The following is a 230,686-nucleotide window of genomic DNA, read 5'->3' as shown; positions in this document are numbered from 1 at the left end:
GGGTATCAATCTTTTGCTAAAATAGTATAGGGTGTAATCATCAATTTTTCTGGTAAATAAACTGTTATATGTAAATATCAAAAGCAAAATTGATGAAATAGTTGAAAGCGATAAAAGATATGAAATTGCCCCTATATACAATCTGGCAAACATTAAAACAAAGATACAAATTAAAAATATATTAATTGTGTATTTAATATTGGTTTTTTCCATTTCTAAAAATTTCGATGAAAATTAATTTCAAAAAATTTTTTATCTGCAAAATAGTTATAGTAATACATATCAGTATTCTTATTTGTCGTATGCCTTATTGAAAAGTCAACAGAGTTCAATCTCAAATATGATATTCTTTTATATTTTGATTCTACTATTTTAAGAATTGTATCAACCACACTTTTTAGCTCATCTTTATTAAACTCTGCCCTATAAGAAGATATCTCTATTTCAATATTATACTCTTTTTTATAGAAACTTTTTAAGTTTCTAATTGTCAAACCCATATATGGGCTAATTTTAATTGAGTCTTTTAAGGCTTCAGAAAATAAAGGTAAGATATCCTTGAAGAACTTATCCGATTTATCATTTACTAAAGACAAGTTAGTCGATAACTCTTCACTTTCCATATAAATATTATCCAAGGCAATTATTGGTATTATGACTATTAGAATTGTAATAATAGGTAGAGTATTTTTAATTACCCATAATCTTTTCACTTATGATTTTCCCTTTAGGATATGTATTACAATTGCCGCTGCCGGACGACCTCATACAAAACCACGGCAGTTGCCACCGATGCATTAAGCGATTCAATTTTGCCAAACTGGGGTATTGTAATTCTATCGCTGCACAAAGCGGCAATATTTTTGCGCACACCCGGTCCTTCGCTGCCAACAATTATAGCCAACGGTTTTTTAAAATCTTTTTGATACATGCTGTTTTCCGAGCCGGGCATTAAGGCGCCGGTTAAAACCCCATTTCCATTTAAAGTCTCAATTACACTTTCCAGGTATGGCACACGGAAAATGTTTAAATGAAACAACGCCCCTGCCGATGTTTTTGCTACGGTTGCATTTAGCTGGGCAGAGCCTTTTTCCGGCAGAATAATGGCATCTACTCCGCTGATTTCTGCTGTGCGTAAAATTGCACCTGTATTATGCGGATCCTGCACTTGATCCAGAATGAGTAAAAATGGATTTTCAACCTCTTTTAAGAAACTATCCAATATCTTTTCAGATTTTATTGTTAACGGTTTCATTTCTGCAGCAACACCCTGATGCACCACGGGGCCGCTCAGCTTTTGGATTTCATTTTTATCAACCTTGCGGACTCTTACTTCTTTGCTTTTTGCCACACGCTCAATCTGACCAACCACTTTACCTTTCAGGTCACGCGCAAGCCAAATTGAATTAACACTATAATCAGATCGCAAAGCTTCAATTACCGGTTGCCGGCCATACACTATAAATTTTTCGTTTTTTTGTTCCATTAATCCTCTTAAAAATAAACTAATTTCACCACAGAGGCGCAGAGATCTCAGAGAAAATACGCTTTTATTTTAGAATATTTAAACCACTCTTGCCAATGACATCCCGGCCCAAACCGCAGCGATGGTCAATACAACATTTAAACCAATATTCAAAATAACCTGTCCATAAAGGTTTTCCTGGAAAAGCATAAATGTTTCAAATGAGAAAGTTGAAAAAGTTGTCAGCGCACCCATCATACCAACCGCAATAAAATTACGCCAGGCTGGTGAAATGGTAAATCGCTCTTCAGCCAAAAGCAGAAAAAAACCGAGAATAAAACTACCCAGAACATTCACAGCCAATGTTCCATAAGGCATTCCAGCTCCAAGAAACCTATGCACCCATCCGGAAATGGAATAGCGCATAACAGCACCAATAAAACCGCCTAATCCAATTATTAAAATGTTCATGGAATCAATTTACTTAGTTTTTAGAAGTGTTCAAAATGAACATAATATAAGCATCAAAGCATGCATCTTTGCTGTCATTCCTGCATGCTTTAAGCAGGAATCTGAGATTCCCGATAAAGACGTTCGGGAATGACAAATTAGTAGCTTCAAATATGTAGGCTTAAAGTTAACTTTTTTAAGGAATGATTATTTCCGGTTTCTCGGAAACAAGATTATTGACAGGTACAATGATTGTCTCACCGTGTTTGAGAACTTTAAACAAATTACTATCGAGGCCGCGAAGCTCAACTTCATTCATTAAAACTTTTGGTGGATCTGTTATTGGCTCATCAGAAAGTTGAAAAGTACCCCAATGCATCGGCACAAAATATTTTGCTTTGACATCAAGATAGACATCCACAGCCTGAACAGGATCTACATGCACCGGAGACATAAACCATTGTGGCTTGTATGCACCGATCGGAACAATGGCCACATCAAATGGCCCATATCTCTCGCCTATTTGTTTAAATCCCGGAAAATAACCTGTATCACCGGCAAAATACAATCTTGATGATTTACCAAGAATAGCCCAGCTGCTCCATAAAGTTTTGTTGCGATCAAAAAGGGTTCGGCCGGAAAAATGTTGTGTTGGAGTACAAATGAACCGAACCCCGTTAAAAGAAATTTCATCCCACCAATCCAATTCCTGATAATTGGAAATATCCAAACCATCGAGAAAGTCGCCGATCCCAAGCGGGACAATATAGAGAGCGCTATCACCTATCATTTCAATCGTTCCTTCATCAAGATGATCATAATGGTCATGGGAAATAATAACAATATCAATTGGAGGCAAACTATCAAAAGCAAGCCCGGGTTTTACCAGACGCGAGGGACCTACAAAGCTAACCGGTGAAACGCGCTCGGACCAAACCGGATCTGTAAGAATATTTAAGCCTTCAATTTGAATTAAAAATGAAGAATGCCCTACCCAGGTTATTGAAAACTCTTCCTTATTTTGTTGCAGCCAATCCGGATCATTTTCAGCTAATTCAAAAACCACACTGTCTGCCTCAGTACTTCGTGAATCATTAATAAAACGATCCCAAACCACCCATTTTAGCAAATTTGAAATACCTTTTTCTTCAAAACCAGGATAAGGATTTTTAAATCCATTTCGGACATGGTGTGCTTTCTCAGATATTGTGGAATCCTGAGAATAAACAAAAGAGATTGTAAATAATAAAATAAGGGTAGATAATAATTTCATATTTTTCAACTTTCATGTTCCAAAAATTAAATATCAAAAACCTACGCTTTAAATGGATTTCAAGTTCCAGTCAAAGCCAGTTAAAATGACTAATTGTAGTTGTAAATGTTGAAACAAGCATTTTGCATAAATCATCCGGGAAACGACCTTCTTCATTTACAAATTTTTGATTGACCTCAAGCTCAACACCAAGGTAACTGCCGTTGGAATATTTTTTTCTAAAATGCGCCGTTAACCCGTCTGGTTTGCCACGATATGGATAATTGAAACGCACACGCAAATCGGAGCACATGTTCAATGTCTTTTTCCATTCCTTGCTAATCAGTTTTTCATTAGAGCGTTCCGGGTTATATAAAAACCCGATGTCGGCATTTCTCTCCACTCCATTCATAACCGGAGTGAAGGAGTGTGTGGCAATATGTAATACTTTTTGTCCTGATGAAATCTGATCATTAAGGAAAGTAGAAATTTTTTCCCGATGGGGATAATAATAACTGTCGAGAATATTTTTTTTCTCACTTTTAGATAAAGGTTTGGTCATTTCGGAAAAGAGTGTTCTCCGCCATAAGGATCTGTTCACATCTACCAGAAGCCGTGAAATATTTATTTTAAAAAGTCTTGCTTGCAATCCATTGGAAAACGCTTCGGCCATAGACCAGATTCCCAAATCGTAACCACGATGTGTTTTTAAAACATTTTCATGCCCCTTAAACAAATGTTTATACTTTTCAGGAATTTGATTCCCGCCATGTTCTGAGGTAAAAAGAAGAGTCGTTGTTTTCATTTGTACCATTCGATAAGAAATATTCTTTAGTTGTGGTTAATATTTATTATAAAACAGCAAAGATTCAAACTTAAATTAGCTCACCATTTTTCTTTCTTCTTATTGTCTCTGATTTTAACTTTCAAATATCATTTTAAAAAGGAATAAATATGTTTTTAGAAAATGCGATTACTGGAAAAAATCAATTTTGGAGATATCTGGTTTCTACGATTGTAATATTTATTGGTCTTATTATTGGTCAATTACCTTTGGGCGTTTTATTGGTTTTTGAACAAATGCAGGGTACTGACATTTCCGGTTTTGAAAAAAATATGGATTTCTCTCTAATCGGTATTGATCCAAATCTTGGATTAGCTTTGATTATCCTTTCATTTATAGGTGGATTTTTTGCATTGATTATTGCTGTAAAATTTATACACAATAAAAATTTTAAAGATGTAATTACCAGTCATTCAAAAATACAGTGGAACAAGGTTTTTTGGGCTTTTGGGCTTTGGATGGCCCTTTCGATATTCGCCGAAATAGGATTTTATTATAATGATACAGCCAATTATACTTATCAGTTTAATTTGGAATTATTTATCCCGCTTGTGCTTGTTTCACTTTTATTAATGCCCTTCCAAACCAGCTTTGAAGAAATATTTATCCGCGGTTACCTGATGCAGGGAATTGGCATGATCAGTGTTTTCAGGATAATCCCATTAATAATTACATCACTAATATTTGGTGGATTACATATAATGAACCCCGAAATAGAAAGCTTTGGTTTAGGGGTTATGATGGCCTTTTATGTTGGTTTTGGCTTAGTAATGGGTATAATTACAATTATGGATGATGGGTTGGAACTTCCTTTAGGAATCCATGCTGCCAACAACATTTATGCTTCTGTTTTTGTAACCTATGCGGGTGGGGCCTTACAAACTTCCGCAATTTTCAAAGTTGAAAAGCTGGATCAGAATTTAATGGTCATTGGCTGGGCTGTCATTTCTGTAATTTTTATTTTTTGGGCAGCAAAAAAATATGGATGGCAAAACTGGTCTAAACTTTTAGGTAGAATCGATTTTAAATGATGAGCCGTGTTTTACTATGTCACAATTAGAAATATTACTCAAAGAAATCCGAAGCTGCACTGTTTGTTCAGAATCCTTGCCGCTTGGTCCGCGCCCTATTCTGTCTGCTTCTCCACTATCCAAAGTGCTGATTGTAGGCCAGGCTCCGGGAACGCGAGTCCATAAAAGCGGTATTCCCTGGGATGACCCGAGCGGTGACAGGTTGCGGCTTTGGATGGGCGTGGATAAAGAAATCTTTTATGATGACGGCAAAATTGCCATTGTACCTATGGGTTTATGTTACCCAGGTAAAGGAAAAAGTGGCGATCTCCCTCCCAGAAAAGAGTGTGCAGATCTGTATTTCGACCGGCTTCTACCACTACTCTCAAACATAAAACTGACAATCATAATCGGGCAATATGCACAAGCCTACTATTTAAAAAATAAAAGAAAAAACACCCTCACAGAAACTGTAAAATCATGGAAAGAATATCTTCCTAATTACATAGTTTTGCCACATCCATCTCCGCGTAATTTTGGCTGGTTTAAAAAAAATCCGTGGTTTGATGATGAAGTTTTACCCACGTTACGAAATAGAATCCGGGAAGTAGGAGTGCTCTCCTGAGCACGATTCGCTCAACACATTATTGGTCTGATTCTTCAATCGCCATCTGGAGATGGCTCCTACCATTTCTAATTAAGAATACTCAAGGTAGGAGTGCTTTCCCAAGCGCGATCAGCAAAACCAACCCTTCCTATCGCGAAACTGAAATAGGTGGATATGTGATTATTTTAAATGGCCAATTCTCAATTGAGTTGACAAGACCTTTTCTAACCGGATTTTCTAAAATATAATTTATCTGGGTTGCGATAGATTCATGTGACCGTATTGCATGATCATAAAATCCTGTCTGCCAAAATTTGCCAGATATTTTTCTCATTTCATTATATTTCTTTGCAGTAAATTTGCATAATGATTGAATAACCTCAGACAAATCCTTGCTTTCCCCCAATTGAAAAACAAGATGAAAATGATCCGGCATCATAGTTGCGGATGGATAAGAAATGTGGTTATTTTGAATTAACCAGGATATTGCTTCATAAAATATTTCAAAATATGAACTGCCCGAAGATAAATCACCTAAGTCAGGAATTAAAAGTTGCTCCTTTTTATCGCAACATTTTGTGATTGCATAGAATTGACCTGTTTTAGAAAACCGCCCAATTCTTAAATTCTCTTGATGTGCTTTATCTTCTAACATTTGAAAATCCTTATTTGTTGGTAGGAGTGCTCTCCTGAGCGCGAATATTTAAGACAATTATTTCACCGGTACATATTTTCGCCATCTGGAGATGGCTCCTACCGTTTCCATTCGTAAATCTGAAAAACCCCAAGAATGGCCATAACCGTTACATAGAATGGATAAAAAATCTGCATAAAAGGGAAATATGGAGCGAGCTTCAAATCACCTAATTTTTGTGCAGCAACCCGCAATGTGATAAACTCCAAAATTAATTTCATGGCCAACGCCAGTATCCAAATCGAAATTGAAGTTTGAAAAAGAAGTGGAAAAACTATAAGGAAAACCAAATAGAAAAAAAGGATTAATGCCATTAGGACTGATCCAAATGACTTCTTAAGAAGCTTGCTGTTTTTACGGATTTGCTGAAAAAGAATCTCACGGAAAGTGTCCGGCCTTTTGGTAATAGTAAATGTAGCGAAACAAAACCTGATTTTCCCTTTTAACTCATTGCGGAATAATTCAGTTAAATGTACATCGTCACCACTTTTGTGCTGTGACAATTTATTATAACCACCAACCTGCAAATAAGCTTCTTTGCGATAGGCCAAGTTTCTGCCAACACTGCTCATGGGAACACCGGCCAAAGTCGGCGCAGCAACCATTATCCCGGAAAAGAGATTATCAAAACGAAGCAGCTTGTCCAGAAATCCCGGTTTTTCTTCAATTACAGAATGACCCAAAACCATAATTGTCTGGTCATCAAACTTTGCAGCCACTTCTAAAAGCCAGTTTTCCTGAACTCGGCAATCCGCATCGGTCGTCAAAATAATCTCGCCTTTTGCAGTTTCTATGGCTTTGTTTAAAGCTGCCTTTTTACCTGCCAAGCTTTCTTTTTCACGATCCAAATTAATCAGCTTCCAATTATCTTGCCTGTCCAAATAAGCGTTGATTATCTTGGCAGTATCATCCGATGAGTTATCATTGACCAAAATAATCTCAAACTTTTCTTGCGGATAATTTATTTTTGAAAGGGAATCTAAAGTTGGTTTTATGCGTTTGGCTTCGTTACGTGCCGCAATGATTACCGAAATAAAAGGTTGTGTACCAGAAGTTATATTTTTTGCTTTTATGAACAGCCTGAGAACGGCAAAAACTGCGGCCACATAAAACAAAGTTGAAAGAATTAAAAGCAATTCTAAAATCATTTAAACCTTTTTTAAAATAATCTTGATAAGATTTTGAAATTTAAACTTCCACTTGTTCAACAACAATTTTTTTGCAAGCAAGTTTTAAGATCGTATCTTTTGCACCCAAATATTTAAGGAAAAAATTGAACGAACTTATTTTCTGGAACCTTGTCCGCTCGCTTACCTGGCGACGTAGTTCCAATCTATTAAAAACAGGCTCCTCCTTTTTGCTTTCAGCCCTTTTTAACAAATATTTTGTCTGGGGTAAACCATCTATTTTGACGATTGAACCGACCAATATTTGTAACCTGCGCTGTCCGCTTTGTACAACAGGTTCCGGCGATATGGAACGCGCCAATGGTAAAATGTCGCTTGAAACTTTTGACAATATTATTCAAAAAATGGGTGATGAATTATTTTTCCTTTTACTTTATCACCAGGGTGAACCATACATAAATAAGCATTTTCTGAAATTTGTTGAGCTGGCCAAATCAAAAAATATTTATACCACCACCAGCACAAACGCTCATTATTTTACTGATGAAATTATCCATGCCACGATTGATTCCGGGCTTGATAGCATGATTGTTTCCCTCGATGGCGTGACCCAGGATGTTTATGAGCATTATCGCGTAAAAGGCAAAGTGGATAAAGTGATTGATGGCATGGCGCGTTTTATGGAAATTAAGCGTCAACGGAAAGCAAAAACACCTTTAATTGCACTACAATTTTTAGTTATGAAACATAATGAGCACCAATTACCTGAAGTCAAAAAGCTGGCTGCCGAAATTGGTGTGGATCGCTTGTTGATAAAAAATATAGAAGTGCACAACACTCAGGAAGCAAAAGATTGGCTTCCACAAAATGATAAATACCGTCGCTACAATTTTGATGGAGAAACCCTGGTTGTCAAAAATAAATCCAGGAAGTCCTGCAGCCGGGTTTGGCTTTCTACGTTGATCAATTGGGATGGTTCGGTTGTGCCTTGCTGTTTTGACAAAAACGGCGATTTTGAACTTGGGGATATAAATTCCAAAGAGAACCTTGATCAAATATGGCAGGGTGAAAAATATAATAATTTCCGCAAAGAATTAAATACCAACCGCGACAATATCGATATGTGCCGCAATTGCAACCAGGGTCTGGGCAGTTTTATTTTTAACTGGAATACCAAAGGAAAGAAAAAGAAACCTGAAAAGAAAGAGCTCTTTCCTATTATTGATTAAAGAAAACCAACCTCGATTAAGAAGTGCTTACCTATTGAAATGATAGTTTTTTTGCTTCATCAATATCTTTTAGTTTTCATGTTGTAATACAGCCCCGGCATCTGTATAGTATCAAAAACATAAAATCGCATAAAACCAAAGTTTAGTAATTTTTATTTTTTTTAACCGGAAGGATTTTTTAAACTTTAGCGATTCAAAATTCATATCACAAAAGGATAGAACCAAATATGACGCCCGATGATGTTGCAAAAAAATTGAAGGATACAATAATTTCTTTTGAAGAAAAATGTTTGTCCTATTACCTGCATTTTGAAAGCTCTGAGCGAAAGCTGGCGCAGGATATTAAGAACAAAATCAAAGAAAAATACGGCAGCGAAAAATTTATGCCGGCATTGGGTTGGAAAGAATCGTTTGGCGAGCTTGCAGATTCTGATATTTTAGATAACGAAATTAAAAAATACCTGGAATCAATTAGCTATAATGAAGAAAAATTTGTTCTTCCAAAAGACCGCATAAAAAACATGATTTGGAATAATGCCCGGGTTGAGGGAAAAAAAATACTATCCAGGTTGGGCTAAAGAATAATATAATTGAAACCAAACTTAATTATTCTGGCTTATGATATTTGGAGCTTTATGACAAAATATAATTCTATGTATTGATGCTTACTGGCTCTAAAAACTTTGGGATGAAACATAAATAGATAATTAAAATATGGATTCAATAGTTAAAAATAGCTTATCAGAAATGTTCGAGCGTTGGGCCAAGGAAAAAGTCAAGTCGTTTACGGCACTACCTGCGCACGGTTCCTACCGCCGTTATTTTAGAATTACCGGCGAAACAAAACAGGCCATTGGTGTTTTCAATGAAGATATTAAAGAGAATATCGCCTTTCTCAATTTTTCAAAACACTTTTTAAAACACAATTTAAAAGTTCCGGAAATTTATGAACAGGAGCTGGATAAAAACATCTATCTCGAAGAAGACCTGGGTGATGAAACACTGTTTTCATTTTTAACAAAAAAGCGGGATAAAGATAGTTTTTCGGAAGAGCTTAAAAATCAGTACAAAAAGGTGATTGCAGCTTTGCCGCGTTTTCAAGTTACGGCGGGTAAAGATTTGGATTACTCTGTTTGCTATCCACGCAGCAGTTTTGACCGCCAATCTATGATGTGGGATCTAAATTATTTTAAATACTATTTTTTAAAACTTGCCAAAATCCCTTTTGATGAGCAGCAGTTGGAAGATGATTATCAAACTTTTGTGGATTTTTTACTGGGCAGCCAACGTGACTATTTTCTATATCGCGATTTTCAATCACGCAATGTTATGATCCACAATAACGATGTATATTTTATTGATTATCAGGGCGGCAGAAAAGGCGCATTGCAATACGACCTTGCCTCACTTCTTTACGATGCGAAGGCTGATATTCCACCTCATATAAGGAAAGAATTATTAGAAATCTATCTGGATGAGCTTGAAAAACTAATACCAGTGGATCGGGAAAAATTTCTACAATATTATCATGGCTATGTATTTATCCGCATAATGCAAGCGCTGGGTGCGTATGGTTTTCGTGGATTCTACGAACGTAAAGAACACTTTTTAAAAAGTGTACCATTTGCTATTCAAAATCTGGAACGCCTGCTTCATTCCGCTAAACTGCCAATTGAAATACCAGCATTAACAGACGCCTGGTCAAGGCTTGTTCGTTCAAGCTATCTGCGTACATTAAGTACAGACAAACTACGCCTAACTATTCGAATTGACAGCTTTTCCTATAAACGCGGTATTCCCTGGGATGAAAAAGGGCATGGAGGTGGTTTTGTGTTTGATTGCCGTTCGCTGCACAATCCCGGGCGTTACAATGATTATAAATTTCTAACAGGAAATGATCAGCCGGTTATTGATTTCCTGGAAAAAGAAGGTGAAGTCAATGAGTTTTTAGCCCACATTTATGCAATTGTCGATTCGGCGGTTAATAAATACCAGTCGCGTAATTTTACAGATTTAATGATTGCTTTTGGCTGTACCGGCGGACAGCACAGATCCGTTTATTGTGCCAATCAATTGGCTGCCCACCTTGGAGAAAAATTCGATACGGATATTAAACTTCGACATCGTGAACAAGAGATGAAAAACAATTGAAAGCTTTAGTTTTTGCTGCAGGACTCGGTACACGCTTAAAACCACTAACCAATTCCATACCCAAAGCAATGGTAGCTGTAAATGGTAAGCCTATGCTGGAGTGGGTTATCCTGCGTTTAATTGAATTTGATATAAAAGAAATTATAGTAAATGTTCATCACCATGCCGGCCAAATAATTGATTTTTTAAGATCAAAAAACAATTTTGGAATTAAGATTGAAATATCTCATGAAAAGGAATTGCTTGATACGGGAGGTGGGTTAAAAAAAACTGCCTGGTTTTTTGAAAATGAAAAAGACTTACTCATCCATAATGCAGACATTCTCTCGGATATTGATTTAAAAGCAATGTATGTGCAGCATACTTTGGAAAAAGCAGATGCAACCCTCGCCGTAAGGAAGAGGAAAACTAATCGATACCTACTTTTTAAAAGTGATGGACAACTTTGCGGCTGGACAGCAAAAAAAGAAAATAAAACTTTATGGGCTGGAGAGCCTGAAAATAATAGTGTGGAACTCTCCTTCGCCGGTATTCACATCATCAGTGCCAAGTTGCTTACAAAACTAAACACAAATAATATCTTTCCGATAATCCCGGAATATTTAAGATTAGCTTCTCATTATAATATAAAAGGATTTGATACCACACCCTTCAAATGGATTGATTTAGGAAGAAAAGAAAATCTGCTCGATATAAATAAGATCTTCGATTTCAAATATTTCAAATCATACAAAAAATAAAAAAAGTTGAATTTTTATTACAGGATTTGACGAGACTCACAGACTAACGTAAAATAACTCCGTATATATGCAAACCACAAAAAATGTTAGATTGAACAAATGATAAAAACACAATCCAAAGACAATGAGCGGCGCTCTTTTAAGAGGATTAAAATCCCAGGTGCCCAGGTAAGATATAAAAAGTCCAGAGGATTAACCGTTTTAAAAAATTATTCTTCCGTTGATAATATTTTAAATGTTTCAAAAAGTGGTATTTCATTTCATATGCCGGAGGATGCCAAATTTGGTGAGTCTGTTCAAATGAGAATTACTTTCCCCGATGGGAATGATTTAAATCTTAAAGGCAGGGTCCGCTGGCAAAAACCTTTAAATGGCAGTGAACAAACTATTGGTGTTTTATTTGATCCATTTGGCTCTAAAAAACAATATAACCCAATGAAAGCATTAGACTACCTCCGCAACTTAAAAGACCAGGCAATTAGCCAACCTTTCAGATTTGAAGAAGAATAAATCTTACTTACTTTTAAATCTGTAAATATATCCATCAAAAGACAATACATATAGCTGCTTTTCAAAATCCTCACCAAAAGACGCAATTCCATTAATCTCTGTTGTTATAAGTTGGTTTTTTTGAACACGTCCATCGCTAAAATAAAGCGCCCAAATTTTCCCTGCTACAAAATCACCATAAATATAAGCATTTTGTAACTCTTCAATTTCGCTGTGTTGATAAAACCGACCACCGGTTATGGATTGCCCAACAGAATGGTGATATTCAAATATAGGCCTGATCAATCCGGGCGTATCACAATCTTCTGAAGATCCGTAACAATCACTTCCTTCCATATAATTCCAACCGTAATTGCCGCCTTTTTGAATAATATCAATCTCTTCTAATTTATATTGACCAACATCTGCTGCCCATAGTTGCCCATTTTGAGGATTAAAACAAAAGCGCCATGGATTTCGGAGGCCATATGCAAAAATCTCCTCACGATAACCTTGTTTATTTCCGGCAAAAGGATTGTCTGAAGGAATCGCATAATTCCGACCATTTTCCTGTTTATCCACATCAATGCGAACAATGGAGCCCAAAAGTGTTTTGCGATTTTGGCCATTTCCTTTTGGATCACCTCCAGAGCCTCCATCGCCAATTGCAATATATAGATAGCCATCCGGCCCAAATATAATTTGCCCACCATTGTGATTACTGTATGGTTGTGCATATTCAAGAATAGTTTTTTCTGTCGTAGAAATTATGCTGCCTTGCCCAGCCTGAAAACGGGCTATTACTGAACGTGACGGAGATGAAGCTGTGTAGTTAACAAAGAAATACCCGTTGGTTTTATAGTCCGGATGAAAAGCCAAGCCAAGCAATCCTTCCTCGTTTCCACCGTCATCTACCTTGTCTGTTATGTCCAGGAAGAGTACTTTATTTTTAACACTTTTTTCATTCTTGAATAAGTAAATTTTACCTGCCTGTTCAACAACATATACCTGGTTCTTTCCATTTGAAGGTTGCTGAAAATCTACCGGACGGGTAAATCTTAAATTAGGAAAAGCTTTCTCAACTTCAATAATATTTTCCTGGCTTGTTGATGACGAACAAGCAAAAAGCAGAATACACAACAATAAATTTAGAATACGTGGCATATTACCTCATTACTATTTTAACTTTTACCAATCCAGTTTTGCACGAATTTCGCGTGCTGCATTGCGGCTTATTTGTAGTTCTGATTTGTCTTTTAAATACATTAAATACGTTCCTGCGCCGAAGGGTTCTATAGTCCGGACAAAATCCAGATTTACAATTGTGGAACGATGAATTCTAAAAAATTGCTCATTATTCAAACGCTCCTGTAGTTCATCAAGTGTGTAATTAATAATGAAATAATCACTTTTTAAATGGGCAAAAACAACTTTGTCTTTACTTTTAAAATATAGAATTTCCTGAACATTTAGTATAAATATTTTTTCTCCAACTTTTGCCGGAATGCGGGTCAACACATTAGACTGAATCCTGGCTTGTTCTAAAAACCGGCTCATTTCAGTAACCAGGTTTGGAGTAAGTTGTAACTTTTCCTTTAGCTTGTTTATCGCTTTGTTAAAATTATCCTGAGAGAATGGTTTTAGCAAAAAATCGATGGCATTATTTTGAAATGCATTTAGCGCATACTGGTCATAAGCAGTTGTAAAAATTACAAATGGATTGTGTTTAATTACCTTTAAAATATCCAAACCTGTTAGATCAGGTAATTGGACATCCAAAAATATTAATTGTGGTTTTTGTTCATTTATTTTCTGGATAGCATCTATAGCATTTTCTGCTTCATCCATTAAATCCAGTGCATCATTCTGCTCCACAAAAGTTTTTAACCGTTTGCGCGAAGGCGCTTCATCTTCGATGATAATACATGTAATCATTTTATTAAGCCGGAATGTTTATTTTTATTGTTGTGCCTTTATCCGGAAACGACTGAAATTTAATTAAGTTTTTCTGGTGATAAAAATAAGTCAGTCTTTGCCGGATCAAATAAAGGGCATGTCCTCGGGGTGGGAAATCTTTCCTGGTATCTAAATGAAATCCAATACCGTTATCCCGGATGGTTATCTCAAAGTTATTTTTATTTTTTGCACATTGTAGCAATATTTCAAAGTGTTCTTTTTTTTCCTGCCAGCCATGTTTGATGGCGTTTTCTACAATAGGTTGTAAAATCATAACAGGTAATTCAGTTTTTTTGCATTGGTCATCCAATTGAATCTCCCAAGTAAGAAAATCCCCAAAACGAGCTTTTAACAGACTTAAATAATTTGTTATGAAAACAACTTCCTCATTTAAAGTAATCGTTTTACGCTCCATTGCTCCAAAACTAAAACGATAGAAATCTGAAAAGTCCAGAAGCAACTCTTCCGCTTTTGCAGGATTTTCACGAACTAAAGAAACAATTGTACTGAGTGTGTTAAATAAAAAATGGGGTTGAATCTGGGTCTGCAAAACCTTTATCTGTGCTTCATTAATTTGAGCAACATTTCTATCATGTGTCCAACGTGTTTGGATAAAACTGATCAACACACTACCCAATCCAATTATTACAAATGAGAAAATCAGAATATAAAACAAATATTCAATTCTTTGAGGAATAAAATCCCCGGTTGAGACTTCAGAAAATGGAGACAACAAAATGAGTGTTACTGTGTTTGCAAAACGAACAATCATTTCACCAATTATTAATTCTTCAGAGAGAGAATAAAAAGCAAAAAGAATAAAAACCAGGGAAACCGTTGCCAGTATCGAAACAATATACAAAACAGTTTTAAAAAAAATCTGTCCCGCAAGTGAGAAATTGGCAAGCTTTGGAACTAGCTTCGTTTGAATAAAAAATAAAGCCGCCGTAATAGAAAATGAGAAAAGAAAACCCCGGAAAAGTATAAAGCCATCAGGATTGTTTCTGGCAAAAAAAAGAGAAAACAATCCCCACAAAATTAATGCGGGGATTGTCCAGATCCAGTTTTGTTTTAAGAATGACATAAAATCATTTTCTCTTTTAGATGAAGACCTAAGTTAATATTTATAGTCTCTTTAAACTGCAGCCTTTCTCAATTGCCAGAAGTACATTAATAAGGCGCCACTTCCTAAAAGAAATGCAGCCACAAATACTACTCCTCCTAAAAATGGAATTTGGTATAGTAGGCTTAAAATGACCAAACCGATTGCAAAGCTCAAATAAGGATTCATTTCTTTTTTAAATATAGTTTTTGAAATAAATGAGCCAAAAATAAATGCAGCCATTATTTTTGCCAGATATAAAATTATCAAATATAGTGCTCCAAGGATAAAGGCCATCGGTAAAAACAAGATACTAAACAGTACAATAAATGGAAACGCAACTGTAAAAACAAAACCGGTACCCAATCCAACCAAAGTTTTGTTCTGACCAATTTCCGAAACATGCTGATAAAACTGTCCAAACAGGGCTATAATTAAGGCACCAATTACAAAAGCTGAGACCAAAAACCAGTAAAATGCCCCTTTTCCAAAAAAACGTGGTTCAGGCTTTAATATAATTTCCAAGTTAGCCGGGGCATTCCCCATTTCTGTACCTGGCTCGCGCTTTAATACAAAGCTTGCTTTACCGCTGGATTTAAAGTTTTCGCCAAAGTATGGTGCAGCTCCAGCCCCATATTCAATATCACCTGCAATCTCACCGTTTAGATGGATTGTGTAGGAACCGCCTTTTAAATTTCCATGCAATATGGCTTTGTCAATTCTCAAACCACCGGTTCCAACATAGGTATCACCAAAAATCTCTGCGCCTTCCATTATATGAACGTTTCCTCCCCAAAGCCGGGCATCGCCTTTAATAACTCCAGAAACAATTATTTCTTTGGCCCAAATTAAAACACCATCCTCAACTGTTCCGTCAATTCTAACCGTTTCCCCGCCGGCATAAAGGTCATCACCAACTGTGCCGGAAATATGCACACTTTGCCCGGCACCAACAACATCATTGCTGGAGAAAGCAGAATATTCCAGAGTACGTCCGAAAAAAAACAAATCTGAACTGAGTGAATCTCCATCATTTATATAAACGGCCTCTCCAAATTGGTAATCCGCTTTTGCTGTTTGCGCATATAAAAAGCTTGCGCTAAACAGTAGACTAAAAAATAAAATTAATTTATACATATTCATTCCTCCGTTTTGTTTGAAAAGAATATATCATTTAATAATGAGTAATCACCGGTTTTGCGACAAACGGTTTGTTTAGAAGGATGAATGGATTTTTTATTCATCAATACTGCAATTTTGTAGTTATTGTTTGATTTCCTTATAATTGAACTCATTTATTTATTCCTCACCCACCACTTTCCCGGAGAAAGTTTATGAAACTGAAACTGCATTGGCAGATTATTATTGGCATGGTATTGGGATTAATTTTTGGTATTATTGCCGCCTTCAACGGATGGGGTTCATTTACTTCTGACTGGATTGCGCCCTTTGGAAAGATATTTATCAACCTGTTAAAACTGATTGCTATTCCATTGGTTTTGGGTTCTTTGGTTTCAGGCGTTGCTTCCTTGTCCGATTTGAAAAAGTTATCACGAATTGGCGGGAAAACAATTGCCATCTATATTTCCACAACCATCGTTTCTGTAACAATAGGACTTTTGATTGTAAACCTTTTTAATCCGGGTAAAAGTGTTCCGGTGGAAATGCGCGACAAACTACAGGCTACTTACCAGACGGAAGTACAAAGTAAAGAGGCCACTGCTGAAAAAGTAAAAGAACGCGGACCATTGCAACCGCTTGTAGATATGGTTCCCGACAATATCTTTAGCGCGGCAGGCAGCAATCGAAATATGCTGCAGGTTGTGTTCTTTGCCATTTTCCTGGGAATTGGAATAATCCAGGTTAAAGGTGAAGCCGGCAAAGCTTTGTTAAGCGTATTTGAAGGGCTGAATGATGTAGTAATAAAAATGGTAGACATGATTATGCTGATGGCGCCGATTGGGGTATTTGCCCTGATTGCCGATACAATAAACTCGATCGCCAAAGATAATATGGCACAAGTTGTTGAACTATTGGGAGCATTAGGATTTTATTCCATCGTTGTAATACTTGGCCTCATTTTTCAAAGTGTTGTTATCTACCCGTCTATCTTAAAACTTTTTACGCCAATGAAAATCATCAATTTTATAAAAGGTATTTCTCCGGCCCAGTTGCTTGCATTTTCAACAAGCTCATCCGGTGCAACATTGCCCGTTACCATGGAGCGTTGTGAAAACAATCTTGGCGTGTCCGAAGAAGTTTCCTCTTTTGTCCTGCCGCTTGGCGCAACCATAAACATGGATGGCACTGCGCTTTACCAGGCAGTCGCTGCCGTATTTATTGCACAAACTTTAGGTATGGATTTATCTCTTGGCGCCCAAATTACAATCGTACTAACAGCAGTTTTGGCTTCGATTGGTACAGCGGCTGTGCCCGGTGCAGGCATTATTATGCTTGTAATTATTCTGGAGGCTATTAATGTACCAAGTGCCGGCATTGCCTTAATTCTTGGTGTGGACAGAATTTTAGATATGTGCCGGACTGTAACAAATGTAACGGGTGATGCAACGGTTGCAATAACAGTTGCCGCCACAGAAAACCAATTAGGTAAGGTAAACTTTGATGACTAAAACCGCCGGAACCTTTCTATCGGCTGTTCTGCTTCTCTTCTGCTGCACAGCTGAAGTCGACCTATCCAATAAAAAAGATTTCATTTCAACATTGGAAAAACATTTGAAGGCCGTGAGCGATAGAGATATTGAAGCACTTAATAGGACCTTAAGCAAACAAGATGACATTTACTTAATCCTGCCAAGCTCAACCCCGTCAAAATCAAATTCCGGTTTTATTAAAATGCATACGGAATGGTTTCAGGATGCAAGCTGGACATTTGAAACTAAAATTCTGCATGCGGAAGTTGAAGAAAATATAGGATTTGCACTTGTTGAAGTGATGTATAAAGAACCAGATAGAAATGGAAAACCATATTTTAACAAGATGGCAGTTAGCTATGTTTTAAAAAGAATTGATGGGCATTGGTTTGTTATAATGGATCACGCCAGTTCTATAGAAAAAACAAAACCCTAAGAGAAAATATGGACGAATTAAAGATTATTCAACAAAAACTTATTGCCATTTTTAAAGAACATATTCCACCCTTAAAAATTGAAATTGAATCTGAAACCAACTTCAAAGTAAGCGGTACTAAAGAAGCCATGCAGGGCAAACAAAAAGTTGATGGCTACTATTTTGGCAGCGTTGTACCCAAACCAAAGGACATCCGTCTTTATTATTTTCCTATTTATACGCATGTGAGTGACTTTGAAAACATATCTTCAAACCTGAGAAAATGCCTGAAAGGAAAAAGCTGTTTTCACATTAAAAAAATGGATGTTGAGCTGGAAAATGATATCCGGAAAATGGTAAATAAGGGAGTAGAATTGTATTTGAAAGATGAACTGATTTAGGATTGATAGCCAAATTCGCAAATCAAATAATACCACAATTAAGCAAAAACAGTAATTTTTTAGGTTTAACAAAATTGATAAAATGAAGACTATTTTTTTTCCGACTCAATCAGACCTGCGAAAATGGTTTGAGGAAAACCATGAACACGTAAAAGAAATATGGGTGGGATATTATAAAAAAGCCACCGGAATTGAAAGCATTGATTGGTCACAATCCGTAGATGAGGCACTTTGTTTTGGTTGGATTGATGGAATCCGAAAATCGGTTGATGATAAAAGCTATAAAATCCGTTTCACGCCAAGAAACCCAAAAAGCCATTGGAGTGCTGTTAACCTGAAAAAGATGGAAGTCTTGCAAAAAAAAGGGTTAATCACAGAAGCAGGTTTAGAAGTATTCAATTTGCGGGACAAAACAAAATCTGAACATTCTTCCTATGAACAAAAAGTAAAAAAACTTCCTGCAGAATATGAAAATAAAATCAAAGTAAATATAAAGGCTTATAAATTTTATAAAGAGTTGGCACCATCTTATAAAAAGGCCACTATTCACTGGATTGTTAGCGCAAAAAAAGAAGAAACTAAGTTAAGGCGGTTGCAGATTTTAATCCAATCATGCGAGGAGAATTTGAAAGTTCCTCTATTAAGAAATAACAAGAAATAATAATAGAATTCAATTTGCAGAATATCGGGCAAGTATCTTAAATAAGTTTTCCGGATCAAAAGGTTTTGTTACATATCCATCCATACCTACCTTAAAAACATGCTCACGTACGTCAGATAAAGCATCGGCTGTTAGTGCAATTATAGGAACTGTTGCAATATCAGAATTCGAATGTTTTCTGATTATTTCGGTAGCCCTAAACCCATCCATCACAGGCATATGCAAATCCATCAAAACAACATCATATTTTTTTTCTAATACCAGGCCAATAGCATCTTCGCCATTTTCTGCTGTTTCAACTTCAATTTCCCATTTCTGTAAAAAGCGCATTGCAACCAAACTATTAATTCGATTATCTTCAACCAATAGTACTTTAAGACCTTTTAAATTGTGCCCGGTTTGATTGTCACTTTCTTTTCGGGAATCAGATATATTTTCAGATTTTCTTAATTTTAGAATAAAGAAAAAATTTGATCCTTTGCCCTCTTCACTCTTCAGTTCAATTTTGCTTCCCTGAATTTCCAAAAGACGTTTCGTTATTGTTAAGCCTAATCCAGTTCCTCCAAATTTTCTTGTTGTTTCGGAAAATGCCTGTGTAAAACGCTGAAATATTTTTTTCTGTTTTTCTTTTGGTATTCCTATTCCTGTATCAATTACAGAAAATTTAACCAGATATGCTTTCTTTTTCTCCTCAACAAGCTCCACTTTAATAGTTACTGAACCCTTATTTGTAAACTTGACTGCATTTATAACCAAATTATTTAAAATTTGTGTTAAACGGACCACATCGCCAACAAAAGCTTCCGGCAATCGATCATCGACCGACAATTCCATTGCTATATGTTTTTCAATAGCCAAAAATTCAGCCGATTTTTTTAAGCTTACCAGCATGCGTTCTAAATTAAAATCGACAGACTCAATCTCAATTTTACCTGCTTCAATTTTGCTAAAATCCAATATATCATTTATTAGGGCTAATAAATTTTCTGATGAAAACTGCAATGTTTTCAAAGAATCAACCTGATCTTCTCGCGGATTCCCGGAAAGCAGCAAGTGAGTCATTCCAACAACCGCATTCATTGGTGTGCGAATTTCGTGGCTCATAATTGATAGAAACTCTGATTTTGCCTTTGCAGCAGCAATTGCCTGTTTATGCGCGTTAATTAAATCTTGTTCTTGTTTTTTTCTAAAAGTAATATTTTCTGCTATACCTACAATTCTGGTCAGTTCGTCGTTTTCGAAAATTGGAAAAGTCCGGTTATGAATCCACTTTATTTCACCGGATGGCGTAACAATCTTCATATTTTCATTAAAAATTCCTTTATTTCTATAATCATCACTTAACGCAATATTGCGGATTCGTTCACGCTCTTCAGGAGCAATACATGTCAAAAACAAAGATGCCTCTTTATAAAATGCCTCTACCGGGCGTTCAAATATCTTTTCAAAGGCGGGGCTGATATAAATAAATTTTTCCTTTTCCTGAACCCAAAATACTTCCTGAATATTTTCTGTGATACTTCGCAATAACTCCGTCTGATATTTTAGATCCAGATTAAGTTTTTCCTGGTCTTCGGATACCTTTAATAAGTCCTGGCGATGTCGTTCAGCTATGTTCGAAAAATATCCGGCTGCAATTAAACTTGAAATGATGGCAGAGAATAAGTTTTTGTTACTAATTGTAGTGATTTGATCATATGTGATGGGTATTTTTAAGAAAAAATCATAATTCCAAATCTGCAGCAAAAAAAGAGCAATTGCCGGTATAGCCAAACTAATGGTCAGTTCAATTTTGCTTTTTATGTTATAAATATAAAAGCTGCCAAATAATATCGGAATATAAAAAATTTGATAATTAGCGTCCTGACCAAATGCTAAAGAAGCGACAAAAATATTAAAACAAACGGTGAAATATAACATGGTCTTCATTAACACAATATAGCGAACCCGTTTAAGCATCAAAAAGACTAAATAAAAAAGGCTGCTGGTTAATTTTATAACCAAAAAAAGTTCATTATCGAATTGTAATGCGTCTTTGAGATTTAGTAAAGAAACTAAAAAAATGAGAAATATAGCAGCATTAAGCTTATTAATTTCAATTTTTAGATCAATGGATTGATACTCATTTACATGAATATTGAGTAACGCTGACCAAATCGTGTTTATTATTTTTCGAATCTTTTTTTGCACATTTGCTCTTTAGTTATCTAATGTAGCTGTTCCAGCCTAAACTGGCACTACAAAGTTCTTAGTATAATAAAGATGTATGCCTGCATATTCGGTTTAATAAACTTCAATCTTAGGTAAGATCGAATTCGGCACAGCTTGCTATCATAATTATGGACAAAAACTGTGAGATTGATTATTTTTATCATTGATAAAATATGCTCTTTTATTTGATCACTAATGGAGAAACGAAATGGAATTTATTCAAAATATATTCTGGAATAATAATGAGCGAAGAATTAGAAGCGGATTTCGAATTTTTTTATTATTTGTAACAATGTCTTTTATATCAATCCCACTGCGAAATATTTTTCCTCGGCCGCAAAACCCTGCAGATTCAACCCTTGAGCATATAATAATTAGGGCAATATCCGGGTTAATTCTTACCGTGTTAAGCATTTGGATTATTTCACGTTTTGTTGATAAAAGAAATATGTCCAATATCGGGTTGCAGTTAAACAGAAACTGGTGGGTCGAATTCTCCTTTGGATTGGTTTTAGGAATCATTTTAATAGCTTCAATTTTTTTGATTGAATATTCAATGGGCTGGATTACTATTTCTCAAAATAGTTTTTCTATGGAAACATTAAATTTCCCGGTTACAGGCGTACTGATCTATTTATTTCTTTTTATTAGTGTTGGCATTAATGAGGAACTTCTCATCCGTGGTTATCTGTTAACAAATTTATCTGAAGGTTTAAACTTCAAATTTACCGGTGCAACTGGGGCCATTTTAATCAGTTGGTTTTTCACTTCATTACTGTTTGGTGCCGGGCATTTGAGTAACCCAAATGCTACTTTGGTTGCTGGTATTAATATAGCTGCTGCCGGAATTTTTTTAGGGGCGGGATTTGTTTTAACAGGAAGACTGGCGTTGCCGATTGGTGTTCATATTACCTGGAATTTTTTCCAGGGGAATATATTTGGTTTTCCTGTTAGTGGTATGTCAAGTGTTGGAAATTCAAAGGCAATAATAATTGTACAAAAAGGCCCCGAACTTTGGACTGGTGGAGCCTTTGGTCCGGAAGCAGGCCTTATAGGGGTTTGTGCCATTGCAACAGGAACTTTATTAACAATTCTTTGGGTGAAGATATTTAAAGGCAATACAGCCATATACAGTGAAATTGCGCAGCCGCCAATTTTAGAAAATCCAAAAAAGGAAATTCAGGAAGCTAATTAACTAAGGTCAGTTTATGGCAGAAGTAAAAACCGTTCAAAACAACAATAGTGTTAATGATTTTTTAAACCAGGTTGAAAACCCTGTGAAGCGTGAAGATTGTTATGCGCTTATGAAAATAATGAAAACCATAACCGGGGAAGAAGCCAAAATGTGGGGGCCAAGCATTGTAGGTTTTGGTAGTTATCATTTTAAATATGCAAGTGGACGTGAAGGTGATTTTATGCTTGCAGGATTTTCTCCGCGCAAACAGAACATAACTTTGTACATAATGGCCGGTTTTGATAATTATGAAAACCTGATGAATAAATTGGGGAAATATACTACAGGCAAATCATGCCTGTATATCAAAAAGCTGGCTGATATTGATTTGGATATTTTAAAAAAGCTAATTACAGAATCAGTAGAGTATATTAAAAACAAAGCCTGGCCATAAAAATTTTGATAAATTATACAATCTTTTTAAGAACCCCTCATTAGAATCCATTATTTATCAACGTAAATCAGGGTATCTTCTGCCTCATTTTTTATCCCATTATTTTCCTACACAAATAATAATAATGCTAGCCAAAAGGCTTTCCATTCTTAAACACGAAAAGATCTTTATAAAAATGCTTTTTTTTGTTTAAAACCCAATTATTTTACTCTTTTTTAATTCTATTTTCGTAAATTTGCACGATACTATAGTCAATCAAAAAAAATTAAAAAAAGTGTGGTAAATGATGAATATTTTAGTACTGAATTGCGGATCATCTTCTGTAAAATTCCAACTTATTGAAACAAGTCTTGAACAGATCGAAAAAAGTAAAGATAAACGTATTGCCCGTGGTATTTTAGAACGTATTGGCAGCCACTCGCTCATTACAATGCAGGTTGAAGGACAGCCTAAAGTCCGGATGGATGCACCTGTTCGTAACCACCGCGATGCTATCGGAATTATTATGCGCTGGATAATTTCTGCTGATTCAAAAATTGAACAGATAAAGTCTTATGACGATATTCATGCTGTTGGACATAGAATTGTACATGGTGGTGAAAAATTTAGTAAATCTGTAAAAATTGATAATGAAATAATACATGGCATTGAGGATTATATCGAGTTGGCTCCTTTGCATAACCCAGCCAATATTAAGGGAATTAGAGCAGCTACTGAAATTCTTAGTAAAACAATCCCGCAGGTTGCCGTATTTGATACAGCTTTTCATTCAACCATGCCAGACACCTCGTATCTTTATGGCTTGCCCTATCCATTATACCGCCGCTATAAAATAAGGCGTTATGGATTTCATGGCACGTCACATCGCTACGTTGCATACAAGTACCGCCAGGAAATAAATGTTTCAAGCGAAAAAGTTAACATTATTTCACTTCATCTTGGCAATGGCGCCTCTGCCTGTTCTATTTTAGATGGCGAATCTGTGGATACTTCAATGGGTTTCACACCATTGGAAGGGCTTTTAATGGGAACACGCTCTGGTGATATAGATGTTTCGATTTTAGAATACCTTTACCACAAAGAAGGACTTACTTACGCCGAATTCGATACAATGCTAAATAAACGGTCCGGCTTACTGGGTATATCCGGTTTAACCCACGACATGAGAGAATTGTTGGAAGAAGAAGCAGAAAGTGGCGACCGGCGAGCAACTTTGGCAATTGATATTTTTTGCAAAAGAGTCCGAAAATATATAGGTAGTTATTTTGTTGAAATGGGCGGTAAAGCCGAAGCAATTATTTTTACCGGCGGTATTGGTGAGAATTCACCGATTATACGCGAGAGGGTTTGTAAAGGCTTAGACTCAATTGGGCTGATACTAGATAAAAAGAAAAACAATGCTCTTTCCGGTGGAAAATCCGGAGAAATAACAACGAAGGACAGTAAACTAAAAGCTTTTGTTTTCCCAACAAATGAAGAACTGCTAATTGCCCGTGATACATTCAGGGTTGTTGAAAACGTTCCTCGCAGATGGTAAATATTTGGGCGCAGAGAATCCTCTCAAATTTTTAGTAAATTTTGTTTTTAAATTGGCTTTTATATATTTGAGTGGTTTTCAATTAAATGAGCTATTTCTAAAATGAGGTTACAATGCGCCCATTATTTTTTATACTAATCATAGTAATTTTTGCCAGCTGTGTAAGCAAATCTCCTCAATCTCAAGCCCAATCAAATACTCAAACTTCCGGATATGATTCAACGCTTGCCCAAAAACTAGGTGCGGACAAATATGGTATGCGCCAATATGTGATGGCCTTTTTAAAAAGAGGACCAAATCGTAACCAGGACTCTACTCAGGCAAGAGAACTACAAAGAGCACACCTTGATAATATTTCCCGTCTTGCAAATGAAGGAAAACTTTCATTGGCCGGACCATTTATGGATGATGGAGAACTTAGAGGTATATACATTTTTAATGTTTCCTCGATTGATGAAGCAATTGAGTTAACAAAAACAGATCCTGCAATTAAAGCAGGTAGGTTAGTGATGGAAATGCATCCATGGTATGGAAGCGCTGCACTGATGCAAGTTAATGAAATTCACTCCAGGCTCTCCAAAGAAAATATCTGACTTGTTAAATGAAAAAATCTGCAATTATTTACGGTTCATTTTTGGCTGTATTATTAATTTTATTGCGTGTTTTGGAATACCGCTTTTTTATTCGGGACCTTTCGCAAGAAATATATATCGCCGTTATTGCCCTCTTTTTTACAATGTTTGGTCTTTGGCTTGGCCACAAACTAATCAGCCGTAAAAAGGAAGTTATTTATAAAACGAAACCATTAGAAATTGATCAGGATGCTATAAAAAAAATTGGCATAAGCAAGCGTGAGTTGGAAGTTCTTCAACATATGTCCAGGGGGCTTTCTAACCAGGAAATTGCTGACACTCTTTATGTTTCTCTAAACACAATCAAAACCCATATATCAAACCTCTATTCAAAGCTAAATGTCGATCGCCGTACCCAGGCTGTCCAAAAAGCACAGGAATTAAATCTCCTTTTGTAAGTTAAAACTATTATTTCCATCATCACCTTTTAGTATGATTTATTAAAAATAGTACTTTTGGATGATGCACCGTATCCAGGATATTTTGTTTATTTGTGCCATCAACAATACACAGGGTTTTATCCCAACAATTTAATAACAATTAATTAATGCAAAAATTAAACAGGAGGAGCATATAATGAAATTGGGAACATTTTCAATAAGTCTTGCAGTAAAGGATATCGAAAAATCAAAACAGTTTTATCAAAAATTGGGTTTTTCAGTCTTTGGTGGTGATCAATCACAAAACTGGCTTATCATGAAAAATGGAGATCATAACATCGGATTGTTTCAAGATATGTTTGAGTCCAACATTTTTACATTTAACCCGGGTTGGGACCAAAACGCAAAGAAGCTTGAAAGCTTTACTGATGTTAGGGAAATCCACAATAAATTGAAATCAGAAGGAATTGAGATTGCTCAAGAATCAATTAGCGGAGAAACAGGGCCATCAAGTTTTTCTGTTGTAGATCCTGATGGAAACGCTATATTATTTGACCAACATGTGTAAATAGTAAATTTTAATGAAAGGAAAACAGATGAACAAGAATTTATTAAAACTCGGCGGGATTTCTGGTGCAATTTTAGTATTGTTAATGTATATAACAATGCCATTTATGGGTAATGAAATTAGTTTTGAAATTGCTGAAACACTTGGTTATCTGACAATGATTTTAGCATTGGCACCAACCATATATGTTGGAATTAAGAGCCAAAGGGACAGCAATGGTTCCGGGGAAATTACACTTGCTTCAGGATTTAAAAACGGACTTTTTATAACCCTGGTTGCATCGATAATTTATACAACCGGATGGATGGCTTATTTACATACTGCCGACACAGATTTTATGGAAACTTTTTATGAACAAACTATAGAGGATCTTAAAAACAGCGACCAAAGTGAAGAAGAAATTGCTGAACAAATAACACAAATGGAAGACTTTAAAGAACTGTATAAAAACCCATTTATTCAGATTGGAGTTACATTTCTGGAAATATTTCCTGTTGGGTTATTAATATCATTAATTGCAGCTGCTATTTTGAGAAAACAACCAAACCTTCAAAGTAGCTAAACTTAATCAATAAAAAGCAGGATGTTTATTTCGCAGAATTTCCTGTTTTTTAAAATTCCCCTTTTTTACCTTCCGATATTTGTTATTGACATTTGCATACCAGAAAATGATATTTTTCAACTCTTAAAAGTATATCCTTGAATTATTTTAACACTATGCAAAGCTTAATCTTAGTAGGCTATATTATGAAATGCCGCTCATAGGTTTAAAATTCAGCATTTATGCCTACGCTGATTTTAATGATCTTGATGCTGTTCAACGCTTTACCGCAAACCTTGCCTTTTAGGAATAGACTAAAAATACTTCAACCACAAATTGGATGTTTCCAAAAAACAGTTTTAACTATAAGCTTTAAATAATAATCCTGTTTTCTGGAATTTATATTATTTTTTTTTCGTTTCGAGATAATTAAACATTCCATATATTTTCATATTTATACACCTGACCAACCAAAAATAATTTTTATTCTAGAATAACGGCATTATAGTGCCTATTTCTATTTTCACATTTTGATAAATAAAGGGAGTTCTATAATGAACCTAGGAAAATTTCCCCAAATACTTTTTTGTTTTGCTTTGCTTTGGATTACCAACAACCTTTTTGCACAAAATACTGATGTTGTTTTTGAACGACTCAACACATCACATGGGCTCTCAAACAACACGGCGCAGAGAGTATTTCAGGACAGCAAAGGGTTTATTTGGGTCGCAACAGCAGATGGGCTTAATAGATATGATGGATATTCATTTAAAACATTTCGCAATGATCCGCAGGATACCACTTCCATAATTAGTAATACTATCTGGTCTATTTACGAAGATCGTACAGGAAATATTTGGATTGGCTCAGAAGGTGGGCTTAGTCTTTTTGTTAGAGAAACAGAAACATTTAAAAATTTTATTTATGAGGCAATGCCGAACATACCTGAACAAGCGATCCGCTGGGTAGCTGCCGTTTTCTCCATCACTCAGTTGGAAGAAAATGTTTTATGGATGGGTACGGTTTTCAACGGACTTACTAAATTTGATATAACGACAAAACAATTCACGCATTTTTTACCAGATCCGGATGCACCCATTGGAAATAGCAATATAGTAATTTGGCTGGCCAACGATTATAAAGATAAAAATACCTTGTGGTTTTCAATTGATCGTGGAATAAGCTCTTTTAACACATCAAATAATACATTTAAAAATGTAAACCTTCCTAAAGAATTGTTTTCGGGACAAGTATGGGAAGTGTATCCTGATAGCAAAGGATATATCTGGGCTGGTACTGAAAAAGATGGCCTAATCCGTCTGAACCTAGAGAATGATGAATATGTTCTTTTTACTCCCGACCCAACTAACCCAGAAAGTATTAGCGGTTTTGGCACCTGGGCTGTGATTGAAGATAAAAATGAAACCAATACTTTTTGGGTGGGCACCCGAAATGGGTTAAATAAATATGACCTTAATACAAATACTTTCTTCGCCTTCAAATCGGATGTGCATGACCAAAGTACACTTAGCAGTGATTTTGTTTTTGATATTTTCCAAGATCGTACAGGTGTATTATGGATTGCAACTGCAGGCGGCCTGGATAAAATTGATCCGGGACGTGTTCCATTTCGTAATTATGCACATATTCCCGCTGCTAAAAACAGCTTAAATGAAAACGATGTTTATGCTTTACTTGAATCTACAAAAGATGATGAAGTATTGTGGATTGGAACTTATGGTGGGGGAATTAATCGCCTTGACGCCACAAACAATTCGTTTACATACATAAAACATAACCCCGGCAACTTAAACAGTCTTAGTGGAGACAGCATACGAAGTTTATATCAAGACCCGGATGATAATGGGGAAATTCTGTGGGTTGGAGTCGCCGGAAAAGGGCTTGATCGTTATGATCTGAAAAATAAAAAATTTGAAAATTATAGTTATCAATCTGGTAACCCAAACAGCCTTAGCAGTAATACTATACGCCAGATATATGAAACGCGTGATGGTATGTTATGGCTTGCCACTGCCAGCGGTTTAAACAAGTTTGATCGCAAAAAAGAAATTTTTACACGCTATCTCCTTCAGGATACAACATATGTCGCACCAATTCGCAAATTATTATTAACACTGCATTCAACTAAAAAACCTTTGCAATCCATCCTTAAAGTGGGTGAGTCAGCAGATCATACTCAATCATTTACAATATCTCAAAAAACATCTGTACTTATTGCGGCGATGGGTGAAGGTCAGGATGACATGTATGATCATGGCTGGCTTGAGGATTCAGATGGGAAAAAAATCTGGATAATGGACTTTGATGAAAGTAAGCATGCCGGCGGTGGTGCAAAAAACAGATTACATCTAAAATTACTGGAGTTGGAAAGCGGGCAATACAATTTGCGGTATGTTTCTGATATTGGCCATTCTTATTCAAATTGGAACGTTGCCGAACCAATAAATGCTTCGATGTGGGGGATACAGGTCTTTGAAATAAATAATGAAGAAAAAAGGATCATCTCTCAAAATATTAATAAAAATGAAAAGCCAAACTCAATCGCAGGAAGTAACATTTCAAGTATAATAGAAGATGGTTATGGAATGCTTTGGGTTGCAACCCAAGACGGCGGCCTGAGTAAGCTCGATCGAAAAAGTGGTAACTTTACTAATTATAGAAGTTCATCCGAAACTAACAGTCTGAGTAACAATATTGCTTTCTCACTCCATGAAGATAATTATGGTTCTCTATGGATTGGTACTCAAAGTGGATTAAATAAGTTTGATGCTGCCACTAATTCTTTTAAATCCTGGACAACAAAAGACGGGTTACCAAATAATGCCATAATAAATTTCCTTGAAGATGAATCAGGTAAAATTTGGATGGCCACAGGGAATGGTATAACTAAGTTTGATCCAAATGATGAAAGTTTAACTTTTATCAATTATGGTGTTCAGGATGGTGTGAAGTTTGATCAATACTATATTGGGTCTAAAACTCGTACCACAAATGGCAGCATGTTTTTTGGAGGAAGAAGCGGTTTTGTTTCTTTTAAACCAGGCAAAAACAACCCACAGCCTCCACATACTTTAATTTCGGATTTTCAGATTTTTAACCAATCTGTTTTACCGGGGAAAGATTCGCCTTTACAAAAACATATCAGTGAAACAGAATCCCTTGAGCTTTCACATGATCAAAATGTTTTCTCTTTTGAATTTACTGCCCTGCACTATTCACGACCGGAGAAAAATCTGTACTTATTTAAAATGGAAGGATTTGATAAAGACTGGATTGATGGCACCCGCCGTTTTGCACCGTACACAAATCTTGATCCGGGAAAATATACCTTCCAGGTAAAAGCCGCCAACAGTGATGGCGTCTGGAATGAAAAAGGCGCTTCTGTTAATATTACAATTCATCCCCCATGGTGGCGCACTTATTGGGCTTATGGCGGGTATGTGTTTCTTTTTCTTGGAATTATTTTTGCGATAGATCGAATCCAACGAAGAAGAATGATAATTAAAACCAGGGAGCGCATGAAAATCCAAGCTGCTGAACACCGGGCAGAATCAGCAGAATTACAGGCACGTGCAGTACAAGCAGAAAACGAACGCAAATCCAAAGAACTGGAAGAAGCACGTCAACTTCAGCTTTCTATGTTACCCAAGGAGCTGCCACAATTACCAAATCTGGATATTGCTGTTTATATGCAAACAGCCACCGAGGTTGGCGGTGATTATTATGATTTCCATGTTTCATTGGATGGCACTTTAACAGTCGTCATTGGCGATGCAACCGGCCATGGTATGAAGGCCGGTACTATGGTTACAACGGCAAAATCACTGTTTAACAGCTATGCCCCAAACCCGGATATTTTATTTTCTTTTCAGGAAATCACCCGCTGTATAAAACAAATGAATTTTGGCAAACTTTCCATGTGCCTTACAATGCTTAAAATTAAAGGCGACAAAATGCAAATCTCCACTGCCGGAATGCCGCCTTCTTTTATTTTTCGGGGTGATACAAAAGTAGTTGAAGAGCATCTTTTTAAAGCTATGCCGTTGGGTACAATGGAGAAATTTCCCTATGAAGTAAAGGACACAACTCTTAAAGCCGGCGATACTATCTTGCTAATGAGTGATGGTCTTCCCGAGTTAAGTAATAACAGTGGCGATATGTATGGCTACAAAAAGATCCGCAATGGTTTTGAGGATATTGCTGAAAAATCACCTGAAGAAATTATTACATATTTAAAAAACGAAGGTTCCGACTGGGTGAACCATGAAGCCCCTGACGATGATGTTACTTTTGTGGTTATCAAAGTAAAAAATTAATCCTAAACTTTTGCAAAGGCAATCATGAAGAAATCATGCATTTTGTTGATAACATTAATTCTACCATTTTCGCAAATTTTATTTGCTCAGGACAAGCCCGTAAACTTTGACCGCCTGTCAACCAGAGACGGCCTGTCTCAAAACCGGGTGTTTGATATTGTTCAGGATAACCATGGCTTTATTTGGATTGCTACAGAGGACGGCCTGAACAGATATGATGGTTATAATTTTAAAGTGTATAAAAATGATCCTAATGACAGTACATCAATGAACAATGGTTTTATTGAAACACTATTTTTATCAAAAAGTGGTGATCTATGGATGGGAGGTAGGTTTGGGGGCCTTAGCCGCTATAATTATAATAATGAAACATTCTCCCATTTAAAAAACAATCATATCGATCCAAAAACCATCGCCAGTAACAATGTTTTTGATATCAGTGAGGATACTAAAGGTAACCTTTGGATTGCAACATCAGATAAGGGTTTTGATTATTTCGACTCCTCAAACAAGGTATTCTATCATATGGAAAACCTTTTACCTCAGGGATATCAGTTTAATACAACATTCCTCAGTTTTATACACCAGGACAATGAAGGTAGGCTTTGGGTCGGGGGTATTGGAAAACTCCACTTGTTCAGGGTCGAATATCATCAAAACGGCATTCCAAAATTAATTCCAATAAAAATTAATAACGACTTTTTTAGAACAGGTGCAACTACTATTGAGGAAGATATAAACGGCACAATTTGGATTGGAACAGCAAATGAAGGCTTGTTTTATTTCGATCAACCGGAAAAAACACTGGAACCTTATCCCCTAAAAATTGGTAGCCTAACAACTAACGAAATATTGATTTCTGCTATTGAATCTGATAAAAACGGCACATTATGGTTAGGTGGGTTTAATCTTGAAAATGGTGTGGACGTTTCATTTGGCAATGGTTTTGGTGTCATAAAAATCAATCCTGAAAAAAAGACCTTACAGCAATACAGGCGTGATCCTGAAAATGAAAACAGCCTCAGTGGAAATGATATTTTAAAGCTATATAAAGATAAAACAGATGTCCTCTGGGTTGGAACCGATTTAAACGGCATAAATAAATATGATGATACCGTTACAAAATTTCATGTGTTCAAGCCGAGTGATTTCATCCAGTCCAAAAGTAGAATTGATGCTGCACGAGGTTTCTATTTAAAAAATGATATAGTATATATAGCTTCCGCTGCAGGAGGCGTAATTACCTACGATAGAAAAAAAGGTAAATATGATCAATTTCTAAGCGACCCTAATAACCCGCATTCTGTCAGTTCAAATTTTAGTAAGTGCATTTATGATGATGGAAAGTATTTGTGGATCGGGACCAATTCCGGTTTAAATCGTTTTGATCTAAGTACGAAATCCTTTAAACGCTTCTATTTAGATCCTAGTCAAATTGACGTTGACCTGTCTAATACATTTATAAATGTTAATTCTGTTAACTACAACATTATTGAGATCGAAAAAATGCCGGGTTATCTTTGGTATGGCTCAAATGGCGGCGGTTTGGTCAGGTTCAACAAAAATGATTATACATTTAAGAACTATACATATGATCCTGAAATCGAAAACAGTTTTAACAATAATGATAATTTTGTTCGTGTTATTTGGTATTCAAAATCGTTCCCGAATGAGATTTGGACGGGCTCGACACACGGCATTAATATATTAAATCTTGAAACGGAAGAATTCCGTTATTTTACCCACGATCAAAAGAATCCAAACTCATTAAGCCATGACAATATAATGCATTTTTATGAAGATGAAAAAGGCTACATTTGGATTTCAACTTACGGTGGGGGGTTAAATAGATTCGATCCAAAAACAGGAAAGTTTTTAAGATTCACAGAGAGCAATAGTGATATTCCTAATAATTCCGTTTATGGCGTTTTGCCGGATGAGCAGGGAAATTTGTGGATGTCCACAAACAATGGTATCAGTAAATTTAATCCCAGCACATTTCAATTTAGAAATTATTCACTGGATGATGGCCTGCAAGGTGAAGAGTTTAACGGCGGCGCCCTTTATAAAAGTGATGAGGGTGAAATGTTCTTTGGCGGCATTGATGGTTTTAACTCTTTTTTCCCATCGCAGGTTGTTGATAACAACTCCAAACCCGAAATAGTCATAACTGATTTAAAAATCTTTAACGAATCTGTTAAGCCAGACCAAGAAAACTCTCCGTTAAAAAAGCAGATATCAAATACAAAAGAAGTTATTCTCTCTTATTGGCAAAATGATATTTCGTTTGAATATGTCGGGCTTCATTATGCAAATGCAAGCAGAAATAAATACGCCTTTAAATTAGAAAATTATGAAGATGAATGGCGCAATGTTGATAATATTAGAATTGCCACATACACCAATCTCGATCACGGAGAATATGTATTCCACGTAAAAGGCTCTAACAGCGACGGGCTTTGGAATGAGGCTGGTACATCTCTCAAATTGACAATTTTACCACCTTGGTGGAGAACTTATTGGGCTTACCTTTGCTATATTATTATGTTAATATTAGCCGCTATTGGAATAGACCGAATTCAACGGGCCCGCGTAAAAGCTCAAGAAAAACATAAAACAGAACTGGCACTCCTCGAAGCTGAAAATAAACGCAAAAGCCTGGAATTAGAAGAAGCCCGGTCGCTTCAGCTTTCCATGCTTCCGAAAGAGCTACCCCAATTACCTAATCTGGATATTGCCGTTTATATGCAAACTGCTACTGAAGTCGGCGGTGATTATTATGATTTTCATGTAGCCCTTGACGGCACACTCACTGTTGTGATTGGTGACGCAACCGGGCATGGTATGAAGGCCGGAACAATGGTTACAGCAGCAAAGTCTCTATTTAACAGTTACGCCCCTAATCCGGATATATTATACTCATTCAGTGAAATTACCCGCTGCATAAAAAAACTTAATATGGGCAAGATGTCTATGTGTCTGACCATGTTGAAAATAAAGGGCGATAAAATGGAGATTTCTACAGCAGGGATGCCGCCCTCCTTTATTTTCCGGGGTGACACAAAAATTGTAGAAGAACACATGTTTCAGGGAATGCCCTTGGGCACAATGGAAAAATTTCCATATGAATTGAAAGACACCACATTAAAACCGGGCGATACAATTTTGCTAATGAGTGACGGTTTACCAGAATTGGCAAATGAAAAAGAGGAGATGTACGGTTATAAAAAAATCCGTAATGGTTTTGAAGATGTGGCAGATAAAGCTCCTGAGGAAATTATTACATATTTGAAAAACGAGGGTTCAGATTGGGTGAACCATGAAGCCCCTGACGATGATGTTACTTTTGTGGTAATAAAGGTGAAATAATCGTCATCATGAGACTTGGGCTGACATTGTCAGTTCATGCATTGATATAGTCAATACAGTACAAAAAAACAATAACCTGTCATTCTATCCAAAGGGCTCCTCGAAGCAAAGTGATGTGAAGAACCCCATTGTTATCCATGTGGGATGTTTCGATTCCTCAGAATGACAATCCCAATGCTTCGATAGAATGGCTTCTTCATTAGCGTTCAGGATGACAGGAGAATTGTAAACAAAAAAATATCCGCAACCAGGAATGTGCTATGAAAAAAACAAAAATAATTCTAACCAATTTATTTGTATATATTTTGGTAATAGCCAACCCAGCTTTTTCCCAAACAAATTTTACAACAGAATCAATCACTATTAGGGATGGCCTTTCAAGCAATAATATCAGAGATATTGTGCAAGACAAATACGGCTATATCTGGTTTGCTACTACCGATGGCCTAAATATGTATGACGGTTATAAAATTAAAAGTTTTAAGTCTGTTCCCGGAGATTCCACAAGTTTACCATCAAATAGTTTGTACAGGTTATTTGAAGATAAACAGGGGACTTTATGGATTTCCACCGGGGATGGATTGGCCAAATATAACAGAGCTAACAGCACATTTACTACATACTACGATTCTACAAATACTGTTACTGAAACTAATGAGATGATTGGTTTAAATGAAGACAGTAAAGGTAACTTTTGGGTATCAACCGAAGAAGGCACTTTGCAGTTTGATAGAGAAAACGAAAAGTTTATTCGATTTGACGTGATACGTCTCGACAACAGTGTACACACTTTTATTAACGCTGCAGATGCTACAATCGAAAGTAGTGCAGGAAATTTATATACAGGATCGCAAACTTTTGGTATTTTGAAATTTGACTACGACGCTTCCTTGTTTGTGCAACTCCCATTAAAAGATAACTTTCAGGACAAATTACAAAATTGCCGCTATTTTGAGATTGCCATTGATCAAGAAGACAATCTTCTTTTAGCAACTCAAAAGGGTTTCTTCAAAATAGATTTAAAAAATAACACAGGTCATGACCACACACCGTTTAGGAAAAAAACTACAAACGATTTTTGGGAAAATAGTATTACAGGATTACATATAGACAAAAACCAAAATATATGGGTTGGTACTGGACGTGCCGGATTATATTTTTTTGATGCAAAAAAACAATCTTTTGAAAAATTTAAAACCCCTTCTTCGGAGTATAATTATACAGGTTTTTACAGTGATGCTTCAGGAATATTATGGTACGGTACAACGCGGGGTGTCCGCAAATATGACTATGACCGGAAACCAATAGAAACATTTAAATTATCACTTGATGCAGAAGAAGCAACCAACAGGTCCGTTTTATCCTTTTCCGGTAGCGACGTTTATAAAGAGCAGGTTTGGCTAGGCACAATGAAAGGTATTTACCTTTTTAACAAGAAAAATAAAACAAGCGTTTTAGGCCAAAACGTAATCACAAATCTATCCAACCTTAACCAAACCAGGATCACCAACATTGTCGAAAAGAATGGAGTATTGTGGATAGCAACAGCCGGGTATGGACTTTATTCTTATAATTTAAACTCCGCAAAATATAATAACTTTACGCACAAAGACTATGATAACAGCACTATTACCAATGATGGGATATATAAGCTTGTATCGGATAGAAACAAAGATCTTTGGATTGGTACACACCGCGGACTCAATTTATTAAAATACAACAGTCAAACCGTCGTTAGCATTCCATCTTTTTTAAACAGAAAATACGACCCTCAGCTGCTTGCAAAAATAAAAGACCTGAGGAAAAATAATCAACCGACAACATCCATTATTAATGTGGGCGACTATGCGGATATAAGTAAAGAATTTGTTTTAAGAACAGATCGCAAGGTATTGATCTATTCGGTAGGCGAAGGATTGCCTGAATGGAATATGGCTGATTTTGGCTGGTTGGAGTCTGCTGCCGGGGATACAGTATGGAGCGGTACAGATTTATATGAAACATTTCATGCCGGGGGCGGAGAGAAGAACAGATTAACTATCGCGTTACTTGATTTAAAAGGGGGAAGGTATAAGCTGCGTTATAAATCAGATGACAGCCACTCTGTTCAATCTTATAACAATCAACCTCCACAGGATTCGTCTTACTGGGGCGCTCAAATATTTTCTCTAAGTGATGAGGAGTACACTCATTACAATGAAATATTACAGAGCTCAAGAAATAAGACTTTTTTAACCGGGCGTGAAATAAGGACGCTTTATGCAGATTCAAATAATAATATGTGGGTTGGAACCAGGCTTGGTTTATCTAAGATTGACACAAGTTTTTCTATTACAAATTATTCCACCGATGTTACAAATAACAACGCCTTAAGCAACAATTTAGTAGAAGATATTATTGAAGACCGAAACGGAAATATCTGGATAGCGACGCGGGATGGTTTGAACAAATACGATCCCGTTAAAAATAAATTTGATGTATTTAGAGAAAAAGATGGCCTGCCCACATCCTATTTTAAAGCTTTGGAAATGGACGATGACGGAAATTTATGGGTAAGCAGTATAAAAGGAATTTCAAAAATTGAACTGGATGAAAAGGGTGAAACACAAATTATCGTTAACTATGATGTAAAAGATGGCTTACAGGGCTATGAGTTTATTGTTCGGGCATCGCATAAAGATGAAAGCGGAAAACTCTATTTTGCCGGGCTGGATGGGTTCAATGTGTTTTATCCTGGCAGCAGTAACCGGACAAAACCGCAAATTTCCTTACAAAACATAACTGTCTCCAATAAAAGCATTCATAATTTAAAAAATGAAGATCGATATATAGATTTAGAGCAGCTATCTGAATTATCGCTTTCTCATACCCAAAACGATTTTTCTTTTGAATTTGCTTCCATTCATTTTTCACGTCCGGATAAAAACCGTTTAATGTACAAGATGGATGGTGTGGATGAAAAGTGGCGGGTCGGCGATAGACGTTTTGCGTCATATACAAATTTAGACCCCGGGGATTATATATTTAATATAAGAGCATCAAATGGGGATGGCGTTTGGAGTGATGAAACAAAAAAAATTAACATTCACATTGCGGCACCCTGGTATAACAACTGGGTAGCTTATTTCATTTATGTTGTGCTGTTTTTTGGAATATTATTTAGCATAAGAAGATTTGAAATAGCCCGTCAGCAAAAGAATTCTGAAATAAAAGAATCTCAATTGAGAGCTGAAGCGGCAGAATTAAAAGCGCAGGCTGTGGAAGCCAAGGCTTTGGTTGTACAAGCAGAAAATGAGCGCAAAACTAAAGAACTTGAGGAAGCACGAGAGCTTCAACTTTCAATGTTACCAAAAGAATTACCACAATTACCAAATCTGGATATTGCAGTTTATATGCAAACTGCTACAGAAGTCGGTGGGGATTATTATGATTTCCATGTAGGACTTGATGGCACATTAACCGTTGTAATTGGCGATGCAACAGGCCATGGCATGAAGGCCGGTACAATGGTCACAACAGCCAAGTCGCTTTTTAACAGCTATGCGCCAAACCCCGATATCCTTTTTTCCTTTAGTGAAATTACCCGCTGCATAAAACAGATGAATTTTGGCAAATTATCGATGTGCCTGACCATGCTAAAAATTAAGGGTGATAAAATGCAGATTTCTACTGCCGGTATGCCGCCCTCTTTTATTTTCCGTCAAAAAACCAAAGTGGTTGAAGAGCATTTATTTCAAGGAATGCCGCTTGGAACTATGGAAAAATTTCCATATGAGATAAAAGATACGACGTTGAAACCCGGTGACACAATTTTACTTATGAGCGATGGATTGCCCGAACTGGCAAATGACAAAGAAGAAATGTACGGCTATAAAAAAATCCGTAATGGATTTGAGGACATCGCTGAAAAAGCCCCGGAAGATATTATTACTTTTTTGAAAAACGAGGGTTCAGCTTGGGTGAATGACGAAGCTCCTGATGATGATGTAACTTTTGTAGTAATAAAAGTAAAATGAAACCTCCAAGTTACCTCAAAACAAAAAATACTTAACGAGAGAAAATATGCTGAATAAATTATTCTTAATCTTAATCCTGGTTTGCAATTCAGCCATAAGCCAACCACTTAACATAGAAGAATTCAAAATAGCTGATGGCCTTTCTGATGGCACCATACATTATGTGCTTCAGGACCGATACGGATTATTGTGGATTGCCACAAGCACGGGTGGCTTAAATATGTATGATGGATATACATTTAAAGCATTTAAAAATGTCCCGGGTAATCCAAACAGTATTCTCTCAAATGAGTTGCATGGTCTATTGGAAGATGCACAAGGAAATATTTGGATAGCAAACTCTAATGGTGTATCCAGATACAATCGTGCCGAAAACAATTTTGTGAATTATGATTTTGAAGAGCTCTTTCCGGACAAAATAGATGCCTTCGGAAATTTACTTAACATTACTATGGATGGAAATCAAAAACTTTGGGTTAGTTCTAACGGACTGGGTATGCTTAGTTTTGATAGCGAGCAAGACACTTGGATTTTACATAAATACAAAACAAAAACGGGTGTTCTTGAGGCTGATGATAAATTGGTTATTGCAAGTGAATCTGATCAACAAGGTCGTTTATGGGCCGGTGTTTTTGAACATGGTTTAATGATGTTTGATGGTGAAGAGCAACTTTTTAAACAAACTCAATTTAAAAACAATAAAAACAATCCTGATTTCACTAAACTTGGAAATGAGATCTCCTGCATTTTTAATGATCCCACAGGTATTTTATGGATTACATCCCGCAGCGGTATTTATAAACTTAACCCGCAAACAATGGAGATAAAAACATTAGTAAAATACCAAACACAAAGCCTTAATTTTTGGGCTTATTTCAACCAGATTATTCAAGATAGCCAGGGCAATGTCTGGATTGCCAACAACATACGAGGTGTACTAAAGTTTGATGGCATTTCTGATGATTTTGAAGAGATTTCTTTTGAGGGCCAATTTATTTCAAAAGATGGAGTATCCAACATTGTAGTAACCTCTATGCTTTTTGATCAAAGTGGAATAATGTGGATGGGTACAATTGCAAACGGTTTAATAAAACATGATCCCCAACGTACTGCTTTTAAACATTTTCAGCACCAACCTGATAATCCAAACAGCTTAAGCAGCAGTCAAATATTCGGATTGTACGAATCACATATTAAACCAAATCAAATCTACGTGGGAATGCGCGGTGGAGGACTTAATATTTTAGATCCGCAAAAAGAACAATTTAAAAAGATTCCTTTATCTTTCAACAATGATGTATTCGGTGGTTCTGTACGGGTAATAAGCGAAGATGATGATGGAACCCTTTGGCTGGGCCTTTGGGGTGATGGTTTGTTACATATAGACAATAAAGGCAATGTAATAAACCAATTCCAATTTGACTCATCAAAAACCACTAGTTTACCGGATAATTTAGTGCGTGTTTTGGAGAAAGATACCAAGAACAATTATTGGATTGGTACAAACTCCGGAGGTTTAATTTATTTAGATACAAAAAACAACTCTTTAAAGCGTTACAGTGATAACACAAATAAAGTCTATCCACAGGAATTGTTTAATCTTGTTAAAAACAAATTACAATCCGAATCAAAACCGTTAATGATAAAAGAAGCAACTGATAATGCTAATCTCTCCTTTGAGTTTAAAATTACCAAACCACGTAAATATCTAATTATCTCAACAGGGGAAGGTAGTTCAAATGATATCGAATTAGCTGATTGGGGATGGATTAGTGATGCTCAGGATCAGGAGATCTGGAGTGGCAAGAATGGTAGTGAGACTTTCCATCTGGGGGGAGCTGTTAAGAACAGAATTAAAATAGATATGCAGGAATTGAAACCAGGGAATTATTCACTACATTTCAAGTCCGACTTGAGCCACTCTTTTGGAAAATGGAACCAGGCTGCCCCGACTTATCTTGATTTATGGGGGATTCAAATTATCGAACTGAACGATCCTGAAGAAATAAATCATTTTCAAAGCCTGATTGATGAAGCCAATGAGCAGATTATTATCGAAGGGCGAAACATTCGCTCCATTCATGTAAATAAAGATGGTATCGTGTGGGTTGGCACAGATACCAGAGGGCTTGGACGCTTAGATCCTGCAAAGAGAACTATAAAATATTATGCAACCGAACAGGATAAAGAAAATGTGCTAAGTGATAATAGCGTTCAGTTTATTTATGAAAATGCTGATGGCATACTTTGGTTAGCAACCAATGGTGGGCTTAATCGTTTCGATCCTGAAACGGAGAATTTTACAATTTATACTGAAGAGCATGGTTTGCCAACAAATTACATCGCTTCCATTTTACCGGCCGAAAGCGGCAACCTTTGGTTAGCTACCCGTAATGGCCTTTCTAAAATGATTACATCGCCAACGACAAAACAGGTAACCTTTGTAAACTATGGTGCAGAGGATGGTCTTGGTGGAACAGATTTTATAGCCCAGGTTGCCTTAAAGAGCAGTGCCGGAAATTATTATTTTGGTGGTGAGCATGGACTTAATATTTTCAGTCGTACAAAAGAAAATGAGGCTCCGCCAGCTTTATATTTATCAGATTTAAGAGTTGGCAACGTGTCCTTGTTATCACAAAAAAGTGACATGCCATTGGACACAACTTTAACAGATATAAACGAAATAGAATTAGTACACGATAAGAATGACCTGACCTTTACTTACTCCGCCCTGCACTTTTCAAAACCTTCAAAAAACCAGTATGCTCATTTCTTAAAAGGTTATGATGAGGATTGGATTTATGATAATAAGCGAACGGCGACTTATACCAACTTAGATCCCGGTGATTATGTTTTTTCTTTTAAAGGCAGTAACCGCGATGGTATTTGGAATGAAACCGGAAAAAGCATTTCAATTACGATTCGACCTCCTTGGTGGCATACAATATGGGCTTATATTGGTTATGGCCTCTTCTTTATTGGTATTGTCTTTGGTGTAGATCGCATCCAGAGACGACGCCTTATAGCAAAATCCAAAGAGCGTTTAAGAATACAAGCCATGGAACATCGGGCTGAAACGGCAGAATTGCAAGCAAAAGCAATGCAGGCTGAACAACGTGCGTTGCAAATCGAAAATGAGCGCAAAACTAAAGAACTTGAGGAAGCACGAGAGCTTCAACTTTCAATGCTACCAAAAGAATTACCGCAGTTGCCCAACCTGGATATTGCCGTGTACATGCAAACCGCCACAGAAGTTGGCGGGGATTATTATGATTTCCATGTAGGACTTGATGGCACATTAACCGTCGTAATTGGCGATGCCACCGGACACGGTATGAAAGCCGGCACAATGGTAACCACAGCCAAATCACTTTTTAACAGCTATGCGCCAAACCCCGATATCCTTTTTTCATTTAGTGAAATTACCCGCTGCATAAAACAGATGAATTTTGGCAAATTATCGATGTGCCTGACCATGCTAAAAATTAAAGGTGACAAAATGCAGATTTCTACTGCCGGTATGCCACCCTCTTTTATTTTCAGAAGGGATACTCGTGTTGTAGAAGAGCATGTATTTCAAGGGATGCCCTTAGGTACAATGATGAAATTTCCATATGAAGTAAAAGATACGACGTTGAAACCAGGTGACACAATTTTACTTATGAGCGATGGATTGCCCGAACTGGCAAATGACAAAGATGAAATGTACGGCTATAAAAAAATCCGTAATGGTTTTGAAGAAGTGGCTGAGCAATCATCAGAAGAAATAATCAGTTATTTAAAAAATGAGGGCAAATCCTGGTCAGACGATCAGGCCCCGGATGATGATGTAACTTTTGTGGTGATTAAAGTAAAATAGAGGGTTTCGATGAAATATATTAAATACGTTTTATTTGTTTTCCTTTTTTATTATAGTGTTTCATCTCAAGATTTTGAAATGCAATTTGAAAACATTTCTACATTTTCAGGTCTTTCTGCAACTAGCGCCAAATGTCTTTTTCAGGATTCCAATGGATATTTATGGATTGGTACAATGGATGGAGGATTAAACCGATATGACGGCCATACCTTTACAGTTTATAAATACGATGCATCCGATTCCACAAGTCTTGTAAACAATGCAATTTATAGCCTGGCCGAGGATAGCGCCGGCAACATTTGGGTTGCAACAACTTTTGGGATTTCAAAATTTATTACTAGCCAGGAAAAGTTTATCAATTATTCATTAGATAGGCAATTTAAAAAAATATCGAAATTACCCTGGTTTCATGTGTATGAAGTTTTTGTGGACTTCAAAAATAGAATCTGGTTCGGTACATCTCACCTCGGTGCTCTTTTGTATGATAAAGAAAACGATAAATTCTTGAAAATTCCACATCAAAATGCAGATACTATTGATAGCTCTCAGCAAGTTTATTCCGATTTTTCAGAAGACAGTGAAGGCAAGTTGTGGGCTGCCACTGGAGAGGGTTTGTTCTGGTATAATGAACAGTCCAAAATTTTTCAAAAAGAAGTAATTGATTTCAGAGTAGCTGGTGTATCTCGCGCAATAAATATTTTTAGAATTTATTGCGATTCTAAAAATGATGTCTGGATTATGACCAATACCGATGTTTTTAAATATTTCCCAAACACAAAAAAAATTGTTCATCTTTTAGATTATGAAATACCGAATCCGGAAAACAATGGCTATGAAGGTGAATTGCTGGAGGATTCCCGAGGGAATATGTGGGTAGTCCACATAAACCTAAACAGCCCCGTTAAATTTACAGGCCTATCTGAGAAACCTCTGTTTTATAAAACAGAAAATCAACAGGCAACAGATATTTATTTCGATTCATTTGGAATACTTTGGATCAGTGACTGGTTTCGGGGACTTCATAAATATGTACCCACCAAACAATCCTTCATACCTATTCATACCAAAGTCAAAAATTATAATATCTCAAGGCCATCTTTTGTAGCAGGGGTAAGCCAATCCTTAATGGATCCTGATTTAGTATTTTTTTCATCCGCTTCCCTCGGTATAAACGCGTACAACAAAACCACCGGAAAAGTAAAAAGTTATAATTTAGCTTTAGAAAATGGCGGTTCATTAGCTGCAAATAAAGATGGTTCTTTTTGGATTTCGCATTGGGATGACGGTCTTTTTAAGTGGAACCCATATACAAACTTGTCCAAATATTATTTTCAGGATTCTACCCAATCAATAAATCTGTTGGATAAGGCAATCATTGATCTTAGTACGGACAATAATGGCCACTTATGGATTGGAACCTCTAACGGGCTTTACAAACTAAATTCCGATGAAGAACTTGAGCTGGTTATTCCTGAAGGAGTTTTTATTTCAACTCATTTTGATGAAGATATTGTATGGGCCGGGACTTATAACGGTGGATTTATAAAATACAATATTTATTCCAAAAATATTAAAACATATAAACATGATAAAAACTCTAATTCTTTAAGTAATGATATTGTCTGGGACATAGAAAGAGATAATGAAGGGTTTCTCTGGATAGCAACTGCAGAGGGATTAAACCGCTTTGATTTACGAACAGACCATTTTGATGTCTTCGGTGAATCAGATGGATTAGCGGAAGATTACATTGCAGCAATAATTCCATATGAAAATGGCACTTTTTGGATGAGCACAAAAGCAGGTATTACATTGATGCATAAAGACTCAAAAAATAGGATTAGTTTTTCTAATTATGATGTTGAAGACGGCTTGAATAATCCAAATTTTCTTTATCCTATATCAGCTATAGACAACTCGGGCTTCCTCTATTTTGGAGGTCAAAATGGACTGTATGCTTTCAAGCCTGAAATCAAAAGCTCTACACCACCGCTTACCCATATTACCGGCCTTGAAATAAATGGAAAACCTTATAATAAACCCGATCAAGGTGATTTAAATCTTGAATTAAGCTATCAGGAGAACACAATCCTCTTCGAATTTATAGCTCTTCATTACGCTAACCCCGGCAAGAATAAATATGCCTATTTTTTAGAAGGATATGACTCGGATTGGGTTTACTCTAAAAATCGTGAAATACAATATGTAAATCTTGATCCTGGTTTATATAAATTTCACCTTCGGGCAGCTAATAGAAACGGAATATGGAACTCTGAAGATCTCGTAGTTCCTGTAAATATTGCCAATCCATGGTGGAAAACATGGTATGCATACATTTTATACCTCGGGTTAATTTTGGGTGGTTTAACAGGCGCAAGACAATTTGAACTGAACAGACGGCAAGAAAATGAAAATAAGAAACTTTTAGAAGCTGAAAACCGCAGAAAGTCAGAAGAGTTAGAAGAGGCACGCCAATTACAATTATCCATGCTGCCCAAAGAACTGCCACAATTGCCGAACCTGGATATCGCTGTTTATATGCAGACAGCTACAGAGGTCGGTGGCGATTATTATGATTTCAATGTTTCAATAGACGGTACACTGACAGTCGTAATTGGAGATGCCACTGGTCATGGCATGAAGGCCGGAACCATGGTTACAACAGCCAAATCTTTGTTTAAAAGTTACGGCTCGAATCCTGATATATTATTTTCGTTTCAGGAGTTCACTCGCTGTATTAAAGAAATGAACTTCGGTAAGCTTTCCATGTGCCTGACTATGCTTAAAATCAAAGGCGATAAAATACAAATTTCTTCAGCAGGAATGCCGCCTTCATTTATTTTCCGCTGCGATACACGTGTTGTTGAAGAACATCTGTTCAAGGCAATGCCCTTGGGTACAATGAAAAATTTTCCATATGAAGTAAAAGATACAATTCTTAAACCTGGTGATACCATTTTGCTTATGTCCGATGGGCTGCCGGAGCTAAATAATGATGCCGGTGAAATGTATGGTTATAAACGCATCCGAAGTGTCTTTGAAGACATTGCTGAAGATTCCCCTGAAGAAATTATCAGTTATTTGAAGAATGAAGGCGCTACCTGGGTGAATGATGCGCCGCCCGATGATGATGTAACTTTTGTAGTTATAAAGGTAAAGTAAATGAAACTATCTGAAGAATTACAAAAAGAAGCGATGGCTGCTTATAATGCCTATTGGGAGAGTTATCTAAAAGGTGATATTAAAACAATGGCTTCATATATACATGAAAATTTCGCTGTTGTTGGCTCTACTGAAGGGGAGATTTTTTTTAACAAAGAAAATGTGGTGAATTTTTATAAAGCTTCAGCTGATCAGATAGCTGGAAAGTTTGAAATAAGAAATAGAGACATTAAAATTTTGCCGATTGACGGACAGCTTCATTTTACCGAGCTCAGCGATGGTTATATTTTACTTGAAAATGAATGGTCTTACTATTCCAAACTTCGGTTGACATCTTTACTGACAAAAGAAGATGATGGTTGGAAATTTATTCAACAGCATGGCTCAATTCCTGATTCAAAAACCCAAGAGGGAGAACAAATTGCCTTCGATAAAATTAGTCGAGAAAATCTTGAACTACGTGACGCTGTAAAAAGAAGAACTGTTGAACTAGAGTCAAAAAATCGTGAGCTGGAAATAGAGGCTGCTCTGGAACGAGTGCGGACAGTTGCGATGGGCATGAAAGAATCCGCTGATATGCTGAAAGTGTGCCGAAGTATTTCTGAACAATTGGAATCACTAAATATTAGAGACATCCGTAATATTCAAACTGCCATTATTTATGAAGCAAAAGGTACATATTTAAACTTTGAGTATTACCGGCTGCATGATAAAACCTTTATCACGGAAGTGGATTATAAATCCCATCCTAAACAGACTGAGTTTGCAAAGCAGATGTTAAGAAGTGCAAATGCAGTTTTTTCAGCACGTTTTGAAGGGGCCGAAATCAAAGAGTGGCTGGCTCACCAAAGTAGAACTAACCAATTTGTAGATTCATATCTCAAAAAAGCAACCTCATTAGACTACTACTATCATTCGGTTGGTCCGGTTGCTTTAGGTATGTCAACTTACTCAGCATTAAATGAAGAAGGTTTGCAAATATTTAAAAGGTTCCGAAATGTTTTTGAGTTGGCCTATAAAAGATATATTGATATTGAACAAGCCGAAGCTCAGACGCGGGAAGCACAGATCGAAGTAGCACTTGAAAAAGTTCGTAGCAGAACAATGGCTATGCAGCACAGTAACGAACTTTCAGAAACCACATATCTCCTCTTTCAGCAGTTTGGTCTATTAGGAGAAGCACCATCGCAGTTTACAATTGGAATTATTGACGAAAGCAAAAGACAACTTGAACTTTGGTTGACATTAAGCGGCAATAAAATGGATCAAATGTTTAGTGCTCCGTTTGATGAACCAATCGTAATAAATAAAATTTATACAGCATGGAAAAAACAGAATAAGTCATTAGTAATAGATCTTTCCGGTGATGAATTAAAGGCTTACAACAATTTTAGAAACGATATAACAGAATACAAAGAATACAATGATTTTAAGGATAAGCAAGGAATTGAGAAACGGCGCGTTATTAGCTGTGCTTTCTTTTCAAAAGGACTTCTTTCATTTGCTGCCCCGGAGCCCAGACAGGTGGAAACTATCCAACTCTTAGAACGTTTTGCAGTTGTCTTTGAGCAAACATATACACGATTCCTCGATTTACAAAAGGCAGAAGCTCAAACCCGTGAAGCTCAGATTGAAACAGCCCTCGAACGCGTAAGAAGCAGAAGCATGGCCATGCATATAAGTGATGAATTAGTTGATGCGTCCGATGTTATGTTTGATCAGTTAAAAAAGTTGGGAATAAAAACACTGCGTATTGGGATATGCACAATTGATAGTGAAACAGGTGCAGCAGAAGTCTGGTCACGCTCTGAAATCAAAGGAAAAGTCAAGAATACAATCCTGGGCATTGTTCCATTGGGAACTCACCCAGTTTTTGATGCAATGGTTAAAGCCTGGAGAGAAAACAAACCTTATTTTATTAGCCAGCGGGTAGGCGCTGAAGTAAAAGAATATTACAAAACAATATCTTCATGTCTTTCATACCCGGAACCCAAAACATATAATGAACAAGAATCGATTTCAGCATTCTTTTTTGACGAAGGTTCTCTCAATGTAATATCGCTTGAGCCATTACATGAAGAAGAAATCCAAATCCTGGTTCGCTTTGCGAAAGTATTTGGGCAAACCTACACTCGTTTTCTTGACCTGCAGAAGTCAGAAGCACAAACTCGTGAGTCGCAGATTGAAACGGCTCTTGAGAGAGTCAGGGCTGTTGCTATGGCTATGCGAAAACCAGACAACCTACTGGAAGTTGGAAAAGTCCTGTTCACTCAACTAAAAGCACTTGGTTTTGACAGTATTAGGAATACTCAAATCGATATTCTAAATGATGAAAAGGGTTCCTTTTTCAATTTTGAATACTCCGATTATGGAGTTAGTGGAGTGACCGAAGTATTCTATGAAAGTCACCCGATCGTCACTCAATTTGTTAATGATGTTCGTAGTTCAACGGATGCTTTTTTCTTCAGGAATGTAACTGGCAAGGAACTCGATGAATGGCGCGATCACCGTAAGCAAGCCAATCATTTACCCGATGCTGAACTTGAAAAGGCAACATCGCTATATTATTACTGTTATTCTATAGGAACCGGCGCTTTGGGAATCTCTTCTTTTGAAGAAATAAATAATGAGAGTCTAGAAATACTTAAGCGTTTCAGAAATGTGTTTAATCTATCTCATCAACGTTATATTGATATCTCGCAAGCAGAAGCACAGGCTAAAGAAGCACAGATTGAAGCTGCATTGGAACGCGTACGATCTAAAACAATGGCCATGCAAAAAAGTGAAGAACTCAAAGAGGTAATTCAAGTAGTGTATGAACAATTCGTTCAATTAAATATCCATATTGAACATACCGGGTTTATTATGGATTATAAAGCCAGGGAAGATATGCATATTTGGTTGGCTGATCAGAATGGAGCTCCCTCAGAAATCACAATTCCATATTTTGATTCTGAACATTGGAATAGTTTTAATGAAGCAAAAGAAAAAGGAAAGGATTTCTTTGCAAACACCCTGAATTTTAAACAAAAAAACCGCTTTTATAAAAAGCTTTTTAAACATATCCCTGATTTGCCGGAAGAAGCAAAGGAATTTTATCTTAGATGCGAAGGCCTTGCAATCTCGACTGTATTGATTGAAAATGTTGGCCTATATATCGAAAACTTCTCGGGTATTCCTTATTCAGACGAAGAGAACAATATACTCTTGCGTTTTGGAAAAGTCTTTCAGCAAACCTACACCCGTTTTCTCGATTTACAAAATGCTGAGGAACAAAACAAAATTATCCAGGCAGAAAATGAACGCAAAACACAGGAATTAGAAGAGGCGCGTGAACTGCAGCTTGCAATGCTTCCAAAGGAACTACCCAAATTTCCCAATCTCGAAATTGCAGTTTACATGCAAACTGCCACAGAGGTTGGAGGCGACTATTATGATTTTTCTAATAAAGACGATGCTTCTCTAAACATTGCAATTGGTGATGCCACCGGGCATGGAATGAAGGCCGGCATTATGGTTTCATCAATGAAATCCATTTTTACAACAAACTCGCCTAAGATGGATATTGATGCCTTTTTTGAAACGGCCAATAGCGGCGTTAAGAGTATGAAGCTAAAAAGAATGATGATGGGCTTTTCAATGCTCAACATAGATAAAAACAAAATCAAACTCATAAATGCCGGAATGCCACCTGTTTTTTTATATCGAAAAGAATCCGAATCTGTGGAAGAAATTACTGAACACGGTATGCCAATTGGTGCGATGAGTGTTTCCAAATATAATGTGATTGAAAAGGTACTTCAAAAAGGTGATGTGCTGCTTCTTATGAGCGATGGAATGCCGGAACTTCATAATGATAAAAATGAAATGTACGGCTATGAACGTTTACATAATGGTTTTGAAAATGTTGCTAAAAAAACACCCAATAAGATAATAGAATATTTAAAAAATGAAGGTGCTTCCTGGACAAATAACCAGGCCCCGGATGATGATGTTACCTTTGTGGTTATTAAGGCGAAGGAATAAAACTGTCATTCCGAACAAATTGAAGAATCTGATTTTCTAAGGAAACCATTTTTAATGGCAAAATTTTTAAAAATAATAGTGAGCCTTTTTTTGTTGTTAATGCCTCTTTTTGCGCAGGCACCAAAAAATAATTTTGTACATCTTTCAATTGAGGACGGCCTACCCTCTAACAATGTCTTTAATATTTTCCAGGATCGTTTTGGTTATATCTGGATTGGAACCCTTAACGGGCTTTCAAGATATGACGGTTATGAATATAAAAACTATCACCCGGAAATTGAAAACGATGCTTCTATTCAATCAAATATCATTGTCTCCTTTTATGAAGACCGGGTTGGTGATTTATGGATTGGAGGCCTGGGAGGTCTCAACAAATATATTCGTGAAAGCGATAGTTTCCGCTTTTATAGTTTGAGCGATTTTGCCCCTGATAGCGGCAGTGGCTATTTCCATGGATTAACAGTTACGGCTATTTCTGAAGACAATGATGGAAACATGTGGCTTGGGGTGGGCCTGTTGAACTGGGATACTGTCAAGGATGGATTGTTTTATCTTGACAAAGAATCAGAAGAGATTAAAAAATATGAATTCAGCGATAATTTTAATTCACAAAACATATTAACCTTTCTTGTTTCAAAAAAAGGTGAATTTTGGTTTGGAGGGTATAGAGGTTTAGGCCGCTTAAATCCAATCACACATAAAATAAATTTTTTCCGCGCCCCAAATAGTACAGAAAATTTTGGGGTAAATTCAATTCTTGAAGATAAAAAAGGCCTTCTTTGGCTTGGGACGCATGAAAATGGACTACAAAGTTTTAATCCGATCGATACGGTGTTTAAACAATATCCTATCCAGTCTTTAAAAAACGAAACCGGCAGTTCTGATATTAGTGGTATGTTTTTTGACGAGAGTGATAATTTATGGTTGGCCACCTCTAGCGGTTTGATGTATTTCAATCCCAAAACAGAGAATGTACAATATCTTCTTCCGGACAAAGATAATCCGGCAAGTATTAGTTTTGTAGCTGCCAGTTCTATTATCGGCGATTTTGCAGGCTCCATTTGGATCGGCGGTTGGGAAAATGGCTTAAACCGTTATGACCCTGTAAGAACTGAATTCCATGCCTATACAAATAATCCCAGCGATCCAAAAAGTTATGGTCCCGCTTGGGCCACTTTTTTTGCCGAAGACCATAAAAAAAATATATGGATTGGATCAGACCAAAATTTCATTAGCCGGTTCAACAGAAAAGATAAAAATTTTACAAAGTTTCCGATAAATGGCAACAATAATTTAAGTGGTTATATTTCTTCGGCTTTTGAGGACAGTAAAAAAAGGTTGTGGATTGGCATAGGTGGACACCTTTTTAACCTTAACTCGGATTATAATGGTTTCAGCAAAGCACCTGTAATGCAGCAATTTGGATCAAATATCATTCATGATTTTTATGAAGATGAAAATGGAATCTTGTGGTTTGGTAGGGAAGACGGTCTGTTTTCATATAATCAAAGCAACAACAGCATAAAGCATTTTACTTTCGATTCATTCCCAAGCACCTCTTTCGAAAGCAACAGGATATACAGGTTAACTGGTGATAAAAATAATATATGGATTGGTACCAACCGGGGTTTATTTAAATATGAACAGCAAACAGGCCGGTTTTCAAGAATTGGTTTTAGTGATGAAAAAAATAAATCACTCAGTGATCACGATATAAATTCCCTTTATATAGATAAAAGTGGAATACTCTGGATTGGGACCTGGTTTGGAGGATTAAACAGGTATGATCCACAAAGTGGCATTGTCAACTTTTACACACGGAAAAACGGTTTGGCTACAAACTCCATTCAAGGCATTTTAGGTGATGAAGAAAATGGCTTTTTATGGTTAAGTACATATGCAGGCATAACACGCTTTGATCTTAACAAAGAACAGTTCCTAAACTTCAACATTAAAGATGGTGTCCACTCAACCGAATTTGTCGATGGCGCGGCTTTTAAAACATCCAAAGGTGAATTCCTGTTTGGTGGGGCCAGTGGTTTTACCATGTTCAAGTCTGAAGATATAAAAGAGAATGTAACTCCCCCAAGAGTATTTATTTCAGATTTTAAACTTTCCAATAAATCTGTAATACCAGGCCCGGATGCCCCACTTAAAAAATCCATTTATGATGCAAGTGAGATAACTTTAGGGCACGACCAAAATGATATTTCTTTTGAATTTCTGGCCATTCATTTTATCAAATCTGAGCGAAACCAGTACGCTTATATGTTGGAAAATTATGAAAGTGACTGGCGTAATGTTGGTTCTCAACGCACCGCTATTTATCCAAACCTTCCGCCGGGCAATTACAACTTTCGTGTTAAGGCGGCCAACTTTAATAATTACTGGAATGAGGAGGGCGCTTCAATAAAAGTGACAATTAATTATCCATGGTGGCGTTCATCCTGGGCTTATGTACTCTATATTTTACTTTTTGCCGGATTGGTTTTTGTATTCGACCGTTTTCAAAGACGACGTCTATTAGCTAAAGAACGTGCGGCATCTGAAATTAAAGAAGCTAAATTGCGAGCTCAGGTTGCTGAAGCAGAAAATGAACGCAAATCCAAAGAGCTGGAGGAAGCACGCCAATTACAGCTTTCCATGCTGCCCAAAGAATTACCACAACTGCCCCATCTCGATATAGCAGTTTATATGCAAACTGCAACTGAGGTCGGAGGGGATTATTACGATTTCCATGTGGGCTTAGATGGCACACTTACCGTGGTTATTGGCGATGCCACAGGCCATGGAATGAAAGCCGGAACAATGGTCACGGCAGCTAAGTCGCTTTTTAACAGCTATGCACCTAATCCCGATATTTTGTTTTCTTTTCATGAATTTACACGCTGCATAAAAAAGATGAATTTTGGCAAACTTTCCATGTGTTTGACCATGTTAAAATTTCAAGGAAATAAAGTTACATTCTCAGCAGCCGGGATGCCGCCGGCCTACGTTTACAGCAAAAAGAAAAAAACGGTTGAGGAGAACCTGTTTAAAGGAATGCCGCTTGGTACCATGGAAAAATTTCCATACGAAATAAAAGAAACAGCTTTAAACGTTGGAGATACATTGTTACTAATGAGCGATGGCCTTCCGGAATTGCAAAATAATAATGGTGAGCAATTTGGTTATCAACGTATACATGATCTATTTTTGGAAGTAGCTGAAAATAGTTCCGAAGAAATTATTGAACGCTTGAAAAACAATGGGAAATCCTGGGTAAATGATGAAGCTCCAGATGATGATGTAACTTTTGTGGTTATTAAAGTTAAGTAGTGCTTCGAAAAACTCAGCAACCACAGTCATTCTGAGAGAAATGCAGTGGAGTGAAGAATCCCATTGTTTTTGCTGTGGGGATGCTTCATTCTTCAGCATGAAGACGTAAGGATAAAAACTTGTTTTACTTGTCATTAATTAAAAAGAGAACGATATTAATATTTTTTGAATTCATAAAAAGAGGTGCTAATGGACGAGAACATTAAACTGAAAATGACCCTGCCCAAAATACCTGACATTGAGCTTGTGGCCATTGAAGGTATGGATCGAATGGCCAAACACATGGGAATTGCCGATGATAAAATCGGCGAAGCACACGTGTTGGTTACTGAAGCAGTGATCAATGCCTTTGAACACTCCGGGCAAAAAAACCCAGTTGTGCGTGTTGAGTTTACCCTAAACCAGGAAAAGCTTATAATTTTTGTGCGCGATTACGGCAAGGGTTTTAAGCCTGAAAATGTTGAAAAGCCTGATATTAAGAAAAAGCTTGGTACAAGCCACAAAAGAGGCTGGGGGTTAAAACTCATGGAATCCATGTCTGATGATTTCCAATTGGAATCTGATGAGAATGGAACAAAAATAACAATTACAAAACATTTGCAATAAAAGGAGTAACAATGGAAGCTGAATTCAAACTCACCTCGGAGCTGCATAACGATGTTCTTGTTTTGCATACATCTGGGTACGTAAATAATGAAGGCGGTGAAAAAATTGCCACTGAATTTTCAGGACATTTTGAAAAAGGAATTAAAAAAGTAGTTATAAATCTTGAAAAAAGTAAGGTTGTAAATTCAATTGGTATTTCTTTCCTTATTGAGGTTATTGAAAAACTAAATGAAGAAGATGGCAAACTGGTTTTCACAAATCTTGAACCGGCCATAGACAAAACATTAACTATAATGGGTCTTTTTAATTACGCAGAAAAGGATTCTACAGTTGAAAGCGCACTAAAGAGTTTAGCATAAATGCAGGATAAATCTATACAAAATATAATCGACCGGCTTGAACTACAAAGCGATGCATTTCAGGAAACCTTTGATATGCTTAGCCGGGCCAAGACCCTTGAAGAGCTTGCCAAAAAATTTTTCCATGTATTGCGTGGCAGCTTGCTTGTAGTAAATGCCGCAATTTTATTCAAAAACAAAGAAACGGAAAATTGGCGGATGCTTTTCTCAAAGGCAAAAAACAGCTATGGGGAGTTGTTAGGTCCACAAGATGAATTTGCTATTCTGGATCTGAACCATCCAGAGTTTCAAGTTTCTGTAAACCAGCCGCTTATAGATAATGCGATATTTAGAATTTTACTTGGCGCTAAACTTGATAAATCTGCATATACTGAGTTTGACAAGATAGCATTGCAATTTTTTCTTCAGCAACTTGGCAGTGCCTATCAATCCTTCATGTCCCGGAAAAAAGAAAAACAACTCGTGTTCTCGCTTAACCATAGGGTTTTACAATTAAACAGCCTTATTGATACAGGGATTGAGGTTGCTCGTTTGCAGGAAGATAGCCAGCTTTTTCATCTCGCACTGGAGCGTGTTTTGGCCCTGACCAACGCTTCAAAAGGACTATTGCTGGTAAAAAATGGCCGAAAAGTAATTGAGAAAATTTTCTTCCCATTTAAGTTTAAAACCAAATCAATTTCACAGAGTAAGTTTCAGATAACTACTGAGTTCAGCTTTGCCGAAAAAAAGTACTGCTTTTATCTTTACGAAAAAGAGAGCCGGGCAGGTATTATTTCTTTTGATGCTACCGATCAATTATTACTGGACGCATTTGGCCGACAGGTTTTTGCATCAATGGAAAATCATTATCTTCATAAACAATCATTAGAAAAGGAACGTGTTGAAAAAGAAATTTCTCTGGCAGGGGATATTCAAAAAAAATTAATTCCCGAAGAGCTTCCAAAAATTGCGGGATATGATCAATGCGGGATAAATATTCCTACAAAATTTATTGGTGGAGATTTTTATGATTGCATTCCCCTTCAGGACGGGCGATATATGTTCATTATGGCAGATGTATCCGGAAAAGGAGTTGCCGCCGGTTTACTTGTAAGTACGCTTCATGCCTCAGTACATGCTTATCTTGATCATCCTTTTGAACTTGCTGCTCTTGTTCAAAACCTCAACACCATTATTTGGGATTCTTCCACTTTGGATAAATATATAACGGCCTTTTTTGCAGTAATCGAACCAAAAACAGGTGTGATAGAATCAGTAAATGCCGGCCATAACCCAACCTATATTTTACGAAAAAATAATACCGTTGATGAGCTGAGCACGGGCGGTATTCCTTTGGGTATGATGCAAATGGCTTTTCCTTATGAAAGCTCAGAATCTGTACTAAACCCTGGTGACTCTATACTTTTTTATACTGATGGTGTTACTGAAGCAATGAATGAAGAGGAAGAAGAATACGAGGACCACAGACCGTTGAAAGATTTTTTAACCTCAAACAGTCCTCCAGATGCTAAAAGTTTTATTGATGTGTTAATGGAAGATTTACATAATTTCACTGGTTCAACTCCTCAAAGTGATGATATTACAGCGTTATATCTTTCCAGGGAGGATTAGCAGGATAATGGCGCTTTATCCTTGTTGTAAATTCGTCATGCTTTAACTTGTTTCAGCATCCCTGATTCTTTATTTGGATTCCGAATCAAGTTCGGAATGACGATTTGACAATACATTAATGACTGATCATTCAAATATTACAGTCCTTTTATTTAAAACCATAACGCGTTTTTCCAAATGCGCTTTTACAGCACGCGCCAATACAACCCTTTCTAAGTCACGTCCTTTTCGCACCATATCTTTTACACTATCTTTGTGCGAAACGCGAATCACGTCCTGTTCAATAATCGGGCCCTCATCCAAATCTTCCGTAACATAATGGCTGGTTGCTCCAATAATTTTTACACCTCGCTGATATGCCTGCCGATAAGGATTTCCTCCAATAAATGCCGGCAAGAAAGAGTGATGAATGTTTATAATTCGATTTGAATATTCCCGGCAAAAACTATCTGACAGGATTTGCATATATCGCGCAAGTACAATTGTATCAATATTATTTTCATGAAGAAGTTTTAATTCAGCCTTTTCTTGTTCGGCTTTGTTTTCTTTATTTATTTTAAATAGGTGAAATGGAATTTTATAAAATGCTGCCAGGTCCTCTAAATCGGAATGATTTGATACAATTAATGCAATTTCACAATGCAGCTCTCCTGCTTTATAACGCCACAAAAGATCGTGCAGGCAGTGATCGAACTTCGAGACAAAAATAGCCACCTTGGGTGCGGGTTCCGAAAAATGTATTTTCCACTCGGCTTTGAATTCTTTAGCAAGTGGTTTTATCGCTTCTTTCAAATCTTCTTTGGAGATTGAAAAATTATCCATTTTCCAAGCCACTCTGATCGTGAACATTTCTTCATCTTCAGAAACGTGTTCATCCAAATCGATTATATTTCCACCACGTTCAAAAATGAAATTTGTAATACGGGAAACAAGTCCGGAACGATCCGGACAACTTAATAATAATACTGCCATATTCGAGTTAAGGGTCATTACAAATCCTATTATTTTTAGCAAAAAAAAAGACCATGCCAGTGAGTGCAACGAGCATGGTATTTTTAAAATACAATTTGGTTCATCAAATGCTTGATTCCACCAACAGTGTGAATTTGTAATCATCGGTTAAAAACTGCGAGGTATTAGTGGTGGAATCAAACATGGCCTATTTAATAATTTATGCCTCCAAAGCTGTTTTTACTTTGTCAATGGCCCAATCAATTTCTTCTTTGCCAATTACCAAAGGAGGTGCCAAACGAATTACATTTTCATGTGTTTCTTTACATAAGAGACCATCCTGCTTTAAAGCTTCGCAATATGGCCTGGCAGCTTCATTAAGTTCAATCCCAATAAAAAGCCCTTTTCCGCGAATTTCTTTAATCTTGCTTGTATTAATAGTTTTTAGTTTTTTGATTAAATAGTCGCCAAGTTCATCAGATCTTTCTACCAACCCTTCTTCAACAATTACATTTAATGCTTCCATAGCCACAGCACACGCTAAAGGATTTCCACCAAAAGTACTTCCATGGTCACCAGGGTTAAACACACCTAAAATTTCTTTGCTACTTAGTACAGCAGAAACTGGGTAAAAACCACCTGAAAGCGCCTTCCCAACAATTAACATATCTGGCTTTTCTGACACATAATGCTCGTAAGCAAACATTTTTCCGGTCCGGCCAAGACCGGTTTGAATTTCATCTGCAATAAAAAGAACATTGTTTTCTTTACATAGTTTTTGTGCTTGCGCCAAATAGTTTTCATCCGGCATTAAAATCCCGCCTTCTCCCTGGATTGGTTCAAACATAAAAGCGACAGTATTTTTATTAACGGCACTTTTCAAAGCATTCAAATCATCAAAAGGAACTTCAATAAATCCTGGCGAAAAAGGTCCAAATCCATCTTTATATTGCTCTTCTGTTGCAAAACCAACAATCGTTGTAGTCCGGCCATGAAAATTGTTTTTACAAACTATAATCTCTGCTTTATCTGATTCAACACCTTTTCTTTTGTAACCCCATTTTCGGGCTGCCTTAATAGCTGTTTCAACTGCTTCAGCTCCGGAATTCATTGGTAGTACCATTTCAACACCGGCTAATTCGCAAAGCTTTTTATATAAAAACGGGAGTTTGTCATTTCTAAATGCGCGGGATGTGAGCGTAACTTTTTGGGCTTGCTCTACCATTGCTTTTAAAATTCTTGGATGGCAATGGCCTTGGTTTACAGCAGAATAGGCGCTTAAACAATCCATATATTTTTTTCCGTCAACATCATAAACCCAAACACCTTCAGCTTTTTCTATCACAATATCCAGCGGATGATAGTTATGTGCACCATACTGCTCTTCCATTTCAATATAATCCTGTGATGTCATTTCTTCAGCAGACACCATCTCTAAAGTTTCGCTCATAATTGCTCCTTTATTTTAAAAAATATTTATTTATGGATTTATCGGCCTGATATCGATTTCGCTAATCAAGGCATTTTGCGGCATTTCAATCATGTGAATAATGGATGAAACCACATCTTCTACTTTTAGTTTTTTTGCTTTCTTTTCTTCACTTGCCGGTGAAAAGTCTGTATCGACAGAACCCGGACAAAAAGTTAAAACCCGTATTCCATTTTTTCTTTCTTCTATCATCAGTGTACGGCTAAAACTAATAACTGCATGTTTTGAAGCCGAATAACCACCCAGGTTGGCATTTGTATTTTTACCAGCAAGCGAGGCTACATTCACAACAACGGATTCGCCAGCTTCTCTCAAATACGGCAATGTCTCACGGGTTGTTATAAATAATCCGCGAACATTGAGATTAAACATTTTATCCCATTCTTCAGTGCTCGTTTCGATAATTGGTTTAAAAAATCCAAGACCGGCATTGTTTACAAGAATATCAATCCTGCCAAATTTTTTAGAAGTTGCTTTTATAAAATTGATAATATCATTTTCATCAGACATATCCCCTGCAAATGTTAATACATCTGTTGGGCATTGATCAGCAACTTCTTTTAATAATTTTTCATTACGCGCAGAAATGGCCAACTTAGCACCTTTCTGAGCAAACGTTAATGCTGCTTCACGGCCAATGCCTTTGCTTGCACCGGTAATTACAACTACTTTATTACTAATATTCATAAATTTTTTCCAAAAGTCGATTTCAGCCTGCTAAAGCTACTACTTTAAAATTGCCAAATCAACACCCTGCCTTGCATCTTTACAGAAATTTTTTGCAAAAAAAAAGCCCCATTCAGGGGCTTAATAAATGTGTATTAAATCTCCGTGAAATCAATTTCCTGTGGTATCTGCCGGCACTGGTTGTGGTTTAGCTGTCACGGTAACACTCAAAGAAGTACTTGCAGTATCTGTTCCATCCGAAACGTTTACTGTAATTGAGTGATTTCCAACCTGGTCATCTCCGGGTGTCCAGCTTAAACTACCACCGCCATCAATACTCATACCTGTCGGTGCACCATCAAGATTATAGCTTAGATTGTCATTATCTGCATCACTGCTGCTATAGCTTAAACTTAGACTTGATCCAGCTTCAACATCGCCGGATGAAGGACCGTTTAATTCCGGTAGGCGGTTAACATTGTTTACAGTAATATTAAATGTTGTTTCAGCAGATAGACCGGAAGCATCTACAACTGAAGCTTTAATGCCCGTAAATGAACCTGCTTGTTCATATGTAGGAGCCCAGCTTATCGTATTGGAAGCTGCATCAAAAGCTGCACCTTCAGGTAATCCTGATACTGAAACAAGTAGCTTTCCTTCATCTTCTTTATCTGCATCAGATGCACTGACTGAAATGCTTAGCGAGCTGTTTTCATCAACCGATTGGCTACCGATTGCTACCATTTCCGGAGCACGATTTACATGCGTCACAGTAATTTCAACGGATTGTTTTAAGCTGAATTCCTGATCTGCTGCAGTAAATGTAATTGTGTGTTTCCCGGATTGATCAAATGAAGGTGTCCAGTTTACGGTGCGTGAATCTGCATCAAATGTTGCTCCATCAGGAAGATTTTCTGCAGAATATTTTAACTTGCCTTCATCTTCCTTATCAGGATCAGTTGCCGGTACTAATGTAAAACTTAATGCACTGTTTTCATCAGTTGTTTGGGAAGCCTGTTCGCCAAAAATCGGTGTTCTGTTTACATGATTTACTGTAATAGTTACTTCTTTTTGATCGTTTAAGTTTTGCGGATCGCTATTTGTAAATGACACTTTAAACTCACCGGACTGTTCAAAAGTAGGTGTCCAGGAAAAATTACCGGTTGCAGCATCAAAAGTTGAGCCTTGCGGAAGATTTGCAGCAGATAATACAAATTTCCCGGCATCCTCTGTATCAGGATCGGAACCGCTTACAACAAAAGATAGCGCTGCATTCTCATTTACAGATTGTTTTGCAATTTCATTTAAAACGGGTGGGCGGTTAACATGGCTTACGGTAATTGCTGCGCTTTTTGTAACATTTAAAGCCCCGTCAGAAACTGTAAAGTTTACGGTATAATTTCCGGATTGGTCATAAGTCGGAGTCCAGCTAAATTTTGCACCTTCAAGAACGGCTCCTTCCGGCAATCCTTCTGCGGTATAAACTAATTTTTCAGCGTCCTCAATATCCGGGTCACTTCCGGCCAACTCAAAAATCAAAGCAACATTTTCATCAACCGTTTTTGGTGTAATATCAGCCAGGTCCGGCGTACGGTTTACGTGATTTACAGAAATTGAAACAGCCTTTGAATCTGTCAACCCTGAAGGGTCTGTAACAACAAACGTTGCTTCGCCATATTCACCGGATTGTTCAAATGTAGGAGTCCAGTTAAAAGTCAAAGTTGTTGGATCAAATGTTGCTCCTTCTGGTAATTTTTGAGCTGAAAATACAAATTTCCCGGCATCTTCAACATCAGGATCACTACCAGAAACTACAAATGACAAGGGCTGATTTTCATCAACTGTCTGTTTTACGATTGCATCCATAACTGGTGAACGGTTTACATGTGCCACACTTACCTTTAATGCGGTGGAGTCACTCAAAGCCCCTGCCTTAAAAATAAAAAGAATATTGTCATATTCGCCGGATTGGTCATAAGTAGGTGTCCAGCTAAATGTAGCCGTAGCCGCATCAAATACTGATCCCGTTGGCAGGTTTTCAGCAACATAAGATAACTTATCCTGGTCTTCTTTATCCAGATCGGTTCCTTCAAGTTTAAAAGTTATTAAAGCATTTTCATCCACCTGCTTATCTTCTACCTCAACTAAATCCGGTTTACGGTCAACATGACTTACTGTAATTGTAGATCCATCACGCATCAACAGGCCAAGTGGATCTTCAATTAGAAAATCAACAGTATAAATACCAGATTGGTCAAATCCCGGTGTCCAACTAAACGTTCGAGTAGCAGGATCAAACTTTGCCCCTTCCGGCATATTTTCCGACTTATAAACTAGTTTACCTCTGTCTTCAACATCCGGGTCAGAGCCCTCTTCTAAAGAAAAAGAAATAGACGCATTCTCTGCAACTGAGCCATCGTTTACAAGCGGCATGGATGGAGCACGGTTTATGTGATTTGCAGTTATATTAAATGTTGTCGATGTGGTCAGCTGACTTACCGTTTTTTCATGGACAGTGATTTTGATATCGGGATATACACCTGATTGATCATAAGTTGGTCTCCAATTAAAAACACCGCTCTTTTCATCAAATGTTGATCCTTCAGGTTTATTTTCAATTGAGAAATATATTTCGTCTCCATCCTGGTCAAAAGCTTCTGCCGAAAAAATGAGGTCACTGTCTTCATCAACTGTCATATTAAACAATTTGGTTATTATCGGCGGATGGTTATGGCGTACAATTATACTTTTTGTATCCGCGGCAATAAATACATACACATCGTCTTTCCAAGCTCCGTATACCTTAGAATCTGTTGTAAAATCACCCTCTTTTACAGGTTTTGCAGGGTTAGAAACATTGACAATATCAATTCTCTTTTTTGTCTCGTTCGATAGAAAAACCGAATTACCTGTTTTGAATACATGATAGACATAACCTTCGACATCAATCTTACTAATCAGGTTTGTGAATGCCGGGTTACTAACGTCAAATATCCAAAGGCCATCAGCACCATTTGAAACATAGGCTATGCCATCTTCAACATGAACCGTTTTGGCATAACGCATGTCACTGTATTTACCTAAACGCTTAGGATTAGAAGGGTTTGAAACATCGAGGATAATTAGGCCTCCACCTTTGTCTGCAACATATAAGGTTGTACCGTCAAGAAAAAGTCCCCACGCCCAGCCGGGAGTATCAAAACCACCCTTTAATTTCGGGGATGCAGGATTTGAGACATCGTAAATATTAACGCCTTTTGTTTCTTCGGCAACGTAAACGTATTGTGAATTTGCAACAACATAACTTGCATCTCCGTCAGTTTCAACATGGCCAATTTCTACAATTGATGAAGGGTTAGTAACATCCAAAATAGTTACACCCAATAATTCACTTGATAAATATGCGGTATTATCAACAACAAAACTATTATGCGACCGATTTTCAGTTGTATAATTACCCACCTCTTTTGGCTTGGTAACATCAGAGACATCCAAAATTTGCAGACCGGACCAAATGTTGGTTACATAAAGTTTCTGGTTTAAAAAGAAAATGCTTTTTATTCCATCTCGAGATTGCTCACCACTTGGCAATTTCGAAGGGGAAACATCTATTATAAACTCTGCACTTGCCTGCTGAGATAATGAAACAACCGGCAACAGAAAAATCATAATAAAAACAATACTTAACTTTGCGGCATTACGTTTAATTGGGAAAAACATTGTAAAAGCTCCTGATAGGAATTTTTAAAAAACGTTGGTTTTGTTAGCTACTATAAATAAAGGATATTATTTGTGAATAATCCTAAAAATGATCGTCAAAAAAAAGCCTTATCTTTAGAGAAATTGTCAATAACAAAGAATAGATATTTGATTAACGCAATTCCCTGACAAATAATTGCTTTACGTGCCAAAAATCATCCCAAGGTATAAAGAAATGTTAAATACTTCAAAGCAAAATTTATTATGGGCTTATTTTATATTTTCTGATAAAGTCTGGTTAAAAAACTCATAATATTGTTTTGCAAGATTTGAGCGTTCAAAAATAGTTATATTTTTATTAGATTTATTTTTTTCCGGTGATGAAGCCATGGACGTGACAGTTTTTGCAATTTGCTTATGGTCAGTTGGCTTTATTACAATTCCAGCATTTGTTTCGTTAATAATTGTTGCCGACTCCCCTTTTAAAGGCGTCAATGCAAGTATTGGTTTTTCCAATCGCAGATATTCGTAAACTTTTCCACCTATTGTTTTATCTGAATTTTTATTGGAACTATCTAATATAAAACAAAGTGCATCCATACCAGCCAAAATATTAAGACAGCTATTATGGTCTTGATAGCCCCATTCGATGATATTATTTTCTAAACCATATCGCCTGGCAATTTTTTTTAAATTTATTGCAGAATCGCCAATATGATGAAAACAGATTTTATCACGCAAAGGTTTTTCAACTGCTGCAATTCCTTTTAATAAAAACATAGGTTTATTAATATGTGAATAAAATGTCCCGGAAAAAGCAATGTGAAATTTATTATCTTCAAATTTTTGTGGAATCAATGATTTAAAATCTTCTTCATCATAACCATTAGGAATATATTGCCAGTTATTCGTCTTAAAATCTTCAACACTTTCTTCGTAAAAGCCTAACAAAGATTTGTATGCGCTTATTCCATATTTTATCTGTTTAATGTTTTCAGTTTCAATTTTGGAGTCTTGTTTAAAATGCCAGGATGATGGATAAATTTTATAAGGATTTGTCGTCCATGGATCGCGCATATCCAATACAACCGGAATTGACTGTTCCCGGGTTAATTCTGAAGCAAGCATTACAAGAGAATATGGTGGGGATGAGATAAGAATCAAATCAATTTTTTTTGAATCTATTATCTCAACAATTTTTTTCTTAGCTGATTTTATCCATTTTTTGTGCCTGTCCGGAACAAACAAAAAAGAGCTGATAAAACGAACTAAAAAGGTCGATTTAATCAAAGCTGAAAAACGGGAATTGGCCTTTCCATCAGAATTAGCAATCTTTACAACTTCTACTTCTTCCGGTAAATCCGATTTTAGACTCTCATCCAAAGACAGATTTGTATCATTCCCATTTGAAGTTACTACTGTAAATTTCCAATTCTTCCGCGAAAGATACTTAATCAGTTTTACATTGCGTTGAACACCGCCGCCGCCGGTTGGTGGGAAATAATATGTAACAATCAAACACCTTTTAGCCATGTTTGCTGTTCCAATTCTTTTATAGGCTGATAAATAAGCTGAAAGTCTTCTTCGTTATTTTCAAAGTCGTGGTTCTTTGTTTCAATTGTAACCACGTGAAATCCATCGTCTTTGGCGCGCTCAATCCACTCATCATAGGCTTCGTTAAGCTGTACCAAATATTTTGGATCAATTGTTTTTTCGTACTCACGACCGCGTTTGGCAATTTGTTTTATAAGTCGGTCCACAGATGAACGCAGGTATAAAATAATATCCGGTTTGCGTAAATATTCAACCATTGTCGAAAACAGTTCATGATAGTTTTCATAATCTTTATCCGACATTGAACCCTGTTTATGCAAAGTGTGGGCAAAAATTTCAACATCCTCATAAATTGAGCGGTCTTGAATGCAGGAGTCCGGCCAATCATTTATTTCTCTTTGATTTTTAAAGCGGTTCGACAAAAAGAATACTTGTAGATGGAAGCTCCAGCGATTCATATCCGCATAAAAATCAGAAAGATATGGATTGTCTACAACCTTTTCGTAATAGGCTTTCCATTCCAGACGTTCACTTAGTTTTTTGGTGAGTGTGGTTTTACCGACACCAATATTCCCTGCTATTGCAACAAATAATTTTCTTTTTTGAGGCACAATATATCCTGGTTACATAATAAGGTTTAATCTACAAAGAAGAATTTTTATCGGCAAGGAGAGCAAAAAAAAACCTCTCTAAATATGAGAGGCTTTTTATAATAAACTATTTATCATGTTTATGATACATCGAATCAATCAGGTCTTTAAACTTTTTATGAATCTGATCACGTTTGAGTTTTAACGTTGGTGTAATGCCACCCTCTTCAATTGTAAAGGGTTTATGCAATAATTTAAATTTTTTAATCGTCTCATATTGTGCTAATAACTTGGATTGCAGTTCAATACGCTTCTCATAAAAACTTATAACCGCTGGATGATTGACAAGATCTTCAATAGAATGATATAAAATCTCTTTTTTCTTTGCCCAGGATTCCAGTCCTTCAAAAGAAGGCACAACCAATGCACTGATGAAATTGCGCTTGTCGCCTATGGCAATAATCTGCTCAATAAAAAAATCTTTGCCAACAAGCGTCTCAATTCGTAAAGGAGCAATATTTTTCCCACCCGATGTAATTATAATTTCCTTTATACGACCGGTAATTCTTAAATAGCCTTCATCATCAAATTCACCAACATCGCCGGTTTTAAACCATTCGCCATCCATAACTTCAGCGGTAGCTTTGGGATTATTATAGTAACCTTTCATAACAAGCGGGCCTTTTACCTGCACTTCTCCATTTTCACCAATCCGAACTTCGCATCCCGGAACAGGCTTACCAACGGTTCCAAATTTAAAAGAGAGTGGAGTGTTTGCTGATACCATCGGCGATGTTTCTGTCAGTCCATATCCCTGGCAAATAAGTAAACCGCAATCAAAAAAGAATTGTTCTATTTCTTTTTCCAATGGAGCTCCGCCGGCAGAAAAAAAGTTTTTATCACCACCCACAACTTTACGGATTTTGGAAAGGACCAGTTTATCATAAAGTTTATGCTTTGCTTTTAAACCTGTTGAAACAGTTTCATTCTTGCGGGTTTTTGTATAATAATCATGGCCTACTGCAATGGCATTTTGAAACAACTTCTTTTTTATTGAAGATGCTTCTTCCTGGCTGTTCATAACTGCTGCATAAATTTTTTCATATAGCCGTGGGACGGAAACCAAAGCAGTCGGTTTTATTTCCTGCATTGTCTCAATTACTTTTCTCGGATCTTCAAGATAGGTGTGCGTGGCACCTTTATAATAAACATAATAGGACCACATCCTTTCATACACATGGCTAAGCGGAAGAAAACACAATGAGCTGTCTTTGTTTGAAACATCAAAATCTGCATCAACGGCAGCAAGTTGGTGAAATAAATTTGTATGAGTAAGCATTACCCCTTTGGGATCACCGGTCGTTCCGGAGGTATATATAATTGTCGTGGTATCATCCTTTTGAATTTTGGATAAACGTTCTTTGATTTCTGAATCAAAAGATTCGCAATTATCAATTGTTATAAATTCATCAAAATTTGTTGTAAATGATTTATCAATTTCAATTTTAGGATCATATGTGACAGCCTCTAAACCGGTTCCTTCAGATTTTATTGCTTCAATATTTTTATACTGCACCTCATCGCCAATAAAAATAAATTTTATTCCGGCATCCTTAATGATGAACTCTGCCTGCTCTTTAGTGCTTGTGGCATAAATCGGAACAGAAACAGCACCGGCAAAAATACATGCAAAATCCGAAACTGCCCATTCATATCGATTGGCTGAATAAATTGCAACATTATCGCCTCTTTTAACCCCAGCTTGTATAAGTGCGCATGTTAGCTGATTGATTTTTTTTCCAAATTCAGCATAAGTCAAAGGTTGCCAGGTATCATCTTTTTTAAACCTTAAGGCGGTATTATTGGAATAATCTTCGATCTTTTCCATGATCATTTGACCTATGTTTTCATAGTTCATAAGGTTATCTCCTTAAAATTTGGACTGTATTTTTGAAATCAAATAAGAATTAAAAATATTTGGAATTTTACAAAGTATGGTTTCGTAAGGTGGCGCAATCTACAAAGTAGAATTTATTTCAGCAAGAGGAGTAAAAAAAAAGCCTCTCGAATGAAAGGCTTTAGGGAATGATTTAGTCGGCAATTATTTTACAAGTAACATTTTGCGGGTTTCGATTTGTTTCCCGGTTTTAAGCTGGTAAAAATACAATCCGCTTGCAAGATTTGATCCATCAAAGTTAATAGAATAAATCCCGGCATCCTGAAAGCTGTTTACCAATGTTTCAATTTTCCGGCCAAGCATATCAAAAACAGAAAGCTCTACTTCACCGGCATTTGGTAGCTGGTAACTAATTGAAGTTGTTGGGTTAAAAGGATTTGGATAATTTTGCTCCAGCTTAAAATCCGTTGGGATTACTTTCTGCGGATCCTGCAAAGTAAAATTTCTACCACTTTCCTTAAGCCAAATATCAGAAACCAATACCGGGTTGTTCTCATCGCCTGATACAAGAATTTGAATTTCACCGTCTGCAAAAGTTTCTTTAGGGACACTTAAATAATCTGTCGCGCTACCCATGTTCGGGACAGTTGATTCATAAATATAGATTCCATCAATTTGTATATTTTGATGGCTTTCATTCCCTTCAAGGTTTAAAAATTTTGTGGAAATCTTATATTCTGATGCTGCATCAAGACCGGAAATTTTATACTCCACAATTACATCACCTTCAATATAAAACTGACCGTTTAATTTTTTCGATTGGCCGCGAACAAGTGCAATGTCTTCTGTCCCATCCTCATCACCACAATTGATATGGTAGTAAAGAGGAAGATAAAATGAAGATTCTCTGATTAAAGTTTCTTCTTGATAAGCAGACTTAATTTCAAGCTCAAACTTGTAAAAACCTTGCTTTACCTGGCCGTTACTTTCATTACTCCGTGTCCAGGTTAAAGAGTTTTTACCGGATGCATTCCATACTTTTTCACTTTCAAATATCTTTTTATTATCTGCTGTAAAAACGGAAAAACCTGTTTCTGCAAAATCTGTTATAGTAAACTCTGTTTTAATCAAGTCGTTGTGTTCAGAAATTTCCATGGTTTGATTTTGCAAGGCTAATCCAAGTTTTAACCGCTCTACCCCACTTTCATCATTCCAGGTTTGTAGCGCAAAAAGCTGATCAAACCCTGCCCAATATTTTCCTTCACCGACAATTTCAACCGTACCAAACGGAATCGAAAGATCATTAATACCACTATTTTGAGGCATCTTTTTTGAATCAAGAATTTCAAGGTTGGCAGTCAACTTATACAGCTCGCCATTCACTGCATCCGATAAATAAATTTGTCCAAAATGATCAACTTCAATTTTTGAGAAGGTTTGGTTGGTCAAAGCTTGTACCTGGCTGAGTTCAGTTAGCTCTTCATCACTTTCTTCATACAAAGTAATTTTTTTTGCATAGCTGTCTATGACATATAATTGATTTGTATTTGCGCCATTCCATTTCCCACTGCCAATGGAAACCGGCCATTTAAAACCCCGGTAAATTTTAAGTTTTTCTGCTGAAGCGGCATTTACTTTCCATTTTGTAATCGTATTTTGCGATGCATCCGCTACAAATAAAAAACCATCATTCGGGTCAAAGGGAGTCCCGCCATCATTATATGCCAAAGATGTTGGTTCGTTGATGCCTTCAATCGTGTAGCTTAATTGCAATTCTGCCTCTTTACCACTTCCCGTAACTTTAAAAACTAAAATGCGAGATTTGCCTTTTTCTGCTACAAAAATCTGTCCCTGAGAATTGCTGACAATTTCTCCCGGACCAATAATATCATTATAGCTTTTTAATGCCCCATCCAAAGAACCGTACAACAACCTGTTCCAGCGGGTGTCACTAATTACCTGCAAATATGTGGACTCAACAAAGACAGAATTTTTATCATATTTTGCATAATAATAACTGGCCGTATATTGTGGCAGGCCAAAGAGATCTCGCTTTAAAAATGTCCTTGATGCTTCGCGATTAAATTTTTTGATCCCATTGTTTTTATCAAATGAAATAACCTCAAAAGTCTGGCCAATTTTATCTACAAGCGTGTGTTTTTTCCAAAACTGTTCCGTTGATTTTTCCAGGTTTCTATTTTCATCAACAGGCTTTATATCCAGATTTGTTAATGTTTTTGCAATATTTGCTCCATGCTTATCAGATAAATCCCCTGCAAATAATGGAAATGAAACTATTGACAAAATCAGGATTGACAGTATCAGATTTATGTAAAATTCATTTTTCATAAAAATTCCTCAAATTTATATTCTTTTCATTCGACATCACAAAAATCTGTTAATTTTTAAATGGCAAAATTTATACTTGCCTGAACTATATTTGCTGAAAAATCAAGATCATTTGCATAGCGCAGATACATCACTTCGAAAGAAGATTTCTCCAAAAATTCCCAACCCGGATTTCCTTTAGCCAAGCCGCGAAAAAGCAGCCTAAGGTTCAATCCAAAAGTATTTGATTGAAATTGATTTAACTTATAATCAGATGTTCTAAATTCTACTATGGTATTCGGAACCTGACTGTAACGTTCTTTATAAAACTCCGCACTACTTTGGCTGTAATACCGGTAATTGAAACCTGTTATCAAATCTTCAAAAATGTATTTATTAAAACGGATTTCAGCTGTGTGTGATTTTACTTTCCAATCGTCAAAATAATTGCGATAGCTACCGATAATAGATGCATCGACTGGATTTAAATATTGGCTAAGGCGTGCCGTTACCGCTTGCCTTAAACGGTTATCCGGGTGATTTTCATTTAAAACCAGGAAAGCATTATTCTCGTCAAACACAGTAACCTTACGGTATGGATCGCTCAAAAAACCGTCCATTTTTACATAATCATAACTCAGGTTTAGCACCGTAGATTTTGTTAAAGTTTGAGCAAGATTCAACGCACCTGTTATAACTGTTTTTTCCTGATTTTGAATTTTTCCGCTTTCAAGTAATTCACCAACTTTATCGTCATTATATTGGGCACGCAGTGTAACCGTTGTATTATTTTGAAATAAATCACGGCTCAAGGTAACAATCACCGCATTGGATAAATAATCCAGCTCCTGGCTGCGATAAGCATTTAAGGCCAAAGTAGAAGCCGAACCCAAAGATTGTTCCAATCCTAAAATTACTTGTCCACGGTTTTTCTCAAAGGTTTCATTCTTTTTCCGGGTAGGACGGCTGGCACCAGTAGCACCATCAACCGGTGGCAAAGAAACTTTATCCAGTTCAATATCAAGCAAAACCGCTGTGCCGCTGATTATTTTTTTTGCCAGAGAAAAGGATGTGGTTATAACGCTGTTGTTCCCGCTATCATTAAAATAATAGGTTGTGTAGCTGATCTTGTCATTATTTTGCGCATAAGCTGAGCTTACCAGAAAAACATAAAGAATAACTATGAGCATTTTTTGAATTGATTTCACAAAAGTCCTTTCTAAACCTTTTAAAAATTCGGCGTGGCCGGAATTAGCCAGGGAGCGGAGTAACACCGGCCAGTTAAGTCGCCGAAATTTTAATTATTTTGCGCAGCCGCAACCACCACCGATTCCACCACTTCCACCCATGCTGCCTTCACGGGATGTAAAAAACTTATCATCCAGTTTTTGTTTGGCAAACTGGCTTTGTGGTTCCATAATCGGATCAGCAAGTTTTTCTTTTTCCCATGGCTTAACCGTGACACAGGAAATTGTCACTAAAAGAAAAAATAGCATGCTGTATTTTAGAAATTTCAACATTTTCAAATCCTTCCACTTTCGTCTATGGGCGGTCAATCAAACCACGGATTGCAAACTCCAGTTTTTTCATACTCTCTTCGTTATACCCGGAATGGACATATTGTATTTTTCCATATTGGTCTATTAAATATGCTGTTGGCATTACCGGAACATCATAACTGGAGACCACTGTTTTATCTTCATCATAAAGTGCATTAATTTTGAGATTTAACTTTTTTAAAAATTGTTTAGCGTTTTCCTTGTCATCATCAATATTCAGTGCCAGCACAACCAGGTTTTTATATTTACTGTCCATTTTTGCCAAGTACGGCAAAGACTTTTTGCATGGTGCGCACCATGTTGCCCAAAAATCTACAAGTACAACCTTACCTTTTAAAGATGATAGCTGAACCGTTTCATTTCCCTCTAACTTTTGAAGTGTAAAATCAGGGGCCGGTTTTCCGATAAAATCACTCTCAGAAGCCAAAGCGTTTATAATGAACAAATACAAAATGGCTGAAATTACTTTTAATACAGGTCTCATAAAGCCACCTTATTGTGCGACAGAGTTTGAATATTGAGTGCCCATATCGACCCACTCAATTATTTTTAATAATCCTTTATTGGCCGGATTAAATGGATCAATTAAACCATTTGACTTAGTCCATAATTCAGTATGGTTATAGCTGGAAGGACTAAAATCTTCATTATCGTCGTCATTCAATTGCCGGTTATATAACACCCAAAGCAGTGGCGAGCGACGCGCCCCGTCATCCGTAACATAATCGAGATTATCCCCTGAAGGAGTTTGGTATTGACCGTCCTCGGTTAATATTTCATAAACAGAGGTTGTCTCATTTCCATTGTCGCCCTGTGCTGTTCTATCGTCCGAAGTCATTTCCAGACGCAAACCTCCTGCAGGCGAAGCGTTACTATGACAGGAAATACATTTTGAATCAAAAACGGCCTGAACGGAATTGCTGTTGTTGCTGCTGGTTCGATCATAGAAATCAATCGTATCGTTGTGCGCAGCCTGGTGTGTCATCACATTATCCGGGTTATGAAATCCTGATTTATAAAATCCACCAGTAACCCTGTTCATAATTTCATCACTCGATTGAATAGCCAGATCGTTAATAACTTTATCTCGATTATGTGAATCATGACAACCTGTACAAAGACGCTTTTCTCCCGGCATAACATGAGTCCAGGAACGCTGGCTAACAAGCATCATGGCATTTTCATCCAGCGTTTGCAAATGAAGGGAAATGTTGGCCGGAACTTCAATTGAAAACGAACCATCGTCTCGAATATCGCCGTAACCGACAACCCTTTGTTTTTCAAGATTTGTATTGCCAATATCACCACCACGTTTGTCCCTGTCACGCGGCATGGAAACTGCCGCCAATACGCGAACAAATTTTGCCTGGCCAATACTGCCATCCGAATTAACATGATTTTCATCAGGTTGCATCATCCTGTCATCAGGATCACGGTGATAAACATTGCCATCAAAAAAGATACCTGTTTTCAGATCAGCAGCCATTCCCGCGGCAACATTTTCATCAGTTGGAACAACCTGCGGTAAACCGGCCGGCAAATCCTTTCGCGGTAAAACAGGAACCGCATCAATCTCATTAAAATCAGGATCATTATATACCAAACGGACATTGTTGCCATCTTTGTCCATTACATAAATGCCAAAATCTACCTGCCTGCCCTGATCGCCTTCCACCGGAATGGGCGAAATGGAAACAATAATTTTTTCTTTACGGCTGGAAGAGGCGCTGTGATCAATTATTGGGTGCGGTGAACGATAAATTGCATTGGCATTTTCTGTGTCATTAAAAGGCACGTCTTTTGGTGTAATTATCAAAACCTCATCATCACCTTTTGAAATATCTTTAATGGCAATTGCACCGCCTTCGAAAGGTGAATTACGTTCCAGCAATGTGCAGATTATGCCGCCATCGGCCAATTCGCGTGGGTCAAGGTAAACACGACTGCCACTACCGCTTGGAAAATGGTTTCCATATAATACAAAGGGTCGCGTGCCATCCGGATTAATTGTGAAAATAGAGAATTTATTTGGATCACCAAGATGTTCCCAACGGCTGTAATAAACTTTTCCGCTGGAATGAACCATTGGGTTTGTATCGTGGCTTTGGTTAAATGATATTTGGCGGATATTTGTTAGACGGCCATCCGCTGTGCGGTCTGCAACATGCAAAAGAGGAGATTCACGGCGTTCATATTCATCAACAATTTGCGGGCGGGTTGAGGCAAACAGAATTTGTCCGTTTGGCAGATAAATTGGGTCCATATCGTGGCCTACGGTTTGGTCTGTAAGCTGGAGTAAATCTGAACCATCAATATTCATTTCATACAAATGCCAGTTACTGTCACGGTTGCGGCGCATTGAGAACAATATTTTACGTCCATCATAAGATATTTCAGGATCGGCTGCATGTCCGTATCGATCTGTTCGTGTTTGCCCCTGACGCGTATATTGTTTCGTCAGGTTACGCACATCTCCTTGTGGAGAAATCGGATCAAGAATAAAGATATCGGTTCCGGGATAATATTCATCCACATTGCTGCGCATAGCGTTGCTGCGATTATTTAGGCGGCTGCTTTCTTTTACAAAAACAAGGGCTGCCTGGCCGGATTTTTCCATAATCACATCTGCAGGAGGATTGCCACAAGAATTAAAGATTAGGCTTGCAGAAATAAATAAAATTACTTTGGGTATAAAAGAGCTGAGATATGTTGGTCTAATCACAAATACTCCGTTTTTATTTTACTTTCTCAGTTTTAGTCGATCCACCATTATATTGGCCACAAACCGAAGTCAATGGATCTGGTTTTCCTAATAAAAAAACTCGAGGTTTAAAGTAAAAACAAGGTTATGGGCAAAAAATGACTTTTTGTCGTTAAACCTTTGTTTCAAAATCTGGTCTCTCAAATCATAGCGCAGGCCGATTTTTTTTGATCCAAAAATTGTATCAAAATAAAGACGATTCCCCATTCCGGCTACAAGGGCAAACTTACTTTGCCCACCCTGGTTTATCCCGGCAACACCGGCTGTTAAATATGGGAAGCTTGTCCACATCTTTGGGTCATACCCATACACAAATTGATAAACCAAAAGTCTGTTGCTTTCGAATAAACGTGCATTGGCAACTGTTTTTAAAACATCCGATTCCATGCTGCTTACTCCAAATGATGCTTCTACAAAATGCTTGCCCTGATTTAAATAATGGTTATATCGAAAACCTACATAAGGATTTGTTCCAAACCCGGATGCTGAATAAATACCTGATGAAATTGTAAAACCATTATTATACTTTAACTGTGCCTGGGTTTTATTTGGTGCAATCATAAAAAGTGCCAACGCCAAAATCATAAAAAATTTTGAGTACTTAAAAACCATCCTGTTGCTCCCTGAAAAATTCATCTAATTTTTGCGATAGAAAAGATTTTTAATGCCGCCAAAGAACTTTTCCCAAAAGCTTTTCGGAGAACGCTTAACCGCGGATAGGTTATTCACAACTGTGTAAAACCTAAAATCCTGTTCCTCGTTGCTATTGCCATTATTTTGTTCACTTGCTATTTCCGCTTCCTTGAAAAGAATCATAATCCATACTCCCTATTTAAATACAAAAATTACACCCAAAGTCACTTCCTGAAAAATTAACAACTCTTCATTTTCGTCTCGTTTATTTTTAATATTTGTCAAAAATTGGTTTGCGCCCAGGCGAACGCCAAATGTATCTGTGAAATAAAACCGCACTCCGCCGCCAAAATTCATTCCAATATTTGAAAGCGTTTTATTACCAATTGTTGTCGATGGAACTGTTAGCAATAACCCAACACCAACCCCGCCGTATGGAATCATTTTTCCTTTTGTCGCGAGATTGAATAACAGGTTTACATTTAAGGGATATAAATCTGCTGTTTCGCCAATTACCTGAGCCCCGGAAAATTCAAGGTTAAACGATTTGTAATTCATCGATGCATCCAAACCAAATTGGCCGCTGCCATCCATAAAGCCTGTATGAGGTGAAAGCTCGAACTTCACTTTATCACTTTGTTGGGCATTTACCTGCAAAGAGAAGAAAACTAAAATTATGGTTATCTTAAAAAAGCCTGACATCAATGCCCCCTGCGATTGAAAAAATCTTGTTATAATTTTCAAAATCATAAACTGATACCTGAGGCCGGATAAAAAGGCTTGCCTGCTTGTAAATATTCTTTGAAATATTCATAGCTAAGGAAGAAACAAAATATCTTTTATTCAATGCCTGAATTTCCTTTTTCCCAAACGCACCTAATTGAACTGAGTATGCGTTTCTTTGAAAATTGATAATCCCAAAACTTATTTGTGGATAAACCATTAATGACAACAAATCTCCGGTCAATAAATCTTTATAATTTAGTTTTAGACTTTTTACAGAAGTTGGGATAAGATCGCTGCCAAGTGGTGTGGAAATTTGTTGTTGCAAATTATTTTGATGAATTTCTAATCCTATTGACCTGTTGTGTTTAAGAATATATGAGACTCCAAAATTAAAACCGGCTGATGAACTAAGGTTTAAATCCCTTTCATAAAAACCCGGACCAGCAGAAAAGGACAAACCAATCTGTGCCTTAATGGGTAAAATAAATAGAAGTCCTAACAGAAATATTTTATTAAGATATTTCACAAATTTCCTTGTGCTTGGTAAACAATCCCACAGCACAATATTCAATATCTGTACCAGAATAGAATTTTATTTAAAGACCAACGAATCTTAAATGAGATAAACAGTTTCTTTTTAAAGATTTAAGGTAGGTAAAGTTTTTATTTAGGGGGTTGGCTAAAAAAATAACTTGATGGAGAAAAATTGATCTTTGTAAAAATATAACACAGAAATCTTGGGGACGGAAAAAATATCGCAGGGGATAAACCCTGCAATATTAAGTTTGGTTTTACTGAATAAGCAGCATTTTTTTTATTTGCTTTATCCTGGATCCAGAAGCTGTAGAAGTGGTGACATCCATTTGATAATAATAAACCCCGCTTGCAAGGCCAGAAGCATCAAAAATAATTTCATAACTGCCGCTTTGCTGATGGTTATCAACCAAGGTTTTAACTTTTCTTCCCATAACATCATATACAGTCAATACGACATCTCCACTTGCCTTTAGCTGGTATGCAATCGTTGTTGTTGGGTTAAATGGGTTAGGATAGTTTGTTAAAGAATATTGCTCCGGAACTGCATACTCCGGTTTATTAATTGCCGAAACTTGTTCACTTCCTTTAAATAAAAACAGATAAATTGCGTGGTTGAGCATCGTGCGCGCATCAGAGTAGGAAGCTTTGTCAAGCGCTATTGTTTCTATCTTTTCCAACTCCTTGGTGCTTTCATCATCAAAATAAGATGAATGTTCCGGGTCTATCAAAAAGACTTGAACAGAGTCTGCAATAAAAGGGAGATTAGCCAGGTTTAAAGTAAACTCTTCCGTATTATCCTGTTTGTTCCAAATCATAACTCCGGCCACAGAATCATTTACGGAGGCCATCGCATCGATATTGGAATTGCCAACATTTACATCGATGCCTGAAAATGGCATTTTAGAATACATTTTAAATAGATTATATTTTGCTTTAGGAATATTTCCGGTTGTAACAAGTCCGTTGTATTTCCATTTTTCAGCCAACTCACCATTATTTGTAATTGTTTTGTTAAACAGTGCCAGGCGCGGCATTTCATTTAACATAAATTTAAAAGAACTGGCAAACCAGGCGGCGCATTCCACTTTATCATATTTACTTCCCTGCCCCGGGTCCAACTCGTATGAAAACTCATTTAAATGAATCTCAACGCTATCCATTCCACGCGCATTAAGCTCGTCCAAAATATCTTTATAGCGATTATGATATTTGCTGCCTTTATCATCAAAACCATCCCGGTTATCCTGCGCATGATAAGAAACAAAATGGATGGGCAGGTTATTGTCAATTATAAAATCGAGCATCGGACCAATCCAGTTATCCGGATTTTCTGCGAGTGCAGGACCGCCAACTCTTGCATCTGGAACCGCCCGCTTAATACCCTTAACTGCGTACTTATACATTTCAAAATATTCACTTTTACTGCCGCTAAAAAACTCCCCATAATCCGGTTCGTTCCAAATCTCAAAAGATGTGATACCATATTTTGTATTAAAGTATTTTGCCCAATTATAATTAAAATCTTCCCAGAGGTCATAATCCCTTGGCGGGCCTTTTTGATCATCACCAAGCGCCAAAGGCATATAGCAATACCCCAAATTAACTGTGCCACCTTCTTCCAAAATTGGCCCAACCCACGAATCAACAAATCCCCAATGATATGTTGTATCAGGTGCAGTGCCCCTGATTACATCAAAAAGTGTTCCAAATCCTTCAATTGACAATGGTGGAAATGTACGGACCATCTGACTGTTTATTTCTTTAAGGCGGCCTTCCGGAGCGCGGTTAGCAGACCGGAAAATATCAAATATTTTGCGCATGTTGGGAGCATTTTTTTGAGATGCATCAACATTGACATCTGTTCCCAAAAGCAAAATTGGTGCTAAAGATATTATAATAATCTGAAAAACTTTTTTCATTTTATCCGACTTTCTCTTCTAATTGTTGTAAATATATAGTGTCCCTGTTTGCAAGGATTGCGTCAACGCACAAATTAATTATCCAAATACTTTTCAAAAAATGTGCCATAAAGATTTTTACAGAAGTTTGTTGGGACATTTTCATAGGTTGTAAGTGCAAGTAAAGTAGGGACAAACTTCAGAGATTAAATAAACGGGCCGTTTGAGATTATTTTTGCTGCTTCATTACTTGCTTTTGTGCTTTATGCCTTAGGCAGTTAACCATGTGTAGTATTGAAAACACTTTTACATTCTGCAAAAAAGACAATTTATTTGTGTCAGAAGCTGTTTTTCCTGATTGCATCATATATTCCTCAAACCTATCTTGATCACCTTTGTTATTGTTTAAATTTTTCACAACATTATTTGAGAATTTATGGAACCATTGATTACAAATGACGCCGTTGTTCTAGGTATTTTGCTGACCATTCTTGCTGTTGTTTTTAAAACCTCAAGCATTGATACTCCATTTTGGAAAAAGTTTTATACGTTTATTCCAACCGTTTTATTATGCTATTTTATACCGTCTATTTTTAATTCGCTTGGTATAATTTCCGGTGAGCATTCACAGTTATATTTTATGGCTTCCCGCTATTTACTTCCTTCCAGCCTGGTTCTTCTTACACTTAGTGTAGATATTAATGCTATTATCAAACTTGGCTGGCGGGCAATTGTTATGTTCTTAACCGGCACAATAGGAATAGTTATCGGTGGCCCGATCGCAATTCTTATAATCTCATTTTTTGCACCCGATGTAGTTGGAGGCGCTGGCCCGGAAGCTGTTTGGCGTGGTTTAACAACCATTGCCGGAAGTTGGATTGGTGGCGGCGCAAACCAAACAGCTATGCGCGAAGTTTTTGAAGTAAGTGATAAACTATTTTCCCAAATGCTTCCTGTTGATATAATAATCGGTTATTTGTGGATGGGCGTTTTGCTTTATGGAGCAGGGATTAACAAAAAAATTGATAATTGGCTAAAGGCCGATGTAACAGCCATTGATGACTTACGCGTTAGAGTTGAAAAATACAGGGCAAGTATTGCGCATATTCCAACTGTTAAAGAAATCACCATAATTTTGGCATTTGCTTTTGGAACAACGGGCATTGCCCATTTTTTAGCAGATATCATTGCCCCATGGCTTGCATCAAATCTGCCCTTTTTAAAAGATTTTGGACTAACCTCTACATTTTTCTGGATTGTTGTAATTGCAACTACCGGTGGTTTAATCCTTTCCTTTACAAAAGCACGGAAATTAGAAGGTGCCGGCGCATCCAATATTGGAACAATTTTTTTATATATCCTGATTGCAGCTATTGGCATGAGTATGGATTTAACAGCTATTGTAGAAAATCCCGGCCTTTTTCTTGTTGGTATAGTCTGGATTATGATCCACGTTGTCTTACTTTTTATTGTCGGTAAACTAATCAAAGCGCCATTCTTTTTTATCGCAGTTGGTAGCCAGGCTAATGTAGGTGGCACAGCTTCCGCACCGATTGTTGCATCGGCATTTCATACAGCACTGGCACCGGTTGGAGTATTACTGGCAGTATTAGGTTACGTTGTTGGAACCTATGGCGCGATCTTGACAGGTTGGTTAATGCAGATTGTTGCTCCATAAATTATTAAAATTTTTATGATCAATAAGGATTTTACAATGAGAAATTCCTTTCTGATAATTATTATTCTTACATCTTCCCTATTTGGCCAATCGGCCATTTTAGATTCTCTTAAAACGATTCGGGCATTTCAACTTATTGAGCATAACCTTGCCAGCTCCGGGTATATAACTGAAAAGCAATTTGGTTTTATAAAAGATTATGGTTTTAAACACGTCATTTCACTTTTGCCAGGAGATCAGAGTAAAGAAGATTCTATTGTTACATCCAAAGGGCTGACATTTACTCAAATTAAGGTTGACTGGAAGAATCCAACTCAGGAAAACCTAAAGCATTATTTTGACGATATGGAAAAGCATAAAAACGATAGTGTACTGCTGCATTGCCAGGCTAATATGCGCGCTTCGGCCTTTACGTTTTTATATCGTGTAATCTGGTTGGGCGATGATAAAAAACTTGCAAAAACAGATCTTGACAGTATTTGGTTTCCCACCGGCCAATGGCATAGGTTTATTGAAGAAAGTCACGAAAAATACAACATGGGGCAAGAATATCGTTTTGAAAATGATTTTGTCCAACAATTCCGTAAAGAAGGAATCAAGGCAGTTGAAGATCAATTGGATCGGATCTTGGAAAAAGGCGATGGCTCACTTCCATTTAAAGAGATAGATTTTCAAAGGGTAGCAGATGAATTGTATCAAGATGAAAAAATTGATGAAGCAATAGAAGTGTATTCCCTAAATACAAAAGCCTTTCCTTCTTCCTGGAAAGCGTTCGAAAAACTGGCTAAATCTTTGATGGAAACAAATCAGAATCAAGCAGCGGTCGAATCATACAAAAAAGTGCTTGAATTAAAACCTGATTTTATATGGGCCAGGAGAATGCTTGGCATGCTTGGTGAACGTGAGTATCTGAAATTCTGGTCTGGTATAAAACTGAATTTAAAACGTGTAAAAAACCTTGTTGGTCGCTATGATTTTGATAACAACTATTTAGACTTTATAATCGAGGGAAATAAGTTTTATCTTCTTCCATCATGGAGCAAAGAAAAATTCCAGATATATTCAGACACCACTTCAAAATTCTTTTCGCAAGAAAAAAACTGGACCTTTGAGTTCGATACTGCATCACCGGGTAAAGTAACTTTTACTACACCAAGTAAAATTTATATCGCCAAAAAGTTTAATCAATAATCATTTAGTGTCGCCTGTTAACGACAATTTTGAATATCTCACCGTTTCATTTTTACGACATCTTAAATCTACGAGTTAGCATAAATCTTTAAAAAACAACACTCTACTAATTCTTCTTTTATTTGGCACTCTTCTTGTTATAAACATAATACCATTTATCAGCCGGATATATTTATATAAAAATAAACTGAAAATATGATCTTACTAAAAAGTAATTCTCAAAAATAAAACCATAACAAATCAAGGAGGACAATTCATGAATAAATTACAAATTAAATTATTATATTTACTGTTTGCAGGACTACTATTTAGTTGTAGTAGCTCTACCGATTCCAATGGGGATGGTGGTGAGAGTGATATTAATAAGAGCGGTCAGCCAATGCCTTCAGTTACTAGCGTTGAAGGCTTAGAGTTTGGTGGGGTTTTAGCAACAGTTTTATTTGAATTTGAAACAATACCAGGTTTTCCTGCAGCCCAATTTGCAATGGGCTATGCCTGGTTTGGCAATGGAGATAATGCGGGTGATGTTGCTGTAAATGAACAACCTTTGATGGCAGAGTCACAATCCGGAAGTACGTGGTATAACTCATTCAGCCAGACAAACCCATCGTCATTAAACAATGTTTCTTTTAATGGCTCCAATCATAATTGGGAAGTAGCAGGAAACGGGGATATCCCAGCATTTGACTTAGCGGTATCAAGTCCGTCAAGTTTTACTTTAACTTCACCGGTTTCCGGTAATATTGATAAAAGCAATGGTTTGAATATTACTTGGGTTGGCTCATTAAATAATACAGATTCAATGCTTGTACTTGTTGTAGATTTGTCAAATTCTAAAACTTACATAGCACAAGGCCTTCCAAATAATGGCCAGCATTCTATTGAAGCCGCAGATTTATCAGATATTTCTGGAGAAGCAATGATCCAGGTTGTTAAATACCGCTATAACCTCTACCAAACAGAAACTAAGTTTTACCAGGCCGTTGCAGAAATTGTAAAACAGGTAACGGTAACCTTCCAATAAAAATTAAAAAGGCCGCATATGCGGCCTTAATCTAAATGTCTAATGAAATAGGGGTTATTTCATCAAAACCATTTTTTTCGTTTCGGAATAATAATTTGTTTCAAGCTTATAGAAATATGTACCTGAAGGAAGGCCCTCTGCATTATAAGTTAAAGTGTATTTTCCGCTTGTAAAAAACCTATTCACTAAAGTAGAAACAATACTTCCATTTAAGTCATAAATTGTTATTTTTACATCAGATTCCTTTGGGATTTCAAAAGTAATTTTAGTCGATGGATTAAATGGGTTTGGATAATTATTATATAATTTATATTCTTGAGGTATAACTCCTGTTTCTTTTTCTGTTTTAACAGATGTTTTTGAAAGCATTGGTAATAGTACTGTGTTTGAAAAATTCTGGCTCAATTTTCCATCCAATTTTGCTTTTACTTTATAATAACGGTTTGGAAATGGAAGTGCACTATACGAAAGGGTTGAAGTTGTAGCTATTTTAGTATAGGGTCCATTAAATGAATTTGAACGATAAATTTCGTATTGTGTTTGTGGTACATTTTGTTCCCAAGAATGTGACCAAAAAAGATTGTAATTATTACCACTAAGTGAACCTACATCTGGCACATACCAATCAGATGGCGGACTCGTTTTTAAGATACTATCCCAACTAACGACAGCATCTGAAGGGGCTTTATCATATCCTGTTCCATCTGTATTAATAACATAATCAGGAGAATGCCCGCCAGATTGAGCCATTGACAATTGTTTATAATACACTTTTGTTGTTTGTGAATTTTTTGTAATAACCACTCGGTGCCATTCACCTTCATTAATAATATATGGCGAAACAGCTGCTCTAGGATCAGTATCTGAAGCGTATGAAACAAAATAGTAAGGATCAGCAGGACCCGTACAACTAGTACATGATTCGGGTGATGTAATATTATCGTTATCAACTTGTACAGTAAAAGTACTATTGTCATCATCCCAAACAGCAAATTCATTATAATAACCACATTTATTTAAAATGTGGTAGTACCTAGGGCATAGTTGTGCAAATGCCAAACTTCCTAAAAAACTAAATAAAACTAAAGTTTTTAAAAACATAATAAAACCTCCTGGAATTAATACATTTATCTTTAATGTTTTAGTTTGTTGAATTTCGCAATAAGGTTACTTTTGCACCCAATCCATCATAAAATGGCCATGGGACATTAATTATCATTTTATGGGCCCCGAACCCTGGCTGAAAAGATTCATAAAAAGTGTACCATTGAACTGCATTGGTTAATTCATACCATTTATTTAACATTGTATTATTAACTTTATCTTTGACTATAACATTCACCGATATACCTTCGCCATTACCGCCTCCTGTTATAATGTCCCTTAAAAACTCAAATTTAATCATATATTCAGCCATCCCAGGGTTGTAAGAAATCCATCCACTATTTTCTCCTGCTATTAAATAGCCTTGGCCGTTTTCATAAATAACTTCTATATCTGGAAGAGGTGGGGTTACAATTTTTGAAAATTGACCTTGCTCAGAAAGTTCTTTTGTAACTGGAGCATTAACTTGTGTTTCGCAACTTAAAATGAAGCTAGTAATAATAATTAAGACATAATACTTACTCATGATATCTCCTATAATTTAATTAGTTATGTATGAATGGCCATTCATAATATTATAGATGCACTTGCACAAGAAATTCCATAAAAGTATTTTATATCAACAAAATATTCAGGTTAAAATGAAGAGGGTGCTATTCAATTATTCCGCAACAAAAAGCAGTTTACTGACTCAGAACTATTAAAAAAATTTCTCGAATCTGAAAATCAAGAATATTTTGCAGAATTATATCTTCGCTATCATCATCTTGTTTACCTTAATTGTCAAAAGTATTTTAGAAACATTCAAGACAGTGAAGATGCCGTATTAGACATATTCGAGAAACTTCTCCGAACCATCAAAAATCATGAGATTAGAAACTTTAAAAACTGGCTTTTTGTTGTAACAAAAAATCATTGTTTGATGAAGGTCCGTATCAGAAAAAGCCAGCTTATTTTGAAAGATCCGTTAATCTTGGACAAAATGATTATGGAAAGCTTGAATCTAAAGCATCACTACGGTACACACGATATTAAAGTTGAAGAGCTTGAAAAAGCAATCACCAAACTCAATGATGTACAAAGAAGCTGTTTGGAAATGTTTTATTTCGTAAAAAAGTCGTATAAAGAAATCGCCATTGAAACTGGGTTTGAAGTAAAGCATGTAAAGAGCCATATTCAAAATGGTAAAAGAAATTTGAAGAATATTTTAACTCAAAGTAAAAGGAATTACAATGAGTAACCAAAACCAACCTTGTCTAACTCTCGATCAATTAGTTACATATAATAAAACTCATTTACAACCTGGTGAAAAGACGAAAATAGAGTTCCATTTAAAAGAATGTGAATTTTGCAGAACTGCCCTGGAAGGCTTAAATCAAGAAAGTGATACAAAAAGGACAAAAATAACTATTCAGCAAATAGAACAAAAAATTTTTGCTTCAATAAAAAGCAAACCAAAAATAAATTGGCAGTTACTCTTAGCCGCTGCTTCAGTTTTAGCGTTTGTTTTATATACAGGATATCAAAAAACTATCGAAAGGCCAATAGAGTACTATTCAAATAAGTATGGAGATAATTTTAGGACCCTTTCGTATCTTGAGTCACAGATCAATGATAATTTTAGAACGAATGATAATTCATTAATAGTAACAAATCCAATCGGGCTAACTATATTTGATGAACAATTAACCTTTACCTGGGAAAAGAATAGTGAACGAATAGTAAGGTTATCTATTTTAAATAATAATGGAAATGTAGTTTTTGATAAAGACCTGAAAGAGAATATTTTCTTTTTCATGGATAACTTGGCTCCTGGGCTTTATTATTGGTCTTTAGAAGCTGGGTTCAATACCATCCACATTGGAAGGATCTTAGTACTCCCAACGGATGATTAGATTACAATAACCCACTTATCGACCAATCAGAATAAAACCACTCCATATTGAAGGGAAAGACGAGGCTTTATCTTTAATCATGGTTAATTTTGTTTCCCTTAAAGCCGCCGAATAACTTTTTAAGTTCCGAATCCCTTTGTAAAAAGGAAGCATTAAATTGTAGGTTTGCATATCAGATACAGGCCATAATGATGCCAATATGTTGGAAGCCCCACTGTATAAGAATCCTCTAGTCATGGCCATTATTCCTTCACCTTTCAAAATTTTACCATAACCACTCTCGCAACTACTAAGAACAACCAACTCAGATCTTATATCCAAATTATATATTTCTCCTGAGTAAAGGATTCCATCTTCATGGCTTGATGAATCCTCCTCTTCCGCGAAAACAATCCCAGAAAGATGAGGCATTTCTTTATCAAAAAAACTATGCGTTGCTATATGAAGATATTTAAATTTCCCTGCTTCATTTTTAAAAGTTTTCTCTGTTGCAGCAGAATTTAAGTAAGCCTTACTTTTCTTCTTGTAATCACGAAACATATTGATAATGCTTTCCGCTTCCTTTTCTGAGTGTAATAATGGAGAAAAGCTTTTCCCATTTCTCCATTTGCTGTAAAAATAATTTTTGACTTTTGTTACTAATGAAATCTCTGTTTCAATTACCTCGCCATTTTGATTACCAAAAACCGGTGCAAAAGCTGCAATGTTGTAGTCAAAATCAATATCTTTTTTTGATTCTTCAAAGCTCTGCAAATAAAGTTTTCCGGAATAGTGATACACAAATTCAAAATCATTAATTAAATAGTCTAAATCACTATAGTTATTGTGTTGCAAAGAATCTTCGGGGAATTTCCTAACCAGGGCTTCAAACGGAAAATAATAAAGCTTTCCATCTGGTATTAGGATTAATTTTTGTTTAGATGAAACGAAACTTTCAATGGGTTTAAAAATTTTATTATAAATATGATAGCTCCATTTTGTAAAATGGGCGCTTTCCGATACTTTAACAAGGGACAGTTTAAACTGATCAACTTTTTTTAGCAAAAATGTATCTAATGGCACTCTAGTTAGAAAAAAATTGTCCTTAGTTATAGTAAAAATTGAGAGTGTTTTACTACCCAAAACATATTCTATTAAAGCTGAATTGGCATCCAACCTGTTTTGAATTGTTTCTACAGAGGGTATTACTGATTTATATTTTAGTTCATAGTATTGAGGATATTCCATTTCAAAGTGCTTTTTTAAAGAACCATGGTCGGTTTTCAGTTTAAAAAGAGTATTTTGAATTTCTGCAATTTTTGTTTGATCGGGATTATCGTTTCGAGCATATAATTTTTGTAAAGTAATTTCGTGATATGTTATATCGGTAAGCAAAGCCTTTTCACGGATTAAAACACTGTCGGGAATATTAACAAACTTTTTTACCCTAGCTTCTTTTAATGCTTGTGTTAAAACAGCTACTTTATTTTTTTCTGCATATAAAAACGCTGTCTTCAGAAAGGTTTCATCGTTAGTAAGGTTATAAAGTATGTTTAAGGTTTCTAAAATGTTATCATATATTTTAAATGACTTTTTACTTAGGTTTAGTTTAGAGCGGTCTTCAATGTAATTTGTTTGTAATTCTGTTAACAATTTACTTGCTAAATCAAAATTATGAACAGCATTTTTTGCCAGTTTGATTTTTTCTTCGCCACTGCTTTTTTCCTCCAACATTTTTTTTCTAAACAATTCACCTTTCGAAGTTACCGTCTCTAGTAACTCAATTCTATTTAGTGGAATATTATTTATCGTTTTTTGCAAAAACCCAAAATAGTAATCACCTCCACTTGCACTAATAGACTCATCGTAAGATATCAATGCCTTTTTGTAGAATTTTTGCTCAGAATAATTGTCACCCATATATCGATAACATTCGGCTAAGGTAGAATAGATTCCTCCAGATGGCCTTTTAACTAACTTTAATGCAATTTGGAACTCAATATCAGCTTTTGAATATAACTTGTTCTTATGAAGAAAATATCCTAATCCCATATGCATATTTGCCTTGAGATCACTATGCCCCCCCTCCAAGGAATCCATGATTGCAATTGCCTTTAAATAGTAACTTTTTGCATCGATGTTATTTTCTTTTGAGAGCAATTCAGCATAATTATAATATGTATTGGCAATATGTGAGCGAGCTTTGTTTTTATATATTTTCAAATAGATATTAATTACTTGCAGGTAATATTCCCTAGCTTTTTTATTATTTCCAAGATTCCTGTGTGTTATGGCGAGGTTTGTTAAAAGGATAGCAGTCTGAGCATGATTTATCCCAAAATTGGCAATACTAATCTCAACAGCCTTTTTTAAATATACCTTCTCAAATTCATAATCGCCTTTCAAATGGTAAGCAGTACTTATATTGCTATAAAGTGTTGATAACCTGGAATGGTTTGATCCATACTTATTAATATAAAATGGTAATACTTCATTATAATGACTTAAGGCTTTTTCATAATATCCTTTTTTAAGCAAAACATCGGCGATATTTTTAAAGATAAAAACAGACTTTATATGTTTCTTACCATACTTGTCAAGCCTCATTTTATAGGCAGTTGTAAAAACAGTTAGTGCTTTATCATATTCCCCAATATCGAAATAAACATTACCTGTATTTACAAGTATTCCTACATAAGTAAGTTTATTCTTCTGTTTAATTTTTTTTGCTAACTCAAGATATTTCAAAGCTTGCAAATACTCACCCGTTTTTCTGCACCCCGATCCAAAATTATAATAAACTTTAGCCATTATAGGATGATTTTCAATCTCATAAGTAATAGAAGTCTTAACAATTTTATCAAAAACTTTTTTTGCTTTAGAATAATTCTTCTGGCGGAAATTATTAATCAATATATAGCGAAGAGAATTAATATAATTTTCGTAATCAGAAATCCCCCAATATACTTTACTTGCAAGATTTAGATAAAATAGTGAAGAGTCGAATTGCTCTTTCTTTTTAAAAACCAATGCATTTTTAAAATGCTGGTTTGCAAGTTTTATTTTGGTAGAATCAACTACAGGAATCGCCACATTCGGCAAGTAGGTTTTTTGAGATGCACCCGCTAAAGAAAAAAAAACAAATAGAGCCAAGATAAACAATAAACTGTAATGAAAAGAGGAGTAAATCGAATTTACTCCTCTTTTAGAATAACATTCATGTACAACAGTATACATACTATCCTAGTTTTGTAAGAACCTAATATAACCATATGCCCAATTGTCAATCCTAATTTGATGCACTTGGTTTAAATTGCGGATTAAAATGTTTACTTCATTTACTCCATATCCTGCTGCTATTACATTTCCGTTTAAATACCAGGTTCTATATGCATTGGTTTCAGGTACTATTTTATAATTGATTCTGGCTGTTGTTGTTGAAACATTTACTTGGTGGCCTTGTATCGGACATCCCAGCTCGGTATAGTGTGTAAAGGAAGAATGCGATCGTGGATTTCCATTTCCATCGAAATAGTTTGTTAAAACATCAGTAAAAAAATCCCCACCCTCATCCTCATCTTCGTGATTATCATCGGTAATAATATATTTATCTTCATGCGTATCCCCATCACATGGATCCGGTGATGGTATTTTATTTAGCTTGGCCTCCGTATTTAGTTTATCCGTTCCTGTAAAAGCGGTACTATTATCAGAGCAAGAATTTAACAACATCATCAAAAATATTACTATAGAAAAATACTTTAAACTTGAAAATAAAACATACCTCATTGTGAACCTCCATTATTCAGATAAACGTTTCGATTGAAATAAAATTAAACATTTTATACATATTTAGTTAAACCGTTATCAGTTCTAAATATATACTACAATTAAGTAGATACAAAACCATAAAAAATTCCACAAATTATTTTTTTTTTGCAGGCGGAACAGGGTCGAAACCGGAAGTCCCCCAAGGATGGCATCGGCCTATTCTTTTTAGCCCTAGCCAACCACCTTTTAGCGGACCATGAACTGTTATTGCTTCAATCGTGTAAGATGAACATGTTGGAAAATGTCGGCAACTTGCACGCCGGAATGGGGAAATTGCAATTTGATAGAATCGGAAAATTGAGACTAATATTGTTGTAAAAAACTTTGTAATCATTTTTACTTTGATATGATAAGAAAACATTGGTTACAAATTTAGTCAACCGCATCAGATTAGCAAATTAAGTATTACTAGAAAAGAAGATAATTAACATTCATGAAAGCTGACTACTTTTCAGACTTATCGCCCTACTTTTTTTTGGTTATTTAATAAAATGTCTTTACAATAAGCATTGTTTCAAAAAAAATGTCCCTAAGTTTAAGTAATCACAGGAGAAAAGATATGTCCGAAAGAGTTACCGGAACCGTTAAGTGGTTTGATGTAAAAAAAGGATTTGGTTTTTTAACCCGTGAAGGTGAAAAAGATGTTTTTGTCCATTATTCTGCTATTCAAGGTGACGGATATAAAAAGTTGGAAGACGGACAAGCTGTCGAATTCACTTTAGTTGAAGGCGCAAAAGGCCTTGAAGCAAGTGAGTTAACAGTAATCACAGAATAAAATTATTTTTTTCCTGGTGATGGATGAAAGTCCATCACCTTATAAAAAATCCCCCTAAAAAATAATATCATAAATGCCAACCATATTCTTGATATTTGACTCTAATAGTCATATATTAGAAACCTTTTGCAAAATTAAAACTATTTCTATTTGAAAATCAGGAGTTTATGAAATGGCCAAGAAACAAACCTTTGGCGATAAATTAAAAAGAGGCCAGGGAGAAGCAGCAAAAACTGTAAAAGTTGTATATACCTATACATCGCCTAAAAACGGGCATATGAAATTTGCAGAATCAATGGTTAAGATTATGGCTGATGATAATGAAGATCAGGTCATAAATAATGAGATTAATAACGGCAGAGCAATGCTTGAAGCAAAAGCGTAAGGGAGAATTTTAAAATGGCACGAAAATGTACTTTATCCGGAAAAGCACCTCTGGTTGGAAACCATGTTTCACATGCACATAATAAAACTAAGCGCAGACAATTACCAAATTTACAATCTAAACGTATTTTTGTTAGTGAATTGAACCGCTTTGTTCGAGTTAAGATTTCCACAAGAGCCCTTAAAACAATTAATAGCAAAGGTCTGATGACATATTTAGCGCAACAAGGCCTTAAATTATCAGATGTTGAGGTTTCATAAAGATCTCCGCGATAAAAACCATGAGGTAATAAAATGGCAAAGAAGTCAAACGCACGTGAAACTATCAAAATAAAAAGCTCTGCAAGCGCGCATATGTACTCTACAAAAAAGAATAAGCGCAATACTACCGCAAAGCTTGAGATCAAAAAATATGATCCTATTGCTAGAAAACACGTTATGTATAAAGAAGTAAAATAGCTTTATTTAAATCCAATCAATTTTGATTGGATTTTTTTTACCCTGAAATACTCCCAACTTAAAAATCTTTCAGGAGGCGATAATGGCTAGAACAATTTCCACCATGCTTCCACTTGGAACAAAAGCCCCCAAATTCAACCTGATCAATGTTGTCGACCAAAAAGAATATTCTCTAGACGATCTAAAATCAGAAAAAGCAACTGTAATAATGTTTATCTGTAATCACTGTCCTTTTGTTATCCATATGCTTACAGAATTAGTAAACCTTGCCAACAATTATCTTCCTAAAAGTATTTCATTTGTGGCAATCAGCTCAAATGATAAAGAAAAATATCCTCAAGATGGACCCGATAAAATGAAAGAACTTACTGTTCAATATAAATTTCCTTTTCCTTATTTATCTGATGAAACACAGAATGTCGCCAAAGCATACCAGGCTGTTTGTACTCCCGAATTTTACATTTTTGACAAGGATTTGGAGCTTGTTTACAGAGGGCGGTTCGACGATTCAAGACCAGAGAATGATTTTCCTATCACTGGATATGATTTGCGGAACGCCCTGGAAAATATTCTGGCAGGAACTCCTGTTAATCCGATTCAAAAGCCTAGCATTGGCTGCAATATCAAATGGAAATAGCCATAAATATAATTAATTAGCCAAAAACATTAACAAATGTTTATTTTAGTCCTAATAATTCTAAAATCTATTAGGGCATAATTAGAACAGGGGCTGTTATGACACTATCCACTTTGTTAAAAATATTTACAGGTATAATGCTTGTTTGTTTTATAAATAGCTGCAAAACACAGTCAAAGACTTCGGAGAATATAATGCCGCCAAAAGCAAAAAAGATTAGCCAAGAATTAACAATACATGGACACACCCGTATTGACGATTATTATTGGCTCAACGAACGTGAAAGCCCTGAAGTAATAAGATATTTAAACGAAGAAAACAACTATCTTGATCACTCCCTTGCTCACACAAAAGAGTTTCAAGAAAATCTATATAATGAAATTATTGGCAGAATCAAACAAACCGATGAGTCGGTTCCTTACAAGGATAACGGATATTATTATTACAATCGCTACGTCGCAGGAAAAGAATACCCCTTATATTGTCGCAAAAAGGGGGCATTAGGTGCCTCTGAAGAGATAATGCTCGATGTTAATAAAATGGCAGAAGGCCATAATTATTATCAGGTAAAAGGGCTCAATGTTAGTGAGAATAATAAACTACTCGCTTTCGGAGTTGATACTGTTAGCCGGCGAATCTATACAATTTATATAAAAAACCTTGAAACAGGAGAAATATATCCAGATAAAATTGGCAACACAACGGGTAGCTCCGTATGGGCAAATGATAACAAAACACTATTTTTTACCAGCAAAGATTCAACATTGCGGCCCGACATGGTTTTTTGCCACACAATAGGGTCAGAAACAAATGAGCTAGTGTACCATGAGAAAGATAATACCTTTGCGGTTTATCTTTGGAAAAGCAAATCCAGAAAATATATTTATGCTTTTTCAAACAGTACTCTTTCAACAGAAATGCAGTTTTTAGATGCAGGTCAACCAAATGGAACATTTAAAATAATTCAAAAGAGAGAAAAAGATCATGAGTACAGTGTTGTTCATTTTAAGGACAATTTTTATATATTGACAAACTGGAATGCTAAAAATTTTCGTTTGATGAAAACACACGTCAATCGACCCGAAAAAGAGAACTGGATTGAAGTGATAGCTCACCGCGAAAACATCCTGTTAAATGATGTTGAAATCTTTAAAGATTTTATGGTAATTAGTGAGCGTAAAGATGGGCTTACTCGCATTCGCATCATCAATAACAAATCCCAAAAAGAACATTACCTGGATTTTGGAGAACCTGCATATAAAGCTTCGATATCAATAAACAAGGAATTTGACACTAATCTTTTACGCTATAATTATACTTCCTTAACAACACCCAACTCAAAATACGATTACAATATGGAGAAACGGGAGCAAACACTTCTAAAGCGAGACGAAGTCATCGGTGATTTTGATCCTGGGAATTACATAACAGAAAGAACATTTGCCAGAGCTAATGATGGTGCCAAAGTTCCCATTTCCTTAGTTTATAAAAAGGGGTTAAAAAAGGACGCAGAGAATCCCGTTTTACTATATGGATACGGATCATATGGATATACAATAGACCCTTCATTCAGCTCAGTTAGATTGAGCCTGTTAGATCGTGGTTTTGTATTTGCAATTGCCCATGTCAGGGGAGGCCAGGCTTTAGGGAGGAAATGGTATGAAGATGGAAAACTTTTAAAAAAGAAAAATACCTTTACAGATTTTATTGCCTGCGCTGAAGAATTAATAAATCAGAAATACAGCAATCAAAATAAAATGTTTGCAATGGGTGGCAGCGCCGGTGGGTTATTAATGGGTGCGGTTCTAAACATGCGTCCTGATTTATGGAAAGGTGTTGTTGCAGCAGTTCCCTTTGTAGATGTTGTTACAACTATGCTGGATGAAAGTATTCCGTTAACAACAGGTGAGTTTGATGAATGGGGTAACCCTAAAGAAAAAAAATTTTATGATTATATTCTTTCATATTCTCCATATGATAATGTTAAAAAAAATAATTATCCCGCCATGCTTGTAACAACCGGGTTGCATGATTCACAAGTTCAATATTGGGAGCCGGCCAAGTGGGTTGCAAAATTACGAGTTAATAAAACTGACAAAAATCCTTTATTTTTATTTACCGAGATGGAGGCTGGCCATGGCGGTGCGTCCGGTCGATTTGAGCAATATAAAACTATTGCCCTTGAATATGCTTTTATTTTAGACTTACTTGGAATTAATCAATAACAATTTTAGGTGAGCTGTAAAAAATCCTATGTAGACTTTACACGAAAGGATAGCAGTGTTTTGCAAGTGGATCTTCATAAGCTAAGCCAAACAGAGTCTGTAAAAACCTTGTAAAATCCGAAGTTTAAATTTTATCTAAATATATAAACAACGCTAACATTGACTGTAAACAATGTTTTCATTTCTACCTTCCTGTTCAACGATTTTCCTCTAAAACTAAATGGCACAAATATTGATTTGTACTTTATATCAAAAAAAATTGTGAGGAAAAAATGTTGAAATCAATAATATTATCTATAACTATAATTGCTTTAATTAGCTGCACCGTTCCACCAAAACCTGTTTACCGTTTGATGCCCGAAGCTGAAAAAAGTGCCTGGTTGTATGGGCAGGAATTTATCCATCTCGATAATGATTCTTTCGATGTCGCATTGGCATATGACAAAATTTGGACAAATAATTTTGTTTTTGATATTGAGATTGCAAATAAAACAGATAGCATTGTTCTGATCAGCCCGGAGGATTTTTACTATAAGCCTGTTTATAGTGAAGAAAAGCTGGAAAAAAATAAAAAATTCATGAGTATATTTCCTGCAAAACCAGTGGAAGCCCTTGATCCAGAGCTTAAGATTTTGCATATGGATTTAAGCCAATCTGCAGCGGATGCCTCTTACAGCACGCGGCAAGGTCAACTAATGGGTTTATCAGTGCTTGATCTGGTTTTTGATATAGCAACCATCGGTAAACCCACTACAGAAGCAGAAGAAGCCCAGGAAGAAATAGATGACCTGGAACGGCGCCTGGATTATGCTGAAAACGAATTGGAACATGAAAATAGGTCAAGAAACATTGGACGTATTAAAGACCAATGGCGTGATGAAGCTTTACGCAAAACTTCTTTAAAACCGGGTTATTCGATTAGTGGAAAGATTTATTTCCCAATGAAATATCATAAAAAAGGCATACGATTTACAGAAAATCTGTTGTTTTGTTTTCCGTTGGGCAAAAGTTCATTTACTCAGGTTTTTCGTCGTGAAGAATTTTTAGTTGGAAAGTTGCGAAATTAGAAATACAGATGTCATATTCTAAAGAGCTGATTAAGGGGAGCTTAAAAAATATATCAAATAATAAAAATTGCTATTCCTGTCCTAGGAACCATTAAATTCCTTTTTTGGGATATTCAAAAAGTAAATTTTTACCAAGCCCCCAACTAACTGCCTGCCATTCATCAACAGAGAATTCCAGAGCAACTAAGGCACAGGTCGGCATATTGGCAACCTGTAATCCTCCTAACTCATTTGCTAAATCTGTCAACCCAGGGTTATGCCCAACAACCATCACACTGTTATGTTTATTCTCTAGGAAGTTAATCATTTTTAATATTTTATTTGCAGAGGCCAGATATAAATCTTGCCTTTTCTCTATACCATCTAAAGGATAGTTCATCTTATCTGCAATAATTGTTGCTGTTGTATAAGCCCTATTTGCCGCACTTGACAAAATTAAATCCGGTTTAATTCCAACCTCACTCAATTTTAAACCCATTAGCGGTGCATCTCTTTTCCCGCGTTCATTAAGGGGCCTCTCAAAGTCAGAAAGTGTTTCATTTTTCCAACTGGATTTTGCATGGCGTAAAATATAGATTTTTTTCATAAATTTATCTCGTCATAATTTTAATATGGACAATATAATGAAAATTACAATTCTCAGCAGTAGTTTAAACAAAAAGAGCCGCAGCCTGGTTCTAAGTCAGTATGCAAAAAAAATGATAAGCGCACAAATTTCAGATTGTACATTGCTTGATTTGAAAATGTTTGATATTCCTTTTTGTGGTGAACAGGGTGCTTATGATCATAAAAATGTAATTGCAATTAAAAATGAGCTTGCTGAATCAGACGCAATAATTGTTTCCGGGCCTGTTTATAACTATGGTGTAAATGCTGTTACAAAAAATATATTAGACTTGACAGGAGAAGCCTGGGCTGAGAAACCAATTGGATTTATCTGTATGGCAGGTGGTCAAGCAAGCTATATGTCCATTATGGGATTTGCCAACAGCCTTATGTTAAATTTCCGTTCATTAATTGTGCCGCGCTTTGTTTATGCCTTACCAAACTCAATCGACTCTGAAAATAGTACCATAAAAGATGACTCAATAAAAAAACGAATTGATGAGCTATGCGAAAATATCATCCGCTTAGCACAAGCTTTAAAAAAATAATATTTTCTCTAAAATTAAAATACGAGGACTTTTTTATAAGCTGTTTTGTTTCCTGATTTTATTTCAGAAAAATAAAAAATGCGCAAGTTTATACCTGCACATAATATAAAAATTGCTGATTAAGTTTCAACTACAAACTATTTATTAAAGAGTGGTTTGTGTAAAATTGGTTTTCTAAAATGTACGTTACACAATGCGGAAATTATCTACTAAAACACAGCGTCTTAGCCGAACAAAGGTCCGTGCCGATGTAACACCCTCTCCGGTTGGCGTAGTGATAGTCATGGATGTCCAGCCTTCTCCGCCAAACCCAAGCCCGGCATAACAAGGCCCGTTTTTTACAAATATGCTACAATTAATTTCGTTGGCCATGCGGTCTAAGTTGTCAAGGTTTTTTGAGTACATAATTGCGGTATGCCGATTTCCTTTTTCCAGCTCGACTGCAACATCAATTGCTGTATCAGCATCCGCAACACGGATAAATGGAAGGACCGGCATCATTAATTCTTTGGTCGCAAATGGATGGTTCTTCTCAGTTTCGGCAAACAATAAGCGGGTTTCTTTTGGCAGCTTTAAACCAATTTGTTCTGCAATCAAATGTGCATCTTTGCCAATCCAATCACGATTTACAACTTTTCGTCCATCATCAAGCGTAACTAAAACAACATCTTCAATTTGCTTAGATTGCTCTACCGAAAGTTCATATGCATCATTATTAATCATCTCTGCTTTCAACTGATCGGCAATTGTATCAACAGCGATAATCTCTTTTTCGCAGGTACACATAATATTATTGTCAAACGACGCTCCATTGACAATGCCTTTTCCGGCACGGGCAATATCGGCAGTTTCATCAACTATAACAGGAGGATTCCCGGGTCCCGCAGCCATCAGTCTTTTATCTGTTACTTTGCGTGCTGCTTCAACTACTGCTCCTCCACCCGTAACAACTAATAAATCTATTCCCGGATATGAAAATAATTGTTGAGCTGTTTCAATTGTAGGCTCTGCTACTGTTGTGAGCAGTGCTTCTGGTCCGCCCACTGAAACGATCGCTTCATTTAAAAGAGTAATTGTACGCTGTGAAACCTTTTTAGCACTTGGATGGACAGCAAAAATGACGGCATTCCCGGCGGCAATCATGCTGATAGCATTATTTATAACTGTTGCCCCAGGATTTGTTGAAGGTGTAACAGAAGCTATTACACCCCACGCTGCTAATTCAATGAGAGTTAAACCATTATCACCCGTTACCGCCACTGGCTGTAAATCTTCAACTCCCGGAGTTTTTTCAGCCTGAATTATTTTTTTTTGGATTTTATCTTCAACACGCCCCATGCCCGTTTCAGCAACTGCAAGTTCTGCAAGCTCTTTTGCATGTTTTTTTACTGATAAGCGTATTGCCTCAACCGCCTTCGATCGCATTGCTAAAGTTTTTAATGCTTTTTGCGATTCCCTCGCAGCGGAATATGCCTCATCGAGAGTATCAAATATTCCCAAAGCATTTTTACTTGCAGATACTTTTTCATCACTTTCAAGATGTGTGACTACTTTATCAACAATATTTTTTATTTCGTTTGAAGATAAACTCATAGCAACCTCAAAGTAAGAAGTTGGATGTAGAAAGAATGAACCATTTTTTCCCTACCATAACTTTTTACTTTAACTATCTATTTTTTCTTGTTTATTTTAATTGGGAAAATACCTTCTAGCTCTGCATGCGGTCTTGGGATAACATGAACTGCAACTAATTCTCCCACTCGTTCCGCCGCTGCTGCACCTGCATCTGTAGCAGCTTTACATGCCGCAACATCGCCACGAACCATCGCTGTTACATACCCTGCGCCAATTTGAGAATAGCCAACCAACTCAACCCGAGCTGCTTTAACCATTGCATCAGATGCCTCAATTAAACCCACAAGCCCTTTTGTTTCAATCATTCCTAAAGCTTCCATAACTTAACTCCTGTCTTTAAAATAATAATGTTTTCTTTTCCTCTGAGTAATTGCGAAAAACCAGTTTACCCAAATTGATATTTTATAAAGTTATTTAATTGGAAAAAGACTATCCAAATCGCCAGCCGGACGAGGAATAACATGAATTGAAACAAGCTCTCCGACACGTTCAGCTGCAGCGGCCCCGGCGTCTGTGGCAGCTTTACATGCTGCAACATCTCCTCTTACAATTGCTGTTACGTAGCCAGCTCCAATTTGCTTATATCCGACAAGCTTAACTTTGGCAGCTTTTACCATTGCATCCGATGCTTCAATTAATGCAACCAGACCTTTGGTTTCTATCATGCCTAATGCTTCCATTTGTCTCTCCTGTTTTTTAAATCAATAATTAATTTTTTTTCATCGCTGATGCGAGAAGAACCGAGTTAATAACTTCTTCAACTGTACAGCTTCTTGTTAAGCAGTGAAGTGAATTATTCAAACCCTGAACCATTGGACCGATTGATGTGTATCCACCAATTTGTGAAGCTATTTTCTGGGCAATATTTGCCGAATCCAATGAAGGGAAAATAAACACATTCGCAATACCATTCAAGTAACCGTTTGGCGCTTTTTGTTTGGCAATTACCTGATCTACAGCGGCATCAAATTGTAGTTCACCATCACAAACATAGCCTACATTATTTTCATTAAAAAGGCTAACGGCATCCCTGACCAAATCAACCTTTTTATGTTTTGCACTCCCTTTTGTAGAAAATGACAAAAACGCAACTCGTGGTTGCCTGCCTGTAGTTTTAAAAAAAGTCTCTGCTGTTTTAAGTGCTATTTCTGCTAATTGATTTGAGTTTGGGGCAACATTAATGCTACAATCTGAAAAAGCATAAATATTTTTATTATCCTGCGAAACCATTAAATAAAAGGATGATACCCGTTTATAGTTGCCATGTATACCGGACCACTTTAACCCATTTGATATGACTTGTGCAATATTGCCCCTGTTTCCTGCAAAAGCGATATCTGCATTTCCACCTATCAAACGCATAAGTGACTGGGTTATCGGTTCTCTTATGATTGTATCAATTTCCACGCGGTTTAGTGATTTACCCGCTGCTTGCTGAATTAGATGGTTTTTATACGGCCTGGCCTCCATTTCATTATTTGGATTGATTATTTTTAATCCTTTTGTTGAAATGTTTATTTTTGAAGCTGTATCACGAACCTCAAAAGCCCCACCTATCAAAATGGGTTTGGCAAAACCTTGATCCTGTATAAACCTGGCTGCTTGAATAATCCGCTCATCGTTTGCTTCAGAAAAAATGACCGATTGTGGATTTTGTTTACAGGATAATTTTAATTTTTCAAGAAAGGTCATTTAAGCCGGCTAACACATTATGTATTGCATTTTCTATTTTAGACTTGCTAAATCTACCACCTGAAAAATGCTTTTGTACTTCGTTGATTATTTTCTGTTTATCCGCGTAGGAAACTTTCGATTTTGTTTTAATTTCGACAAGCTCAACACCCAGCTTTTGTGCAGAATTTTGAGCCTGCGGTGTAACAATCGTGTCGGCCATATCTACTTCCAAACGCATTTTACCCGAATTATATAATTCTTCAATTGTGTTTTCAGAAATAAGTTTTTTCATATCAGGATTTGCGCCTTACCCTTTGTAAAATTTCCTTACTTAATTGCAAATACTCCTGTGCGCCTCTTGCTGATGGTGTTTTGTGAATAATGGGTTTACGTGCATCGAAGGCTTCAATTAATTTGCTGTTTATTCCAATCGGTGTCTTAAATAATTCTTTTTTAAAACGATCCTCAAGAAGCTTTAAAACATCTTTTGCCACACGCGTGCGTCTGTCATATTGTGTAGCAAAATATCCAAGAATTTTCAGATCTGGATTTAAGCGGCGTTGAACTTTAGCCACAGATTTAAGCGTAAGCTCTAAACCGGTAAGTGCAAGATATTGTGTTAAAACCGGGATCAAAACATAATCAGCAATTGCCAACGCATTTAGCGCCAACGATCCCATATTTGGAGGACTATCGAATATTATAAATTTATGGTTATCTGGTAACGCGTCTTTCGAAAGGAAAAATCCCGTATCTTGCTCCAAAAGCATTTCATCATAAAACTCGCTAAGCGATGGTTCCGAAGGAAGACAATATAGATTTTTAAACTTTGTTTCATAAATATAATTGTTTATTTCTTTCTGGCCGTTAACAATATAATCGCATAAAGTAGATACGTTGTTTTCATCCTTTGAGAGCCCAAGATGGATAGTTGCACTGGCAGCAGGATCAAGATCTACCACCAATGTTGATTTTCCAGACTGCGCAAGACACGCTGCAATGTTTACAACACTGGTTGTTTTGCCTACACCACCCTTATTATTAAGAATCACAATTGATTTCATTTTTGCCCCAAAGCTTGCGTGAAAATTACATGTTACAGCAAATAATAACGCTGCTGGACTTTTTCAATTTTATCCTGATCAATAAGCTGTTTTAATAAAATACGGATTTCGGAAAGTTCTTTATTTAATTCTTTTGCCAATTCGTTCAATTTTGCGCCATTTTCTTTTCCTTTTAAAGATTGCAACACTTGCGAGGATAGATCTGCCGGTTTTGCTTCTTGTTTTTTTACTGATTTTTGTGGGCGCGGTTTTGGAGCTGACTTGGAAATTGGTTTCAGTTTAGCTTCAACAACAGGTGAAGTGGGTTCTTCAGACTCGTCTTTTTCTTCAACCTTGTTTTGGAAAAAATCAGCTTCGTTAAATGGCCGTGCAATAACATGCGATGTAACAAACTGGCCAACTCTTTCAGCCGCGGCGCTACCAGCATCAACAGCAGATTGAACTGCGCCCAGTTCGCCCTCAACAAAAACAGTTACCAGACCAAATCCAATCTCAGTTTTATGAATCAAGCGTACATTTGCGGCTTTGAGCATCGCATCTGCTGCTTCAACTGAGCCAATTAGCCCTTGCGTTTCTACGAAACCATATGATAAAGACATAAAAAAACCAGAATGTTACATGTATGAATTACTATTTACACTGTATAGCAGCAGAGAAAAAATCAAAAAATTAAAGGTGAATTTACAACAATATGGGAACTTGAATCAAGAAGTTTATAAAAACTGAAAAATGCACTTTTTACTATGTTGTTTCTGAATTAATTTATTTTTTATTTAATCCAACTGCTCTTGTAATGTTTATTCCAACACTTTAATTTCAGTTTTATTTGGGAGATAATTACTGACATGAATTTGAAAGCAATAAAATATTTAATATACATCGCTTTGATAGGTTGGATAGTTTACAAATACGGCTATCCATTTTACAAAAACTTTAATGCCCCATCTGAAACAAAAAAGTTATATAACAGCCTGACAAATGATGGGCTAGCCTGGAAAATATATGAACATTCAACAAAGGGTAACAATATTTACCTGCTGGAATTAGGAGAAAGTGAAAATACCACATTAATTTTTGGAGCTTTTCATGGCGACGAGCCGGGTGGATTTCACCTTGTTGTAGAGTTGGCAAGACATTTAAATTCAAACCAGGATTTAATTAACAACCGGGTAATACTTGTCCCTGTTTTAAATCCAGATGGATTACTCGAAAATGAAAGAACAAATGCAAATAAAACCGATATCAATCGCAATTTTCCTACTAACAATTGGTCTCCGGTTTATTCTGATAACCGTTATTATCCCGGTAGAGATGCCGGCTCAGAAATTGAAACTCATGTAGCAATGCGCATTATTGACCAATATGCCCCGAAAAAAATACTTTCAATTCATTCTGCTTTAAATGTTGTAAATTACGACGGCCCGGCAATTGGATTGGCTAATGAGATTGCCCGTTATAACGGTTATGATATTTCTGAAGACATTGGCTATGCCACACCGGGCTCTTTTGGCACCTATGCAGGGAAAGAATTAAATATCCCAACCATCACTTTAGAACTTCCTTTATATGATCCGGCGCAAGCCTGGCTTGATAATAAAGAAGCGTTAATCAGGGCTATTAATTTTTAAGGTTTTCTCAATGTGTCATCCGCGACTGAATTTATCGGGGATCTTAAAAAAGATTTTCCAAAGAGTCAGATTCCTGCTAAAGATATGCGGGAATGAAATTTTGCTATTTTAAAGAGTTATTAATATTTAGATTATTTACAGGGAGAAAAAATGAACACGCTTTGGAATGTACTTTTGTTGAGTATTACTATATTTGCTGTCGCTAAATTTCTACCAAATATCAGAATAAAAAATTTTATTACTGCGATAATTGTAGCCGTTGTTTACAGTATTATTAACTTTTTCATTGGATGGCTTCTTGTTCTTTTAAGTCTACCGGTAATGTTTTTAACTTTAGGTTTATTTACTTTTGTAATTAATGCTTTTTTACTCTGGGTTACAGACCAGCTTATAGAAGATTTTGAAATTAAGAATTTTTCTACTACACTGCTTGCGGCTTTTTTAATTACAGTAATAAGTACATTATTAAAATGGATTTTTTAAATCCTATACTTTTATAAAAATATTTTTCCGATACAAAAAATACATCGCCATGTAGGAAACAAAAATAAAACATAGCGCAAAAGCCAGAGATGCATTAATCGGGCTAAGCCATGGTAGAAAAAAGATATTCATTATCCACCCTTTTAAGCTAATTACGCCATCGGTTGATTGCCACTTAATAAGATAAAGTGTTTTTGCAACCACCCCGGAAAGTACAAAAACAGTAATGGCATTCATTCCATAAACCCGAAATGGTTTTATCCCTTTTGTCCATCCCTTTACATCAATCAAAAAATACGAAATCCCTAAAACAACCATAGCCATCCCGCTCATAAAAACGGCATACGAACTGGTCCATAAACTTTTATTTATCGGTAACCATTGGCTCCAAATCAAACCTATTGCAATGGCTATATTTCCTGCAACTAGCATTATAGCAGTTTTCTCAATACTCTCTTTTTTACTACGGAGTAAATGCCCGGTTAAAACACCAAATAAAGTTGTAGATATAGCAGGAAGAGTGCTGACAATTCCTTCCGGATCCCAGGTTTTTGTTGCTGACCACATGTGACCCTTAAGAAAAAGGCTATCAACATAAGCAGCAAAATTGGCGCCTTTATCATAAAGCCCCGCACCTATTTCCGGAACCGGAATCCATTCCATAATAGCCCAGTAAACAAACAAGAAAATGCCTGTCCAGGTTATTTGAGTTTTTATTGAGCCATGCAAAAATATGACTGTGGCAACAAAATAGCATACCGCAATTCGTTGAAGCACACCGGGAATACGGATTATACTAAAATCAAAAAATGGGAATCCTGATAAAAAGAGTCCCAAACCAAAAAGTAAAAGTGTCCGGCGGATTATTTTTTTGTATAAATCTTTTTTAGGCTCATTGCGCTCTTTTTTACCGGACATAGCCAGTGAAATTGAAACGCCCACAATAAAAAGGAAAAATGGGAAAATAAGATCAGTTGGAGTCCAGCCATGCCATTTAGCGTGCAAAAGCGGTGCGTAAACACTGCCCCAGCTTCCGGGATTATTTACTAAAATCATTGCTGCTATTGTAAACCCACGAAAAAAATCAAGAGAGAGTAGGCGTTGTTTTTGTTCCATTTTAATCCTTGGGATCTGACTATTTTGAATTAAGGAATTTACAAACTACCCACTTATCATTCCAATTTTACGCGCGTAATCAAAAATACCTCCAGCCTCAATTATTGGCAAAACGTCACCAAGTGGATTTAGATTGTATTCAACCCCGCTTGTCCTGTTTTTCAATACATTTTCATTGACATCTACTTCCAAAACATCTCCCGTTTTTATTTCTTTATTTAATTCATAAATACTTTCATAGGGAATCACAAATCCACCGTCTACCGCATTTCGGTAAAATATACGGGCATAGGATTCAGCGATTACAATCTTCACACCTGCCTTTTGAAGTGCAAATGGGGCATGCTCGCGGGAAGATCCACAACCAAAGTTTGGTCCACCAATAATTATAGAAAATTCAGAAAGATGGTTATCTCCATTGATAAAAGGAATCCCTCCACCTGGTAATCCGGCTTTTTCCATCGGCACGCTGGAAAGTGCAAAATGTCCATATTTTTTTGACTCTTCTTCGTCAGTTAAACTATAAACCAAATGTTCAGCCGGGATAATTTGGTCTGTGTCAATATTTTCACCAAGAACGTACGCTTTTCCTTCAATTACATTTTTCATTTTCTTCCTTATTTTCAATTTTTATCTGAATAATTTCCGTCATCCTGAACTCGTTTCAGGATCCAACAATTTTTTGACCAGAGATGCCGAAATTAATTCGGCATGACGCTGCCTTTTATTTGGGTGAGCCGATTGTGTCGATTTAGTTACTTTTATTCTCTCCAAGCTAAAAAAAATCCCGTGGATCGGTAATAATCCCTTTCACCGCTGAGGCTGCGACCGTATATGCCGATGCCAAATAAACCTCTGATTTTTTGCTTCCCATTCGACCGGGAAAATTCCTGTTCGTTGTGGAAATCACAATATCATGATCTATTGAGCGGCCAATTGTATCTGCCGGGCCACCCAGGCAAGCAGCACAGGATGATTGTGTAATTGAACATCCGGCATTCGATAAAATCTCTTTTATAGAAATACCCTTGTAAGTTTCTGTTTCCAACTGAGCAGCCACCTCTGTACTTCCGGGAACAATAAAAGTAGGTACTTTTACTTTTTGATTTATCAAGATTTCTGCTGCCATTTTAAAATCTGTAATTTTGCCACCGGTGCAAGAGCCGATATATGATTTTGTTATTTTAGATCCCGCCACATTGCTAACCGTGTCGCGATTATCCGGACTATGCGGTTTGGCAACGACTGGTTCCATTTCTTCAACATTGTATTTGTAGCTGCTATGATACTTTGCTTCCGCATCACTCATAAAAACTTCAAATGGTTTATCAGTTCTCTCTTTTACATAAGTTTTTGTAATTTCATCAGCAGCAATAATACCGTTCATGCCTCCTGCTTCAATTGCCATATTTGTAAGTGTCATCCGCTCATTCATACTTAGCGAGTATACCGCTTCACCATCAAATTCCATGGCACGATATGTAGCTCCATCAGTTGTAATATCTCCCAAAATATAAAGGATTAGATCTTTTGCGGTAAGATATGCCGGCATTTTCCCATTAAAAGTAAACTTCATTGACTCAGGTACTTTTTCCCAGATTTTTCCGGTTCCCAAAATAAAGGCAGCATCTGTATTACCCACACCTGTTGAAAAAAGCCCAAAAGCTCCGGATGTGCACGTATGCGAATCTGTACCAAAAAGAACTGTGCCCGGCAAGTTAAAACCCTCTTCTGCCAGGGCGATATGGCAAACGCCTTTGTATCGATCTGTCCCAACATCATAATAATTTGGCAAATTGTATTGAGCAGCATATTGTTGCAGCAAGCTTACATTTCTATTGGCGTGTTTATCTCCTGTAAAAATATAATGATCAGGAAAAACAACCAGCTTCTCTTTGTCCCAAATTTTAGCACTTTCGCCAAACTCCCGTTTCCAAATTTGAAACGTCGGAGGACCGCAAACATCGTGTGTCATTAATGTATCTACATTTAACCAGACATTTTCTCCCGGTTTAACAATTTTTTTTCCGGCTGATTTTGCCAGTATTTTTTCAGTGATTGTCATTGCCATTGCTTATCATTCTCCTAGTGTCATGCCGCCAGTTTATAATTTTCAATTAAGCCGTTTTTATAAATGATTCTTCAAATTCCTTACCGCCATTATTTTTATCATATTCCGCTTTTTTATTGATTGCCATCAGAAAAGCTTTGGCACTTGCTTCCACCACATCGGTTGAAACACCACGCCCGTTAAACGATTTTTCCCCAGAGCGAATCCTAAGCAGGGCTTCACCCAATGCCTCGCGTCCGGATGTAACCGATCGTACTTGATAGGATTCAATCGTAAACTGCTTGTTCAATGCCCTTTCTATCGCATTAAATACCGCGGCAACAGGGCCGTCTCCTGTAGCAGATTCCTGAACAACTTCACCATCTACATTTAGTTTTATTGCCGCAGTTGGGATAGCATGACTTCCCAAGTGAACTTGAAAAAACTCCAGGTTAAAATGCTCATTTTTCTTAAAAATCTCATCGCCCATCAAAATACGCAGATCATCATCAAAAATTTCTTTTTTCTTGTCGGAAAGCTCTGTAAATAATTTATAAATGCGATCCAATTCTTCCTCATCCAAAGTGTATCCTAAAACTTCTAATCGTGATTTTAATCCATGGCGCCCCGAATGCCTGCCTAAAACAATTTTAGTTTTTGTAACACCCACTTCTTCCGGTGTCATAATCTCGTAGGTTTCCCTGTTTTTTAACATCCCATCCTGATGAATTCCAGCTTCATGGGCAAAAGCATTTGCTCCTACAATTGCCTTATTAGGTTGAACAATCATCCCGGTAAAACCGGAAACCATGCGGCTGGTATTAAACAAATCTTTTGTATGCAAATTAGTGTGATTGTTAAACAGATCGCTGCGTACTTTCAAGGCCATTACAATTTCTTCTAAAGAGGCATTACCTGCCCGCTCACCTATTCCATTAATCGTACATTCAATTTGCCGGGCGCCGGCATTTAACGCAGAAATAGAATTCGCTACCGCCAATCCAAGATCATTATGGCAATGAACGCTTATAATAGCCTGCTCAATATTTTTTACACGTTTTTTCAACTCGCTGATAATGGTGGCATATTCCTGTGGTAAAGTGTAGCCCGTTGTATCCGGGATATTTACGGTTGTGGCGCCTGCATCAATGGCTGTTTCAATAACATCGGCCAAATAACCAATCTCTGTCCGGCCTGCATCTTCTGCCGAAAACTCAACATCATCACAAAAAGTTTTGGCATATTTTACGGCATCGTAGGACATCTTTAAAACCGTTTCCCTTTTTTCCTTCATGGATCGGCCATATTGTGAACCACCAAATTTGCCAAGAATGTGATAATCTGAAGTGCTGGAAAAAGTATGGATACGTGGTTTTTTTGCCTGTTCAATGGCTTCCCATGCTTTTTTAATATCCACCTCTTTGGCCCGGGAAAGTGCTGCAATCGTTACACCAATTTCAGCAGAAATGCGTTTCACAGCATCAAATTGGGCAGGTGATGAAATAGGAAAACCAGCTTCAATTACATCTACATTTAGTTTTTCTAGCTGTCTCGCAATTTCCAATTTTTCCATAATATTTAAAGCTGCTCCGGGTGATTGTTCCCCATCGCGTAAAGTTGTATCAAAAATAATTATTTGCTCTGACATAGCTTTTTCCTTCTTTTTATTCTACCTCAAATATGTCATTCTGATCGAAACACCGTGTAGAGAAGAATCCTAATATTTTCAAATTAGATGGGATTCTTCGCTCCACTCTGTTGCACTCAGAATAACAACAATATTAAGAACCCATCACTTGGTTAGTAATCCCTTCACATTGTTCTATAACCTGTTCTGTCATTTCTGAAGTTGAAACAATTTTGGAATTTTCCTTTGCAATATCTTCAGTTGCATAACCTTCTTGCAATGTCGCTTCAACCGCCTGTTCAATAACCTGTGCAGCTTGTTTGTTTTTAAAAGAGTATTCAAACATCATTGCTATAGATAAAATCGCTGCCATAGGATTGGCTTTATTTTGCCCGGCTATGTCCGGCGCGCTGCCATGAACCGGCTCAAACAAAGCATGATTCTTTCCAATGCTGGCAGAAGGGAGCATACCAAGGCTTCCTGTAATCATCCCGGCGATATCGCTCAAAATATCCCCAAATAAATTTGAAGTAAGGATGACATCAAACTGTTTTGGATCGCGAACGATTTGCATGGCTGCGTTATCCACATACATATTTTCCAATTCAATTTGCGGATAATTCTTTGCGACTTCGTGCACAGTGTTACGCCAAAATTGAGAGACTTCCAAAACGTTGGCCTTATCCACGGAGATAACTTTTTTGCCACGCAAGTCTGCTGCTTCAAATGCCACATGGGCAATCCGTTCAATTTCTTCCTTTGAATAAATCATTGTATTCCAGGCTTTGTCATTTTCCTGCTTACGCGGTTCACCAAAATATATACCACCCGTCAATTCGCGCATTACGACAAAATCGGTACCACGGAGAATATCTTCCTTTAAAGATGACGCACTAAGAAAAGAACTGAACACTTTTGCAGGACGGATATTAGCATAAAGTCCCATAGATTTGCGCAACTTTAAAAGTGCCGCTTCCGGCTTTAGATGATGCTCCAGATCTTCCCATTTTGGTCCACCAACGGCACCGAGAAAAACTGCGTCTGAATCCAGGCAGGTGTTTAATGCTTCATTGGTAATTGGAATGCCATGTTCATCATAGGAAGAACCACCCATTAGTTGCTCTGTAAGGGTAAGGGAAATGGAATTTTTTTCTGCCATAAATTGTAATATTTGAACAGCAGCATTTGTTACTTCCGGTCCTATTCCATCGCCGGGTAATAAAGTTATTTTGAAGTTCATAAATCCTCATAAAAGTTAATGATGAACTTCCCGGATAAACGCATTCTTTTCAGGACAATCCCGAAAATCTATTATTGTATTGTTATTTTATTTGGTATGATTTTGGGATTGTTTTCTTATTAGCCTAAGAGTAAGAGATTTAGGCTGAGCAGAATAATCCCGTTAAGAAGAAGAATATCTAAAGGAAGGTTTAATTTATTTATGCGCGCAATACGATTATCATGAAAGCAAATGTTCTTTGCTTCAATATTCATTCTATTTTTAATCGCTTGTGCCATTTTGATTTCGTAAAAATTGGTTTTTTATTTCGACAATTGTAAACAAGCCAAAACTTAATTGCAATTTTTTAATTGTCGTTCCATTTTCAATATAACTTAATACAATGCTTTTTTATGAATTATTTTTATACAATCCTGCTGCTTTTTCAGCCGATGTGACAATTCCTTTTATCATTGCCGAGCTAAAACCATCATGCTCCATTTGGTTAAGTCCGGAAATTGTAACGCCACGTGGTGTAGTTACTTTGTCAATTTCATATTCCGGATGACGTTCATTTTCCAACAAAAGAGATGCAGCGCCTTTAGCCGTTTGGGCTGCAATCAACAAAGCTTTGTCGGCATGAAATCCAATCTCCACGCCACCTTGAGATGCTGCCCGGATTGCACGCATAAAAAAGGCTAATCCGCAAGCTGCCAGTGCCGTTGCCGAACCCATAAGTTCTTCATCAATCAACATGGCTTTCCCGACTGTATTGAAAATCTCTTTGGCTTTTTCAACCGCAACAGATTTTGAGTTGCTGCTGGCAAGACAGGTCATCGATTGACGAATGGCGATTGCTGTGTTTGGCATTGCCCGGACAATATCAACCTCATTGCCCAGTTTTTTTGACATTTGCTGGATTGAAACACCAGTCACTACAGAAATAACAATATGTTTTCCAGGAATTAATTTTGGTGCAATTTCCATCAAAACCGAATCTATTTGCTGTGGCTCAACTGCTATTAAAATTATCTCCGATTTTTCAATTGCCTCTAAATTATCCTTTATAGTTAAAAAACCTTTCTCTTGAAGTTTTGACAAAAGGTCGACTTTACGGCGGGTCAAAATAATATCTGAGGGTTTATATAAGCCTGATTGAGTAAGCCCCAGTGCTATGGCAACCCCAATGTTTCCTGCTCCTAATATGGTTAATTTTTTATCGGACTCACTCATCATCTTACTCCTGTTTTAAAATATTATTTGAGCAGCTCAACTATTGCCGCTTTACTCTTATCAAATTCAAAACTGTTTAAAACTCTACTCATTGCAGATTCGATTTCGTCATTGCAAAGATTCCCGATACTTCCCTCATGAGAATATTTTGGTGCAGCCGGTTTTTCAAACTTATCTTTTTCAACCTTTTCAGCGATTTGCTTATAGGCGTCTCGAAATGGCACGCCTTGCATTACAAGCTCATTTACTGCTTCAACTGTAAATAGGTTAATATATTTTGGATCGTCTAAAATATTTTCTTTTACCTTAATTTCTTTTAAAGCAAAGTTTAGGATTTTCACACAATCTCTAATCTCAAAGAGTGCAGGAAGGAAATCTTCTTTTATCAACTGTAAATCACGGTGATACCCTGAAGTTAAATTTGTTGTTGTCATCATTATCTGATTTGGCAATGCCTTTAGCCTGTTGCACCGCCCGCGTAATATTTCAAAAAGATCTGGGTTTTTTTTATGCGGCATTATGCTGGAACCGGTGACAATTGAATTAGGAAATGAAATAAAATTAAAATTTTGCGACATAAATAGCGTGATATCCATTGCCATTTTTGCAAGAGTTTCCGCAACAGAAGAAATTGCCTGGCTAACCACGCGTTCACTTCTTCCGCGGCCCATTTGGGCATAAACCGAATTATAATTCAGATCATCAAAACCAAGAAGTTCTGCCGTCATTTTACGATTCAATGGAAAATTTGAGCCATACCCCGCCGCTGATCCCAGAGGATTTTTATTGGTGATTTTAAAAGCTGACTGAATTTGCAAAATGTCATCCACAAAGCTTTCAGCGTAGGCCGCAAACCATAATCCAAAAGAGGAAGGCATAGCAATTTGCATGTGAGTATATCCCGGCATTAAAACATTTTTATTGATCTCACTTAATTGGATTAGCTGTTTAAATAACTGGTTTATCTCTTCTACCAATAATTGAAGTTGTTCACGTATAAATAGGCGCATATCCAAAAGTACCTGGTCATTTCGTGAACGGCCACTATGAATTTTTTTTCCGACTTCACCAAGCTTTTCTGTCAGTAATAGTTCTACCTGTGAATGAACATCTTCAACACCATCTTTAATTTGAAAATGACCTTGTTCAATTTGTTTAAAAATATCGACCAGCCCTTTTTTCAAATCAACCAACTCAGCTTTGCTAAGTAGATCAATTGATTGCAGCATCGTAATATGCGCAATGGACCCTAATACATCGTGTTTGGCCAAATGGATATCCAGGTTGCGATCTTCGCCAACTGTAAAGCGCTCAACCCACTCATTTACATCTGTGCCTTTATCCCATAATTTTTTTGATTGTTTTTTCATTTTATTTTCCTAAAAACAAATTCAGCCAGCCGAAAAGACTAATCCGCCAACTGGCGGGCATGACGATAGGTTTATGCTTTTTTTTACAAAATCTTTTCCAAAAGATGAATGTACTTTTCAACCCCATCCTCAATTTCCGATAAATATACAAACTCATCTGCTGTATGTGAACGCTCTGATAAACCTGCGCCCATTTTAACTGAAGGTTTGTTTATTTGCGCCTGATCAGACATGGTTGGTGAAGCAAATCTTGGGACGTTTAGTTTTTTTGCTGTCTCTACCAAAATATGATTTTCCGGAACAGATGTTGGATTCAAATTATCTGAAGCGCGCACAATATCTGAAGAAATATTCTTTTTAATGATTTCTAAAATTTCACTATTTGTGTAAGCATCCGTCGACCGAATATCAACCAGAAATGTGCATTTATCCGGGATGACATTATGCTGAATACCACCGTTTATTCCTGTTACAGACATGCGTACCGGCCCCAAAACTTTGGACTCTTTGGGAAAAGAATAATTGGTAAACCAGTTAATATCTTCAATGGCTTTTGTGATGGCGTTGATCCCATTTCCACGTGCAGCATGTCCGGAGACTCCATTTGCTTGGCAATTCAAAACAATCAAACCTTTTTCGGCAATGGCCATTTCCATCCCTGTTGGTTCGCCAACGATGGCAAAATCAAAAGGCTCTAAGTCTGGCAATACAGCACGGATACTGTTTTCCCCTGTCGTTTCTTCCTCAGCAGTAGCTGAAAAAATCAGGTTATATTTTAGATTTTTTTGGTTATAAAAATAGAAAAAAGCGGCCAGTAAAGAAACAAGCGAAGCACCGGCATCACAGCTTCCCAGGCCAATAAGTTTTCCGTTTTCCACAGTGGCTTTAAATGGATCGTACGTCCAGCCGCTGTTTGGTTTTACAGTATCATGATGGGAATTTAACAAGATGGTTTTCTTCGCTGAATCATAATTCCGGTTATATGCCCATACGTTATTTAGTTTTCTTTTTGATTCAATACCTTCTTTTTTCAGAAAATCTGCAATATGCGAAGCTGTTTTATTTTCTTCTCCGCTTAATGAAGGAATTTCAATAAGCTGTTTTAATAATTCTATGACTTTATTGGTCAATGCTACATGTTCTGTTTTCATAAACTAATCCTGGTACCCGGTTTTTCTTCCTTTTTAAATTCCTGCAACTCATCATATTTTATAATAAACACATTTTGGACTCCCCGATTTAAAGCATCCAATGCGTTGTCAATTTTTGGGATCATTCCATCTGCAATGATTTTTTCGCTTTTCAGGTTTAAATAAGTTTCCTTGGATATATGCGAAATTATAGAGTTGTCATCATTTAGATTTTTTAGCACACCTTTTTTTTCAAAGCAATAAACAAGATTAATTTCAAAAACCTGGGAAAGGCCAATACCTAACTCCGCAGTTATTGTATCGGCATTTGTGTTTAGGATTTGGCCATGAGCATCATGAGTTAACGCACAGAATACAGGCACGATTCCAATCGCCAAAAGCTGGTTTATGTTGTTTGCATTAACTTTTGTGACATCTCCAACATAGCCATAATCAATTTTTTTGATTGGTCTTTTTATTGCCAAAATAGAGTTGCCATCCGCGCCATTCATACCAAAAGCATTGCACTTTAATGACTGTAGCTTTGCTACAATATTTGTATTTATCAAACCGGCATAAACCATCTGTGTAATTTTTAAACTTTCGGCATCCGTAATACGGCGGCCTTCAACCATTTTAGGTATAACACCCATTTGAAGTGAAATTTGAGATGCTTTTTTCCCACCACCATGGACTAAGAGCTTTAGACCTTTTATAGAAGAAAATTGCTTCAGAACTAACTGAAGTTTTTGCTGATCATCAACAATATGTCCACCGATTTTTACAATTGTTAGCTTTTTCATAATCACTGTCTCTCACCTGTCATTCCTGCATGTTTTCAGCAGGAATCTGAATTTTTTCTTTTATTCAGATTCCCGATAAAGACATTCGGGAATGACATTAACATTTTCCCATCTATAAAAAATCAACTTAAAACGCTACTGGTTTTAACCTTAGCCCAGAGGTCTCATCCAATCCAAACATCAGGTTCATATTTTGTACCGCCTGCCCGGAAGCTCCCTTCACAAGATTGTCGATCACCGAAACAATATTTAAAACGTCATCATGTTTCTGTAAAAACAGAATGGCTTTGTTTGTGTTTAGCACTTGTTTTATATCCGGATTCACATCAGTGATAAAAACGAATGGGTGTTTTTCATAAAACTGTGAATACATTTCAAAAGCTTCTTCATTTGTCAGATTAGTTTTTGTGTAAACCGAGGCTAAAATCCCACGCGTAAAGTTTCCGCGAAAGGGTAAAAAATAAATTTGTTGATCCATTTTTCCACGTTGTAGCTGCTCTATAGTTTTATTTATTTCAGCAAGATGCTGGTGTTCGAACGCCTTGTATAATGAAATATTTGAACTGCGCCAGCTAAAATGTGTAGTGATTGACGGTTTCTGTCCAGCACCGGTTGAGCCCGTAATACCGCTAACATGAATATCATTTTGTAAATGATTATTTGCAGCCATCGGTAAAAGTGCTAATTGAATGGCTGTTGCAAAACAACCGGGATTAGCAATATTTTGAGCTGATTTTATATTCTCATAGTTTGCTTCCGGCAGCCCATAAACAAACTTTCTATCGGCCATGTTTCCAAGGCGGAAGTCCTGGCTAAGGTCAATCACCTTTATATTTTTTGCAATGTTGGTTTCTTTCATAAAAATTTTTGATTCGCCATGCCCGAGACACAAAAACATGATATCTATTGATTCATCAATTTTGTCGTAGAATTTCAAATTCGTTTCACCAAGTAAATCTGTATGAATTTCTGTTATCTTTTTTCCTTTTTGGCTACGGCTTTGAACAAACTTTATTTCACAATGCGGATGGTTCAACAAAATCCGAATCAACTCTCCGCCAGTGTATCCTGCGCCGCCAATAATTCCTGCTTTAATCATTTTTTTCATCACTATTAATTGTTTTATAAATTCGTGTTTGGTTAGAGATTATTTTTGAAAAGCCCTTAACATCATTCGCTGTCCACCCCAGGTTCATTTCTCCATATGCTCCAAACTCAGGTGACATTAAATCATGCTTACTTTCAATTCCTTTTAATTTAAAATTATTTGGAGACAGCTTTACAAATACAGTTCCGGAAACCATTGATTGTGTGTTTTCCAAAAAAGACTCTATATCACGCATAACCGGATCAAGAAAATGTCCCTCGTGGAGCATCATGCCATACCAGTCTGCCAATTGTTTTTTCCAGTGGATTTGCCATTTAGTCAATACATGTTTTTCAAGAAGATGATGTGCTTTAATTATCAACATCGGTGCTGCTGCTTCAAAACCAACCCGGCCTTTAATACCAATAATTGTATCCCCAACATGAACATCTCTCCCAATTCCAAATGGAGCTACCAGACTATTCAAAGCTTCAATTGCTTCAATCTTGTTTGTAAAAGTTTTTCCATTAAAACCGGCAAACTCGCCTTTTTCAAAATATAAATCGATTTGCTGTTTTTCTGTTTTGCTAACCTGCGTTGGATAGGCACTATCAGGAAGCTCCTGATCTGAGGTCAATGTTTCTACTCCACCAACTGACGTTCCCCACAATCCCTGGTTTATAGAATATTTTGTTTTTTGCCAATCCATTTCCACGCCATGGTTTTTAAGAAAATCTATCTCCTGTTCACGTGAAAGTTGCAGATCCCTGATAGGTGTTAAGATAGTAATATCAGGGGCTATTGTATTAAAACTCATATCAAAACGAACCTGATCATTGCCGGCGCCAGTGCTGCCATGGGCAATATAATCCGCTCCCATTTCTTTTGCATATTGCGCTATGGCCATCGCCTGGAAAACACGCTCCGCACTTACTGAAAGGGGATAAGTATCATTCTTTAAAACATTTCCATAGATAAGGAAACGAATACATTCATTGTAATACTTTTCGATAACGTCAATATTCTCATGCTCTTTTACTCCAAGCATTTTTGCATGCTCGTTTATTTTATTTAATTCATCTGTTGAGAAACCACCTGTATTGACAAGAACAGAATAAACTTTCAGGTTTTTTTCCTTTGACAGATATTTTACACAGTAAGAGGTGTCCAGTCCGCCACTAAATGCTAATACTACTTTTTTCATCTGATTTCTCTTCTTTTAAATTTTCTTCATTTTGGCCATTTTGTTTTTCTTCAGGATCATACAACATTGCTGTACAGAGGCAATGTAAACGATTGGTTCGGGTTAAAATATCATAATTCACGCAACTCTTACATCCATTCCAAAACTCTTCATCATCCGTTAATTGATGAAAAGTTACAGGTCGATAGCCAAGGTGGTAATTTATTTTCATAACAGCGGGACTGGTTGTAATTCCAAACAATTTTGAATCCGGGAATTTTTTTAAGGAAAGATCAAAAGCTGCCTTTTTAATTTTATTTCCTAAGCCAAGACCACGGAAATCCGGGTTTACAATTAATCCTGAATTTGCTACATAATGCTTTTCTTCTCCCCAGGATTCGATATAACAAAACCCTGCCAGCGAATCATTTTCTGCAACCGCAATAACAGCCTTGCCATCCATAATTTTTTGCTCAATATAAGATGGCTCCCTTTTTGCAATCCCTGTTCCTCGTATTTTGGCTGAATCCTCAATTAGTGAACAAATATCCTGGCTATAATTAAGATGTTTTTCAGTTGCGACAGTTATATGTATTTTAAGGTTGTTTTTCATGGTTCAATCCCATCGAATTGTTAATTGTGTGTACGTTTCCTTGGATAAACAAAGAAACAAAAGAATATTTAGATATTATTTTGGTGGAGCAAAAAGGTATGAGACCCTACGGTCGTCGTCGTAGAATAGAAAGAGGCTGACGATCTACAGAGGATGCAGAAGTCAGTAAAGTGGAGAAATTTTTGAATAAATGTTTCATAATTATTTGTGTTTGCATTTCTGCGAATATCATCTAATTAAATTGAAGATGCAAATTTATTTTTAAATGTGGAATGCTAAAACAGAAAAACTTTTAAAAGTGCTCCTTTATTTATCCGTTCATTTTCAGCAATGATGATATAGCCATCCGCATGTGCTATTGTCGACGGCATATGAGATCCTTGTTTGCTTAATATTTCGATTTCCGGGATTTCGCTTGTTTTGCTAATTAGCCTGACACGCATTAATTGTGTTCGGTCCCCTTTGTTTTCAATGTCATACTTTGCCTTTGATTGGATCACAGGCCAATCAAATTTCATACCCTGAATATTTTGAAGCAATGGCCTGACATAATGTTTAAAGCACATAAAAGCCGATACCGGATTACCAGGAAGTGCGATTAATAATGTTTGATTTTTTTTGGCAACAAACATTGGTTTGCCGGGTTTTTGGCGCACTTTCCAAAACAATTCCTCAAAACCAGATTCAAGTGCAACATCACGAACATGATCATGGTCACCCATAGAAACCCCACCAGAGCTAATAATAATATTTGAAGTTGACGCTGCTTCCTCAATCGCTTTTCTTGTCCTAGTTGGATCATCTTCAACATGGTTTGATTGAATGACCTCAGCACCTGCTTCCAAAGCTGCTGATCTTAACATGGGTGTATTTGAATCTCGTAATTGATGATCTTCTACTTTTTGGTCAAACGAAACAAGCTCACTTCCTGTGGTGATTATGGAAACCTTGGGTCGTTTAAAAACTTTAATCTGCGAAAATCCAATGGATGCTAATAAAGCAATTTGTGCAGACCCAACTTTAGTTCCCTCATTAAGGAGCTCCTGGCCTACCTTAAACTCTTCACCCGCAAATCGCAAATGCTGATATTTCTTTTTGACTTTGTTAATTATTAACAGATCATTTTCAACTTTGCACAGCTCTATTGGAACCACAGTATCAAACCCGTCAGGAACGATGGCACCTGTGCTGATTTTAATAGAGGATCCAACCAAAGGTTTTCCACCAAAAGGATGCCCCGCACTGCTTTCACCAATTATTTTTAACTTAACAGGATTATTTTCTGTGGCTTGTTCAACGTCTTGCCAGCGCATTACAAAACCATCCATAGCACTATTTGTATATGGCGGAGACGAAATAGGCGAAATAATTTTTTCGGCCAAAACCCGGTTAAGTGAATCACTTAATTTTACTGATTCAATTTCTTTTTCCGGATAATTTTTTTTTAATACCTCAATTGCCTGCTGGACTGATATCAATTTTTTCCTCATTATTTTTGAAATGTCATACTTCGACATGAGCTCATTCGAGCGCTCAGTATGACGTTGCCGAGCTTTTACTTTTTTACCCATTTTTTATTACCATCATGTCCACCGCCCCACAACATTGGAAAGGCATGTAACAATCCTGGAAAAAGGGCTTGCAAACTTTCTTCTGCACCTTTAGAGCTGCCAGGTAAATTTATAATAACCGAAGTACCCCGAATACCGGCTGCTTCTCTTGCAAGCATAGCATAAGGGGTGCGTTCTTTGCCATGTTTCCGAATAGCCTCAACAATACCCGGTGCTTCTTTTTCAATCACTTCCAAAGTTGCTTCAGGTGTAAAATCTTTTGGGCCAAAACCAGTTCCACCGGTCGTAAAAATTAAATCACATTTTTCGTCATCGGATAGCTCAATTAGTCGGTTTTTGATCTTTTGAATATCATCCGGCAATATTTCATAGAACTCTGTTTCTAATGATTTTTCTTTTAAATATGATTGAATAATTTTGCCTGATTTGTCTTCACGGTTTCCTTCATAAGTTGAATCAGACAAGACCAAAACGGCAATTTTCAAGGGTGAAGCAAATTCATCTTTAAAGCTGCTTTTACCTCCTTTTTTCTTTACCAGTTTTACATCTGAAAAAGAGATATCATCGCTGAGCGGCTTTAACATATCATAAGCATTTAACAAAGCTGCGGATACAGCAGTCATTGCCTCCATTTCAACACCTGTTTTCCAGACAGCTTTTACTTCGGCAGAAACTACGATATGGTCATTATGAAAATCAAAATCAATTCCTACCCAGTCGAGCGGTAAAGTGTGGCAAAAAGTTATCCAGGAGGCAGCATTTTTTGCGGCGTTAATTCCGGCGGCCCGTGCGACCTGATAAACATCACCTTTTGGCACGGATTTATCAGCAATACGTTTTATTATTTCAGGAGAGGCTTTCAATATTCCCTGCGCTTTGGCATATCTTAAGGTGTTGAATTTGGGACTTACATCAATCATTTTTTTACCTTTAATAATTTAATGAACTTGTCATCTTTAATTTATTTCGCTATCAGGAGACAGCTCCTACTTGTCAACCCAATTGATACTTGAGTCTTCCAATATTTCCTTTTTCCAAACCGGGACCTGATTTTTTATATCTTCAACAATTTTCTGCATAGCAGCCTGGCACTCTTTGCGGTGAACAGATGAAACAAAAACAAAAAGGGAAATTTCCCCTGTTTTAACCAGACCAATGCTATGATAAATATGTAAACAAGTGAGCTCCCATTTGGCAAATGCATCTTCCCTGATTTTAGCAATTTCTTTGTTGGCCATTTCTTCATAAGCTGAATATTCAATTGCTTTTACTTTTTTGCTATCAAGTTTGTCTTCCCGCACCTGGCCTAAAAAAATCGAATGTGCACCAATGTTTGTTTTTTTGCCATGACCAGCAATTTGCCCGGCAATAAAATCTGGCTCAATTGCGCCTTTTATAAAATATGTTTTATCAGACATTTTCATTTTCCATTTTATTTATTTCACTATTCCAGGCAGTTAAGCCACCTTTTAAATTGAAAACATTCTTATAACCTGCTTCCAAAAGAATATTAACGGCTGACACGCTTTTGATACCATAATCACAAAAAAGAACAACAGGAATGTCCGGTTTAATTGAATTGAAGTTCGATTTAATAAGAGAAAGTGGAATATTTACAGCGCCATTTATTTGTGATGCATTTCCATTTTCCCTGATATCAATGATTTGTAGATTTTCTTTTTCAGCAATTTTCAATTTTAACAACGATGGATCTATTTCTTTTACTTCCCGGTTTTGCAAATGGCAGAAATCAATATAATCAAAACTTTTAAGATTGTTTTTCAAACTTTTGGCAAGCTTAACCATTTTGTTATTCCGGGAAACTCCTATAGAATATGAAGTGCCCGCAGCTGAATCCAAAATTAATAATTTGCCCGAAAGTACCTCGCCATACCCAACAATCATTTTTATAACTTCGTTTGCCTGCATTGTCCCAATAATTCCCGGCAAAATACCCATAACTCCATTCTGCTCACAGTTTGGCGCGTTCTCAGGTTTTGGAGGAGTTGGAAAAAGGCATCGATAACTTGGACCACAAATGTCATTTTTATTTGTAAAATTCATTACACTTATCTGACCTTGAAAGCGATCGATCGAACCAAGAACAAATGGTTTATCCAGAATAACACAGGCATCATTTATTAAATAGCGTGTTGGGAAATTATCTGTGGCATCAACAATAATGTCATATTTTGAAAGAATTTCAAGCGCATTTTTAGGACTAAGTCTTTCAATATATCCAATCAAATCAATATTAGGGTTTAAGTCTTTTAGCCTATCAATAGCCGCATTAACTTTTGGTCTTCCAATCTGAGAAAAACCAAAAAGAACCTGTCTGTGCAGATTGCTTTTGTCTACAATATCCGCATCTACAATTCCGATTGTCCCAACACCTGCAGCTGTCAGATAAGTAAGTACCGGACAACCCAGGCCGCCGGCACCGACAACCAAAACCTTTGCTTGTTTAAGTTTTTGCTGACCATTTACCCCTATTTCCGATAGGATTAATTGGCGATTGTAAAATGAGAGTTCTTCTTTTGTCAACATTTGTTACCCACCTGCAAACGGAGGCATTAAGGCTATAACATCACCATCATTCAAGTCAGGATTGTCATCAACTATTTCCTGGTTCAGAGCAATGCGATAGGTGAAATTTTCCAATTCCGGATAAATCTTAGTTAGATTCTCTTTAACACTTTTCACATCTTTTTGATTTTCCAAAAACATTTCACCTTGCCCTACCATTGCCCCAATCGAGCCAAAAAAAAGTATTTTTGTTTTCATATTTTTATCTTTTATAAACTGGTTTCTGGTTTAGTTTTTTGCTGTTGAAAATAATTATATCCTCTTTCTATAAGCAACCCAATAACCAAGGCGATTGAAATATTGCGTGTAGTGAAAGAAATCAGTCCAACTAAAAGTGCAACAATAATTTCAATATTAATCTGTAATTTTTTAATTAGAAGGATCATTCGCCAACTATCAAAAAGCAACATGGCAGCCAGCAATGGAACCGGAATCAAAAACAGTAAAGATGACAACGGAGAAATGAGTGCCAGGATCACCAAAATTGAACCAATGATAATAGTTGTCCCACCGGTTTTCGCCCCAAATTGCCTATGTGCTGCTATTCCACCGGCTCCATGACACATGGGAAAACCACCCAACATTCCTATAATAGAATCACTAATTCCAATTGACAATCCAAGGCGGGAAGGAGTGATTTTAGATGATCTTTCTGGCCAAAATGTATGACATGTATCCGAAGCAGCAAACATTGCATTGCCCAAAGTTAAAGGAAGCTGGGGAATTATTAACAGGATCAGCGAATCGGGCAAAATACTCCATAGTGGTAATTTAAAATCAATTAAACCGGATTTGGCTTCCGGTATTTCAATATTGGAAAAGATACTAACAAGAATAATGCTTCCGGCTATAAGAATCAGGGAAACAGAAATTTTTTTTCTAAATTGCATTATTCCAATTAGTAACAAAATCCCGGCTAGCAAAGCAAAATTGATGAGCAATGACGGGCCATTCCCATTTAATAAAAACCCTTTCTCATATACAAGCTGAACGGCCTTTTGGATTAAAATTAAACCAATCCCTAATTGAATGCCTTTAACCAAAGCTGGCGAAAACCATTTTTGTAACCATCGGATAGCTCCTGTTGCAGATAGGATAATGAGCAATATCCCAAAGAAGAATGATGTGCCGGCAAGCATTTCAGCGGAAAGCCCCAAACCGATAGCAATAACCGACATGGCTTTTAATGGCTGTACTGAGAGAGGCACCTTAAAATACCAACCGCTAAGGATGTAAACGGCGCCCCACAAAAGAAATAACCTCGATACTCCAAAACCATTAAAAACAACCAGTGCAAAAGCAAGAGGCAATAATGTCCCCAAATCACCAAATGCACCCGACCATTCTGAAAGGCCAAACCTATTTTTGATTTTTTCCACCGCTATCCGCCAATCTGTGCCATGGATAAATTATACAATTGGTTGGCCCGGTTTTGAGATTCAAATCCATCTGCTGCGCGATTTTTTATGGCAGTTTTAATCGCCGCAATAATTCCATCATCTGAAGTACCTGTTCTCATCAAAGTCCTAAGGTCAACTGAACTATAATCATACAAGCATGTTTTTAATTGGCCATCGGGTGTTACTCTTAATCGGCTGCAAGTATCGCAAAATGTCCTGGAATATCCGGCAATAACCCCGATTTTCCCTTGAAATGCGGGATGATTAAAAATCCGGGCGGTAGAGTTTTGTAAATCCTGCTCTAATAATTCAGGGAGAGTTTGTGTTATATTTTCAACAATCTGGTCTGCATTTAAAACCTCCTGAGAAGCAGGGCCTCCACTAAACGGCATTTGTTCAATAAATCGAACTTCAATTGGCCATTGTTCCGCAAGCCTGCAAAAATCCAAAAGTTCGTCATCATTAATTCCGGCAAGAACAACCATATTTAATTTAACAATAAGATTCGATTTAACGGCTCTTTGTATATTTGCCCAAACTTTATCAAAATCATCACGCCGCGAAATTTTATTGAAGCGGTCTTTTTTCAGTGAATCGATACTAATATTCAAACTGCCAATTTTTAATTGGGACAGATCTTCCAGAATATCTTCAATCAAAACAGCATTTGTTGTAATATTTATAGATTTTAACCCATCTAGCGCATTAATTCTTTTTAGAAAATCAAGCGCCCCTTTTCGCACAAAAGGTTCTCCACCGGTTATCCTGATTTTATTAACACCCAAGCTGGTAAATATGTGGACCAGCCGTTCCATTTCTTCATATTGAAGAATGTGTTCATGGCTTTTAAGTGGAATTCCTTCGGCGGGCATACAATATTGGCAACGCAAATTACAACGATCTGTAATGGCCAGACGCAGATAATCCATTTTTCTACCAAATGGATCGATGAGATGGGTGTGATTTTGCTTAGTATCTGAAAATACAGATGACTGCATTTTGTATACTCCTTTCCAAACACGGGAGGCGCTGCTGTTTCCGGCAACACCCTAAACGGCCTGAAACCATATACTTTACAGCACATAGGTTTTTTGGCTCGGAGTTTATATTTTTAACTTAAAACGAACTGACTTGTTTTTTTAATATTTGACTCGATGAAACTCAAATCTTCTTTATAATTAATATTTTTAAACCACATTTCCTGATAATTGGGCATAAAAGAAGCTAGGTCAATTTCCTTGGCTCTAAACTTTTGTAGCAATTTATATAACTTATATTCACCCTTTTTAATTGCCATTTCAAATTCTGTCAAAACTGATACCGGCCAAATACTTACCAGTGGTTCCAAGCCCTTGTGCGATAATGCGACAACCGGTCTTTCTTCAGTTAAAGACGGATATAAAAAGCGATATACATCGGGAGATAGTAAAGGCATATCAACAGGTAAAACGGCTACATATTTTTGGGATGCTTTATGCAAGGCCGTATAAATTCCACAAAGTGGGCCACAGCCAGAAATTATATCTTTATAAACAGGAATGTTTCCAACGGGAATCGAAGATTCCAGATTACCAATAATAATTGTATCTTTGGAAATTGTAACCGCTATATCCAATGCATGATCGATCAGACGTTTTTCATCAAATGTTGCAAGCAATTTCGATGATCCAAAGCGCCGGCTTTTCCCTCCGGCAATTAATGCAGATGTGACATTTTTAAGCATATTTTAAAATTTATGAATAACAGTTTCTACTTTTTATAGATGTTGAAATAAGATCAACGTGACATTATTCAACAATATTTTTATTAGGGACTTACTTTTTCACCCAACGTCCATCATTTTTTATTTTTAACGGGGCATTTTCCAAAATGTATTGTGTCACAGCTTCACGCAATATTATCCCTGTGCGGTCAATGTTTTCTTCTTTTACATCCTCAAGCTGCCCAAGACCGGAATTGCCTTCAGCCAGATAATCTGTCATTGCAACCTTATACATTTTATCAGGATCAAGTTCCTCATTCTTTACTAAAAATTCAGAAATTTTATCACCATCTTCGGCATCTTTTTCGTAAACAATTTTACCGCCGCCGATTGCCAGGCCGCTTCTGTTTCTTTCTAATTTTCCTTCAATAAGTTCTCTTAGCATCGACCCACTCATGCGAATAACAACAATTGAATTACCAAATGGTAAAACCTTAAACATATCACGCGGTGTAATTGGGCCAATTTGCAAATCAGATCTTACTCCACCAAAATTTGTAAAAGAAAAGTCTGCTCCGCTCGCAGAAACCATGGCATCACAAATAAGGTTGTTCATAGGCGATTCACTTTGTGCCCGGGTTAAAGCAAACTCCGTAATCCCGATAACTTCATCAAAACCTTTTTCCACTTCAGCCTGTTCCGCTTTAATCGCTTCCCTCATTTTAGGATCGGGCCAATACTCATCATGCGTTAAAAGCAATAAACCACTATTTCTGGTCGGGAGATCATATCCTGCTATACTTTTTGTGTCCATATCAATTTCCAAAATAGCCATGCCCAGGTTGCCGCCATTGCCATAATTTTGAAAACAAATCGTGTGATTTACAGGATCGACCCATGGTTCGTTATATCCTTTGTGAATATGCCCCCCAAAAAGAACATCGATTCCCGGAACATAACGGGCCAATTCCATTGCATTTAAATATGACTCTTTCTTCTCATTTTGAGCTTCAGCTTCCTGCAGTTCCTCATAGCCTTCCTGCATATTATAAGGCAAACCAAGATGAGAAATCCCAATGATTAAATCAGCACCCAGTTCTTTTAATTTTGCAACTGCTTTTTCTGCTGCCGGTTTTTCCGATGTAAAATCCAGACCCTTAATATGATCTTCAAAACTCATGTTTTCTGTAGACTCTGTACTAATCCCAAAAACACCAATCTTTATACCTTGTTTTTCTAAAAGTACGTACGGCTTGATATATTCAAATGGTTCGCCACTTTCTTTATTGACTAAATTTGCAGCTAATATTGGAAAATTTGCCTGTTCAGTAAGGTTGATAAAAACTTCTTTGCCCAAATCAAAATCATGGTTCCCTGCTGCTGCAGCTGTATAACCAACCTGATTCATATATTCAATTAATGCCCTGCCTTCGGTTTTTGTGCCCAATGGCGTACCCTGAAAAATATCACCCGAATCAAAAAGCAGGAAGATATCACCATTTTCCTCAGCCAGTTTACGATACTCTGAAAGAATGGCCGCCGCAGATGCGCCGCCACCAAGTATAGGTGGAAAATTGGGGTTTAGAAAAGTTGCTTCAACTTCGGCTATTCCACCATGTACATCATTGGTATAAAACATGTAGATTTTTTTTGTCTGGCCAAAACCTAAAGCAGCTAAAGAAAATAATATTAAAAATAATTTCATTGAAAGATCCTAAAACAAAATGTCAATGTATAATTTTATTCAAATGAATAACTAAAATCTATTCGGCCAAAAACCTGTGTCCAACTTACACGATCAGTATCAGCATCCAGCTCTTCATTTCTAATTGATATTCCATACAAGTCATCACTAAACAGGTCTTTCTGGAAATACTGGTTATTAGAATATCCGAAAGCAATATCTGCTCGGACATTTTTGAAAACGAATCCAGTCCCCAAAGTAAAAGTTGTTTGTGTCAAACTCTTGTCTTCACGGAGTGTTCCAAAACTTAAACCGGCCCGAAATGGTACATTATCAAAAAAAATGTGTTCTACACCAACACGAAGATTATATGTATCATCGAAGCTGTTCGCAAAAAGATCATTTTCAAAGTCGCTCCAAAATTCATAATAATAATCCACCATAATTTGTGCAGCCAAAATATTTTCAAAACGATAATCCACACCGGCTCCTATACGAGCAGGATATTTCGCCTCATTTGATGTTTTACCTTTTAAAGTATTTGTAGCAAGACTAACATCTGTTTTTACGGTATATGGGAAACGGTAACTGGAACCTACAGTCAGGCGTTCATCAATTTGATACGAAACTCCAGCCGTTATAATATTGGGCATTCCATCTAAAGTATTATCAACATTAATGAGTGAATCCCCTTTAAATGAAGTCGATTTTGATACTATTCTCTCCGAGTAATTAACATCACCAACAAGAAAGCTAACTCCAAGTCCCACAGATAAACCTTCGATTGGTTGAACTGCAATATTAATTGGAATTGCTGATAGCTGACCACCATTTTCTATAATATTATAAGCGATTAGTTCATCCCCAAAACCAGGGCTACGTACTTCTTCAAAATAGTCATAATCGAAATCCATAAATGGTACAAACCCGGTGGAGATATGAAGGTTCATAAAATCAATCATATCCGGAGCATAAACGATTTGCCCATAAAAGGAACCATACCAATTATTTTGGTAATAATAGGAGCCAAAATCAACAAAGCCGCCAAAGTTATCAACATATGGGAATGCACGATCTTCCTCAAGGTTATACAACCTTGAACCGCCATTAATGCTAATCATTCCATCGCTGTTTATTGCAAGTGCAGGATTATGTGTTCCTGCCAAAAATGCATTTCCGCCGGCCAAACCTGCTCCGCCCAATGCCATAGATCTTGCTGTTACTGTTGAAATAGGCTGGCCAAAATATATTTTATTCAAATTCATGTTGGCTATTTGGGCAACTAATGGGACGCTTATTAATAAAATTAAAACTATTTTTTTCATAAATTCCTCGTTATATATCGAATCCGATAGTCTGCTATGGGATTCTTCACTTCGTACACTCGTTCAGAATGACAGAACGGTTTTAATCCTAAAAATTATAATTCATTTCTAAATAAAAGAAACTGTTTTGTTTTCTTACCCAATCCGCCTGATTATCATCAAACTGAATATTTTGAACAGATTGTTGGACATCTGCTGTATATTTTAATCGTACTGACATATTTGTATTTAGGCGCATATACCATGAAAGCCAATACCGGACCGATCCGCGTGTACTGTTTAAAACCACAAATTGCGTGTCTTCGAAATTCCAGAAGAATCCATTATAATAGAATAGAGAGCCGCTCAATTTGAGATTATTATTAAAATTATGTTCCATGGATGCTCCATAAAAATCTCCACCCAAAGTAATATCTCCAAAGATGCGTGGACGCGGATGAACAATTGTATTTGCGTTTCCAAAAAACAAACTCAAATTATTAAAATTAGAAAGCCTAGCACGAACTCTTCCACGAAATTCATTGCTTTTAAAGAATCTTAAAGAGGGATTATTGTCCTCTTCTCTTGCCTGCCATTTTTGGCGCAACTGAATTTGCAACGGAAAAATGGGCCTGTAATCCAAGGTCCCGACAAGGCGATATTGTTTTGCCTGGTCTGCTTTACGCACCCACTGGTCATATTCGAAGCGCGTGGTAAACATTCGGCTAATCTGGTAATACGAGCTTAAATAGAAACCTTCTTCAGATTGTGGCTGTGGTGCATTTGTATACAATTGTGAATACAACGTAGATTGCAGATAAAAATAATCTTCAAAAATGGTGCCTTTAAATCGGCGATAATTTGAAAAAGATCGTTGATATGGATTATCATAACCCACATCATAGTTTCTGTAAAGAGCCAGTAGATTAAAACTGGGATACTGAAGATAAGCTGATAAAACCATGGCCTTGGGATCATCACCCATTTTTAAAAAGCTGCCACCTTTGTCAAGCTCGCCATACTCACCCATTATGGCCAGGTTTTCTATTGTTGCCTGAAAATCAAATCCGTACACGCGACGAAAGGAAATTGCATCGTCCCAAAATGGATTTGTGCCCCGCGAGATTGGGCCGCCATAGCTTTGTTTTATTTCACTGTCTGCTGTAACCTGGCGTGATCCCCAATTTGCATCGGATGTGATTTCTTCAGGATTTGGATCTAAATAACGGTCGTAAGCGCTTTCATAATAAGTTAATCCAATCCAGGTACCCGGTTGAAAATCATACTGCAAATGTCCACCAAGTGTTAGCTCCTTAACAGCATTCAACCAAGAAAGGTCCTCGCCATCAGGTCCTCTTAGTGGATCATCCAGCGCATATTTAAAACGCTGATCAAGTACAATCAATTGTGAAAAGCCACGACCCAAAACTGAATCTGATTCAGCTAAGTTTAATATAGCATCCCTATCTTTAAATGACACAAAGCCTGTTGCAGTAAAATCTTCGTAACCTACTTCAGCTGCAACTCCACGCAATCCAAATTGACGAGTACGAGAGTTATCTCCGCTTATTCCTTTAAAACGTTTTCTAAAACCAAAACCGGATTTGCGCGGTGTAAAAAAATCTGTGTTTTCCATAATAATGCCCTGACCAAAAGTAGCGCTATAATCACCAACATATAGTTTTCTTAAGGTCAATCCGTCAAGTCCAATATGGTCACCCAAATCAATATTCTCTACACCGGCAAAAAACTTGAGACGTGGAAACCTGTTTTCATCATCATAATAATAGACAGGCTCATTTAAATAGCGGTTGAAAGAAAAACCGAACTTATAATTGCGATCATAAGAGAAACGGGATTTTACATACTGGTTTGGCGGACCTGTAACATTTGTTACATCACGAAGTGCTTCTGTATCAGATGCGGCTTCTGCCTCCTCTGCAAAAAAAGGCGAGTCATCGATACGCATGGTAATATGGCCATGCAATAATTGTTGGTCATCTTCTTCATCAAAACTGACAAAATTGCTGGCATTTCTATAACCATAATACGACAACCCCGGAATGCCACGCATATCACGTGTGCTGCGTATTTCACCGGCATCATCACGGTAGTTAATAATAGAAACAGCGTCTATCGGAGACACATTTTGCAGGTTGATTAGATCATCGTAAGCGGCTTCATTAACATTTAGAGGTTCAAGAATTCTTTCGATCCATAAATCCACAAAAGCATCGTTGGTCCCTTCGTTACCGCTCCAATCATCAAGACGGAAATAAACCTGTTCGATACGCTGCTGAAGTGAACTCAACTCACGAAATGGTTCAACCCGGATAAGAGGCTTTAATGTGTCAAACAAATCCTGGTCAATTCCTTCAATTTTTCGCAAATCATAAATACTCTGTAAATAGCCACGATAAGTTATATGCTGATAAATGCGCTCAGCCAATTCTTCAGAAATAGGTAAGGCGCTAATTTCTTCCTGGGTGGCTTTGTTAATGTCCAGCTGGTTTTCCGGAGAATAGATTGTGTCCTGTGAGAATAGAGTGCCGCTAAGGACGCAAAGGAGCACGAAAGTAAAACTAAAAATTGTATTCTTTTTAAAAACTATTGTCATTTTATTTTTCTTTTTTGTCATAATTTGGAAAACATAAAGCGAATATTTTAGCGGGTTTGATCATATGTTCTTTTTGTATTGATGTATCTTTTCCACTCTAACCTACCTGAACTCCCAAAATTTATCAACAACCCCAACTTCAGTTTAGTCGCCTTTAGATAATTCAAAATTTGAGCTTCCTCTTTAGATGTTAATTTAGGTATACATTTAAATTCAACGACAATCTTGTCCCATGCTATATAGTCTGCTTTGTACTTTTTTTCAAGTTTTCTCTCTTTATAAAATATCTTAAGCTCTTTCTGAGTCTTAAATGGAATATCCCTTAATGATGATTCAATTTCCATTGCCTCTTCATAGACAGCTTCTAAAAAACCTGGGCCTAACTCTCTATGTACTTCAATTGCCGCACCAATTATTTTGTATACTTCTTTTTCAAACAGTAACTCCATTTTTATACTATTCCCAAAAGCATTTATTTAATTAGTAATCACCCAATTTTCGCGATTCTTTGTGTACTTCGTGGCAAAAATAATCCTACCAACTATACATAAAACCAAAAGTATGAGTCTCTGTTAATACAGGATGAGACCTAAACCCGTAATCAAATTGAAATGACTCAAATTCAATTCCAAGGCCTGCAGTAAACCGATTTGGATTTGTGCTCGCACCAAACCTGATATCCAACATTTCAAGTAATGCAAATTCAAATCCACCTTCAAACTGTGTATCAAAACCAAGCGCTTTATTCATTGAAATAGCAGTCGTTAATCCGGTGTATGGCCTGTAAGCTGCACCAATAACAACACGGCGTGGTAAGTCCCCGGCTGTATCAACACCAAGTTTTGGAGAATTTAAATTGAATACATACAACCCAAGATATGTTCGCTTATAAATTGAAGCCTGAACTCCTAAATCGAGACCAAAAGTTCCGCCAGAGCCAAGATCAAGTCCATCAACCGATTCTCCGAGACTCATGTGATAATATTTTAAATTATAGCCAATTGACAAGGATGTGTGAATATCATTCAACAGAAAAAAACCATGAGATAACATTGCCACATATTCCTGATTCATGGTATTGCCTTTGTATTTTACGCCAAAACTTTCAACTGAAAGGCCAACAGATCCATACTCGGGTGAAATAGGCATTGCTGCGCTGGCAAAAATACTTTGTAAAAAAGAATAACCAAACGGCTTCTGATAAGAAATCCCGGTTTGATAATTGTCAACATAAGATAACCCGGCTGGATTATAATAAGATGACCAGACATCATTTGTAACAGCAACAACCGAGTTACTCATCCCCATTGCGCGGGGAGATGGATAACGATCATCAAAAGCGCCGCCGGCAAAGGTATGACAAACTATAAACAAAGTAATAATTGTGAATCTTAACATTTAATTGTCCTAAGTTTTTTAAAATGAATTACTGATTTATAGAATTTCTCTTAATTCATCAATTCTATAAATCATGCAATACCCATGTTTCATTTATCTTGAAAGGAGCGTACCAACAACAATAGGTGCCGCTTTCTGAGTTTTCTTTCCTGTATCTTCATTGGTCACTTCAAAATGTAAAATATATGTCCCTATTGGAACAAGCTCACCCAATTCATTACGGCCATCCCAAAACTTTCTCCAAACAAATGGAACCCCTGTTTCATCCAAAATAGTTGTAACCAGCCGACCACCCATATCAAAAACACGCATGGTGATATGTGTACTTCCTGTGCCCGATCCATATTCAATTGTCAGCTTCTCTCCTCTGTCGGGTGCAAATGGTTTGTTTGGCAATGAAAGCGTTACCGGGACATCTTCGAGAACAAGTGCCGAAATATCTTCCTGATATCCAACAATAATTTGTCCGGCATCGCTAAATAGGCCGTGAATACCTTGCGCTTTAACGAAACTCCCTTCTTCAAATAGTGATAAATCAAGATTTGAAGAATCCCATATTCTTATTGTAACAGTACCACTGGCATCATCAACTTCCAGATTTGTTCCACCCCCGGCTGAAAATCTTTCCTTGATTACACCTTCAACTGCAACAAACGAGCCTTCATATTCAACACCTGAAGCATCATCGGTTGTCAGTTCAATAGGTTCGGGTAATTCAACCCCAGTTGCTAAAACCGTTGTTTGGTAATCTTCAATTTCGTACACACCATTAAATTCAGTGAGCGTACCAGTCATAATAACTAAATTTCCACGTACAATGTCAGGATCGATTTCTCCAAAACGGAAAACATTTAATCCGGCTCCCTGATCATCAACAACATGGGCAGATGTAAAGTCAGTTCTCAAAATTCCGGCGCCAATGACAATTGTCCCCTGAATCGTTATGGTTTGATCCAACAATGAATCTTTTTTAGCCCGGACTTCCGTTATTGTCATCGCATCAATTTGCGTTCCTTTTCCGGTTCTAACAATTGGTTGCCTTGCAATATTTTTTAATGAACCAAGTATTCCCACAGTTTGGACAATAAAACTTGAAACCGTGTCCACCGCTGGTGATGTCAAATTATTTATTTCAATTTCCCCATCTGAAAAAGGTGAAAGAGATCCATTGGAAACTGTTACAAGTTTTCCAGTCACAGATACTGAGGCATCACTAAATGCACCAAATGTACTAACGTCAAGCTCAGATTCAGTCCATTGCCATTCACTTGGTATTTGAATAGTTACACCTTCAACTGTATCCTCTGCTGTAGCTGTAAATGTAAAATTTAATGAAGTGGATTCATTCAAATCCACAGAACCCGGATCTACCGAAACAGTGCCGCTACCATCAACAGCAGTTTCTATGGTACCCGGAAATAACTCATCACTATATCCAACCAATAATTGTGCTGCACCTAAATACGTATCAATAATTGCACGTACACCAATTGTATCACCAATGGAATAGCCGGAAAGATCAATCCCTGTACTTGCCCAGACACGAATAGTTATTGCACCTGTGCCATCTTCAATTTCAATATTATAATCAGGATTGGTTGTATAGAGGTCTGCAATCACTCCTGCTGTTTCAATAAAAGTACCTTCTAAGCTTATATCGGATGCATAGTCAAGTGTAACTTTTGAAACTGCAGGAATCTCATTTCCTGTAGATAGTAAATCAAATGTAAAATCGGTGATCTGGGCAGTGCCATCAAACTCGCTTACTGTTCCGGTAATTCTTATTTTATTGCCAACGGCCAAATCTGAAATCACTTCACTCTCGCGGTACACATTTATTCCCCGCCCACTTTCATCCTGGATATATGCATCTGTCCGGTCATCACGGGTTACACCAGCGCCAATTGCCACAACCGCATCCAACGTTACCTGCTGGCCATCATAATCATTAAAGTTATTTTGAATATCTGCAATACTTAAAGGTGCAACTACTGAAATCTGCGGAGAAACAGCAATTGCTGTTAAACTGCCACCATCCACTGCCGTGCGAATAATAAAAGTTGATGTAGTTGTAACCGTAGGTGTTGTGATATTTTTAATTGTAATATCACCAGAATTTGAAACCGTAAAATTTGTTGTAGAAAGAGTTATTGTGTCGCCATTAACAGATACACTTGAACCCGAAGTTGCCGCACCGGATAATTCCACATCCGATTCTGATTGCCCCCAAGCCCAATCAGCAGGTACGATAATCTGAGCCATTTTTAATGTATAAGTCGATTCGCCTGTCAAACTAATCGTAACATCCATCTCCATTGCAGCGCTTGTATCGGTTGGAAAAATAGTTGCAACACCAGAGCCATCGCCTTCAACCTCACTAAAGCTACCCGGTGATGGTGAAGTTGCGACAAAGCTGTTTGGCCAATTTTCAGTTGCTTCATTGTGGCCTGTTACGCCGTTTCCACCGGTCAGGACTTCATCGGTTTCTGTAATTCCGTTTCTTTGTAAACTTTGCCCAGCAGTTGGGATAGAAGCTTTCTTTTGAGTTGCAGGAGATAAATCGTCAAGATAGGAAGAGGCATCGCTATCGCCATCCGGCCCATCAATAGAAACACCACTTTTATCCATAAAACCTGTAGAGAAAAAGCCCCAGGCCATATAATCTATGTCTTGCACAAGATCAGAAGTGCCATCCCACTGGAAAAGGATTAACATTCCATTGCTCGATTCAAGTTTAGTATTCGCCCCTGCGTACAACACATTCATATCAGTGGTGTTATCATCATTGGCAGAAATTTCAAAATCTGCTACTGAAGAAAACTTTGCAAGGAAACCGGCCCCATCTAATGCAATTACAATATTACTTTTGGCAGCGATTTCAGTATCTGTAAAACGTGCCAGAAATTTGGCGGTATTATTAGAATAATCACCGTTTACCATTTCGTAATAGGTATCATAATTTGCAAGATAGGTGTTATTAAGCGAGATATTTTGATCTGTTGGATTATAAATTTCTATGAATGCTGTCTCTGTTTCCGATGAGGAAGGAACAAGGATTTCAGAAATTAATAAATGATCCTGGGCAAAAAGGAACAGTGGCAATAGCATTATTAGCAACACAAAACGCATTAGTTCTCTCCGAATGAACAAATTTTGGTGATTTTACAAGATAAGCAATCTACCAAGAGCAACTTCTAAAATCAAGCTTCGGCAGGCTCATGACCTGCCGAAGGATTTAAATATTAACTAATTTTATTTTATCAATAAAAGGCGGGAAATTTGTTGAGTAGTTCCAGTATTTAGAACAGCAAAATAAATCCCAGATGGTTGATTAACCGCATTCCATGTAAATGTGTGTTGTCCCTGACTTAGTTTTCCTTTTGCCAAAGTTGTAATTTTTTGGCCCAACACATTAAATATACTAAGCTCAATTGCGTTTTTGGATTCTTTTAATGGCAAGTCAAATTTCAATGTTGTTTGCGGATTAAACGGGTTTGGAAATGCATCATAAAGTTTAAATACAAGTGGTCTTATTTCCAGCTTTTCCCCAATGGCTGTTACCTCGTCAATATCTTCCAAAGAACGTGGTAAAATCTGGTAGCCTTCTGTCAAAGGAGTAGAAGTATCATACTGGTTAAATAAGCCCGTTATGTTAATTGGAAAAGTAGGAACAGGTGTACCATCAATATTTGTTTCTTTGTCAATACGCATTTCAATTTTGCTCGTTTCTCCATCATCTGTTATGGTTATATTTGAATTTTCCCCCTCTGCAGGCCAAGGATCACCACCGGCAACTGAATCAACTGCAACTATTTTAATGAGGAAACTTTCAAATGCTTCTGGGCTGGAAAGCAACTGGGCAATTGTCAGTTCAATTGGCGCAGGAAGTTCGCCGGCACCATTATCAACAACATCCGTCCCAAAATCGTCCGGTTCAATTTGAATCAGTCCATTAAATTGATCTACCTTGCCAACAACAGTATAAGAATTTCCTTTTGTCATTACACTGGTCGTATCATCATCAATTCGAATATTGATTCCTGCAGAACCATCTTGCATAAATACTTGTAAATCATCAACGGCAAAAACCCCAGTACTTACTGTAAGAACACCGGTTAATTGGGCATAATATCCATTAAAAACAAGTACTCCAGTTTCATCAAGTTGTTTTACTTCGGCAATAGAAGGATCTCCAACAAATAGTTTTATTTCACTTGTTTTCCTTTGTTGGGCTTTGTTATCTTCGGCTAAAATATAATAGACCAGGCGATCGCCATTATTATAAGCGGAAGAAGGGATGTTAGCAGAGTAAACAGCATCGGTAATGTTTTCCATTGCAAGCACTTGTTCTTCACCATCATTAATTGAATAATACAGCTCAACTTTAACAAGGCCGCTGTCATCTTCTGCGCTTGCAGTAACTGTTAAAACCTCATCAGCAGCTGGTACTTTTGCAGAAGCGGTAATATTTGTAACCGAAGGAGGAAGATCAGAACTACCACCATCATATGCATGAAAACCAATATTCTCAAAAGTGTTTGCATCCAACACAATCCATTCAGAATCATCTGTATTAGTGCCCGCTGATAAAGCCCAATCTGTATTTCCGTTAACAACACTTGATTTACGAATTAATGTATGGTTCAATGTTCCCTCGGAAATGCCAGCTACATCCCAATTAAGGGCATCAGGATTGTTTGGGTTTCCAATTGCATCAATCAAAACATCACCATCAATAAAGAAAATGGCACGACCATCATTCCCATTAAAATTTGCTTCAAAACCTGACGTGACCCAATCAGCTGCAGCAATTAAATCTGCTGCATCAGCCTGGTCATCAATTATTACATAAACATCACCAGGTGCAATCGTTGCTCCGGCTGGAAATGAATCGGTAAATTCCCAATCTGTTGAAGAATTTGATGTACTTTTTATGACATAATTATCTAAGTTAACTGTTTGATCGGAAGCATTATAGATTTCAAGAGCTTTATTAAATCCCCCATCCGGCTCTATATATTCGGAAAAAAATATATTTGCCTGGCTAAACACCAAGACTGGTAAAAAACATACAATAATCAGTGTAGTAAAAAATTTCATTATTCCTCCGTAAATTAAATGTTAAAATTTTAGGTGAGGGCAATATAAGGAATTATGTTTAAACTGTATAATGATTTGGTTAACATTTGTTGAGAGAATTTTATTTATATCCCAAAAACTTTTTGATTTGCAGTTTTTATAAACAAAACCATCTTGGGCAATAACCAGAGAAATGACTAAAAATAAAAAACCTTCCCAGTTATAAAACCGGGAAGGATATAAGATATAAAAAAATAAATTCTATTTAGAAGCTGGGTGCCAATCGCTTGATTGTTCCAGAACATCATTAATGCGGTTAACCAATTTGTGCGGATCTGTTAAGTAACCTTCTAACAACAATGCGGATTCAAACAATTGCTCTGCAGCATTATCAATAAAAGCATCGCGCGGGTCGGCTTTATATATTTTTAGCAGGTTGCGTGTAAGCTTATGATCTTTATTGATCTCCATTATTTTTTGTGGCGGTGCGGAATCCTTGTTCATCATCTGCATCATTTTATGCATATGCGATGTCATGCTTCCATCAGGATTAACCAGGCATGAGGCGCTGTCGTGCAATCTCTGCGATTCTTTCACGTCCGTAACACGTTCACCTAAAATATCTTTAATGCGTTTTAATAATTTATCAAAGATTTTTTCATCGGCTTTGCTCAGGCTTTTTGCTTTCTCTTCACCCTCTTTTTCTTCTTCTTTAAAAGATTCCAGTTTGCCCAAATCAACCTGCTCAACTGCTTTTAGCTCAAAATCCTTATACTTGCTCAAACCGCTCAAAGCAAACTCATCAACCGGTTCATACAAATAAAATGCTTCCAAACCTTTGCGTTTAAAAATTTCCAAATGCGGATCAGATTCAATAGCTGCGCGGCTGGCACCTGTTAAATAATAAATTTCCTTTTGATCTTCCTTCATTCGCTCCACATACTGCGCCAACGATGTCAGCTGATCGGCATTTTCATTGGCCGATGAGTTGAATAAGAGCAGATCGGCAAATTTATCTTTATTCTCAAAATCCTGGTAACCAAACTTGAAAATTTTGCCATGTTCTTTCCAAAATGTCTCGTATTTCTCCGCTTCCTTTTTGGCTTTTTTAGCAAGGTGGCTTAAGATTTGTTTTACCAACGCCTGCGATATTTTCTTTACAACAAGATTTTCTTGTAAAGTCTCGCGGGAAACGTTTAACGGAATATCCGGTGACTCAACAAGGCCTTTACAAAAAGCAAGGTACTCAGGGATTAAATCCTTATTTTTATTTTGGATAAGAACACCATTAACATAAAGATCAAGCCCGCGATCGTCTTTTTGAGAGCCAAACATATCGAATACCTGCTTTGGAATAAAAACCAGGGCATTAAATTGAACAGGTGCATCAACAGAAACATGGATTGTATCCATCGGTTCCTGAAAATCGTGACTTACAAATTTGTAAAACTCGTCGTATTCTTCCTGTTTTATTTTAAACTTTGGTTCGCGCCATAATGCAGTAACTGTGTTGGCTTTTTCACCATCAATATTGATTGGGAAGTTTACGAAGTTAGAGTGTTTCTTTATTACTTCCTTAATTTTATCCTTGGATGCGAAATCGTTTGCATCTTCTCTCAGATGAATTTCGATGGATGTGCCGCGTTTTACATCGCCATTATCCAAAACTTCCAGACTAAAACTACCCAAACCATCAGATGTCCAACGTACAGCCGCGTCATCTTTTTTAAACGATTTTGACGTTACTACTACTTTATCTGCAGCCATAAAAACAGAATAAAATCCAACACCAAATTTACCAATAATTGTTGAAGCGTCATCTTTGTCTTTTTCTTCGGCTTTGCCATTTTCAGCCATCATATTTAAAAACGCTTCTGTGCCGGATTTGGCAATCGTACCCAGGTTGGCAATGATATCTTCTTCATTCATACCAATTCCGGTATCTGTAATTGTAATCTGTTTTGCAGCTTCATCAACATCAATGCATACTTCCAAAGGAAGATCGGAATCAGCCAAATCGGTTCCACGGGTTGACTCAAAACGCAGTTTATCCAATGCGTCTGATGCGTTGGAAATTAATTCACGCAGAAAAATCTCACGGTTAGAATAAAGCGAATGTGTTAATATATCCAGAAGTTTGTTTACTTCTGTTTTAAATTTCATTTTACGGGTCTTAGCCAATTTCTATTCCTCCTAAAACATTTAGTTATCCTGTTCCATCATTGCGGTCAGGATTTTTTATTTATTAATTTTTATTTTTAAATGCCTGTCTTTTAAACAGGTTACATAATTTTTAGCGGCGCAAATTTACATAAAGGAAGGGTTGGAAATCAAGAGCTAGTTTACACTTTTAAAAGCTGTTAATTCTACTTGATGTATATTTAGGATTTCTACTGCCATGAATGACAGCCAGAATATTTATTAGATTATCTTGCACTATATAAATTATTTTATATGGAAATCTTTTAATCACATGTTTACGCGTTCCTTTATACTCTTCTTTAAAAACCTTTGGAGACCTTTCAATAAATTTTAAACCACCGTTAACCTGAAGTAAAAAATCGTGTCCTAATCCTTTTCTGTTTTCTTCATACCAATAGAAAGCTTCCTTTATATCTTGTTCGGCTTCAGGTGAAATGATTAATTTATATTTCACTACCGTTCACAATTCTTTTGTATACATCTTCCCAGGGAGAACCCAAGTCGGGATTTTTATGATAAGCTTTCAATCTATCATCAATTATTTTTTTTTCCCTGTCGGTTAAAACTACAGAATCTGCTTTTGCAGCTATAGTGTCCCAAATATCCTCAACCAATTGTATTCTTTCAGGAATCGACAAGTCCAATGTATCTTTTGCAGTCAGTTTATTCATAATAAGGATCTTATAATTGAATTTGCATTATTTTTTTAATCTAATTTATAATTAAAAGAAGCAATTCCCAAAACCTAAATTTGAGAACCGATTAAGTAGTGATTATACTAACGATCTCGCATTTTTAGCGGATGCTGGATTTGTCTCGAAAGCTTGAAAAACCTAAACTAATGTAGCAAGTAAGGCTTTCATCTCGATCATAAAAGATTCACCATCTTTAAACCCTTTTTTAATCAACTGAATAATACCATTTTTATCCATTACTATTAGGCGGGGGAGTGAGTTGGCTCCAAATTTTTCAGAAGTTTGTTTATAACGGTCATGCAAAATGGTGATACTTGTTTTATTATCTTTTAAATATTCATCCAGCACTTCACGCTCCTCACCGACATCAATCAGAAAAAAGCGGATATTTTTTTCTTTAAATTCAGTTTGAAGCTTTTCAAGATAGGGGATTTCTTTTTTACATGGACCGCACCAAGTGGCAAAAAAACTTATTACCACGGCATATTTCGTTTTATTCTTCCAGGGCTTACGAAGTTTCTCCCCGCTAAAATCGCGCAAAAAAACGTAGTTGTTTTCAAGATCGGGTAATGAAAAGGCCGGTGCTTTATCGCCAACTTTTAAATCTGCGGTAGTGGTAGTTTGAGAAATTGCGCTTGTAAAAATAATTGAAATAATTAAGAAAATTGTTGAAATGAATTTCATCTTTAATCCCGTTTGCATTTTAAAACCGGCGGAAGATACAGAAATAATGGACTTAAACAAAAAAAGGCAGAGAAAATTAATTCCCTGCCTTTTTAATAATCTTTATTCGGATTTATTTTCCGCCAAACAATTTTACAACATTATCAAAAGTCTCTTTATTATAGGTGATTTGTGAAGAAGACTTTTTAAGTGAAATATCTTCCATTACATCTATCACATTTACCAGAGGAATAGAAGCATCAAAGTTTTCATTGATCGTAGTAAGAAATTCGTTTGCTATAATTGCTGACCCTAAATCGCTTGGATGAACCCCATCCAAACTAAAAAGCCCACCAGTAATAAATGATGTTGTAAATGTTAGTCCAGCAATTTCACGGCCATGTGCGTGGATGTCATTAAAAATACTATTTACATCTACGACAGGTACATTCTTTGCTGATGCAAGTGAAGCGATAGTTGAATTAAAACCAGAAACTGCCGCTTTTGCAACAGCAATTTCATCTTCATCCAAAACTACTGAATTAGGCATTGGAGCGCTTCCATCAAAACCAACCGGAACACCAGCCGGCCCGTATGTACCAGAAACATCACCAATTAAACTTGAACCAGTTAAAAGAATAAAATCATCTGCAGTTGCCTGACGAGGACCATCAGCTGTGCTTATAACCAATGCTACTTCTGTTCCTGTTCCTGGATCAACTTTATAAGGAACTGTTGTAAAAAATGGAATTGCTGTTACATCAGGGATATTTGCTAAAACTACATCGGCACCGGTTGCAACCAAAGAATCCAGCATTACACCATATAAAAATCCAAAAGTAGTTTGATCTGTTGGCGCTGCAGGAGAAGTACCTCCGCTTGTCGCATAACCTAAAACATCGTTATTACCGATCCAGCATGTAATAAAAGTTGCTTGCAATAATTTTGCCTGTTGGAAGGCAGTAAAACTTTGACCACCAATTGGGTCCAGGTTTGGATTTCTTAGAATAACATCGAACATGGTGTTATTTGTTGTTCCAGCACCAGAATTTGCAGAGCTTGTTGCATTCATAACATCCCACAAAACTGCTCCCGGAACACCTAAATTATTATATGGTGCAGGGTAATCTCTAACAGCATCAGAGGCCCAAGGCATTAAGGGATTGAATGAAGGATAATCTGCAAGTGCCGCGGGTGTAAGCAGTGGGGATCCACTACCGCCATCCAGAGCTGTTAACTCAATAATCCCGCCACCATCTTCTGTGTTTGTACCAATACCCGGATACCCAATTAAAGGTTGTTGAAAAGTTGTAACACCGGCTTGTTGGGCAATAAAATTTACATAACTATATTGCTGGTGTCTTTCTGTTAGAGCACCTGATTGGTACCCGGCAGTTAAACTATTGCCAAGTGCCGCATAGCTGGTAAAATTGGCATCGCCAGTACTCAAAACTGTGGCCGTTTCGCTTGGGGTATCAAGGGAACACCCAAAAAAGGCAAACAGCGTAACAATAAAAAACAAATTGAAAATTTTCATAAAATTGTCTCCTTATATTCTGGGTTATAAACCATACTGAAAACTTACACCAAACAGGGAGCTTAAGCCTGTGTACTCACCATTAAAATCATCAACCGAAGTTGTAATTTTACGATCATCCTGGGTAAGCAACATATAAAATCCATCAATAGTCAAATTATCTAACCGATAGCCAAATCCTATTGAATAAAGATTACGGTCCCCTTCAGGTAAAGAAGGCTCGACCCGCTCATCAGGCACAGCTTTGTTATCTCTTAAATATCCAAGGCGTAGATCAACATCATCATTTATAGAATATTGAAGTCCAAAACGCAGGCTTGCGGAATCTTCCCATTTTCTTTCAACTAAAGATTCTGTGCTGCCGCCAACGGGATCATCAAAAGTGATTTTCAATTCATCATAAGAGCTCCAACCAAGTTGCATCCAATCAAACTCTGCAATCAATTTGTCAGTAAACTGATAAGCCACACCAAAGCCAATCATAGTTGGTAGTTCAATTTCTGAGCTTCCTTTTGTTTCTGGAAAGAGAGCGCCAATTTCAGCATTGATTATTGGATTATCTGTGGTTGGAAATTCAAATGTTGCATCGCCGCCATCAAACTCAAGTAAAACATTAGAACGATAAATAGCGCCGATTGTTAAATCGTCTGTGGCTTTAAACTGAAAACCGGCATTAAAACCCATTCCATTTCCTGAGGCATCTAATTTGGATTCACCAAAGACATTTCTTGGACCAAACCAAATGCTTTTTTCAAGAGTAACATTACCAATCACATAATTAAAACCGGCAGAAACAGATAATCCGTCCATTATTTCGTAAGCAACAACAGGGTTCAGGTAAAATGTCTGAACATGAGAGTTTGTAGCCAGTTGACGTCCGGCCCAATTCTGATCCCATTCTGAACCTAATCCAAACAAAGTATAAAAACCGAATCCCGCGGTTAATTTATCATTTATCTGATATGTGGCATAAAATGTAGAAGGTGGAAAAACCAGGTCTTTTGCTTCAGTATATAAGTTTGGATCTAAATTATCCGGTCCCTGAAATGCAAAGGCCGGGATAATTATCGTTGTACCTAAACCAATCTGAAAACCTTCTTGACTTGTTATCCCTGCGGGGTTATAAAAAACACTTGTTACATCATTAGCCTGGGCTATAAAAGCGCCGCCCATTGCTGTTGCTTTTGCACCCTGCTCATAAATTGAAAAGCCGGATCCAAAAACCATTGATGCAGAGAAGATGATGGTTGAGACCAACATTGTAAACTTCTTAAGCATAAATGCCTCCATTAAATAATTAGTTGATTTATTTACTTGATTCCTACAAATACATCTGGAAAACAAATAATTTGATTAGTTAATTTTTGGGATTATTAAAAGAGTGTCGTTTAAGCCTGAGAAAACTACATTGGTGGTTCGATAAAGTCAATAGGAGCAAACATATCAAACTGCTATGGCAGGAGAAGCATTTTGCGGGTAATGCTGCCTTCATTTGTTTGTAACGAATAAAAGTATACACCGGCTGGAAACGATACTGCATTAAAAGTAATCTTGTGCAATCCAGGTTTTTGGATTCCATTTACCAGTGTTTTTATTTCCCTACCCAACAAATCATAAACTGCAAGCTTAACATGTTGGGGCGAATTGCCATATGCCTTTACATGATAACTAATAACGGTTTCCGGATTAAATGGGTTAGGATAATTTTGATTTAGCTTAAAAGATTCAGCCCTATAATTTTGAAATTCTTCAAGATTTGTTGTAACACCAAAATAAGCTCGGCCAATCAGGGTAGTATCTAAAACGAATGGATTGGGCTTTCCTTCCTGCAGCCTGGCAATATGATTTGTTCGGGTAATCTCTGCTTCATCTACCGGATCCATCATGTTCCATTTTCTCAAAACATCTTTCTGTACATTGAAGAAATTTGGATCTTCTGAATCTGCCTGGCTTTTATACATTGTATAAAAATAAAACATTGCCCTGGCTACATTTCCTTTATGTGCTTCAGGTACTTCAAAACTTTTGTCCAGATCCAATTCACTATATTCATCAATCTGCGATGAAGGTGTGCCGGTAACATAGTTTACGTTCAAGTACCATCTATCTGTATCACTATCATCAATTTCTGCAAAAGGTAAACTGCCTCTTCCTGAGTTTGGATTAGCATTTGTTGGCCATAAATGGTGCATGTCACTTTTTGCATTACCCGATGCACCTTTGCTCTGAGGCCATGTGTGCTCACAGTTTATGATGGGATTTGCGCCATTTGTGTAAGTTCGTGGATTGGCTGAGCCATAAGGAACTGAAATGCTGTAACCACTATAAACGCAAGTAATTGTGCCATCAACATTATCAATCCTTGCATACATACTATCCCGTGCTGTGCCATAACTTAATACCGAACCCGTCTTATAATCCTGGACTAATTTTGATTTAAGCTCTTCGCCATACACATTTGGGAAAATTGTCGTTTGAGCATTTAAAAAAGAAAGACTTAGTAAAAAGAACAGAAACGGTTTCATAAAAATTTTTTTCAATGTCATTTGAAATATCCAATATCCAGGTTGTTGTTTTTTCAAGAGTTTTGAATCTAAGCATTCTGAAGGATTAAATCAGCAATAATTCTTTCTAAAATTTCATCATTTAAAATAAAGCTGACGGGTTTGGTGGAATGATTGTATTTATCATACACTTTCCGTGAAAGTAAAAGCGAGCATTGCGAGGCATTGATTACAATCTCAAAAAAGAGTTTTTCATTTTGTTTTATAAATGGTGGATAGCTACGGATTTGCGCTTTATTATTTTTTGAATCCATCTCAATTAAACGAAAACTTTCTGTTAGATAGGTTATCCTGTCACAAAGCTCATTACTAAATTTTTCCAGTTTATCCTTGGCATTCACCAGGTTCTGCAGATTTTTATCGATCATTTTTATGGCTAATAATTCGGCACCTAAATCACTTTTTTTGAAATAATCAATTGAGAGCTCAAAATCATTCTTGTAATTATAACGATTGTAATTTCTGGTTGAATCGCTAATTACCAGCGGTTTATCAAAGTTTTTAAAATCGTCAAATATTTTTTTTGCTTTGCTCATACTATTTTTCTTTGAAATGTTAGTCATGGATAATTGTCATGCTGAGGTACGAAGCATCCAATCAGCGAAAGCATAGGATTCTTCGCTCCACTTTTGTTCCGCTCTGAATGACACCATCACTTACTACTCCCCAATTGCCTGCGTTTTATGCTCTTTGCCATCAAAAGCCATAATAATTGTTGTCTCGCCCGATTTTGTCTGAATCTGAACCGGACGCTTCCACATAAAAAATAAATTTTCCAAAGTTCGATGGGCGTAAGCTTCGTCCAGACCAAAGTTATCAGTTACATGTTGTAAAAGTAATTCACCACGATTTTCATAATTGCCATTTACCACCTGAATTTTGGGTTGTCCCATATTCGTCAAAGAAAACAAAAGCTGTTGTTTTATTGCTTCAAACTCACGGGAATTGATCTCATATTCTTTTGTGCGCTCATTATACCGATAAGTAAAAAGCTGGTTATCCTGGCAAAATTCCTGTGTTAAAAATGTGTCAATAAAAGTGACATCATTATAAATTTTGCGCACCTCAAAAATTTTTTCCCGCCCAAGTCCTATTTTTTTATCCCATTTTCTCTTCTCTTCATAACTATCGCATTCTTCATATTCTTTCCCAAAGCGTCCCTTATTCCAGCGGTCTTCAATATCCCTAAAAAGTTCAATCCCCACCTTATACGGATTCATTTGTCCAGGACTCATGTGCACTGTTCCTGAATGATGATCAGCATAATCGATTACATCGCCATCGCCTAAAACTTTTGTGGTCATGATTGTGGAATGCCAGTATGAGGCCCAACCTTCATTCATAATTTTTGTCATCCCTTGCGGTGCAAAATAATAGGATTCCTCGCTGATAATACTCAATACATCTCGCTGCCAGTTTTCCAGAGGGGCAAACTCCATCAAAAATTGCAGCACATCTGTTTCGGGTTGTGAAGGAAATGCCGGCATCACATCATGCTCTTCTTTCAAAAGCTGTTTTTGCTGCTCAATAAATTCTGGCGGATTAATAAAGCTGTCCATATATTTTTTACTTTTCAGCTTTTTAATCTTCTTTGGCCCGTCAATTACATCGCTAGATCTTTTAATAAAAGGTGCATAATAATCGATTAAGTTTTCCAGCGACAAACAGCGATCAATAAAATCTTCTACATTCTCCTGGCCAACCTGATCAATATAGCGGCGGATGCGTGTGGCATGGTTGGCCATTTCATCCATCATTTTGCGATTGGTTTTGGAAAAATAATAATTGTTTTTAAAAAAATCGCAATGGCCGTAAACGTGCGCCATCACCAGCTTTTGATCAATGATGTTATTGGCATCCATCAGATAGGCGTAACAGGGATCGGTGTTTATAACCATCTCGTAAATTTTTTGCAGACCGTAGGTGTAGCCTTTGTTAAGCTGCTCAAACTCCATTCCAAAACGCCAATGAGGATACCGGATTGGAAAACCACCTTTGGCCGCCAGTTCATTTATTTCTCCTGACTGCAATATTTCAAAAATGAGCGGAAAAAAATCCAGACCATAATCGGCTGCATACTGTTCAATTTCAACTTTGGCTTCTGCCAGTTCACCAGAAAGTATCATCGGCCTTTTCCTAAAAAGTCTTTTATGGAGTCTAAAATACCTTCCCTGTTTGGGACAACTGAGGTTACAAGAATTTCATCTTCCTTAAACTGATCATGCAAATCGTTTATAAACTTTCCACTGCCATAAAGGCTTTCTACCTGGCCATAACAAAACATATTACTCACCGGGAAAAGCCTATCTTCCATAATTTCAAAACAACGTGCATTATCTTCGAGAGACCAATTGTCCCCATCAGAAAAATGAAACGGGTAAATATTCCACTCGCTGGCAGGATATTCACGTTCAATTATTTGGGCACACAAAGAATAGGCCGATGAAATGACCGTTCCACCACTCTCCTTGGTTGTAAAAAATGTTTCCTGATCCACCTCGGCAGCTGCTGCATCATGGATGATATAACGTGTTTGCAAACCGGGATAATGAGAGCGCAACCAGGTATCAATCCAAAAAGTTTCGATACGTACAATCTCTTTTTGCTCATCGCCCATGGAACCGGACACATCCATCATATAAATCACAACAGCATTTGTTTGCGGCTTTAATTCTGTTTTCCAGGAGCGATATCTTTTATCTTCTTTAATCGGGATGATGATCGGTTTGTCTTTATTATATTCATTGGAAGAAACCTGTCTTTTCAAGGCTTCACGATAAGTGCGTTTAAAATGTTTGAGAGATTCCGGGCCGGTATTTCTAATGCCGCTATATTTTGTACGCTTGCTGGTAACTTCTTTGCCGCCCTTTGGCTCAATCCTCGGCAGTTCCAATTCCTCGCCTAAAAGATTGGCCAACTCATCCATGGTCAGTTCAACTTCGCGGACATGCTTGCCCGGCATATTCCCAGCTTCGCCGGTTCCTTCTTCGCCTTCCTGCCCTATCACATCGCCTTCTTCTCCCGGTCCGCTGCTTACACCACCCTTTTGGGGATCGCCATATTTAAAGCGCGGTAAATCGATTTGCGGAATCGGGATGCTGACAAATTCCTTGCCCTTTTTGCCAATCATTTCACCATGGGTAATATATTTGCGCAGGTTCTCTTTTATTTTACCCTTGATGATTTTCTTAAAGCGATTTACGTCTTCTTCTATTTGAAGGACCATAATTACTTTCTACTAAAGTAAAATTTCAAAACACAAATAATAAATTCCAAACTAAGTAAGAATCTCAAAATCGGGATATACCGTTTGGGATTTTAAATTTCTTTTTTCTTATTTATTTGATTTTTGAATTTTGCCATTTAATTATTTGCATTTATTTTGTTTCTTCCTGTTCAGTTTTTATGTCTCCACGGGAGAAAATACTGGAAACATAATTAATTACATCCGTGGCACTTTCTTCCGTGTAGCCATAGTTTTTAACCATGCGCGCCTTAACAATATCAATTTTCTTTTGAGTCTCTTTATCCACAACACTGGAAACAAGAGTTGTTAATTTGATTGTGTCTTTCTGGTCTTCAAACAATTTTTTCTCCAGCGCGCGGTGCAGACGTTCATTGGATTTATAATCAAACTGCTTGCCTTCCAGGGACAGGGCGCCGATATAGTTCATAATTTCACGGCGGAAATCATCTTTGCGCGATTCCGGGATATCAATTTTTTCTTCGATGGAACGCATCAGTCTTTCATTAGGCTCTTCATCTTCGCCTGTGTATTTATTTTTTACACGTTCTTTTTGAGTGTAGGCTTTGATGTTATCAATGTAATTTCCCGCAAGTTTTGAAATAGAGTCTTCATCGGCGCTGATGGCACGCTGCACCTCATTTTTTACAATCTCAGTATATTCCTGTTTTACAACACCAAGTAATTCTCTGTATTTCTTTTTCATCTCCTCGTTGGTAATTAGGCTGCTGTTTTTCAGACCGGATTCAAGCTCGTTCATCACCATAAACGGATTAATATAATTCTCTCCAATATCGCTGACCAACGCATTGCTGATTTTGTCCTGGATGTAGCGTGGTGAAATGCCTTCAAGACCTTCACGTTCTGTTTCTTTTCGAAGCTCTCGCACATTGTCTTCTGTAAAACCCGGAATTGTTTTGCCATCATATAATTTCAATTTTTGCAGCAGGGTCAGGTTGTGTTTCTTTGGCTCTTCCAAGCGTGTTAAAATTGCCCACATGGCCGCCATTTCTATTGTATGAGGTGCAATATGTTTGCCCATAATTTTATTGGAATTATAATCCTTTTTATAGATTTTCACTTCCTCGGTAAATTTGGTTATATAGGGCACATCAATTTTTACGGTCCTGTCACGTAGGGCTTCCATAAATTCATTGTTTTGCAGCTTGCGATATTCAGGTTCATTGGTATGACCTATAATCACTTCATCGATATCGGTTTGGGCAAACTTTTTGGGTTTAATTTTGTGCTCCTGTGATGCACTAAGCAGATCGTACAAAAAGGCCACATCCAGTTTTAAAACCTCAATAAATTCAATGATACCACGATTGGCAATGTTAAATTCGCCGTCAAAATTAAAAGCTCGTGGATCAGAATCAGAGCCATACTCGGCAATCTTGCGATAATTAATATCACCGGTCAGCTCAGTAGAATCCTGATTCTTCTCATCTTTAGGTTGAAAGGTGCCAATACCAATGCGGTCTTTTTCCGAGAGGATTAAACGGCGTACTTTAATGTGCTGGATTGCTTTATTCCAATCGCCATGATATTTCAGCATTAGGTTTTTAAAAATCTGCCGGCAGGATGGGTTTAAATCTCCGGCCAGGGTAATTTTTTCTTCGATCGGTAAACTCTTGTTGATCTCCTTCAAAAAGACTTCGCGCAGTTCATCGGGCATCAGTAAAAGCGGATCCTGGTGCATGGGTGATGGAATTTCATGATCATTTTCACCATCAATATTTACCCAGCTGTATGTATAAAGTGCGCCTTCGTTTGATTTGGAATAATCTTCCAAGCCGTGTTTTAACAATCTGGCGATTGTACTTTTGGCACTGCCCACAGGTCCATGCAAAAGCAAAACACGTTTTTCTGTGCCATAGCGGTGTGCGGCCGATTTAAAAATATTAACAAGTTTCATCAAAGAGATGTCAAGCCCATAAATGGAATCTTTGCCATCATGCTTGGGGTCATCAAAAAAATTATAGTGGATTATTTTCTTTTTGTTATCGGTGTATTCCTCGGTGCCATAGGAGAGGATCATATGGTAGATGCGCTGATAGGCGCTGCGTGCAATTTGGGGGTTAGCTGAAACGCGGTCCAGATATTCTTCGAAGGAACCGGACCAGTTGAGGTCTTCGTATTGCTTCTCGTTGAAAGTCTTTTGAAAACTTTCCAAAATCTTTTGACTTGCTTTCATAATAACCTCCTAAATGGGCAACTTGTTATTTTTAAACGCGCACTTTTTATATACTTGAACAGAAGTGTTATGAATTTTTAAAAACACTTCGTCTTGAAAGTTATACTCGACTCATTATATACAAATCATTTACTAATCGGTATAACATAAGTATAGAGGCTGGGTTCCGCAGCAAGTGTAAAATTTTACTAATAATTAGGTCACATTATGAATGAAGTCTCTTTCAGAAAGTCAATTTTCCCAACCCGTATTGGATATTTTATTAAATCGGAAGAAGTATGATTCTCCATTAGGCTTTAATTATTTTTAATTGAAAAAGTGTCATAAACCTGTCTGCGGTATCTTCCATTGTTTATTGCGAAAATTTTCTTGTAATCAGGTTAATGTTTTTATAAAATATAGCAGTTAAAATTCATCTCGTTTATCCCAACCACGACCCTGGTATTATAAACATAATATACTATACAAATAGTAGCTATATGTGCTCAGTGGTTAATATTTCAACAATTAAAATTACATCAAATCATTACACTATGTTCATTTGAGCAGGGAGGAAGGTATGAAACGTGCAATATTTTTATTACTCAATATATTTTTTTCATCAATTCTCATCGCCGGTAATAATCCTGAACTGACGAAAAAAAATCCAAAATGGAATAAAACACCGGTAAAATCTTTTCCCGTCAATCAAAACGTAATAAATAAAACAAATTCGGATATCTTTCTTGGCGCAACTCTATATGATTATAGCGAAAGCCCAATCCGCTTAATTGCCCGGTCAGAAAAGGGATTGCATATGGCATATATGAAGACATCAACTGAAGAGACCTCCCAGGATATTACCTATGATTTTTTGAGTAACAACACTTCCGCTTTTTTGGGGAACTATAAAGTTACAGGTAATAGAACAACAGCTTTAGGTAATATTACAACTGGAGCTGACAATCAGGCACTAATAGCAGTCAGTAATAATGGAATCTCTATTTGGCGTGATTCAGGTGAGGCACAATTTAGTTTTTTGGAAGATACAATATTTACAGATGATGGAAATATATATAGCCCGCGGATTGATGTACAAGGAAATAGTATAGTTGTTAGCCTGGGAAATAAAATTGCTTATAGTGCTAATAATGGCTCTACATGGACATTTCAGGATTGGCCTCAAAATCCTAACACTGACCTGGTACTTGGCAACTTAGCAAATGAGGTATTGATTGACCCAACAAACCATAACAGGCTTGTTTCAGTATATACAATGGACGATACAACTGAAGCAGCAGCCGGAGAAGGCTTATATTTAGCGGTAAGTGAAAATGCCGGACAAACCTGGACCAACGAATTGATTGTTGATGAAAAATTTCATGAAAATGGGCGCCAGTTTCTTGTAGAGAATTTCGCGCAACTAAGTTCTGCTTTGGATGGCCAGGGCCACCTGCATGTTGCTTTTAACGGTTATGGCAGGGAAATATTTGGCAAAGACACTGTTTTTGTTTTTTCGATTGGATACTGGAATGACGTAATCAGGGAAGTAATCGAAACTGCCAAACTGGACACAGCGCTAACAGATCAAATATTAAATTCATTTCCCGGCAATGGGATTGGGCAAGCATATCCTTCAATTGCTGTGGGAGAAAATGGCGATAAAGTAGCTATTGCATTTCAAGGGCCAGAAATTGACGAAGAAATGAAAATAGTATTTGCATTAGATTTTCCTAGTGATTCCCTTAGCGAATATATGTCCACAAATATTATGATGGTAACAAGTGCTATTGATACTCATCAAAAACCCTTCGGTTTTAGTGACCAACAGTACATTGGTGGTACTTACGGATGGTCTGATGTTTTTCCTAGTGTATCACGCAGGATAGACGCAGAAAACAATTTCGAGCTGTTGTATTTGGAAGACTATAGTCCGGGTGTAAGTTTATTTTTGGAGGGATCTGATGCTCACTCAGACTGGGTTACTCAAGGTGTTTCAATTTTATGCTGTATCGATATTCTGGGAATAGATAAAACAAATCCGCTTAATGATTTTCATTTATCACAAAACTACCCAAATCCTTTTAATCCTTCTACAATAATTCGCTATACCCTTAATAAAAAAAGCACTGTATTATTGGAGGTTTATGATACAAATGGCAGGAAAATAAAAACTCTCGTTAAAGACAGGCAACCCCCCGGATTAAAAAATGTAACTTTTGACGGAACCAGCCTTTCCAGCGGCGTTTATTTTTACCAATTAAGAATTAATGGAAGGCATGCACAATCCAGAAAAATGTTGTTGATAAGATAGTTTTTTTCTTGCATTTGTTTCTAACCGGATATAAAAAACATGAAAATAAAAACTGTTTTAAGCGCTTTGCCCCTGTTTGGCTTTTTGACCATTGCCGCCCATGCCCAGGACTACCCCATTGCGCCGGAAATATGGAGCGAGCCGGTACGCCTTGATACTTTTGCCATACGCTTTGTTGGTGAAAGGACGCCAAGCTTAACAAAGAACCTGGACACCCTCTATTTTAGAAAACATGGTAACATATACAGCTCCGTGAAACTGCACGGGGTTTGGCAAACCCCTGTGGTGTTAAACAGCAATGTAAACAACGGCACGCCTACGCGCAGCCCAAGCATAAGCAAAGACGGCAAACGCCTGTATTACAGCGCCTGGGGCGGTTATGGCGGATGGGACTTGTGGTTTAACGACTGGAGCGATTCCCTGAACGACTGGGGGCCGGCGTATAATATGGGGCCCGTTATCAACAGTTCCTCACATGAGAATTACCTGTATGAAGTAAGCCGTGACACTATTTATACCGTTGGTAACCAGTGGGTAACTGACGGGCCAGCCGCTTACGCCTGGGACGACACATTGCAGCAATGGCGTTTATTAAATAACTATTACTGGCACCCGCAATTTGGCATTGGTTATTTTTTTGGTTTAAGCATTACAAAAGATAAAAAGAAAATGTATTATGGTTTACGCGCGTGGGACAATGAAATACTAAATGAGCGCGGATTAGAGCTGTGTGTCAGTTATTGGGACTCTACAAAAAATACCTGGGGTGGTTCAAACTATTTGAATATTAATACAAAACCTTTTCTTCCTGATTCAAATATTAATGACCATGTTGGGGGAACTGACCAATATCCATGGATATCAGAAGATGGCACGGTTCTTTTTTTTCAATCTGATAACGACGCTGCGTTAGAAGACAGTAGTGATTTACCGGATATCTATGTTAGTTACCTGCTGGTTGATGAAAATGGTGACTCCGTTACAACGCTTGGGGACAAAAAAAATGTGATGCCACAGACAATTAAGCTGGGGCAAAATTATCCAAACCCTTTTAATCCTTCTACCAAAATTAAATATTCCATTGCCTATGGTTTGGACAAGGTACATGTTCAAATAAAAATATTTAATATTCTTGGGGAAGAGGTTGGGACACTGCTTAATGCCCGCCAAAACCCCGGTGACTATACCGTGGGCTTTAATGCTACGGTCTATAACCTTTCCAGCGGTATTTACCTGTACCAGGTTAAAGCAGGCCAGTTTACCCAAACAAAGAAAATGCTTTACCTGCGCTAATCTACCAGATGTATGGCTTTTTCTTTTCATATTAATCCTCCAAAATATCTCGCTATTTGCAAAAAGGCACATTTATTGTATTTTAAACGCCTTGTTTAAAGCCCCTTTCTCTATGGGGCTGGAAAACCTTAACCCCGCCATTCGGCAGATCAGTCTACCGACTGGCACAGTGGACAAAGAGAATCACAGAGATGAGAACTTTTAATTGTTCCGAGCGAATCTGTGGAAAAAATTGAATAAACCGTCATATGGGAGAACCATGAAGATCAAAACTTTTCAAATCCTGATTTTGTTAATTTCATTTTCAACATCTTTTCTTTTTGCCCAAAAGGGATCACCCAACCTACACCTGGAAATTGATCCTGCTAAAAATGTTTTATTTCAAAAACAAAGCAGTACCCTCAATCAGGCAAAATATTATCCATCGGCTCTGCGCGATATTAATTATAAAAGCAACTTTGATATGCCGGTAGAAATAGCCCTAAACTATCTCGAAGAAAACGGCTATAAATTTGGCATTAAAAATGTCGGGGAAACTCTGCGTCATTCTTCCACATCAGAAATGCGCGCTGGTTATCGTGTGCGCTTTAAGCAGATTTATCAAAACTACCCAGTTTATAAATCCAGTATCGTAGTTTCAATAAACAGAAATAATGAAGTTGTTTTTGTGGCAAACAGCTATAAGCCAAATATCTCACTAAATCAGGAAATCGCCATCTCAGAAACCGAAGCGCTACAGATCTCAAAAAGTCATTTGGCCATATCTGAGGATGTAAAGTTTTTAAAAAATGAAATGATGGTTTTCAGCCATAATAGAAATAACCGTCTTGTACAAAAAGTATCATTTATCCCTCAACGAAAAAATCTTGGTGACTGGGAATTTTTAATCGATGCTCAAAGCGGGGAAATAATTAAAGCCAAAGACCAGGCATGCTATTTTAGCGGTTTACCGGAATCAGGAATTGGCTGGGTTTTTAATCCCGACCCCATCACCCGCTCCGGTGCAGAATATGGAGATACCGGTTTTATTGATAATAACGATAACGATTCTGATTCCTTGTCGGCTCAACTGGTTCAGGTGCCACTTCAGGAATTAACTTTGGAGGGTGGCAAATACAGCCTTAAAAGTCAATATGCTTCCATCGTGGATTATGAGGCCCCTTATACAGGCTTGCATAAACAGGATAGCAGTAATTTCTTTTTTACCCGCAGCCAGAATGGTTTTGAGGCAACCAATGTATTTTATCATATCGATCGTTCCATGCGCTATATAAATGACACTTTGGGAATCAGTTTGATGCCGTACCATTATTCCGGTGGAGTACAGTTTGATCCACATGGGTTAAATGGTGGCGATAATTCATGGTATACAAGTCAGGGCTATGTTGCTTTTGGTGATGGTGGTGTGGCCGATGGCGAAGATCATGATGTTGTGATTCACGAGCTTGGTCATGGATTGCATGACTGGCTGACAAATGGCGGGCTTTCCCAGGTAGATGGATTGAGCGAAGGTTGTGGTGATTATTGGGCACAATCTTATAAGCGTGACAAAGGTTTTATGGATGAGACCCACCCTAAATATAATTGGGTTTTTAGCTGGGACGGTCACAACACCTTTTGGGATGGTAGGGTAAGCGATTATGGTGCAAAATATCCCGGTGGCCTGATAAATCAAATCCATACAGATGGTCAGATTTGGGCAACTTCTTTGATGAAGATTTATGACCGTATAGGCAAGTATGCTACTGATATTAACTTTCTTGAAGGCCTTTCTATGCTTAATGAAAATTCAAGTCAGCGAGATGCAGCCTTTGCCTTCATTCAATCAGACCGTGATAACTTTGACGGTGAAAATTTGGATGCCATTTTTGAAATTTTTACAGAAACCGGCTACATAACAGACCCTGTTACTATTTTTATTACCGCCGATACTACAGGAGGCCCTGCAGGTTTAACAGTTAATTTTCAAGACCAATCCCTTTCTTTTCCCGACACAATTACGACATGGGAATGGGATTTTGAAAACGATGGCATTATTGATTCCTACCAGAAAAATCCACAACACACTTATACAGAGCCTGGTCTGTACACTGTTAAACTCACCGCTTCTGATGGTAAAAATAGTTCAACAGATTCCCTTTTAGATTTCATCTCGGTAAATGACGGTATTTTTGTTTGGGAAGGTGTAAAGGGCGGCGTTGATCACAGTGGGCGATATATCAACAATTTGTTAAAAGAATTAAACATTCAAAATGTATATTCCAGATCAGAAAAACTACCATCTTCAATGATTGGATATAAGGCTGTTTTTTTATCATTTGGAAATGGAAGCCATGAAATTACCCCCTTCAACGATGAAATGGCTGCTGTAGTTGTTGAATACCTCGAAAACGGCGGCAACCTTTACATAGAAGGAGGCGATGTATTAGGGCAAAATCAATCCGGCAATTCTCAGCTGTTGAACTTACTCGGAATACAATCCGTAGATAATGGGACCAGTGGAAATCACGCTTCAGAAAATCTTATAGGCCAACCCTTGAGCATTTTAAACAACATTCATTTTATGGGATCAAACCAAATCGGCAATTCTTCAATCGATCGTTTTCAACCGGACGGGAATGGATTAGTAGCATTAATCGAAGCAGATTATGGCAATGTTTCTATTCAGTCTGAAGGTGTATATGGTCAGAAATCCCTGGTTTTCTCTTATGCCTTTGCCGAGTTAGTTGATAACGGTATTCCAAACTCCAGAGAAGATTTTTTGGCTACTGTAATTAAGTTTTTTGATATTCCCCTTCTACTAAAGCCGCGCTTCGCCAAGGATTCCCAGAGCGGACACGCGCCCTTCAATGTGAACTTTACAGATTATTCCTTTTATGATGAGTCCGATTCATCATTGGTTTGGCAATGGGATTTTGATAATGATGGCTTGATCGATTCTGATCTGCAAAACCCACAATTCGTTTATGATTCACCTGGCCGCTTTGACGTGAAACTGAAACTACAAAATGACTCAATCCAGACTGACACCGTATTTAACGATTTTATCCGTGTCTTTAATGGAGAGAGTGCTTTGGCTTTTGACATACAAGAAAACTATGTAGAAATTCAAGCAGATTCCGGTTTGAATATTACAACGGCTTATACACTAGAGTTTTGGATTAATCCCACAGACTGGGGAAAAGCAGTAACAGGGTTAGGCCGAATTTTTGATAAAGGTAACTTAAGTGGCTTTTTAAGAAAAACAAATGCTGGGAAATATAATGCAGAAAGCTTTGTGATTAATATGCGTCACGAAAGTGGTTCCAGTAGCGCCTATGGAACACCGGACAGTTCCATTAAGCTAAATACATGGCAACATATAGCAATTGCATTTGACTCAGAAAATGATAGCCTGAGGGTTTTTGTTAATGGTGATTTAACTGAGTTGAGTGTAATTTCCTCCAAAGCAGTTGGCCCTGTACGGGACAACAGTACAGCACCATTAATTATGGCCGATGCTTTGAGTAAATCACGTTCTTATATTGGTGCGCTGGACGAGGTTCGTTTGTGGAATATTGCCCGTTCTACAACCAGAATTCAACAAAACTGGAACCACTATATTGATCCTGAGATAGACGGCTTAATTGGATATTGGCAGTTTAATGAGGCCAATGGCGATACGCTGAACGATTTGACCTCGAACGGCTTTGACGGACTAATAATTAATGCGGATTGGGTTGAAGGCAAACCGGATCTTTTACCAGTTGGAATCAAAGAGGATTTATTAAAAATACAGGCTACAGATTTTAAACTTTATGCCAATTATCCCAACCCGTTTAATCCTGAAACGGTAATTAAGTATCAGGTTGGGACGAATAGCTATTCGCCCGTACATGTTAAGCTGATTGTTTATGATGTATTGGGTCGCAGGGTAAAAACACTGGTTGACAAGCCGCAAATGTCCGGAAAACACAAAGTGACGTTTAACGCAACAGGTATAGCAAGTGGAGTATATTATTACAAAATTCAAATGGGACAGAAATTTAGCCAGGTTCGTAAAATGCTTTTGATAAGATAAAAAAAATCTCCTAAAAGCTGGTTCTTTAAAAGGCTTCAGAATCAGCTTTTATTGTCTATAGCTTTGTAAATAAAAATTTTAACTTTTCAGTTTTAATCCCGTACATTTATGACCGTAACTTTTTAAACCCGCAAAATCATTTCACTAAAGCTTTATTTTATTTAATCCTAAACAGGGGGAAACAATGTTTAAGTATTTTTCTATTACTGTTCTGCTTATTGCAGTTCTACTGTCTTGTCAAAAACAGTTAAAATCCGGGATCGATCAAACCCAAATGGATAAAACTGTAAAACCAAGTGAAGATTTTTATGCTTACATGAATGGTACCTGGTTAAAAGATTTTGAAATACCAGCAGACAAATCAAATTATGGCTCATTCACAAAATTGGCCGATGAAGCAAAAATTAATCTTCGTAAAATCATCGAAGAAGCCTCCAACGCTAAAGATAAACCTGCCGGCAGCAACACCCAAAAAGTGGGCGACATGTATTTGAGTTTTATGGATAGTGCCAAAATTGAAGAACTTGGCGTTTCTCCGTTAAATGAAGAGTTGGAAAAAATAGCAGCTATTAATAGTAAAGATGATTTAGTTAAACATATGGCTTACCTGGCCAGTATTGGTGTTTACGGACCATTTGTTCATTTTATAGCCCAGGACGGAAAAAATTCCAGCCAGTACATTGTAAATATTTATCAAACCGGAATTAGCTTGCCCGACAGAGATTATTATTTAAAAGATACAGATCGTTTTATAGATATCCGCGCAAAATTTTTAACACACATGGAAAAAATGTTTGATATGGCCGGTATTGAAAATGGAGCTGCTAAAGCAAAATCTATTTTAAAAATTGAAACTATGATTGCTGAGAACCATTGGACACGCGTGGAAAACCGTAACCCGGCAAAAACATACAATAAACTGGCCATTGCAGATTTGGATAAAAAAATGTCCAACTTCAACTGGGCCTTATATGCACAAGAATCCGGATTTGGCGCAGAAGACAGTTTGTGTGTTTTCCAGCCAACTTATTTACAAGCCGCTAACAAAATAATCGGCAAAGTTTCATTGGAAGATTGGAAAACATATTACACCTGGAATGTACTCACCGACGCTGCTGCTTATTTGAGCAGTAATTTTGTAACGGAAAATTTTGATTTCTTTAGTCGTACCCTGTCAGGTACAGAAAAAGACCGACCACGCTGGAAAAGAGCTGTATCATCTGTAGAAGGCACCCTCGGAGAGATTGTTGGCAAACTATATGTGGAGCGTCATTTCAAACCCGAAGCTAAAGAAAGAATGAAACAACTTGTTAATAACTTAAGAGAATCACTTAAGATACGCATTGATGGTTTGGAGTGGATGAGTGCTGAAACAAAAGTAAAAGCACAGGAAAAACTATCAAAATTCACACCTAAAATCGGTTATCCGGATAAATGGAAAGATTATTCTGCGCTTGAAATAAAAAGTGATGATCTGATTGGTAATTTGGTTAGAGCAACCATCGTTGAATACAATCGTGATATGGACAAATTAGGCAAACCAATTGATCGTACAGAATGGGGAATGACACCTCAAACAGTAAACGCCTATTACAGTCCTCCAAAAAATGAGATCGTGTTTCCGGCCGCAATCCTCCAACCTCCTTTCTTTAATATGGAAGCAGATGACGCCGTAAATTATGGTGGAATCGGTGCAGTTATCGGCCATGAAATTATCCACGGTTTTGATGACAGTGGAAGGCAATACAATGGTGATGGTAACCTGATTGATTGGTGGACAAAAGAAGATGGTGAAGAGTTTAAAAAACGCGCCAATGTAATGATAGAACAATATAATGGTTATAATCCTATCGATACGATGCATGTTAATGGAAAATTAACTCTTGGCGAAAACATTGCAGATATCGGCGGTTTGACTGTTTCATATTATGCTTATAAAAATTCACTAAATGGTAAAAACTCTCCGGTGATTGATGGAATGACTGGAGAGCAGCGCTTCTTTCTTGGATGGGCACAGATTTGGGCTCGCAAATATCGTGATGAAGCATTGAGACAACGCCTGATGACAGATCCTCATTCTCCAAGCCAGTACAGGGCAAATGGAATTACATCGAATATGCCTGAGTTTTATGAAGCATTTGACGTGAAGGAAGGCGATGCCATGTATCGCTCTGAAGACCAACGAGTAAAAATTTGGTAAATAATTTGTTTTAAAATAATACTAAATGTCATTCCTGTTTATAGCTCACAGGAATGACATTTTTTTTATGCATCATAACAACTTAGAAAGAAACAACTGCCTGCATTCGCAAATCCCGGCTAATTGCCTGATTAATTTCTCCTCGTAGTGAGGTCTCATATTTTGTCACATAGCGCCCTTTAATCCAAAACGAAAAATTGTTATTCATTTTCCATTTTACCAGCAAATAACTTTTTAGGCCATTGTTAAATAAAGCAATATTTGAAAAACTTCCGGGTAGGTCACGTTCATATTCATAAAGCCGGGAATCAAAAGAGGTTGTATTAAAAAAAGTAAACCGAGTGTTAAATTGTATATCTTCAAAAAATTTGTACTCGAAATCCTGATAAAAAAGTGTCCCTCGTTCTTTTGAGTTTTCAATAAAAGTATGTTCCCAGCGTGTTTTCAATTTTACTATTTTTGTTGGGCTGTATTTTAATTCAAGACGTATAAATTTCTGATTCTGCTCAAGCCGCGTATAAATATTTTTAACTTCTTCAAAAGATTCTGCTTGCTTATCTCTATATCTGATTGTTGTTGAAATTGTCTTATTTTTCCAATCGAGTTGTCCAAGCCATTCATTCTTTTCTGTTGGCATTGGTTCAAAATAGCTACGCCACAGTTGTTGTTCATATAATTTAAAAGCACCAAATGAAATCGATTCAATTATCTTAAATTGGAGTGCTGCAAAATACCCTGTAACACCTTGCGGAAAGGGATTAGAATCATCAAAAGCCCTACCATCAGCTGAAAGGAAATCTTTTGCAAGACGCCAATATTTTACACCGGCTCTAAATTTCTCTTTTGTATAAAATGCAGATTGAACCCAACCTGGACCACCTTTATTGGCCTGACTAAACTCCCCGCTAAATTTTACGTTTTCAACTTTCCAATTATAACTAAACGCTAATTGATTGAACCCATTTCCTTCGAAGGCAAAAATTTGCCGACGTTTTTTAGCTCCTAAAACTGCAAAGTTATTTTGTATGGTTTTATCAAAAGCATATTGGCTGTAAAGTGCTCCAATCTTTATTGAGTTATTGAAACTATAATTTAGCCCTGCTCCAAAACTTTTTTCATGTATCAAATCCTTGGACTCAATTTCTCTTGAATTTCGGTGCAACCCGTCATATTTAAAACCTGTAATTGAATTATGTTCCTGCTTTACATCACGCCCACTTTTTGAATAAAATGAAAATAAGTCAGTTTTATCGTTTAAATGATAGCGTCCAAACAGGCCATACTTCCCCGTTGATTCAGAACTGGTTAGGTTTGGGCGTGCAACAATTGTGGCTTCTCTGAAAACAGCAGAAAGGTAAATGCTTTTTTGGTTACCATAAGGGTTGGAATGGGAAAGCCCTTGCCCAAATTGTAGATAATAATCACCGGCAATTAAATTCCATTTTGCTTTTTTATATTGAGCCGCAAAATTAAGATGATCAATATAATTAGATTCATCAGGATCTTTTTGGGCAATAAATCCAAATGATAATTCCGGGCTGTGTTGATATTTAATCCTGCTATAATTATTCAGTATACTTCCCAAATATTGTTCCGATTCAATTTCATTAATCCGTTCAAGTCTAAGACTGTTTCTTTGTGTAATTTTTATTTTACTTTTGTGTTTTTCTGAGATTGTTATAAACTCTTTTATTAAGCCATAAACTTCAGCCGTTATAATTTTACGTATTTGCCGTTTACTTTTAAAACGTCCAAGTCTTTGCCTTAAAATAACAATACTGTCAGCCATTTCATTTGTAATTAAAGGGATTTCCAGCAAATCACTGCGCGTGGCGGTATTAATGTTTACAGGGTTTTCAGATAAATCGAGAAGTAAATCATCAAGATAGGTTTCATTTTCAGACAAATCATTAATCAAATTCAACAGACTGTCAGACTGTGCAAAAACAGGTTGAACAAAAAACAAGAAGAAGAATATAAGGAGAAAAAAAAGATTTTTATTGTTCATATTTTTTATTTGAAACATAACTGTTTGATTATACAAAATTTAGCGTAACGGAGAAAAATTTTTCTACAAAAAATGCCTAAACAAACACAGATTACATTTGATTTACAGTGAAGTGAATTTTATATTGGCTGTCATCTTTTAACCAGTCATCCCCAAAATATATAAAGGAAAAACATGGCTAAAACTGCAAAAACCCAAGCCCCGGTTCAAAGCTTTACTTTTGGTAAACGCAACCTGTATATATTAACAGCAGGCATTATTACAATAATCATTGGTTTTGTTTTAATGGCGCAACCTCCCGTAAATGGCTTTTTGTCACGTACTTTGGCACCTATTATTTTGGTTATTGCATATCTTGTTATTATTCCAATATCTATTTTGGCAAAAAATAAAGAATAAACATCTTGAAAAAATAATTTGAGAGATGTATATTTAGAGTCTTCAAAAAATTGAGGGGGGCGGTTAGCTCAGCTGGTTAGAGCACCTGCCTTACAAGCAGGGGGTCACAAGTTCGAATCTTGTACCGCCCACATTAAACCCAGGGAAATACCTCTGGGTTTTTTATTTTAAAACAACTATGTATTGGACTTACGTAATTTACTCTTCTCGAAATGATTCTTTTTACATTGGTCATACTAATAATTTAGATGATCGAATAAAACGCCATAACCAAAACCGTAATAAATATACAAGTGGCAAAGGTCCATGGGAGTTGATGTTCTCAAAAGAGTTTGAAACCAGAACTGAAGCTATGTCTTTTGAAAAAAGGTTGAAAGGGTTCAAAAATCCTACATATTTGATTAAGAACTTAGACCTATAGCTGGTTTGAGCATCCCGATAGAATCGGGAGGGTCACTGGTTCGAATCCAGTACCGCCCACACCCATAAAGCCTGTCATATCAACACTTGACAGGTTTTTTTATTTCTCCCAAAAGGTTCCAAATGGATTTAATGGGGTTACTTGGTTGGGGACAAATATGGGGCAAGTGGAATTGTGTAAAAATGACTGAAATTTTACATTACTTAAAAAACCTTGAGGAGTGTTGAAAAACATCCTAAGATTTACTTCTCCCGTCAAAGGAGTTGCTAATTGGGCGATGCCTGATTTGGAAGATCAGTATTAGTTACTGTTGTACCAGAATCTAAAGCGTGGGGTAGAAATGGACGAATGTGATTTTTATCACAGAGAAATGTATATACATTATATATACTTCTTCCGAAGATAAATCACAAACTAGAAAGTATAAAATTATGTCACAGACCATATTTGAAAGTGGCAACAGTCTGGCAGTACGCATACCTAAAGGTATTGCTGATGCTCTTAAAATGGGCAAAGGAACACAGGTTGAGTTTAAACTAGAACAAGATAGCTTGGTTGTAACCCCGAACAGGATTCCAAAATATAATTTGAGTGACTTGTTAGCAGGATTTCCAGATAACGAGCGGGGTCAGGAAGTTGATTGGGGTTCTGATGTAGGGAAAGAGATTGTTGAATGACAATAAACACAAAATCCACATACACACCTGAGCGCGGACATTTTATACTATTGGATTTTATGCCTAGTGCGGGGGTCGAAATTGATAAGAGGAGACCTGCATTAGTCATATCAGCCTCTGAATTCAATGTAACAACAGGATTAGTCCTTGTGTGTCCCATTACTAGTACTATTAGGGAAAACCCTTTTAATGTTACAATACCGAATGGACATAAGGTTCAAGGAGAAATTCTATCACACCAAGTAAAAACATTGGACTGGGAATCACGCCGTGCGGAATTATTAGAAAGAGCACCCAAACGTATCCTCAATGAAGTATTGGGACGATTGATGGCCATTCTTAACAACTAATCCCATATTTACAAAAAAATACTAAACTTACATTTCAACTAAACCCGGATAACTTTGTCCGGGTTTTTTTATGTAAATTACTTATCTTTTCTTTCCCCGTCTTAATAACAAATGAATGAGTGAATTATGAAAATAAAATCAATCGAACAAATCAGATCCAATTTCCCAGCGCTAAAAAGAACACACAATAGTTTTCCGATTGCCTATTTTGATGGTCCAGGCGGAACACAGGTGCCAACACGAGTAGCAGAAGCTGTAACTGATTACCTGTTTAATCACAACGGAAACTCGGCGTGGGCTTACCCCACAAGCGAGGAAACTACCGATTTGGTGAAATCTGCCCGGCAAACATTTGCTGCCTTTTTTAATTCTGATCCGAATGAGGTCGTTTTTGGTGCCAACATGACAACCCTGACTTATCATCTTTCTCGTGCATTGGGTGGAAACCTAAAAGTGGGTGATGAAATAATTGTTACTGATCTTGACCACCACGCAAATGTTGATCCGTGGAAACAACTTGAAACAGAAGTTGGCGCAGTGATTAAATCAGTAAAATTTAATCTTGCAAACGGAAAGCTGGATATAGCAGATTTTAAAAACAAACTCTCTTCAAAAACAAAAATTGTAGCAATGGGTGCTGCATCAAATGCATTGGGAACAATAAATGATATTAAAAAAATTAGCCAACTTTCCCATGATGTTGGTGCATTGGTTTTTGTTGATGCTGTTCACTATGCCGCTCATCATTTAATTGACGTTCAGGAATTTAAATGCGATTTTTTAGCATGCTCTCCATACAAGTTCTATGGTCCTCATGCCGGTGTTTTATTTGGAAGACATGAACTCCTGCAAAAAACGAATTTCCCAAAATTGGTACCAGCTTATGATGCTGCACCGTATAATGCCGAAACAGGAACACCTAATTTTGAAGGTATTATGGGAGCTGCCGCCGCCGTAAATTTCCTGGCTTCTTTGGCCGAAGGAAATTCCACCAGGGAGAAACTTGTAAATGCTTTTACTGAATTAGAGATTCGTGGTAATCTTTTACTAGCAAAACTGTGGAACGGTTTGTCAGCAATAAATGGTGTAAAGCTTTATGGACCTTCTCCGGGTTCTCCAAGAACCAGTACAATAGCTTTTACTGTTAATAATTATTCATCTGAAGAAATCACAAAGAAGCTGGTTGAAAATGGCATATTTACCTCGCATGGTGATTTTTATGCCACAACAGTTGTGGAAAGGTTGGGATTATCTGAGGCAGGATTAGTTCGGGCTGGCTGTGCATGTTATACAACTGAGGAAGAGGTGGAACGTTTGATACGGTCAGTCGCATCATTATAAATATCAGGTTATTTTCTTTTCCTAATATAAAAACGAAAAAAACATTCAGAACATACTTTTAAAAAGACTAAAAGTATCAAAAGTCTTTTGTGAATTTTAAGTCGCAAACGGTCAATACCAATTTTTAGAATTATCACGCTCCAACAGAAAATTCACTCTTTGGCTATCGCCAAACAAGGTTTAAAACGTCCTCTCAATTAGCTTTTGGATTTAATTGCCGGGATTACCAGTTTATCCCCAACTTTCAAAGCACCAAAATCAATGTCTTTGTTAAAATCTACAATTAGCCAATAGGGTAAATTGTATTCATAGTTACTAAGATACCAGATATTATCACCATTTTTAACCGTATGAGTTAGCGTATCTGTTATCTCATAATAAGTAAAAAAATCTTCTTCAATCCCACGATGATATTCAAGTCGAATCCGATTAAAATCATCCGCAGATATTTTATTAAACACTATCTTAATTTTTTGATCGAGACCTATCGGGCTTTGGAAAGATAAACTATTCCAGTTACGAATCTGCTGTGTCCTAACCTGCAGCCATTCCGCATAATGACCCAAAGTTTCCTCAGGTTCAACACGTATGTAACCAATGGCCGGGTTTTCCTTTTTAATAAATTCAATCTCCAAATCAGCACTGTCTTTACTATTTGCATAAGTGATTTTTGGCTCTGTCATGTTTGAATCCAACCAACCATAACCCGTATCGAAAAATTGAATATCTAAAGTTGACTTTTTTTCTGGGTCCGGGACCCTAAACAAATCCACATGGGCAAGCTCAACCTTTGGTTCGATTGATGCTAAAAGTGGCTTTTGCCTTTTTTTATCAGGAATTCGAATCGTCATTCCTCGTCGGATAAAGTGAGGATTAGAAATATTATTTATCGCAAGAAGCTGATTTACAGATGTGCCAAACTTTCGGGCAATTCTGTCAAGCGTATCACCATAGCGGATACGATAATACTCACTTCTTTTTTGGCTGGCCAAATATGCTGCCTTTGGAATTGCTGCCAAAAGAGAATCTGTCGAAATACTTGCCGGCAAACGCAACCTGTATCCTTTTGGAATATATTTTGAGTTATTAAAAATAGAAGGCCGTAATGCCGGATTATATGTTCGGAATTGATTTTTATCCATTTCCAAAAAGCGGGATAACGAGCTGTATTTTAAATACTGTGGAAGTTGAAGCTCCTTGTATTTAATGGGTAATTCAAATTGTATTATTCCAAAATATTTCTGATAATTTTGTACCACATGCAAGGCAGCTAAAAATTCCGCATAAAAATTTCGTGATGCGAACTTGAAATAGCGGCTTTTATATTTCTTCACAATTGTGTTGATGTCTGTTGTTTTTAGCTTTCTTACAGCCCGTTTCATTCCGCTTAATCCGGAGTTATAAGCAGTGATTGCCAATGGCCAGTGCCCTACTCCTTTAAAATTTCGGCTTAATAATTTTGCCGAGGCTTCTGTTGCCAAAATCGGATCAAGGCGTTCATCAATCTCATAAGAGATTTTTAAAAATTGTTTGCCCGTGCTGCGTGTAAACTGCCAAATACCGGCCGCTCCAACACTTGAATATGCTTTATAATTAAAGGATGATTCCACATGTGGTAAAATTGTCAGCTCATTAGGTAGGTTATATTCTTTAAAAATCTTTTTTAGATAAGGCATATAACGACCGGATATTTCCATTCCATGCCTAAACCTGTTTTTCTGGCCTTTTTGGGCCCGAACCCGTCGAGATGCCAGCAAAAAATCCTGCTTACTTTTAAAAGAAGTCAATTGCCTTAATATCTTTCTTTGCTCTGGTTTCAGCTTGGTTGAATCCGGATAAACGGCAGCAATGGCTTTTAAAATATCCTTATATTTTTTTACATACCCTTTTAATGTTTTCTTTTGTGATTTGCTTAACGGTTCATCCGCGTAACCACCATTTCGAATGCCGATTTTGGCCACTTCATAAACTATACCAAGTTTGCGGGAATCGTGAATGATATATTGATTCGTTCCATACTTGCCATAAACATCAATCCAAAACCTTACTGCTGGTTCCAGCTCTTTGTGCATCGGGAAAAGATTCTTGGAAGAATAGTTAATTTCACTACTAAAAATGTTGCCAGATAAAACCAGTATTGTAATAATAAATATTTTTCGAATGATCATAGAACTTTTGTTTTTAATTGTTCATTATTAATTATCAATTGTTAATTGAAATGCTTTATTCCCATTATCGAACAAAAATATGTTATTCTTAAATTGAGGTTTTGCAAAGTCACCTGCTGCAAATAATTGTTTGAGTATTCTCCTTTTTATATATTCATTCATGGACGTCTTAACTCCTGAACAACGCCGCAAAAATATGCAAGCCATAAAGGGAAGTAAAACCAAAATTGAACAACAATTTGGAAAAGCTTTATGGGCAAAAGGTTTAAGATACTGATAGAATTGATTTGAATAGCAGAATTGATAAAATATGAATAAGCCATGGACAAGGGAAGAACTCATCTTAACAATAAATCTTTATTGCAAACTACCTTTTGGAAAATTACACAAATCGACTTCAGAAGTAATCGGATTATCTCAAATTTTAAAACGTACTCCTTCTGCGATCGCATGGAAATTGGTAAACTTTGCAAGTTTTGATGAAAATCTAAAAAAACGTGGAATCAAAGGCGCTAAAAATACAAGTAAATTAGATAAAGAAATCTGGGATGAATTTAATAATAATTGGGAAGAACTATCTTTTGAGAGTGAAAAAAAAAATTACGAAATGAAAAAAGAAAACATAGACTCTGTATTTATGGATGATGACGAAAGAATGCTTAAAGGTATCGATAAAAAAAGAATAATAAAAACCAGAGTTAATCAATCTTTCTTTAGAAAAACAGTGCTTGCCTCTTACAACAATAAATGCTGCATTACAGGAATTGATAGCATTAGCCTACTTATTGCCAGCCACATTAAACCTTGGAGTTTGGATAAAAAAAACAGGCTTAATCCAAGAAATGGACTGGCCTTAAATAGCCTACATGATAAAGCATTTGATATTGGTTTACTTTCAATTACTCCAAACTACAAAATTAAAATTTCAAATGAATTAAAAAATAAAAAACCAACTTCTGTATTAAAGGAATATTTTCTAAATTATGATGGAAAGGAAATTACTCTTCCTACAAGGTTTTTACCTGATCCAGAATTATTGGAATATCATTATGAAAAATGTTTTGTTAAATAATTTAAAATTTGAGTATTTATATAGAGATGCGGGTAATTATAAACAATTTGGATTTATAGTATTAAATAATCCATCGAATCTTGATCCGGATACAGCAACGAGTTTAATACGAAAACATCTAATTGATGGTGAATTCTTTTATCCAAAAAAAGTACAAATACCACTGATTGAACGTTATAAATTTGACTTCGATCTCGACCATCAATGGTACGAGTTTGAAAATTTTTCATTTACTAATGAAATTCATACAGATCCAAGATCAGTGGAAACATTTATCAATAGTTTTATTTTGCAATAATGTTGGCTTTTTACGGAATTAATCGCCTAATTAGAATGGCCCAACCCCTAACCCAAAATAGCCTCACACTTTTAAAAATGACTTTCACTACTAAATCAAATGGTTACTTTATAAAGGTCGCTTTTATATTTTTCCTCGATTGGGAATTCTAAATCGTTTATATTGCGTTCTTTCATTTTCTGAGACAAAAGTTTTAGAAAATCTTGACGACTGAAAAGTAAACGTTTATAAATTTTGATAAATATTTAGGAGAACGAATGTTAGCTGAAAGTAATTATAAAATCGCCGATATATCGCTGGCTGATTTTGGACGTAAAGAAATTGCCCTTGCAGAAAAAGAGATGCCTGCATTAATGGCATTGAGAAAACAATATAAAAATTCAAAACCTTTGGCAGGCGCCAAAATTTTAGGCTGCATCCATATGACAATCCAAACGGCCGTTTTAATGGAAACACTTGTAGATTTAGGTGCAGAGCTAAGATGGTCATCCTGTAATATTTTTTCTACTCAAGATCATGCTGCTGCTGCTGTTGTTGCAGCCGGGATCCCCACTTTTGCCTGGAAAGGTGAAACTGAAGAAGAGTTTTTCTGGTGTATTGAACAAACCATTTTAGAAGATGGAAAACCATGGGATGCTAATATGGTTTTGGATGATGGCGGAGATTTAACGGCCATGCTTCATGAAAAGTATCCGGCCATGCTGGAAAAAATTCACGGTATAAGTGAGGAGACAACAACGGGCGTACATCGTTTGCTGGAAATGGTTGAGGAAGGCTCTCTTAAAGTTCCGGCAATAAATGTGAATGATTCGATAACAAAATCTAAAAATGATAATAAATATGGCTGTCGGCACAGTTTAAATGATGCCATTAAGCGCGGTACGGATATGTTGATGGCCGGTAAAAAAGCACTTGTTCTTGGCTATGGTGATGTGGGCAAAGGATCTGCACAAAGCCTGCGCCAGGAAGGTATGATTGTAAAAGTTGCTGAAATCGATCCTATTTGCGGGATGCAAGCTTGTATGGATGGTTTTGAATTGGTTTCCCCTTACAAAGACGGGATTAACACAGGGGATGAAAGTGGAATAGATAAACACTTGCTATCCACTTTAGATTTAATTGTAACCGCAACAGGCAATTTAAATGTTTGTGATGCGAGCATGCTCAAATCCGTAAAGTCTGGTGCAGTAGTTTGTAATATTGGCCATTTCGATAATGAAATTGATACTGCCTATATGCGAGAAAATTGGAACTGGCTAGAAGTAAAACCACAGGTTCACCAGATTTTCAGATCTGAAGATAAAGATGACTTTCTGATTTTACTGTCTGAAGGCCGTTTAGTAAATCTTGGCAATGCAACCGGGCATCCTTCCCGTGTTATGGATGGATCTTTTGCCAACCAGGTTTTGGCGCAAATGCATCTTTATAAAGCTAAGTTTGCTGATGACCCAAGCAAAGACAGAATAACTGTTGAAGTACTTCCCAAAAAACTTGATGAAGAAGTTGCTGCAGGAATGGTTTCCGGGTTTAGTGGTGTAATAACAAAAATGACCAAAGAACAATCTGATTATATTAATACACCCATTGAAGGGCCGTTTAAACCAGATAGCTATAAATATTAAGTTACTCAAATCAACCTGTAAAAAGTGACCTCCATTTGAAAACTTATTTCAGGTTTATTTTAACGATTCTTGCCTGTCGGATTACCCGATGGGCTTTTTTTTTGCCACTTCCTTTCTATTAAAATTTCACACGAACAAAAATTGTTTGCTGATATATTTTGAGGTTTGTAAATTCCCTTTGGTTTTATATCAAATAGCCGATAGATAAACAAATCTCAAAAAACACATCAACATTCGGAGAAAAGCGATATGCAAATCTCGCAGATATTTCGATCCACAATTGGCAAAAAGCTGTTGCTGGCTATAACCGGTTTAAGCTGGGCCGGGTTCGCCGTTGGACATTTTATTGGTAACACAACACTTTTACTTTCCGATCCTGTCCCTTTTAATAAATATGCGCATTTTCTTACCGGGTTAGGTGCTGCACTTTATGTTGTTGAAGCGATTTTAGCCGCTTCACTTCTCGTTCACCTATTCTTTGCAATTAAGGTTACTTTAGAAAACCGCAAAGCCCGTCCTGTAAAATATGCTGTTACAGATTCTGCCGGCAGGGAAAGCAAAAAAGGCTTTGCAACCTCAACGATGATCTGGACAGGAGTTTTACTTATTATTTTCCTGGTTTTGCATATCGGGCATTTTAAGTTTGGAACCGTTTATATGTCCACAGTGGATGGCCAGCAAATCCGCGATTTGTATAAAACCGTTTATGAATTTTATGCCAGTCCTTACAACACCGCCTATTATATTGTCATGATGATCCTTTTAGGAACGCACTTAAGCCATGGAGCCTGGAGCGCCTTTCAATCTTTAGGATTAAATGGAAAGCGGTTTACACCATTTATTTATAAAGTTGGGTTTCTTGTTGCTGTAATAGTAAGTGTTGGTTTTGTTGCTATCCCGATTTATATCCATTTTGTAGGAGGTGCCGTATGAAACTAGATTCTAAAATTCCTGATGGTCCTCTTACCGAAAAGTGGGACAATCACAAAGCAATGATAAAACTTGTTAATCCAAAAAATAAACGTAAATATACTGTTCTTGTTGTAGGAACCGGTCTTGCCGGCGCTTCTGCCGCAGCTTCTTTGGCCGAGATGGGTTACAATGTAAAATCCTTTTGCATCCAGGACTCCGCAAGGCGTGCGCATAGTATCGCCGCTCAAGGTGGCATTAACGCAGCAAAAAATTATCCCAATGATAATGACAATGTTTGGCGTCTTTTTTATGATACAATTAAGGGTGGCGATTACCGCTCCCGTGAAGCAAATGTTTACAGATTGGCTCAAGTTGCAAACAACATTATCGATCAGGCGACCGCACAAGGGGTTCCTTTTGCCCGTGAATATGGTGGTAACCTTGCCAACCGCTCTTTTGGGGGAGCGCAGGTTTCACGAACTTTTTATGCACGCGGACAAACAGGTCAGCAATTACTCCTGGGTGCATACAGCGCTTTAATGCGCCAGGTAAAAACCGGTATGGTAGAACTTTTTGAACGACGCGAAATGCTTGATCTTGTTGTTGAAGATGGTAAAGCACGCGGAATTATTGTAAGAAACTTAGTAACCGGTGAGCTTGAACGATATGCCGGCCACTCGGTTGTTTTGGCAACAGGGGGTTATGGCACCGTTTTTTATCTTTCCACAAACGCCGTTAACTCAAATGCAACTGCAGCCTGGCGCAGCCATAAGCGTGGTGCAGGATTTGCAAACCCTTGTTTTACACAAATCCACCCAACCTGTATCCCTGTTTCGGGCGATCATCAGTCCAAGCTAACATTGATGAGCGAAAGTCTTCGTAACGATGGCCGCATCTGGGTTTCGAAAAAGAAGGACGATAAACGGGCCGCAAAAGATATTCCTGAAGAGGAGCGCGATTATTTCCTGGAACGAAAATATCCAAGCTTTGGTAACCTTGTTCCACGTGATGTAGCATCCCGCAATGCCAAGGAAGCCTGCGATGATGGACGCGGGGTTGGATCAACAGGCTTAGCGGTTTATCTCGATTTTGAAGATTCCATAAAATACTTTGGCGAAGATGTTATCCGCGAACGCTACGGCAACCTGTTTGATATGTATGAAAAAATAACCGGTGAAGATCCATACAAAGTTCCAATGCGTATTTATCCTGCGGTGCATTATACAATGGGTGGTTTATGGGTTGATTACAATTTGATGAGCACAATTCCGGGATTATATGTTGCAGGTGAGGCCAATTTCTCAGATCATGGAGCTAATCGTCTTGGGGCCTCTGCTTTAATGCAAGGTCTTGCCGATGGATATTTTGTTTTACCTTTTACTATCAATGATTATCTCGCTGGTGTTCCGTCAGATGAATTGAAAACAGATACAGACTCATTTAATTCCGTGGCCAAGGAAGTTGAAGAGAAAAATAAAAAATTACTGGCCATTAAAGGCAACAAAACCATCCGTACCTTCCACCGTGAACTTGGTCATATTATGTGGGAAAAAGTTGGTATGGCGCGGACGGAACAAAGTCTAAAAGAGGCCTTGGAAGAAATCCCAAAATTACGTGAAGATTTCTGGAAAAATGTCAGCGTACCGGGAAAAGGTGAAGAATTGAACAAAAACCTGGAAATGGCCGGGCGCGTTGCTGATTTATTGGAGCTTGGTGAATTGATGGCTGAAGATGCCCTGAATCGAGCAGAATCTTGTGGTGGTCATTTCCGGTTGGAAAGCCAAACAGAAGAAGGTGAAGCCAAACGTGATGATGAAAAATATTCCTACGCTTCCGTTTGGGAATTTAAAGGAGAAGGCAAGAAACCTGCTTTACATAAAGAAGATTTAGTTTTTGAAAATGTCGAACTGACTCAGCGCAGCTATAAATAAGGAGCTTGAAGTATGGAAAAATTTATAAATTTGACCTTAAAAATTTGGCGTCAAAAAAATGCGGACAGCTCCGGAAAAATGGTTGAGTACATAGTTAAAGATGTATCAACCGAAATGTCGTTTCTGGAAATGCTGGATGTTTTAAATGAAGACCTAACACTAAAAGGTGAAGATCCTGTTGAATTTGACAGCGATTGCCGCGAAGGAATTTGTGGAACCTGTGGTGTTGTAATAAATGGAATTGCCCATGGTGAACAGAGAGCAACAACAGTTTGCCAGCTGCACATGCGCCATTTTAATGATGGCGAAACGATAACAATTGAACCTTGGCGTGCACGGGCTTTCCCCGTTATAAAAGATCTTGTTGTAGACCGTAATGCTTTTGATCGGATTATGGCACAAGGCGGCTACGTCTCTATAAAAACCGGTAGTGCTGCTGAAGCAAACTCGATTTTAGTTCCAAAAGAGGATTCAGATATTGCAATGGACATGGCATCTTGTATTGGATGCGGTGCTTGTGTAGCTTCTTGCCCAAATGCATCGGCCTCACTTTTTGTTGGAGCTAAAATTTCTCAATTAGCATTACTACCACAAGGCAAAATTGAAGCCAAAGAGCGTGCTGAAAATATGGTTGCCCAGATGGACAAAGAAATGTTTGGCGCCTGTACAAATATTCAGGAATGCGAAGCAGTTTGCCCGAAAGAAATTTCTATTTCAGCTATTGCCAGGATGAGGCGGGAATATGTTAAGGCTGCTTTAAAATAGTATGAGCCTTTAATTTCCCAAAAGCCATTGAAAACAAAAAAACGGATTACCTTAAGTAATCCGTTTTTCTTTTTAGGGGGAGCGGAGAGTATTGTTATTTTATAAAAAAAGCGTGGATATTGAATTATAAAAAAAGATACTAAAAACCAGATTTGTTTGAAATCGTTCTAAAAAGCGGCTGATCTTATGTGTGTTCAAATTTCGCATAATAATCCTTTCAGTCGTTTTGTAGTTAGTTTCTTCATTAGAATTAGAAATTATAATTCAATCCAAACAGAATAGTTTTTGTCTTAATATCTTCAGATGTTGATTCCGAACTAAAAAGATAGTCAAAATCTCTGCGGTAACTACCCTCAGTATAACTAAAATTTATTGCCGTTCTGCGATCAACTTTGTAGCCCAAACCTGCACTGTAAAATTGTTTGTCGTAATCACTGCTTACATTCTTTAAAGGGCTTGGTAGATTTCTATAACCTCCCCGCAACATCAATCCTGTCTTAGGGATCTTTATTTCTCCTCCAAAAGAATAAGCTAAAACAGCCTGGTAATCTTCACGAATTGTTCCATTTTCAAGCAAAAGTTCATCATAATCTTCATCAAGTTCCCTGTTTGAAGGCACTTCATATTTTAATTGTGACCAGTCTCTGTATTCAACAGAAGAACTTAGAGTAAACAATTTATTTGTAAAACTGATACCACCGCTAAACTGAAATGGTATTTCAATCAGGTAATCAAAATTTCCATTTTCCGAAGCTTCACTAAAAACGCCGTCCTCATCAAAATTTAAAACAGAACTTCTTGACCATTCTTCATCAACGGTAATTGAATATGGAAATGTTATCGTTGTACCAAGTTTTAAATTTTCAGATAGGTGGAAAAGACCACCAAGCTTCGCATTAAATCCGGAGTAGTCAGCAATAAATCTTTGACGAAGATTATAATCTAAATAATCATCCGGGATACTTTGCCACATATTTCTTGAATCTTCTTGAAAATAATCCTGAGTAAAAGTGGAGTTTCCGCCTAAAAAATTAAGGGTAAGACCTGCAGAGAAGTTTTCTGATAAATCAATAGCTGCCGCAAAGGACCAATGATCTATCCCACCTTCTCTAAAAGTAGAGAAATCTTGTTGCAAATCTTTATCAAACCTGGTTAAATATTTTTCAGTATCAGGATCATAAATTTCAAAAGAATTGGATTTTGCTGAGAACCCTCCAAAATCTGAAAACATATCCAAGTCATTTACTTTTTGGTAGCCAAAACCTATTACAAAACTTCCTCTGTACACAGGAAATGGAAAAATAACACCAAGGCTTTTTAGTTTTGTAAAAGTCCTGCTATCGGAAAAAGATGTATTTAAATATGTCGCATTATTATCAAAAGTGGCGTGATATAATGAGCCTGAAACCTGACCGCGTTCCATTTGAGCTAATCCCGCAGGATTCCAATAAATAGCCGAATAATCATCCGCTACTGCTGAGTAGGCGTTTCCCATTCCGGCTGCGCGGATTCCAAAACCGGATTCATTTTCAATTAACTCAACACCTTCCTGCGCACTTTGGCTGTAAGCAGTGGTTATCATAAAAATTGTCAGCATTAAAATATATCGTGTCAGTTTCATTTTATAAATTCCTTATTTTCTTTTTGAGCGACTGTTACTACTTCTGCCGGATGATGATCTTGAACGGGAACCTGAAGAACTTGATTTTGACCTTGATGGTGTTGAACGAACCGAACTTGATGATCTGCCGGAAGACTTAGGTGCTGAATAGCTTTTACCCGATGACTTACTTCCGCCATAACTCGATTTTGAACGACTTGAACTGCTTGATTTTTTGGTTGGCTTGCTTTCCCGATATCTCGGCTTTGATGATTTGCTACTTTGCGTTCTTTTCGTCGGTTTACTTTCACGGTATCTCGGTTTTGAAGAACGGCTTTCACTTGATCTTTTTTCTGGTTTCGGACTATAGGTTTTTCTTTCTACTTTACCGGATTTTGATCTTGATGATCTTGTTTCACTGCTTTTACCTACGGATGTATTACTTGTTTTGAAATTGTCTCTTGAATTATAACGCGAACCACGAGTTTTACTTTGGCTTCTTTGATCTGGATATCTTTTTCTCTCAACCGCTTTTTTCTCACTATTTGATTTCTTTAATTCCGATTTAATCCTGTCCGAACTGTGGTAATATTTCTTATCATATTTTCTTTTGGCCTCTTTCTGATTTGAACCACTGTTCGGTTTATAAATCTCATTATCCGTAATTCTTCTAGTTTTACCATCTTTATTTGGAATCTGATTACTTCTGCCAGCTTTTTCGTTTACTAGATTTGCTTTCCTGTTTGGATATGCTATGTCATTTCCGCCTTTAGAAATCGGCTTTACTGTTGGCTGATTGTTGCCTGCAGTATTTCTTGAACCTCTACCGACAGGTGCTAAACCAGGCATATCAATTTCACCGGTATTTGCAATTCCTGTTCTCCCCGGCCTGATTGGACGGGTTGGTGTTAGGACCGAGCCACCCGCTAAAGAGTTTCCTCTGGCGCTAAAAGGCCTTTTTGCTCTGTGCAGCTCTCTTCCACGATTGTAATTTCTGCCATAATAACGGTGACCATAGCCATAACCATAGTGTGAATCGTAATAATATGGATTATAGTAGTAAGGGTTATAACCATATGCAGGATACCCGCACCAGGAATCCCAGGGATCATAATAATAACGGTCGTAAGGGCTGCAATAAAAACCCGTCCAGTATGGATCATAGTATCGAGGTCGGTAAACAACATAAACGCCCGGCCTGTAAGGACGGTGGTAATCGTACCAGTAATAATCCCAGGGATCATAATGCGTATATCTGTAACGGTACACGTAGGGACGAACTGAATAGTGATATTCCGTTACTTCAATTGTTTCAAAATCATCATCATCTTCGTAATATTCTTCCTCATAATATTCATCTTCGTTTTCGTCGGCATCATCTTCATAAGCATATTGCTCTTCATCCCGATCACGGCGTTCTTGTTTAACACGACGCTCTCTTTTCACAACATAATCATCATCATGCCTTGCAGATGCGAATTGGGTATAGCATGATGTTAAAAAAAAGCTGATCAAGAGTATTAATGGTGTTAATAATGTTTTCATTTTGCTTCTCCATCTTAGTCGATCACAAATAGTTCAATAATTATGCCAAACATATTGTTTGCAGCCAAAATTTGTAATTCCCGAGTGCATCAATCATGAATCTACCTGTAACAGCCCAAGGTTACTGTTATAAACATGCTGTAATAGCATTTTATTTGTGTTTATCTTTATACAATTCTCAAGTTAAAAAAACAAAAATCTTAGTCATGTGTAAACGATGGGTGCATAATTAAGTTTAGTGTAAACATCGTTTACGAATTTACCCAGCTTTATATTCTGCAACTAAAATTTGATGCCGTTTTAACATTTTGTGTAAGCCAACTCTGCTTACACCCAATATCTCAGCAGATTTTAAAACATTGCCTTTGGTTTTCTTTAAGGCCTGAGAAATTAAAGTTGTTTCAACATGTTCAATTGCCGGCTTTAATTGAGTAAAACTTAGTTGCTTTTGAAAATTATTATTGTTCTGTTTAAAACGATCAGATAGTTCGTCTGTTCCAATCACAGCCGCCTCATCTACCAAAGTTACCATTCTTTCAATTTCATTTTCCAGCTCTCGTACATTTCCTGGAAATGAAGCATCAATCAGGTTTTGTAAAACTGTTTCATCAATCCCTTTTACTTCTTTTGATATTCGTTCTGCAAATTTATCGATAAAAAATCGTACTAACTCTGCAATGTCCTCTTTCCTTTCCCGCAGTGGTGGGATATTTATTGGAAACACATTCAACCGATAATACAAATCTTCCCTAAAACGACCTTCTTCAACATCTTTCAATAAATCACGATTGGTTGCTGCAACCACACGCACATCTACTTTTATAGTTTTTGTACTTCCAACCGGCTTTATTTCACCTTCCTGAAGAACACGCAATAATCCAATTTGCAATGCCTGAGATGTATCGCCAATTTCATCGAGAAAAATTGTTCCATTATCTGCCTGTTCAAACAAACCCTTTTTATCATTTATTGCCCCGGTAAACGATCCTTTTATATGACCAAACAATTCACTTTGTAAAAGCGTATCCGGGATTGCACCGCAGTTTTGAACAACAAACATTTTATTTTTACGGTTACTGTTATAATGGATCATTTTTGCAAGCATTTCTTTGCCCGTACCTGTTTCACCAAGAAGAAGAACAGAGGTGGGCGTATTCATAACTTTTTTTACCAGCTTAAAAATTTTCTGCATTGCCGGTCCATGACCAATAAAATTCCCTAAATCCAGTTGTTCTGAAAACTGATTTTTTAGTTCAATATTTTCCTTTTCCAAAACGGCATTTTGCTTTACCAACTCTTGTTGCATTACTTTGTTTTGCTGGGTTAAGTTATATCTTTCAACTGCCCCTTTTACTACAAGCTTTAGTTCATCAGGCTCAAATGGTTTGGCAATATATTGATAGATTTGAGCATTATTAACTGCATTGATCGATGCCTCAATATCTGCATAACCGGTCACCATAATCCGGATTGCATCTGGCTGAAGTGCAAAAGCTTTTTCCAAAAATTCAACACCATCCATTTGAGGCATTCGTTGATCTGAAAGAATGACAGTTATACTTTCCTGGTTTAGAATCTTGATACCTTCAGCACCACTAAGGGCTGTAAAAACGGTATATTCCCTTTGAAAAATTCTGCGCATGGAGTTTAAAATTTCCTGCTGATCATCAACAATTAATATATTGGCTTTATTCATTTTCAATTGGCCTCTCCAGTTTTAGTGGCAGTTTTACAGTAAAAACTGTTCCACTATTATCTACACTTTTAACGAACAAATCGCCATTGTGTTTTTTAATAATTGAATATGAAATACTTAATCCTAAACCGGTACCTTCATTTACTGGTTTCGTTGTAAAAAATGGATCAAATATTTTTTTAATGATTTCCTTTGGTATGCCAGATCCTGAATCTGAGACTGAAACCTCAATAGATTTCCCAACACTTTTTGATTTTATTCCAATGCTTCCTTCTTCTTTAATTGCCTGAATCGCATTGGTTAGTAAGTTTAAAAACACCTGGTTTAACTGGCCTGGATTACAGAAAAAACGCGGGTCATCTTCTAAATTTAAATTTACATTTATATTATCAGGAATTTGCGGTTTAAGAATTTTCAGACAAGATGAAATAATCTCACTGATCTGTGATTCCTTCCACTCAGCTTCATCGAGGCGAGAAAAGTTTTTAAGGTTATAAACAATTTCTTTTATTGCTTTACTGCCATTAGAACTATCTTCAATAATACTCTTAAGCTCCTCTAAAACAGAATCAATTTTTTGTTTTGTACTTGTATCAGAAACTGGTGTTAGCAATGAATTTAAGTCCTCGATATAATCTGAGATAACCTTCATGTTTGTGTAAATAAAACTGATCGGATTATTCAGTTCATGAGAAATACCAGCAACAAGCTGACCCAAAGACGCCATTTTTTCGGAGTGAATAAGTTGTGATTCTTTTTCTGCCAGCTCCTTAAACAAGCGGCTAAGTTCCTTGTTTTTTTCATCGAGATCAGAATTGGATTTCTCCAGTTGCTGAACATATTGCTCTTTAATTTTTGCACTGGTTAGCTGCTCGATTAAATCTGCAGTTTCCTTAATATAGTTATTGTTTTCGATAGCGATTGCCGACTGACTGGCGATAGATGAAAGCTGGGTTATATCCTGCTGATTTATGGCACTGGAACTATTTGGCATATTAAGCCCGATTACACCAAAAAGTGTTTCTTTGCGTTTAACCGGAAGAATAAGGTTTATGGATGGATCAAATATTTCTATTATGTTTTTTTCAGCAACAGAAAAACTGTTTTTACCTTTTAGAGTACTTTCAAAAATTGAATCAAAAGCGATTGTTTTTGTAAACGAATTTGAACCATAAGCGAGGTTAAGCTTATTAGCAGGATCCTGAATATAGAAACACACCTCTTTTATTTCCGGATGTTCGTTAACAGTTTCAACTACTTCTTTGGCAAGCAGATTATTTTCGTGAATATTGATAATTCTATCTGATAATTTTTGCAGCATATTACGAATTGTATCCCGCTTTCGGCGCAATCTTAAAAAATGCTCTGAGTAAATTGTCAGCAAAATAATACTGAAAAGTGCGATGCTGAAAATGGTTAATAAAATTGTAAAAGTTGAAGCAGCACGAAGGAAAATAAACAGTACAAGGCTGACCGCAAACCACAGAGATAATTGAAAAGAAATATTAAAGGCAGACCATAAATATCTTTTTAATCCAAGAAAAAGATAAGTGGCAATAAAGATAAAGATCGCTAAAACCAACAAGCTATTAATCCAGAAACTTGGTCGGTTTACCAAAATTTTTACAGCCTTAACTGTTAAATAATAAGCCTGGATTATATTTCGGTATTCACGAACCGTTCGTGATCTGCCAAACCTGGTATACTCCTTCGTTACACTTACTCCGGACGGGAAAATCACATCAACACTAAGCTGTTTAAAATCTCTTGTAGCAAAAGTCACATCCGGAGTTTTTGATGAAAGATATGAGGTATTTACATTGACAACCCTGTAACCCAAAAACTTACGCCCGCTGTCTGTTCGGGCATAGAAGAAAAGTTTTGTACCTACTGCATCCCTGTTTGACGTTACACCCTGAAACTTTAAACGGATATAGTTCCGGCTGTTGGTTGGATTTAAATAAACCTGGCTATTATCAGATTTGTTGGAAACTATTATGTCAAGATCACCATCGCGATCAATATCTTCAGCAGATGAGCCGGTACTGTAAAGTAACTTTTTGTCAGAATCATACTTTGCAAAAAATCCTCCACTACCATCATTGATATACAACCTGTTTTCGCCGCGGGTTGTGATAAAACAATCAAGCCAACCATCCATGTTAAAATCTTCCACAAGGATTCCAAAAACCCTGTCATACAAATTGTAAAAGGGGTGATTGTTTTTTTCAATAAAATTTACTCCGTTGGAATCAGTCTGGTTTTCATAATAATAAACGACGCCATTATTCCCCGCTACAAGTAAATCCGGGTCGCCATCATTATCAAAATCTGCAAATGAACTGCTGTTTGTGGAGACAGAATCAACCAGCGTTGGCAGTTTAAAACGAAGCTTATTAAACTTTCCCGATCCATCATTTACAAGTAAATAATCCGGTTCAAACCAGTTGGAGACATAAATATCTTCATCACCATCCAAATCAAAATCACAGTTACTGGCGCCCTGGCTTACGGCTTTATCAATAAATGTATCCGTCCAAATTACTTCTTTAAAAGAGCCGTTCTGCTGATTTTTAAGAAGTCGATTGCTTTGGTGCTCATCAGTAATATATAAATCGAGAAACCCATCATTATCAACATCAATCCATAAACCCTGGTTGGCATCCATCTTGCCCGGAATGTTTAGATTTTCCGTGGCATCCTCAAAAGTTACCTGACCTTGGTTTCGGAGAAGTTTGTGCGTTTTTCCCCAGCCAGCCAAAAACAGATCCGGCAATCCGTCGTTATCATAATCCGCTACATTTGCGCCCAGTTCAAGATTGGTATTGCCATGGGTCATCATATATCCACCTGTTCCGGAGAAAACGGTGCGGTCCACAAAAGGGATAAGCCCGCCGTTATTTATCAGCAATCGGTTCAGGTTTCTAAAACAAGTGATGTACAAATCCGGATGATCGTCATTGTTTAAATCGCGAAAAACAACTCCGTAAGCATCATCTATATCTGGAATCATTCCGGTAATCTGGTTGGATTGCAGCATGGTAAAGGAAGGTTGCTGCTTTTCTGCAGGTTGCGCAGAGCTAAAAATGATAAGGCTAAAAAGGCAAAATATAAATCGTTTCATTTGTTTTCTGTTTACAGGATTGCTTACTTGGTTTTCACTGTTAACAGAATTTACATTTTAAAGTTGCATTCAGCAAGCAGGAATTGAAGCTATCGTAATAAAAGCATCTTTCGTACTTGCTCAAATCCGGACCCTGAGCCTGATGAATTGGTTCCTGAGCCTGTCGAAGGGCCAATTTTAATTCTGTAATAATAGACGCCACTCGCTAATCCTGAAGCATCAAAAGCAACTTTGTATTTTCCGGCTTGTTGGGGTTTATCAATAAGTGTTTTTACCCTGCGTCCAAGCAGATCATAAACTACCAGTTTTACTTGTTGTGGCGAATTGCTATTCGCCCTTACAGTGTAACTAATAGTTGTATTTGGATTAAAAGGGTTTGGGTAGTTTTGCTGAAGATTGAACTTTGTCAGAATAATTGGATTGTCTGTTTTTTGCAAAGCTGTCACCACATCATATTGTAAATCATCAATATAAATGGTGCCCTGCGTATAAGCACCGGGTTGCTGTTTTACCACAATACTATGCAAAGAAATTTCACTGCCATCAAACTGTGAAACAGGAAATTTGACTAGCTTCCAGCCAGAGAAGTCTAATGTATCCAGCTCAAGAATTCTGTATTGCTGGCCATCCACATCATACCAAAGTTCCAGTGTATTAAAAGAGAAGTCGCCATAAACCCATAGACCAAAAAATGAACTGTCGGCAAAAGTTAAATCAAAAGCTTCTTCACGGAACACCTGGCAAATCCCGGCGCTATCACCTGAAAATTGATATTTTAATAGGGCTGATTTGAACCCGTTAATTTGTTCAGAAAATGAAATATAATATGCTGATTTACTCAGATCGACATTTTGTGTGGCCGGGCCAAATTCAGGATCCTTCCAGCCCGAATCTTCTTCAAAATCATCAAAAACCAAACCCGATTTGTATTTGGCGATTTGTGTTGTAAAATTAAAACTGAGGCTGTCTTCTAGAACCAATCCGTCCACATCTTTTATACCCGGTAAAATTGTCAGAGTAAACTTTCTCTTCCTGCCCAATTCTTCTTTTGCAATAAAACTCAAAACCGATGTACCGTTTCTTTCTCCCAGTTTATAGGAATCGAGCTCAAGATTATTTTGATCCTCATCCTTCAAAGAAAGATTCGCAACAACTGTCCCGACATCTAAGTTGCCATCAAAATGAAAGAAAAAATTTGTACGTGTGCTAATTGAGGTATCACCTTGTTGCGGAAACCATTCCAAAATATTTAGGCTGCTGCGGTTATAAGTTTTAAAAGAAAAAACATAATCATTTTCCAATCCAACAGAAAATTCGTTCAAAGCAATACTATCCTGCAAAGTGATTGTATAAACTGTATTTATTGAAAGCGAATCGGGTGTAAAAATAAAATGCTTATTATTTGTCCAGCTTAAGCTACCTTCAACCAGCGGTTCAATTAAGAGAGCCTGTTCAACTTTTTCCCGGATCATTTCCTGGCTAAAAAACACTTCAAAATTTTCAAAAATTGTGATGCTGTCGCCCTGCACCGGAAGCGTTTTGGTTACCTTGGGATAATTATGTTGGTCAGCCGTGCTAAAGGAAAATTGATAAGGTTCAATCATATTAATATTTGAAGAGCTTTGTGCTTTTGTGCTGACTGTAACCTGATAATCCGTTTGAGGATTAAATGCGGCTGATGGGCTAAAAACCAAAACCTGGTTACTTTCCTGCCAGGAGAATGTGCCTTCAACTTCTTCAGCAACGCCTTTTACTATCGGTAAAATTGAAAAAGCTTCTTCTGTTGAATCAGTGTTCATCGGACGGCTAAAAGTAATGTATAATGCCGAATATGTGTTTAAACCGCTATCACTATTTTCCGGCGTTGTGCTGTAAACCAATGGTTCTTTTTCACTATCACTTATTAAAAAAACTTCTTTAAAAGATGTTTTATTTGCCGTAACATTTATCAACAAAGTATCAGCAGCATAAGAGCCATCATCCACTATTACCGTATAGCTGCCCGGCGCAAGGGAATCAAAAACGAAATACCCATTGTTATTAAAATCACCTTTATAACTTTTTAAAAACGTTTCATCCTGGTATAAAGACGCAAAAATATTATTGATAGGCTTATACTTGTCATTGGTTTTTCCGCCTGAAAAATTATAGGAAACTGTTTTTGATTTATCTTTTGTTATCCCGGCAATGGCTCCGTGTTCCAAAGCAGGCAAATCAAAATACTCCAGCATTCCCCTTAAAATTGCAACTGCTTCATGTTTACGGTAATCAAGATTTAGCAGTCGGTAAGATTCAGGAATATAATCATGAAAGGAGCCTTCTGTTAAACATCCGGGCATATTGAGGCTTCTTAAAACTCCCAGGTTAAATCCTAAATATTGAAGATCGCCATGCGTTGCTGTACTAGTTGTAAAATTAACTTCAAAAATTTTATCGGCAAGAATTTCAGATGCCCGTTTCGCATCAGGGAAGTCCGGTTGTCCATTCTCTTTTTGCTCCCAAAAAACGGATGTTCGATTTGCTGTTCCCTGGAACCCATTACTGTGAATCGATTGGAAATAATCTACATTATTTGAATTGGCAATTCCGGAAATTTGTGATAGAGGCAAGTCATCTTCAGTTCGGTTTTGAGTGCGGGACATAATCACTTCGGCACCACGCGCTTCCAATAAATCACGCAGGTATAAACCTTTGGTCAGGTTTCCTTCCGATTCCCAAAATCCTGTTGCTGGTATAAAACGATCATCCGAATCATGACCTCCATGCCCTGGATTAACCATAATTTTGAAACCGGAAAACTGAGCAAATAAAATGTTACTTAACAACAAAAAGAAAAAGACAATTTTTAAAAAATTAAAATTCATGTGCATCCATACCAACAAGTATAATTATTCCACTGTGAACTCAAAAAAAAGCTAACTTATTTTTCCAGAATTGCTTTAAAAATGATTCCCTTTTCAGATCCAAAAACAATTTCATTTTCAGGCCCCCAAAACGGATATACTTCTTTAATATCTTCTGTTTCAGTGATAGCAATTGTATTTTTTCCATCGGCAGAAATAACAAAAATATCAGATTCGATTATCTGATGACCATCATCCAAATCGCGCATAAATACAACCCATTGGCCATCCGGAGACCAACGTGGAGCATTGGCATAACCAAGTTCAACCAATATCTCTCCATCCAAAGTTGAGATAAATGTACCCTTGCCCGCTTTTGTAAAAAGAAGCTTTGTACCATCCGGTGAAATGGAAGGCCATAAATAAAATCCATCGCCATTTGGCGTTAAAATTGTCTTTTCACCATTTTTATATAAAGCAATCTTCCCTTTTTCAATAAAAGCAGCCGTCTCATTGCCAATTGATTTTGATACATTTTGAGCTTCATCAGCTACAAAAAAAGCTGCGTTCCTGCTAACTGCAACCGACCCGCCGGGAAGCCTTTTGGCAGATGTGAAATCTCGTTCATCTTTTATTAAAACTTTTTCACTATTCTGCGTGATATCTTTTTTGATAAGTGAAGATACTTTTTTCATTCCTTCATATTTATAAGGCCTGAAATATACATAACTCCCATCCTCTGAAAAAGCTGGCTCATAACCCGCGCCCGGTTCCTCGCTCAGGGTTTTAATATTACCAGAAAGATCCATTAAATATAAACCGGTGTATCCTGCCCCAGTAAAAAGCAGTTCACCTTTTGGACTAATTTGCGGATGAAAGAACTGACCTTGATCAAGTTGAGTAAACTGATTTATACTTTTAACACTAATGTTTTGAGCATTCGCTGAAAACGTTAATAGAATAATTAATAAAAGTTTTTTCATTTTTTTAAATCCTATAATTTAAACCCCGAGCTTGCCGAAGGGTTATTTAAATCCAACAATATGTCCCTTCGACAAGCTCTGGGGACATTTAATACTTATTTCAAAAGTGTCATTTTCTTTACAAAAGATTTATTATTTATCCGCATGCGGATTGTATATGTCCCGGCTGAGTATTTTGATCCATTAAATACCAAGGTATGTTTTCCAGCAGGCTGATAGCTTTCAACGAGAACTTCAACTCTTTGACCCAGACTATTAAAAACATCTATAAAAACCTTGCCCGCCTTTGGAATTTCATAGTTTATTTTTGTAGTAGGGTTAAACGGATTTGGGTAGTTTTGGTTTAGAATATAATTTTTAGGTATTTCATTTGGATTATTTTCCAGACTTAAAACAGGAGATGTTTTTACAAGACGCAGATCGTCAAAATAAACTGTTCCCTTTTCTGAAGAACTGTCATAAGTAAGCTGGAAACTATCAATGCGATATTTTGATTTATCCAGTTTACCATTGCCAAGCCAACTCCCAACCATATCCGGATCACTTAAATCCCACTCAACCAAACGCCAGCCAATCCAATCTATAGGAAACCAAACAGAAACCTCATGCCCTGTCCAGTTTGATGTTGAGGTTCCTTCATCCAAGGCAAAACGGAATTTTGTATTACTGCCATCTCCAAAAATATAAACCTGAAGTTTATAGCTTTTATCAAAAGTTTTGGATCTTGCCGGACCTCCACTTAAATATTCTCGCAATAACCACGAGCTACTACCCAAGTCCCATTCATAATCCATACCCATTGTTTGAGTGCTTTCGGTCAACCGGTTTAAAATCGAATCTTCCACAAAAAGCTTTGTACTCTCTTTAATACCGGTAGTGCTTCCGCTTTGGCTGGGTTGCCACCAATAGCTTGTAAATCCGGCATCAAAATTGTCGATGGAAGTAATATCCCAATCTTCGTTGCCGGTTGTAAATGGGAAAATCAATTCCGAGGCCGTCGCATTACCAAAAACATCCTCAAACCCCGATTGGATATTTATTAAATAGCGTGTTAGTGGTTCTAACTTTTCTAATGGAAAATAATTGAAGACCGTTTTATTATTTACTGAATAAAAAAGTGTCGTGCCATTAACCATTGAAGAGTTTGAATCATTGGTGAGTGTTATTGGATCATCCAAAATGGATAAAGAGTCAATAACTTCATTGTATTCATAACTAAGAACCGGCAATAGTTCAATATCTTTCTTGTTGTAACCAGGGTACTGAGATTGAAGGACCGGAGGATTCTCATCTTTACCGGTTTTAAACGAAAAAATAAGTCCATCACCTGTAATTCCATCACCATTTGCATCCAGTGTGTTACCATATTTATCCTCAGCAGATGAGTCTAAAACCACAACATACTCAGTGTTTGTAAGCATATTTTCTGTTTGATAGAAAAGAGTATAATCATCCTCAATCCATTTAAAGGTCCCGTCAACACCGGGTTCAATAGAAAATGCAGCTTCGACACTGTCTCTGTTCATTGGCCGGCTAAATGAAATCCGAATACCGCTAAAATCTAAAACATTTGTATCACCCTCTGCAGGAAAATTTACGGTAATATAAGGTGGCACATTTGATATCATTTCAAAATCTTTAAAAGTAAAAAATGAATCCACCATTGCAATAGTTTGTGTTTGGCTAAGGTAGCCTTCTGCAGAAACCGTTATCTCCAAAGAGTCCTGATCAAAACCATCAAGGTAATAAAATCCATTTGCCAATTGTTCCGGATCTGTGGAATATTTATGAAAAAGTGAAGCATATGTGTCGGTAATATAGCTTGTATCATTTATTGAAATTGTTGCACCATTAATCGGCTTTCCGTTTTCAAGATTACTGACGATTCCTGCAACTACATCAACTTGTGGCCGGGGCAAACCATGATATTTTAAAAATGTCCAAAAAATGGCGTAAGCCTCAATTTTTTTCCAATCATCATTCATGTTAAGCTGGTTTTGTGCAGGATTTGTATGATGGCCGCCTTCAGATAATTCGGAGGTCATGTTAGATTCACGGTTAACATGAAGGTATGGATAAAGATTGGCGTGATTGTCCGGAAATCCCTGGTAAAATGTTCGATCGGCGTAATTTCCCCGTGTGGATATGCGCATTGCACGTGAATAAAGATCGACCATGATATCACTCATTCGTTTTCCGCCTTTTGGCGATTTTTCAACAGTTGCACCATTCTGTCTCCAACCACCGTGTAAAAGCAATGTGCTGTTTGCGGTAGGAGAACTTGCATCGGAATGGATTGAATGATACCAGGTTGTGTTAATACTGTTGGCTGCCGCTGTACGCTGAGAAAGTGAGACAATTTCTTCGTCATTTGTTCTGGAAAGATAAACAGCGGAAATATCCGTTTTGGTTTCAAGCAATTCCTGCAAATACCAGGCAATCCTCAAAACTTTATGCGCCTCAGAATAATTGTAGATGCCCGTGTTCTCAGTTTGACTATGCCCCGGATCGACAAAAACTGTCCAATCGGAAAGCCCTGTAACCTGGGCATTTAGTATACCGGATAGGGCAAACGAAAAAGTTAATAATAATTTTTTAAACATGATATCCTTAATTAAGTAGTTAATTCGGAATCTAAACAAACTTATACAAATTAAAGATATTAATTGGACAAAACCAAATATTAATCACAAAAAAAGGCATTCAAAAATGAACACCTTTTTTTATTGAAAAATGTTAGATTATTACGCCGGATTAACCTCGTATCTTGTTGTAATCGGTAAAGCCTTACTTAACATTGCATTAACAGCACAATAGGTGTTTTCAGAAAGATCAATTGCCTTTTCAAGTTTGGATGTGTCCAAATTCTCTCCCCAAAACTTATAAACAATTTCCATTTTTGTATAAACTTTTGGATGCTCATCCGCCATATCAGCACTTACATGTACTTCAAATTTTGTATATGGTACGCGCATCTTTGTTAAGATTGATGCAACATCACTTCCCGTACAGCCCGCCAATGAATGCAAAATTAACTCTTTCGGACGCACACCGGAATCAGATCCGCCAAATGTTTCAGGACCATCCATTGGTACCCAGCTTTTACTATCACCCACACCCATGAAAGTTACACCTTTTATATGAACAGCTTTTACTTGTGGCATTTTATTCTCCTTAAATTTCAATTTATCTATTCGATGTATTTTATTTTTAAAGTTACATATCTTATTAATTCATCGAAAATATGATCTTACTAAATGTTGGCTAATTCCTTTTGGAAAATGTTTTTAGAAAGGATAACTTGAATACTCATAATGTAAAAGGAATACATGAAAAGATTCGCTGAACCTGAATTAATGGACAACGCGGAACAGGCTGAGGCCTATGCATCTGCAGATTTTGAAAACTCAAACAGCCTTTTTTTAGAACTTTTTAATAACAAATTCCCAGATTTCAGCGGAGATGGAAACACATTGGACCTCGGCTGTGGTCCTGGTGACATTATGTTGCGATTTGCAAAATCATTCCCAAACATGATAATTCATGGGGTTGATGGCGCAGAAGAAATGATGACCCATGGCAAAAAAATCATTGAAAATGATGAAAAATTAAATCAGCGAATAAAATTTATTAAAGGATTTATTCCTGGTGTAAAATTACCTGTCGCAAAATATGATACTCTTATCAGCAACAGCCTACTGCACCATTTGCATGAACCGCAATATTTTTGGCAGGCAGTAAAAGAGTACTCACAAAAGGATACATCAATCCTGATAATGGATTTAAGACGACCGGAAAGCAAAGAAGCCGCAAAAAACATTGTAAACCAATATTCGGCAACAGAGCCTACTGTTTTAAGGATGGATTTTTACAACTCATTGTTGGCAGCCTTTGAGCCAGACGAAATCCGCGAACAGCTAAAACAAGAGAAGCTGGATTATTTAAATGTGGAAATTGCCAGCGACCGCCATTTGCTTATCTGGGGTAAAATAAAATGAAACAGATAAATGGGAATACTGAAACAATGGGCTAATGAAAATTTGTAACCAAAAGTTATTCCATCATTCCAATAATCCAATAAACCTTTAGTTCAAATAGTTACCATGAATCTATATTTTCGTTTTTTAAAATTAGTGTTATCTCTTTTCTTTATTAAGAAAAAACATCCTTTAGATGAATCGGTTATGCAATTCCGCGCCTGGCCATTGGACTGTGATTATAATATGCATGTCACCAATGCACGCTATCTTTCCTTTATGGATCTGGGCCGCTCACACTTAATTGGGCAGGCTGGATTAATAAAAAAAATCCATCAAAACAAATTCCTGCCAATAGCAACATCAGTGGAAATCTCATATTTTAAAGAAATAAAACCGTTCCAAAGATTTCATCTTCATTCGCGTATGATTTTTTGGGATGAAAAATATTGGTATATTCGGCAAGAGTTTAAATCGGGTGAAAAGTTACATGCGGTTGCCATGGTTCGTGGCTTGTTTGTAAAAGGCCGTGAAAAAATTCCCTTCCAAAAAATTGTAGACCTGGTTGATGAAACCATTTCAACGCCAGAAGAACCAAAAACTGTTACCGCCTGGAAAGCGCTTTTGGATGCCAAAAAGGTTTCGAAATACCAGAGTAAATCTCTTACAGATTAATCATTTAAAATATTGAAAAACTACTTCATTAGAACCAGCTTGTTAACCTTGCTAAAACGTTTCCCGGTTTTAATTCGATATAAATATACACCTGATGACAATACCTGGTTTTGATTATTGGTTGCATCCCAAACAAAAAGGTGTTTTCCCGGATTGAACTTTCCTAATTCTTTACTAAAAACCCGCTGCCCAAGTATGTTAAAAATTTCAAGCTTAACTCGATCAGTTTTCTTTAGTTGGAATGAAATGGTAGTCTTGCCATTAAATGGGTTTGGGTAGTTCTGAAATAGCTCAAAACCTTTGGCAATTTTGCCTTGATCTTTTTTGAGACCCAAAGTTGTTGTGTTTAAAATATAAACATCCGAATTTGAAAAAGACTTTGTAGTAATTAACTGAAAAATATCCCCGCTTTGTGGTGCTATTCCAGTGCTATCATCTGTAAAAATAATTTGCCAATTTATATGATTTGGTGTTTCTCCATTTTCTAATATTAAAACGGTTTCACCCAAATCCCATGTGCCATTTGAATTTACGTCTGTAACCACAAATTTTGATTTTTGATTTTGAGTTGTATTCCAAATTTCAAATGGAACCGTATTTCCTAAAATACCTGTGTCTACTATATGGTCAAAAAACAAAATATCGTAATCTACCTGAACTTCAGGATAGTTATACTCTCGCAAGACAGAAACTTGAACATCTGATTGAGATCCCTCTTTCCAACCGGTTTTATTTTCATTTATAGCAAAATCATCATTTTTAAAAGAAAGACTGATCCCATCGAAAAGAAATCCATAGCTTGGTAAAATCTCAATATCGTTACCTGAAACCAATGTATCTCCGTTAGTAGAATCGATAACAGAGTATTTTATTTCTTTAGGGTTTTGGTCATTTAATATAATTTTATAAATATGCCCGGTAAGTTCTGATTCATCCAAGACAGATGCAAACACACTTCCGGTTGCTGCTCCGCTTATATGGTTAATCAAAGTCGAATCTAAACTTACATTGTCATTTTTAATAAAGACCTTACGTGTTTCCATCCTTTCATCGCTATGGTCAGATATTTTGAAAGAAATTGTATAATAATTATTTGGAAAATTCTGAGTTGGCAAAATGAAGGTATTTCCGCTTGCATTAAACGTTTCATTGGCGAGATCAGAATTAACTGATATTTGAATATCAAACATATCTCCATCTACATCAGCGGCAAGCCAAGTTAATAAAAAGTCGCCCGATATGGTGGTTCCATCTTGGAGTGTGGGTACAATTTCCGGGGCAATATTTTCTTCGCCGGAATTGTCAATTGTAAATAAAGGTGAGTTTTTCTTTCCAAACGCTGAAGAAGAAATAGCAATATTTTGCATTGTATAAAAAGCTGAGCTTTCTAATGTAGAAACATCGAGAATAATTGAACCGGTGTTAGACGTATCTCTTCCAATAGAATACCAGATATCATTTGTTGTTTTTGCCAAAAATTGTATCTCCGTATCATCCGGCAGATTTTCTGTTTCCCAGGTTAAAGGAATTTCACTCTCAAAAACAGTGCCACTATCAACAGTAGTTAAAACAGAACTCACATTCGATGTTAATCCGCCCAAACGGCTATTATATAATTTTTGAGCATAACGATGATTTAAAATAAGGTCTTCCCTATCCTCACCTAATATGAATGAAACACCTACATGAATGGTACTCCGTGCCGGTAGGTTAAAATATCCACTTGCAGGTAAAAAAATATAATCTCCTGCGCTTTCCGTAGTATCATAGTTATTGGGGATAAGGTACTCTGTCCACATTTTCTCATCATCACTTATACTTAGCCCGGAAAAGCCAGGTTGGGCAAAGGAAGTTGTGCCAATCATATCAACTTCATCAACATCCAATAACTCAAAATTTGGTTCGCCTAAAGAAGGGATACCATCGCCTTCTCCGGCATCACCTGTTCCCGGCAAACCATCTCCACCCAAATCATCTAAATTGCTGTTCCAATCAGCATCATCATCAATTCCATTGGTTTGGCTTTCGTCAATTAACCCATCACCATCATTATCAATTCCATCAGATGCATTACCAGGTGTTTGCATAAATGAAAGGCCAAAATACCCCGGTGTAATATTTGCGTCATTTAATGAAAATCCATCTTCATCCCATGCCATCGCCAAACCTGTTGATTTATCATACTCTGCCCAATCATCGCGCCAGTCATCAGGGCCACCAATATGTGGATCGCCCCAAAATCCAATCAAGACCTTATTCAAATCTTTTTCACTTACATTGCTGATTTCATAAACGGCAAATAGTACATCTTCATATAAACTTGATGCATATTGTACTACGCGTGTTTCTACCTCGATACCCAATCCTTTTCGAGAAGAATCCTCAGGGAAAGGATAATATTCAAACTCAAGGTTGTCCCTGTCATCCATGCCGTAAATTATTTCCTGGTCACCCAAAATTTCACCCTCACGCCATTTGCCCGGCCAGACATTATCCCAGGAAGCAGGCCAACTATCAGGTTTGCCATCTCCATTATAATCACGATCATTACTACTTGCCAAAAATTGAGAGGCTTTATCAAGATATTCCAACCCACTGATTGATGATTCAACAATAGGTTGCCAACCCCAGCGCATGGTTAAATCACCTGAAATTTCCCCAGAGGATTTTAATCCATCTGAAATTATGTGTGCCCTCCATTCCCCGTCAATAAATTTAGCATCCGGATGGCTGCCCTCAGGAACAGGCACCTCTGCACCGACAAACATGCCAAACTCATATGCATAGCCCAAACCATTCCATACAAAATCAGTGACCCTATTTCCCGGAGACGAAAATGAACCGAGATTTGAAACCTCTACAGTAACTTTATTTCCATTTGCCACTGCTTTATCTCCAGAAGAATTTATTAGTCCTTCATCTGCCGAGAGAAGAGTTAGTATCAATAATAGTGAAAAAATATATTTTTTCATGATCTACCTAACTAAATTGTTTTCTACTAATATAAGAATCCGTTTTGGAAAATCCAATATTCTTATCGTTAGACAACTGTTTTCAGGATTGTCTTTGCTAATCAAAAATTCCAGTTCTATAAATTTTTTATTTTGAATTTATTAGTGAGTCATATATTTTTAAAAAAATACTATGCATGTCAAACAATTTGCCGAAAATATTATGGCATTTTCTAAAATCATGTTACGCTTTTTACTATTAAATCAGGAAAAATTTCGTAGATTAAGCCGAACTCTCAACCAGGAATGTTTTTCTGAAAAAATATAGTTTGTTTTTTGATATTGCCCTGTTTAAAAAAATGAAAATCATAAATGAAAACGCTTGTAATTTTCAATATTCAATTATAAATCTTCCAATAAATTGAGGTCCCTTATGAAGAATGTTGTAATCGTAGATGGTTTACGGACACCCTATGCCAAAATGGGAACAGCTTATAACAGTATCCCGGCGCATGAATTAGGTGGTATTTTACTAAAAGAATTTTTGGAGCGAATGGAATTAAATCCTGCAGAGCTTGATGAGGTGATTATCGGGAATGTTGCCCAGCCACCCGAGGCTACTAATATTGCGCGCAACATTGCATTGCTTGCTGGTGTTCCCGAAGCAGTACCGGCCTTTTCAGTTCAGCGCAATTGCTCCAGCGGAATGCAATCCATTTCTGATGCCTGGTACCGCATTCAAGCTGGCGATGGAAACATGTTTTTAAGCGGTGGCGTGGAAAGTATGACTAAGATTCCACTTATTTGGAATGAAGCCGCAACACGCTGGTTTGCTTCAATGTTTAAAGCACGCTCTATGGGACAAAAAGTTGGCACCATGGCCGGATTTAAAATGAAATTTTTAACACCGGTTGTTGGATTGCAGCTTGGTTTAACAGATGGATTTTGTGGAATGAATATGGGCGATACAGCCGAATTACTGGCACGTGAGTTTAAAATTGGCCGTGAAGAGCAGGATCAGTTTGCAATGCTAAGCCATAATCGCGCCGAAGCAGCTCAGAAAAATGGTTTCTATAAAGATGAACTTATGCCGGTTTCCATACCGCCTAAATATGAGAAAGTATTAGACTCTGATAATGGTGTCCGTGAAGGACAAAATATGCAGGCTTTAACAAAATTACGTCCGGTTTTTGATAAACACAACGGCACAGTCACAGCCGGAAATGCCAGCCAGATTACAGACGGCGCTGCGGTTGTGTTAGTGATGGAAGAAGAGAAAGCCAAAGAAATGGGTTATAAACCAATCGGCCGGATTAAATCCTTTGCTTACGCCGGACTCGATCCCAAAAGAATGGGGCTTGGACCAGCATACAGCACCAAACTTGCCCTCGAGAAAGCCGGCATGACCATGAAAGATATTGAGCGCGTTGAAATTAATGAGGCTTTTGCCGCACAGGTTATTGCCAATATGCGCATTTTTGAGTCAGCTGAACACAGCAAAAAATACCTTGATATGGATAAGGCGCTTGGTGCCATCAATCCCGAAATTTTAAATGTTAATGGTGGTGCGATTGCACTTGGTCATCCTGTGGGTTCATCGGGGACCAGGTTGGTGCATACACTTTTACGCGAACTAAAAAACAGTGATAAAAATATTGGGCTTGCCACGCTGTGCGTTGGCGGCGGGCAAGGAGCTGCATTTATTTTAGAGAGGATGAATTAATGTTTAGATGTCATTCTGAACGAAGTGAAGAATCCCATGATTAATGATCTTGCTTTCGCTGATAGGATTCCTCGCAAAAACAACTCGGAATGACAATCTTTTTGAGGTAGGAGCTGACTCATGACAGCGTAATTTTTCTTGCTCGGAGAGCAATCCTACCTTGCCGACAACAGTAAAAATGTAAAAGGTCATAAAATGAAAAATGCATTCAAATTTGAAAAAAGAGACGACGGGATTGGCATCCTGTATTTTGATGTTCCCGGAGAGTCGGTCAATAAATTTTCTACTCCCGTTATGGAAGAGTTGGAACAAAAAACCGACAACTTAAAAAATGAGGATATCAAATGCCTGCTGATAATGAATGGCAAAAAAAGCCCGGTTTTTATCGCCGGTGCCGATATCAACGAAATAAAAGATTTGACCGATCCTGAAATTGGCTATCAAATTGCGCTTCGTGGTCAAACTGTTTTTGATAAATTTTCCAAAATGCCTTTCCCGACTGTAGCCGTTATAAACGGGGCTTGTATGGGCGGTGGAACAGAACTAAGCCTGGCTTGTACGTATCGTATTGCCACAGATAGCCCTGCTACAAAAATTGCCTTACCCGAAGTAAACCTTGGAATCTTGCCCGGTTGGGGTGGCACACAAAGACTTCCGCGATTAATTGGTCTGCAGCGCACGCTTGACATTATCCTTACCGGCAAAAACCTAAACGCCAAACGCGCCTACCGCGCAGGTGTGATTGATAAAATTATTGCCGGAGAATGGGAGCTTGATAAAGCCATCGAGTTTGCCAATGAAATAATGAGTAGCAATACAGCAAAAATTATTAAACGCCGAAATCCAAAAGGATTGGCAAGTGCCGCTTTAGAAAAAACCGCCGTTGGCCGCAACCTGATGTTTTCGCAAGCAGAAAAAATGGTAATGAAAAAGTCCGGCGGCCATTACCCTGCTCCACTGCGCATTTTGAAAGTTTTAAAAGAAACAGTAGGTATGTCCTTTGAAGAAGGCTTGGATATTGAAGCCCGTGCATTGGGTGATTTAGTTGCATCACCAATATGCAAAAGCCTGGTTCAGATTTTCCTTTGGACCGAAGAAATTAAAAAGGAAAATGGCACCGGGAAGAAAACCGTTTCAACAGATGATGTTAAAAAGACGGCCGTACTTGGAGCGGGTGTTATGGGCGGAGGAATTGCCCAGCTTTTTGCTGCAAAAGATATTGATGTGCGTGTAAAAGATATCAATCATGATGCCGTGGCGAAAGCATATCAGCAGGCAGCGAGCGTTTTAAAAGAGAAAGTTAAACGGCGCAGGCTCACAAAAGAAAAATACCGCGAAATTATGTTACGTATTAGTGGTACAACGGATTACACAGGTTTTCAAAGTACCGATCTTGTTGTGGAAGCAATTGTTGAAGATCTGGATATTAAAAAAATGGTATTAGCCGATCTTGAAAAGCACGTTTCAAAGGATGCGATTATTGCCTCCAACACATCCTCCCTGTTGATTAACGACATGATGCCTGCTTTGAAGAATAAAAAACGTTTTGCCGGAATGCACTTTTTTAATCCGGTACACAAAATGCCGCTGGTGGAAGTTATCCGTGGAAAAGATACAAGTGATAAAGCAGTTGCGACAATTTTTGAACTTTGCAAAAAAACCGGTAAAACTCCAATTGTTGTGAATGATGGTCCCGGATTTTTGGTAAACCGCTTGTTAATGCCATATATGGTTGAAGCCGTTTCATTATTGGAGGAAGGACACTCCATCCAGGAGCTTGACCACGCCATGAAAAAATTTGGTATGCCCATGGGACCGATCGAACTCTTTGATGAAGTCGGGATTGACGTTGCTGCGAAGGTAGCCAAAATATTGCAGCAATCTATGGCCGATCGTATGGCTGAGTCTGACCTTTTAGACAACCTGGTTAAAGCAGGTCGGCTTGGTAAGAAAAATGGCCTTGGCTTTTATAAGTATGAAGGCCGCAAAAAAGTTTATGATCCAATGGTCGAAACATTCATCAAGTTTTCTGAAAAAAGCGAGCTTAATACTGATGAGCTTCAACAGCGTATGGTTTACCCGATGATAAATGAAGCAGCGCGTTGCCTTGAAGATAGCATTGCCTCAACCGCACGTGATGTTGATATTGGCATGATTTTCGGAACCGGTTTTGCACCATTCCGCGGCGGACTTTTAAAATTTGCTGATAGTGAAGGACTTGAAAAAGTTGTCTCAGCTTTGACGACTTTTGAGAAAAAATTTGGCAGCCGTTTTAAGCCATCCGATTATCTTGTTAAAGTAAAAGACAAAGAAGGTCTTTTTTATAAAAAACAATAATGATGTTGTCATCCTGAGCCTGTTGTTTTCAGGAGAAGCACCCTTTTTCTCAACCTTTATTTTGGGGGATTCTTCACTGCACTTTGTTTCGCTCAGAATGACAGACTGAAGAAGTACAGGAGTCTGTTATGTCAGAAATAAAACCCAGTTTTTCGAAAGCCCTTTTTAGCGGGGTAATTATGGAAGACCTGGTTTTTCCTTATCCCAAAATGGATACGGAAGAAGCCGAAAATATTAAAATGATTATCGAGTCATTCAACAAATTTGCAAATGATAAAATTAATGCTGAGCAAATTGACCTTGATGCCAAAATTCCAGATGAAGTAATTGACGGATTAAAAGAACTTGGTTTTTTTGGATTAAACACGCCTGAAAAATATGATGGTTTTGGGCTTGGTTCCAGCGGGTTTACAAAAATGCTTTCCGCCATAAGCGAAGTGGATGGGTCGACCTCGTTGACCGTAGGGGCGCATCAATCCATCGGCATAAAAGCACTAAATTTGTTTGGCTCGGAAGAGCAAAAAAAGAAATTTTTACCAAAACTGGTTACCGGTGAATTGATTGGTGCTTTTTGTTTAACAGAGCCTGGCGCCGGATCGGATGCTTCGGGGATCAAAACCAAGGCTGTGCGGGATGATGCCAATGGTTATTATATTTTAAACGGCAGCAAACTTTGGATCACAAATGGTGGAATCGCGGATTTTTTCACGGTGTTTGCCAAAGAGGATGTTGAGATAAATGGTGAAACCAAGGAAAAAATATCTGCCTTTATAGTCACAACAGATTTAGGAGGCGTTTCAAAAGGAAAAGAAGAATCCAAACTTGGTATTAAGGGTTCATCTACAACGGAAATATTTTTTGAAGATGTAAAAGTGCCTATCGAAAATTTAATCGGCGAACGCGGCAAAGGCTTTAAAATTGCCATGGAAGTGTTGAATTCAGGACGACTTGGACTTGCAGGTGGAAGCCTTGGTGGATTGAAATACATCTTAAAACACACAATGGATCAGATCACACAGCGCAAACAATTCCGTAAAACTATTGCAGAATTTGAGGCAATGAAAGAAAAAGTTGCCCAAATTACGATTGAATTATATGCTGCGGAAAGTATGACTTACCTGACGACAGGGCTTGTTGACCGGGGCGATTTGGATTACTCGTTAGAAAGTGCCATGTGCAAAGTTTTTGCAACCGATATTACCTGGAAAGGTGTAAATGAGTGCCTGCAAATGGCCGGTGGTTTGGGCTACATGAAAGAATATCCTTACGAGCGTATTGTGCGCGATTGCCGAATTAACCAAATATTTGAAGGCACCAATGAAATTTTACGCCTGTTTATTGCTTTGTCTGGTGTGCAGGAACGTGGCGAATATTTGAAAAAAATTGGTAAGGCATTAAAGGATCCAATCAAAGGTTTTGGTTTGTTAACAGATTACGCCACAGATTGGATTAAAGGCAAAGTTCTGACAGATCGTATCCGTGAAGTGCATCCTTCTTTGACAAACTCTAAAACACAGTTTGAGAATTACGCAAAGAACCTGCGTTTTGCATCGGAACGCGTTTTAATTGAGCATGGCAAAAATATTATGTACCGCGAAATGATCACTACCCGCCTGGCTGATGCTGCCATTGATTTATATGCAATGATTGCTACAATCTCCAGGGTAAACACCCGCATTGATGAGTTAGGTGCCGAAAAATGTGATAAGGAAATCAAGATTTGTAATACCTTTTGTGAGCAGGCCTGGCGCAGAGCAAGAAGAAACTTGCTTATGGTAGATAAAAACAATGATGAAGAGATGAAAGAAATTGCCGAATTAATAACTGAAGAAAAAGAATTTCCTTTCATGACAGAGTAGTTTTATTACGATTAGAAAGTTTGTATATTCCTGATCATGCATATAATGATTCTATTATTAGCAATTTGTTGGGCATGATAGAATCATCAAAATAAAAAAAGTTTTGGTAAAAAATATAAATTTATAAAGGAGAATAACATTGAACATTGCAGTTTGTATCAAACAAGTTCCCGATACAGAGACCAAAGTAAAAATCAGCGATGACAAAAAATCAATCGTTGAAAATGATATTAATTTTATCTTAAATCCTTATGATGAATTTGGTGTTGAAGAAGCATTAAAATTAACTGATCCTGAAAATATAACTATAATTTCACTTGGCCCGGACAGGGTAACATCTGCCATTCGCAGCGCCCTGGCAATGGGTGCAAAAAATGCCATTCATATAAAAACCGATTCTACACCTTCTGATCCATCTGTTACTGCAGAAGCCCTGGCTTCCGTTTTAAAAGAAGGCAATTATGATCTGATTTTTACCGGGAAACAGGCTATTGATGATGACCACACACAAATGGCTTCTTTATTGGCAGAAAAAATGGATATTCCTGCTGTGAATGTTGTAATTAAATTAGCTGTGGACGGTGGAAAAGTTACTGCCGAACGTGAAATTGAAGGTGCCCATGAAGTTGTTGAATGCCAAACGCCTTGCATTATTAGTACACAACGTGGATTAAATGAACCACGCTATGCTTCTTTGAAGGGAATTATGGGTGCAAAAAAAGTTCAAATCGAAGCAAAAGATGCAAGCCTGGTTGATGGCCAGCTAGAGATTGTTGAATATAATTATCCCGCGGAAAAGTCTGCCGGGAAAATTGTAGGCGATAGTGCAGATGCTGTTCCTGAGTTAGTTCGTTTATTAAATGAAGAAGCAAAGGTCATTTAATTTGCTATAACCTGTCATTCTGAGCGAAACACAGTGCAGCGAAGAATCCCAATTTTTCAAAAAACTATTTCCTCAATGGGATGCTTCGTTCCTCAGCATGACAATTTTATTAAAAGAAAATAAAAAAATTGAAAGGAAAACAATCAATGAAAGCATTGGTTTTTGCAGAACACAAAGATGGAAAGTTAAGAAAAATTGCCTTTGAGAACGTTTCACTGGTTAAAAAACTTGGGCTTGATTTTGAATGTGCTATAATTGGAAATGATGTTGATGCTGAAGAACTTGGCAAATATGGTGCTGAAAAAGTAGCTCATTATAAAAGTGATAAACTGGCAGATTATTCACCTGATGGTTATGCTAAAGTTTTAGCAGATGCGATGGACAAACAAGGTGCTGATGTTCTATTTTTAGGTGCAACAGCAATGGGTAAAGATTTGGCACCAAGAGTTGCAGCAAGAGTTAATGGCGCTATGGCAACCGATTGCACCCAGGTTGAAATGGATGGGGACAATTTAAAAATCGTCAGGCCCATGTATGCAGGAAAAGTGCAGGCAACAATTAAACTAACTTCAGCCAAAAAGATAGTAACTGTACGTCCAAATGTATATGCCGCAGAAGAAAATGCAGCTAGCGCTTCGGTTGAAACAGTTGCCAGCGATGTGGATTTTAATACGGTTGTAAAAGAAATTATTTCCGGTGCACAAGGAAAACTGGATGTAACTGAGGCAGATATTGTTGTTTCCGGCGGGCGTGGAATGAAAGGCCCGGAAAACTGGCACCTTATTGAAGATCTTGCTTCAGCTCTTGGCGCAGCAAATGGTGCTTCCCGTGCTGCAGTTGATGCAGGATGGCGTCCACATGATGAACAAGTTGGGCAGACAGGCAAAACAGTTGCCCCAAGCTTATATGTTGCAGTTGGAATTTCCGGAGCTATTCAACATTTAGCAGGAATGTCTTCTTCGAAATATATTGTTGCAATAAATAAAGACCCAGAAGCTCCTATTTTTAAAGTAGCGGACTATGGGATAGTTGCAGACTTGTTTGACGTTGTACCAAAAATGATTGAAGAAGTAAAAGCAAAAGCGTAATTATCTAAACTTTTATATTGATGCCATCGTTTAGAACGATGGCATCATTTTGTTAAGCCAATTCTATTCTTCTCCCCACTCTTCACTTTCAAAACCAAAAAGTTTAACGCCGGTTTCTTCGCGCCAGGTTTGTGGTGGCAAACCAGCTTTTATACAAACTTGATTTAAAAACTTCTTTTGGTTCCAGCCAAATGAAACAGGCACTTGTGGTAAAAGAAGCCCGGCATGCAAATCCTTTACAATCATCAAGCCATGCTTGCCGACCTGTACTTCGTACGGTTTAATGCGTCGTAAAGGAGTTAAAGCATTTATTTCAATTTTCGTTTCGGGTACATCTTCAAGTATTAAGGGAGAAAAGCGCGGATCGTCAGTTGCGGATGCAATAGTCATTTTAATAACAGCTTCCATTAAAGGCGACTCTGCCTTTGTTCCACCTCGACATCCACGGAGGTCATTTGTTTTACGATCTCGTAATGTTATAAAAACCGGTCTTGGCTTTAACAAATTTGGGAGATAAACTTTATATTTGGGTCGCTCATAGTTTGTAAGATAGTCATTTAAAGTTTGCCTTGATATTTCGAGAAGCTTCTTTTTGTCTTCGTCAGTTAACGGAGTTATTTGGTCTTTTAACAAACTCATATTATTTTTTTGCTTTTAATTTTGCCTGAATCATTTCAGCATGTGATAAGCCAAGCAAAGGAGTTATTTTACGCATTAAGGCTTCTTCATATTTATCCATATGGCCATCTGCATAAACAAGTTCCCAAAGCATTTCTAAAATTCTAATTTTATCATCTCTACTGAAATTTTGTTTAATCTGGTCTGTAAAAAGCCAAATATCATTGCGGTCATCCCTTTTTTCACGTGCCAGCTCAACCAGTTCTTTTACTTCTTCACTTGATAAAGAAAAAAAATCTTCTATGCTTTTGTGCATATGCTTTTCTTCTTCAGGGGCAATGTTAAAATCTGCATAAGCAAGTTCCAGAAACAAAACAGATGTTGCTATTTCTAATTTATTATTCTTCTCTTCTGCTTCATTTTGAGTTACATTTTTAAATAATTGCTGTAATTTAGAGATCATTTATTTATCCAATTTCATTTTTTCGATTAAGTCGACATAAGCGTTCAAAACAATGTCGTTATCTTTTATTTCAAATAGCTCCATTAATAACTCTACTTTCTGAAGGGTTTCTTCACGTTGATCTGACTTTGTCACAACACCCTCCAGCTCAATAAAAGTTCCTAATTCTTCAATTGAGTCGAGATGAACGCGAATGTTATCATAATGATAAATTTTACGATTTTTTTCCACCACTAAACGAATTCCAAACATACTCTCAAGAATATCAATTGTTTGATTTGGTTCTTTGATATCTAACAGAACATAGTCCGAGGCGCGTGGGGTTTTTACATCAGGGCGAATATAAGGGATTAGGACGGCAGTCTTGTTATTGTATTCTCGTACTTTCAACCGGCCATGAGGAACATTAAAAAATGTATCGGTCTGGACTTCTGAACCTTCAAAAGGAAAGTTCATTTTCTGCATTACTTCTTCAATTGTTTTGTGGTTTTTGCAGCGTGCTTTTATTTCAATATTCAGTCCCATCTCTTCTCCTTATTTGCAACTTAGAAGTTATCGGGAAAATAAAAGCATACTTTGAGTTTTTAACCTGAAAACTATTTATCGCCACTTTCAGAATCTGCTAAATTCTTTGTGTTAGCCTCAGTATTAAACTCAAAAGCCTCTTTATCCTCAGCCAGCTCGCTGTCTTGCCTTTTTAACAGGCTCTTTCCGGTTAGCTTCATCTCAAATATTACATAAGACATAGTCAGTGCGGAGTTTACAATTGCCTGGCCATAGCCAATGGTCATATATCCGGCAACCATCAAGAAAAAGTACACAATTGAAGATGCAATTGATTTTGATGTAGTAAGTTCTACAGGGACATAATGCTGCTTTAAATAAAGAACCTTTGCTCCACCTGATCCGATAAGATCGCGAATGATCATATCAAGCCCGCCAATTGAAACTTCCACATAGTATAACGCATTATTCAAAATTGGTGCCAGTGAATGCATAAGCGGCATAAACAAAATCGAATAAATAATAAGCCCAATTTTAAGTACAAACATAAAAGTGACAATACCAACAATCAATAAAGCAAGAGTAAGAAGACCGTATGAGGCTAACCGCCATGGCTGTCCCCAGGTAAGGTGCATACTTTGAACCGCCGCACCAAAACCATCTTCTTCCGAAGAAGCAATAATTGCCGGCCCGAGAAAAAAGGAAAGAATAAAACAAATCGTTATAAAAACAAGCACCATCCCAGCAAAAATATATGGCAAAGTTGCAAAGGCATTTAATATTTCACCAATCCAGGACAAGCGCCCAAGGATAGCCATTATTGCAGCTCCAAAAATAAATGGTAATATCAGGAAGAGAAATGTCAGGTAAATTGAAATGATTGATTTACTTTTCTTAAAAGCAAAAAAAATGGCCTGCTTACTTGTGTAGAAATAATTATCGCGTAAATACATGTAAACCGCACGTGATACGGAAGTACTTGTTAAAAGGACAATAAAGGCTGTAACAATTATTCCCATCCAGCCTACAAAAGTTGCGCTTTGCGTTAAGCTAAACTTAAATATAATTGGGAAAAGACCGTACTGCGACCAAATATTTTCTATTTCAAATCCCGTCATTACAAGTGCCAGGTAGCTAAATAAAAAATAAACCACATGGGCAGCTCCTACACCTAATGTTGCGATATAGATCCGTTGAGGTCCAATTGCAATTCGCGGTGCTTTTAAAACATCTTTGTAGTTATAATAAAATTTTTGAATCATAGTTTTTTATAAACCAGCCATGCATCGGGATAACCCGATTTTTTCACCTGGTCCAATACCTTTTCTGCTTCTGAGCGATTTGTAAATTTTCCAAGATAAATTTTATGCAATTTATCCGTTGAGCTAAAGTAACTCTCCTGGTTAAACTGAGCCTGAAGCTTTACTATAAGGCTCTGAGCTTTTAAGAAATCTGATGTAACTAAAACCTGTATCTTAAAAGGTGCATCTGGTTGTTGCCCGACAGAATCAACATCCGCCTGTTTGCTTGATGTGTCAACCGGGACATTTACAAGAGTTGCCACAACCCATGCTCCGCTTATCCCAAATTTCCGGATATCCAGAACTTTCAAGTCAGCATCATTTCGATAAATAAAATCACCAAATTGGATTTTATGTAATCCTTTATCTTTAAAAAAATATATCGAATCATTTACCATCGTTTTCAATTTTTCAATTGAAGCCAGGGCATTGACGGAGTCCAAACCTGCAAATGTTTGGATTCGAAAACCTTCTACTTGCTTGGTTGTAGGTGGTTGAGGCGGTGGCGGTGGAATTAAGCGAACTTTTACAGATTCTTCTTTATCGTTTCCCGATTTTAAACTATCCAAAAACGGATCATTAATTGCCATAGGTTGATAATATAAAAAGCTATCCGGTTGTGCCTCGGTTTGGTTACCCTGCAATCTGGAACGCCTTATACCTTGCGGATTACAGGCGACCATAATAAAAAGGGCTGTTAAAAATAAAAGTACTTTTTGATGAATCATAAAATCCTTAATAGAAACTTGTTTTAATACACTTTTCTTAAAACTGTACCAGGGTAATAACTTTGTAAAATATGATAATATTGTAAACCTTTTTGAGCTTTATACATCGCCCCATACTGGCACATACCAACACCGTGTCCATTTCCGGCACCATTTATAATAAATGTAGAATCGCTGGCAGATAGTTTGAAGAGTGTGCTTGGCAATAGTTTCCCAATTGGCCAGCCCAAAAAACGACGTATTTCATAACCCGAAAGTTCCTGGCTATCTGTTCCGTAATTAACAGCCAGTTTTGTAACACGGCCGCTGGCACTTCTTTCTTTTACAAACATCCTGAATGGGATGTCCATTGTATCCTGCACGGTTTTATTAAGATAAGAAATATTGAATTTGTTGTTAAACATTGAATCCAGCTGAGCAGCATCTCTTTCCATCGTCCAGCGAAAATATGGTGATTCCAAATCAGCAAACTCTTTACCAACAATATCTTGCTGTGATTTTAAATAAGCTGTTTCAGGACCTTCCCAAACACTGTTGGCTTCTTCAGAAACGCCACCACAAGATGCATGGAAATAAGCATCCGCAAGTTTGTTATCAAAAAACAAAGCACTGCCTATCGTTTCCAGTACAGCCTGGTTTCCAAGCTTTGTTTTTTGTCCTGCTCCACCATAAGCCTGGTCCCGAATATCTGCATAAACATGATATGATTTGTTTTTTCGGTTTTCCATTTTTTTTAACGCATATGTTCTTGCACAAATAGCCTGTGCTTTAACAGCCTCCATTTGTTCTGCATTGTTTGTAAAAATTTCAGCCGGAACAACGCCTTGCAGGTATGATTCCAAATCAAGATGATTTATCAGGTATAGATTTGTTGAGTCTTCTTTTAATATGGAAAGGTTTCCTGAATATTCTTTTTTACTATGTTTTATGACAGAACTATTGTTTTCTGGGATGAAATGTACCTTATCATTTTTCCGGAATAGAAAGAGCCGTTTTTCATTATAGATTTTATAACCATCTTTTATGGACTGGATATAAACCTTATTGTTTGATGAGCCAAATTCGTACCGGGCCTCTTCTGTTTCTAAAAAATATGTGCCACTGAAACTAAGTGAATCTTGCTTTGAAACTTTGGATAATAAAACTTTAATCGTTGGAATATTTGAAGATTGTGATGGCTCATTTTTTTGAGGAATACATGAACTGGCAGAAAATAAAATCAAAGAAAAAATAAGGGTCTTTAAATTTACAATCTGTTTAATCTGGCAGGCTTTTATTTTATGCATTTGTTTTGAATTGTTATTGGCTTAAAAAAAAATCGAATTACAAATTCGTTATAATTTCAACTAATTAAAGCAAACTTGTAATCCGAAACAAAATTTAAAATCTGAAAAATGACCCAGTTCTTTTACAGCCCAAAAGTATATAACCGCAGGCCAATACGAACTCCAAGACCGCCCATATCAATTTCCGAACGAACCGGAAAACCTTCTTCTGTTTTTCCTGCATCACGGGATGGAGAACCACCATGATAAAACAACTCGCCGTAAAAATCGGATGCACGACTGATGGGCAAACTTACACCGGCACCGACATTCCAACCGAAACCACTATAAAAATCTGTTCCGTCTTTTTCGAGCTCAAAATTTGTTATGGAATTCCACAATAACTCATAACCCACTCCAGCCGTAACTTTTAAATCAAGTGCATTTGTAATTGGACCTGTATAATGAAGCTGAAAAAAGAGCGGGATTAAAGTTGCGCTTTGGTCAAGCTCTGTGGCTGTCTCGGAAATCACAATTTGGCCATCTTTATTTTCACCTACCCTTGATTCCTTTGTGTAGCTGCTATGATAAACATGAACACCTAAACTTACACCAACATTCTCATCAACCATTCGGCCAAGGTTTAAGCCTCCATAAAAACCACTTTCAGCATCTGTTGGTCCTAATAAGCCAATATTAAATTCTGTCATTTTCCCTTGTGAAAACAAAAGACTAACCAATGAAAAACTTATGAAAATTATTTTAATTGTGCTGTTCATTGTTAACTCCTTTATCCGTAATCGGTTATCTGTCAATATCATTTAAAAGGCTAATTTTTAACAATTGTTCAAAATTACCATCCATTATACAATCATGACAGGCTTTTGAAGGCCTCAAAATTATTTTAACTTCTTTGGCCAAAACATTATTATAAATCATTCCATTCGCTGAGATAAGCTTTAAAAATTCTTGATGCTCCGGTTCCAGGTTTTCTGTGTATATGCTGCGTAATCGGTTATCTTTATCTGCCTTTAGCCAGGGAACAATCATGTCGGTTAAACTATAAAACGAGTCAAACAAATAAAGCTCTTTAATATTTTTCCTCAACCCGCCATTAACCAACCCCAAAATTGCGGGGCGATATCCACCACTGTGCGAACTTATTATCAGCTGACCCAACCGGTTTGTATTTACCTTATTTTCTTCTTTAAGCTTAGACAGGATTTCACGTATGTATTTTTTTAAACCGTTTCGTTCCTCAATTTTACCACCGGCAGAATCCATTGCATTTTTTGGGCCCTGGGCAACAACTAAAATTGCGTTCTTTTCAGAATTATATAACTGGTTAAGAAGATCAAAATCGTGCATTACATTTATAGCTTCATTATTCCAGCCATGAAAATGGACAATAACATCGTTATAACCTAAAACCGTTTTGTACCCACGCGGAATAAAAATAACAGCTGAACTATCACTATAATTTACACTTTGAGTAAAAACCAGCTCTTTATAGGTATGCGTACCCTGCCTGGATGAATGTGGAAACAAACTGTTTTTTAAATACAGTTTTGTCCACTCTCCCTCATCAACCCCATGCCAGACAACACTTGGCTTATCTTGCGCAATAAGTTGTTGAACTATAATAATAATTAGTAAGACTATAAAAATAGTCGATGATTTACCCGGCATTAATTTTTCCCCAAACCAAGTGTAAAAATAACCGTTTAATAGGTTTATTGTCAAATTTCAAAGATAAATTGTTGTAAGTAAAATTAACCATCTCATTCATTTTATTAATATTTATTAAAAAATCTCGATTATAGAATTAGGAATGTAAATAAAATGGATTGATTTTTTTATGACCCGTCAAAATATTCGCCGATCAATAAGGGAAATATACGACATTTATTGTGAAAAATCGTATGGAATTGGTTTCACGTTAGATTCGATATCGCTGATCTTTGAAATAGGCAATGAAATATTCCTTAAAAATAACGAAGAAGAAATTAATAAACTGTTGCACCAACCCCCTTCTAACGCACCGGATATAATGGATGACGAACCTTATTCTTTTGACAGAACGATCGCAATTTATGAACAACTTGAAGGCAAACACACGGAAGTTAGCCCTGAATTAATCCAAAAAGTATTTGAAATAAACAGCAAATATGCTTGGAAAGATTATCGTGAGAGATACTTAAACTATATTCAATCGGTTTATGAAGAGCACCCGGACGACGAATATATTAACTACCTTGCAGCTGTAATTTTTTTGGAAGAAAAAGAATACCATCAAGCATTGAAATGCATCAATCTGGCAATTGTCCAGAACAATTCATCTTCCCTGTTTACACATATTAAGGGATTATGCCTAACCCAGCTTGGAGAGTTTGATAGTGCCAGAACTTACTTGTATCAGTCACTTTTTTTAATAGAACTGCTTCAGGACATTCCACCAAGGTTAAAAAGCGCACCGGAAATTTATCCAAATTATCCAATTGAATACCATACCTCGGCAGAACTTGTGCGTATGGATTTAAACAGGCTGGATAATGTAGACACCTTTTTTGATCACAATGTTGCCCCATTAATTGGTGAGTTATCCATTTAGGATTTGCAAGCCATTCTCAATTAGCAACCGTTTCTCTCCAGATTCATTTGATAATAATGCGAATGTTTTATTTATATCACTTTGAAGGTCTGGTAGAATCTTTTTCTTCTTCAATATTTCCAAAACTTCTAATCGCAGAAGCCACTCGTTTGAAAAATTATCATCAAGCAGTTTACTAATTTCTTTCAATCTTTCAGAATTAGACTGCTCTTCATCCCGCATTTTTCGTATTTCCTCATAAAGCTTGTGTAGCTCTTTATCTTTTTCAGAATATTTAATTGGGATCGCTACATTCTCGGATTTAGGTGGGTAAATATTATGGTTGATTTTATCAGCTGTTCCAAAGAAAACCGATGGAATGGAATCTCCGATGGCCATATCGTAAACGCCCCATTGTGGATCAAATAAAGTATCACCATCCCGGGTTAAGACTGTACATTCTGTAAATGATAATAAAATTAATTTATTTTCTTTTCGTAAATTGGATTGCAAATTCCCCTGTACTTTAATACCCGATTCAAATTCCAAAGATATATTCTGCCCTTCATAAATCCCTGCGTCTATCAAATCCTGGTTAGAAAAATTTTCCAACGATTTTTTACCAAGCAGTTTTCCAACAGGTGAGCTAAATCCATCTGCATGATAAGTTATGCCATGGTTTTCTAATTGCTTGTTATCAAAAGCTAAACTTGTCGGGCCAGTTGTAGAAATATATACAGGCTGGCCATGCTCATTTTTAATCAAATTAGAAAAAACTCCCGATACCTGAAGACCGGAAGAATATTGATAAGTAGAAACTGCTTCCGATTCTATTGCTTTTTCAATGGCGTCTTGTCCACCTGTGCGAAAAGACATTTTATTTGAAAACTCTTCCAAAACTGAAAGAAGTTCCTGCCAATCTTTATTTACAAAAAGCTGTGGCTGTTCGTTTGTTATGTCGTAATTATAATTTGTACAGTTAATGCTTATGGGGATTTTTTTAACAGCCGGTTTTAAGCAATTTTTACTTTCTCCAACAGATGAAAGCAATCCGGCACCATAAATTTTTTGCTGGGATAAATCTCCAATCAATCCATACTCAACTGTCCACCAATGCAAGCGGGAAAGCAATGTCATTTCTGAAGGATTTGTATTTTGGGCTAATTTGTTATTAAGATCTTTTTCCGCCAGATCAATTTCTTCTTTTGTTGTTTCCGGGTATTCTTTTATTATCGATAAATGGCGAATAGCTTCATAAATTTCTATGTCTATTTTTGATGAAAATGCTTTCATGCCATATTCACCAAATTTTTGTAGAAATCGTGAATATTCATCATCAGCAATAATTGGCGCATGGCCAGCTGCTTCATGAACAATGTCCGGAGCAGGAGTATATAAGAGGTGCTGAATGGTCCGCATATCCGCAGAGATGGCTAAAATTTTCCGAAACTGAAATTCCATGAAAACAGCCGGCGGCAAAAAGCCATCAACAATAACCGCCTTCCAACCAATCTTTTGCAAGGCCTCATTCATTTCATCAATATTGGGTATTTTCTCTATCCCGATTCCCGTTTTCTTCAATCCATCCAAATATGAAGAGTGGGCATGATCCTTGAGGTAATCTAAATTTACACGCATTATATAACGCCAAACAGCATGATCCTGGGCAGTATATCGCTCATAATGCTGATCAACAATATATTGTTTTAAATGATGTGGAATTTGTTCAAGGACCTTTTCATATTGCATATAATCTTTTACTCCATTTTCTACTTAGAAGAAGTTAACAGGATAATCATCTTGTTTAATTCAAAACCTGTTTTAAGTGACGCTTTTTTTAATAACTCAACTCGTTTCAATAAACGGTTAACGGTTTTTGTTTTTTGGCTTTTACCGGGTTTTATTGTAAAAAATTCCATAATTGAAAATCCTGCCAACATATCTACAAAAACTTCCCACTGCTCTTTGTTAAAATAAGTTATTTCTTCAAAAGTATTGATCTTTAGGAATTTCCTTAAATCCGGGTTTTCAAATATTTTTCTTTCTTCAGGTTTAAAAACAGTTTCAGGTAAAAAGGTAGTTATATTATCATAACATGATAAAAGTTTTATCATCACTAATTCATCGTCAGTGAATGTATTTTGTTTGTTTAAAGTTTTTTCAAGTAACCAATATTTATAATATTCCGGTCGTTCAATTTCATCAATCGAGTCAAGCAAATAACGATTTAAATAAATAGTGAAAAACCAATTTAGCTTTAACTTAATTCGATCATCCTTAAAATGTTCCTTAATAAATAAGTCTGTTTTTTTATTAAGTGAGTTCTCATATAAAAAATCCGGTAACCATGCCAAATTCTCAAGATTGGTGTGAAGTTGCTTATTCTCAAAACCCACTTTTGCCAACTCAATAAAATTGTAAATTTCCTTTTTGGAACTATTTAGTGATTTAAATATTGAGTCTGTTTTTTTCTTTGAATATCCATTTAATATGGAATCTATGCATTTTTTCCTGTTGGAATAAAATTCAATAAGTTGCTGAGTAACAGGCTCTATTTTAAACTCATGCAATCTTTCTTTTATAGATGTGACTCCTGCTCCATTAAGTTTCTCGTTTAGCAAGCCATAGGGGTTTTCTAAATCAGAATATACTTCTTCAATTTCCAGGAAAACCTGGTATTTATAACCGCCAAGTTCTGCAAATAAACCTTTTTCGATTATCTCGCTGTTTTTCCGCAAATATTCCAATCCTGAAATATGCTCTTTTAAAATGGTATAAACCGAATCTTCATGGCTTAATTTTAAAGCATTAGCGAGGCTTTCGCTTTTCAAATTTCCTGATTGGTCCTTGTAGTTCACTGAAAAATTAAACATGCCTGCTGTTTCCTGATAGGCATTATTAAATAAAACCAATGACCTTTCGCCATTATACATATTGCTAAAAACGTAAACATTTTCATTTACGTGAGAATTACCTACAACAAAGTTATATAGATGGAAATTATCTACTTCACTAAATAATTTACGCTTTTTCAGAATAGGAAATATTTCCCTGCGGTGCCTGTTTACCAAATCATCATCAATGGATTCATCCCAATAAGCCTTTTTGTATTCCATACCATACTTTTCCTGGAACCCTTCAATTTGTCCGTGACCAAACATAGGCAAACCGGGCATGGTGCACATTAGCATACAAACACCAAAATACTTGTCTTCTTTGCCGAATTGTGCAACGGCAGTTTCTTCATCCGGGTTATTCATAAAATTTACGTATCGCTTCATTATTTGCGGATTAAATTCCAGTACATTTTGGATCATCAAGCGATATTTCTCATTTTCTTCATCTTTAAGCAGGTTCATAAAAGCGCTGTTATAAACCCGGTGCATACCGAGCGAGCGGACAAAATATCCTTCCATCATCCAAAATGCTTCCGCCAATAAAAGCGTATCCGGGCATTCCTGTTGAACGCGATCAACCACCTCTCGCCAGAACTCCTCAGGAAAAATTTCGTTGAATTGAGCTTTGGTCATGGCATATTCAGCCCGCGTTGGAATATCACCGCCAGTGCCGGGCTCAGGAAACCACAAACGCTGATAATGTTTTTTTGCCAGCGTCATTGCTGCATCAAAACGGATTACAGGAAACATACGCGCCACATGCAAAATAGTCTGGATAACACCTTCGCGAACTTCCGGCAACATAAAGTTCAATTGGGCTGTGTCATTCCAGGGCATCCCGGTGCCATCATTTCCATGATAAATAAAAGTTTCTTGGCCGGTGTTTTTATCTACTCGCTTGAAGGATACGCCGGCATCACTTTGCTGCCAGTAACCATCTTCGATATAAACGCTCATCGATTCATCATCAGAAAGATCTGGCCCATTAAATGTGTGGTTTGGAAATGGTGGATGATCTGTCTGTAAAAACCAATGTGGATGTTTACTGACCCAATCCGAATCGATTGCCATGTGGTTTGGTACCATATCACTTGCCAGACGGATGCCCCGTTTAGCTGCTCGGCCTTTAAGATCCTGGTAAGCCGAAAAACCGCCAATGTCTTCAGCAATATCATAATTTTTTAATGAGTATGCCGATGCGACAGCTTCCGGATTGCCATTGATTCGTTTTATTTTAGCCGAGGCACTGCTTCGTTCCCATAAGCCAATCAACCATAGCCCTGTAAAACCAAAGTTGGCCAGCCTGTTTAATTCTTCATCAGGGATCTGGTCCAGGCGTGTTATAGATTTTTTGTATTGCTTGCTTAACTGATCCAGCCATACATAGGTACTTTTGGCAATCAAAACCAGATGCGGCATCCAATCCAAATCAGCGCTAAAAGCTTCAGGCTCAAATTCATAAACATCATCACTAAAAGATGCGATAGGTGTTTCATGACCAAACGTTTCAGGAATAAATTTTTTAGCTTCCTCTTTGAAAAAATCCAGGCTAATTAGTATGCGGGAAACAAACTGGCTAATATCAGCTCCCCAATTTTCTTTTATAAATTCCAGTTGATCATAAATCGATCCTGGAAATAATTTTGCCGGCTGCATTAATGTTTCTAAAAAAGAAGTCTCACTTCCCGGAAGCTGTGGCTGATCTTCAAAAAACAGTTTCATATCGGCAAAAGCATCCTCCGAAATGGATGTTTTTTTTAGCTCCGCATCATTGATTAATTCCTTTGCCGGCTCATAAGCTTTATTTTGGTTTTGAATCCACTGCACCAACAACTCTTCAATTATAATTTCGCTGTTTTCGACACCATGTGTTTTAGATTGCAGGTATTCAGCTGCACTTATTTTTTTGTTAAAAATATCATTATTGGGAAACTGATCGGCAAACTTGTTTAGCAATAAATCCTGATCTTTTTTGCCATATGAGCTTTGAATACGCTGAAGCATATTTCCAAGTAATGTTGGATTTAATTTCGATTTGTATGATTCGATCATGAAATGCAGTATCTCATCCATCAAACCCATTGCATTTAGTAAACTTGGGCTTACGGCTGCTGTTTTTTCCGGATCACGCTGCTTATTTATTTTTTCTGATAAAGCTTTTACCGCATTAAAATTGGCAAAAACAACCCGCCCTTTTATAGAAAAAAGTGCATCGTCGATTGAATATTTTATTCTGGATTCTTTATTTACATGAAAAAAAAACTGAGGTGTTGAAGAGTTTTGTGTAACAACGGGCTTTGATCCAATTGTGAAGATCATCGTTTAGACCTTTGCAATAATGTTTAATAATATTGAATGATGATCGGGAATTTACATTTTATCCTTTTAAACAGCCAATTTATATATAAAAATTCTAATCTTTGCTGATAAAGAATGATCTTAAATATGAGGATATAAGTGAATGAAGAATGTATCAATAGCTTAACTATTAGATAAGCTATTGATACTTATAGAACGGAGAGACATTAAAATTAACAATTGGTAGTTTACATTTTATCAACGTAGTCGTATAGTTCATTATTTTCCTTTTCAATCCTATTTGCAAGCGCGCCAAATAAACTTTTAGTCTCAGAAACAAAAGCAGCGGAATCTTTTTGGATATGCAATGGGCTGGACCATTTTTTTGAATATTGACCAACCACTTCCCCAATTCCTCCAATTTCATCTATAAAACGCTTTGCAAGATGCTTTGCATCATCGCTTGTAGAACTTAGCAATTGCGGATATAATGCTTTGTCTTCTGTCGCGAGATGAATTCTTAGTTTACCCAGCAAAGTGGATAACAACCGTCTTACTTCAGAAGCATCTTCTGATAGTTGTTGGGCATTAAGTTTACCTGATATTTGTGTTGCAACTTCAAGTAAATCATTATGTTGCTGCCTGTAGTTATCTGTTCTGGCCATAACTAACTCCTGGTTTTGTTTTACTTATTTTGTGAAAAGAATAGTTTCAAGAATCGTCCAAAAGGCACAAAAGTAATAAAACCACAAAAAATGAATAGAAATTGATCAATAGCAATTATTGATAATTGAAAACAAATTTTAGTTGTTATTAGAGTTATTTGGAAAGAGTTGATTTATTGAGGCTATAAGTTCATTTTGCATAAAAGGTTTCTGCAAGGCTAAATCGGCTCCGACTTTTTTTGCTAATTTTAAATTGAGTTCGGCGTGTAAAAAAGGGCTGCCACCAGACATAGCAATTATTTTAACATCAGGATACTTTGCTTTTATTTCACGTATTACTTCAATTCCTTCTTTTTCAGGCATGACAATATCGGTTATTACCATGTCAAACCTTTGTTTCTCCAACTCCCTTAGAGCTCTCAAGCCATCCTGTGCAGTAACAATTTTATTTCCGGATTGTGTGAGACTATCTTTAAGCAGGCCGCGGAAAATATCATCATCATCTACTACTAATATTTTTATCATGGTTAAATTCGTTTTCTTTTTTTATTATTTTCCTAATTACATCTGTTAATTCTTTTGCGAGTAACGGTTTTTTCAAAAATGATTTAATCCCGAGCTTTTTAGATTTTTCCTTTGTCATAACATTATTTGATCCCGTGAGCAAAATGATGGGAAGGTCCTTTTTAATTTTTAACAATTCCTGAGCAAAACGGTCCCCTTTCATATGGGGCATAGTAAGGTCAGTTATAACAAGGTCAAATAAATCTGTATCTGTTTTAAATAACTCTAGTGCTGCTAATGAATTTGTCACACCGGCAACATTGTAACCAAGGCCTTCAAGCATTTCTTTATTCATTTTAACTATTGCTTCATCATCATCAACATATAAAATCCATTCATTTCCGGTTTTTAACTCTTGAGGTTTTCTTTTCTGAACTGTGGATTTTTTTTCAATTCTCGGAAAATAAACATCTATTGTTGTTCCCTCTCCACGAACAGAATTAAGGGTGATTTCACCATTGTGGCTTTTTACTATTCCATGTACAACTGAGAGTCCTAACCCCGTTCCTTCCCCTACTGGTTTTGTTGTAAAAAAGGGATCAAATACTTTTTTAAGAATATCTGGGTCGATTCCGTGGCCGGTATCTTGAATGTGTAATTTAATATATTCACCTGCATCCAGTTTAAATCCATTTATTTGCTTACTTTGGTCAAATATTATTTTCTCCAGATTGATGGATAATACGCCTCCGTTTTCCTGCATTGCATAAGAAGCATTTGTGCATAAATTCATAACAAGTTGATGAATTTGAATGGCATCGGCCAGGATTAATCCATCTGTGTCAGTTAGCGAGGTTTCAAATTCAATTGAGGAAGGCAGCGAAGCCCGCAGTAATTTAAGTACTTCTTTTACAACCAGCGATATTTGGACATTCTTGTAGTCTTGTTCCGTTTTTCTACTAAAGGTTAATATTTGTTGTACAAGATCGCGGGCTCTTAAGGAAGCTGTATAAATCTGATTTGCATAATTCTTAAGCTTGTTCTCTTGCGGTAACGAAAGCTTTAGTAATTCGGAGTAGCCAATTACAGAAGCTAGTATATTATTAAAATCATGTGCGATACCCCCTGCAAGTGTGCCTATGGCTTCCATCTTTTGGGTATGTAAAAGCTGGTTTTCTAGCATTCTTTGTTGGCTGATATCATTCGCCAGACAGAGCACACCATCATCGCCATTTGGCAATACAATTTTCTTTTCATTAAGCTCCATATAGCATGCAGATCCATCCTTTTTGCAACTTTTTTCAGTATGAACCAAAGTTTCGCCTGCTATCAAACGGGAGATGTTTTCTGATACATTGTTTATTGCATCGGGGTGGGTGAGCATTTTTACATTATTTCCTATTAATTCCTCTTTTGTATACCCCACTGATTCACAATACGCCGGGTTCACTTCAAGAATCACACCTTCTGCATCCTCCAAAACAATTCCGCTAGGCGACAAATCAAACAAAATTCTATACTGTTCTTCTTTTTTTGCAAGGTCCATGGCTGCTTTCTTATTTAAAATAGCAGAGCCAATAATTCCTGCTGCAGCTTTTAAAGCATCTAATTCCACTTTTGACCAATCCCTTTCAATAAAACAATCATCAAACCCTATAAACCCCCACCATAACTCTCCTGCAAAAACAGGAACAAAAGCCACAGATATTATTTGTTGTGGCTCAAGAATATCTCTTTCTTTTTGCGGGAAATCTTTCACCAGTCCGGTTAAAACCCTATTTTGGCTCAGTGTTTTTTTCCACCGATCCATACCTGACTCCTGCCAGGAAATATTCTGAAGGTCATTATTGTCAATTTGGGAAATGGCATTGGTTGAACACCACTCATATTTTTGGCTTACAAGAGAAGTTCCGTTCTCAGCAGCATGATTTTTAAAAATATAGACCCTGCTTACGCTAGTGGCCTTCCCCAATCTATTTACAACATCTTGTAAAATCTTATCCATATTAGTGTTTTTTAAAAAATTGTCACTTATATGTGCAACTGCGGAAAGAATGCGTTCCCTTCCTTGCAAGGCCATTTCGGTTTTCTTCCGCTTAGTAATGTCCCTAATCACCGCAAGGGCATTCCATGTACCTTTTATGTTAAGGCTGGATAATGAAAACTCAATTGCTATTTCAGATTGGTCTGCCGTTATAGCTTCCATTTCAATTGTTTCGCCAATTAAATTGCCCTCACCTTCTTCAATAAATGCATTTCTATATTTTTGAAACACCTTCCAATGCCTTTTAGGCGCTAAAAGAACATGAAGTTCTTTTCCAAGTACGTCCTGGCTTTTATAGCCAAAAATGCGCTCAGATGCCTTGTTCCAAAATGATATTTTCCCAGCATGGTCCATCATAATAATAGCATCACGGGTCGATGCCGCAATTCTCCTGAATTTTTCTTCACTTTCCCATAATGCCTGTTCAAAAGATTTTCGTTCGGTTACGTCCTCCTTTGTACCAACAAAATGTGTAACCTCGCCAGAGTTGTTTTTTATGGGGCTAATAGAAGCTGTTTCCCAATAAAAATCCCCGTTTTTCTTTTTATTATGAAATTCACCGCGCCATTCATATCCATTTGTGATTGTTTGCCATAATTGCTTGTATCCTTCTTGCGATGTTTTTGTACCCTTGAGAATGCGTGGATTTTTCCCCAAAATCTCCGGGGCTTTGTAACCAGAGGTTTCACAAAATTTTGGATTGACATATTCAATATTACCCAGCGTGTCGGTGATAATAATTGATGACGGGTTTTGTTTTACTGCCTGGGTAAATTTATTAATTGTATTTTCATTTTGTTTTTGCTTAGTTATGTTGGAATGAATTACGATAAACTTTGGTGCTTCACTTTTGTCATATTTTGACAAGCGTATTTTAAACCAGATTAGTGATTCCTTATAAGGACATTGATATTCAATTTCAGAATAATCACTATCCCCTTTTAGGATTAAAGCGATGTTTTTTTCGAATTCTGGTAAACACGACAAAATATTGTTTTTATGGAGTTTGATCTGGAAATAATTATCACCTTTTTGTATATCCCGGAAATTGTTTTGCTTTGCGAAGTTTTGCCAGCTTTCATTATAAAAAATGATTGTCCCATCGTTTTCTATAACAGCTATATTTTCAGGAACCAGGTTTAAAACTGATAAATTATCCAGATTTAGATTTTTTGATATTTCCATATCTACAATGAAACCTATTTTCTTAGAATGTTTTGTGTTCTCATTATTTCGGTAGAATTAAGGAAAAAAAATATCACAAAAAGTATGATTTTTATTGTCATCAGAAATAACTCGGTCTGTCATATTAAGTGCTACATTCTGAAAGAGTTTAAAATGGGCTAATATTTTTACTTTTCTGAGGCAATGCCCATAACCATTGTTAAAAACTCATTTAGGTTGTGAGATTTATTAAAAAAATGGTCCGCACCGGCTTTAAGGCATGCTTCACCATATTGGTTGGCAGGAAAATTGGAAAAAATTATGAAAATAGGTTTTTCTTTTTGATAAGAAAAAGGTTTCAGTACCTCCAAGGCTGTACCATCTTCTAACTGGAAATCCAAGACAACAATTTGAGGTAGCAACGATTGTATTAAATCAATAGACGTTTGAACATCTGCAGCTTCACCCACAATTTCAATATTTGAAAGTGGCGATAAGGTTTTTTTAAGGCTATTTCGTATTTCACGGGAATCATCAATTATCAATAAGCGCACCTGGTTCTCATCTTTAATTTGTTGGGGACTGTTTTTTTATCTGAGTTATAATAAACAATATATTTTAAAATACAGTCGTTTATTATATGATTAATGTGTAGGATTATGTGCTACAATTTGTCTGATAAGCTGGAGCTGTAAAAAAAAAAACAAGAGTCTGCTGACCGAATTAAACGAGGTTGTTTTGCACTGCATATAAGATGATATCTGCTGTACCTTTCATATTCATTTTTTCCAAAATTCTTTGGCGGTACGTATTTACAGTACTGTTCGTAAGAAAAAGCTTATCCGCTATTTCCGAAACCGATTTTCCGGAACCAATCATTTGTAATACTTCAAACTCACGGTCTGATAAAACATGGTGATCCCCGGCACTTGTATCCTGGTCCAGGTTAAAAGCTAATCTTTCAGCGAGTGAAGCACTAATATATTTTCCGCCAGCTATAATTTTACTAATGGCCTTAATCAATTCACCGGAGGCGCTCATTTTTGTCAAATATCCTGAAGCACCTGCTTTAAGTGCGCGAATAGCAAAACGGTCTTCAGGGTGCATGGTCAGAATGAGCACTTTCAATTTAGGAAACTCTATTTTGATCTCTTTTAAAATATCCATTCCATTTTTGCCTGGCATTGTTATATCAAGAACAATAACATCACATGCTTTTACTTTTAAAAATTCCATAACGTCAGAACCATTGTCAGTCTCCCCAACCACAGACATTCCTGGTTCTTTATCTATTAGCTTTTTAAATCCTTCACGGATAAGCTCATGATCATCAGCAATAAAAATATTTATCATTTTGTTCCTCTATAAAACAACGCAATATAAACTTTTGTTGGACAATACTATTATCGACCAAAATAATAATTGTCATGAGAATGGTATATCAATTTTTAACGTCGTTCCAATTTTATCGCCACTTTTAATTTTTAATTCTCCGCCCAAAATTACAGCCCGTTCCCTAATTCCAAGCAAACCAAAGTGGCCTTTTTTTACTAACTTTTCGTCTTTTATTCCAATACCATTGTCTTTTATTGAAACTATTAAATTCTTTTTTGTTTTACGAATTGATACTTCAACTTCGCTTGCTTTTGCATGTTTAGAAACATTCGTGAAAGCTTCCTGCACAATTCTAAATAAAGATGTATTTTGATCTATACTCAGATCAAGTATTTTTATTTTTGTGATCAGCTTTGTTCGTATCTTTGTTTTTTTCTGAAACTCATCTAAATGCCATTCCAGGGCAGCCATAAAACCAAGGTTATCAAGTATACCAGGTCGCAAATGGGTAACCATGTCCGATACTTTTAATGCTGTTTTATCCAACAATCCATATATTGAACTAATCTCCTTATTTACGAAATCAATATTTAGTTCATTGTCTTTTTTAGCAATTTCTTGTTCTATCAATGAAACATCCATCTTAAGTACGGTTAATATTTGACCGAATTCATCATGTAAATCACGTGCAATCGAGGAACGCTCTTCTTCCCGGGCTGCCTGTAAGTGTGCCGATAATGCGCGTAGTTGTTCGCGTGAATTATGGACTTCCTCTTCAGCTTTTTTTCGCTCAGAAATATCCCTGAATATTGTAAGAAACGCTTGCGGGTTGCCAACTGAATCAAAAATTGTAGTGGCATTTGCTTCTGCGGGAAAGCTGCTGCCATCTTTGCGAAAGAGGGTATATTCAAAACTGTAAGCAATACCGTTTTTTAATGCTTCTACTGCATTTCTATGAAGTTCTTCCCGGTTAACAGGGGAAACGAAATCCACTGAACTTATTCCTATTAATTCATCAGCGCTGTCGAACCCATGCAGTTCAACTGCCTTTTTATTAATGATTGTGAAATTTCCATCAAGATCGGTAACAGCAATTCCATCAGGAGAGGTCTCGACCAATGAACGATAGCGCTTTTCACTATCGTGTAGTTTTTGCTCAGCTTGTTTGCGAAGAGTAATATCATTTATAAATCCTTCAATAATATTACATCCATTTATCTTTTCCTTAAGCATTAAACCTTTTTCCCATACCCATTTTTCTTCACCCTTTTTAGTAATTATCCTGTATTCGAGCTCAAAGTGATTCTCAATTGAGTTTTGAACAATATCCCAAACTTTTTCCCTATGGTCTGGGTGAATGATTTTGCCATATGAATATTTTGTATTCCCAACAAGTTCATGCTTCCTGTATCCTGTTAATTCGAAACAGCCCTCACTTACAAATAACATTTCCCAATCTTCATTGTTCAGGCAACTATAGGCCATCCCCGGCAGATTGCTCATTAGGGTTGCAAGTGTTTTTTCAATTTTTTTACGTTCGGTTATATCGCTCACTACCCCTGCAATGGCTGTTGGTTGCCCCTTCTCATTTTTGATTAATGAATTTCTCTGATGTATCCAGCATACTTTACCAGATTTGTGGATTACCTGGTATTCGTAGGTTGGTGACATTTCCCCGATAATGAGTTTAGCCCATTCTTTCTCAAAATAAGAATGCCAATCTGGGTGTATTATGTTGCCAATGAGCGCCGCTGACTGATAAAACTCTTGTGGTGAATAACCAAATATTTTTTTTGAAGCAGGACTTACATACTCATATTTTCCATCCGGCAAAGACATGCGGTAGAGCATATCACTTGCATTTGTAGCCAATAAACGAAAACGTTCTTCGCTTTCCCGCAATAACCTATCGGCTTCTTTACGGTCAGTAATATCCACAAAAGAGACCAGGACCCTTTGCCAATTTTCCCTATATTCCAGCGGGATGGAGACAGTAAAAATCAGGCTTTTTAATTCCCCCCAGGAAGTTCGGATCGGTATCTCACTTTTAAATTCACTTTTGCCTTCAGCCAATACTAAAATTTCTTCTTTTAGGACCGGCCAAGATTCTTCAACAAAATAAGATGGTAAATCAGTTAAAAGGCTTTCTTTGCTATCAGCCCTGTAAAACTCAAGGCTGTATTCATTCACATTTATTACTTTAATCTGGCCGGCAATCTTTTCCAACGCTTTCGGATTATTATCAAAATAGCTGCGAAAATCATTCACACCTTCATTTTTTAATCGATCAATAAATTCTTTCACTTCCGAAAAATCTTCCTCCCAAATAATCATCGGCGAATGCTCATAAAGGGTCCGGAAGTATGATTCGCTTTTGACAAGGTTCTGTTCTATTTTTTTCCGTTCGGTAATATCGGTAATGCTTACAATAAGGTTTTTAAAATCAGATGTTTTTTGAGGAATGGAAAGATGCATTAATATATGTAATGGATTTCCTTTTAAGGTGCGGTTGCTGGCTTCAATTTCAAAAGACTCTTTCCCTTCTGCTATCGTAATTATTTCTTCTTTAAACACATTAAATGATTCTGGTACAAATACATTATGTAAAGACCCTAAAAGCTCTTCTTTACTCTCGGCTTCATACATTTTTAATGTCGCCTGGTTAACATCAAGTATTTTAATTTTACTTATTCCATCCTCAACAAATTCCGGGTGATCATCTAAATACTTCCTGAAATCGGACACACCTTTTTTCTTTAGTTCATTAATTGCTTCCTTTAACTCAGAAAGGTCTTCCTCCCACAAAGAGACAGTTGCAGACTGAAAAATATTTTTATAACGATACTCACTTTCACTTAATGTAACTTCTGCAAGCTTACGATCCGTAATGTCTTCACCGATAGATTGATATACTTCCAATTCACCTACATCGGAAAATAATGCACGGTTTGTCCACCTTTGCCACCTAATTATTTTTCCTGGTGAGATAACTTTATGCTCGTGGGTTTGGGTCGGTTTTTGTATGGTTAGTGAGGCAATATTCTCTTGTACAAATTTTCTATCTTCAGCAGGGATCAAAGACCAAAACGTTTCCCCGATCAGTTGTTCCCTGTCTAATTCAAAATAGTTGGAATAAGCCTGGTTCACAAAAGTAATTTCACCATCAGCTAAAAAACGACAGATTAAAACCGGTGTATCTTCGACTATAGCTCTGTATTGTTTTTCTGATTGACTTATCGCACGTTGAGTTTTTTTTTGTTCTGTAATATCACGCACAAAAGCTGCTACCAAAGGCCCACTTTCTTCTGGCATAATCGAAATGCTAACATCAAGATCGACTAGGTGGCCGTCTTTATGTTTATGCGTTGTTTCAAAGTGATCATGTCCTATATTAATCAGTTGATCAATTCGACGTTGAACCTCAGCCTCACCTATTTTTACCTCTAACTGGCGAATATCCATTTTTTTAAGTTCATCGGCTGTATATCCAATCATTTTGCAATAGGTAGAATTTACATCAACAAGCATTCCATTTTGATCTGCCAAAATATAACCATCCAACATTGTTTGTAAAATCTGTTCATTACGCTGTTTTTCTTTTTTAAGTACGATTTCTGCTTTGCTAAACTGCTCTATTTTGTCCTGCAGAATTTTCTGGTTTTCCTCCAGGTCCAATGTCTTTTTTTCAAGCTTGCGGATCAGGGCTTCGTTGTATTTTTTTAAATAGACTTTATCTTCTTTTTGTGGTTTGGCAGTATGTTTTAGTAGTTTCTTTTCATGTTGTAATAAAACATCTTTTATTATTTCAACAAATATGTCCGGCTCTTGTGGTTTAACCAAAAACCTGTCTGCACCAATGCTTAGCGCAAATTTTTCATCTTTGGGGTCTGTATAAGTTGCTGTATAAAAAACAAAAGGAATATTTTTAAGACTATCATCCAAACGCCATTCACGGCATAAAGTGAAACCATCCATAACCGGCATCAGAATATCACTAATGATCAAATCAGGTGGGTTTTGGCGTGCGCTCTTTAATGCTTCAGATCCATTTGTCGCCAAAGTTGTCTTATAATTACTTCCATTCAGAAGGGCTTCAAGCAAGTAAAGGTTTTGCTCATTATCATCTACAATTAATACTTTTGTCATAGCTGTTCAACCTTTCTTTACATGTTTAACAACATCCTCAATAAAAGTACTGGGATCTATGGGTTTTTCAATATAGCCACTGCAACCGGCGGATAAAATTCGTTCGCGGTCTCCAACCATCGCATAAGAAGTAACAGCAACTATTGGAATTTCTTCAAGCTGCACCTGTTCTTTTATAGCTTTGGCAACGGCATAGCCATCCATACCCGGTAATTGGATATCAAGCAAAATCAAATCGGGATTAACCTTGCTGGCCATTTCAACGCCTGCAAAACCGTCCCTTGCTGCAACAACTTCGAAGCCATGTTTTTCCAGGATAAACGTAGCCAGGTAAAGGTTTTGTTCATTGTCTTCAATTATAAGGACTTTTGTTGCCATCAGCTTTTCCCCCTCGTATCATAATAGTTCTTTTTTTTCTATTATCATTCGTCTCCGTTAAAAACTATCTTCCATTACTGCAATGGTAAAGCAAATGTGAATATACTCCCTTTTCCCCATTCACTTTCAACATCGATTTTTGCACCAAGCATTTCGGACAATTTAAAACAGATCGACAGGCCTAATCCTGTTCCTTCATGTTTGCGGTCTAACCCTGTTTCAATTTGCTGAAATTCATTAAATATTTTTGGCAAATCCTCGCTCTTTATCCCAATTCCTGTATCAGTAATCCTTGTCTCCAAAAAGCCATTTGTTGTCCCGCATTCTACAATCACCGAACCTTTATCGGTAAACTTAATGGCATTATTGATCATGTTAATCATGATTTGTTGAATGCGGCGTTTGTCACTACAAATGTTCTTAATGTCACCTTTAAAATGTGTGGTGAGTTCTAAATGTTTTTTTTCTGCGAGGGGCTTTAAATTTTGAACAACTTTTTTAACAGTTTCAAAAAAATCAAATTCTTCATGTATCAGTTCCACCTCCCCGGCCTCAATCTTAGAAATATCCAATACATCATTAATTAGTTCCAACAAGTGACGGGCACTATTCTGGGCCATGCCCAATTGTTTATCCTGCTCAGGGCTAAGCGGACCGGAGAGCCCTTGCATGATAATACCGATAAAACCAATAATCGAGTTTAACGGCGTTCTCAATTCGTGCGACATGCTGGCCAAAAAAGCTGATTTTAAGCGGTCAGATTCTTCAGCTTTCTCTTTTGCTTGTTCAAGTTCGATGTTTAGTTTGATTAAATTTTCTTCTTCTTTCTTGAGTTCTGTAACATCACGGGCAACAGAATAAATCATCTTTCGCTCAACATCTTGCGAAGCGCTCCATAAAATCCAACGGTAGGAATTATCTTTGCATAAATACCGGTTTTCAAAGTGAATTACATTGATGCCTTTTTCCAATTTTTCGGCTTCTTTAATTGTCGCTTCTAAATCATCCTCATGAATAAAACTGACATAAGGTTTAGACATAAGTTCGTCCAATGTCCATCCCAGCGTCTCCTCCCAGATGGGGTTTAACTTTACAAAATAACCATCAAAATTAGCCATGCACAACATATCCAAAGATACTGTAAAAAAGCGGTCGAGTTCTTCCTGTGCGCTAACCCTGTCTTCTATTTCAACCTGCAACCGTTTGTTCATATCTGCAAGATCGGAAGTTCTTTCTTCTACCCGTTTTTCCATTTCATCATATGCTTTTTGAAGGGCTGTCTGTGCATGTTTGCGCTCGGTAATATCCCGGACAATACTCTGCAGGATTTGTTTATTACCAATGGTTACAACACTGCTTACAAAGTCTACCGGAACAATTCGCCCATCCTTGTGAATAAAATCAAGTTCTCCGGAACCACCACTTCCATTCTCTTTAATTTTATAAAACATCTTTCGCGCTTCTTCCCTCTGTTCCGCGGACCTCAATTCCCAAATTTTTAACTTTAGCAACGCCTTATGCGTACGCCCGGTTATCGCTTCAAACTCAGGGTTGCAATCAATTATTTTGCCACTCTCCAATTCAATAAGCACAATGCCGTCACGCGCCTGGTTAAAAATGGCATGATACTTTTCTTCAGATTGTTGAATTAGCTCATCAATCCTGAGTCGCTCACTGATATCGCGAATGGAACTGGATATCAATAAACCATCGTCCGTTTTTATTGGGCTCAAGCTGATTTCAATTGGAAACTCAGTACCATTTTTTCGTAAACCGAAAAGATACCTTCCCTTTCCCATAGGACGGACAATGGGCGCATCAACATATTTTGTACGATGACCAACATGATTTTTTCTGAGTCTTTCAGGTACTAAAACTTCCAGTGGCTTGCCAATTAATTCACTTCTGGGATAACCAAAAAGTTGTTCTGCCTGAATATTTATTAATACGATCTTTCCAAGGTTGTCGGCGATTACTGTAGCGTCAGGAGCGGCGTCAAGAAATAAGCGGAAACGGTCAACTGTCTGTTCAAGGGTATTTATTTTTTCTTGCAGGTTCATTTCATTAACCTCCATTTTCCCCTCTTGTATTACAACAATTTTTTGTCTCTATACCAAAAAGTAAGCAAATATGATCAATAAAACTGTTTTTTCTCAATTTTTCAGTTTGCTTGTATTTCGTATTTTTACAAGAACCTGCTCATTTTTATTCCAACTATATAATTATTCTCTTCCGTTTAAAAATAATTTGATTTGTTAAACTAAATAAAGCAGTTTTCGATTATGGCAATAGTGACCTCATCAAAAAGCTCCTCATGAATATTTGTTTATTAAAATGCGGAAATGTCCAACCCGACCTTCTTCCTATAAGCGGTGATCATGAAGATATGTTCATTGCTTTGTTTAAAAAATATTCCCCTTCAATTCATTTGTCTGTTTTTGATGTACAAAAAAACATCTATCCTGAAAATTTAAATGCGTTTGATGGTTTTCTCAGCACAGGATCGCCCGATTCTGTTTATGCAGATTTTGAATGGATTGAGACTTATAAAAAATTTGTACACACTTTATATATTGGCAGGCATAAGCATGTGGGAATATGTTTTGGACACCAGATGATTGCTGAAGCGTTGGGTGGAAAAGTAGAAAAATCCAAACAAAATTGGGGCATTGGCATAAAAACAATGCAGATCAAATCCAGCCCAAATTGGATGAATAAGAATAAAACTTATCGCTTGATAGTCTCCCATCAAGATCAGGTTATTCAACTTCCGGAGAAGGCACAAGTAATTGCAGGAAATGACCATTGCCCGGTTGGAATATTCACGGTTGACAACCATGTGTTGGCTATCCAGCAACACCCGGAGTTTACGAAGGAATATCATGCGGCCTCGATCAAATCACGCAAAAAAATTATAAAACCAGAGCTAATAGAATCTGCTTTGAAATCGCTCGATCAAGAAACAGATAGTTCTATCGTAGCAAAATGGATCGAAAACTTTTTTAAAAGTTAGGATATAAATATGGCCTACGTAAAAGGCATGCTTTCTTTAGATCAGTTAAAATCCCGTGTCAAAAGTGAAGATATTGAAACCGTACTGGTTGTGTTTACGGATTTGTACGGCCGTTTTATGGGCAAACGCTATGATGCCGATTTTTTCGTGAAACAGGTAGTCAAATCCGGCGCACATGCTTGTGATTATCTTTTTACAGTTGATATGGAGATGAATCCGGTGGCCGGTTACAGTTTTGCCAACTGGGAATCAGGTTATGGCGATGTACATTTGGTGCCTGATTTTGCAACCTTGCGAGTTGCCAGCTGGCTGGAAAAAAGTGCTCTTATTATTTGTGATGTGCACAATGAAAAAACACATAAATTGGAGCCCATAAATCCCAGAAGCATTCTGAGAGAACAAATTAAAAGAACTGAAAAAGCAGGATATGTTCCTATGGCCGGTTCTGAATTAGAATACTATATATTTGAAAACTCTTTCCGCGAAGCTTCGGAAAAGAAATATACTGATTTAAAAGCTGCAGGCTGGTATATCGAGGATTATCATATTTTGCAGGGAACGCGTGAAGAAAATTTTAATGCTCTTGCCCGGCGCCATTTAAAAAACTCCGGCGTACCGGTTGAAAACTCCAAAGGAGAATGGGGACTTGGCCAGCATGAATTAAACGTTCGTTATGCAGATATCCTAACAATGGCTGATCGTCATTCCGTTTATAAACAGTGCTTAAAGGAGGTTGCTGATAAGTTGGGTATTAGTGTTACTTTCATGGCAAAGTTTTCAGAAGACCAGGCCGGTTCAAGCTGTCATCTCCATTTAAGTTTAGAAAAAGCAGGTAATAATATATTCCCGGGAAAATTGTCTGCCGGGCCTGTAAAATGCTCACAGGAATTCCTTTGGTTTTTGGGTGGCTGGATAAAGCACGTTCCTGATGTCATGGTTTTTTATGCTCCAACTGTTAACTCTTACAAAAGGTATCAATCCGGATCCTGGGCGCCAACGCGTCTTGGCTGGAGTTACGATAATCGTACCGCCGGTTTCAGGGTTGTTGGTAGTGGAAAAAGCTTGCGTATAGAATGCCGTATTCCCGGGGCCGATTGCAACCCATATCTTGCATTTGCTGCCGCTCTCGCCTGTGGACTGGACGGCATAGAAAATAAAATAGATCCACCTCCAATCTTTGAGGGCGACATTTATAATGCAGCTAAAATAGACCACGTACCAAAAACTTTAGCACATGCCATCACCCTTTTTGAGAAGAGTGATTTTGTAAAATCCAACTTTGGCGAAACTGTTCAAAAACATTACACACACTTTTTTAAAAGTGAACAAGCCGATTTTGATAATGCCGTTACAGATTGGGAACGGAAACGCTATTTTGAAAGAATATAAACATAGGATACCGCTTATGAAAACCCTACTTATTCTAACTTTTTTAGTATCTAATTTAATTGCTCAGGAAACAATTGATATTTCCGTTAAGGGAATCAGTAACACCAAAAATGATGGCTCTCAACAAGACCGGCTTGAAGCTATTCTTGATGCTAAACGGCAAGCCTGCGAAAAGGCTGGAGTAAAACTAAAATCCGAAACAACTGTGGAAAACTTTCAGGTTAAGTTTGATTATATCGAATCCAAAGCTGAAGCCATTTTATTGCCCGGATTTCAAGTAATTGACATCGGTTATGTACAGGATGGAACTTACCAGGTTGTTCTCAGCGGCAAAATTAAAACTGTTGTCGAAGAACAAATCAGCGCCAAAGAGTTGCGCTATGCAAAAACTTTATTTGATAAAGGCGATCACAGCCAAAGCCGCAAAATTTTGGAAAAGTATATAAACAATGACGATCCTGAAGTTTCTGAAGCGCTAAAGGAGGAATCATTTTATTTGTATATCAAATGGGGCTATGCCTTTAATGTAGAGCAGGAATGCGAAAAATTTACAGCCTTTTACCCGGAAAGTAGAAACGCCGCAAAAATTGCATCTTTTGGAAAGTTTGCTTCTAATCCGGTTTTGCAATTATCAGAATCATTTGAAAAAAATGAAGACGATTGGATTGAAGGCAACTGGCAAATCAAATCAGAAACATATTCAAAAAAAATCGAGGCCTTCAAAGAAGAAAAAATAATCACTGATTCCCATGGCGGAAAAATACCACTTTTTGTGGAATTCAGTCTTTTTCAAAAAGAGGATGATAAATCCCAAAAACCTGTAGCCTATTTACTGAAACTCAGTTATAAAAACGGTGGCGAAATTAAAGTAATTGACGAACGTTTTAAGGAATTTTCACAAAAAGGATCAAAAACATTTCAGCACAGTTCTTCCGGCAAATGGTTTAAGTATTTCAGTTTAAAAAACTATATGATTAAAGGTGATGTACCGTTTGATTCCGAAACATATAAATATTCTCTTTCTTTTAATGTTTATCAAAAAGGGTTTTAAAAAATGAGACTAAAAGACAAAGTTGCTGTCATCACAGGAGCTGCCAGCGGCATTGGCATGGAAACCTGCTTGCTATTTGCTGAACAAGGCGCCAAAATTGTTGCGGTTGATATTAATGAAAAAGATGGTTTACAGACAGTTGAAAAAATTGAAAAAAATGGTGGCAAAGCTGTTTTTGTAAAAGCTGATGTTTCCAGTAATACCGATTGTAAAAATATGATTGAAGTGGCTATTTCCGAATTTGGCAAGCTGGATATTCTTTTTAATAATGCCGGTATTATGCACAGTAAAGATGATGATGCTGTTAACACAGCAGAGGATGTTTTTGACAAGACTTATGCCATAAATGTAAAAGGCGTTTTCTTTGGCTGTAAATTTGCCATCCCCGTGATGAGAAAAAACGGAAAAGGCGTGATAATAAATACCGCTTCGTTTGTAGCCAAACTTGGTGCAGCTACTCCGCAAATAGCTTATACGGCCAGCAAGGGAGCCGTTTTGGCACTCACCCGCGAATTGGCTGTTGTACATGCCCGTGAAAATATTCGGGTAAATGCCTTGTGTCCCGGACCGCTAAAAACAGAGTTGCTGATGAAATTTTTAGATACGGAAGAAAAGAAACAGCGACGCCTTGTCCATGTACCGATGGGGCGTTTTGGATTGGCAAAGGAGATGGCGCAGGCTGCTTTGTATTTGGCATCGGATGAATCATCTTATGTGACAGGAACTGAGTTTATGGTTGATGGAGGAATTACCTCGGCGTATGTAACACCGGAGTAATCGATTTAAATTATCACTCCTGTCATTCAGAGGCACAGTGTGACTAACTAACCCAATGTTTAATATTCAGTGGATTCTTCGCTTTGCTCAGAATGACAAAGTATTAAAAGTTTTGTACGATTTTTTAGGAAAAGACCATGACAAAAAACAATCTCCCGTTCGAAGGGCTTGCCATTGATGGACTTCGTGTAAAAGGCAGTAATGATGAAGTCGTAGATATTTTTGATCCATCCAATGGAAATAAAATTGCCAGTGTTGCCCAGGCTTCTGCAGCGGACGTGGACTACACAGTAAAAAAAGCCAACCAAAGATTTGAAAAAGGCGATTGGAAATCCATGGACTCGCGCAGCAGGGGCCAGCTATTGCAAAAAGTGGCTGATCTTATACGTGATAAACAGGATTTTCTGGCAACGATTGAATCTCGAAACGCAGGTAAACCAATCAATGCTGCCATGGGTGAAATCGGCGCAGCAGCAAATTGTTTTGAATACTATGCCGGTGCCGTAAACAAATTTCATGGTCAGACAATTCCCGGAGCAGCAGGTGGGACTCTATTAACTTTTCAAGAACCACTTGGTGTGTGTGCTCTTATCACACCCTGGAACTTTCCCTTTTTAATTACATGCTGGAAAGTTGCGCCGGCTTTGGCTATGGGCAATTGCGTTGTCATTAAACCAGCCGGTGTTACACCTTTAAGTGCATTAGCCCTGGCCGATTTGATTGCCGAGGCTGGCATTCCACCTGGCGTCGTAAATGTATTGCCCGGTTCCGGAAGTTTAGCCGGGGAAGCTCTTATAAAACATCCGCTTGTGCGCAAGATTTCATTTACAGGTTCTACAGAAATTGGCACCCATATTATGAAAACTGCCGCCGATGGTATTAAACGGGTCTCGCTGGAATTGGGTGGGAAATCGGCAAATATTGTTTTTGCAGATACTGATTTGGATACATGCATCGAACCATCTCTCTTTTCCGTTTTTGATAATGCCGGGCAGGATTGCTGTTCAAGAAGCCGTTTTTTAGTTGAAGAAAAAATATTTGATTCATTTGTGACCAAGTTTGTAGAACGCACAAAAAATATGAAGATCGGACCAACCACTTCAGCCAAGACCGAAATGGGTCCGTTGATTACTGCCAATCACCGAAGCTCTGTTTGCAACTATCTGGATATTGGCGACAAGGAAGGTGCGGAAAGGTTGTGCGGGGGTGAGATTCCACAAGGTAATGAACTATCAAATGGAAATTATTTGACACCCGCCGTATACGTAAATGTAAAGTCTGATATGCGCATTATGCAGGAGGAAATCTTTGGACCTGTAGTATGCATTATGCCATTTAAGACTGAGGAGCAGGCCGTTTCCCTGGCAAATGACAGTCCGTATGGTTTGTCTGGTTCCATCTGGACAAGAGACATTGGCCGGGCTTTGCGTGTTGCACGTTCATTTGAAACCGGTATGATTTCAATCAACAGCAGCAGCAGTGTGCATATCGAAGCTCCCTTTGGCGGAATGAAACAGAGCGGTATTGGCCGTGAACAGGGGATGATTGCCCTTCAGCATTACAGTGAGCCTAAAACAGTTTTTATTGCAAATGACTAATTTGAAAGACACCCTTCGTCTGCGCTCAGGATGAAGAACTATTCTGAATAAAATCAGCATATGTGCCTTCACTGTGAGCGGAGACGAACCATGAATCTGATTTCATGGTTGGGTACCATTTAAACAGGTTTTTAAAGTCCGATGCTATAGCCAAAGACAAGGTAATTTGTATCAAGATCTGGATTTAAAATATATGAAGCAGACAACGCCCCTTTTGATGCACTAACTCCCACATTTACAAGTGTCGGATCACCGGCCGCATCGCTGACGTAAATATTATTTCCAAGCCCGGCAAACGCTGAAACACTCATCTCATCTTTGCTATACAATTCATATCCTGCCTCAAAATAGAAAGACCTATCCTGATCAGCACCATAGAAATTATATGCTGCCAGTAAACTGATCCCGCTAAATTCTGCTGAAAGACTGCCTTCAATTATATGTGCCGAAGAAGTATTATTGTTATAGAAACCAAATTTGTTGCCCTCCGGGAAATAATAATCCGTGATTGTTGCTGAGATCATTTCATAACTGTAGGTTATATAGAGATCATTTTCATTTGCCCCGGCTCCCGGTCCCGCACCTGTAAACGCGTATGATCCCCATGCACCTATTTCAAAATTACCTGCTGTTACTGATAGAAACGGTTGTGCACTCACAGCATTTCCAAAATCTAATCCACGAAAAATGTAACGGCTAACGACATCCGCTCCAAAATCAACTTGTGCAAAAAGTGGATTTACAGTTAATAAAAATACAAATATTAGAAAAAACTTTTTGATTGAATTCATGATTGATTCCTTTTTTTTGATTAAGATTAAATAGTTACTGTGTTGTAAAAATCTGAAAACCTGCATATGCTTCCATTCCATGTTCGCCAATATCGAGACCACTCATTTCCTCTTCCAGACTAACACGGATGCCAATTGTTATTTTCAATAAATAGAATAGAACGTATGCTGCGATAAAAGAAAATGCTCCCGCCGCGAGAACACCTGTTAACTGGGTCAGGAAAGTAAATTCTGATGAGAAAATCCCAACGGCTAATGTACCCCAAACCCCACAAATCAAGTGAACAGAAATTGCCCCAACAGGATCATCCAGATGTAACCGGTCTATTAATTCCACGGCAAGTACAACAATTATTCCGGCAACTAATCCGATGATTATTGCGGATGTTATAGAGACCAAATCAGCACCCGCAGTAATTCCAACTAACCCGGCAAGTGAGCCATTAAGAACCATACTTAAATCCGGTTTTTTCTGCACTGTCCAGGATGTAAACATAGCACCAATTATCCCGGCAGCTGCTGCAAGACATGTGGTAACCAGTACAAAAGAAACGCCGCCCGGATCAGCCGAAAGTACAGAACCGCCGTTAAAACCAAACCAGCCAAGCCAAAGCAAAAATACTCCAATTGTTGCCAATGGCATATTATGGCCCATAATTGGTCTAATGGTACCATTTATATACTTTCCGTGTCTTGGTCCAAGAGCTAAAACTCCTGCCAGGGCGGCCCACCCTCCCACAGAGTGCACATAAGTGGAACCGGCAAAATCATGAAAATTTAAATCACTTAACCAGCCAGCTCCCCAGCCCCATGACCCGATTATGGGGTAAACTATGGAAATGTAAAGTGTTGAGAAAACCATGAAGCTGCTTAACTTAATTCGTTCAGCCACAGCACCGGAAACAATCGTGGCCGCAGTCGCAGCAAACATCCCCTGAAATAAAAAATCGGTCCAATATGTGTACCCTACATTATATGAACTGGTAATTCCTGCTGCATCGGTACCTATTCCAAAACCGGAAAATCCCAGCAGTTTTAATCCAGATAAAAATTCACCCGGGTACATCAAGTTAAAACCCATCAAGGTGTATGATAGCAATCCAATCGAAATTATAGCCGTATTTTTAAACAATATATTTACTGTATTTTTGGCTCTGGTTAGTCCTGCTTCCAAAGAGGCAAATCCCAGGTGCATAATAAAAACAAGAAAAATTGCCACCATCATCCAAACATTGTTTATTGTAAACATAACTTCTTCTACACCTGATTTTTCGGTTAAAGAATGTTCCTCAACAATTTGTGCAGAGTCTATAAGTGCCTCCTGCGCAAGAGCAGCACCGAGTGTTGTAAAAAACAGGTTGATTATTATAAACATTAAAATCTTTTTCAAACTCATTGTATTATTCCTTTGATATGTATTTAAATTTACCCGATAGCCTTCTGTCCATTTTTACCAGTGCGAATGCGAATACAATCTTCCAGTTCATGAACAAATATTTTGCCATCACCAATTTCTCCTGTCCGTGCACCCGTCGTAATTCCTTCAATAGCTGCCTGCAAAAATTCTGCATTGATTGCAATTTCCAATCTGATTTTTTTAAGCAGGTTTACTTCAATATC

The 230,686-nt window shown here is 37.1% G+C and carries 184 protein-coding genes, 1 tRNA gene and 1 riboswitch (1 of these 186 running past the window's edge); of the genes, 73 read left to right on the top strand and 112 right to left on the bottom strand.

Going from position 1 to position 230,686, the window contains the following annotated elements:
* Positions 1-215: 215 nt before the first annotated feature.
* The 5 genes from HND50_10455 to HND50_10435 all read right to left on the bottom strand — a co-directional run bounded on the left by HND50_10455 (position 216) and on the right by HND50_10435 (position 3,972).
* Positions 216-713, bottom strand: coding sequence for a hypothetical protein (locus tag HND50_10455; protein ID NOG45646.1), 498 nt, complete (start codon positions 711-713; stop codon positions 216-218).
* A 26-nt stretch (positions 714-739) separates the two neighbouring features.
* The gene (gene rlmB / locus HND50_10450; protein ID NOG45645.1) at positions 740-1,486 is read right to left on the bottom strand and encodes a 23S rRNA (guanosine(2251)-2'-O)-methyltransferase RlmB; all 747 of its coding nucleotides are present in this window, start codon (positions 1,484-1,486) and stop codon (positions 740-742) included.
* A gap of 78 nt (positions 1,487-1,564) precedes the next feature.
* On the bottom strand, positions 1,565-1,936 hold the full coding sequence (gene crcB, locus HND50_10445) for a fluoride efflux transporter CrcB (GenBank protein ID NOG45644.1): 372 nt from the start codon (positions 1,934-1,936) through the stop codon (positions 1,565-1,567).
* Positions 1,937-2,111: 175 nt separating this feature from the next.
* Positions 2,112-3,188 (bottom strand): MBL fold metallo-hydrolase, encoded by a 1,077-nt coding sequence (locus tag HND50_10440; protein NOG45643.1) that lies wholly within the window; start codon positions 3,186-3,188, stop codon positions 2,112-2,114.
* Between the two features lie 70 nt (positions 3,189-3,258).
* A complete protein-coding gene (locus HND50_10435) occupies positions 3,259-3,972 on the bottom strand; it encodes an N-formylglutamate amidohydrolase (GenBank protein ID NOG45642.1) in 714 nt (237 codons plus the stop codon).
* A 149-nt stretch (positions 3,973-4,121) separates the two neighbouring features.
* On the opposite strand from HND50_10435, the gene HND50_10430 reads away from it, so the two are divergent.
* Positions 4,122-5,042: a CPBP family intramembrane metalloprotease gene (locus HND50_10430; protein ID NOG45641.1), complete on the top strand. Its 921-nt coding sequence runs from the start codon at positions 4,122-4,124 to the stop codon at positions 5,040-5,042.
* A 16-nt stretch (positions 5,043-5,058) separates the two neighbouring features.
* Positions 5,059-5,646: a uracil-DNA glycosylase family protein gene (locus tag HND50_10425; GenBank protein ID NOG45640.1), complete on the top strand. Its 588-nt coding sequence runs from the start codon at positions 5,059-5,061 to the stop codon at positions 5,644-5,646.
* A gap of 130 nt (positions 5,647-5,776) precedes the next feature.
* On the opposite strand, the gene HND50_10420 is transcribed toward HND50_10425, so the two are convergent.
* Both HND50_10420 and HND50_10415 read right to left on the bottom strand, forming a co-directional pair.
* Positions 5,777-6,283 carry a hypothetical protein gene (locus HND50_10420; GenBank protein NOG45639.1) on the bottom strand — a complete coding sequence of 169 codons (507 nt, stop codon included), beginning with the start codon at positions 6,281-6,283 and terminating at the stop codon, positions 5,777-5,779.
* A gap of 98 nt (positions 6,284-6,381) precedes the next feature.
* Complete coding sequence (locus HND50_10415) at positions 6,382-7,470, bottom strand: glycosyltransferase (protein NOG45638.1); 1,089 nt, start codon at positions 7,468-7,470, stop codon at positions 6,382-6,384.
* Between the two features lie 125 nt (positions 7,471-7,595).
* Here HND50_10415 and HND50_10410 point away from each other — a divergent pair, with 125 nt between their 5' ends.
* The 5 genes from HND50_10410 to HND50_10390 all read left to right on the top strand — a co-directional run bounded on the left by HND50_10410 (position 7,596) and on the right by HND50_10390 (position 12,079).
* A complete protein-coding gene (locus HND50_10410; GenBank protein ID NOG45637.1) occupies positions 7,596-8,678 on the top strand; it encodes a radical SAM protein in 1,083 nt (360 codons plus the stop codon).
* A gap of 227 nt (positions 8,679-8,905) precedes the next feature.
* Positions 8,906-9,256, top strand: a complete 351-nt coding sequence (locus HND50_10405) for a hypothetical protein (GenBank protein NOG45636.1) — start codon at positions 8,906-8,908, stop codon at positions 9,254-9,256.
* Between the two features lie 136 nt (positions 9,257-9,392).
* On the top strand, positions 9,393-10,829 hold the full coding sequence (locus HND50_10400; GenBank protein NOG45635.1) for a phosphotransferase: 1,437 nt from the start codon (positions 9,393-9,395) through the stop codon (positions 10,827-10,829).
* Positions 10,826-11,569: an NTP transferase domain-containing protein gene (locus HND50_10395; protein ID NOG45634.1), complete on the top strand. Its 744-nt coding sequence runs from the start codon at positions 10,826-10,828 to the stop codon at positions 11,567-11,569. Before HND50_10400 ends, HND50_10395 begins: the two co-directional genes overlap by 4 nt.
* A 99-nt stretch (positions 11,570-11,668) precedes the next feature.
* Complete coding sequence (locus tag HND50_10390) at positions 11,669-12,079, top strand: PilZ domain-containing protein (protein NOG45633.1); 411 nt, start codon at positions 11,669-11,671, stop codon at positions 12,077-12,079.
* Between the two features lie 3 nt (positions 12,080-12,082).
* Here the strand turns inward: HND50_10390 and HND50_10385 are convergent, their stop codons facing one another.
* Genes HND50_10385 through HND50_10370 form a run of 4 tightly spaced genes read right to left on the bottom strand, consistent with a single transcriptional unit; the run spans position 12,083 to position 16,253 of the window.
* Positions 12,083-13,222 (bottom strand): glucose sorbosone dehydrogenase, encoded by a 1,140-nt coding sequence (locus HND50_10385; GenBank protein NOG45632.1) that lies wholly within the window; start codon positions 13,220-13,222, stop codon positions 12,083-12,085.
* 24 nt (positions 13,223-13,246) lie between these two features.
* Positions 13,247-13,993, bottom strand: coding sequence for a response regulator transcription factor (locus HND50_10380; GenBank protein ID NOG45631.1), 747 nt, complete (start codon positions 13,991-13,993; stop codon positions 13,247-13,249).
* A 4-nt stretch (positions 13,994-13,997) separates the two neighbouring features.
* On the bottom strand, positions 13,998-15,098 hold the full coding sequence (locus tag HND50_10375; protein ID NOG45630.1) for a histidine kinase: 1,101 nt from the start codon (positions 15,096-15,098) through the stop codon (positions 13,998-14,000).
* A gap of 51 nt (positions 15,099-15,149) precedes the next feature.
* On the bottom strand, positions 15,150-16,253 hold the full coding sequence (locus HND50_10370; GenBank protein ID NOG45629.1) for a hypothetical protein: 1,104 nt from the start codon (positions 16,251-16,253) through the stop codon (positions 15,150-15,152).
* Between the two features lie 197 nt (positions 16,254-16,450).
* Between HND50_10370 and HND50_10365 the strand changes: the two genes are divergently transcribed.
* The 4 genes from HND50_10365 to HND50_10350 all read left to right on the top strand — a co-directional run bounded on the left by HND50_10365 (position 16,451) and on the right by HND50_10350 (position 19,244).
* Positions 16,451-17,746, top strand: a complete 1,296-nt coding sequence (locus HND50_10365) for a dicarboxylate/amino acid:cation symporter (GenBank protein ID NOG45628.1) — start codon at positions 16,451-16,453, stop codon at positions 17,744-17,746.
* Positions 17,739-18,203 carry a SnoaL-like domain-containing protein gene (locus HND50_10360; protein NOG45627.1) on the top strand — a complete coding sequence of 155 codons (465 nt, stop codon included), beginning with the start codon at positions 17,739-17,741 and terminating at the stop codon, positions 18,201-18,203. Before HND50_10365 ends, HND50_10360 begins: the two co-directional genes overlap by 8 nt.
* 8 nt (positions 18,204-18,211) lie before the next feature.
* Complete coding sequence (locus tag HND50_10355; protein NOG45626.1) at positions 18,212-18,583, top strand: hypothetical protein; 372 nt, start codon at positions 18,212-18,214, stop codon at positions 18,581-18,583.
* Between the two features lie 82 nt (positions 18,584-18,665).
* Positions 18,666-19,244 carry a bacteriocin-protection protein gene (locus HND50_10350; GenBank protein NOG45625.1) on the top strand — a complete coding sequence of 193 codons (579 nt, stop codon included), beginning with the start codon at positions 18,666-18,668 and terminating at the stop codon, positions 19,242-19,244.
* Positions 19,245-19,253: 9 nt separating this feature from the next.
* On the opposite strand, the gene HND50_10345 is transcribed toward HND50_10350, so the two are convergent.
* Positions 19,254-21,434 (bottom strand): response regulator, encoded by a 2,181-nt coding sequence (locus HND50_10345; GenBank protein NOG45624.1) that lies wholly within the window; start codon positions 21,432-21,434, stop codon positions 19,254-19,256.
* A gap of 229 nt (positions 21,435-21,663) precedes the next feature.
* On the opposite strand from HND50_10345, the gene HND50_10340 reads away from it, so the two are divergent.
* The 17 genes from HND50_10340 (at position 21,664) to HND50_10260 (ending at position 55,404) form a co-directional block, all read left to right on the top strand.
* Positions 21,664-22,650, top strand: coding sequence for a CPBP family intramembrane metalloprotease (locus HND50_10340; protein NOG45623.1), 987 nt, complete (start codon positions 21,664-21,666; stop codon positions 22,648-22,650).
* Between the two features lie 13 nt (positions 22,651-22,663).
* Positions 22,664-23,083 carry a DUF1801 domain-containing protein gene (locus HND50_10335; protein ID NOG45622.1) on the top strand — a complete coding sequence of 140 codons (420 nt, stop codon included), beginning with the start codon at positions 22,664-22,666 and terminating at the stop codon, positions 23,081-23,083.
* A 286-nt stretch (positions 23,084-23,369) separates the two neighbouring features.
* The gene (locus tag HND50_10330; GenBank protein NOG45621.1) at positions 23,370-24,620 is read left to right on the top strand and encodes an acetate kinase; all 1,251 of its coding nucleotides are present in this window, start codon (positions 23,370-23,372) and stop codon (positions 24,618-24,620) included.
* A 113-nt stretch (positions 24,621-24,733) separates the two neighbouring features.
* Positions 24,734-25,213, top strand: coding sequence for a hypothetical protein (locus tag HND50_10325; protein ID NOG45620.1), 480 nt, complete (start codon positions 24,734-24,736; stop codon positions 25,211-25,213).
* A gap of 8 nt (positions 25,214-25,221) precedes the next feature.
* On the top strand, positions 25,222-25,650 hold the full coding sequence (locus HND50_10320) for a DNA-binding response regulator (protein ID NOG45619.1): 429 nt from the start codon (positions 25,222-25,224) through the stop codon (positions 25,648-25,650).
* Between the two features lie 178 nt (positions 25,651-25,828).
* A complete protein-coding gene (locus tag HND50_10315) occupies positions 25,829-26,200 on the top strand; it encodes a VOC family protein (protein NOG45618.1) in 372 nt (123 codons plus the stop codon).
* A gap of 28 nt (positions 26,201-26,228) precedes the next feature.
* Complete coding sequence (locus tag HND50_10310; GenBank protein ID NOG45617.1) at positions 26,229-26,762, top strand: DUF4199 domain-containing protein; 534 nt, start codon at positions 26,229-26,231, stop codon at positions 26,760-26,762.
* A gap of 533 nt (positions 26,763-27,295) precedes the next feature.
* Positions 27,296-31,078, top strand: a complete 3,783-nt coding sequence (locus HND50_10305; protein ID NOG45616.1) for a SpoIIE family protein phosphatase — start codon at positions 27,296-27,298, stop codon at positions 31,076-31,078.
* A gap of 24 nt (positions 31,079-31,102) precedes the next feature.
* Positions 31,103-34,447 carry a SpoIIE family protein phosphatase gene (locus tag HND50_10300; GenBank protein NOG45615.1) on the top strand — a complete coding sequence of 1,115 codons (3,345 nt, stop codon included), beginning with the start codon at positions 31,103-31,105 and terminating at the stop codon, positions 34,445-34,447.
* 260 nt (positions 34,448-34,707) lie between these two features.
* A complete protein-coding gene (locus HND50_10295; protein ID NOG45614.1) occupies positions 34,708-38,463 on the top strand; it encodes a SpoIIE family protein phosphatase in 3,756 nt (1,251 codons plus the stop codon).
* 46 nt (positions 38,464-38,509) lie between these two features.
* Complete coding sequence (locus HND50_10290) at positions 38,510-42,322, top strand: SpoIIE family protein phosphatase (protein ID NOG45613.1); 3,813 nt, start codon at positions 38,510-38,512, stop codon at positions 42,320-42,322.
* Positions 42,323-42,331: 9 nt separating this feature from the next.
* Complete coding sequence (locus HND50_10285) at positions 42,332-45,484, top strand: SpoIIE family protein phosphatase (GenBank protein NOG45612.1); 3,153 nt, start codon at positions 42,332-42,334, stop codon at positions 45,482-45,484.
* Positions 45,485-49,510 carry a SpoIIE family protein phosphatase gene (locus HND50_10280; GenBank protein NOG45611.1) on the top strand — a complete coding sequence of 1,342 codons (4,026 nt, stop codon included), beginning with the start codon at positions 45,485-45,487 and terminating at the stop codon, positions 49,508-49,510.
* A 54-nt stretch (positions 49,511-49,564) separates the two neighbouring features.
* Positions 49,565-52,828 (top strand): SpoIIE family protein phosphatase, encoded by a 3,264-nt coding sequence (locus HND50_10275; protein NOG45610.1) that lies wholly within the window; start codon positions 49,565-49,567, stop codon positions 52,826-52,828.
* A 189-nt stretch (positions 52,829-53,017) separates the two neighbouring features.
* Complete coding sequence (locus HND50_10270) at positions 53,018-53,434, top strand: ATP-binding protein (GenBank protein ID NOG45609.1); 417 nt, start codon at positions 53,018-53,020, stop codon at positions 53,432-53,434.
* A gap of 11 nt (positions 53,435-53,445) precedes the next feature.
* The gene (locus HND50_10265) at positions 53,446-53,793 is read left to right on the top strand and encodes an STAS domain-containing protein (GenBank protein ID NOG45608.1); all 348 of its coding nucleotides are present in this window, start codon (positions 53,446-53,448) and stop codon (positions 53,791-53,793) included.
* Entirely contained in the window at positions 53,794-55,404 is a 1,611-nt protein-coding gene (locus HND50_10260) for a serine/threonine-protein phosphatase (protein ID NOG45607.1), read from the top strand.
* A 126-nt stretch (positions 55,405-55,530) separates the two neighbouring features.
* Here HND50_10260 and purU read toward each other — a convergent pair whose 3' ends face one another.
* From purU to HND50_10175, 17 genes are all read right to left on the bottom strand, one after another.
* Positions 55,531-56,394 (bottom strand): formyltetrahydrofolate deformylase, encoded by an 864-nt coding sequence (gene purU / locus HND50_10255; protein NOG45606.1) that lies wholly within the window; start codon positions 56,392-56,394, stop codon positions 55,531-55,533.
* Between the two features lie 181 nt (positions 56,395-56,575).
* Entirely contained in the window at positions 56,576-57,769 is a 1,194-nt protein-coding gene (gene rocD, locus HND50_10250) for an ornithine--oxo-acid transaminase (protein ID NOG45605.1), read from the bottom strand.
* Between the two features lie 66 nt (positions 57,770-57,835).
* On the bottom strand, positions 57,836-58,531 hold the full coding sequence (locus HND50_10245) for an SDR family NAD(P)-dependent oxidoreductase (protein NOG45604.1): 696 nt from the start codon (positions 58,529-58,531) through the stop codon (positions 57,836-57,838).
* A 150-nt stretch (positions 58,532-58,681) separates the two neighbouring features.
* Positions 58,682-62,230, bottom strand: a complete 3,549-nt coding sequence (locus HND50_10240) for a tandem-95 repeat protein (protein NOG45603.1) — start codon at positions 62,228-62,230, stop codon at positions 58,682-58,684.
* Positions 62,231-62,479: 249 nt separating this feature from the next.
* On the bottom strand, positions 62,480-63,742 hold the full coding sequence (locus HND50_10235) for a glycosyltransferase (GenBank protein ID NOG45602.1): 1,263 nt from the start codon (positions 63,740-63,742) through the stop codon (positions 62,480-62,482).
* On the bottom strand, positions 63,724-64,374 hold the full coding sequence (locus tag HND50_10230; GenBank protein ID NOG45601.1) for a deoxynucleoside kinase: 651 nt from the start codon (positions 64,372-64,374) through the stop codon (positions 63,724-63,726). Before HND50_10230 ends, HND50_10235 begins: the two co-directional genes overlap by 19 nt.
* Before the next feature lie 106 nt (positions 64,375-64,480).
* A complete protein-coding gene (locus HND50_10225; GenBank protein ID NOG45600.1) occupies positions 64,481-66,271 on the bottom strand; it encodes a long-chain fatty acid--CoA ligase in 1,791 nt (596 codons plus the stop codon).
* A 183-nt stretch (positions 66,272-66,454) separates the two neighbouring features.
* The gene (locus tag HND50_10220) at positions 66,455-68,599 is read right to left on the bottom strand and encodes a T9SS type A sorting domain-containing protein (protein NOG45599.1); all 2,145 of its coding nucleotides are present in this window, start codon (positions 68,597-68,599) and stop codon (positions 66,455-66,457) included.
* 56 nt (positions 68,600-68,655) lie between these two features.
* Complete coding sequence (locus HND50_10215; protein ID NOG45598.1) at positions 68,656-69,786, bottom strand: DUF3570 domain-containing protein; 1,131 nt, start codon at positions 69,784-69,786, stop codon at positions 68,656-68,658.
* Positions 69,787-69,879: 93 nt separating this feature from the next.
* Positions 69,880-70,098: a DUF4266 domain-containing protein gene (locus HND50_10210; GenBank protein NOG45597.1), complete on the bottom strand. Its 219-nt coding sequence runs from the start codon at positions 70,096-70,098 to the stop codon at positions 69,880-69,882.
* 22 nt (positions 70,099-70,120) lie between these two features.
* Entirely contained in the window at positions 70,121-70,621 is a 501-nt protein-coding gene (locus HND50_10205) for a TlpA family protein disulfide reductase (protein ID NOG45596.1), read from the bottom strand.
* Between the two features lie 9 nt (positions 70,622-70,630).
* Positions 70,631-72,859 carry a hypothetical protein gene (locus HND50_10200; protein NOG45595.1) on the bottom strand — a complete coding sequence of 743 codons (2,229 nt, stop codon included), beginning with the start codon at positions 72,857-72,859 and terminating at the stop codon, positions 70,631-70,633.
* Positions 72,860-72,946: 87 nt separating this feature from the next.
* Positions 72,947-73,510 (bottom strand): hypothetical protein, encoded by a 564-nt coding sequence (locus tag HND50_10195; GenBank protein NOG45594.1) that lies wholly within the window; start codon positions 73,508-73,510, stop codon positions 72,947-72,949.
* A gap of 24 nt (positions 73,511-73,534) precedes the next feature.
* On the bottom strand, positions 73,535-73,714 hold the full coding sequence (locus HND50_10190) for a hypothetical protein (protein ID NOG45593.1): 180 nt from the start codon (positions 73,712-73,714) through the stop codon (positions 73,535-73,537).
* A gap of 12 nt (positions 73,715-73,726) precedes the next feature.
* Positions 73,727-74,233 (bottom strand): outer membrane beta-barrel protein, encoded by a 507-nt coding sequence (locus HND50_10185; protein ID NOG45592.1) that lies wholly within the window; start codon positions 74,231-74,233, stop codon positions 73,727-73,729.
* Positions 74,217-74,783, bottom strand: coding sequence for a hypothetical protein (locus tag HND50_10180; GenBank protein ID NOG45591.1), 567 nt, complete (start codon positions 74,781-74,783; stop codon positions 74,217-74,219). The genes HND50_10185 and HND50_10180 overlap by 17 nt, the downstream gene beginning before the upstream one ends.
* Before the next feature lie 265 nt (positions 74,784-75,048).
* On the bottom strand, positions 75,049-76,713 hold the full coding sequence (locus HND50_10175; GenBank protein ID NOG45590.1) for a T9SS type A sorting domain-containing protein: 1,665 nt from the start codon (positions 76,711-76,713) through the stop codon (positions 75,049-75,051).
* Between the two features lie 415 nt (positions 76,714-77,128).
* Between HND50_10175 and HND50_10170 the strand changes: the two genes are divergently transcribed.
* The 3 genes from HND50_10170 to HND50_10160 all read left to right on the top strand — a co-directional run bounded on the left by HND50_10170 (position 77,129) and on the right by HND50_10160 (position 80,585).
* On the top strand, positions 77,129-78,370 hold the full coding sequence (locus HND50_10170) for a DUF819 family protein (protein NOG45589.1): 1,242 nt from the start codon (positions 77,129-77,131) through the stop codon (positions 78,368-78,370).
* 36 nt (positions 78,371-78,406) lie between these two features.
* The gene (locus HND50_10165; GenBank protein ID NOG45588.1) at positions 78,407-79,561 is read left to right on the top strand and encodes a hypothetical protein; all 1,155 of its coding nucleotides are present in this window, start codon (positions 78,407-78,409) and stop codon (positions 79,559-79,561) included.
* 256 nt (positions 79,562-79,817) lie between these two features.
* Positions 79,818-80,585, top strand: coding sequence for a hypothetical protein (locus HND50_10160; protein NOG45587.1), 768 nt, complete (start codon positions 79,818-79,820; stop codon positions 80,583-80,585).
* Between the two features lie 54 nt (positions 80,586-80,639).
* On the opposite strand, the gene HND50_10155 is transcribed toward HND50_10160, so the two are convergent.
* Entirely contained in the window at positions 80,640-81,686 is a 1,047-nt protein-coding gene (locus HND50_10155) for a T9SS type A sorting domain-containing protein (GenBank protein ID NOG45586.1), read from the bottom strand.
* Between the two features lie 40 nt (positions 81,687-81,726).
* The gene (locus tag HND50_10150; GenBank protein ID NOG45585.1) at positions 81,727-82,215 is read right to left on the bottom strand and encodes a hypothetical protein; all 489 of its coding nucleotides are present in this window, start codon (positions 82,213-82,215) and stop codon (positions 81,727-81,729) included.
* A 129-nt stretch (positions 82,216-82,344) separates the two neighbouring features.
* On the opposite strand from HND50_10150, the gene HND50_10145 reads away from it, so the two are divergent.
* Positions 82,345-82,929, top strand: a complete 585-nt coding sequence (locus HND50_10145) for a sigma-70 family RNA polymerase sigma factor (GenBank protein NOG45584.1) — start codon at positions 82,345-82,347, stop codon at positions 82,927-82,929.
* On the top strand, positions 82,922-83,584 hold the full coding sequence (locus HND50_10140; GenBank protein ID NOG45583.1) for a hypothetical protein: 663 nt from the start codon (positions 82,922-82,924) through the stop codon (positions 83,582-83,584). The genes HND50_10145 and HND50_10140 overlap by 8 nt, the downstream gene beginning before the upstream one ends.
* Before the next feature lie 15 nt (positions 83,585-83,599).
* On the opposite strand, the gene HND50_10135 is transcribed toward HND50_10140, so the two are convergent.
* The 3 genes from HND50_10135 to yidD form a co-directional block, all read right to left on the bottom strand.
* A complete protein-coding gene (locus HND50_10135) occupies positions 83,600-86,800 on the bottom strand; it encodes a CHAT domain-containing protein (GenBank protein ID NOG45582.1) in 3,201 nt (1,066 codons plus the stop codon).
* 6 nt (positions 86,801-86,806) lie between these two features.
* Positions 86,807-87,352 carry a hypothetical protein gene (locus HND50_10130; GenBank protein ID NOG45581.1) on the bottom strand — a complete coding sequence of 182 codons (546 nt, stop codon included), beginning with the start codon at positions 87,350-87,352 and terminating at the stop codon, positions 86,807-86,809.
* Positions 87,353-87,488: 136 nt separating this feature from the next.
* Positions 87,489-87,728, bottom strand: a complete 240-nt coding sequence (gene yidD / locus HND50_10125) for a membrane protein insertion efficiency factor YidD (protein ID NOG45580.1) — start codon at positions 87,726-87,728, stop codon at positions 87,489-87,491.
* Positions 87,729-87,953: 225 nt separating this feature from the next.
* On the opposite strand from yidD, the gene HND50_10120 reads away from it, so the two are divergent.
* The 7 genes from HND50_10120 (at position 87,954) to HND50_10090 (ending at position 92,941) form a co-directional block, all read left to right on the top strand.
* Positions 87,954-88,169, top strand: coding sequence for a cold shock domain-containing protein (locus HND50_10120; protein ID NOG45579.1), 216 nt, complete (start codon positions 87,954-87,956; stop codon positions 88,167-88,169).
* Positions 88,170-88,341: 172 nt separating this feature from the next.
* Complete coding sequence (locus tag HND50_10115) at positions 88,342-88,554, top strand: hypothetical protein (protein NOG45578.1); 213 nt, start codon at positions 88,342-88,344, stop codon at positions 88,552-88,554.
* A gap of 14 nt (positions 88,555-88,568) precedes the next feature.
* The gene (rpmB, locus tag HND50_10110; GenBank protein NOG45577.1) at positions 88,569-88,814 is read left to right on the top strand and encodes a 50S ribosomal protein L28; all 246 of its coding nucleotides are present in this window, start codon (positions 88,569-88,571) and stop codon (positions 88,812-88,814) included.
* Between the two features lie 33 nt (positions 88,815-88,847).
* Positions 88,848-89,012, top strand: coding sequence for a 50S ribosomal protein L33 (rpmG, locus tag HND50_10105; protein NOG45576.1), 165 nt, complete (start codon positions 88,848-88,850; stop codon positions 89,010-89,012).
* An 82-nt stretch (positions 89,013-89,094) separates the two neighbouring features.
* A complete protein-coding gene (locus HND50_10100; protein NOG45575.1) occupies positions 89,095-89,649 on the top strand; it encodes a thioredoxin family protein in 555 nt (184 codons plus the stop codon).
* Between the two features lie 98 nt (positions 89,650-89,747).
* Positions 89,748-91,874 (top strand): S9 family peptidase, encoded by a 2,127-nt coding sequence (locus HND50_10095; GenBank protein NOG45574.1) that lies wholly within the window; start codon positions 89,748-89,750, stop codon positions 91,872-91,874.
* Between the two features lie 272 nt (positions 91,875-92,146).
* A complete protein-coding gene (locus tag HND50_10090) occupies positions 92,147-92,941 on the top strand; it encodes a hypothetical protein (protein ID NOG45573.1) in 795 nt (264 codons plus the stop codon).
* Positions 92,942-93,032: 91 nt separating this feature from the next.
* Here HND50_10090 and HND50_10085 read toward each other — a convergent pair whose 3' ends face one another.
* On the bottom strand, positions 93,033-93,527 hold the full coding sequence (locus HND50_10085) for a histidine phosphatase family protein (GenBank protein ID NOG45572.1): 495 nt from the start codon (positions 93,525-93,527) through the stop codon (positions 93,033-93,035).
* A 37-nt stretch (positions 93,528-93,564) separates the two neighbouring features.
* Here HND50_10085 and HND50_10080 point away from each other — a divergent pair, with 37 nt between their 5' ends.
* The gene (locus HND50_10080) at positions 93,565-94,095 is read left to right on the top strand and encodes an NAD(P)H-dependent oxidoreductase (GenBank protein ID NOG45571.1); all 531 of its coding nucleotides are present in this window, start codon (positions 93,565-93,567) and stop codon (positions 94,093-94,095) included.
* Between the two features lie 186 nt (positions 94,096-94,281).
* On the opposite strand, the gene HND50_10075 is transcribed toward HND50_10080, so the two are convergent.
* The 7 genes from HND50_10075 to HND50_10045 form a co-directional block, all read right to left on the bottom strand.
* Positions 94,282-95,688 carry an aldehyde dehydrogenase EutE gene (locus HND50_10075; GenBank protein NOG45570.1) on the bottom strand — a complete coding sequence of 469 codons (1,407 nt, stop codon included), beginning with the start codon at positions 95,686-95,688 and terminating at the stop codon, positions 94,282-94,284.
* Positions 95,689-95,765: 77 nt separating this feature from the next.
* Entirely contained in the window at positions 95,766-96,050 is a 285-nt protein-coding gene (eutM, locus tag HND50_10070; GenBank protein ID NOG45569.1) for an ethanolamine utilization microcompartment protein EutM, read from the bottom strand.
* Between the two features lie 90 nt (positions 96,051-96,140).
* Positions 96,141-96,410 carry an ethanolamine utilization microcompartment protein EutM gene (eutM, locus tag HND50_10065; GenBank protein NOG45568.1) on the bottom strand — a complete coding sequence of 90 codons (270 nt, stop codon included), beginning with the start codon at positions 96,408-96,410 and terminating at the stop codon, positions 96,141-96,143.
* Between the two features lie 28 nt (positions 96,411-96,438).
* Complete coding sequence (locus tag HND50_10060; GenBank protein ID NOG45567.1) at positions 96,439-97,422, bottom strand: phosphate acetyltransferase; 984 nt, start codon at positions 97,420-97,422, stop codon at positions 96,439-96,441.
* On the bottom strand, positions 97,409-97,696 hold the full coding sequence (locus HND50_10055; protein ID NOG45566.1) for a hypothetical protein: 288 nt from the start codon (positions 97,694-97,696) through the stop codon (positions 97,409-97,411). Before HND50_10055 ends, HND50_10060 begins: the two co-directional genes overlap by 14 nt.
* A 1-nt stretch (position 97,697) precedes the next feature.
* Positions 97,698-98,468 (bottom strand): ParA family protein, encoded by a 771-nt coding sequence (locus tag HND50_10050; GenBank protein NOG45565.1) that lies wholly within the window; start codon positions 98,466-98,468, stop codon positions 97,698-97,700.
* Positions 98,469-98,500: 32 nt separating this feature from the next.
* Complete coding sequence (locus HND50_10045; GenBank protein NOG45564.1) at positions 98,501-99,067, bottom strand: BMC domain-containing protein; 567 nt, start codon at positions 99,065-99,067, stop codon at positions 98,501-98,503.
* Positions 99,068-99,313: 246 nt separating this feature from the next.
* On the opposite strand from HND50_10045, the gene HND50_10040 reads away from it, so the two are divergent.
* Entirely contained in the window at positions 99,314-100,096 is a 783-nt protein-coding gene (locus tag HND50_10040; GenBank protein ID NOG45563.1) for a DUF2817 domain-containing protein, read from the top strand.
* A gap of 150 nt (positions 100,097-100,246) precedes the next feature.
* Complete coding sequence (locus tag HND50_10035; GenBank protein NOG45562.1) at positions 100,247-100,579, top strand: phage holin family protein; 333 nt, start codon at positions 100,247-100,249, stop codon at positions 100,577-100,579.
* Between the two features lie 3 nt (positions 100,580-100,582).
* Here the strand turns inward: HND50_10035 and HND50_10030 are convergent, their stop codons facing one another.
* From HND50_10030 to HND50_09845, 38 genes are all read right to left on the bottom strand, one after another.
* On the bottom strand, positions 100,583-101,695 hold the full coding sequence (locus HND50_10030; protein NOG45561.1) for a DUF5009 domain-containing protein: 1,113 nt from the start codon (positions 101,693-101,695) through the stop codon (positions 100,583-100,585).
* Positions 101,696-101,740: 45 nt separating this feature from the next.
* Positions 101,741-102,304, bottom strand: coding sequence for a 3-isopropylmalate dehydratase (locus HND50_10025; protein ID NOG45560.1), 564 nt, complete (start codon positions 102,302-102,304; stop codon positions 101,741-101,743).
* 166 nt (positions 102,305-102,470) lie between these two features.
* Positions 102,471-103,766, bottom strand: a complete 1,296-nt coding sequence (locus tag HND50_10020; GenBank protein ID NOG45559.1) for a 3-isopropylmalate dehydratase large subunit — start codon at positions 103,764-103,766, stop codon at positions 102,471-102,473.
* Between the two features lie 46 nt (positions 103,767-103,812).
* Positions 103,813-105,393, bottom strand: a complete 1,581-nt coding sequence (locus HND50_10015; GenBank protein ID NOG45558.1) for a 2-isopropylmalate synthase — start codon at positions 105,391-105,393, stop codon at positions 103,813-103,815.
* 133 nt (positions 105,394-105,526) lie between these two features.
* Positions 105,527-106,612 carry a 3-isopropylmalate dehydrogenase gene (gene leuB, locus HND50_10010; protein ID NOG45557.1) on the bottom strand — a complete coding sequence of 362 codons (1,086 nt, stop codon included), beginning with the start codon at positions 106,610-106,612 and terminating at the stop codon, positions 105,527-105,529.
* Between the two features lie 390 nt (positions 106,613-107,002).
* Positions 107,003-107,824 (bottom strand): pyrroline-5-carboxylate reductase, encoded by an 822-nt coding sequence (gene proC / locus HND50_10005; GenBank protein NOG45556.1) that lies wholly within the window; start codon positions 107,822-107,824, stop codon positions 107,003-107,005.
* Positions 107,825-107,847: 23 nt separating this feature from the next.
* Positions 107,848-109,194, bottom strand: a complete 1,347-nt coding sequence (argH, locus tag HND50_10000) for an argininosuccinate lyase (GenBank protein ID NOG45555.1) — start codon at positions 109,192-109,194, stop codon at positions 107,848-107,850.
* An 83-nt stretch (positions 109,195-109,277) separates the two neighbouring features.
* Positions 109,278-110,345 (bottom strand): M20 family metallo-hydrolase, encoded by a 1,068-nt coding sequence (locus HND50_09995; protein NOG45554.1) that lies wholly within the window; start codon positions 110,343-110,345, stop codon positions 109,278-109,280.
* Positions 110,342-111,127 carry an acetylglutamate kinase gene (gene argB, locus HND50_09990; GenBank protein NOG45553.1) on the bottom strand — a complete coding sequence of 262 codons (786 nt, stop codon included), beginning with the start codon at positions 111,125-111,127 and terminating at the stop codon, positions 110,342-110,344. The genes HND50_09995 and argB overlap by 4 nt, the downstream gene beginning before the upstream one ends.
* A 127-nt stretch (positions 111,128-111,254) precedes the next feature.
* The gene (locus tag HND50_09985; protein NOG45552.1) at positions 111,255-112,226 is read right to left on the bottom strand and encodes an N-acetyl-gamma-glutamyl-phosphate reductase; all 972 of its coding nucleotides are present in this window, start codon (positions 112,224-112,226) and stop codon (positions 111,255-111,257) included.
* On the bottom strand, positions 112,219-113,418 hold the full coding sequence (locus tag HND50_09980; protein NOG45551.1) for an argininosuccinate synthase: 1,200 nt from the start codon (positions 113,416-113,418) through the stop codon (positions 112,219-112,221). Before HND50_09980 ends, HND50_09985 begins: the two co-directional genes overlap by 8 nt.
* Complete coding sequence (locus HND50_09975; protein ID NOG45550.1) at positions 113,393-114,010, bottom strand: GNAT family N-acetyltransferase; 618 nt, start codon at positions 114,008-114,010, stop codon at positions 113,393-113,395. Before HND50_09975 ends, HND50_09980 begins: the two co-directional genes overlap by 26 nt.
* A gap of 275 nt (positions 114,011-114,285) precedes the next feature.
* Positions 114,286-115,581 carry a molybdopterin molybdotransferase MoeA gene (locus tag HND50_09970; protein ID NOG45549.1) on the bottom strand — a complete coding sequence of 432 codons (1,296 nt, stop codon included), beginning with the start codon at positions 115,579-115,581 and terminating at the stop codon, positions 114,286-114,288.
* Positions 115,566-116,501: a bifunctional molybdenum cofactor biosynthesis protein MoaC/MoaB gene (locus HND50_09965; GenBank protein ID NOG45548.1), complete on the bottom strand. Its 936-nt coding sequence runs from the start codon at positions 116,499-116,501 to the stop codon at positions 115,566-115,568. Before HND50_09965 ends, HND50_09970 begins: the two co-directional genes overlap by 16 nt.
* Before the next feature lie 66 nt (positions 116,502-116,567).
* On the bottom strand, positions 116,568-117,005 hold the full coding sequence (locus tag HND50_09960) for a molybdenum cofactor biosynthesis protein MoaE (GenBank protein ID NOG45547.1): 438 nt from the start codon (positions 117,003-117,005) through the stop codon (positions 116,568-116,570).
* A complete protein-coding gene (gene moeB / locus HND50_09955; protein NOG45546.1) occupies positions 116,992-118,128 on the bottom strand; it encodes a molybdopterin-synthase adenylyltransferase MoeB in 1,137 nt (378 codons plus the stop codon). Before moeB ends, HND50_09960 begins: the two co-directional genes overlap by 14 nt.
* A gap of 3 nt (positions 118,129-118,131) precedes the next feature.
* Positions 118,132-118,365: a MoaD/ThiS family protein gene (locus HND50_09950; protein ID NOG45545.1), complete on the bottom strand. Its 234-nt coding sequence runs from the start codon at positions 118,363-118,365 to the stop codon at positions 118,132-118,134.
* Between the two features lie 11 nt (positions 118,366-118,376).
* Positions 118,377-119,546: a hypothetical protein gene (locus HND50_09945; GenBank protein NOG45544.1), complete on the bottom strand. Its 1,170-nt coding sequence runs from the start codon at positions 119,544-119,546 to the stop codon at positions 118,377-118,379.
* A 2-nt stretch (positions 119,547-119,548) separates the two neighbouring features.
* Positions 119,549-120,565 carry a GTP 3',8-cyclase MoaA gene (moaA, locus tag HND50_09940; protein ID NOG45543.1) on the bottom strand — a complete coding sequence of 339 codons (1,017 nt, stop codon included), beginning with the start codon at positions 120,563-120,565 and terminating at the stop codon, positions 119,549-119,551.
* A riboswitch (molybdenum cofactor riboswitch) is annotated at positions 120,558-120,681 on the bottom strand. Its footprint overlaps the gene before it by 8 nt.
* Positions 120,679-121,290: a molybdenum cofactor guanylyltransferase gene (locus HND50_09935; GenBank protein NOG45542.1), complete on the bottom strand. Its 612-nt coding sequence runs from the start codon at positions 121,288-121,290 to the stop codon at positions 120,679-120,681. It overlaps the preceding riboswitch by 3 nt.
* A gap of 91 nt (positions 121,291-121,381) precedes the next feature.
* The gene (locus HND50_09930; GenBank protein NOG45541.1) at positions 121,382-122,974 is read right to left on the bottom strand and encodes a bifunctional metallophosphatase/5'-nucleotidase; all 1,593 of its coding nucleotides are present in this window, start codon (positions 122,972-122,974) and stop codon (positions 121,382-121,384) included.
* A 35-nt stretch (positions 122,975-123,009) separates the two neighbouring features.
* Entirely contained in the window at positions 123,010-124,278 is a 1,269-nt protein-coding gene (locus HND50_09925) for a hypothetical protein (protein ID NOG45540.1), read from the bottom strand.
* An 88-nt stretch (positions 124,279-124,366) separates the two neighbouring features.
* Entirely contained in the window at positions 124,367-126,874 is a 2,508-nt protein-coding gene (locus HND50_09920; GenBank protein NOG45539.1) for a hypothetical protein, read from the bottom strand.
* 47 nt (positions 126,875-126,921) lie between these two features.
* Positions 126,922-127,323, bottom strand: coding sequence for a GxxExxY protein (locus HND50_09915; protein ID NOG45538.1), 402 nt, complete (start codon positions 127,321-127,323; stop codon positions 126,922-126,924).
* Between the two features lie 85 nt (positions 127,324-127,408).
* Entirely contained in the window at positions 127,409-128,272 is an 864-nt protein-coding gene (locus HND50_09910; protein ID NOG45537.1) for a hypothetical protein, read from the bottom strand.
* 1,024 nt (positions 128,273-129,296) lie between these two features.
* Positions 129,297-129,389 carry a DUF1610 domain-containing protein gene (locus tag HND50_09905; protein NOG45536.1) on the bottom strand — a complete coding sequence of 31 codons (93 nt, stop codon included), beginning with the start codon at positions 129,387-129,389 and terminating at the stop codon, positions 129,297-129,299.
* A 2,135-nt stretch (positions 129,390-131,524) separates the two neighbouring features.
* Complete coding sequence (locus HND50_09900) at positions 131,525-133,372, bottom strand: T9SS type A sorting domain-containing protein (GenBank protein NOG45535.1); 1,848 nt, start codon at positions 133,370-133,372, stop codon at positions 131,525-131,527.
* 240 nt (positions 133,373-133,612) lie between these two features.
* Complete coding sequence (htpG, locus tag HND50_09895) at positions 133,613-135,514, bottom strand: molecular chaperone HtpG (protein ID NOG45534.1); 1,902 nt, start codon at positions 135,512-135,514, stop codon at positions 133,613-133,615.
* A 187-nt stretch (positions 135,515-135,701) separates the two neighbouring features.
* A complete protein-coding gene (locus tag HND50_09890; GenBank protein ID NOG45533.1) occupies positions 135,702-136,007 on the bottom strand; it encodes a type II toxin-antitoxin system RelE/ParE family toxin in 306 nt (101 codons plus the stop codon).
* Positions 135,997-136,224 (bottom strand): addiction module protein, encoded by a 228-nt coding sequence (locus HND50_09885; protein ID NOG45532.1) that lies wholly within the window; start codon positions 136,222-136,224, stop codon positions 135,997-135,999. Before HND50_09885 ends, HND50_09890 begins: the two co-directional genes overlap by 11 nt.
* 162 nt (positions 136,225-136,386) lie before the next feature.
* Complete coding sequence (locus HND50_09880; protein NOG45531.1) at positions 136,387-136,932, bottom strand: TlpA family protein disulfide reductase; 546 nt, start codon at positions 136,930-136,932, stop codon at positions 136,387-136,389.
* 112 nt (positions 136,933-137,044) lie between these two features.
* Positions 137,045-138,448, bottom strand: coding sequence for a hypothetical protein (locus HND50_09875; GenBank protein NOG45530.1), 1,404 nt, complete (start codon positions 138,446-138,448; stop codon positions 137,045-137,047).
* Positions 138,449-138,472: 24 nt separating this feature from the next.
* Positions 138,473-139,726, bottom strand: coding sequence for a transporter (locus HND50_09870; protein NOG45529.1), 1,254 nt, complete (start codon positions 139,724-139,726; stop codon positions 138,473-138,475).
* Positions 139,727-139,899: 173 nt separating this feature from the next.
* Entirely contained in the window at positions 139,900-140,994 is a 1,095-nt protein-coding gene (locus tag HND50_09865) for a T9SS type A sorting domain-containing protein (protein ID NOG45528.1), read from the bottom strand.
* A gap of 47 nt (positions 140,995-141,041) precedes the next feature.
* On the bottom strand, positions 141,042-141,548 hold the full coding sequence (locus tag HND50_09860; GenBank protein NOG45527.1) for a hypothetical protein: 507 nt from the start codon (positions 141,546-141,548) through the stop codon (positions 141,042-141,044).
* A gap of 123 nt (positions 141,549-141,671) precedes the next feature.
* Entirely contained in the window at positions 141,672-143,138 is a 1,467-nt protein-coding gene (locus tag HND50_09855) for a SpoVR family protein (GenBank protein ID NOG45526.1), read from the bottom strand.
* Positions 143,135-144,241, bottom strand: a complete 1,107-nt coding sequence (locus HND50_09850) for a DUF444 family protein (protein NOG45525.1) — start codon at positions 144,239-144,241, stop codon at positions 143,135-143,137. The genes HND50_09855 and HND50_09850 overlap by 4 nt, the downstream gene beginning before the upstream one ends.
* Before the next feature lie 148 nt (positions 144,242-144,389).
* The gene (locus tag HND50_09845) at positions 144,390-146,453 is read right to left on the bottom strand and encodes a serine protein kinase (protein ID NOG45524.1); all 2,064 of its coding nucleotides are present in this window, start codon (positions 146,451-146,453) and stop codon (positions 144,390-144,392) included.
* Positions 146,454-147,012: 559 nt separating this feature from the next.
* On the opposite strand from HND50_09845, the gene HND50_09840 reads away from it, so the two are divergent.
* From HND50_09840 to HND50_09825, 4 genes are all read left to right on the top strand, one after another.
* Complete coding sequence (locus HND50_09840; protein NOG45523.1) at positions 147,013-148,746, top strand: T9SS type A sorting domain-containing protein; 1,734 nt, start codon at positions 147,013-147,015, stop codon at positions 148,744-148,746.
* Between the two features lie 39 nt (positions 148,747-148,785).
* Positions 148,786-150,039: a T9SS type A sorting domain-containing protein gene (locus tag HND50_09835; GenBank protein NOG45522.1), complete on the top strand. Its 1,254-nt coding sequence runs from the start codon at positions 148,786-148,788 to the stop codon at positions 150,037-150,039.
* 259 nt (positions 150,040-150,298) lie between these two features.
* The gene (locus HND50_09830; GenBank protein ID NOG45521.1) at positions 150,299-154,099 is read left to right on the top strand and encodes a PKD domain-containing protein; all 3,801 of its coding nucleotides are present in this window, start codon (positions 150,299-150,301) and stop codon (positions 154,097-154,099) included.
* A 184-nt stretch (positions 154,100-154,283) separates the two neighbouring features.
* On the top strand, positions 154,284-156,299 hold the full coding sequence (locus tag HND50_09825; protein ID NOG45520.1) for a peptidase M13: 2,016 nt from the start codon (positions 154,284-154,286) through the stop codon (positions 156,297-156,299).
* An 82-nt stretch (positions 156,300-156,381) separates the two neighbouring features.
* On the opposite strand, the gene HND50_09820 is transcribed toward HND50_09825, so the two are convergent.
* Positions 156,382-158,325, bottom strand: a complete 1,944-nt coding sequence (locus tag HND50_09820) for a helix-hairpin-helix domain-containing protein (protein ID NOG45519.1) — start codon at positions 158,323-158,325, stop codon at positions 156,382-156,384.
* Between the two features lie 156 nt (positions 158,326-158,481).
* Here HND50_09820 and HND50_09815 point away from each other — a divergent pair, with 156 nt between their 5' ends.
* From HND50_09815 to HND50_09790, 6 genes are all read left to right on the top strand, one after another.
* Entirely contained in the window at positions 158,482-158,706 is a 225-nt protein-coding gene (locus HND50_09815; protein NOG45518.1) for a DUF3098 domain-containing protein, read from the top strand.
* A gap of 57 nt (positions 158,707-158,763) precedes the next feature.
* Positions 158,764-158,837: transfer RNA gene (locus tag HND50_09810), tRNA-Val, on the top strand.
* Between the two features lie 47 nt (positions 158,838-158,884).
* Positions 158,885-159,127, top strand: coding sequence for a GIY-YIG nuclease family protein (locus HND50_09805; GenBank protein ID NOG45517.1), 243 nt, complete (start codon positions 158,885-158,887; stop codon positions 159,125-159,127).
* 431 nt (positions 159,128-159,558) lie between these two features.
* Positions 159,559-159,804, top strand: a complete 246-nt coding sequence (locus HND50_09800) for an AbrB/MazE/SpoVT family DNA-binding domain-containing protein (protein ID NOG45516.1) — start codon at positions 159,559-159,561, stop codon at positions 159,802-159,804.
* Entirely contained in the window at positions 159,801-160,154 is a 354-nt protein-coding gene (locus HND50_09795) for a hypothetical protein (GenBank protein NOG45515.1), read from the top strand. The genes HND50_09800 and HND50_09795 overlap by 4 nt, the downstream gene beginning before the upstream one ends.
* Before the next feature lie 126 nt (positions 160,155-160,280).
* Entirely contained in the window at positions 160,281-161,495 is a 1,215-nt protein-coding gene (locus tag HND50_09790; protein NOG45514.1) for a cysteine desulfurase-like protein, read from the top strand.
* Between the two features lie 197 nt (positions 161,496-161,692).
* On the opposite strand, the gene HND50_09785 is transcribed toward HND50_09790, so the two are convergent.
* On the bottom strand, positions 161,693-163,663 hold the full coding sequence (locus HND50_09785; GenBank protein NOG45513.1) for a LysM peptidoglycan-binding domain-containing protein: 1,971 nt from the start codon (positions 163,661-163,663) through the stop codon (positions 161,693-161,695).
* Between the two features lie 160 nt (positions 163,664-163,823).
* On the opposite strand from HND50_09785, the gene HND50_09780 reads away from it, so the two are divergent.
* The 7 genes from HND50_09780 to HND50_09750 all read left to right on the top strand — a co-directional run bounded on the left by HND50_09780 (position 163,824) and on the right by HND50_09750 (position 170,263).
* Entirely contained in the window at positions 163,824-163,940 is a 117-nt protein-coding gene (locus HND50_09780; protein NOG45512.1) for a hypothetical protein, read from the top strand.
* A 33-nt stretch (positions 163,941-163,973) separates the two neighbouring features.
* Positions 163,974-164,735, top strand: a complete 762-nt coding sequence (locus tag HND50_09775) for an HNH endonuclease (protein NOG45511.1) — start codon at positions 163,974-163,976, stop codon at positions 164,733-164,735.
* Positions 164,713-165,033 carry a hypothetical protein gene (locus tag HND50_09770; GenBank protein NOG45510.1) on the top strand — a complete coding sequence of 107 codons (321 nt, stop codon included), beginning with the start codon at positions 164,713-164,715 and terminating at the stop codon, positions 165,031-165,033. Before HND50_09775 ends, HND50_09770 begins: the two co-directional genes overlap by 23 nt.
* Positions 165,034-165,290: 257 nt before the next feature.
* The gene (locus HND50_09765; GenBank protein NOG45509.1) at positions 165,291-166,655 is read left to right on the top strand and encodes an adenosylhomocysteinase; all 1,365 of its coding nucleotides are present in this window, start codon (positions 165,291-165,293) and stop codon (positions 166,653-166,655) included.
* Between the two features lie 249 nt (positions 166,656-166,904).
* Positions 166,905-167,588, top strand: a complete 684-nt coding sequence (locus HND50_09760) for a succinate dehydrogenase cytochrome b subunit (GenBank protein NOG45508.1) — start codon at positions 166,905-166,907, stop codon at positions 167,586-167,588.
* Positions 167,585-169,498: a fumarate reductase/succinate dehydrogenase flavoprotein subunit gene (locus HND50_09755; protein ID NOG45507.1), complete on the top strand. Its 1,914-nt coding sequence runs from the start codon at positions 167,585-167,587 to the stop codon at positions 169,496-169,498. The genes HND50_09760 and HND50_09755 overlap by 4 nt, the downstream gene beginning before the upstream one ends.
* Positions 169,499-169,522: 24 nt before the next feature.
* On the top strand, positions 169,523-170,263 hold the full coding sequence (locus HND50_09750) for a succinate dehydrogenase/fumarate reductase iron-sulfur subunit (GenBank protein ID NOG45506.1): 741 nt from the start codon (positions 169,523-169,525) through the stop codon (positions 170,261-170,263).
* Between the two features lie 250 nt (positions 170,264-170,513).
* Here the strand turns inward: HND50_09750 and HND50_09745 are convergent, their stop codons facing one another.
* From HND50_09745 to HND50_09710, 8 genes are all read right to left on the bottom strand, one after another.
* Positions 170,514-171,884: a hypothetical protein gene (locus HND50_09745; protein NOG45505.1), complete on the bottom strand. Its 1,371-nt coding sequence runs from the start codon at positions 171,882-171,884 to the stop codon at positions 170,514-170,516.
* A 12-nt stretch (positions 171,885-171,896) separates the two neighbouring features.
* A complete protein-coding gene (locus HND50_09740; protein ID NOG45504.1) occupies positions 171,897-173,408 on the bottom strand; it encodes a hypothetical protein in 1,512 nt (503 codons plus the stop codon).
* A 259-nt stretch (positions 173,409-173,667) separates the two neighbouring features.
* The gene (locus HND50_09735) at positions 173,668-175,104 is read right to left on the bottom strand and encodes a sigma-54-dependent Fis family transcriptional regulator (GenBank protein ID NOG45503.1); all 1,437 of its coding nucleotides are present in this window, start codon (positions 175,102-175,104) and stop codon (positions 173,668-173,670) included.
* Positions 175,097-178,228 carry a hypothetical protein gene (locus HND50_09730; GenBank protein NOG45502.1) on the bottom strand — a complete coding sequence of 1,044 codons (3,132 nt, stop codon included), beginning with the start codon at positions 178,226-178,228 and terminating at the stop codon, positions 175,097-175,099. The genes HND50_09735 and HND50_09730 overlap by 8 nt, the downstream gene beginning before the upstream one ends.
* 89 nt (positions 178,229-178,317) lie before the next feature.
* The gene (locus tag HND50_09725; GenBank protein ID NOG45501.1) at positions 178,318-181,092 is read right to left on the bottom strand and encodes a T9SS type A sorting domain-containing protein; all 2,775 of its coding nucleotides are present in this window, start codon (positions 181,090-181,092) and stop codon (positions 178,318-178,320) included.
* 56 nt (positions 181,093-181,148) lie between these two features.
* The gene (locus tag HND50_09720) at positions 181,149-182,054 is read right to left on the bottom strand and encodes a hypothetical protein (protein ID NOG45500.1); all 906 of its coding nucleotides are present in this window, start codon (positions 182,052-182,054) and stop codon (positions 181,149-181,151) included.
* Positions 182,055-182,149: 95 nt separating this feature from the next.
* Positions 182,150-184,657 carry a T9SS type A sorting domain-containing protein gene (locus HND50_09715; protein NOG45499.1) on the bottom strand — a complete coding sequence of 836 codons (2,508 nt, stop codon included), beginning with the start codon at positions 184,655-184,657 and terminating at the stop codon, positions 182,150-182,152.
* Positions 184,658-184,798: 141 nt separating this feature from the next.
* Positions 184,799-185,218, bottom strand: coding sequence for an OsmC family protein (locus HND50_09710; GenBank protein NOG45498.1), 420 nt, complete (start codon positions 185,216-185,218; stop codon positions 184,799-184,801).
* A 165-nt stretch (positions 185,219-185,383) separates the two neighbouring features.
* On the opposite strand from HND50_09710, the gene HND50_09705 reads away from it, so the two are divergent.
* Both HND50_09705 and HND50_09700 read left to right on the top strand, forming a co-directional pair.
* A complete protein-coding gene (locus HND50_09705; protein ID NOG45497.1) occupies positions 185,384-186,052 on the top strand; it encodes a class I SAM-dependent methyltransferase in 669 nt (222 codons plus the stop codon).
* 105 nt (positions 186,053-186,157) lie between these two features.
* On the top strand, positions 186,158-186,706 hold the full coding sequence (locus HND50_09700) for a thioesterase family protein (GenBank protein ID NOG45496.1): 549 nt from the start codon (positions 186,158-186,160) through the stop codon (positions 186,704-186,706).
* A 20-nt stretch (positions 186,707-186,726) separates the two neighbouring features.
* Here the strand turns inward: HND50_09700 and HND50_09695 are convergent, their stop codons facing one another.
* Positions 186,727-189,678 (bottom strand): T9SS type A sorting domain-containing protein, encoded by a 2,952-nt coding sequence (locus HND50_09695; GenBank protein NOG45495.1) that lies wholly within the window; start codon positions 189,676-189,678, stop codon positions 186,727-186,729.
* Between the two features lie 412 nt (positions 189,679-190,090).
* Between HND50_09695 and HND50_09690 the strand changes: the two genes are divergently transcribed.
* The 5 genes from HND50_09690 (at position 190,091) to HND50_09670 (ending at position 197,547) form a co-directional block, all read left to right on the top strand.
* Complete coding sequence (locus tag HND50_09690) at positions 190,091-191,380, top strand: thiolase family protein (protein NOG45494.1); 1,290 nt, start codon at positions 190,091-190,093, stop codon at positions 191,378-191,380.
* 195 nt (positions 191,381-191,575) lie between these two features.
* Entirely contained in the window at positions 191,576-193,717 is a 2,142-nt protein-coding gene (locus HND50_09685; GenBank protein NOG45493.1) for a hypothetical protein, read from the top strand.
* Between the two features lie 128 nt (positions 193,718-193,845).
* Positions 193,846-195,576 (top strand): acyl-CoA dehydrogenase, encoded by a 1,731-nt coding sequence (locus HND50_09680; protein ID NOG45492.1) that lies wholly within the window; start codon positions 193,846-193,848, stop codon positions 195,574-195,576.
* A gap of 139 nt (positions 195,577-195,715) precedes the next feature.
* Complete coding sequence (locus HND50_09675) at positions 195,716-196,459, top strand: electron transfer flavoprotein subunit beta/FixA family protein (protein NOG45491.1); 744 nt, start codon at positions 195,716-195,718, stop codon at positions 196,457-196,459.
* Between the two features lie 146 nt (positions 196,460-196,605).
* The gene (locus HND50_09670; GenBank protein NOG45490.1) at positions 196,606-197,547 is read left to right on the top strand and encodes an electron transfer flavoprotein subunit alpha/FixB family protein; all 942 of its coding nucleotides are present in this window, start codon (positions 196,606-196,608) and stop codon (positions 197,545-197,547) included.
* A 63-nt stretch (positions 197,548-197,610) separates the two neighbouring features.
* On the opposite strand, the gene amrA is transcribed toward HND50_09670, so the two are convergent.
* The 8 genes from amrA to HND50_09630 all read right to left on the bottom strand — a co-directional run bounded on the left by amrA (position 197,611) and on the right by HND50_09630 (position 204,115).
* On the bottom strand, positions 197,611-198,186 hold the full coding sequence (gene amrA / locus HND50_09665; GenBank protein ID NOG45489.1) for an AmmeMemoRadiSam system protein A: 576 nt from the start codon (positions 198,184-198,186) through the stop codon (positions 197,611-197,613).
* Position 198,187: 1 nt separating this feature from the next.
* Positions 198,188-198,628 (bottom strand): TerB family tellurite resistance protein, encoded by a 441-nt coding sequence (locus tag HND50_09660; GenBank protein ID NOG45488.1) that lies wholly within the window; start codon positions 198,626-198,628, stop codon positions 198,188-198,190.
* Positions 198,629-199,153, bottom strand: a complete 525-nt coding sequence (gene cyaB, locus HND50_09655) for a class IV adenylate cyclase (protein ID NOG45487.1) — start codon at positions 199,151-199,153, stop codon at positions 198,629-198,631.
* Positions 199,154-199,224: 71 nt separating this feature from the next.
* Positions 199,225-200,394 (bottom strand): hypothetical protein, encoded by a 1,170-nt coding sequence (locus tag HND50_09650; GenBank protein ID NOG45486.1) that lies wholly within the window; start codon positions 200,392-200,394, stop codon positions 199,225-199,227.
* Positions 200,391-201,161 carry an SPOR domain-containing protein gene (locus HND50_09645; protein NOG45485.1) on the bottom strand — a complete coding sequence of 257 codons (771 nt, stop codon included), beginning with the start codon at positions 201,159-201,161 and terminating at the stop codon, positions 200,391-200,393. The genes HND50_09650 and HND50_09645 overlap by 4 nt, the downstream gene beginning before the upstream one ends.
* 23 nt (positions 201,162-201,184) lie before the next feature.
* On the bottom strand, positions 201,185-202,447 hold the full coding sequence (locus tag HND50_09640) for a SpoIID/LytB domain-containing protein (GenBank protein NOG45484.1): 1,263 nt from the start codon (positions 202,445-202,447) through the stop codon (positions 201,185-201,187).
* A gap of 122 nt (positions 202,448-202,569) precedes the next feature.
* Positions 202,570-203,205 carry an outer membrane beta-barrel protein gene (locus HND50_09635; protein NOG45483.1) on the bottom strand — a complete coding sequence of 212 codons (636 nt, stop codon included), beginning with the start codon at positions 203,203-203,205 and terminating at the stop codon, positions 202,570-202,572.
* Positions 203,206-203,230: 25 nt separating this feature from the next.
* On the bottom strand, positions 203,231-204,115 hold the full coding sequence (locus tag HND50_09630) for a hypothetical protein (GenBank protein ID NOG45482.1): 885 nt from the start codon (positions 204,113-204,115) through the stop codon (positions 203,231-203,233).
* 169 nt (positions 204,116-204,284) lie between these two features.
* Between HND50_09630 and HND50_09625 the strand changes: the two genes are divergently transcribed.
* A complete protein-coding gene (locus HND50_09625) occupies positions 204,285-205,037 on the top strand; it encodes a hypothetical protein (protein NOG45481.1) in 753 nt (250 codons plus the stop codon).
* On the opposite strand, the gene HND50_09620 is transcribed toward HND50_09625, so the two are convergent.
* From HND50_09620 to HND50_09575, 10 genes are all read right to left on the bottom strand, one after another.
* Positions 205,026-206,765 carry an aromatic amino acid hydroxylase gene (locus HND50_09620; protein NOG45480.1) on the bottom strand — a complete coding sequence of 580 codons (1,740 nt, stop codon included), beginning with the start codon at positions 206,763-206,765 and terminating at the stop codon, positions 205,026-205,028. The genes HND50_09625 and HND50_09620 overlap by 12 nt on opposite strands.
* A gap of 20 nt (positions 206,766-206,785) precedes the next feature.
* Entirely contained in the window at positions 206,786-210,232 is a 3,447-nt protein-coding gene (locus HND50_09615; protein NOG45479.1) for an alpha-amylase, read from the bottom strand.
* A 227-nt stretch (positions 210,233-210,459) separates the two neighbouring features.
* Positions 210,460-210,876, bottom strand: coding sequence for a hemerythrin domain-containing protein (locus HND50_09610; protein NOG45478.1), 417 nt, complete (start codon positions 210,874-210,876; stop codon positions 210,460-210,462).
* Between the two features lie 138 nt (positions 210,877-211,014).
* On the bottom strand, positions 211,015-211,401 hold the full coding sequence (locus HND50_09605) for a response regulator (GenBank protein NOG45477.1): 387 nt from the start codon (positions 211,399-211,401) through the stop codon (positions 211,015-211,017).
* Positions 211,376-214,609 (bottom strand): PAS domain S-box protein, encoded by a 3,234-nt coding sequence (locus tag HND50_09600; protein NOG45476.1) that lies wholly within the window; start codon positions 214,607-214,609, stop codon positions 211,376-211,378. The genes HND50_09605 and HND50_09600 overlap by 26 nt, the downstream gene beginning before the upstream one ends.
* Before the next feature lie 167 nt (positions 214,610-214,776).
* Entirely contained in the window at positions 214,777-215,142 is a 366-nt protein-coding gene (locus tag HND50_09595; GenBank protein ID NOG45475.1) for a response regulator transcription factor, read from the bottom strand.
* A gap of 169 nt (positions 215,143-215,311) precedes the next feature.
* Positions 215,312-215,941, bottom strand: coding sequence for a response regulator transcription factor (locus HND50_09590; GenBank protein ID NOG45474.1), 630 nt, complete (start codon positions 215,939-215,941; stop codon positions 215,312-215,314).
* A 72-nt stretch (positions 215,942-216,013) separates the two neighbouring features.
* On the bottom strand, positions 216,014-220,069 hold the full coding sequence (locus tag HND50_09585) for a PAS domain S-box protein (protein ID NOG45473.1): 4,056 nt from the start codon (positions 220,067-220,069) through the stop codon (positions 216,014-216,016).
* A 6-nt stretch (positions 220,070-220,075) separates the two neighbouring features.
* Positions 220,076-220,447, bottom strand: a complete 372-nt coding sequence (locus HND50_09580) for a response regulator (GenBank protein ID NOG45472.1) — start codon at positions 220,445-220,447, stop codon at positions 220,076-220,078.
* 74 nt (positions 220,448-220,521) lie between these two features.
* On the bottom strand, positions 220,522-222,522 hold the full coding sequence (locus HND50_09575) for a PAS domain S-box protein (GenBank protein NOG45471.1): 2,001 nt from the start codon (positions 222,520-222,522) through the stop codon (positions 220,522-220,524).
* A 239-nt stretch (positions 222,523-222,761) separates the two neighbouring features.
* On the opposite strand from HND50_09575, the gene HND50_09570 reads away from it, so the two are divergent.
* The 5 genes from HND50_09570 to HND50_09550 all read left to right on the top strand — a co-directional run bounded on the left by HND50_09570 (position 222,762) and on the right by HND50_09550 (position 228,275).
* A complete protein-coding gene (locus HND50_09570) occupies positions 222,762-223,460 on the top strand; it encodes a GMP synthase (GenBank protein NOG45470.1) in 699 nt (232 codons plus the stop codon).
* A gap of 9 nt (positions 223,461-223,469) precedes the next feature.
* Entirely contained in the window at positions 223,470-224,849 is a 1,380-nt protein-coding gene (locus tag HND50_09565) for a glutamine synthetase (protein NOG45469.1), read from the top strand.
* A gap of 16 nt (positions 224,850-224,865) precedes the next feature.
* On the top strand, positions 224,866-225,900 hold the full coding sequence (locus HND50_09560; GenBank protein NOG45468.1) for a hypothetical protein: 1,035 nt from the start codon (positions 224,866-224,868) through the stop codon (positions 225,898-225,900).
* Positions 225,901-225,903: 3 nt separating this feature from the next.
* The gene (locus HND50_09555) at positions 225,904-226,677 is read left to right on the top strand and encodes a glucose 1-dehydrogenase (GenBank protein NOG45467.1); all 774 of its coding nucleotides are present in this window, start codon (positions 225,904-225,906) and stop codon (positions 226,675-226,677) included.
* A gap of 137 nt (positions 226,678-226,814) precedes the next feature.
* Positions 226,815-228,275, top strand: coding sequence for an aldehyde dehydrogenase (locus tag HND50_09550; GenBank protein ID NOG45466.1), 1,461 nt, complete (start codon positions 226,815-226,817; stop codon positions 228,273-228,275).
* Positions 228,276-228,406: 131 nt separating this feature from the next.
* Here the strand turns inward: HND50_09550 and HND50_09545 are convergent, their stop codons facing one another.
* The 3 genes in view from HND50_09545 to HND50_09535 are tightly spaced (at most 34 nt apart) and all read right to left on the bottom strand, a layout consistent with a single transcriptional unit that may run on beyond the window.
* Positions 228,407-229,066 (bottom strand): hypothetical protein, encoded by a 660-nt coding sequence (locus tag HND50_09545; protein ID NOG45465.1) that lies wholly within the window; start codon positions 229,064-229,066, stop codon positions 228,407-228,409.
* A gap of 34 nt (positions 229,067-229,100) precedes the next feature.
* Complete coding sequence (gene amt / locus HND50_09540; GenBank protein NOG45464.1) at positions 229,101-230,462, bottom strand: ammonium transporter; 1,362 nt, start codon at positions 230,460-230,462, stop codon at positions 229,101-229,103.
* A gap of 29 nt (positions 230,463-230,491) precedes the next feature.
* Positions 230,492-230,686, bottom strand: partial view of a P-II family nitrogen regulator gene (locus HND50_09535; GenBank protein ID NOG45463.1) — the 3' portion only. Its footprint extends 147 nt past the window's final position; 195 of the gene's 342 nt are visible here — the last part of the coding sequence; the start codon falls outside the window, past its right edge; it ends in the stop codon at positions 230,492-230,494.

It is taken from the genome of Calditrichota bacterium (assembly GCA_013112635.1).
GTDB lineage: Bacteria > Calditrichota > Calditrichia > Calditrichales > J004 > JABFGF01.
This window is presented reverse-complemented; position numbering and strand designations above follow the sequence as displayed.

What these genes read in the sequence shown, in the direction of transcription:
- HND50_09690 (NOG45494.1), top strand. Translation starts at nt 190,091, where the DNA reads ATGAAGAATGTTGTAATCGTAGATGGTTTACGGACACCCTATGCCAAA.
- HND50_10260 (NOG45607.1), top strand. Translation starts at nt 53,794, where the DNA reads ATGCAGGATAAATCTATACAAAATATAATCGACCGGCTTGAACTACAA.
- HND50_09640 (NOG45484.1), bottom strand. Translation starts at nt 202,447, where the DNA reads ATGCATAAAATAAAAGCCTGCCAGATTAAACAGATTGTAAATTTAAAG.
- rpmG (NOG45576.1), top strand. Translation starts at nt 88,848, where the DNA reads ATGGCAAAGAAGTCAAACGCACGTGAAACTATCAAAATAAAAAGCTCT.
- HND50_09615 (NOG45479.1), bottom strand. Translation starts at nt 210,232, where the DNA reads ATGATCTTCACAATTGGATCAAAGCCCGTTGTTACACAAAACTCTTCA.
- HND50_09745 (NOG45505.1), bottom strand. Translation starts at nt 171,884, where the DNA reads ATGAAACTGACACGATATATTTTAATGCTGACAATTTTTATGATAACC.
- HND50_09645 (NOG45485.1), bottom strand. Translation starts at nt 201,161, where the DNA reads ATGATTCATCAAAAAGTACTTTTATTTTTAACAGCCCTTTTTATTATG.
- HND50_09730 (NOG45502.1), bottom strand. Translation starts at nt 178,228, where the DNA reads ATGAAACGATTTATATTTTGCCTTTTTAGCCTTATCATTTTTAGCTCT.
- HND50_10095 (NOG45574.1), top strand. Translation starts at nt 89,748, where the DNA reads ATGACACTATCCACTTTGTTAAAAATATTTACAGGTATAATGCTTGTT.
- HND50_10385 (NOG45632.1), bottom strand. Translation starts at nt 13,222, where the DNA reads ATGCCACGTATTCTAAATTTATTGTTGTGTATTCTGCTTTTTGCTTGT.
- HND50_10090 (NOG45573.1), top strand. Translation starts at nt 92,147, where the DNA reads ATGTTGAAATCAATAATATTATCTATAACTATAATTGCTTTAATTAGC.
- HND50_10140 (NOG45583.1), top strand. Translation starts at nt 82,922, where the DNA reads ATGAGTAACCAAAACCAACCTTGTCTAACTCTCGATCAATTAGTTACA.
- HND50_09845 (NOG45524.1), bottom strand. Translation starts at nt 146,453, where the DNA reads ATGAAAGCAAGTCAAAAGATTTTGGAAAGTTTTCAAAAGACTTTCAAC.
- HND50_10340 (NOG45623.1), top strand. Translation starts at nt 21,664, where the DNA reads ATGGAATTTATTCAAAATATATTCTGGAATAATAATGAGCGAAGAATT.
- HND50_10295 (NOG45614.1), top strand. Translation starts at nt 34,708, where the DNA reads ATGAAAAAAACAAAAATAATTCTAACCAATTTATTTGTATATATTTTG.
- HND50_09695 (NOG45495.1), bottom strand. Translation starts at nt 189,678, where the DNA reads ATGAAAAAATATATTTTTTCACTATTATTGATACTAACTCTTCTCTCG.
- HND50_09835 (NOG45522.1), top strand. Translation starts at nt 148,786, where the DNA reads ATGAAAATAAAAACTGTTTTAAGCGCTTTGCCCCTGTTTGGCTTTTTG.
- HND50_10075 (NOG45570.1), bottom strand. Translation starts at nt 95,688, where the DNA reads ATGAGTTTATCTTCAAACGAAATAAAAAATATTGTTGATAAAGTAGTC.
- HND50_09605 (NOG45477.1), bottom strand. Translation starts at nt 211,401, where the DNA reads ATGATAAAAATATTAGTAGTAGATGATGATGATATTTTCCGCGGCCTG.
- HND50_10185 (NOG45592.1), bottom strand. Translation starts at nt 74,233, where the DNA reads ATGTCAGGCTTTTTTAAGATAACCATAATTTTAGTTTTCTTCTCTTTG.
- HND50_10420 (NOG45639.1), bottom strand. Translation starts at nt 6,283, where the DNA reads ATGTTAGAAGATAAAGCACATCAAGAGAATTTAAGAATTGGGCGGTTT.
- HND50_10310 (NOG45617.1), top strand. Translation starts at nt 26,229, where the DNA reads ATGAACAAGAATTTATTAAAACTCGGCGGGATTTCTGGTGCAATTTTA.
- HND50_09960 (NOG45547.1), bottom strand. Translation starts at nt 117,005, where the DNA reads ATGAAAATGTCTGATAAAACATATTTTATAAAAGGCGCAATTGAGCCA.
- HND50_10430 (NOG45641.1), top strand. Translation starts at nt 4,122, where the DNA reads ATGTTTTTAGAAAATGCGATTACTGGAAAAAATCAATTTTGGAGATAT.
- HND50_10290 (NOG45613.1), top strand. Translation starts at nt 38,510, where the DNA reads ATGCTGAATAAATTATTCTTAATCTTAATCCTGGTTTGCAATTCAGCC.
- HND50_10085 (NOG45572.1), bottom strand. Translation starts at nt 93,527, where the DNA reads ATGAAAAAAATCTATATTTTACGCCATGCAAAATCCAGTTGGAAAAAT.
- HND50_09805 (NOG45517.1), top strand. Translation starts at nt 158,885, where the DNA reads ATGTATTGGACTTACGTAATTTACTCTTCTCGAAATGATTCTTTTTAC.
- HND50_09815 (NOG45518.1), top strand. Translation starts at nt 158,482, where the DNA reads ATGGCTAAAACTGCAAAAACCCAAGCCCCGGTTCAAAGCTTTACTTTT.
- HND50_09780 (NOG45512.1), top strand. Translation starts at nt 163,824, where the DNA reads ATGGACGTCTTAACTCCTGAACAACGCCGCAAAAATATGCAAGCCATA.
- HND50_10220 (NOG45599.1), bottom strand. Translation starts at nt 68,599, where the DNA reads ATGAAAAATGAATTTTACATAAATCTGATACTGTCAATCCTGATTTTG.
- HND50_10325 (NOG45620.1), top strand. Translation starts at nt 24,734, where the DNA reads ATGCGCCCATTATTTTTTATACTAATCATAGTAATTTTTGCCAGCTGT.
- HND50_10045 (NOG45564.1), bottom strand. Translation starts at nt 99,067, where the DNA reads ATGTCTTTATCATATGGTTTCGTAGAAACGCAAGGGCTAATTGGCTCA.
- HND50_10205 (NOG45596.1), bottom strand. Translation starts at nt 70,621, where the DNA reads ATGAGACCTGTATTAAAAGTAATTTCAGCCATTTTGTATTTGTTCATT.
- HND50_09985 (NOG45552.1), bottom strand. Translation starts at nt 112,226, where the DNA reads ATGATTAAAGCAGGAATTATTGGCGGCGCAGGATACACTGGCGGAGAG.
- HND50_10115 (NOG45578.1), top strand. Translation starts at nt 88,342, where the DNA reads ATGGCCAAGAAACAAACCTTTGGCGATAAATTAAAAAGAGGCCAGGGA.
- HND50_10270 (NOG45609.1), top strand. Translation starts at nt 53,018, where the DNA reads ATGGACGAGAACATTAAACTGAAAATGACCCTGCCCAAAATACCTGAC.
- HND50_09600 (NOG45476.1), bottom strand. Translation starts at nt 214,609, where the DNA reads ATGGAAATATCAAAAAATCTAAATCTGGATAATTTATCAGTTTTAAAC.
- HND50_10380 (NOG45631.1), bottom strand. Translation starts at nt 13,993, where the DNA reads ATGATTACATGTATTATCATCGAAGATGAAGCGCCTTCGCGCAAACGG.
- HND50_10285 (NOG45612.1), top strand. Translation starts at nt 42,332, where the DNA reads ATGAAATATATTAAATACGTTTTATTTGTTTTCCTTTTTTATTATAGT.
- HND50_10155 (NOG45586.1), bottom strand. Translation starts at nt 81,686, where the DNA reads ATGTTTTTAAAAACTTTAGTTTTATTTAGTTTTTTAGGAAGTTTGGCA.
- HND50_09965 (NOG45548.1), bottom strand. Translation starts at nt 116,501, where the DNA reads ATGATTGATGTAAGTCCCAAATTCAACACCTTAAGATATGCCAAAGCG.
- HND50_09670 (NOG45490.1), top strand. Translation starts at nt 196,606, where the DNA reads ATGAAAGCATTGGTTTTTGCAGAACACAAAGATGGAAAGTTAAGAAAA.
- amt (NOG45464.1), bottom strand. Translation starts at nt 230,462, where the DNA reads ATGAGTTTGAAAAAGATTTTAATGTTTATAATAATCAACCTGTTTTTT.
- HND50_09685 (NOG45493.1), top strand. Translation starts at nt 191,576, where the DNA reads ATGAAAAATGCATTCAAATTTGAAAAAAGAGACGACGGGATTGGCATC.
- HND50_10195 (NOG45594.1), bottom strand. Translation starts at nt 73,510, where the DNA reads ATGGTTTTTAAGTACTCAAAATTTTTTATGATTTTGGCGTTGGCACTT.
- HND50_09825 (NOG45520.1), top strand. Translation starts at nt 154,284, where the DNA reads ATGTTTAAGTATTTTTCTATTACTGTTCTGCTTATTGCAGTTCTACTG.
- proC (NOG45556.1), bottom strand. Translation starts at nt 107,824, where the DNA reads ATGAGTGAGTCCGATAAAAAATTAACCATATTAGGAGCAGGAAACATT.
- HND50_09660 (NOG45488.1), bottom strand. Translation starts at nt 198,628, where the DNA reads ATGATCTCTAAATTACAGCAATTATTTAAAAATGTAACTCAAAATGAA.
- HND50_10190 (NOG45593.1), bottom strand. Translation starts at nt 73,714, where the DNA reads ATGATTCTTTTCAAGGAAGCGGAAATAGCAAGTGAACAAAATAATGGC.
- HND50_09975 (NOG45550.1), bottom strand. Translation starts at nt 114,010, where the DNA reads ATGAAAAACAACCTTAAAATACATATAACTGTCGCAACTGAAAAACAT.
- HND50_09650 (NOG45486.1), bottom strand. Translation starts at nt 200,394, where the DNA reads ATGATTCAAAAATTTTATTATAACTACAAAGATGTTTTAAAAGCACCG.
- HND50_10175 (NOG45590.1), bottom strand. Translation starts at nt 76,713, where the DNA reads ATGAAAAAAGTTTTTCAGATTATTATAATATCTTTAGCACCAATTTTG.
- HND50_09725 (NOG45501.1), bottom strand. Translation starts at nt 181,092, where the DNA reads ATGAATTTTAATTTTTTAAAAATTGTCTTTTTCTTTTTGTTGTTAAGT.
- HND50_09635 (NOG45483.1), bottom strand. Translation starts at nt 203,205, where the DNA reads ATGAACAGCACAATTAAAATAATTTTCATAAGTTTTTCATTGGTTAGT.
- HND50_09930 (NOG45541.1), bottom strand. Translation starts at nt 122,974, where the DNA reads ATGAAATTATTTTTAATATTATTTTCTTTAGCTGCTTTAGGTTTTGGC.
- HND50_09720 (NOG45500.1), bottom strand. Translation starts at nt 182,054, where the DNA reads ATGAAAAAACTTTTATTAATTATTCTATTAACGTTTTCAGCGAATGCT.
- HND50_10035 (NOG45562.1), top strand. Translation starts at nt 100,247, where the DNA reads ATGAACACGCTTTGGAATGTACTTTTGTTGAGTATTACTATATTTGCT.
- HND50_10405 (NOG45636.1), top strand. Translation starts at nt 8,906, where the DNA reads ATGACGCCCGATGATGTTGCAAAAAAATTGAAGGATACAATAATTTCT.
- HND50_10335 (NOG45622.1), top strand. Translation starts at nt 22,664, where the DNA reads ATGGCAGAAGTAAAAACCGTTCAAAACAACAATAGTGTTAATGATTTT.
- HND50_10315 (NOG45618.1), top strand. Translation starts at nt 25,829, where the DNA reads ATGAAATTGGGAACATTTTCAATAAGTCTTGCAGTAAAGGATATCGAA.
- purU (NOG45606.1), bottom strand. Translation starts at nt 56,394, where the DNA reads ATGACCCTTAACTCGAATATGGCAGTATTATTATTAAGTTGTCCGGAT.
- HND50_09820 (NOG45519.1), bottom strand. Translation starts at nt 158,325, where the DNA reads ATGTTTCAAATAAAAAATATGAACAATAAAAATCTTTTTTTTCTCCTT.
- HND50_09830 (NOG45521.1), top strand. Translation starts at nt 150,299, where the DNA reads ATGAAGATCAAAACTTTTCAAATCCTGATTTTGTTAATTTCATTTTCA.
- rocD (NOG45605.1), bottom strand. Translation starts at nt 57,769, where the DNA reads ATGACATCACAGGATTATATTGAAATGGAAGAGCAGTATGGTGCACAT.
- HND50_10050 (NOG45565.1), bottom strand. Translation starts at nt 98,468, where the DNA reads ATGAAATCAATTGTGATTCTTAATAATAAGGGTGGTGTAGGCAAAACA.
- HND50_09705 (NOG45497.1), top strand. Translation starts at nt 185,384, where the DNA reads ATGAAAAGATTCGCTGAACCTGAATTAATGGACAACGCGGAACAGGCT.
- eutM (NOG45568.1), bottom strand. Translation starts at nt 96,410, where the DNA reads ATGGAAGCATTAGGCATGATAGAAACCAAAGGTCTGGTTGCATTAATT.
- htpG (NOG45534.1), bottom strand. Translation starts at nt 135,514, where the DNA reads ATGAAATTTAAAACAGAAGTAAACAAACTTCTGGATATATTAACACAT.
- HND50_09740 (NOG45504.1), bottom strand. Translation starts at nt 173,408, where the DNA reads ATGAAAACATTATTAACACCATTAATACTCTTGATCAGCTTTTTTTTA.
- HND50_09950 (NOG45545.1), bottom strand. Translation starts at nt 118,365, where the DNA reads ATGAAAACAAAAATACTTTTTTTTGGCTCGATTGGGGCAATGGTAGGG.
- argB (NOG45553.1), bottom strand. Translation starts at nt 111,127, where the DNA reads ATGAAAAAGCTAACAATTGTAAAAATCGGTGGACATATTGTTGATGAT.
- HND50_10375 (NOG45630.1), bottom strand. Translation starts at nt 15,098, where the DNA reads ATGTCATTCTTAAAACAAAACTGGATCTGGACAATCCCCGCATTAATT.
- eutM (NOG45569.1), bottom strand. Translation starts at nt 96,050, where the DNA reads ATGGAAGCTTTAGGAATGATTGAAACAAAAGGGCTTGTGGGTTTAATT.
- HND50_09970 (NOG45549.1), bottom strand. Translation starts at nt 115,581, where the DNA reads ATGGGTAAAAAAGTAAAAGCTCGGCAACGTCATACTGAGCGCTCGAAT.
- HND50_10225 (NOG45600.1), bottom strand. Translation starts at nt 66,271, where the DNA reads ATGAACTATGAAAACATAGGTCAAATGATCATGGAAAAGATCGAAGAT.
- HND50_10235 (NOG45602.1), bottom strand. Translation starts at nt 63,742, where the DNA reads ATGGCTAAAAGGTGTTTGATTGTTACATATTATTTCCCACCAACCGGC.
- HND50_10300 (NOG45615.1), top strand. Translation starts at nt 31,103, where the DNA reads ATGAAGAAATCATGCATTTTGTTGATAACATTAATTCTACCATTTTCG.
- HND50_09575 (NOG45471.1), bottom strand. Translation starts at nt 222,522, where the DNA reads ATGGAGGTTAATGAAATGAACCTGCAAGAAAAAATAAATACCCTTGAA.
- HND50_10370 (NOG45629.1), bottom strand. Translation starts at nt 16,253, where the DNA reads ATGTATAAATTAATTTTATTTTTTAGTCTACTGTTTAGCGCAAGCTTT.
- HND50_10280 (NOG45611.1), top strand. Translation starts at nt 45,485, where the DNA reads ATGAAACTATCTGAAGAATTACAAAAAGAAGCGATGGCTGCTTATAAT.
- HND50_09620 (NOG45480.1), bottom strand. Translation starts at nt 206,765, where the DNA reads ATGCAATATGAAAAGGTCCTTGAACAAATTCCACATCATTTAAAACAA.
- HND50_09680 (NOG45492.1), top strand. Translation starts at nt 193,846, where the DNA reads ATGTCAGAAATAAAACCCAGTTTTTCGAAAGCCCTTTTTAGCGGGGTA.
- HND50_10390 (NOG45633.1), top strand. Translation starts at nt 11,669, where the DNA reads ATGATAAAAACACAATCCAAAGACAATGAGCGGCGCTCTTTTAAGAGG.
- HND50_09770 (NOG45510.1), top strand. Translation starts at nt 164,713, where the DNA reads ATGAAAAATGTTTTGTTAAATAATTTAAAATTTGAGTATTTATATAGA.
- HND50_10275 (NOG45610.1), top strand. Translation starts at nt 49,565, where the DNA reads ATGGCAAAATTTTTAAAAATAATAGTGAGCCTTTTTTTGTTGTTAATG.
- HND50_09775 (NOG45511.1), top strand. Translation starts at nt 163,974, where the DNA reads ATGAATAAGCCATGGACAAGGGAAGAACTCATCTTAACAATAAATCTT.
- HND50_10350 (NOG45625.1), top strand. Translation starts at nt 18,666, where the DNA reads ATGAAGACTATTTTTTTTCCGACTCAATCAGACCTGCGAAAATGGTTT.
- moaA (NOG45543.1), bottom strand. Translation starts at nt 120,565, where the DNA reads ATGCAGTCATCTGTATTTTCAGATACTAAGCAAAATCACACCCATCTC.
- HND50_10015 (NOG45558.1), bottom strand. Translation starts at nt 105,393, where the DNA reads ATGTCAGAGCAAATAATTATTTTTGATACAACTTTACGCGATGGGGAA.
- HND50_10135 (NOG45582.1), bottom strand. Translation starts at nt 86,800, where the DNA reads ATGTATACTGTTGTACATGAATGTTATTCTAAAAGAGGAGTAAATTCG.
- HND50_09760 (NOG45508.1), top strand. Translation starts at nt 166,905, where the DNA reads ATGCAAATCTCGCAGATATTTCGATCCACAATTGGCAAAAAGCTGTTG.
- HND50_09925 (NOG45540.1), bottom strand. Translation starts at nt 124,278, where the DNA reads ATGAAAAAAATAGTTTTAATTTTATTAATAAGCGTCCCATTAGTTGCC.
- HND50_10355 (NOG45626.1), top strand. Translation starts at nt 18,212, where the DNA reads ATGGACGAATTAAAGATTATTCAACAAAAACTTATTGCCATTTTTAAA.
- HND50_10305 (NOG45616.1), top strand. Translation starts at nt 27,296, where the DNA reads ATGAACCTAGGAAAATTTCCCCAAATACTTTTTTGTTTTGCTTTGCTT.
- HND50_10055 (NOG45566.1), bottom strand. Translation starts at nt 97,696, where the DNA reads ATGAAAAAACTTATTTCTGAAAACACAATTGAAGAATTATATAATTCG.
- HND50_10120 (NOG45579.1), top strand. Translation starts at nt 87,954, where the DNA reads ATGTCCGAAAGAGTTACCGGAACCGTTAAGTGGTTTGATGTAAAAAAA.
- HND50_09885 (NOG45532.1), bottom strand. Translation starts at nt 136,224, where the DNA reads ATGAATAAACTGACTGCAAAAGATACATTGGACTTGTCGATTCCTGAA.
- moeB (NOG45546.1), bottom strand. Translation starts at nt 118,128, where the DNA reads ATGTTGACAAAAGAAGAACTCTCATTTTACAATCGCCAATTAATCCTA.
- HND50_09560 (NOG45468.1), top strand. Translation starts at nt 224,866, where the DNA reads ATGAAAACCCTACTTATTCTAACTTTTTTAGTATCTAATTTAATTGCT.
- HND50_09920 (NOG45539.1), bottom strand. Translation starts at nt 126,874, where the DNA reads ATGACAATAGTTTTTAAAAAGAATACAATTTTTAGTTTTACTTTCGTG.
- rlmB (NOG45645.1), bottom strand. Translation starts at nt 1,486, where the DNA reads ATGGAACAAAAAAACGAAAAATTTATAGTGTATGGCCGGCAACCGGTA.
- HND50_09590 (NOG45474.1), bottom strand. Translation starts at nt 215,941, where the DNA reads ATGATAAATATTTTTATTGCTGATGATCATGAGCTTATCCGTGAAGGA.
- HND50_09755 (NOG45507.1), top strand. Translation starts at nt 167,585, where the DNA reads ATGAAACTAGATTCTAAAATTCCTGATGGTCCTCTTACCGAAAAGTGG.
- HND50_10025 (NOG45560.1), bottom strand. Translation starts at nt 102,304, where the DNA reads ATGAAAAATGTAATTGAAGGAAAAGCGTACGTTCTTGGTGAAAATATT.
- HND50_09790 (NOG45514.1), top strand. Translation starts at nt 160,281, where the DNA reads ATGAAAATAAAATCAATCGAACAAATCAGATCCAATTTCCCAGCGCTA.
- HND50_09625 (NOG45481.1), top strand. Translation starts at nt 204,285, where the DNA reads ATGACCCGTCAAAATATTCGCCGATCAATAAGGGAAATATACGACATT.
- HND50_10170 (NOG45589.1), top strand. Translation starts at nt 77,129, where the DNA reads ATGGAACCATTGATTACAAATGACGCCGTTGTTCTAGGTATTTTGCTG.
- HND50_10440 (NOG45643.1), bottom strand. Translation starts at nt 3,188, where the DNA reads ATGAAATTATTATCTACCCTTATTTTATTATTTACAATCTCTTTTGTT.
- leuB (NOG45557.1), bottom strand. Translation starts at nt 106,612, where the DNA reads ATGAACTTCAAAATAACTTTATTACCCGGCGATGGAATAGGACCGGAA.
- HND50_09935 (NOG45542.1), bottom strand. Translation starts at nt 121,290, where the DNA reads ATGCTTAAAAATGTCACATCTGCATTAATTGCCGGAGGGAAAAGCCGG.
- amrA (NOG45489.1), bottom strand. Translation starts at nt 198,186, where the DNA reads ATGAGTTTGTTAAAAGACCAAATAACTCCGTTAACTGACGAAGACAAA.
- HND50_09880 (NOG45531.1), bottom strand. Translation starts at nt 136,932, where the DNA reads ATGAAATTCATTTCAACAATTTTCTTAATTATTTCAATTATTTTTACA.
- HND50_09710 (NOG45498.1), bottom strand. Translation starts at nt 185,218, where the DNA reads ATGCCACAAGTAAAAGCTGTTCATATAAAAGGTGTAACTTTCATGGGT.
- HND50_09765 (NOG45509.1), top strand. Translation starts at nt 165,291, where the DNA reads ATGTTAGCTGAAAGTAATTATAAAATCGCCGATATATCGCTGGCTGAT.
- HND50_10100 (NOG45575.1), top strand. Translation starts at nt 89,095, where the DNA reads ATGGCTAGAACAATTTCCACCATGCTTCCACTTGGAACAAAAGCCCCC.
- HND50_10320 (NOG45619.1), top strand. Translation starts at nt 25,222, where the DNA reads ATGAAAAAATCTGCAATTATTTACGGTTCATTTTTGGCTGTATTATTA.
- HND50_10265 (NOG45608.1), top strand. Translation starts at nt 53,446, where the DNA reads ATGGAAGCTGAATTCAAACTCACCTCGGAGCTGCATAACGATGTTCTT.
- HND50_10245 (NOG45604.1), bottom strand. Translation starts at nt 58,531, where the DNA reads ATGAATATTAGTAATAAAGTAGTTGTAATTACCGGTGCAAGCAAAGGC.
- argH (NOG45555.1), bottom strand. Translation starts at nt 109,194, where the DNA reads ATGAAAAAACAATCAAAAAAATTATGGGATAAAGGCACAGATGTAAAT.
- HND50_09785 (NOG45513.1), bottom strand. Translation starts at nt 163,663, where the DNA reads ATGATCATTCGAAAAATATTTATTATTACAATACTGGTTTTATCTGGC.
- HND50_10360 (NOG45627.1), top strand. Translation starts at nt 17,739, where the DNA reads ATGACTAAAACCGCCGGAACCTTTCTATCGGCTGTTCTGCTTCTCTTC.
- HND50_09700 (NOG45496.1), top strand. Translation starts at nt 186,158, where the DNA reads ATGAATCTATATTTTCGTTTTTTAAAATTAGTGTTATCTCTTTTCTTT.
- HND50_09865 (NOG45528.1), bottom strand. Translation starts at nt 140,994, where the DNA reads ATGACATTGAAAAAAATTTTTATGAAACCGTTTCTGTTCTTTTTACTA.
- HND50_09585 (NOG45473.1), bottom strand. Translation starts at nt 220,069, where the DNA reads ATGACAAAAGTATTAATTGTAGATGATAATGAGCAAAACCTTTACTTG.
- HND50_09610 (NOG45478.1), bottom strand. Translation starts at nt 210,876, where the DNA reads ATGGCCAGAACAGATAACTACAGGCAGCAACATAATGATTTACTTGAA.
- HND50_09995 (NOG45554.1), bottom strand. Translation starts at nt 110,345, where the DNA reads ATGAAAACAGAACATGTAGCATTGACCAATAAAGTCATAGAATTATTA.
- HND50_10330 (NOG45621.1), top strand. Translation starts at nt 23,370, where the DNA reads ATGAATATTTTAGTACTGAATTGCGGATCATCTTCTGTAAAATTCCAA.
- HND50_09900 (NOG45535.1), bottom strand. Translation starts at nt 133,372, where the DNA reads ATGAAATTTTTTACTACACTGATTATTGTATGTTTTTTACCAGTCTTG.
- rpmB (NOG45577.1), top strand. Translation starts at nt 88,569, where the DNA reads ATGGCACGAAAATGTACTTTATCCGGAAAAGCACCTCTGGTTGGAAAC.
- HND50_10030 (NOG45561.1), bottom strand. Translation starts at nt 101,695, where the DNA reads ATGGAACAAAAACAACGCCTACTCTCTCTTGATTTTTTTCGTGGGTTT.
- HND50_09800 (NOG45516.1), top strand. Translation starts at nt 159,559, where the DNA reads ATGTCACAGACCATATTTGAAAGTGGCAACAGTCTGGCAGTACGCATA.
- HND50_10080 (NOG45571.1), top strand. Translation starts at nt 93,565, where the DNA reads ATGAAAATTACAATTCTCAGCAGTAGTTTAAACAAAAAGAGCCGCAGC.
- HND50_09795 (NOG45515.1), top strand. Translation starts at nt 159,801, where the DNA reads ATGACAATAAACACAAAATCCACATACACACCTGAGCGCGGACATTTT.
- HND50_09860 (NOG45527.1), bottom strand. Translation starts at nt 141,548, where the DNA reads ATGAGCAAAGCAAAAAAAATATTTGACGATTTTAAAAACTTTGATAAA.
- HND50_10165 (NOG45588.1), top strand. Translation starts at nt 78,407, where the DNA reads ATGAGAAATTCCTTTCTGATAATTATTATTCTTACATCTTCCCTATTT.
- crcB (NOG45644.1), bottom strand. Translation starts at nt 1,936, where the DNA reads ATGAACATTTTAATAATTGGATTAGGCGGTTTTATTGGTGCTGTTATG.
- HND50_10240 (NOG45603.1), bottom strand. Translation starts at nt 62,230, where the DNA reads ATGTTTTTCCCAATTAAACGTAATGCCGCAAAGTTAAGTATTGTTTTT.
- HND50_09875 (NOG45530.1), bottom strand. Translation starts at nt 138,448, where the DNA reads ATGAAAATTTTCAATTTGTTTTTTATTGTTACGCTGTTTGCCTTTTTT.
- HND50_09735 (NOG45503.1), bottom strand. Translation starts at nt 175,104, where the DNA reads ATGAATAAAGCCAATATATTAATTGTTGATGATCAGCAGGAAATTTTA.
- HND50_09870 (NOG45529.1), bottom strand. Translation starts at nt 139,726, where the DNA reads ATGCTTAAGAAGTTTACAATGTTGGTCTCAACCATCATCTTCTCTGCA.
- HND50_09580 (NOG45472.1), bottom strand. Translation starts at nt 220,447, where the DNA reads ATGGCAACAAAAGTCCTTATAATTGAAGACAATGAACAAAACCTTTAC.
- HND50_10040 (NOG45563.1), top strand. Translation starts at nt 99,314, where the DNA reads ATGAATTTGAAAGCAATAAAATATTTAATATACATCGCTTTGATAGGT.
- HND50_10435 (NOG45642.1), bottom strand. Translation starts at nt 3,972, where the DNA reads ATGAAAACAACGACTCTTCTTTTTACCTCAGAACATGGCGGGAATCAA.
- HND50_09910 (NOG45537.1), bottom strand. Translation starts at nt 128,272, where the DNA reads ATGTTAAGATTCACAATTATTACTTTGTTTATAGTTTGTCATACCTTT.
- HND50_10415 (NOG45638.1), bottom strand. Translation starts at nt 7,470, where the DNA reads ATGATTTTAGAATTGCTTTTAATTCTTTCAACTTTGTTTTATGTGGCC.
- HND50_10060 (NOG45567.1), bottom strand. Translation starts at nt 97,422, where the DNA reads ATGACCTTTCTTGAAAAATTAAAATTATCCTGTAAACAAAATCCACAA.
- HND50_09555 (NOG45467.1), top strand. Translation starts at nt 225,904, where the DNA reads ATGAGACTAAAAGACAAAGTTGCTGTCATCACAGGAGCTGCCAGCGGC.
- HND50_09715 (NOG45499.1), bottom strand. Translation starts at nt 184,657, where the DNA reads ATGTTTAAAAAATTATTATTAACTTTTTCGTTTGCCCTATCCGGTATA.
- HND50_09550 (NOG45466.1), top strand. Translation starts at nt 226,815, where the DNA reads ATGACAAAAAACAATCTCCCGTTCGAAGGGCTTGCCATTGATGGACTT.
- HND50_09855 (NOG45526.1), bottom strand. Translation starts at nt 143,138, where the DNA reads ATGATACTTTCTGGTGAACTGGCAGAAGCCAAAGTTGAAATTGAACAG.
- HND50_10160 (NOG45587.1), top strand. Translation starts at nt 79,818, where the DNA reads ATGAATAAATTACAAATTAAATTATTATATTTACTGTTTGCAGGACTA.
- HND50_10130 (NOG45581.1), bottom strand. Translation starts at nt 87,352, where the DNA reads ATGAGGTATGTTTTATTTTCAAGTTTAAAGTATTTTTCTATAGTAATA.
- HND50_10210 (NOG45597.1), bottom strand. Translation starts at nt 70,098, where the DNA reads ATGTTGAAATTTCTAAAATACAGCATGCTATTTTTTCTTTTAGTGACA.
- HND50_09565 (NOG45469.1), top strand. Translation starts at nt 223,470, where the DNA reads ATGGCCTACGTAAAAGGCATGCTTTCTTTAGATCAGTTAAAATCCCGT.
- HND50_09840 (NOG45523.1), top strand. Translation starts at nt 147,013, where the DNA reads ATGAAACGTGCAATATTTTTATTACTCAATATATTTTTTTCATCAATT.
- HND50_10400 (NOG45635.1), top strand. Translation starts at nt 9,393, where the DNA reads ATGGATTCAATAGTTAAAAATAGCTTATCAGAAATGTTCGAGCGTTGG.
- HND50_10020 (NOG45559.1), bottom strand. Translation starts at nt 103,766, where the DNA reads ATGGCAATGACAATCACTGAAAAAATACTGGCAAAATCAGCCGGAAAA.
- HND50_09545 (NOG45465.1), bottom strand. Translation starts at nt 229,066, where the DNA reads ATGAATTCAATCAAAAAGTTTTTTCTAATATTTGTATTTTTATTAACT.
- HND50_09980 (NOG45551.1), bottom strand. Translation starts at nt 113,418, where the DNA reads ATGAAAAAAGTAGTATTAGCATTTAGTGGCGGACTGGACACCTCTTAC.
- HND50_10365 (NOG45628.1), top strand. Translation starts at nt 16,451, where the DNA reads ATGAAACTGAAACTGCATTGGCAGATTATTATTGGCATGGTATTGGGA.
- HND50_09630 (NOG45482.1), bottom strand. Translation starts at nt 204,115, where the DNA reads ATGCCGGGTAAATCATCGACTATTTTTATAGTCTTACTAATTATTATT.
- yidD (NOG45580.1), bottom strand. Translation starts at nt 87,728, where the DNA reads ATGATTACAAAGTTTTTTACAACAATATTAGTCTCAATTTTCCGATTC.
- HND50_09570 (NOG45470.1), top strand. Translation starts at nt 222,762, where the DNA reads ATGAATATTTGTTTATTAAAATGCGGAAATGTCCAACCCGACCTTCTT.
- HND50_09915 (NOG45538.1), bottom strand. Translation starts at nt 127,323, where the DNA reads ATGGAGTTACTGTTTGAAAAAGAAGTATACAAAATAATTGGTGCGGCA.
- cyaB (NOG45487.1), bottom strand. Translation starts at nt 199,153, where the DNA reads ATGGGACTGAATATTGAAATAAAAGCACGCTGCAAAAACCACAAAACA.
- HND50_10425 (NOG45640.1), top strand. Translation starts at nt 5,059, where the DNA reads ATGTCACAATTAGAAATATTACTCAAAGAAATCCGAAGCTGCACTGTT.
- HND50_10150 (NOG45585.1), bottom strand. Translation starts at nt 82,215, where the DNA reads ATGAGTAAGTATTATGTCTTAATTATTATTACTAGCTTCATTTTAAGT.